The organism is Rhizobium yanglingense, from assembly GCF_977109285.1.
The window spans coordinates 619,885-850,570 of sequence record NZ_CDSAWY010000004.1 but is presented as its reverse complement, the minus strand read 5'-3'; the positions used below and the strand labels follow the sequence as shown (position 1 = coordinate 850,570).

General features: G+C 60.8%; 163 protein-coding genes, 1 tRNA gene, 2 other RNA genes and 67 pseudogenes (2 of these 233 running past the window's edge). 138 read left to right on the top strand and 95 right to left on the bottom strand.

The window, feature by feature from the left end; translation table 11 throughout:
- Positions 1–40: the 3' portion of a tRNA-binding protein gene (locus ACW4PC_RS09230; RefSeq protein WP_455873558.1), read on the top strand. It extends 302 nt beyond the left edge of the window; the window shows 40 of its 342 coding nt (coding positions 303–342); its start codon lies beyond the left edge, outside the window; its stop codon occupies positions 38–40.
- Between the two features lie 379 nt (positions 41–419).
- On the opposite strand, the gene ACW4PC_RS09225 is transcribed toward ACW4PC_RS09230, so the two are convergent.
- From ACW4PC_RS09225 to ACW4PC_RS09210, 4 genes and pseudogenes are all read right to left on the bottom strand, one after another.
- The gene (locus tag ACW4PC_RS09225; protein WP_455873557.1) at positions 420–1,001 is read right to left on the bottom strand and encodes a DUF1349 domain-containing protein; all 582 of its coding nucleotides are present in this window, start codon (positions 999–1,001) and stop codon (positions 420–422) included.
- A 7-nt stretch (positions 1,002–1,008) separates the two neighbouring features.
- Positions 1,009–2,385: an ATP-binding protein gene (locus ACW4PC_RS09220; RefSeq protein ID WP_455873653.1), complete on the bottom strand. Its 1,377-nt coding sequence runs from the start codon at positions 2,383–2,385 to the stop codon at positions 1,009–1,011.
- Positions 2,386–2,413: 28 nt separating this feature from the next.
- Positions 2,414–3,112, bottom strand: a complete 699-nt coding sequence (locus ACW4PC_RS09215; protein WP_455873556.1) for a response regulator — start codon at positions 3,110–3,112, stop codon at positions 2,414–2,416.
- A pseudogene (locus ACW4PC_RS09210) lies at positions 3,113–3,557 on the bottom strand (MarR family winged helix-turn-helix transcriptional regulator).
- 296 nt (positions 3,558–3,853) lie between these two features.
- On the opposite strand from ACW4PC_RS09210, the gene ACW4PC_RS09205 reads away from it, so the two are divergent.
- A complete protein-coding gene (locus ACW4PC_RS09205; RefSeq protein WP_455873555.1) occupies positions 3,854–4,747 on the top strand; it encodes a branched-chain amino acid aminotransferase in 894 nt (297 codons plus the stop codon).
- Positions 4,748–4,902: 155 nt separating this feature from the next.
- Here the strand turns inward: ACW4PC_RS09205 and ACW4PC_RS09200 are convergent, their stop codons facing one another.
- Entirely contained in the window at positions 4,903–5,520 is a 618-nt protein-coding gene (locus ACW4PC_RS09200) for a DUF1236 domain-containing protein (protein ID WP_455873554.1), read from the bottom strand.
- 276 nt (positions 5,521–5,796) lie between these two features.
- Between ACW4PC_RS09200 and ACW4PC_RS09195 the strand changes: the two genes are divergently transcribed.
- Complete coding sequence (locus ACW4PC_RS09195; protein WP_455873553.1) at positions 5,797–6,441, top strand: MBL fold metallo-hydrolase; 645 nt, start codon at positions 5,797–5,799, stop codon at positions 6,439–6,441.
- A 69-nt stretch (positions 6,442–6,510) separates the two neighbouring features.
- Here ACW4PC_RS09195 and ACW4PC_RS09190 read toward each other — a convergent pair whose 3' ends face one another.
- From ACW4PC_RS09190 to ACW4PC_RS09180, 3 genes are all read right to left on the bottom strand, one after another.
- Positions 6,511–6,924, bottom strand: a complete 414-nt coding sequence (locus ACW4PC_RS09190) for a BA14K family protein (RefSeq protein ID WP_455873552.1) — start codon at positions 6,922–6,924, stop codon at positions 6,511–6,513.
- A 146-nt stretch (positions 6,925–7,070) separates the two neighbouring features.
- Complete coding sequence (locus ACW4PC_RS09185; RefSeq protein ID WP_007534130.1) at positions 7,071–7,286, bottom strand: cold-shock protein; 216 nt, start codon at positions 7,284–7,286, stop codon at positions 7,071–7,073.
- A gap of 481 nt (positions 7,287–7,767) precedes the next feature.
- Positions 7,768–8,658, bottom strand: a complete 891-nt coding sequence (locus ACW4PC_RS09180) for a DMT family transporter (RefSeq protein ID WP_455873551.1) — start codon at positions 8,656–8,658, stop codon at positions 7,768–7,770.
- A gap of 104 nt (positions 8,659–8,762) precedes the next feature.
- Between ACW4PC_RS09180 and ACW4PC_RS09175 the strand changes: the two are divergent.
- Positions 8,763–9,180: pseudogene (locus tag ACW4PC_RS09175) on the top strand (DUF3052 domain-containing protein).
- Here the strand turns inward: ACW4PC_RS09175 and ACW4PC_RS09170 are convergent.
- The 3 genes from ACW4PC_RS09170 to ACW4PC_RS09160 all read right to left on the bottom strand — a co-directional run bounded on the left by ACW4PC_RS09170 (position 9,177) and on the right by ACW4PC_RS09160 (position 11,125).
- Complete coding sequence (locus ACW4PC_RS09170) at positions 9,177–10,325, bottom strand: PQQ-dependent sugar dehydrogenase (protein ID WP_455873550.1); 1,149 nt, start codon at positions 10,323–10,325, stop codon at positions 9,177–9,179. The pseudogene ACW4PC_RS09175 and the gene ACW4PC_RS09170 overlap by 4 nt on opposite strands.
- 62 nt (positions 10,326–10,387) lie before the next feature.
- Entirely contained in the window at positions 10,388–10,747 is a 360-nt protein-coding gene (locus ACW4PC_RS09165) for a hypothetical protein (RefSeq protein WP_455873549.1), read from the bottom strand.
- Positions 10,748–10,750: 3 nt separating this feature from the next.
- The gene (locus ACW4PC_RS09160; protein ID WP_455873548.1) at positions 10,751–11,125 is read right to left on the bottom strand and encodes a hypothetical protein; all 375 of its coding nucleotides are present in this window, start codon (positions 11,123–11,125) and stop codon (positions 10,751–10,753) included.
- A 353-nt stretch (positions 11,126–11,478) separates the two neighbouring features.
- On the opposite strand from ACW4PC_RS09160, the gene ACW4PC_RS09155 reads away from it, so the two are divergent.
- The 3 genes and pseudogenes from ACW4PC_RS09155 to ACW4PC_RS09145 all read left to right on the top strand — a co-directional run bounded on the left by ACW4PC_RS09155 (position 11,479) and on the right by ACW4PC_RS09145 (position 13,560).
- Positions 11,479–12,681, top strand: a complete 1,203-nt coding sequence (locus ACW4PC_RS09155) for a pyridoxal phosphate-dependent aminotransferase (protein ID WP_455873547.1) — start codon at positions 11,479–11,481, stop codon at positions 12,679–12,681.
- Positions 12,682–12,934: 253 nt separating this feature from the next.
- Positions 12,935–13,051 (top strand): annotated as a pseudogene (locus ACW4PC_RS09150) (PIN domain nuclease); the annotation flags it as partial.
- A 224-nt stretch (positions 13,052–13,275) separates the two neighbouring features.
- The gene (locus ACW4PC_RS09145; protein WP_022714246.1) at positions 13,276–13,560 is read left to right on the top strand and encodes a DUF2188 domain-containing protein; all 285 of its coding nucleotides are present in this window, start codon (positions 13,276–13,278) and stop codon (positions 13,558–13,560) included.
- A 127-nt stretch (positions 13,561–13,687) separates the two neighbouring features.
- Here ACW4PC_RS09145 and ACW4PC_RS09140 read toward each other — a convergent pair whose 3' ends face one another.
- The 5 genes from ACW4PC_RS09140 to trxB form a co-directional block, all read right to left on the bottom strand.
- Positions 13,688–14,491 (bottom strand): aminoglycoside phosphotransferase family protein, encoded by an 804-nt coding sequence (locus ACW4PC_RS09140; RefSeq protein WP_455873546.1) that lies wholly within the window; start codon positions 14,489–14,491, stop codon positions 13,688–13,690.
- A gap of 73 nt (positions 14,492–14,564) precedes the next feature.
- The gene (locus tag ACW4PC_RS09135) at positions 14,565–15,689 is read right to left on the bottom strand and encodes an alkene reductase (protein WP_455873545.1); all 1,125 of its coding nucleotides are present in this window, start codon (positions 15,687–15,689) and stop codon (positions 14,565–14,567) included.
- A gap of 105 nt (positions 15,690–15,794) precedes the next feature.
- Positions 15,795–16,088 (bottom strand): ArsR/SmtB family transcription factor, encoded by a 294-nt coding sequence (locus ACW4PC_RS09130; protein ID WP_074069015.1) that lies wholly within the window; start codon positions 16,086–16,088, stop codon positions 15,795–15,797.
- Positions 16,089–16,633: 545 nt separating this feature from the next.
- The gene (locus ACW4PC_RS09125) at positions 16,634–17,530 is read right to left on the bottom strand and encodes a LysR family transcriptional regulator VtlR (protein WP_455873544.1); all 897 of its coding nucleotides are present in this window, start codon (positions 17,528–17,530) and stop codon (positions 16,634–16,636) included.
- A gap of 23 nt (positions 17,531–17,553) precedes the next feature.
- The gene (gene trxB / locus ACW4PC_RS09120; protein WP_455873543.1) at positions 17,554–18,528 is read right to left on the bottom strand and encodes a thioredoxin-disulfide reductase; all 975 of its coding nucleotides are present in this window, start codon (positions 18,526–18,528) and stop codon (positions 17,554–17,556) included.
- Between the two features lie 770 nt (positions 18,529–19,298).
- On the opposite strand from trxB, the gene ACW4PC_RS09115 reads away from it, so the two are divergent.
- Together ACW4PC_RS09115 and ACW4PC_RS09110 are read left to right on the top strand one after the other, a co-directional pair.
- Positions 19,299–19,769, top strand: a complete 471-nt coding sequence (locus tag ACW4PC_RS09115; RefSeq protein ID WP_022714252.1) for an Lrp/AsnC family transcriptional regulator — start codon at positions 19,299–19,301, stop codon at positions 19,767–19,769.
- The gene (locus tag ACW4PC_RS09110; RefSeq protein ID WP_455873652.1) at positions 19,762–20,025 is read left to right on the top strand and encodes a glycosyltransferase; all 264 of its coding nucleotides are present in this window, start codon (positions 19,762–19,764) and stop codon (positions 20,023–20,025) included. Before ACW4PC_RS09115 ends, ACW4PC_RS09110 begins: the two co-directional genes overlap by 8 nt.
- A gap of 81 nt (positions 20,026–20,106) precedes the next feature.
- Here ACW4PC_RS09110 and ACW4PC_RS09105 read toward each other — a convergent pair.
- The 6 genes and pseudogenes from ACW4PC_RS09105 to ACW4PC_RS09080 form a co-directional block, all read right to left on the bottom strand.
- A pseudogene (locus ACW4PC_RS09105) lies at positions 20,107–21,148 on the bottom strand (glycosyltransferase family 4 protein).
- Between the two features lie 39 nt (positions 21,149–21,187).
- The gene (greA, locus tag ACW4PC_RS09100) at positions 21,188–21,664 is read right to left on the bottom strand and encodes a transcription elongation factor GreA (protein WP_455873542.1); all 477 of its coding nucleotides are present in this window, start codon (positions 21,662–21,664) and stop codon (positions 21,188–21,190) included.
- A 252-nt stretch (positions 21,665–21,916) separates the two neighbouring features.
- A complete protein-coding gene (locus ACW4PC_RS09095; RefSeq protein ID WP_455873541.1) occupies positions 21,917–23,134 on the bottom strand; it encodes a T6SS phospholipase effector Tle1-like catalytic domain-containing protein in 1,218 nt (405 codons plus the stop codon).
- A gap of 72 nt (positions 23,135–23,206) precedes the next feature.
- Positions 23,207–26,693: pseudogene (carB, locus tag ACW4PC_RS09090) on the bottom strand (carbamoyl-phosphate synthase large subunit).
- Positions 26,694–26,865: 172 nt separating this feature from the next.
- Positions 26,866–27,891, bottom strand: coding sequence for a zinc-dependent alcohol dehydrogenase family protein (locus ACW4PC_RS09085; RefSeq protein ID WP_455873651.1), 1,026 nt, complete (start codon positions 27,889–27,891; stop codon positions 26,866–26,868).
- 72 nt (positions 27,892–27,963) lie between these two features.
- Positions 27,964–28,202, bottom strand: a pseudogene (locus ACW4PC_RS09080) (LytTR family DNA-binding domain-containing protein); the annotation flags it as partial.
- 233 nt (positions 28,203–28,435) lie between these two features.
- Between ACW4PC_RS09080 and ypfJ the strand changes: the two are divergent.
- A complete protein-coding gene (gene ypfJ / locus ACW4PC_RS09075) occupies positions 28,436–29,368 on the top strand; it encodes a KPN_02809 family neutral zinc metallopeptidase (RefSeq protein WP_455873540.1) in 933 nt (310 codons plus the stop codon).
- Positions 29,369–29,447: 79 nt separating this feature from the next.
- Here the strand turns inward: ypfJ and ACW4PC_RS09070 are convergent, their stop codons facing one another.
- Positions 29,448–30,443 (bottom strand): aldo/keto reductase, encoded by a 996-nt coding sequence (locus ACW4PC_RS09070; protein WP_455873539.1) that lies wholly within the window; start codon positions 30,441–30,443, stop codon positions 29,448–29,450.
- Positions 30,444–30,559: 116 nt separating this feature from the next.
- On the opposite strand from ACW4PC_RS09070, the gene ACW4PC_RS09065 reads away from it, so the two are divergent.
- The 3 genes and pseudogenes from ACW4PC_RS09065 (at position 30,560) to ACW4PC_RS09055 (ending at position 34,064) form a co-directional block, all read left to right on the top strand.
- Entirely contained in the window at positions 30,560–31,099 is a 540-nt protein-coding gene (locus ACW4PC_RS09065) for a helix-turn-helix domain-containing protein (protein WP_455873538.1), read from the top strand.
- Positions 31,100–31,272: 173 nt separating this feature from the next.
- Positions 31,273–32,515 (top strand): annotated as a pseudogene (locus ACW4PC_RS09060) (TCR/Tet family MFS transporter).
- A gap of 145 nt (positions 32,516–32,660) precedes the next feature.
- A complete protein-coding gene (locus tag ACW4PC_RS09055; RefSeq protein WP_455873537.1) occupies positions 32,661–34,064 on the top strand; it encodes an MATE family efflux transporter in 1,404 nt (467 codons plus the stop codon).
- A gap of 16 nt (positions 34,065–34,080) precedes the next feature.
- On the opposite strand, the gene ACW4PC_RS09050 is transcribed toward ACW4PC_RS09055, so the two are convergent.
- Both ACW4PC_RS09050 and carA read right to left on the bottom strand, forming a co-directional pair.
- The gene (locus ACW4PC_RS09050; RefSeq protein ID WP_455873536.1) at positions 34,081–34,401 is read right to left on the bottom strand and encodes an antibiotic biosynthesis monooxygenase family protein; all 321 of its coding nucleotides are present in this window, start codon (positions 34,399–34,401) and stop codon (positions 34,081–34,083) included.
- 125 nt (positions 34,402–34,526) lie between these two features.
- Entirely contained in the window at positions 34,527–35,732 is a 1,206-nt protein-coding gene (carA, locus tag ACW4PC_RS09045) for a glutamine-hydrolyzing carbamoyl-phosphate synthase small subunit (protein WP_455873535.1), read from the bottom strand.
- Between the two features lie 274 nt (positions 35,733–36,006).
- On the opposite strand from carA, the gene ACW4PC_RS09040 reads away from it, so the two are divergent.
- Positions 36,007–36,459, top strand: a complete 453-nt coding sequence (locus tag ACW4PC_RS09040; RefSeq protein WP_039845442.1) for a GatB/YqeY domain-containing protein — start codon at positions 36,007–36,009, stop codon at positions 36,457–36,459.
- Positions 36,460–36,461: 2 nt separating this feature from the next.
- On the opposite strand, the gene ACW4PC_RS09035 is transcribed toward ACW4PC_RS09040, so the two are convergent.
- Both ACW4PC_RS09035 and ACW4PC_RS09030 read right to left on the bottom strand, forming a co-directional pair.
- Positions 36,462–37,319, bottom strand: coding sequence for a hypothetical protein (locus tag ACW4PC_RS09035; protein ID WP_455873534.1), 858 nt, complete (start codon positions 37,317–37,319; stop codon positions 36,462–36,464).
- Between the two features lie 571 nt (positions 37,320–37,890).
- Complete coding sequence (locus ACW4PC_RS09030) at positions 37,891–38,064, bottom strand: BrnA antitoxin family protein (RefSeq protein ID WP_455873650.1); 174 nt, start codon at positions 38,062–38,064, stop codon at positions 37,891–37,893.
- A gap of 562 nt (positions 38,065–38,626) precedes the next feature.
- Here ACW4PC_RS09030 and dnaG point away from each other — a divergent pair.
- From dnaG to ACW4PC_RS08960, 14 genes and pseudogenes are all read left to right on the top strand, one after another.
- A pseudogene (gene dnaG / locus ACW4PC_RS09025) lies at positions 38,627–40,605 on the top strand (DNA primase).
- A 14-nt stretch (positions 40,606–40,619) separates the two neighbouring features.
- On the top strand, positions 40,620–42,461 hold the full coding sequence (gene recQ, locus ACW4PC_RS09020) for a DNA helicase RecQ (RefSeq protein WP_455873533.1): 1,842 nt from the start codon (positions 40,620–40,622) through the stop codon (positions 42,459–42,461).
- Positions 42,462–42,562: 101 nt separating this feature from the next.
- Complete coding sequence (locus ACW4PC_RS09015; protein WP_455873649.1) at positions 42,563–43,024, top strand: cupin domain-containing protein; 462 nt, start codon at positions 42,563–42,565, stop codon at positions 43,022–43,024.
- Between the two features lie 287 nt (positions 43,025–43,311).
- A complete protein-coding gene (locus ACW4PC_RS09010; RefSeq protein WP_455873532.1) occupies positions 43,312–44,499 on the top strand; it encodes a glycine C-acetyltransferase in 1,188 nt (395 codons plus the stop codon).
- A 173-nt stretch (positions 44,500–44,672) separates the two neighbouring features.
- A pseudogene (tdh, locus tag ACW4PC_RS09005) lies at positions 44,673–45,711 on the top strand (L-threonine 3-dehydrogenase).
- 42 nt (positions 45,712–45,753) lie between these two features.
- Positions 45,754–46,064, top strand: a pseudogene (locus tag ACW4PC_RS09000) (GFA family protein).
- A gap of 449 nt (positions 46,065–46,513) precedes the next feature.
- Positions 46,514–48,570 (top strand): annotated as a pseudogene (rpoD, locus tag ACW4PC_RS08995) (RNA polymerase sigma factor RpoD).
- A 222-nt stretch (positions 48,571–48,792) separates the two neighbouring features.
- Positions 48,793–49,086 (top strand): GYD domain-containing protein, encoded by a 294-nt coding sequence (locus tag ACW4PC_RS08990; RefSeq protein ID WP_022714277.1) that lies wholly within the window; start codon positions 48,793–48,795, stop codon positions 49,084–49,086.
- A 167-nt stretch (positions 49,087–49,253) separates the two neighbouring features.
- Positions 49,254–49,487, top strand: coding sequence for a hypothetical protein (locus tag ACW4PC_RS08985; RefSeq protein WP_455873531.1), 234 nt, complete (start codon positions 49,254–49,256; stop codon positions 49,485–49,487).
- A 277-nt stretch (positions 49,488–49,764) separates the two neighbouring features.
- Positions 49,765–50,391 (top strand): DUF930 domain-containing protein, encoded by a 627-nt coding sequence (locus ACW4PC_RS08980; RefSeq protein ID WP_455873530.1) that lies wholly within the window; start codon positions 49,765–49,767, stop codon positions 50,389–50,391.
- Positions 50,392–50,458: 67 nt separating this feature from the next.
- Positions 50,459–50,638: a hypothetical protein gene (locus ACW4PC_RS08975; protein WP_455873664.1), complete on the top strand. Its 180-nt coding sequence runs from the start codon at positions 50,459–50,461 to the stop codon at positions 50,636–50,638.
- Between the two features lie 64 nt (positions 50,639–50,702).
- Positions 50,703–51,509 carry an AraC family transcriptional regulator gene (locus ACW4PC_RS08970; RefSeq protein WP_455873529.1) on the top strand — a complete coding sequence of 269 codons (807 nt, stop codon included), beginning with the start codon at positions 50,703–50,705 and terminating at the stop codon, positions 51,507–51,509.
- A 71-nt stretch (positions 51,510–51,580) separates the two neighbouring features.
- Positions 51,581–52,472 (top strand): annotated as a pseudogene (locus ACW4PC_RS08965) (DMT family transporter).
- 69 nt (positions 52,473–52,541) lie between these two features.
- Positions 52,542–52,940, top strand: coding sequence for a DUF427 domain-containing protein (locus ACW4PC_RS08960; RefSeq protein ID WP_455873528.1), 399 nt, complete (start codon positions 52,542–52,544; stop codon positions 52,938–52,940).
- Here ACW4PC_RS08960 and ACW4PC_RS08955 read toward each other — a convergent pair.
- The 3 genes and pseudogenes from ACW4PC_RS08955 to ACW4PC_RS08945 all read right to left on the bottom strand — a co-directional run bounded on the left by ACW4PC_RS08955 (position 52,937) and on the right by ACW4PC_RS08945 (position 55,975).
- Positions 52,937–53,974 (bottom strand): annotated as a pseudogene (locus ACW4PC_RS08955) (quaternary amine ABC transporter ATP-binding protein). The gene ACW4PC_RS08960 and the pseudogene ACW4PC_RS08955 overlap by 4 nt on opposite strands.
- Positions 53,967–54,856, bottom strand: a pseudogene (locus ACW4PC_RS08950) (ABC transporter permease). The pseudogenes ACW4PC_RS08955 and ACW4PC_RS08950 overlap by 8 nt, the downstream one beginning before the upstream one ends.
- Before the next feature lie 117 nt (positions 54,857–54,973).
- Entirely contained in the window at positions 54,974–55,975 is a 1,002-nt protein-coding gene (locus tag ACW4PC_RS08945; RefSeq protein WP_455873527.1) for an ABC transporter substrate-binding protein, read from the bottom strand.
- A 367-nt stretch (positions 55,976–56,342) separates the two neighbouring features.
- Between ACW4PC_RS08945 and ACW4PC_RS08940 the strand changes: the two genes are divergently transcribed.
- The 11 genes and pseudogenes from ACW4PC_RS08940 (at position 56,343) to ACW4PC_RS08890 (ending at position 67,878) form a co-directional block, all read left to right on the top strand.
- The gene (locus ACW4PC_RS08940; protein ID WP_455873526.1) at positions 56,343–56,696 is read left to right on the top strand and encodes a DUF1428 domain-containing protein; all 354 of its coding nucleotides are present in this window, start codon (positions 56,343–56,345) and stop codon (positions 56,694–56,696) included.
- A 13-nt stretch (positions 56,697–56,709) separates the two neighbouring features.
- Positions 56,710–57,132, top strand: coding sequence for a secondary thiamine-phosphate synthase enzyme YjbQ (locus ACW4PC_RS08935; RefSeq protein ID WP_455873525.1), 423 nt, complete (start codon positions 56,710–56,712; stop codon positions 57,130–57,132).
- Positions 57,133–57,235: 103 nt separating this feature from the next.
- The gene (locus tag ACW4PC_RS08930) at positions 57,236–57,550 is read left to right on the top strand and encodes a hypothetical protein (protein ID WP_455873524.1); all 315 of its coding nucleotides are present in this window, start codon (positions 57,236–57,238) and stop codon (positions 57,548–57,550) included.
- Between the two features lie 390 nt (positions 57,551–57,940).
- Positions 57,941–58,979 (top strand): annotated as a pseudogene (locus ACW4PC_RS08925) (LacI family DNA-binding transcriptional regulator).
- On the top strand, positions 58,976–59,977 hold the full coding sequence (locus ACW4PC_RS08920) for a Gfo/Idh/MocA family protein (protein WP_455873523.1): 1,002 nt from the start codon (positions 58,976–58,978) through the stop codon (positions 59,975–59,977). Before ACW4PC_RS08925 ends, ACW4PC_RS08920 begins: the two are co-directional and overlap by 4 nt.
- A 1-nt stretch (position 59,978) precedes the next feature.
- Entirely contained in the window at positions 59,979–61,592 is a 1,614-nt protein-coding gene (locus tag ACW4PC_RS08915) for an acyl CoA:acetate/3-ketoacid CoA transferase (RefSeq protein WP_455873522.1), read from the top strand.
- Positions 61,585–62,359, top strand: a pseudogene (locus ACW4PC_RS08910) (enoyl-CoA hydratase/isomerase family protein). The gene ACW4PC_RS08915 and the pseudogene ACW4PC_RS08910 overlap by 8 nt, the downstream one beginning before the upstream one ends.
- The gene (locus ACW4PC_RS08905) at positions 62,359–63,867 is read left to right on the top strand and encodes an aldehyde dehydrogenase family protein (protein WP_455873521.1); all 1,509 of its coding nucleotides are present in this window, start codon (positions 62,359–62,361) and stop codon (positions 63,865–63,867) included. Before ACW4PC_RS08910 ends, ACW4PC_RS08905 begins: the two are co-directional and overlap by 1 nt.
- A 29-nt stretch (positions 63,868–63,896) precedes the next feature.
- Positions 63,897–65,400, top strand: a pseudogene (locus ACW4PC_RS08900) (FAD-dependent oxidoreductase).
- Positions 65,400–66,188 (top strand): annotated as a pseudogene (locus tag ACW4PC_RS08895) (3-ketoacyl-ACP reductase); the annotation flags it as partial. The pseudogenes ACW4PC_RS08900 and ACW4PC_RS08895, both read left to right, overlap by 1 nt.
- Positions 66,189–66,205: 17 nt before the next feature.
- Positions 66,206–67,878: pseudogene (locus ACW4PC_RS08890) on the top strand (GMC family oxidoreductase).
- Positions 67,879–68,419: 541 nt separating this feature from the next.
- On the opposite strand, the gene ACW4PC_RS08885 reads toward ACW4PC_RS08890, so the two are convergent.
- Positions 68,420–68,659: a hypothetical protein gene (locus ACW4PC_RS08885; RefSeq protein WP_455873520.1), complete on the bottom strand. Its 240-nt coding sequence runs from the start codon at positions 68,657–68,659 to the stop codon at positions 68,420–68,422.
- A gap of 252 nt (positions 68,660–68,911) precedes the next feature.
- Between ACW4PC_RS08885 and ACW4PC_RS08880 the strand changes: the two genes are divergently transcribed.
- The 7 genes from ACW4PC_RS08880 to ACW4PC_RS08850 all read left to right on the top strand — a co-directional run bounded on the left by ACW4PC_RS08880 (position 68,912) and on the right by ACW4PC_RS08850 (position 77,555).
- Positions 68,912–69,052 carry a hypothetical protein gene (locus ACW4PC_RS08880; RefSeq protein ID WP_455873519.1) on the top strand — a complete coding sequence of 47 codons (141 nt, stop codon included), beginning with the start codon at positions 68,912–68,914 and terminating at the stop codon, positions 69,050–69,052.
- Between the two features lie 311 nt (positions 69,053–69,363).
- The gene (locus tag ACW4PC_RS08875; RefSeq protein ID WP_455873518.1) at positions 69,364–69,729 is read left to right on the top strand and encodes a hypothetical protein; all 366 of its coding nucleotides are present in this window, start codon (positions 69,364–69,366) and stop codon (positions 69,727–69,729) included.
- Positions 69,730–70,035: 306 nt separating this feature from the next.
- Positions 70,036–70,374 (top strand): ABC transporter substrate binding protein, encoded by a 339-nt coding sequence (locus tag ACW4PC_RS08870; protein ID WP_455873517.1) that lies wholly within the window; start codon positions 70,036–70,038, stop codon positions 70,372–70,374.
- Positions 70,375–70,381: 7 nt separating this feature from the next.
- Positions 70,382–72,151, top strand: coding sequence for an adenylate/guanylate cyclase domain-containing protein (locus tag ACW4PC_RS08865; protein ID WP_455873516.1), 1,770 nt, complete (start codon positions 70,382–70,384; stop codon positions 72,149–72,151).
- A gap of 524 nt (positions 72,152–72,675) precedes the next feature.
- A complete protein-coding gene (locus ACW4PC_RS08860; protein ID WP_455873515.1) occupies positions 72,676–74,061 on the top strand; it encodes an HlyD family secretion protein in 1,386 nt (461 codons plus the stop codon).
- A gap of 36 nt (positions 74,062–74,097) precedes the next feature.
- Positions 74,098–75,402: a hypothetical protein gene (locus ACW4PC_RS08855; protein WP_455873514.1), complete on the top strand. Its 1,305-nt coding sequence runs from the start codon at positions 74,098–74,100 to the stop codon at positions 75,400–75,402.
- The gene (locus tag ACW4PC_RS08850; RefSeq protein ID WP_455873513.1) at positions 75,387–77,555 is read left to right on the top strand and encodes a glycosyltransferase family 2 protein; all 2,169 of its coding nucleotides are present in this window, start codon (positions 75,387–75,389) and stop codon (positions 77,553–77,555) included. The genes ACW4PC_RS08855 and ACW4PC_RS08850 overlap by 16 nt, the downstream gene beginning before the upstream one ends.
- A 320-nt stretch (positions 77,556–77,875) precedes the next feature.
- Here the strand turns inward: ACW4PC_RS08850 and ACW4PC_RS08845 are convergent, their stop codons facing one another.
- From ACW4PC_RS08845 to ACW4PC_RS08830, 4 genes and pseudogenes are all read right to left on the bottom strand, one after another.
- Positions 77,876–78,160 carry a hypothetical protein gene (locus ACW4PC_RS08845; RefSeq protein ID WP_455873512.1) on the bottom strand — a complete coding sequence of 95 codons (285 nt, stop codon included), beginning with the start codon at positions 78,158–78,160 and terminating at the stop codon, positions 77,876–77,878.
- Positions 78,161–78,880: 720 nt separating this feature from the next.
- Positions 78,881–79,120 (bottom strand): hypothetical protein, encoded by a 240-nt coding sequence (locus ACW4PC_RS08840; RefSeq protein ID WP_455873511.1) that lies wholly within the window; start codon positions 79,118–79,120, stop codon positions 78,881–78,883.
- Positions 79,121–79,128: 8 nt separating this feature from the next.
- Positions 79,129–79,308: pseudogene (locus ACW4PC_RS08835) on the bottom strand (PepSY domain-containing protein); the annotation flags it as partial.
- A gap of 65 nt (positions 79,309–79,373) precedes the next feature.
- Complete coding sequence (locus tag ACW4PC_RS08830; RefSeq protein ID WP_455873510.1) at positions 79,374–79,520, bottom strand: hypothetical protein; 147 nt, start codon at positions 79,518–79,520, stop codon at positions 79,374–79,376.
- 365 nt (positions 79,521–79,885) lie between these two features.
- Here ACW4PC_RS08830 and ACW4PC_RS08825 point away from each other — a divergent pair, with 365 nt between their 5' ends.
- Positions 79,886–80,497 (top strand): hypothetical protein, encoded by a 612-nt coding sequence (locus tag ACW4PC_RS08825; protein WP_086994860.1) that lies wholly within the window; start codon positions 79,886–79,888, stop codon positions 80,495–80,497.
- Between the two features lie 54 nt (positions 80,498–80,551).
- Here ACW4PC_RS08825 and ACW4PC_RS08820 read toward each other — a convergent pair.
- Positions 80,552–80,764: pseudogene (locus ACW4PC_RS08820) on the bottom strand (IS5/IS1182 family transposase); the annotation flags it as partial.
- Between the two features lie 478 nt (positions 80,765–81,242).
- Here ACW4PC_RS08820 and ACW4PC_RS08815 point away from each other — a divergent pair.
- Positions 81,243–81,599 (top strand): hypothetical protein, encoded by a 357-nt coding sequence (locus tag ACW4PC_RS08815; protein ID WP_455873648.1) that lies wholly within the window; start codon positions 81,243–81,245, stop codon positions 81,597–81,599.
- On the opposite strand, the gene ACW4PC_RS08810 is transcribed toward ACW4PC_RS08815, so the two are convergent.
- Positions 81,556–81,631, bottom strand: a tRNA-Ile gene (locus tag ACW4PC_RS08810). The genes ACW4PC_RS08815 and ACW4PC_RS08810 overlap by 44 nt on opposite strands.
- Positions 81,632–81,786: 155 nt before the next feature.
- On the opposite strand from ACW4PC_RS08810, the gene ACW4PC_RS08805 reads away from it, so the two are divergent.
- From ACW4PC_RS08805 to ACW4PC_RS08790, 4 genes are all read left to right on the top strand, one after another.
- The gene (locus ACW4PC_RS08805) at positions 81,787–82,533 is read left to right on the top strand and encodes an SIMPL domain-containing protein (RefSeq protein ID WP_455873509.1); all 747 of its coding nucleotides are present in this window, start codon (positions 81,787–81,789) and stop codon (positions 82,531–82,533) included.
- Between the two features lie 240 nt (positions 82,534–82,773).
- Positions 82,774–83,157: a BRA0787 family protein gene (locus ACW4PC_RS08800; protein WP_455873508.1), complete on the top strand. Its 384-nt coding sequence runs from the start codon at positions 82,774–82,776 to the stop codon at positions 83,155–83,157.
- Between the two features lie 98 nt (positions 83,158–83,255).
- Positions 83,256–83,657 carry a DUF4174 domain-containing protein gene (locus ACW4PC_RS08795; RefSeq protein ID WP_455873507.1) on the top strand — a complete coding sequence of 134 codons (402 nt, stop codon included), beginning with the start codon at positions 83,256–83,258 and terminating at the stop codon, positions 83,655–83,657.
- Between the two features lie 88 nt (positions 83,658–83,745).
- On the top strand, positions 83,746–84,234 hold the full coding sequence (locus ACW4PC_RS08790; protein ID WP_455873506.1) for a heme-degrading domain-containing protein: 489 nt from the start codon (positions 83,746–83,748) through the stop codon (positions 84,232–84,234).
- A gap of 191 nt (positions 84,235–84,425) precedes the next feature.
- Here the strand turns inward: ACW4PC_RS08790 and ACW4PC_RS08785 are convergent, their stop codons facing one another.
- Positions 84,426–85,685, bottom strand: coding sequence for an AGE family epimerase/isomerase (locus ACW4PC_RS08785; protein ID WP_455873505.1), 1,260 nt, complete (start codon positions 85,683–85,685; stop codon positions 84,426–84,428).
- A 173-nt stretch (positions 85,686–85,858) separates the two neighbouring features.
- Between ACW4PC_RS08785 and metH the strand changes: the two genes are divergently transcribed.
- Together metH and ACW4PC_RS08775 are read left to right on the top strand one after the other, a co-directional pair.
- Complete coding sequence (gene metH / locus ACW4PC_RS08780) at positions 85,859–89,632, top strand: methionine synthase (RefSeq protein WP_455873504.1); 3,774 nt, start codon at positions 85,859–85,861, stop codon at positions 89,630–89,632.
- A gap of 110 nt (positions 89,633–89,742) precedes the next feature.
- The gene (locus ACW4PC_RS08775) at positions 89,743–89,970 is read left to right on the top strand and encodes a type II toxin-antitoxin system Phd/YefM family antitoxin (protein ID WP_455873503.1); all 228 of its coding nucleotides are present in this window, start codon (positions 89,743–89,745) and stop codon (positions 89,968–89,970) included.
- 40 nt (positions 89,971–90,010) lie between these two features.
- Here ACW4PC_RS08775 and ACW4PC_RS08770 read toward each other — a convergent pair whose 3' ends face one another.
- Entirely contained in the window at positions 90,011–90,772 is a 762-nt protein-coding gene (locus tag ACW4PC_RS08770) for a GntR family transcriptional regulator (protein WP_455873502.1), read from the bottom strand.
- A pseudogene (locus ACW4PC_RS08765) lies at positions 90,769–91,654 on the bottom strand (BadF/BadG/BcrA/BcrD ATPase family protein). The gene ACW4PC_RS08770 and the pseudogene ACW4PC_RS08765 overlap by 4 nt, the downstream one beginning before the upstream one ends.
- A gap of 534 nt (positions 91,655–92,188) precedes the next feature.
- Here ACW4PC_RS08765 and ACW4PC_RS08760 point away from each other — a divergent pair.
- The 5 genes and pseudogenes from ACW4PC_RS08760 to ACW4PC_RS08740 all read left to right on the top strand — a co-directional run bounded on the left by ACW4PC_RS08760 (position 92,189) and on the right by ACW4PC_RS08740 (position 97,587).
- Positions 92,189–93,471, top strand: a pseudogene (locus ACW4PC_RS08760) (ABC transporter substrate-binding protein).
- Positions 93,472–93,757: 286 nt separating this feature from the next.
- Positions 93,758–94,657 carry a carbohydrate ABC transporter permease gene (locus ACW4PC_RS08755; protein WP_455873501.1) on the top strand — a complete coding sequence of 300 codons (900 nt, stop codon included), beginning with the start codon at positions 93,758–93,760 and terminating at the stop codon, positions 94,655–94,657.
- A gap of 12 nt (positions 94,658–94,669) precedes the next feature.
- Positions 94,670–95,513 (top strand): annotated as a pseudogene (locus ACW4PC_RS08750) (carbohydrate ABC transporter permease).
- The gene (locus tag ACW4PC_RS08745; RefSeq protein WP_455873500.1) at positions 95,510–96,574 is read left to right on the top strand and encodes a Gfo/Idh/MocA family protein; all 1,065 of its coding nucleotides are present in this window, start codon (positions 95,510–95,512) and stop codon (positions 96,572–96,574) included. Before ACW4PC_RS08750 ends, ACW4PC_RS08745 begins: the two are co-directional and overlap by 4 nt.
- Positions 96,575–96,585: 11 nt before the next feature.
- On the top strand, positions 96,586–97,587 hold the full coding sequence (locus ACW4PC_RS08740; RefSeq protein WP_455873499.1) for an ABC transporter ATP-binding protein: 1,002 nt from the start codon (positions 96,586–96,588) through the stop codon (positions 97,585–97,587).
- Positions 97,588–97,641: 54 nt separating this feature from the next.
- Here the strand turns inward: ACW4PC_RS08740 and ACW4PC_RS08735 are convergent.
- From ACW4PC_RS08735 to ACW4PC_RS08705, 7 genes and pseudogenes are all read right to left on the bottom strand, one after another.
- Positions 97,642–97,948, bottom strand: a pseudogene (locus ACW4PC_RS08735) (NIPSNAP family protein).
- A gap of 60 nt (positions 97,949–98,008) precedes the next feature.
- Complete coding sequence (locus tag ACW4PC_RS08730; RefSeq protein WP_455873498.1) at positions 98,009–98,170, bottom strand: hypothetical protein; 162 nt, start codon at positions 98,168–98,170, stop codon at positions 98,009–98,011.
- 112 nt (positions 98,171–98,282) lie between these two features.
- Entirely contained in the window at positions 98,283–99,344 is a 1,062-nt protein-coding gene (locus ACW4PC_RS08725; RefSeq protein ID WP_455873497.1) for an ABC transporter ATP-binding protein, read from the bottom strand.
- Between the two features lie 6 nt (positions 99,345–99,350).
- Positions 99,351–100,137, bottom strand: a pseudogene (locus ACW4PC_RS08720) (ABC transporter permease).
- Positions 100,134–101,028: pseudogene (locus ACW4PC_RS08715) on the bottom strand (ABC transporter permease). Before ACW4PC_RS08715 ends, ACW4PC_RS08720 begins: the two co-directional pseudogenes overlap by 4 nt.
- Positions 101,029–101,106: 78 nt before the next feature.
- Positions 101,107–102,217 (bottom strand): annotated as a pseudogene (locus tag ACW4PC_RS08710) (ABC transporter substrate-binding protein).
- A gap of 194 nt (positions 102,218–102,411) precedes the next feature.
- A pseudogene (locus ACW4PC_RS08705) lies at positions 102,412–103,285 on the bottom strand (MurR/RpiR family transcriptional regulator).
- Between the two features lie 189 nt (positions 103,286–103,474).
- Here ACW4PC_RS08705 and ACW4PC_RS08700 point away from each other — a divergent pair.
- The 6 genes and pseudogenes from ACW4PC_RS08700 (at position 103,475) to ACW4PC_RS08675 (ending at position 111,113) form a co-directional block, all read left to right on the top strand.
- A pseudogene (locus tag ACW4PC_RS08700) lies at positions 103,475–104,239 on the top strand (N-formylglutamate amidohydrolase).
- Between the two features lie 123 nt (positions 104,240–104,362).
- Entirely contained in the window at positions 104,363–105,910 is a 1,548-nt protein-coding gene (locus tag ACW4PC_RS08695; RefSeq protein ID WP_455873496.1) for an amino acid permease, read from the top strand.
- Between the two features lie 150 nt (positions 105,911–106,060).
- Positions 106,061–107,431, top strand: a complete 1,371-nt coding sequence (locus tag ACW4PC_RS08690) for a glutamine synthetase family protein (RefSeq protein ID WP_455873647.1) — start codon at positions 106,061–106,063, stop codon at positions 107,429–107,431.
- A 198-nt stretch (positions 107,432–107,629) separates the two neighbouring features.
- Positions 107,630–109,016, top strand: a pseudogene (locus ACW4PC_RS08685) (aldehyde dehydrogenase family protein).
- Positions 109,013–110,168: pseudogene (locus ACW4PC_RS08680) on the top strand (iron-containing alcohol dehydrogenase). The pseudogenes ACW4PC_RS08685 and ACW4PC_RS08680 overlap by 4 nt, the downstream one beginning before the upstream one ends.
- Positions 110,169–110,399: 231 nt before the next feature.
- Entirely contained in the window at positions 110,400–111,113 is a 714-nt protein-coding gene (locus ACW4PC_RS08675) for an AAA family ATPase (protein ID WP_455873495.1), read from the top strand.
- A 220-nt stretch (positions 111,114–111,333) separates the two neighbouring features.
- On the opposite strand, the gene ACW4PC_RS08670 is transcribed toward ACW4PC_RS08675, so the two are convergent.
- Entirely contained in the window at positions 111,334–112,713 is a 1,380-nt protein-coding gene (locus ACW4PC_RS08670; RefSeq protein ID WP_455873494.1) for a L,D-transpeptidase, read from the bottom strand.
- Between the two features lie 245 nt (positions 112,714–112,958).
- On the opposite strand from ACW4PC_RS08670, the gene ACW4PC_RS08665 reads away from it, so the two are divergent.
- The 3 genes and pseudogenes from ACW4PC_RS08665 (at position 112,959) to ACW4PC_RS08655 (ending at position 114,610) form a co-directional block, all read left to right on the top strand.
- Positions 112,959–113,798 carry a DUF4432 family protein gene (locus ACW4PC_RS08665; protein WP_455873493.1) on the top strand — a complete coding sequence of 280 codons (840 nt, stop codon included), beginning with the start codon at positions 112,959–112,961 and terminating at the stop codon, positions 113,796–113,798.
- 71 nt (positions 113,799–113,869) lie between these two features.
- A complete protein-coding gene (locus ACW4PC_RS08660) occupies positions 113,870–114,208 on the top strand; it encodes a TIGR01244 family sulfur transferase (RefSeq protein WP_455873492.1) in 339 nt (112 codons plus the stop codon).
- A gap of 56 nt (positions 114,209–114,264) precedes the next feature.
- Positions 114,265–114,610 (top strand): annotated as a pseudogene (locus ACW4PC_RS08655) (RidA family protein).
- Between the two features lie 40 nt (positions 114,611–114,650).
- On the opposite strand, the gene ACW4PC_RS08650 reads toward ACW4PC_RS08655, so the two are convergent.
- The 6 genes and pseudogenes from ACW4PC_RS08650 to ACW4PC_RS08625 all read right to left on the bottom strand — a co-directional run.
- Positions 114,651–115,931 (bottom strand): thiamine pyrophosphate-dependent enzyme, encoded by a 1,281-nt coding sequence (locus tag ACW4PC_RS08650; protein WP_455873491.1) that lies wholly within the window; start codon positions 115,929–115,931, stop codon positions 114,651–114,653.
- 33 nt (positions 115,932–115,964) lie between these two features.
- Positions 115,965–116,330 carry a thiamine pyrophosphate-binding protein gene (locus ACW4PC_RS08645; protein ID WP_455873490.1) on the bottom strand — a complete coding sequence of 122 codons (366 nt, stop codon included), beginning with the start codon at positions 116,328–116,330 and terminating at the stop codon, positions 115,965–115,967.
- Positions 116,327–117,542 (bottom strand): annotated as a pseudogene (locus ACW4PC_RS08640) (CaiB/BaiF CoA transferase family protein). Before ACW4PC_RS08640 ends, ACW4PC_RS08645 begins: the two are co-directional and overlap by 4 nt.
- A gap of 18 nt (positions 117,543–117,560) precedes the next feature.
- Positions 117,561–118,516, bottom strand: a pseudogene (locus ACW4PC_RS08635) (DMT family transporter).
- Positions 118,517–118,687: 171 nt separating this feature from the next.
- Positions 118,688–119,056 (bottom strand): serine aminopeptidase domain-containing protein, encoded by a 369-nt coding sequence (locus ACW4PC_RS08630; protein WP_455873489.1) that lies wholly within the window; start codon positions 119,054–119,056, stop codon positions 118,688–118,690.
- A 47-nt stretch (positions 119,057–119,103) separates the two neighbouring features.
- Positions 119,104–119,372: pseudogene (locus ACW4PC_RS08625) on the bottom strand (alpha/beta fold hydrolase); the annotation flags it as partial.
- Positions 119,373–119,609: 237 nt separating this feature from the next.
- Between ACW4PC_RS08625 and ACW4PC_RS08620 the strand changes: the two are divergent.
- The 4 genes and pseudogenes from ACW4PC_RS08620 (at position 119,610) to ACW4PC_RS08605 (ending at position 122,397) form a co-directional block, all read left to right on the top strand.
- Positions 119,610–120,357, top strand: a pseudogene (locus ACW4PC_RS08620) (ribonuclease T2 family protein).
- 199 nt (positions 120,358–120,556) lie between these two features.
- Positions 120,557–120,937, top strand: a complete 381-nt coding sequence (locus ACW4PC_RS08615; RefSeq protein ID WP_455873488.1) for a class I SAM-dependent methyltransferase — start codon at positions 120,557–120,559, stop codon at positions 120,935–120,937.
- A gap of 414 nt (positions 120,938–121,351) precedes the next feature.
- Complete coding sequence (locus ACW4PC_RS08610; protein WP_455873487.1) at positions 121,352–121,921, top strand: ATP-binding cassette domain-containing protein; 570 nt, start codon at positions 121,352–121,354, stop codon at positions 121,919–121,921.
- The gene (locus tag ACW4PC_RS08605; protein ID WP_455873486.1) at positions 121,921–122,397 is read left to right on the top strand and encodes an ATP-binding cassette domain-containing protein; all 477 of its coding nucleotides are present in this window, start codon (positions 121,921–121,923) and stop codon (positions 122,395–122,397) included. The genes ACW4PC_RS08610 and ACW4PC_RS08605 overlap by 1 nt, the downstream gene beginning before the upstream one ends.
- On the opposite strand, the gene ACW4PC_RS08600 is transcribed toward ACW4PC_RS08605, so the two are convergent.
- Positions 122,388–122,651 carry a hypothetical protein gene (locus ACW4PC_RS08600; RefSeq protein ID WP_455873485.1) on the bottom strand — a complete coding sequence of 88 codons (264 nt, stop codon included), beginning with the start codon at positions 122,649–122,651 and terminating at the stop codon, positions 122,388–122,390. The two genes, ACW4PC_RS08605 and ACW4PC_RS08600, sit on opposite strands and share 10 nt — an antisense overlap.
- 4 nt (positions 122,652–122,655) lie before the next feature.
- Between ACW4PC_RS08600 and ACW4PC_RS08595 the strand changes: the two genes are divergently transcribed.
- The 3 genes and pseudogenes from ACW4PC_RS08595 (at position 122,656) to metF (ending at position 125,120) form a co-directional block, all read left to right on the top strand.
- A complete protein-coding gene (locus ACW4PC_RS08595) occupies positions 122,656–122,973 on the top strand; it encodes a hypothetical protein (protein WP_455873484.1) in 318 nt (105 codons plus the stop codon).
- A gap of 187 nt (positions 122,974–123,160) precedes the next feature.
- Positions 123,161–124,139: pseudogene (locus tag ACW4PC_RS08590) on the top strand (ArsR/SmtB family transcription factor); the annotation flags it as partial.
- 113 nt (positions 124,140–124,252) lie between these two features.
- Positions 124,253–125,120, top strand: a pseudogene (gene metF, locus ACW4PC_RS08585) (methylenetetrahydrofolate reductase [NAD(P)H]).
- A 520-nt stretch (positions 125,121–125,640) separates the two neighbouring features.
- Here the strand turns inward: metF and ACW4PC_RS08580 are convergent.
- From ACW4PC_RS08580 to ACW4PC_RS08565, 4 pseudogenes are all read right to left on the bottom strand, one after another.
- Positions 125,641–126,903, bottom strand: a pseudogene (locus ACW4PC_RS08580) (lytic murein transglycosylase).
- An 80-nt stretch (positions 126,904–126,983) separates the two neighbouring features.
- Positions 126,984–127,796, bottom strand: a pseudogene (locus ACW4PC_RS08575) (glycoside hydrolase family 25 protein).
- Positions 127,797–127,912: 116 nt separating this feature from the next.
- Positions 127,913–128,544 (bottom strand): annotated as a pseudogene (locus ACW4PC_RS08570) (class I SAM-dependent methyltransferase).
- Between the two features lie 57 nt (positions 128,545–128,601).
- Positions 128,602–129,857: pseudogene (locus ACW4PC_RS08565) on the bottom strand (DUF3419 family protein); the annotation flags it as partial.
- A gap of 179 nt (positions 129,858–130,036) precedes the next feature.
- On the opposite strand from ACW4PC_RS08565, the pseudogene ACW4PC_RS08560 reads away from it, so the two are divergent.
- Positions 130,037–131,420, top strand: a pseudogene (locus tag ACW4PC_RS08560) (serine hydrolase domain-containing protein).
- A gap of 20 nt (positions 131,421–131,440) precedes the next feature.
- Here ACW4PC_RS08560 and ACW4PC_RS08555 read toward each other — a convergent pair.
- The 3 genes and pseudogenes from ACW4PC_RS08555 to ACW4PC_RS08545 all read right to left on the bottom strand — a co-directional run bounded on the left by ACW4PC_RS08555 (position 131,441) and on the right by ACW4PC_RS08545 (position 134,412).
- A complete protein-coding gene (locus tag ACW4PC_RS08555; protein ID WP_455873646.1) occupies positions 131,441–132,334 on the bottom strand; it encodes a transglycosylase SLT domain-containing protein in 894 nt (297 codons plus the stop codon).
- 170 nt (positions 132,335–132,504) lie between these two features.
- On the bottom strand, positions 132,505–133,140 hold the full coding sequence (locus ACW4PC_RS08550) for a LysE family translocator (RefSeq protein WP_039845362.1): 636 nt from the start codon (positions 133,138–133,140) through the stop codon (positions 132,505–132,507).
- 58 nt (positions 133,141–133,198) lie between these two features.
- A pseudogene (locus tag ACW4PC_RS08545) lies at positions 133,199–134,412 on the bottom strand (pyrophosphate--fructose-6-phosphate 1-phosphotransferase).
- Positions 134,413–134,800: 388 nt separating this feature from the next.
- On the opposite strand from ACW4PC_RS08545, the gene ACW4PC_RS08540 reads away from it, so the two are divergent.
- The 17 genes and pseudogenes from ACW4PC_RS08540 to murB all read left to right on the top strand — a co-directional run bounded on the left by ACW4PC_RS08540 (position 134,801) and on the right by murB (position 153,223).
- Entirely contained in the window at positions 134,801–135,508 is a 708-nt protein-coding gene (locus ACW4PC_RS08540; RefSeq protein ID WP_039845360.1) for a J domain-containing protein, read from the top strand.
- Complete coding sequence (locus ACW4PC_RS08535; RefSeq protein ID WP_455873483.1) at positions 135,505–136,266, top strand: N-acetylmuramoyl-L-alanine amidase; 762 nt, start codon at positions 135,505–135,507, stop codon at positions 136,264–136,266. The genes ACW4PC_RS08540 and ACW4PC_RS08535 overlap by 4 nt, the downstream gene beginning before the upstream one ends.
- A gap of 262 nt (positions 136,267–136,528) precedes the next feature.
- The gene (locus tag ACW4PC_RS08530) at positions 136,529–137,092 is read left to right on the top strand and encodes a lytic transglycosylase domain-containing protein (RefSeq protein WP_455873482.1); all 564 of its coding nucleotides are present in this window, start codon (positions 136,529–136,531) and stop codon (positions 137,090–137,092) included.
- Between the two features lie 53 nt (positions 137,093–137,145).
- Entirely contained in the window at positions 137,146–138,321 is a 1,176-nt protein-coding gene (locus ACW4PC_RS08525) for an NAD(P)/FAD-dependent oxidoreductase (protein WP_455873481.1), read from the top strand.
- Between the two features lie 56 nt (positions 138,322–138,377).
- Positions 138,378–138,775: RNase P RNA component class A (gene rnpB / locus ACW4PC_RS08520), an RNA gene on the top strand.
- A 419-nt stretch (positions 138,776–139,194) separates the two neighbouring features.
- Entirely contained in the window at positions 139,195–139,635 is a 441-nt protein-coding gene (mraZ, locus tag ACW4PC_RS08515) for a division/cell wall cluster transcriptional repressor MraZ (protein ID WP_455873480.1), read from the top strand.
- Positions 139,636–139,649: 14 nt separating this feature from the next.
- Positions 139,650–140,675, top strand: coding sequence for a 16S rRNA (cytosine(1402)-N(4))-methyltransferase RsmH (rsmH, locus tag ACW4PC_RS08510; RefSeq protein ID WP_455873479.1), 1,026 nt, complete (start codon positions 139,650–139,652; stop codon positions 140,673–140,675).
- A gap of 1 nt (position 140,676) precedes the next feature.
- Positions 140,677–141,117, top strand: coding sequence for a cell division protein FtsL (gene ftsL, locus ACW4PC_RS08505; RefSeq protein ID WP_455873478.1), 441 nt, complete (start codon positions 140,677–140,679; stop codon positions 141,115–141,117).
- Between the two features lie 2 nt (positions 141,118–141,119).
- The gene (locus tag ACW4PC_RS08500) at positions 141,120–142,871 is read left to right on the top strand and encodes a peptidoglycan D,D-transpeptidase FtsI family protein (protein WP_455873477.1); all 1,752 of its coding nucleotides are present in this window, start codon (positions 141,120–141,122) and stop codon (positions 142,869–142,871) included.
- Positions 142,872–142,877: 6 nt separating this feature from the next.
- Positions 142,878–144,395 carry a UDP-N-acetylmuramoyl-L-alanyl-D-glutamate--2,6-diaminopimelate ligase gene (locus ACW4PC_RS08495; RefSeq protein ID WP_455873476.1) on the top strand — a complete coding sequence of 506 codons (1,518 nt, stop codon included), beginning with the start codon at positions 142,878–142,880 and terminating at the stop codon, positions 144,393–144,395.
- Positions 144,392–145,825 carry a UDP-N-acetylmuramoylalanyl-D-glutamyl-2,6-diaminopimelate--D-alanyl-D-alanine ligase gene (locus ACW4PC_RS08490; RefSeq protein ID WP_455873475.1) on the top strand — a complete coding sequence of 478 codons (1,434 nt, stop codon included), beginning with the start codon at positions 144,392–144,394 and terminating at the stop codon, positions 145,823–145,825. The genes ACW4PC_RS08495 and ACW4PC_RS08490 overlap by 4 nt, the downstream gene beginning before the upstream one ends.
- Positions 145,826–145,847: 22 nt before the next feature.
- Positions 145,848–146,947 (top strand): annotated as a pseudogene (mraY, locus tag ACW4PC_RS08485) (phospho-N-acetylmuramoyl-pentapeptide-transferase).
- 7 nt (positions 146,948–146,954) lie between these two features.
- Positions 146,955–148,367 (top strand): UDP-N-acetylmuramoyl-L-alanine--D-glutamate ligase, encoded by a 1,413-nt coding sequence (gene murD, locus ACW4PC_RS08480; protein WP_455873474.1) that lies wholly within the window; start codon positions 146,955–146,957, stop codon positions 148,365–148,367.
- Between the two features lies 1 nt (position 148,368).
- Positions 148,369–149,523, top strand: coding sequence for a putative lipid II flippase FtsW (ftsW, locus tag ACW4PC_RS08475; RefSeq protein ID WP_039845350.1), 1,155 nt, complete (start codon positions 148,369–148,371; stop codon positions 149,521–149,523).
- Between the two features lie 191 nt (positions 149,524–149,714).
- Positions 149,715–150,839 (top strand): undecaprenyldiphospho-muramoylpentapeptide beta-N-acetylglucosaminyltransferase, encoded by a 1,125-nt coding sequence (murG, locus tag ACW4PC_RS08470; protein ID WP_455873473.1) that lies wholly within the window; start codon positions 149,715–149,717, stop codon positions 150,837–150,839.
- A pseudogene (gene murC, locus ACW4PC_RS08465) lies at positions 150,836–152,252 on the top strand (UDP-N-acetylmuramate--L-alanine ligase). The gene murG and the pseudogene murC overlap by 4 nt, the downstream one beginning before the upstream one ends.
- Complete coding sequence (gene murB / locus ACW4PC_RS08460; RefSeq protein WP_455873472.1) at positions 152,249–153,223, top strand: UDP-N-acetylmuramate dehydrogenase; 975 nt, start codon at positions 152,249–152,251, stop codon at positions 153,221–153,223. The pseudogene murC and the gene murB overlap by 4 nt, the downstream one beginning before the upstream one ends.
- Before the next feature lie 100 nt (positions 153,224–153,323).
- Here murB and ACW4PC_RS08455 read toward each other — a convergent pair whose 3' ends face one another.
- Positions 153,324–154,628, bottom strand: a complete 1,305-nt coding sequence (locus ACW4PC_RS08455) for an MFS transporter (protein ID WP_455873471.1) — start codon at positions 154,626–154,628, stop codon at positions 153,324–153,326.
- 295 nt (positions 154,629–154,923) lie between these two features.
- Here ACW4PC_RS08455 and aqpZ point away from each other — a divergent pair.
- The 10 genes and pseudogenes from aqpZ (at position 154,924) to ACW4PC_RS08405 (ending at position 167,487) form a co-directional block, all read left to right on the top strand.
- Positions 154,924–155,524, top strand: a pseudogene (gene aqpZ / locus ACW4PC_RS08450) (aquaporin Z).
- Between the two features lie 300 nt (positions 155,525–155,824).
- Positions 155,825–156,751, top strand: coding sequence for a D-alanine--D-alanine ligase (locus ACW4PC_RS08445; RefSeq protein ID WP_455873645.1), 927 nt, complete (start codon positions 155,825–155,827; stop codon positions 156,749–156,751).
- Positions 156,739–157,671 carry a cell division protein FtsQ/DivIB gene (locus ACW4PC_RS08440; RefSeq protein WP_455873470.1) on the top strand — a complete coding sequence of 311 codons (933 nt, stop codon included), beginning with the start codon at positions 156,739–156,741 and terminating at the stop codon, positions 157,669–157,671. The genes ACW4PC_RS08445 and ACW4PC_RS08440 overlap by 13 nt, the downstream gene beginning before the upstream one ends.
- On the top strand, positions 157,668–158,999 hold the full coding sequence (gene ftsA, locus ACW4PC_RS08435; protein WP_022714376.1) for a cell division protein FtsA: 1,332 nt from the start codon (positions 157,668–157,670) through the stop codon (positions 158,997–158,999). Before ACW4PC_RS08440 ends, ftsA begins: the two co-directional genes overlap by 4 nt.
- Positions 159,000–159,055: 56 nt before the next feature.
- Positions 159,056–160,762: a cell division protein FtsZ gene (ftsZ, locus tag ACW4PC_RS08430; RefSeq protein WP_455873469.1), complete on the top strand. Its 1,707-nt coding sequence runs from the start codon at positions 159,056–159,058 to the stop codon at positions 160,760–160,762.
- Positions 160,763–161,050: 288 nt separating this feature from the next.
- Entirely contained in the window at positions 161,051–162,007 is a 957-nt protein-coding gene (gene lpxC / locus ACW4PC_RS08425; RefSeq protein ID WP_455873468.1) for a UDP-3-O-acyl-N-acetylglucosamine deacetylase, read from the top strand.
- Positions 162,008–162,271: 264 nt separating this feature from the next.
- Complete coding sequence (locus ACW4PC_RS08420) at positions 162,272–163,141, top strand: outer membrane protein assembly factor BamD (protein WP_455873467.1); 870 nt, start codon at positions 162,272–162,274, stop codon at positions 163,139–163,141.
- A 13-nt stretch (positions 163,142–163,154) separates the two neighbouring features.
- Positions 163,155–164,828, top strand: a complete 1,674-nt coding sequence (gene recN, locus ACW4PC_RS08415) for a DNA repair protein RecN (protein ID WP_455873466.1) — start codon at positions 163,155–163,157, stop codon at positions 164,826–164,828.
- A 235-nt stretch (positions 164,829–165,063) separates the two neighbouring features.
- Positions 165,064–167,220, top strand: a complete 2,157-nt coding sequence (ligA, locus tag ACW4PC_RS08410) for an NAD-dependent DNA ligase LigA (protein WP_455873465.1) — start codon at positions 165,064–165,066, stop codon at positions 167,218–167,220.
- Positions 167,217–167,487, top strand: a pseudogene (locus ACW4PC_RS08405) (type II toxin-antitoxin system HigB family toxin). The gene ligA and the pseudogene ACW4PC_RS08405 overlap by 4 nt, the downstream one beginning before the upstream one ends.
- A 352-nt stretch (positions 167,488–167,839) precedes the next feature.
- Here the strand turns inward: ACW4PC_RS08405 and ACW4PC_RS08400 are convergent.
- Complete coding sequence (locus ACW4PC_RS08400) at positions 167,840–168,403, bottom strand: GNAT family N-acetyltransferase (protein ID WP_455873644.1); 564 nt, start codon at positions 168,401–168,403, stop codon at positions 167,840–167,842.
- Positions 168,404–168,668: 265 nt separating this feature from the next.
- Between ACW4PC_RS08400 and ACW4PC_RS08395 the strand changes: the two genes are divergently transcribed.
- Both ACW4PC_RS08395 and ACW4PC_RS08390 read left to right on the top strand, forming a co-directional pair.
- Positions 168,669–169,259 (top strand): 3'-5' exonuclease, encoded by a 591-nt coding sequence (locus ACW4PC_RS08395; RefSeq protein WP_455873464.1) that lies wholly within the window; start codon positions 168,669–168,671, stop codon positions 169,257–169,259.
- A 64-nt stretch (positions 169,260–169,323) separates the two neighbouring features.
- Complete coding sequence (locus ACW4PC_RS08390) at positions 169,324–169,818, top strand: CreA family protein (protein WP_455873463.1); 495 nt, start codon at positions 169,324–169,326, stop codon at positions 169,816–169,818.
- A 48-nt stretch (positions 169,819–169,866) separates the two neighbouring features.
- Here the strand turns inward: ACW4PC_RS08390 and ACW4PC_RS08385 are convergent, their stop codons facing one another.
- Positions 169,867–170,334: a chemotaxis protein CheW gene (locus tag ACW4PC_RS08385; RefSeq protein WP_455873462.1), complete on the bottom strand. Its 468-nt coding sequence runs from the start codon at positions 170,332–170,334 to the stop codon at positions 169,867–169,869.
- A gap of 2 nt (positions 170,335–170,336) precedes the next feature.
- Positions 170,337–170,641 (bottom strand): annotated as a pseudogene (locus tag ACW4PC_RS08380) (methyl-accepting chemotaxis protein); the annotation flags it as partial.
- 132 nt (positions 170,642–170,773) lie between these two features.
- On the opposite strand from ACW4PC_RS08380, the gene ACW4PC_RS08375 reads away from it, so the two are divergent.
- The 3 genes from ACW4PC_RS08375 to ACW4PC_RS08365 are packed head-to-tail and all read left to right on the top strand — an operon-like array spanning position 170,774 to position 173,407.
- Positions 170,774–171,379: an SCO family protein gene (locus ACW4PC_RS08375; protein WP_455873461.1), complete on the top strand. Its 606-nt coding sequence runs from the start codon at positions 170,774–170,776 to the stop codon at positions 171,377–171,379.
- 4 nt (positions 171,380–171,383) lie between these two features.
- Positions 171,384–172,511, top strand: coding sequence for an FAD-dependent oxidoreductase (locus ACW4PC_RS08370; RefSeq protein WP_455873460.1), 1,128 nt, complete (start codon positions 171,384–171,386; stop codon positions 172,509–172,511).
- A gap of 17 nt (positions 172,512–172,528) precedes the next feature.
- Entirely contained in the window at positions 172,529–173,407 is an 879-nt protein-coding gene (locus ACW4PC_RS08365; protein WP_455873459.1) for a 50S ribosomal protein L11 methyltransferase, read from the top strand.
- Between the two features lie 155 nt (positions 173,408–173,562).
- Here the strand turns inward: ACW4PC_RS08365 and ACW4PC_RS08360 are convergent, their stop codons facing one another.
- Entirely contained in the window at positions 173,563–173,745 is a 183-nt protein-coding gene (locus tag ACW4PC_RS08360) for a hypothetical protein (protein ID WP_455873643.1), read from the bottom strand.
- 270 nt (positions 173,746–174,015) lie between these two features.
- On the opposite strand from ACW4PC_RS08360, the pseudogene ACW4PC_RS08355 reads away from it, so the two are divergent.
- A pseudogene (locus ACW4PC_RS08355) lies at positions 174,016–175,853 on the top strand (aminopeptidase P family protein).
- Between the two features lie 21 nt (positions 175,854–175,874).
- On the opposite strand, the pseudogene ACW4PC_RS08350 reads toward ACW4PC_RS08355, so the two are convergent.
- Positions 175,875–176,184: pseudogene (locus ACW4PC_RS08350) on the bottom strand (AzlD family protein).
- Between the two features lies 1 nt (position 176,185).
- Positions 176,186–176,903, bottom strand: a pseudogene (locus ACW4PC_RS08345) (AzlC family ABC transporter permease).
- 131 nt (positions 176,904–177,034) lie between these two features.
- Here ACW4PC_RS08345 and ACW4PC_RS08340 point away from each other — a divergent pair.
- The gene (locus ACW4PC_RS08340) at positions 177,035–177,298 is read left to right on the top strand and encodes a DUF2164 domain-containing protein (protein WP_455873458.1); all 264 of its coding nucleotides are present in this window, start codon (positions 177,035–177,037) and stop codon (positions 177,296–177,298) included.
- Here the strand turns inward: ACW4PC_RS08340 and pncA are convergent.
- Positions 177,288–177,920: a bifunctional nicotinamidase/pyrazinamidase gene (pncA, locus tag ACW4PC_RS08335; protein WP_455873457.1), complete on the bottom strand. Its 633-nt coding sequence runs from the start codon at positions 177,918–177,920 to the stop codon at positions 177,288–177,290. The two genes, ACW4PC_RS08340 and pncA, sit on opposite strands and share 11 nt — an antisense overlap.
- 202 nt (positions 177,921–178,122) lie before the next feature.
- Positions 178,123–178,359, bottom strand: a complete 237-nt coding sequence (locus ACW4PC_RS08330; RefSeq protein WP_455873456.1) for an SIP domain-containing protein — start codon at positions 178,357–178,359, stop codon at positions 178,123–178,125.
- Between the two features lie 173 nt (positions 178,360–178,532).
- Between ACW4PC_RS08330 and ACW4PC_RS08325 the strand changes: the two genes are divergently transcribed.
- Positions 178,533–178,928: a DUF488 domain-containing protein gene (locus tag ACW4PC_RS08325; protein WP_455873455.1), complete on the top strand. Its 396-nt coding sequence runs from the start codon at positions 178,533–178,535 to the stop codon at positions 178,926–178,928.
- A complete protein-coding gene (locus tag ACW4PC_RS08320) occupies positions 178,925–179,272 on the top strand; it encodes a hypothetical protein (RefSeq protein ID WP_455873454.1) in 348 nt (115 codons plus the stop codon). The genes ACW4PC_RS08325 and ACW4PC_RS08320 overlap by 4 nt, the downstream gene beginning before the upstream one ends.
- Positions 179,273–179,919: 647 nt before the next feature.
- Here the strand turns inward: ACW4PC_RS08320 and ACW4PC_RS08315 are convergent.
- Positions 179,920–182,512, bottom strand: a pseudogene (locus ACW4PC_RS08315) (ATP-dependent helicase).
- A gap of 341 nt (positions 182,513–182,853) precedes the next feature.
- On the opposite strand from ACW4PC_RS08315, the pseudogene ACW4PC_RS08310 reads away from it, so the two are divergent.
- From ACW4PC_RS08310 to ACW4PC_RS08295, 4 genes and pseudogenes are all read left to right on the top strand, one after another.
- Positions 182,854–184,035 (top strand): annotated as a pseudogene (locus ACW4PC_RS08310) (efflux RND transporter periplasmic adaptor subunit).
- 2 nt (positions 184,036–184,037) lie between these two features.
- A pseudogene (locus ACW4PC_RS08305) lies at positions 184,038–187,192 on the top strand (efflux RND transporter permease subunit).
- 268 nt (positions 187,193–187,460) lie between these two features.
- Positions 187,461–188,459: a flagellin N-terminal helical domain-containing protein gene (locus tag ACW4PC_RS08300; protein ID WP_455873453.1), complete on the top strand. Its 999-nt coding sequence runs from the start codon at positions 187,461–187,463 to the stop codon at positions 188,457–188,459.
- A gap of 197 nt (positions 188,460–188,656) precedes the next feature.
- Positions 188,657–189,322, top strand: a complete 666-nt coding sequence (locus ACW4PC_RS08295; RefSeq protein WP_455873452.1) for an OmpA family protein — start codon at positions 188,657–188,659, stop codon at positions 189,320–189,322.
- A 52-nt stretch (positions 189,323–189,374) separates the two neighbouring features.
- Here ACW4PC_RS08295 and ACW4PC_RS08290 read toward each other — a convergent pair whose 3' ends face one another.
- Complete coding sequence (locus tag ACW4PC_RS08290; protein ID WP_455873451.1) at positions 189,375–189,782, bottom strand: DUF2000 family protein; 408 nt, start codon at positions 189,780–189,782, stop codon at positions 189,375–189,377.
- Between the two features lie 32 nt (positions 189,783–189,814).
- On the opposite strand from ACW4PC_RS08290, the gene ACW4PC_RS08285 reads away from it, so the two are divergent.
- Entirely contained in the window at positions 189,815–190,702 is an 888-nt protein-coding gene (locus tag ACW4PC_RS08285; RefSeq protein WP_455873450.1) for an AraC family transcriptional regulator, read from the top strand.
- On the opposite strand, the gene ACW4PC_RS08280 is transcribed toward ACW4PC_RS08285, so the two are convergent.
- Together ACW4PC_RS08280 and ACW4PC_RS08275 are read right to left on the bottom strand one after the other, a co-directional pair.
- Positions 190,662–191,753: an AbrB family transcriptional regulator gene (locus tag ACW4PC_RS08280; RefSeq protein WP_455873449.1), complete on the bottom strand. Its 1,092-nt coding sequence runs from the start codon at positions 191,751–191,753 to the stop codon at positions 190,662–190,664. The genes ACW4PC_RS08285 and ACW4PC_RS08280 overlap by 41 nt on opposite strands.
- A gap of 213 nt (positions 191,754–191,966) precedes the next feature.
- Positions 191,967–192,869, bottom strand: a complete 903-nt coding sequence (locus ACW4PC_RS08275) for a LysR family transcriptional regulator (protein WP_455873448.1) — start codon at positions 192,867–192,869, stop codon at positions 191,967–191,969.
- Between the two features lie 93 nt (positions 192,870–192,962).
- Here ACW4PC_RS08275 and ACW4PC_RS08270 point away from each other — a divergent pair.
- The 3 genes and pseudogenes from ACW4PC_RS08270 to ACW4PC_RS08260 all read left to right on the top strand — a co-directional run bounded on the left by ACW4PC_RS08270 (position 192,963) and on the right by ACW4PC_RS08260 (position 199,315).
- Positions 192,963–193,996: pseudogene (locus tag ACW4PC_RS08270) on the top strand (aldo/keto reductase).
- Between the two features lie 91 nt (positions 193,997–194,087).
- Positions 194,088–195,500 (top strand): FAD-binding oxidoreductase, encoded by a 1,413-nt coding sequence (locus tag ACW4PC_RS08265; RefSeq protein WP_455873447.1) that lies wholly within the window; start codon positions 194,088–194,090, stop codon positions 195,498–195,500.
- 89 nt (positions 195,501–195,589) lie between these two features.
- Positions 195,590–199,315: an AsmA family protein gene (locus tag ACW4PC_RS08260; RefSeq protein WP_455873642.1), complete on the top strand. Its 3,726-nt coding sequence runs from the start codon at positions 195,590–195,592 to the stop codon at positions 199,313–199,315.
- Between the two features lie 9 nt (positions 199,316–199,324).
- Here ACW4PC_RS08260 and ACW4PC_RS08255 read toward each other — a convergent pair whose 3' ends face one another.
- The 4 genes from ACW4PC_RS08255 to ssrA all read right to left on the bottom strand — a co-directional run bounded on the left by ACW4PC_RS08255 (position 199,325) and on the right by ssrA (position 200,908).
- A complete protein-coding gene (locus ACW4PC_RS08255) occupies positions 199,325–199,537 on the bottom strand; it encodes a ribbon-helix-helix domain-containing protein (RefSeq protein WP_455873446.1) in 213 nt (70 codons plus the stop codon).
- A 97-nt stretch (positions 199,538–199,634) separates the two neighbouring features.
- Positions 199,635–199,829 (bottom strand): DUF4169 family protein, encoded by a 195-nt coding sequence (locus tag ACW4PC_RS08250; RefSeq protein WP_455873445.1) that lies wholly within the window; start codon positions 199,827–199,829, stop codon positions 199,635–199,637.
- 64 nt (positions 199,830–199,893) lie between these two features.
- Positions 199,894–200,406 carry an SspB family protein gene (locus tag ACW4PC_RS08245; RefSeq protein ID WP_455873444.1) on the bottom strand — a complete coding sequence of 171 codons (513 nt, stop codon included), beginning with the start codon at positions 200,404–200,406 and terminating at the stop codon, positions 199,894–199,896.
- Between the two features lie 131 nt (positions 200,407–200,537).
- Positions 200,538–200,908, bottom strand: a transfer-messenger RNA (tmRNA) gene (ssrA, locus tag ACW4PC_RS08240).
- Positions 200,909–201,045: 137 nt separating this feature from the next.
- On the opposite strand from ssrA, the pseudogene thyA reads away from it, so the two are divergent.
- A pseudogene (gene thyA, locus ACW4PC_RS08235) lies at positions 201,046–201,957 on the top strand (thymidylate synthase).
- A gap of 12 nt (positions 201,958–201,969) precedes the next feature.
- Here the strand turns inward: thyA and ACW4PC_RS08230 are convergent.
- On the bottom strand, positions 201,970–202,143 hold the full coding sequence (locus tag ACW4PC_RS08230; protein ID WP_455873443.1) for a hypothetical protein: 174 nt from the start codon (positions 202,141–202,143) through the stop codon (positions 201,970–201,972).
- A 511-nt stretch (positions 202,144–202,654) separates the two neighbouring features.
- Between ACW4PC_RS08230 and ACW4PC_RS08225 the strand changes: the two are divergent.
- From ACW4PC_RS08225 to ACW4PC_RS08205, 5 genes and pseudogenes are all read left to right on the top strand, one after another.
- Positions 202,655–203,175, top strand: a pseudogene (locus tag ACW4PC_RS08225) (dihydrofolate reductase).
- Positions 203,176–203,324: 149 nt separating this feature from the next.
- A pseudogene (gene hflK / locus ACW4PC_RS08220) lies at positions 203,325–204,404 on the top strand (FtsH protease activity modulator HflK).
- Between the two features lie 3 nt (positions 204,405–204,407).
- A pseudogene (gene hflC / locus ACW4PC_RS08215) lies at positions 204,408–205,343 on the top strand (protease modulator HflC).
- 9 nt (positions 205,344–205,352) lie between these two features.
- Positions 205,353–205,538 carry a DUF2065 domain-containing protein gene (locus tag ACW4PC_RS08210; protein ID WP_022714421.1) on the top strand — a complete coding sequence of 62 codons (186 nt, stop codon included), beginning with the start codon at positions 205,353–205,355 and terminating at the stop codon, positions 205,536–205,538.
- Between the two features lie 102 nt (positions 205,539–205,640).
- Positions 205,641–207,252: pseudogene (locus tag ACW4PC_RS08205) on the top strand (DegQ family serine endoprotease).
- 126 nt (positions 207,253–207,378) lie between these two features.
- On the opposite strand, the pseudogene ACW4PC_RS08200 reads toward ACW4PC_RS08205, so the two are convergent.
- Positions 207,379–207,946 (bottom strand): annotated as a pseudogene (locus ACW4PC_RS08200) (GNAT family N-acetyltransferase).
- Between the two features lie 6 nt (positions 207,947–207,952).
- A pseudogene (serB, locus tag ACW4PC_RS08195) lies at positions 207,953–208,834 on the bottom strand (phosphoserine phosphatase SerB); the annotation flags it as partial.
- Between serB and miaA the strand changes: the two are divergent.
- Both miaA and ACW4PC_RS08185 read left to right on the top strand, forming a co-directional pair.
- A pseudogene (gene miaA, locus ACW4PC_RS08190) lies at positions 208,835–209,738 on the top strand (tRNA (adenosine(37)-N6)-dimethylallyltransferase MiaA).
- 62 nt (positions 209,739–209,800) lie between these two features.
- Entirely contained in the window at positions 209,801–210,061 is a 261-nt protein-coding gene (locus tag ACW4PC_RS08185) for a hypothetical protein (protein WP_455873442.1), read from the top strand.
- Positions 210,062–210,065: 4 nt separating this feature from the next.
- Here the strand turns inward: ACW4PC_RS08185 and ACW4PC_RS08180 are convergent.
- Positions 210,066–212,103, bottom strand: a pseudogene (locus ACW4PC_RS08180) (ATP-binding protein).
- A 349-nt stretch (positions 212,104–212,452) separates the two neighbouring features.
- Here ACW4PC_RS08180 and ACW4PC_RS08175 point away from each other — a divergent pair.
- Positions 212,453–214,246, top strand: coding sequence for an acetolactate synthase 3 large subunit (locus tag ACW4PC_RS08175; protein WP_455873441.1), 1,794 nt, complete (start codon positions 212,453–212,455; stop codon positions 214,244–214,246).
- Positions 214,247–214,271: 25 nt separating this feature from the next.
- Positions 214,272–214,844, top strand: a complete 573-nt coding sequence (gene ilvN / locus ACW4PC_RS08170) for an acetolactate synthase small subunit (RefSeq protein WP_039846827.1) — start codon at positions 214,272–214,274, stop codon at positions 214,842–214,844.
- A 37-nt stretch (positions 214,845–214,881) separates the two neighbouring features.
- Here ilvN and ACW4PC_RS08165 read toward each other — a convergent pair whose 3' ends face one another.
- Positions 214,882–215,730, bottom strand: coding sequence for an aldo/keto reductase (locus ACW4PC_RS08165; RefSeq protein ID WP_074070314.1), 849 nt, complete (start codon positions 215,728–215,730; stop codon positions 214,882–214,884).
- 160 nt (positions 215,731–215,890) lie between these two features.
- Between ACW4PC_RS08165 and ACW4PC_RS08160 the strand changes: the two genes are divergently transcribed.
- Positions 215,891–216,484 (top strand): LysE family translocator, encoded by a 594-nt coding sequence (locus tag ACW4PC_RS08160; RefSeq protein ID WP_455873440.1) that lies wholly within the window; start codon positions 215,891–215,893, stop codon positions 216,482–216,484.
- A gap of 39 nt (positions 216,485–216,523) precedes the next feature.
- On the opposite strand, the gene ACW4PC_RS08155 is transcribed toward ACW4PC_RS08160, so the two are convergent.
- The gene (locus ACW4PC_RS08155) at positions 216,524–216,781 is read right to left on the bottom strand and encodes a hypothetical protein (RefSeq protein WP_455873439.1); all 258 of its coding nucleotides are present in this window, start codon (positions 216,779–216,781) and stop codon (positions 216,524–216,526) included.
- 324 nt (positions 216,782–217,105) lie between these two features.
- On the opposite strand from ACW4PC_RS08155, the gene nthA reads away from it, so the two are divergent.
- From nthA to ACW4PC_RS08140, 3 genes are read left to right on the top strand one after another with little or no spacing between them, the layout of a single operon-like run.
- Positions 217,106–217,681: a nitrile hydratase subunit alpha gene (gene nthA, locus ACW4PC_RS08150; protein ID WP_455873641.1), complete on the top strand. Its 576-nt coding sequence runs from the start codon at positions 217,106–217,108 to the stop codon at positions 217,679–217,681.
- Complete coding sequence (nthB, locus tag ACW4PC_RS08145; protein WP_455873438.1) at positions 217,678–218,337, top strand: nitrile hydratase subunit beta; 660 nt, start codon at positions 217,678–217,680, stop codon at positions 218,335–218,337. Before nthA ends, nthB begins: the two co-directional genes overlap by 4 nt.
- Complete coding sequence (locus tag ACW4PC_RS08140; RefSeq protein ID WP_455873437.1) at positions 218,324–218,695, top strand: nitrile hydratase accessory protein; 372 nt, start codon at positions 218,324–218,326, stop codon at positions 218,693–218,695. The genes nthB and ACW4PC_RS08140 overlap by 14 nt, the downstream gene beginning before the upstream one ends.
- 3 nt (positions 218,696–218,698) lie before the next feature.
- Here the strand turns inward: ACW4PC_RS08140 and ACW4PC_RS08135 are convergent, their stop codons facing one another.
- Genes ACW4PC_RS08135 through ACW4PC_RS08125 form a run of 3 tightly spaced genes read right to left on the bottom strand, consistent with a single transcriptional unit; the run spans position 218,699 to position 220,384 of the window.
- Positions 218,699–219,481, bottom strand: a complete 783-nt coding sequence (locus ACW4PC_RS08135) for an anti-sigma factor family protein (RefSeq protein ID WP_455873436.1) — start codon at positions 219,479–219,481, stop codon at positions 218,699–218,701.
- Positions 219,478–219,993, bottom strand: coding sequence for an RNA polymerase sigma factor (locus ACW4PC_RS08130; RefSeq protein ID WP_283068396.1), 516 nt, complete (start codon positions 219,991–219,993; stop codon positions 219,478–219,480). The genes ACW4PC_RS08135 and ACW4PC_RS08130 overlap by 4 nt, the downstream gene beginning before the upstream one ends.
- A 10-nt stretch (positions 219,994–220,003) precedes the next feature.
- On the bottom strand, positions 220,004–220,384 hold the full coding sequence (locus ACW4PC_RS08125) for a COG4315 family predicted lipoprotein (protein WP_455873435.1): 381 nt from the start codon (positions 220,382–220,384) through the stop codon (positions 220,004–220,006).
- 254 nt (positions 220,385–220,638) lie between these two features.
- Between ACW4PC_RS08125 and ACW4PC_RS08120 the strand changes: the two genes are divergently transcribed.
- Positions 220,639–222,237 carry an ABC-F family ATP-binding cassette domain-containing protein gene (locus ACW4PC_RS08120; protein WP_455873640.1) on the top strand — a complete coding sequence of 533 codons (1,599 nt, stop codon included), beginning with the start codon at positions 220,639–220,641 and terminating at the stop codon, positions 222,235–222,237.
- Here ACW4PC_RS08120 and ACW4PC_RS08115 read toward each other — a convergent pair.
- Positions 222,215–222,787 carry a DUF922 domain-containing Zn-dependent protease gene (locus ACW4PC_RS08115; protein ID WP_455873639.1) on the bottom strand — a complete coding sequence of 191 codons (573 nt, stop codon included), beginning with the start codon at positions 222,785–222,787 and terminating at the stop codon, positions 222,215–222,217. The genes ACW4PC_RS08120 and ACW4PC_RS08115 overlap by 23 nt on opposite strands.
- A 167-nt stretch (positions 222,788–222,954) precedes the next feature.
- Between ACW4PC_RS08115 and ACW4PC_RS08110 the strand changes: the two genes are divergently transcribed.
- Positions 222,955–224,082: an ATP-dependent DNA helicase gene (locus tag ACW4PC_RS08110; RefSeq protein ID WP_455873434.1), complete on the top strand. Its 1,128-nt coding sequence runs from the start codon at positions 222,955–222,957 to the stop codon at positions 224,080–224,082.
- A gap of 34 nt (positions 224,083–224,116) precedes the next feature.
- Here the strand turns inward: ACW4PC_RS08110 and ACW4PC_RS08105 are convergent, their stop codons facing one another.
- Complete coding sequence (locus ACW4PC_RS08105) at positions 224,117–224,803, bottom strand: MerR family transcriptional regulator (RefSeq protein WP_455873433.1); 687 nt, start codon at positions 224,801–224,803, stop codon at positions 224,117–224,119.
- A 428-nt stretch (positions 224,804–225,231) separates the two neighbouring features.
- Between ACW4PC_RS08105 and ACW4PC_RS08100 the strand changes: the two genes are divergently transcribed.
- Positions 225,232–225,984 (top strand): pyridoxine 5'-phosphate synthase, encoded by a 753-nt coding sequence (locus tag ACW4PC_RS08100; RefSeq protein ID WP_455873432.1) that lies wholly within the window; start codon positions 225,232–225,234, stop codon positions 225,982–225,984.
- A 286-nt stretch (positions 225,985–226,270) separates the two neighbouring features.
- Here ACW4PC_RS08100 and ACW4PC_RS08095 read toward each other — a convergent pair whose 3' ends face one another.
- Positions 226,271–227,158: an SDR family oxidoreductase gene (locus ACW4PC_RS08095; RefSeq protein ID WP_455873431.1), complete on the bottom strand. Its 888-nt coding sequence runs from the start codon at positions 227,156–227,158 to the stop codon at positions 226,271–226,273.
- Between the two features lie 158 nt (positions 227,159–227,316).
- Here ACW4PC_RS08095 and ACW4PC_RS08090 point away from each other — a divergent pair, with 158 nt between their 5' ends.
- Positions 227,317–227,691: a winged helix-turn-helix transcriptional regulator gene (locus tag ACW4PC_RS08090; RefSeq protein ID WP_455873638.1), complete on the top strand. Its 375-nt coding sequence runs from the start codon at positions 227,317–227,319 to the stop codon at positions 227,689–227,691.
- Here the strand turns inward: ACW4PC_RS08090 and ACW4PC_RS08085 are convergent.
- The 4 genes and pseudogenes from ACW4PC_RS08085 to ACW4PC_RS08070 all read right to left on the bottom strand — a co-directional run.
- Positions 227,683–228,909 (bottom strand): annotated as a pseudogene (locus ACW4PC_RS08085) (MFS transporter); the annotation flags it as partial. The gene ACW4PC_RS08090 and the pseudogene ACW4PC_RS08085 overlap by 9 nt on opposite strands.
- Before the next feature lie 83 nt (positions 228,910–228,992).
- Entirely contained in the window at positions 228,993–229,610 is a 618-nt protein-coding gene (locus ACW4PC_RS08080; protein WP_455873430.1) for a TetR/AcrR family transcriptional regulator, read from the bottom strand.
- Positions 229,611–229,672: 62 nt separating this feature from the next.
- Positions 229,673–230,590 (bottom strand): bifunctional helix-turn-helix transcriptional regulator/GNAT family N-acetyltransferase, encoded by a 918-nt coding sequence (locus ACW4PC_RS08075; RefSeq protein WP_455873429.1) that lies wholly within the window; start codon positions 230,588–230,590, stop codon positions 229,673–229,675.
- 65 nt (positions 230,591–230,655) lie between these two features.
- Positions 230,656–230,686 carry the 3' portion of an aspartate/glutamate racemase family protein gene (locus ACW4PC_RS08070; RefSeq protein WP_455873428.1) on the bottom strand. Its footprint extends 689 nt past the window's final position, so the window shows 31 of its 720 coding nt (coding positions 690–720); the start codon falls outside the window, past its right edge; it ends in the stop codon at positions 230,656–230,658.

Genomic DNA, 230,686 nt, shown 5'->3' with positions numbered 1-230,686 from the left:
AACCGACAAGCCGGTGTTGAACGGCAGGAAGCTGATGTAATCCGAGCTTCGGTTCATTTGGCATGCCAGATGTTATCTATACAATACGGGCATGACCAAAGCGACTTGGAGCGTTGAGAAAAAACAATCAGCTGAAGGCTCGCCCGGTCGCCGAACATGCTTTGAACAGTCGTTGCAGCGATCGAAAACGGCGGGCTTTTGGATGGCGTCGGTCATCCCAAAGGTCGTCTGCCTCTCCTGCGGACAGGCAGACCATGCCGAGGTTAACGCGGCGGTCAACATCCTTGCGGCCGGAACACGGCCATCGAAGGCGGTTAAACCCGTCTCCCGAGAACGCGAAAGGGCGACCTGAGCCGCCCCTGAAAATCCTCGTCCTTTCGGGTGGGGAAGATGTTAAAAAACGTATCGTGCTGATGTGATCAGTGAATGTCGCGCGAGACCGGATCAGTCAGCGTGAAATCATGAAAGATGGCTTCGAAGCCAGAGCGCTGCGGCGAGCAGAATGCCGGGCCAACCATAACCTCCTCAATCGACGGATCGAACCAGGCGAGGCGCGCCATGCGCCATTCGCTGATCCGGTCGGTCCGGTACTGAATGAAAATTGCGTCCTTGTTGCGGGTCACGCGCAGGAAGAGCAGCTCGAATTCGTGCTCGATGCGAAAGGCTGACCAATCGGAATTGCTATTGGTCACGACGGTGCTGAAGTGCTTTGCCCCGTCGGTATATTCGATTCCGCATTTCATCCAGTGCGCTGAACCTGCTCGGACCATCAGGCCGGCCTGGTCGTACAGCTCTTGATAGCGTCCGGAAAATGTCACTTCCGCCGTGAAATCGCCCTTGCGCCGGCGATAGAGAAAATGGCCGTCGTCACGGTGGAACCCGTAATAGGTACCTTGCCAGAAGTCCGTCTTGTCGCCCGATCGGACATGCAATGCACCCTCGTGAAGCTCCGCCAAGGGCGGAGGATTGAGCCAGGTCATTTCTTTCCCGTCGATTGCCATCTGGAATTCACGCGGGGATGCGGATGGTGGCGCGGAGACCGCCGAGCGGGCTGTCGCCGAGCGTGACATTGCCGCCATGGCTGCGGGCGATATCGCGCGCGATCGCAAGGCCGAGCCCGGTGCCGGAATCGTCCAGATTGCGTGCTTCATCCAGACGGAAGAAGGGCTTGAAGACATCCTCGCGGTTCTTTTCGGGAATGCCGGGGCCATCGTCGTCGAAATTCAGCGTCAGCCATTTTGCGCCGTGCTTCGCTTCGATGTTCAGCGTATTCGCATAGCGGCGGGCGTTGGATGCGAGGTTGGTCACCAGGCGCGTAAATGCGTTCGGCCGGACCGAAATCTTGACTTCGCCTTCGATCGAATAGGTGAAGTGCTTTTCGTGCAGAGCAAAGTCCGTTGCGATCTTTCCGAGCAGTTCGGTAAGCTTCAGTTCTCCGACATCCTCCTCGATCTCGCTGCGCGCAAAGGCCATGTAGGCTTCGAGCATCGACTGCATGTCGTTGACGTCCTCATTCAGTCCTTGCAGTTCCGGGCTATTGCCGGCAAGGGCAAGCTGCAGCTTGAAGCGCGTGAGCACCGTGCGTAGGTCGTGACTGACGCCGGTCAGCATTGCTGTTCGCTGTTCGATCTGCCGTTCGATGCGTTCGCGCATCAGGATGAAGGCAAGACCCGCGCGCCTGACCTCGTCGGCGCCGCGCGGATAGAAGTCATCGTGTTTGTGTCCCTTGCCGAAGCTTTCGGCGGCTTGCGCGAGCGTCAGGATCGGCCGAATCTGACCGCGCAGAAAGAGGATCGACACGCCGATGAGCACGAGAGAAGCGCCGACCATCCAGACGATGAAAATGTGCGTGTTCGACGCATAGGTCTGGTTGCGCTTGGTCAAAACGCGCAGAATCTTGTCGTCGAGCTTTATACGGATTTCGACGAGGCTCGAATCTCCCACCGTGTCGATCCAGAAGGGTCGTTTGATCTGGTCGCTGATCTCATCGCTCAGGATGCCGTCGAGGATGGAGAAGAACGGCTTTTCGCGCGGCGGCGGCAGATCTCCGTCAGGCTCGATCGAAATCTGCAGGTTCAACTGCTCGCGGGCGATGCGCGTTGCCTCGCTATAGTCCGTATCCTGCGGATAGGTTTCGATGATCTGGATGATCGCCGCAATATCGCGGGTGACGGCCATCGACAAGCGTTGCGTCACCATCTGCCAGTGACGCTCCATGAAGACCGCGGCGACGACGGACTGCAGCAGCACCATGGGAATGATAATGATCAGCAGCGAACGGACGTAGAGACCGGTCGGCAGGTGGCGGCGCAGCCAGCGGCCGACCCCTTTCCATCCGGAGGCTGGCGATCGTTCTTCGCGGCGCAGGGAGTCGAAAGTTACCATCACGGTCGCGATCCTGACGTTGAGGCCATCAATCGATGCTCAGCCTGTATCCTATACCACGAACCGTCTGGAGCCAGACAGGATTTGCAGGGTCGTCCTCGATCTTGCGGCGGAGGCGATTGATCTGCACGTCGATCGTGCGCTCGCCGACGTCGACGTCGTTGCCGATGAGCTCGTGCCGCGGAATGGTGTCGCCAGCGCGCTTGGCAAAAAGCAGCATGATTTCCTGCTCGCGGTCGGTGAGGCGGATCACTTCCGTCGCCTTCTTCAATTCCTTTCGGGTGAGCGAGAAAGTGTATGGGCCGAACATGATCTGCTCGATCTTCGGCGCGTCCGAGGTGTTGCGGCGCAGGATATTATTGACGCGCAGCACCAGTTCGCGCGGATCGAAAGGCTTCGAGAGATAATCGTCGGCGCCGGCTTCAAGGCCCGCAATGCGATTGTCGGATTCCGCAAGCGCTGTGAGCATGATGATCGGCACGTTCTTAATGGCGCGCAGGCCGCGCGTCACGTCGATGCCGGATTCGCCCGGCATCATCACATCCATGATGATGAGATCGAAGTCGAGCCCGGCGAGCTTGCGTTGCGCCTCGGCACCATCGGCAGCCACGGTCACCCGGAAGCCGTTCTCCGTCAGGTAACGGTTCAAAAGAGCGCGGATTCGGGTGTCGTCATCGACCACCAGTAGATGCGCCGCGTCATCAGAAATGATTGTCTTCCCCGCCATTCAATCCGCTTTCGTTGTTTGCCTGTCCCTCATACCCCTCAGAAATGCCTTTACGCTTTCGCGCACGTCCCGGAGCGGCACCGTCGAATGCTCTCTCAATGCGGCGCGATTGCGGCTCCGCCAGAGCGAGCGCGAGTTCGCGCCCGGTCTTGGTCGGATAAAGCTTACGCTGGCGCCGGTCTTCAGGCCCCGCAACCTGACGAATATACCCCGAATCGATCAGTTGTTTGAGCACTCGAGCGAGGCTCTGTTTGGTAATTTTCAATGTATCCAAAAGATCGGCAACGGTCATGCCCGGTTCACGGTTAACGAAATGCACTACCCGATGATGAGCCCGGCCGAACCCGCTCTTTTCGAGGATCGCATCAGGATCAGAGACGAAATCGCGATAGGCGAAAAAGAAGAGCTCGATGATCTCGAAATCGATGATGCCGGTGTCTTCCATCGGTGCGGCCAATGGTTCGGCTTTGGTTACTTTCGAGCTGGTCTGTCGTGCCGCCACGTCATTTCCTTTCTCGTTCTGCGGGCCCCGGGAAACTTTAGCAAAGATATGTCAGCTTTGTTGACACAATTTTACGCCGCTGTTAGCTTCCCCGGACTTTGCGGAGGCGGGACGTTCATTCGAAACCGGCCCGTCTTTCCTCCCCATACAACGCATATTTTTCCCCACTGCGTAGTGGATAAAACGTAATATGGGCAACAATCAACAGGCATGGCGTGCGGGCGCCGGAGGATAAGAGAATGGCTTCAGTTCCCTTCGACCAGCTGGATGGCGAAATCTGGTTCAACGGCGAATTCGTGCCGTGGAAGGACGCGAAGGTTCACGTGCTGACGCATGGTCTGCATTATGCCAGCGCGGTCTTCGAGGGCGAGCGCGCCTATGGCGGCCGCGTTTTCAAGCTGACGGAGCATAATCAGCGTCTTCACAACTCAGCTGAAATCCTTGGATTCAAGGTGCCTTACTCGGTCGAGGAACTCGATGCGGCAACTATCGAACTGCTGAAGCGCCAAGGTTTTTCCGAGGCCTATGTGCGCCCGATCGCCTGGCGCGGTAGCGAAATGATGGGGATTTCGGCGCAGTCGAACCGCATCAATGTCGCGATCGCCATCTGGCAGTGGGGCAGCTACTTCAATCCCGCCGAAAAGCTTAAGGGTATCCGCCTCGATATCGCCGAATATCGCCGCCCCGACCCGAAGACGGCGCCGTCTTCGTCGAAGGCCGCCGGCCTCTACATGATCTGCACCATCTCCAAGCATGCCGCGGAGGCCAAGGGCTATGCGGATGCGATGATGCTCGATTACCGCGGCCAGGTCGCCGAAGCGACGGGCGCCAACATCTTCTTCGTCAAGGACGGCGTCATCCATACGCCGCTTCCCGACTGCTTCCTTAACGGCATTACGCGCCAGACGGTGATCGAACTCGCCAAGCGCCGCGGCTATCCGGTCGTCGAGCGGGCAATCCAGCCGGAAGAGCTTTCGGGCTTCAGCGAATGCTTCTTGACGGGCTCCGCTGCGGAAGTGACGCCGGTCTCCGAGATCGGACCTTATAAGTTCACGCCGGCGACGATCTCCGAGACGCTGATGAACGACTACATGAAGGAGGTTTATCCGGGGGCGTCTATCGCGGCCGAGTAACCGCCCCGCGCCGCTCCTGCGACCGATTGCGATTGTATCATGTCGAGGAGGGAAGGGGCGCCAAAAGCAACCCATGTGCGAGGTTCGGTACGGAAGAAAGCTGCGGGCAACTCTAACGGAATGAGGCGATCCAACGACCGCCTCACACTGCACGCTTATTGATAGACATAGACGATGCGGCGGGTGCCGGGATCGACGAGCACAGGCCGGTCATTGATGCGCACATAGCGGTATTCGTAGTCGGGAATCTCCTGGAAGGTCACGGTATCCGGAACCTCGGCACCCACGACGACATCGCCGCCCAACTGAACCGTCTGCGTCGGCGTGGTTTCGATATAGGTGCGGACCGTCTCCGGTGGCGTTATCGCTTCCACGGAGCCGACAGGGCCAAGCAGTTCATCGCCGGGCGCGGGCTGCGGATCGGCGGGCACGACGGTTGCGGTCAACTCATAAGTCACAGACGGGACGCCAAGAACGGCCTCGTTCTCTTCGACGATCATCGCGTTGCCTTGGTGCTCGACCTGCAGGTATTCAGCATAGACCCAGCCGCGCATGCCGTTAACATCGACGCGGCACCAGCGGCTGCCCTGGATGCAGCCATCCAAGATGGCCGCAGAGCCGCGCGTTGCGACGCCGACGGAGGGATATTGCGGGCCAGGCCCGGAACGCACGTTGAGGTCGTTGATGGCCGTCGCGCTCATTTCCGCATGGGCAAGGCCAGCGCTCGCGGCGAGCACGGCACCTGCCAGGAAAAGATTTCTCGTGAAGGTCATTCTGTTTCTCCTTGCTTTAGCTGGAATGAAACGCTTCGTTCACCATCTAGTTCCGCCGCTTGACCGCGCGGGCTGAAATCTGGATTCATCTTAGAATCGCAACGTATTGAAATTTAATGATAAAGATCGATAGCGCCCGAACATTTCAGAAGCGATGAACTGTTGTTACGATGCGTCTTGAAGGCGTGAGGCAAGGGCAATGCCCACCAAAAAGCGGCTGGCTTTGATGACCTTTCCGGCTATATCGGAAGCAGGCAGAGACAAGCGAGGCATATCATGGGCATGCTCCAGGCCGGCATCATTCCGGTGACACCCTTCCAGCAGAACTGCACGGTTCTCTTCGATCCGGACACGAAGGAGGGCGTAGTCGTCGATCCGGGCGGCGATGTGCCGGTCATTCTCAAAGCGCTTAGGGAGAACAGCCTGACCATCAAAGAGATCTGGCTGACGCACGGGCATCTCGACCACGCGGGTGGCGCGAAAGAACTGAAGGAAGCGCTCGGCGTGGAAATCATCGGTCCGCACGAGGACGATCGGCCATTGCTGGACCGGATCGAGATGCAGGCGCGGCAATACGGCATCACCGGTCTTCACAACGTCGTGCCGGACCGCTGGCTGAAGGATGGCGACAGGATTTCCTTCGGTAGCCACGAGTTTGAAGTCTATCACACACCCGGCCACGCGCCCGGCCACGTCATCTATTTCAATCGCGCTCAGAACTTCGCCCATCTCGGCGACGTACTCTTCAACGGCTCGATCGGCCGAACCGATTTGCCGGGTGGCAATCACCAGCAGCTGCTGGGTTCGATTCGCGACAAGGTACTGCCCCTCGGAGATGATGTCGGCTTCATCTGCGGGCATGGCCCTGGCAGCCGCATCGGCGACGAGCGACGCGGTAACCCGTTCCTCAGGGGTATCTGATCTCGACAGACGACCAAAACAAAAGCGCCGCCCGATAAGCGGCGCTTTGCGTTTGAAATGGTCCGCGGATCAGCCTGCGGTGCAGAAGTGCTCGCGGCCGTCGTTGCCGACGAAGGTGCCGCTTCTCGGATCGAAGCTTCGGTAGCGGTAAGAGCAGTAGCGCTCCCACTGCGGCGTCCAGGGCTCGATATCAGCGCGGACAGGGGCGTAGTAACGCGGCGGTGCGCGGTAAACCGGCACGGCTTCATATTCCGGCTCATAGGGCGGATCGATATAGCGCGGCTCTTCATAATAGCGCGGCTGATTGGCGATGGCCGAGCCGACGATCAGGCCGGTTGCGAGACCGACGGCGCCGCCGACAACCGCTGCGTCGCCATTGTGATGGCTATGCCAGCGGTCACGGGCGGATGCTTCGCCAATTACAGAAAGGGTGAGGGCTGCGGCAGTAGCGGTTAGAAGAAATGTCTTGGCGAGCCTGTTCATGATCATATCCTGTTCTTGGAACCCCGTGAGCGGTTCCTGCACCGTGATGATGACAACATAGTGGCGGCTATCTGAACGGACGCTGAATGACAAAACCCGGCATAGCTGCCGGGCCTCAACTCGAATTCGACGGCCTTGTGGAGGCCTCAGCCCGCAATCTGCAGATTGACGGCCTTGGGGCCCTTGCCGCGACGATCCGGCTCCGTGTCGAAGCTGACCTTCTGATTTTCCGTCAGGCCGGCAAGGCCGGACGCCTGAACGGCGGAAATGTGAACAAAGATGTCGGCGCCACCCTTGTCCGGCTTGATGAATCCGAAGCCTTTGTCGGTATTGAAGAATTTTACAGTGCCAGTCTCGGCCATGCGTCAGGTCCTTTTCTCTCTGCCCGCCATCCACACGGGCAGCATCAACTATGTCCCTTGCGGGGCGTTGGCAGGCAATTCTTGAAATTCGAGAAAAAGGTCCCCTCTACCTCGGCCTGTCTCATGACGGGATTATTCCCCATCTTGGCGAGACCGGCTGACCGGAATATTAGCGTTTCCGGCGCGCACATACTTAAGGACTTCCCATGCTCGCAAAATGCCCGAACGCCGTGAGATTGCTGCGATTAAGGGGAATTGGCAAGCAAAAGTTTTTTAACGTGTTATCGAAAGCACATTCAAATCGGCTATCCTATTTGCGTCAAAACGCAAAATTTCGCTCGCAGTCCACGTATGATTAAGGTTTTGTATTGCTTGCAATATAAGTTGAGAGCAGTTTTTCCCAAAAATGCAATGATAGCGCGTCCTGGACGCGCGCTAAATTTTTTCCAGAATTGCCGTCCAACCGGGAAAAAACCATACCTCAAGCGGGCTGGCTGCGCCTTTTTCCGATTTCCGGTACCAATTCGACCACAAGCATAGCGATAAACATCAGCGCACAGCCTGCATAGCCGAGCGACGGCATCGTCTCTCCAAGCAGCAGGGCGCCGAGTGCCGAGCCGAAGAGCGCTTCGGAGGAGAGGAAGATGGCGGCTTGCGACGGCGTGGTGTAGCGCTGGCCGATCACCTGCAGCACGAAAGCGACGCCCGAAGAGAAGACGCCGACATAGAGGATCTCCGGTGCCGCGCCCAAGATCGCCTCCATGCTGATAGGCTCGACAATTGCGGCCACGAAGAGCGCGGCGACCGCCGTCACGGCGAATTGGGCTGCCGACAGCGTAAGCGGCCTTCCCGTCTCGCAGACCGTGGTGCCGGCGAGCGTGATCTGTATCGCCCAGAACGCGGCACAGACGACTGTCAGGCCGTCGCCCGTGGTCAACGCGGAAAGATGCCCGCCGGACAGCATGTAGATACCGGCGACGGCCATGATGGCAGCCGGCCAGATGATCCAGTGCGGCGGTCGGCGCAGGAAGGCGACTGCGATCAGCGGCACGAAGACAACATAGAGCCCGGTGATGAAGCTGGAGTTCGTCACGGTCGTCGTCTGAAGCCCGATCTGTTGCGTCGAAGCGCCGCCGAAAAGGGCAAGGCCGATCAAGATATAACGCCCCAGATGGCGGCGCGTCGTCTTGACACTGGTTTTGCGCACTTCAAGGAACAGGAAAGGCAGGACGGCGACGGTCGCGACTGCAAAACGCAATCCTATGAACCAGAACGGACCGATTGCCTTCATGGCCGTCGACTGCGCGACGAAGCCGCCGCCCCAGATGGCGGCAGCAAGCAATAGAAGGAGGTTCGCCTGGACGCGCGTCATATCAGTCCTCGATGTGGGGCAGGCTGTATCGCGGACGGTTACCAGTTGCATTTCGTTTGGGCAAGGGCGAAGAAGGGCTCGTTCCGAGTGCCGAGATTGCGTGCATGGCCGAAAGAATGACCGCTGGTTACTCCGGAACTCCGCTTGCCAAAAAGCTCGGCCTGACGGACGGGCAGGCGGCCTTGCTGATCGGCGTGCCCGACGCCATCGGCGAGATCGGCGGCTTTGCTGGCTTCTCGCGCGTTGATGATGCGCCCGAAGACGGCACATGTTTTGACTACAGACATGTCTTCGAAGCCAAGCGAGTTGCCCTGGAAGGCATGCCAGGTCACCTTTTGAGGGCCTTGAAGCCTGACGGCATGCTCTGGATATCCGGCCGAAGAAGGCAGTGCGCCTGCCGACGACGATAACTGAGGATGTGCTGCGGGAAATCCTGCTTCCGATCGGTCTCGTGGACGTTACGTCGATGCCGTCTGGTCCGGCCTGAACTTCGTGATCCGCAAGGAACTGCGCAGTGCCTAGCCGTTCTGGCGGTCGGAGCGCGAGACACGCAGCAGTGCGCCATCGGCCTCGTCCGTGACTATCAAGAGCGCACCGTCCGGAGCAACGACAACATCCCGCAGGCGGCCGTAGTCACCCTCGAAAATCTGCTCCCCTGCAACGAAGGTACCGTTTTTATCGCGTTGCATGCGGGAGAGCAGTTGAAATTTGAGTGCTGCGACAAGGAAGTCGCCGTCCCACTCCGGAAACATTTTGCCGCGATAGATGGCGAGCGCGCCTGGCGCGATCGACGGATCCCAATAATGCAGCGGCTGTTCCAGTCCTTTCTTGGCCCTGCCTTCGCCGATCTTTGAGCCGGAGTAATTGCGTCCATAGCTGATGATCGGCCAGCCGTAGTTCTTGCCGGGTTCAATGACATTGATTTCGTCGCCCCCGCGCGCGCCGTGCTCGACGGTGTAGAGTTTGCCGTCGGCAATGTCGAAGGTGATGCCCTGCGGGTTGCGATGGCCTTTCGACCAAATTTCCGGAAGCGCCTTTCCGCTGTCCTTGAACGGGTTATCCGCAGGGATGCTGCCATCGGCATTGATATGCACGATCGAGCCGGCATCATCCTTCCAGTCCTGCGAGCGGTTCCGGTTGCCGCGGTCGCCGATGCTGATAAAGAGACTACCATCGACCGCGATGGCGATGCGCGATCCGTATTGGATACTGCCGCCGCTGAACTGCTTCATCGTGAAGATCGTCTTCACGTTCTCGAGTTTGCTGCCGTCGGTGGCAAGCGTCGCGCTGAAGGCTTCGGTTCCCGAGCCTCTTCGATTGGCGGTCGATGCCGTGAAATAGATCGTGCGGCTCGTCGCAAAATCGGGCGCAAGTGCCACGTCCATCAAGCCGCCCTGGCCACGGGCGCGGACGTCCGGCACGCCTCCGATCGGATCTGAAAGCGTGCCGTCCCTGACGATCCGCATCCGCCCAGGCCGTTCGGTCACCAGATAGGCGCCGTCAGGCAGCACTTCCACAGCCCAGGGATGCTCCAGCCCTTCCGCCAAGGTTTCGACGCTGACTGCGACCTTTTCGGTCTCGACCCTGTCTGCCGCCGCGGCAAAGCCAGGTGCGAAGACCGGCGCGCCGAAAAGCAGCGAAGCGGCGAATGTTCTGGCGATAGTCATGTGGCGTTTCCCGTCGCTTTCATCCGCTTTCAACGTGGAGCGGAGGGCAGAGCGCTTCAACCTTAATGCGGCGCGGATAACGGCTTTGTGTTTTGAGATTGAATCGAGGCGGTCGGCGTCGTGTCCACCAGCTCGGGTCCCGCGAAGGCGCGCTGCAGCAGGACCTGCGCGACGGCAGCCTTTCCCTTGATGTAGAAGCCGTCGCTCATCAGCGCGATGCCATAAAGGGCAAGCCCGGCGATGCCGAGTGCAATCATTCGCTCGACCGTCGAAAAGCGCGAGAAAAAGAAGCCGTTCTCACGCTGCTTCGCCCCATCATGGGCTGTGGCCGCCGCGGTCGCCATGGCCAGTTCGAGGTAGGAGGGAAGCGGTTCGAACCCGTACGCATCCTGATGCCGGTTTCCGTTGCGGGGACTTGACATCGTTTACCGGGTCCTCGTGGTCATTAGGCGCTTGATACGCCGGCGCCATACTGCAAGTGCGCCCGCAGCGGTCAGGGCGAAAAGCAGCATGGTCAGCCCGCGCATGATCTGCCCGTCGGCGCGTGTCGTTATCCGCGGCGGCTTCGCCGAAGCCGCAGGCCGAGCGGTCGCTTCGGTTGCCGACGGCACCGGCGCGGCGACGGAGCCGGTTGTTTGCTCGGTCTTCTGCAGCTGCGGCATCCCGTCGGCGCGAGCTGTCGAAATGACCCCGAATGCCATCATCGTCGAAGCGGCGACAACGCCTGCTGCAATTAAAAAAGAAAGCGAAACCCGGCGGGCGCGAAGCCGCGCTGCGGCTCGCTCGTCCTCCAGAAACATTGGCATACCCTCAACAACCAATTGCGGAGCGCTAAAGATGAGGCTTAGATCCCGGCAGGCTCGCGACGGAATTGCGGCATGCCGTGTCATTTGTTGCGGCATAATCATGGCAAAGGCCGAATCCGGCGAAGTTTTTGATTCCAGGGATGAAATCCGCATCTCATTCAGACAATGATTCAAGTTCTTTGCAAAGTGATTCATACTTCGGCCGCCGCGCCCGGCAATTGATCAATAAGAATCATTGGCACCATTGCGCCTTTGCGCTTGAAATGCCGCCGCACATTGGACATAGAGCTAACCGCAGAACTCCGGTCCCGGCCTTCTGCCCGTTTCAACCGTATAGGACCGATATCATGGCCTTTCTTGCCGATGCTCTTTCCCGTGTGAAGCCTTCAGCCACCATCGCCGTCTCCCAGAAAGCGCGTGAGCTGAAAGCAAAGGGGCGCGATGTGATCGGCCTCGGCGCCGGCGAGCCGGACTTCGATACGCCGGACAATATCAAGAAGGCCGCCATCGACGCGATCAATCGCGGCGAGACGAAGTACACGCCGGTTTCCGGCATCCCGGAACTGCGCAAGGCGATCGCCGCGAAATTCAAGCGCGAGAACGGCCTGGAATATTCCTGGGAGCAGACGATCGTCGGCACCGGCGGCAAGCAGATCCTGTTCAACGCCTTCATGGCGACGCTGAATCCGGGCGATGAGGTCGTCATTCCGGCTCCCTACTGGGTGTCCTACCCGGAGATGGTGGCGCTTTGCGGCGGCACACCTGCAATCGTCTCGACCACGCAGGAAAACAACTTCAAGCTCCAGGCAGCGGATCTCGACAAGGCGATCACGCCGAAGACCAAGTGGTTCGTCTTCAACTCGCCGTCGAACCCGTCAGGTGCCGCCTATACGCAATCCGAACTCAAGGCTCTGACCGACGTGCTGCTCAAGCATCCGCATGTCTGGGTGCTGACCGACGACATGTACGAGCACCTGACCTATGGCGACTTCAAGTTCGTCACGCCGGTCGAAGTCGAGCCGAAGCTCTATGACCGCACGCTGACGATGAACGGGGTCTCCAAGGCCTATGCGATGACTGGCTGGCGCATTGGCTACGCGGCCGGCCCGCTTGAGCTCATCAAGGCGATGGACATGGTCCAGGGGCAGCAGACCTCGGGTGCGACGTCGATTGCCCAGTGGGCCGCCGTCGAGGCGCTGAACGGGACGCAGGATTTCATCCCGGCGAACAAGAAGATCTTCGAAGGCCGCCGCGATCTGGTGGTTTCTATGCTGAACCAGGCCAAAGGCATCACCTGCCCGTCGCCGGAGGGCGCCTTCTACGTCTACCCGTCCTGCGCCGGCCTGATCGGCAAAACCGCGCCTTCGGGCAAGGCCATCGAGACCGACGAAGATTTCGTTTCTGAGCTGCTCGAAAGTGAAGGCGTCGCCGTCGTGCACGGCTCGGCCTTCGGCCTCGGCCCGAACTTCCGCATTTCCTATGCGACCTCGGAAGCTCTGCTCGAGGAAGCCTGCAAGCGCATCCAGCGCTTCTGCGCCGCCTGCAAGTAAGGCAGTTGGCAGCATTGAAGAAAGGCCCGTCAGCGATGGCGGGCCTTTCCCTTTTCATTCGATCGTTGACGGTGTGGCTGCGCATGCATTTGATGTATGAATACCTCGATCCGAATCGCGAGAACGGCCAGACTGAGCTTGCCCCGTGAGGTCGAGGAAGGGAACGCGATTGTCGTAACGCGAAAGGCCGTCCGGTCTTCGATCTCGTCCCGCATAAGCCGCGCGGGGGCGAGCCTGACAACTTCGATGATCCCCTGCCAGAGGCGGTCCCTTCGACCGCCTTCTGCTCGCCCAATGCCAAGTCGAAGGACTGCAGCTTGTGACGATCGACCGGGCTCTGGCAGGTTATCCGCCGGCCCTGAAATTCTGATTCCGTTCTTCGACAGCCGATGATCTTCCCCATCAGGCAGCGCGACCGCGGGGCGAATTTGCAGTCTTGTGCATTTAATGGAATACTGCCGATATTGGTCAGCCGGAAGCAATCGCGGCGTGCCTCGTAATTCTCGCCTTGCCGCGCGCGATGGAACCGGATGCAGTCCGGCGACCTTCGGCTGATTGCCGACAGATCGGGTAACGAGAAAAGAGGAGAGGTGCATGATCAAGGTGGTTTACGAGGTCGTTCCCCATGACGGCGGCTGGGCCTACCGGCTGGGAGAAGTCTATTCCGAAGCATTCCCGTCGCATGCCGAAGCGCTGGAGGCAGCCCGCATCGTTGCGGCCGAACAGCAGGTCGGCGGCGATTCCGCCGAGATCAGCTGGCAGGACGAGAAAGGCAAATGGCATGAGGAATATGCCGAAGGCGGCGACCGGCCGGAGACGGAAGTCGTCGATACCAAATGGAAGGGTGGCGGTTCCGCCGATGTCTCTCCGCGTGCCTGAGCCGAGCGCTCGTTCGACGACAATGTTGATGAAGCCGCTTTTCCGCGGCGTTCAAGCGCAGGCTCTTGCGCGTGGCACGATCTGCCGCATGAAGAAAACATCCTCTGACCTTTATTGAAGGAAGCCGCTAGGCTTGCCGCAACTCCGCCAGAGCGTTGCGCGCGACGGCAAGCGGGCTCTCTGCCGACGTATTCATGTTGTCACCGAGGAACCAAGCCGCCGACAGGCCGGAATAGGCAGCAATCCATTGCAGCAGGCGTTTGGGCTCCATGCCGGTTTCGGCACAAACGATCCGGAGCTGGCGCTGGAGGCGCCCCGGCACGCTGATGGCCGGAAGGTCTTCATTGGCGAAAGTATTGGCATAGTCGAAGCCGCGTTCGCCGATCAGGCCTTTCGGGTCGATCGCAAGCCACCCATCTTCTTCGAAATCGAGAATGTTGCTGTGGTGAACGTCGCCGTGCAACACGACCGGATCGCGCGGATCGCAAAGCAGCGTCTCGGCGATAGCACTGCATTCGGGAAGGATGCCGCCATAAGCTCTCGCTGCAGGCGCCAGTTCCCGGAACCAGCGGCGCAGCGGAATGAGGCCGGGCAGGGGCTTTTGCCGCGGTGCGTGCAGTCTTTCGACGGTGCGGCAGATGATCCGGCTTGCCTCATCGTCTTCGCCATCCATCGCCATCTTCAGCAGCGAGCGACCGCCCGTCGCCCGTTCGAGCAGAACAGCTTCGTCATCATGAGCATAGACCTTGGCGGCACCGCCGCCGTCCCACCAGTGCATCAACGCACCGCCGGCCCTTTCGGCCTCGTCACGAGACTTCTTGAGCATTGCCGGTTTGCCGTTCCAACGGACGGGTAGGAGGTGACTGGAATGGGTGATGATCGGTTCACCGTCGGGCGCCAGCGACCAGCGGTCGAGATGGGATTCGAACATGGCCGCATTCTAACGGCAGGAGTTGAAAAAGAAATCCCGCGCAAGGCGGGATTTCGTCCGGTACGTCTGAAGGTCAGGCGACCTTTTCGAGCAGTGGATAGTCGATGTAACCCTTTGCCCCGCCGCCATAGAAGGTGGCTTGGTCCGGCGTGTTCAGCGGAAGGTTCTTCTGCATGCGTTCGACCAGATCCGGATTGGCGATGAATGGCTTGCCGAAGGCGACCAGGTCGGCGCGGCCGTTTTCGACGGCATCGATTGCCATCTGACGGTCGTAACCGTTGTTGACCATCCAGTTTGCATGGCCGCCCGCCTTTTCATAAGCCTGGCGCAGATTCTTGTAGTCGAAGGGCGGATTTGTCCCCTGCGTGTAGTCGCGCTCGCCGCCCGTCTGGCCCTCGATAACGTGGACATAGGCGAGGTCATATCTGGCGAGGCCTTCGACGAGGTAGGTGAAAAGCGCCTGCGGATCCGAATCATAGCTTTCGCCCGAGGGTGTGACCGGCGAAATACGGATCGCCGTGCGGCCGGCACCGATTTCCCGGGTTACGGCATCGACCACCTCGAAAGTGAAGCGAGCGCGGTGTTCGATCGGGCCGCCATACTGGTCGGTACGGTCGTTGATACCATCGCGCAGGAATTGGTCGAGCAGGTAGCCGTTTGCGCCGTGGATTTCGACGCCGTCGAAGCCTGCGTCGATCGCAGCGCGCGCCGCCTTGCGATAATCCTCGATGATACCGGGAATTTCAGATGTCTCGAGCGCACGCGGCTCGGAGGTCTCCGCAAAGCTGCCGGTACCATCGGCGTTGACCAGATAGGTCTTCGCCGTCGCGACTTTATTGGTTGAGGAGACAGGTTTGCCGCCGTTCGGCTGCAGCGTGGTGTGCGAGATGCGACCGACATGCCACATCTGCACGACGATTTTACCGCCGCCTGCATGCACGGCATCAGTCACGCGCTTCCAGCCATCGAGGGCTTCCTTCTTGTAGAGGCCGGGAACGTCGGCGTAACCTTGGCCCTGGTGTGTGATGGCCGTTGCCTCGGTGATGATGAGACCGGCTGTGGCGCGCTGGCGATAATATTCGACGTTCAGATCGTTCGGGATCGCGCCGGGCGAGCGGTTGCGGGTCAGCGGTGCCATAACGATGCGGTTCCTGACGGCAATGTCGCCAATCTGCGCGGGTTCGAGAAGCTTGTTCATGGAAGTCCTTTCCTGTTCTGGCGGGAGGATCACTCCGCTATGGTGGGGCAACTCGACCCGGCGGAGAGATGGGCAAGTGCGGTGGCGACGAGGCCGATCAGGCCGTCACAGATCCTGGCTTAGTTGCTTGAGGAAGGCAGCGATCGTTTCTTCGTTGCGCTTGTAGAAAACCCATTGGCCGACGCGCCTGGTCGTGACGAGGCCGGCGCGGCTCAATGTTGCGAGATGAGCGGATACGGTCGATTGCGAAAGGCCGCAGCGCTCGAACTGGCTGGCACAGACACCCATTTCCAAAGGGTGCTCCTGGGAGGAGAAGTGCTCCTTCGGATCTTTCAGCCAATTGAGGATTTCCACCCGCATCGGATGGGAAAGCGCTTTCAGGATTTCATCTCTATCCATTGTCTCGTGCCGAACTATAAATCGAATTCGTTCGATATATGGATCGTCATTTTTCGATATGCAAATCACGAGGACGTGAGCTGTTCGGCTTTGATGAGCGCCTAAATTTTAAGCAAAAAAAAGGGCCACCGAAAGCTCGGGGCCCTTAAGGTGTGAAGGTCAAAAAACCTCCAGAGGGGAACAGCTAATGCGGTGGCACTGGGAGAGAAGCCACCGAAGTGCATCAGCTACGTGCGATATGGTGCTTTCTTGGGCAGCTTTCAATGCATTATTATGCATGCCTGCCATGCGCTGCACAAATTATGTTGCGATGCAGCGATTCTGGGCAAAAAAAGAGGGCCGCCGAAAGTTCGGGGCCCTTTAAGGTGTGAAGGTCAAAAACCTCCAGAGGGGAACAGCTAATGCGGTGGAACTGGGAGGAAAAGCCACCGTGTGCATCAGCTGAGTGCGATATGGTGTTTAATTGAGCAAACGGCAACCCTCTTTTGTGCATGCCAGTCATGCGTTGGTTGCATGGTCTGCGTTTTAGTGAACAAAAACGGGAATCAGAAGTTCCAGTTTCTCGCCTTGCTGACGATAAAATCGCGGAATGCCTTCAGCTTTGCGGCATTCTTGATTTCGTCCGGATAGCAGAAATAGGTGTCGAACGACGGCACGTCGGCGTTGATCGCTAGCTGGATAAGGCCCGGATCGCGGCCGACGATGTAATCCGGCATGCAGGCGACGCCGATGCCAAGCAGGCAGGCGCGCTTGATCGAGGTCTGGCTGTTGATCTGCAGATGCGGGATCCGCTTGTTGTCCGAAGAGCGGCCGGCAATCTCCAGCCAGTTTACGTCCAGCAGATAGCTGGGGGCGGGCTCACCGAAGGTGATGATGCGGTGATCGTCCAGATCCTCGACCGACTGAGGCTCGCCGTAGCGGTTAATATAGGAGGGTGCGGCATAGACGTGCATATGCACGGTGAAGAGCTTGCGCTGAATGAGATCGGACTGCTGCGGTTGGCGCAGGCGGATGGCGCAATCTGCGTGACGCATGTTCACGTCCAGTTCCTCGTTGTCGAGAATGAGCTGGATCTGGACGTCCGGATAAAGCTGCATGAACTCCTGGATCTTGTCCGTCAGCCAGCCCTGGCCGAGGCCGACGGTGGTGGTCACCCGCAGCTTGCCGGTGGGCGTTTCCGTCGTTTCCGTGAGCTGCATCTTCACCGTTTCGAGCTTCAGCAGCACATCATGGGCGGTGCGATAGAGCAGTTCGCCCTGTTCCGTCAGGATCAGGCCGCGGGCATGGCGGTGGAAGAGTTTGGTGCCGACGTCCTGCTCCAGCGCACTCACCTGGCGGCTGATCGCGGATTGGGAGAGATGCAGCTTGTCGGCCGCATGCGTAAACGATCCGGCCTCGGCAGCCGCGTGAAAAATACGCAGCTTGTCCCAATCCAATGGCATCCCCCCACCCCTCATAGCCGATATTACTCCGCGGCCACGGCGACGGGCATGTGGCCCGTGAGATAACGCTCGGCTTCGAGGGCGGCCATGCATCCCATGCCGGCGGCGGTAACCGCCTGCCGGAAGGTATCGTCCGTCACGTCACCTGCAGCATAGATCCCCTCTATGCTGGTTGCGGTCGAATCCGGAGCGGTCCAGAGATAGCCGTTGTCCTTGAGCTTGAGCTTGCCCTTGAAAAGTTCGGTTGCCGGTGCATGGCCGATTGCCATGAAGACGCCATCGACCGAAACGTCGCTGATGGCGCCGGTGCGGGTATCGCGCAAGCGCGCGCCGGTAACGGAAGGCGGCATCGGCGGTTTCGCCGGCGTGCCGGTGATTTCGGCGACTTCGGTGTTCCAGAGAACCGTCACATTCTCCTTCGAGAAGAGGCGCTCCTGCAGGATCTTTTCGGCGCGGAACGCATCGCGGCGGTGCACCACCGTCACCGACTTCGCGATGTTGGAAAGATAAAGGGCTTCCTCGACGGCGCTGTTGCCGCCGCCAACGACGATGACGTCCTTGTTGCGATAGAAGAAGCCATCGCAGGTGGCGCAGGCTGAAACGCCAAAGCCCTGGAAATGCTGTTCGCTTTCGATGCCGAGCCATTTTGCCTTGGCGCCGGTCGCGATGATCAGTGTATCGGCGGTCCAGACCTGGCCGCTGTCGGTGCGCGCCACGAAGGGCCGCTGGTTCATCTCGACCTCGGTGACGATGTCGCTGACGATCTCTGCGCCGACATGCTTGGCCTGCTGCAGCATCTGATCCATCAGCCACGGGCCCTGGATCGGATCGGCAAAGCCCGGATAGTTCTCGACATCCGTCGTGATCATCAACTGCCCGCCTTGCTCCATCCCGGCGATCAGCACCGGCTTCAGCATTGCGCGTGCCGCATAGACTGCGGCCGTATAGCCCGCGGGACCGGAGCCGATGATGAGAACTTTAGTGTGTCGGGCAGTCATAGTCCGGATCCTTTGGTGGCAGGCATCCTGTCGAAGCCGTGCGAGATATCGTAATAAACGCTTTTGTATAGTCTAGGGATGAACCAAGCTACCTTTCAAGGGGACAGCATGGAATACGCACAAGTGCTTGCGCTATTATCATGGGCTATCCGCAGATGTTTTTGTTGGTACGACCCCGACGCCCTCGTTTTCGCTGGCTGATGCTGTTATCGACCATTTCATCCACACCGCTACAACAGAGAGCCAGCCATGGGCAAGCGCCGATCACCATTTCCGTTGAAGGATCCGCGAGCAAGTACCAAGAGATATTGAAAACAGTGCCTGACGAAAGGCGGTATCGATTTTGTCTATGATGGATCTGTAACCCATTCTTCTCCCGTCCAATCAGTCGAGCGCGGCTCAACATCCCGGATTTGGGCATCGGATCAGATGAAGAAGCCTTAAGGATCGAGGTGCATATAGGGCCGCTTTCGCGCTATTTCTACCTCGCTAGAGGCTTGGTGTTGCCGAGGTCACTGCATCTCGGCAGCAACACGATTATAAAGCAAGGCGGTTCGGTAGACGCTTAACGAGGACGATGTATGGATTGGCGCGGGTGCTAAATACTGTGTGGTTTGCACTCATCATAGGCGTGCATGCCCTCGTCAAGGGCAAGTTCGCACCTCAACTGAATATACTTTGGCAGCGAAGCGCGGCGTTTGAAGTTGTCGCGGGCAATAATAGGAAGCGGCCTGCAAAGGGCCGATCGAAAAGAAACAGGAAGCTCTACCATGGTGATGCGCGTCGAACTTGATGCAATAGATATGAAGATTCTGCGCGAGCTCCAGAATGATGGCCGGATGACGAATGTCGAACTTGCCGAGCGGGTCGGTATATCGGCGCCGCCGTGTCTCAGGCGGGTGCGTAAGCTGGAAGAATCCGGCTTCATCCGTGGCTATCGGGCGCTTTTGAATGCGCCGGCGCTCGGTTATGATCTGGTGGCCTTCTGTATGGTCGGTCTGAAACATCAGTCGGATGCCAATCTGAAGGCATTTGCGAAGCAGACAGCCAATTGGCCGCTCGTGCGAGAGGCCTGGATGGTGTCGGGCGAATCCGATTTTCTCTTGCAGTGCGTCGCTGAGAACCTTGCGGGCTTTCAGGATTTCGTGATCGAAGAGCTCACGGCCACAGAGAATGTGGATACCGTGCGGACGATGTTGACCATCCGACAGGTAAAGGATGTCTCTCTGGTAGATATTTAAACATACTGGCGCGCGGTATCTCTTAGGTCCATGGGCGCATTGTTCCGCGCTGCTGTCGAACCATGAGCTGCTCGGCAAGGCTATCCTCGAAGCCTGTGCGCCGCACAAGCCGGTAGTCTCGAGTCGGTCGGAGGGGCCGAGCTGCGCGAACGGTCTCTTTGCCGAAATCGGCGATGTCGATAGTTTCGCGAAGGCGATCGAGCGGCTGATCAATGATCCTGTCCTCGCCGCCAAGCTGGCGGCAACGCGACGCTGATAAGCCGGTTCTCGGAAGATGCGGTCGCTAGTACCTATCTCGAACGTTTCAAGCGCAAGCCGTAATCGATAGAATTGACCGCTACCGCCGTAGAAGATCCTCATAGACGGCCTTCAACGCCGTCGCTTCGCCTTCCAGCGCAAAATTCGCCCGCACATGCGTGAGCGCAATCTCGCCACTGGCGAGCGCCCTTTGTGGATCGGCGAGATAGGGGGCGATTGCCTTCGTGAGAGCTTCGCCATCGCCGGCCGGAACGACGCTTCCGTTCGTCCCATCCTCGATCATTTCGGCATAGGCTCCGGCGTCCGATGCCACAACCGCAGTCTTCGAGGCCATAGCTTCGAGAGGCGTCAGCCCGAAACCCTCATTTCGGGAAGGAGCAACATATAGGGTTAGGCGGCGATACCAGACCTTGATGTCTGGCACTTCGCCCAGAAAGACGATCCGATCGGCAAGGCCGGCGGCGGCGATATCGGCCTTCAGCTTGTCGGCGAAAGCTCTATGCTCTGCCGTTGCCCGGCCGGAGATCACCGCCGTCCAATCCGGATGTTGCGGCAGCAGATCGATCATCGACCGGACGAAAAGGTCGGTGCCTTTCTGATGCCGGAGGCGGCCGAAGCAGCCGACGAGATACCTGCCGGGCAGGCCGGTGGCCTCTATGGTGTCCTCGGCGGTCCGGGGTGGATGGAAAAGTTCCAGATCGACGCCGTGGCGGATCACAATATGCGGCACCTGGAGGAAAGAGCCGGACCGGGCATTGGTCGCGACGACCGCGTCCATCCGGCGGATAAGCCAGCGGGTGTAGGCGGTATGGCGGCGCTGGGCGGCCGACGTAAAAAGCAGCTTCAGCGGCATGCGCAACACGTGCCGCAGCACGATACCAGCGGCCATCTCGTTGTTGCGTCGTGCGTGCCATACGCGCTGCCGGCGTCCGGCTGACGGACGCCATGCGCCAAGAAGCTGTCTCCATGTCAGCTTCGGTAGGTCTTTCGGTAAGCCGGGGCCGAGCGCCGCAATCTTGATGCCGAGTCTGACCTGGAGGGGAATCAAGCTGAACGATCGTCGACGTGACGCCGGACAGGCGCTGCTTGAAGTTCGGTGCGATGATTTCGACGTCAGCAATATCGATTGCGGCCGGCTTGACCGTTTTCGCCACAGGCAATCAACCCCAGGAGATCGACAGGACTTCGTAGGCTTTCGAGCCGCCCGGTGCGATGACCTCGATGGAATTGCCGACTACCTTGCCGATCAGCGCGCGGGCGATCGGGGAGGAGATGGAAATGCGGCCGGCTTTTACGTCGGCTTCCTGATCGCCGACGATCTGGTAGGTCTTTTCTTCCTCGGTGTCCTCGTCGACGAGTTTGACCTTGGCGCCGAACTTGATCTTGTCGCCGGACATCTTCGCAAGGTCGATCACTTCGGCGCGCGCCGTCAGGTCTTCGAGCTCGCTGATGCGGCCCTCGTTGTGGCTCTGCGCTTCCTTGGCTGCGTGATATTCGGCGTTTTCGGAAAGATCGCCATGGGCACGGGCTTCGGCGATCGCTTCGATGATGCGCGGGCGCTCCTCCTGCTGACGCCAGCGCAGCTCTTCCTGCAGCTTGACGAAACCACCCTGTGTCATCGGAACCTTATCAACCATTTTCCTGTCCTTTGATCTTCGTGTCCTATAGTCAGGCAGCGACACAAAAGAAAACAGGTCCCGAAGGGGACTTCGGAACCGTGCAATAATCCTAATCGCCCGCTTATAGCAGATCGTTGCCGCCGATTTCCATAAAATTCGTAATGTGGCGCGGCCGGCTAACTGTCTCCCCGCAGCACGCCGATCGCGTTGGTGAAGATGTGAGTCGGATCAAGCGCTTGGACAAGTGATCGCAGAGAGTGATTCAAGCGGTTAAGAAACGAAGTCAGGATCTGCAGGCAGATTCGGCGGATTGTAGGGGCTGGCATTCATCCGTTCCTTGACCGAGATATGGATCAGCGCATCATCCCGAATGAAGCGTCGGTCGCTCAACGGGAAATAGATCGCATTGCGGTTGCCGTGCCTGCGCCAGGAATTTTCCGGCACGCGCCGCGGAATGTATTCGAGGATTTTCCATCCGGCGTTCATGGAATCATGGAAGGGAGCAGTGGCGTCCAGCGGCACATACTTCTTCCCGCCTTTTCCGAGCACGATGTCGTTGACGATGCGGGTGCGGTAGAGGAGCCCGGCCGGTTGCGTTTCCTGGATCATCCAGGCGAGGGGGATCTTGACTGCCCCGCTTTGCGCTTCCGGATAGCCGCCGCCGATATCGCCGTGGACGCCTGCGAACCATACTTCCCGGAAATTCTGCTTCGCCACCGGTGCCTTCGGCCGGAACGGGCGGCCCCAATATTCCTGGTCCCGCTCCCAGAGCTCTGGCTGGAACATGGTCCGCCGTTCATCTATGGCGACTGCGTGCCGCACCCATTCGACGCTCGGGTTCTTGCGGGTGAAAGGATGGGTCTTGAACTGCGGAAACCATTTCCCCGTTTCGATCACTGAGGTCACCGTATCGAAAAGACCAAGCAGCTTGATCGGCGGGCGGTCGTTTCTGAGCATACGTTCGTAGAGACGCATGGCGGTGAAAGCAGAGGACGGATCCTCGCCACCATTCTCTGCAGCGCCACCGGCTTTCTCTTCGTGCGCGGAAATTCCCTTGTAGGTCCTGTAGGCATAATCGAGCAGGTTGAGATGATGCCGGCTTGTAAGGCCGAAGGCATGGATGAAACCCGCTAGCACCCGCGCCGAATAGGCGCCACGGCTGAAGCCGAAGATGTAGATGCGGTCTCGGTCGGAATGCCGCCGAGCGGCGTCGGGAGGGCCGCGATCGTAGTTTTCAACCAGGAAGCGATAGGCTTCCTTGACGTTCTGGTCGAGGCCCCAGCCCGTCGCGAGCCCGAAAACCTCATAGGATTTGCGAAGCAGTCTCGACCAGGCATTGGCCGCGCCGAACGTACCGACGCCTGGATCGTAGTAGACGATCTGCTCATCCGAGCGTTTCAAGGTGCCGAACAGTCTGACAATATTGGTCCGGTCGGCCGAAATCTCGTTCGATGTGCCATCGAACAGAATGACGATGTTCTTTGCCATCAACCGCTCCGGATGTGCCGCCGCAACGGTAACATCCGGGAGGTTTTACGGCAACTTCCGGTCGTCAAATGCTCAGAAATAGCTCTGCAGCGGGCGAACCTCGAGGTTGCCGGCCTTCAGCGCCTTGATCGCCTGGGCGGCTGCTTCGGCACCGGCCATGGTCGTATAATACGGCACCTTCTGCATCAGTGTCGCGCGGCGGAGCGACTTCGAATCGGAGATCGCCTTGTTGCCGTCCGTCGTGTTGATGACTAGTTGGACCTGGCGGTTGCGGATCGCATCTTCGATGTGCGGACGGCCTTCGAGCACCTTGTTGATCTTCGTCGCTTCGATGCCATTTTCAGCCGAAGAAGCGTTGCGTGCCGCCGGTGGCGAGTACCTTGAAACCTTCGCCTACAAGAACACGGATCGCAGGCAGCACGCGCGGCTTGTCGTGGTCGCGAACGGAGACGAAGACCGTCCCGTCACGCGGCAGTTCAACGCCGGCACCGAGCTGCGACTTGGCGAAGGCAAGGGCGAAATCGGTGTCGAGGCCGATGACCTCCCCGGTCGAGCGCATTTCAGGCCCAAGCAGCGTATCGACGCCCGGGAAGCGGGCGAAGGGGAAGACCGCCTCCTTGACGGCGATGTGCTTCAGGGCGCGCGGATCGGGCTTTTGGCCGTAGGCGGCGAAGGCCGCATCCAGCTTTTCGCCGGCCATGACGCGGGCGGCGATCTTGGCAATCGGCGCGCCGATGGTCTTTGCCACGAATGGCACGGTGCGCGAGGCGCGCGGGTTGACTTCGAGGACGTAGACGGTGCTGTCCTTGATAGCGAACTGCACGTTCATCAGGCCGCCGACATTCAGAGCCTTGGCCATGGCCCTTGCCTGACGCTCGAGCTCGTCGAGCAAGTCCCCCGACAGCGAGCGCGGCGGCAGCGAGCAGGCCGAGTCGCCGGAATGGATGCCGGCTTCTTCGATGTGCTCCATGATGCCCGCGACGTAGACGTCATCGCCATCGGAGAGGCAGTCGACGTCGACCTCGATGGCGTTCGTCAGGTAGCTGTCGAAGAGCAGCGGGTTCTTGCCGAGCAGCGTGTTGATCTGGCCGGTCTTGTCGTTCGGATAGCGCTGCTTGATGTCTTCCGGAACCAGTTCCGGAACGGTGTCGAGCAGATAGGTCTGCAGCATCGATTCCGAGTGGATGATCTGCATGGCGCGGCCGCCGAGAACGTAGGAGGGGCGTACCACCAGCGGGAAGCCGATTTCGGCGGCGACGAGGCGGGCCTGCTCGACGGAATAGGCAATTCCGTTGTTCGGCTGGTTGAGGTCGAGCTTCATCAGGAGCTTCTGGAAGCGGTCGCGGTCTTCGGCAAGGTCGATCGCATCCGGCGCGGTGCCGAGGATCGGGATGCCGTTCTTTTCCAGCGCTTCGGCAAGCTTCAGCGGCGTCTGACCGCCGAACTGGACGATGACGCCGACGACCTCACCCTTTTCCTGCTCGGCGCGCAGGATCTCGATCACGTCTTCGGCCGTTAGCGGCTCGAAATAGAGGCGGTCGGAGGTGTCGTAGTCGGTCGAGACCGTTTCGGGGTTGCAGTTGATCATGATCGCTTCGTAGCCGGCATCCTTCAATGCGAAGGCGGCGTGGCAGCAACAGTAATCGAACTCGATACCCTGCCCGATACGGTTCGGACCGCCGCCGAGGATGACGACCTTCTTGCGGTCGGAGACCTGCGCCTCGGAGCGGGCGGCGCCGACGAAGGGCGTTTCGTAAGTCGAATACATATAGGCAGTCGGCGAGGCGAACTCGGCCGCGCAGGTGTCGATGCGCTTGAAAACCGGGCGGACATTCAGGCTGTTGCGAAGTTCCGCCACTTCTTTCGGACGCTTGTTCGTCAGCGTCGCGAGGCGCGCGTCCGAAAAGCCCATGGCCTTCAGCATGCGCAGGTTTACGGCGTCGTTCGGTAGGCCATGCTCGCGGATACGGGCCTCCATGTCGACGATCGCCTTGAACTGGGCGATGAACCACGGGTCGATCTTGGAGCCCTCGTGAACCTCGGCCTCGCTCATGCCCTGGCGCAGTGCCTGGGCAACCATACGCAGGCGATCGGGCGTCGGCGTGCCGATCGCGGCACGGATGGCGTTCTGGCTGGACTCGCCTTCCTCGACGTCTGGAATTTCGATTTCATCAAGGCCGGTCAAGCCCGTTTCGAGGCCGCGGAGCGCCTTCTGCAGTGATTCGGCGAAGGTGCGGCCGATCGCCATGACTTCGCCGACGGACTTCATCGCCGTCGTCAAGATCGGCGAGGCGCCCGGGAACTTTTCGAAGGCAAAGCGCGGGATCTTGGTGACGACATAGTCGATCGACGGTTCGAAGGAGGCGGGTGTGGCGCCACCGGTGATGTCGTTTTCCAGTTCGTCCAGCGTGTAGCCGATCGCGAGTTTCGCCGCGACCTTGGCGATCGGGAAACCGGTTGCCTTGGAGGCGAGGGCCGAAGAGCGCGAAACGCGCGGGTTCATCTCGATGACCACGAGGCGGCCGTCCTTCGGATTGACGGCGAACTGGACGTTTGAGCCGCCAGTCTCGACGCCGATCTCGCGCAGCACCGCAATCGAGGCGTTGCGCATGATCTGATATTCCTTGTCGGTCAGCGTCAGCGCCGGCGCGACGGTGATCGAGTCGCCGGTGTGGACGCCCATCGGATCAATGTTTTCGATCGAGCAGATGATGATGCAATTGTCCGCCTTGTCGCGGACGACTTCCATTTCATATTCCTTCCAGCCGAGGACCGACTCCTCGATCAGCACTTCGGTCGTGGGCGAAGCATCGAGGCCGCCGCCGACGATGTCGAAGAATTCCGAACGGTTGTAGGCAATGCCGCCGCCGGTGCCGCCGAGGGTGAAGGACGGGCGGATGATGGCCGGCAGGCCGACGTCATCGAGCGCCTGAGCGGCGATCGCCATTGCGTGGTTCAAATAGCGCTGCTTGCGGTCGCTCTCGCCCAGGTTCCACTGGTTTTCCAGATCGTCCAGCGCAGTGTCGAGCGCGGCGCCGGAGAGGCTTTCGCGCAGCTTTGTGCGCTCGGCCTCGTGCATCTTGCGGTCGGCGTCCTTGATGTCTGTGGCGTTCGCCAGCATCGAGCGCGGCGTTTCCAGCCCGATGCGGGCCATGGCTTCACGGAAGAGGGCGCGGTCTTCCGCCATGTCGATCGCCGCCGGCTTGGCGCCGATCATCTCGACATTGTATCGGTCGAGCACACCCATGCGCTTTAGCGAAAGAGCCGTGTTCAGCGCCGTCTGGCCGCCCATGGTCGGCAGCAGCGCATCCGGCCGCTCCTTGGCGATGATCTTGGCGACGACTTCCGGGGTGATCGGCTCGACATAGGTCGCGTCCGCAAGACCCGGGTCAGTCATGATTGTCGCCGGGTTGGAGTTGACAAGGATGACCCTGTAGCCTTCCTCCTTCAGCGCCTTGCAGGCCTGGGTGCCGGAATAGTCGAATTCGCAAGCCTGGCCAATGACGATCGGTCCCGCGCCGATGATGAGGATCGATTTGATGTCTTGGCGCTTCGGCATGGACGATATCCGTTTCTAGCTGCGCAAAAAGCCGGCCAGGGTGGGAGGCACCGGGTCGGTCGCGCACGAGGGGTCTTTTCAGGCTAGAAGCGGCTTATAGGCAAATGTATTTGCAAACGGAACCCCATAAATCGCGGAATCGACAGGAATCCGAAAACTCCTGAAATGCCGTTCACGGGCCGGGTACCACAATGACGCGTATCTCGCCGTTGCGTGCCGGATTGGCGATCGCTTCCGGCGCGTTATCAAGCCCGATCCGGCGGGAGATGAGAGGCTCGACCTTGATGACGCCCGAGGCGATCAGGTCCGCAGCGCGGCCGTGGGTGAAGGGGTTCAGAAACGAGTTCACCAGCTTGATCTCGCGAAACAGCAGATCGAAGGGCTGCATGGAAATCCTGGCGCCTTGCGGCATGACACCGAGGATCACGACGGTGCCGCCGCGGCGGGCGAGGAGAGGAGCCTGTTCCATGGTCTCCGCAACGCCGGCGCATTCGATCACCACATCGGCACCGCCCGGCAGAAGGCCGTGGTCCGCCGTCACCAGATCGGCGACGTCGCCTGCTGAGGGGTCGGCCGTTGCCGTGGCGCCAAGGTCTTCGGCAAGCCGCCGTTTATCGGCGTTTCGCGTCACCAGCACGACGCGTGTTGCCCCGGCGAGCCGCGCAAGCTGCACGACCAGCAGTCCGATCACGCCACCGCCGAGCACGGCCACGGATGCGCCGGCCCTGATCTTTGCCAGATCGACGCCGTGCAGACAGCAGGCGAGGGGTTCACAAAAGGCGCCATGCAGCGGTGCCAGCGACTGAGGCAGTTCGAACGCCTGCTGCTCCGGCATGCAGACATATTCGGCAAAACCGCCATCCCGATGAATGCCGATCGCCTGCAGGTTCCGGCAGAGATTGACACGTCCGCGCTGGCACTCCGGGCAGCGTCCGCAGGCGATGTTCGGGTCGCCGGTCACCCGCATGCCGGGGCGAAAGGCTGTCACGCCTTGCCCAACGGCTTCGATGATGCCGACGAATTCGTGCCCGAGTGTCACCGGCGTCTTCGACGGAAATTCACCCCGGAAGAGATGGCGGTCGGTGCCGCAGATGCCGCAGGCTTCGACCTTCACCAGCATTTCGCCATGGCCTGGCACCGGCTTTTCCATTCGGCTCACGGCAAGCCGTCCCGTCGCTTCCAGGCGTACAGCTTTCATCATGTCCTCCCGCATCCTCTCCTTCAGTGAGGGCGAAAGCGGGAGTCACGTCAAGCATTTGGTGCATTTTCTTCAACCGAAGCGACGGCGCACCTCAGCCGCATAGCCACGGCTGACCGGAATTTCGAAGGCCTCGCGCGTCAGGATAAGGAGCTTTTCGTTGTCCCGCTTCAAGCGCTCGACATGGGCATCGGCGGTCCCATGCGAGCGATGAACCTGCAGCCCGGCTGTGGCGCCCGTCTCCTTCAGCGCGTCGGTAAAGCGCAAAGAACACGAGTTCGCGGCCGAGGCGTCACGACTTCGGTGTAGTATCTTGCACCGGTCTGTTCACTCTGGTGCCGGGGCGGATCATGAATGAAGTGATCTTCAGCGGGAACGATACGGCTTCCGCGATGGCCGGCATTGTGCCCGCGACGATCGGTGCCATTCTTGCGCTTTGTCCGCGTCTAAAACCCTTTGCCTGAAACCTGCTGGCCTTCACGCCCTCGCCGGATATATAATTGCCTTAGAGCGCAGGCCTGCGCATCGCCAGGGGAGAGTTCAGATGGAATGGAAGGGGCGCCGCCAGTCGGACAATGTCGAGGATCGCCGCGGTGATGCGACAGGTGGCGGGTTCGGCCGTAATCCGTTCGGCCGCAACGGCGGCTTCAGCTTTCCAACCGGCGGCGGTATGGGACGCAGGGGCGGCGGGCTTTCGATCGGAACGATCATCTTCCTCGTTGTCATCTATCTGATCTTCAAGGCGATGGGCATCGACCTGATGCAGGTGTTGGATGGCGGCATGACGGGCGGCTCCGGCTACGAGCAGAGCCAATCGGAAGGCACTAGCACGCCCGCCGATGACGAGATGACCGCATTCATGCGTACCGTGCTGGCCGAGACCGAGGACACCTGGCAGGGCATCTTCCAGGCTCAGGGCAGGGATTATGAGGAGCCAACACTGGTGCTCTTTGCGGACGCTACGCGATCGGCCTGCGGTTTCGCATCCGCCGCCAGCGGACCGTTCTATTGCCCCGGCGATCACAAGGTCTATCTCGACACCGCGTTCTTCCAGGAGCTCGAGAGAAAATTTGGCGCCTCCGGCGACTTCGCCGAAGCTTACGTCGTCGCCCATGAAGTGGGCCACCACGTCCAGAACCTGCTCGGCATCCTGCCAAAGTTCAACGAGGCGCGCCAGCGCATGAGCGAAGCCGAGGCCAACAAGATGTCGGTGCGCGTCGAGCTGCAGGCCGATTGCTTTGCAGGCATCTGGGGGAAATATACCGAGCAGAAAGGCATGCTCGATGCCGGAGACCTTGAAGAGGCGCTGAACGCCGCTCAGCAGATCGGCGACGACACGCTGCAGAAGCGCAGCCAGGGCTATGTCGTGCCGGAAAGCTTCAATCACGGCACGTCGGACCAGCGCATGCGCTGGTTCAAGCGAGGCTTCGACAGCGGCCAGCTCGCCGCCTGCGATACGTTCTCCGGGCCGGTTTGAGCGAGCATCTTTTGCTCAACCCTCGCCTGATTTTGACAGGGAGGGGGCTGGGGAGGGCTGCCAGCAGGAGCTTATGGTCCTATTTTTCGCTGTCCATATGCTGCAATTGCGCATCCGGGTAGCGCGCACCTGCCGCCGCATCCTTCGGCACGGCGCGTTCGATGGTGCCCATATCATCTGCAGAAAGCTCGACGGCTCTTGAGCCGAGCGCTTCCGTCAGCCGGTCGCGGCGGCGGGCGCCGACGAGCGGGATAATGTCCTTGCCCTGTGCGGCAACCCAGGCGATTGCGATCTGGGCGACTGAAACCCGCTTTGCCTCGGCGATCTTGCGGAGTTCTTCGACGAGCGCCAGGTTCTGGTCGATATTACCTTCCTGGAAACGGGGGCTGTAGCCACGAAAATCGCCTTTGCCCGATTCCTGGCCCTTCTGCCAGTGGCCGCTGATCAAGCCGCGCGAGAGCACGCCGTAAGCGGTGATCGAGATGCCGAGTTCGCGGCAGGTGGGCAGAATTCCATCTTCGATGCCGCGGGAAATCAGTGAATATTCGATCTGAACATCGACGATCGGATGAACGGCCGCCGCCCTGCGGATCGTGTCGGCGCCGACTTCGGAAAGGCCGACATGCCGGACATAACCGGCCTTGATCATGTCGGCGATCGCGCCGACGGTCTCTTCGATCGGCACGTTCGGGTCGAGGCGGGCAGGGCGGTAGATGTCGATGTAATCGACACCGAGACGCTGCAGCGAGTAGGCGACGAAGTTCTTGAGCGCCGCCGGCCGGCAATCGTAGCCGAGCCACGTGCCCTGCGGATCGCGGAGCGCTCCTGTCTTGACGCTGATCACGACATTCTCGCGTTTGCGGCCCTTCAGCGCTTCGCCGATCAGCATCTCGTTATGGCCCATGCCGTAGAAATCTCCCGTATCCAGCAGGTTGACGCCGGCATCCAGAGCGGCATGGATGGTGGCGATGCCCTCTTCGCGATCCGAAGGGCCATACATGCCCGACATACCCATGCAACCGAGGCCGATGGCGGAAACTTCAGGCCCGGTCTTTGCCAAACGATAGGTGTGCATCTCTCTTTCCCTTTTTTTGATACCCTAGCGGCATCCTCAGACGTGTTTTACCCGGTCGGATTTTGTGCAATAACCCGTATAATATTGGACAACCTGTACGGAACTGCGCACAATGGATGACTTTGCCTCTCAGTGATCTGGCTGCCTTTGCCACCATTGCAAGGGAACGGAACCTTCGCACGGCAGCCCGCAAACATGGTGTGCCGCCATCTTCGCTTAGCGCATCTCTCCGTAGCCTCGAACAGCGGCTCGGCGTGCGTTTCCTCAACCGCCACGACCCGCAGCATGACGCCGACCCAACCAGGCGAAAGGCTGCTGGAGCGCCTCGTGCTCGGCGCTTGGCGATTGTTTCGGCACCCGGTCAAAGCGGCGCAGGTCTCGACTGGGAGGTCGAGAGCGACGGCGAAACGCTGGTGATCTCGCCGTCCGGGCCGCTGGTGGCCAACGTCATCGAGATGGAGGTGGTTCTGCGTTCGCCGGTCTCATCGGCTCCTTCGAGGAAGGGCTCGCTCCAACCATTGCACGTGGCGAACTCGCGCCGATCTGGCGATCCTTCAGGAATGCAGTCACCGAATTCTGCGGACCGTGCTCAATTATGCCAGCCACACGCACATGCCGCCTGCACTGCGCGCCTTGTCGATTTCTTGAAGGAATAGCGGCGGCCCGCTTAAAGTCCCCTGTTTGTTCCGCCCGCCGATCAATTTCACTGGCGGCTTGATCAAAAACTTTGAAATGTTCACGTATTGTTTCATTTTTCTCGTTGAGCTATTAACAACCCCGGCGACGAGATCGTCTTTCCAGAAAGCAATCCCCTGTTGAGAGATGTTCCATGCTTGATCCCAAATTCGTTCGCCGCGGCCTCTTCCTCGTTTTCCTGATCCTGTTTTTGGACGTGATCGGCATTGCGATCATCATGCCGGTGCTGCCCGCCTATCTTGAGGAACTTACCGGCGGAACCATTAGCGATGCCGCACTCGACGGCGGCTGGCTGCTGGTCGTCTACGCCGGCATGCTGTTTTTGTTCTCGCCGCTGCTTGGCAATCTCAGTGACCGTTTCGGCCGCCGTCCGATCTTGCTTCTCTCCGTGTTGACCTTCGCGATCGACAATCTGATCTGCGCGGCCGCTACAAGCTTCTGGATGCTTTTTATCGGCCGGGCGCTCGCAGGCTTCAGCGGCGGCAGCTATGCGACCTGTTCTGCCTATATCGCCGACATCAGCAATGACGGGAACCGCGCAAAGAATTTCGGCCTGATCGGCATCGCCTTCGGCGTCGGCTTCACCATTGGTCCGGTCATTGGCGGTTTACTCGGCGAATTCGGTCCGCGTGTTCCATTCTTCGGCGCAGCGGCGCTTTCCTTCCTCAATTTCGCTGCGGCCTATTTCCTGTTGCCGGAAACGCTGGACGCCAAGCATCGGCGCACTTTCGAATGGAAGCGAGCCAATCCGCTGGGCGCGTTGAAGCAGATGCGCAATTATCCCGGCATTGGCTGGGTCGGCGCCGTCATGTTCCTCTTCTGGCTGGCACACGCCGTTTATCCGTCCGTCTGGTCCTTCGTGTCGACCTATCGCTACGGCTGGAGCGAAGGCCAGATCGGCCTTTCGCTCGGCATCTACGGCATCGGCGCTGCGATCGTCATGGGGCTTGTGCTGCCAAAGATCGTGCCGGTGCTCGGTGAGTGGAAGACCGCCATCGTCGGCCTTTGTTTCTCTGCCGTCGGTCTGACGGGCTATGCTTTCGCTTGGGAGGGCTGGGTCGTCTACACGGTCATTATTCTGCACCGTGATGGAAAACGTCGCCGATCCGCCGCTTCGCAGCATCGCCGCCGGCAAGGTGCCGCCATCCGCGCAGGGCGAACTACAGGGAGCGCTGACCAGCCTCAGCAGCATTACGACGATCGCCGGCCCGCTGATCTTCACGCAGATGTTCGGCTATTTCACAGCGCCGGATGCTCCGGTGACCTTTGCCGGTGCTCCCTACCTGCTCGCTGCCTTCTTTATTCTGTCGGCGGCCCTGGTGTTCCTCGCGAAGGTCCGGACACCGAAACCAGCCTTGGAGGCGCCGGCGCAATGAGCTATCAGAATTCGTGATGATGTGATGAATTTTTCATCATCTGCCCCTTTTAGGGTGGCTCTTTGCGGGCCTTTGATCTAAGGCCCGGTATTACTTTGCCGCGAAATGCGGCCTGAAGTGATTCAACCATACAGGAATGGCTCTGATGGACGCGCCGATCGACGTGCACAGGCTTGCGCCGCAAACCGACAATCACTGGGGTGCGCATTTCCGCGCTACGCTAGCGCTCGGCATTCCGTTCATCGGCGCACAGCTTGCCCAGCTTGGCATCAACACGACGGACGTGATGATCGTCGGTCGCCTTGGCGCCGAGAACCTCGCTGCCATGGTGCTGTCGGCGCAGTTTCTGTTCACGATCCTGATTTTCGGTTCGGGCTTTGCCATCGCGGTTATCCCGATGGTCGCGCAGGCTTACGGCCGGGGCGATGTCGTCACCGTTCGTCGCTCGATGCGTATGGGCCTTTGGATGGTCACAGTCTATTGGCTCGTCATGCAGCCGGCCTTCTTCTATGCCGAGGAGATATTGCTCGCTGCTGGCCAGAAGCCGGAAGTGGCAAAGCTTGCGCATGGCTATATCCTGATCGGCCATTTCGGCGTGCTGCCGGGGCTGCTTTACAATGTTGTGCGCGCGCTCGTCAGCGCGATCGGCAAGGCTGCCGTCGTCCTCAATGTGACCATTGCCATGCTGGTGATGAACGCGATCTTCGCCTACGCCCTCGTCCTCGGTCATTTCGGCTTTCCGGCAATGGGCCTTCAGGGCGCTGCGATCGTCTCGGTCGCAGTGCAGACTGCGGGCTTTTTCTTCATCCTCGCCTATATGCAGATGAGGGAGGAGACGCGGCGTTACGAGATCCTGGTGCGGTTCTGGCGGCCGGATTGGCACGCGCTTTGGGACGTCGTTCGTCTCGGTCTGCCGATCAGCGTGACTATTCTTGCGGAAGTCAGCCTCTTTACAGTTGCCTCGCTTCTGATGGGTTACATCGGCACGATCGAGCTTGCGGCACATGGCATTGCGCTCCAATGGGCGTCGATTGCCTTCATGATCCCACTCGGCCTCTCGCAGGCCGCAACTGTCCGCGTCGGCATTGCGCACGGGCAGGGGGACCATTCCGCTCTGGTTCGCGCCTCGATCGCGGTACTGATCATCGCGGCGGCGATCTCCGGTATCGGTGGCGTGCTTTTCGCCGTCATGCCGGAATTCCTCGGCAGCTGGTTCCTGGACGTCAGTTCGCCGGAAGCGCCGCAGGTGCTGGCTTACGCCGGTCCGCTCATCGTCGTTGCCGGTCTCTTCCAGCTCGTCGACGGCATGCAGGCGGTTGCCAATGGTTTGCTGCGCGGCCTCAAGGATGCGCGTGTGCCGATGATCATGGCGCTGATTGCCTACTGGCCGATCGGATTCTTCCTTGCCTGGTTCTTCGCTTTCCCGATGGGCTTCGGCGGCGTCGGCATCTGGTTCGGTTTTCTCGTCGGCCTTGCGGCTGCCGCAGTCATGCTCTGCGCACGTTTCTACATTCTCGTGCGTCACGAGGGGAAAATGGCCGGCGCCTGAACCGGCCATTTAATCGTCAAGCTGCAACCGGCTTGTAATTGGCGATGTCGGCGCGGATGCCGAGCCGCGTGAAAAGCGCCTGCGGATCGAAGTTTCGCGCGCGGTGCGCCGCCTGGACGGCGGCCTTTACCCGTTCGATGGTCTCGGCGCTATCCCATTCGGCAATCGTCACGAAATTGAATTCGCCCGGCCCCGAAACCTGCTCCAATACCGTGTGCCGGATGAAGCCTTCCTGGGCCTGCAGCACCTCGTGCGTCTTCAACACATTGAGCAGAAACTCCGCGCGTGCCTCCTCCGGCACAGCAAACTTGTCCACGCGATAAAAAGCGCTGTTCATCACCATCTCCTTAGTTGTCGATGTCACGGCAACCGGTCTAGTTCCTCAAGTTAAGTTGAGGTCAAGCGCCAGGTAAAAGAAAAAGCCCGCGGCAGGCGGGCTTTCGTTCGGCTGGCCACTGCGTCTCAACGCTCGGCGAGCGCTGCTTCGCCCTTCTTCCCGCGCACCATGTTGATGAAGCGGCGGAAGAGGTAATGGCTGTCCTGCGGGCCGGGAGAGGCTTCCGGATGGTGCTGGACGGAGAAGATCTGCTTGCCGGCGACGCGCAGGCCGCAATTGGTGCCGTCGAAGAGGGAAACGTGAGTCTCCTCAACGCCTTCCGGTAGTGACTTCGTGTCGACCGCAAAGCCGTGGTTCATCGAGACGATCTCGACCTTGCCGGTCGTATGGTCTTTCACTGGATGGTTGGCGCCATGATGGCCCTGGTGCATCTTTTCGGTCTTTGCGCCGAGCGCGAGGCCTAGCATCTGGTGGCCGAGGCAGATGCCGAAGACCGGGATGTCCGTCTTGATCAGCTTCCGGATTACCGGCACGGCATATTCGCCGGTTGCCGCCGGATCGCCCGGGCCGTTCGACAGGAAGATGCCGTCCGGCTGGATGGCAAGCACGTCCTCGGCGCTGGTCGTTGCCGGAACGACCGTGACCTTGCAGTCCAGGCCTGCAAAGAGGCGCAGGATGTTGCGCTTCACGCCGTAATCGAGGCAGACGACATGGTATTTCGCCTTGTCGGCGCCGAGTTCTGCGTAGCCTTCGTTCCAGATCCAAGGCGTCTGCGCCCATTGCGACGACTGGCCGGAGGAGGCGATCTTGGCGAGATCGAGGCCCTCGAGGCCGCTCCAGGCCTTGGCTTCCGCCTTTAGGGTTTCAACGTCGAAGACGCCGTTCGGGTCATGAGCAATCACCGCATTCGGTGCGCCGTTCTCGCGGATCCAGGCGGTGAGCGCGCGGGTGTCGATGCCGCAGAGGCCGATGACGCCGCGGGACTTCAGCCAGGCATCGAGATGCTTTGCGGCTCGGTAGTTGGAGGGCTCGGTGATGTCAGCCTTGAAGATGACGCCGACCGCGCCGTGGCGCGCTGCCGGCGTCAGGTCTTCGATGTCTTCGTCATTTGTGCCGATATTGCCGATATGCGGGAAGGTGAAGGTGACGATCTGGCCGAGATAGGAGGGGTCGGTCAGGATTTCCTCGTAGCCGGTCAGCGCCGTGTTGAAGACCACTTCGGCCTGGACCTTGCCGGTGGCGCCGATCCCCTTGCCTTCGATCACGGTTCCATCTGCAAGAACGAGCAGGGCGGTCGGCTTTTCGGTTGTCCAGGGTGCTGTCGCGGTCATCTTCATCCCGTTTCCGGCAGGTCCTGACGTCTTGGGGCCGTCAGACTGCCATTTGTGTTCGCAAGGGTATGGGCGCAGCTTGTCGCAGCGCATCTCAGGCCTGATCACGAATTTTGGTGCAGGTGGCGGTAGATAGCCGCGCTGTGCTCCGGCGTCAATCTTTCTAGCGTGGATCGGCCGCCTTTTCCTTCGCTTTCTCGCGCAAATCTCGCAATTTATTTGATCCCTGCCATCGGGCTGGTTTATGAAGCGCCATTCAACAGGAGTGAAGATAATGCTGCGCGATCAGGTCGCCACCGCGCTCAAGGACGCGATGAAATCCAAGAATGCCGAACGGCTCTCGACCGTCCGCCTGATCCAGGCGGCGATCAAGGACCGCGATATCGCCAATCGCGGCACAGGCAAAGGCGAGGCTCCGGATGACGAGATTCTGCAAATCCTCGCCAAGATGGTGAAGCAACGCGACGAATCGGCGAAGATCTACGAAGAAAACGCCCGTCCGGAACTCGCTGCCAAAGAGCGTGCCGAGATCACTGTGATCCAGGACTTCCTGCCGAAGCAGCTTTCGGACTCCGAAGTGCGGGCGAATATCGCTGCCATCATCAAGGAGACCGGCGCCGAGGGGCCGAAGGACATGGGGAAGGTCATGGCGGCGCTCAAGGAACACTATGCCGGCCAAATGGACTTCGCCAAGGCGTCGGGCACGGTCAAGGAACTGCTGAAATAGGCCTATGCAGCCGGGCCGAGCACTGCCTCGGCGGCAGCATCGACGACCGCGAATTTCGCGGCCTGATAATTCCAGTATTCGAGAATGAAGCCGCGCGAGAGCCAGAGATCGCCCTTGCGCGGCGGTTCCTCCCAGCCGATGCTTCCCATTTCGGCGGCCTGTGAAAGCAGGCGCTTCAGGTGCGTATTCGAAATCATGAATTGCGCACGGATTTCGCCGAGTGATACCGGACCAAGAGCCATGCGCTCCTTCGACCGATCGAAGCCCGGCAGGCGCGACATCAGATAATCCATGACCAGCCCGCCCGAATTTGCCCAGTTGAAGAGATTGAAGGTCCTGCCGGGGTCGCGCACGGCATCGGTTTCGATGATTGCCTTGGCGATCAGCGGTTGAATTTTGCCGATGGTTGAAAGATCCGCGCTTGCCCGCTCGAAGCGTTTCCCGCCATCGAGTCCGTCGAGGATGAACAGATGGGCGAGCAGCCACTTCAGGAAATGCTGTTCGGCCGTTTCTGTCGGCTCAAGCAGCCGCGTGCGGCGATCGCTCTGGCCGCTCGCCGGTCGCAGGAAGCGATAGGCAAGCATTTCCTGCATGAAAGCGGCAGCGGTATTGCGGCTGGCGATCTTGTTGGCGACGACGAATTCGACAAAGCGGCCGGAGTAAAGCCCTTTCTTTATGCCGTCTGGATAGCCGTAGTGCAGCGCAAATCCGGCATGCGCCATCAGCCAGCGCTGCTGTGCGGCAAAGATCGAGGCAATGCGCGGACTTTCGCGATAGATCGCGAGCATCTCATTGGCGCAGAGTAATACCGCTTCAAAAAAACGATCATCGGCTGCAAGTTTTTCTGCGGTAATAGACATCGAACATTCCAGGCGGGCACACGTATTCCATCTGTTACGAAGGACGCGCCTGTCAATGTTACTTTGCACAAGGATGCTGCGAAATTCCGATGGTCAGTTAACCGACAAGGTTAAAGCGCAAAAGTAAAGAAGGCAGGAGCTGGGGGTGCTCCTGCCTTCTTGCTCTTTGCTTGTCGCTGGCGACGCAGGCCGAAACCCAACCAGCGGCGTATTTGCAAAGGCACCCTTGCGAGGCGGCGCCGGGGGTAGGGATGGAGCCTCGCTCGGGGATCGCTTTGTTGGGAAGGAGCGTATTGCGATGCAGCAGAGGATTCAAATTACAAAAATATAATAATTCGATCGTGAGCTTGTTACATGCGAACGAACGGTGCGCACGGAAAACGCCAAGCTTATCCCGCCATCTTCTTCCGCGCGCGCTAATCGATTGATAATCAATGATTTTCATTCGTCGGGAGGCGTGCCTTGCCGCGAGCCTGTTTGGTCTGTCCGGATTGCGGACGGGGCGGTCGGCGTGCGCAGTTGTCGCACCCCTCGGCTGCAAGCTGTCACGCTTTTTTGATTGTCTTTTTTATCATTTTCGGAGTCGATCTTTCAGGCTTGTGCTGCCGGACATAGGGGGCAGGACGGCGTTGATGCGAGTTTGATAGCCCTTGGCGCTTGCCTGGAAGGAATCGACTACCTCTTGGTCCAGCCGTATTGACAGGGGTTTCTTGGCGGTCGGGCGAACGGCTTCCGCCTTAACCAGTCAATGTCGACGAATCCACCCAGTCGAAATCGTCGCGATGGCGCGCTCGATGTCCTCGCCGGTCATGGCGTCGACGCGGGCGTGGTCGGTCTTTGCCGGGTGCAATCATTTTTTGATCTCTTCAGCCGAATATCTGACGATACGCTCTTTGCTCGTTCTTGCGTGCCGCACGAGATAGTCCGGCAGGATTCAGCGCGCAGCGTATGGACGATCGCGATTACCATGAGCGAATCCGGAGAGATTGCCCATGTGCGAACTCCTCCATGTCGATAGAAATTTCTTTCCAGATGCGGTTCGTTCTATGCGGCCGCTGCTTTTGGAAAGTCGATTCCAGGTTTCATGGATATCTGCTTGCTGCTTGTTTTCGTCCCATTCGAAGGACGAGAACTGCTTGTGAACAGGCTCCATGTTGCAGCTAAAAGTTCAATTGCTTCTAGGCACGCATGCGTCGTCGTCTATACAAACTCGAGGGCGTCAAGCCTGTGAATAGCGCGTCTTTCCGCCGAAGTTCATGGCAGGTTCCGCCAAACCTGCGTATATGATGGTTCGCCAAGAGGTTCATATGCGCTTTTCCAATTCCTTTCTCGATGAGATACGCGACCGCGTCCAGATTTCGGATGTGATCGGCCGTCGCGTGAGCTGGGACAAGCGCAAGACCAATGTTTCGCGCGGCGACTACTGGGCCTGCTGCCCGTTCCACGGCGAGAAGTCGCCGAGCTTTCACTGCGAGGACCGAAAGGGCCGCTATCACTGCTTCGGCTGCGGCGTCACTGGCGACCATTTTCGCTTCTTGACTGAGCTTGAGGGCCTGAGTTTCCCCGAAGCCGTTCAGCAGATCGCCGATATGGCGGGTGTCGCCATGCCGATCGCCGATCCTGTCATGGAAAAGCGCGAGAAGGAGCGCGGCTCGCTTCAGGACGTCATGGAACTGGCGACGCAGTTCTTCCAGGACCAATTGCAGACGGCGAACGGCGCGCGGGGGCGGGCATACCTGCGCGACCGCGGACTGACGGGCCGGACAATCGACACCTTCCGCCTCGGCTTTGCGCCGGACAGCCGCAATGCGCTCAAGGAGTTTCTGGCGGGCAAGGGCGTTGCCAAGGAGCAGATCGAAGCCTGCGGCCTTGTGGTCCATGGTGCCGACGTGCCGGTCAGCTACGATCGCTTCCGCGATCGCATCATGTTTCCCATCCTCTCGTCGCGGGAGAAGGTGATCGCTTTCGGCGGCCGCGCCATGTCGCCGGATGCGCCAGCGAAATATCTCAATTCCAACGAGACTGAGCTCTTCCACAAAGGCAATGTGCTCTACAATTTCGCACGCGCCCGGCGAGCGATCCAAGGCGCAGACGGCGCCGGCACCATCATCGCCGTCGAAGGTTATATGGACGTCATCGCGTTGCATCAGGCCGGCGTCGAGAATGCCGTTGCGCCGCTCGGTACGGCTCTTACGGAGAACCAGCTCGAACTGCTTTGGAAAATGACACCGCAGCCGGTGCTCTGCTTCGATGGCGATGGCGCCGGCATCCGCGCCGCAAACCGCGCCGCAGATTTGGCACTGCCGCATCTGAAGCCCGGCCGAACTGTGCGTTTTGCGTTGCTGCCAGATGGCAAGGACCCGGACGACCTCGTGCGCCATGATGGCCGTGCGCCTTTCGACAAGGTGATGAGCCAGGCAAAGCCGCTCGCCGAGATGCTCTGGAGCCGGGAGATCAACGCGGGCAAATTCGATACGCCGGAGGCGCGCGCCGAACTCGAAGCCCGACTGAAGCAGATGGTCGCCGTCATCGTCGACGAAAATGTCCGCCGCCACTATCAGCAGGACATTAGGGACCGGCTCAACGCATTCTTTCAGCCGCAATTCCAAAACCGTGGCGAGCGCCGAAGCTTCGATCGCGGCGGCCGGCCCGGCGGACGCGGCGGGCAGGAGCGCGCGGAGCGCGCATCTCCGGCGGCGGCGTTTCCGAGCGCCTTGCGCGTTCGGGTCTCGTGCGCGGGCATCAGGAAATTCCGGCGTTGCGCGAAAGCGTGCTGGCGCTCACCATCGTCAATCATCCCGCCCTGATGCAGGACGAGTATGACGAAATCGCCTCGATCGATTACGACAACCGCGAGCTTCAGCGACTATGGTCAGGTGTGCTCGGTGCTGCGGCGGCCGCCGCCGGGCCGCATCTGACGCGCGAATACCTGATCGAGCGGCTGGAGGAGCAGGGTTTCGGCGCGCTCCTTAAGAGCCTGGAGCAGCAGATCCGCAACGCGCGCCTCTGGATCGCTACGGAGGAGGCGGCCATGGAGGATGCCCGCGAGGGCTACCGCCAGGCGCTTGCCTTCCACAAGCGCGCCAAGGCGCTGCGCTGGCAGAAGATCGAGCTCGAACGCGAGATCGCAGAGGCAACAGAGGCCGGAGACGGCGATGTCATCGACCAGTTGATGCGCGCCCTGCAGGAAGTTCATTTCGAAGGCCTCCGGCTGGAGAACCAGGAAGCCATCATCGATGGTTTCGGCGTGCTTTCCGGCCGCGTGAAGGGCGCGGCTAGCCATTGATGGACGGCGGCGACATGGCATTTTCGGCCGCAGGTGCGCTCTTCGGCAACGGCCGGGACCCGCTCGTTATCCTGAAGCGCGTCTACGGCTATCCCGCGTTTCGCGGCAAGCAACAGCAAGTGATCGATCAGCTCGTGGCGGGCGGCGATGCAGTGGTGCTCTTTCCGACGGGCGCCGGCAAATCGCTCTGCTTCCAGATCCCGGCGCTCTGCCGCGACGGTGTCGGCATCGTCGTTTCGCCGCTGATTGCCCTGATGCGCGATCAGGTGGAGGCGATGAAGCAGCTCGGCATCCGCGCTGCAGCGATCAACTCGTCGCTCACCCGCGAGGAATTCGTCGATGTCCGCCGGGCACTCTCGGCGGGTCAGCTCGATCTTCTTTATGTCACGCCGGAGCGGATCCTCATGGACAGCTTCAGAGAGACCATCGGCAGTGCGAAGATCGCCCTCTTTGCGATCGACGAAGCGCACTGCGTCTCGCAATGGGGGCATGACTTCCGCCCGGAATATCGCGAACTCGGCAGGCTTGCGGAACACTATCCGGGCGTGCCGCGCATTGCATTGACGGCGACTGCCGATCCGCACACCCGCGACGACATCATCGAACGGCTGGCGCTGAACAACGCCAAGGTTTTCACCACCAGCTTCGACCGGCCGAACATTTCCTACGAAATCGTCGAGCGCGATCAGCCGCGCCAGCAGCTCCTGCGGTTCCTCTCGAGGCACAAGGGCAATAGCGGCATCATCTACTGCCTGTCGCGCGCCAAGGTCGAAGACACAGCGGATTGGCTGAACACGCAGGGCGTGCGCGCGCTACCCTATCATGCCGGCATGGACCGGTCGCTGCGCGATGCCAATCAGGATGCGTTCCTCAAAGAGGAGGAGCTTTGCCTCGTCGCCACAGTCGCCTTCGGCATGGGCATCGACAAGCCGAATGTGCGTTATGTCGCCCATCTCGACCTGCCGGGCTCCATCGAGGCCTATTACCAGGAAACCGGCCGTGCTGGGCGCGACGGCCTGCCGTCGGAGGTCTGGATGGCCTATGGCATGTCCGACGCCATCCAGCGACGCCGCATGATCGACGAGGGCAATGCGGCCGATGAGATCAAACGCATCGAACGCGGCAAGCTCAACGCGCTGCTCGCCATCTGCGAAACGGCTTCCTGTCGCCGCCAGGCGATCCTTGGGCATTTCGGCGAGGCGCATGCCGGCAAGTGCGGCAATTGCGATACCTGCCTGAAGCCTGTCGAAACCTGGGATGGGACGGAAGCGGCGATCAAGGCGCTTGCCGCCGTCTATCGCACCGGCGAGCGTTTTGGCACCGGCCATGTGATCGATGTGCTTCTCGGCAATAGCAATGAAAAGACCGAGCGCTTCGGCCATGTCGACATGCCGGTCTTCGGTGCCGGCAAGGATATCCCGGCCCGCATCTGGCAATCCGTCTTCCGCCAGCTTCTTGCCATGGGTCTGATCCGCATCGATCATGAGGCCTATGGCGCGATGAAGCTGGAGCCGGATGCCCGCGCCGTGTTCAAGCATGAACGCCAGGTCTTCTTCCGCAAGGATCGCCCGGCCTCGGAACGCCGCACCAAGAAAGCCGAACGTAGCGAGCGCCGCTCCGGCCTTTCCGGCGCTGACGGCCTTCTCTTCGAAGCGCTTCGGGCCGAACGTACCTCGATCGCCAAATCCCTCGGCGTTCCGCCCTATGTCGTCTTCCCCGACACGACGCTGATCGCCTTCGCCACCGAGCGGCCAAGGAGCCGGAAGGAGCTGCTGAACATCTCGGGCGTAGGGCAATCGAAGCTTGAGCGCTATGGCGATGCGTTTCTGGACGTCATTCTGGCAAACGACGACTAGACCGGAAAGGGGCGGTTGCAGAGGGCTGCCTAATGCAATCGGGTGATGTTCTGCGTAGCCGGACCCCTGATATGTTTCCCCTAAAGTCCGGGGGAGCTTCAATGACAATTTTCAACAGAGCGGTGGTTTCGTTGCCCGGGCGTGAGCGGATTGCTAGACATCTGCACGACGGGCAGGTCTTTATTAATGCGACGGCAGAAGAGACCGGTGGCGTGCTCGGCATGTGGGAGACATTTTCGGCGCCGGGAACAGGACCGGCGCCGCATATGCATACGCGGGAGACCGAGGTTTTCCGCGTGATTGCCGGAGCCTATCGTTTCTGGTGCGGCAACGAAGTGATCGATGCGCCTTTGGGCACCACTGTCGTTCTGCCGCCGAACGTGCCGCATGCGTGGAAAAACGTCAGCGATGCGACAGGGCGCATGATGGCCGTCGTAACGCCCGGTGGTTTCGAACAATTCTTCATGGAACTCGAACGCACAGACGCCAACACGCCGGAGGCCATCCTTCTCATTCAGAAGCGTTTCGGACTTGTTGACGTCGAAATGGAAGCTGCGCTCTAGGATCAAGATCGGCATCTTGCAGTCCATCCACCGGTGAAGCTAGCCGCAAGGGCAGTTTCCACATCCTGACGGTCATGCCGCAATCGACGGTCAGGACATGGCCTTTGACGAAGGTGGCAATTCCGAGCGAGGTCAATCGGCGAAATCAAGGACGGTGTTTTGCGTGCCAGCTCCATCTTGCTGCGGAAGGCTGCTTCCTGCTGGTTTCGGCTCAGCGCTGAACAAGACAAGCCGACGGCAATATGCTAACTCGGCGACAGTCGGAAGCATCGGAAGAAAGACCGTCAATGACCTCGCAATTCATCTCCCATCTGCGCGGCGAACTCTCCGCGCTCAAAGATGCCGGCCTTTACAAGTCCGAGCGCGTCATTACCTCGAAGCAAGCCGGCGAAATCGCCATCGCCTCCGGCGAGCGCGTGCTGAACTTCTGCGCCAACAACTATCTTGGCCTTGCGGATAACGACGAGCTGGCCGAGGCGGGCAAAAAGGCACTCGACCGTTATGGATACGGCATGGCCTCCGTCCGCTTCATCTGCGGCACGCAAGAGGAGCACAAGCAACTCGAATCCCGCATTTCGTCGTTCCTCGGCATGGAGGACACGCTCCTTTATTCCTCCTGTTTCGATGCCAATGGCGGTTTGTTCGAGACGCTGCTTGGCGAGGAGGATGCGATCATCTCCGATGCGCTGAACCATGCCTCGATCATCGACGGCGTGCGGCTCTCCAAAGCCAAGCGTTTCCGCTATGCCAACAACGACATGAAGGCGCTGGAAGAAGAGTTGAAGAAGGCCGAAGGCAGCCGCTTCAAGATGATCGCGACCGATGGTGTGTTCTCGATGGACGGCATCATCGCCAACCTGCAAGGTGTCTGCGATCTCGCGGAGAAATACGGCGCCATGGTCATGGTGGACGACAGCCATGCCGTCGGCTTCGTCGGCACGCATGGCCGTGGTTCGCCGGAACATTGCGGCGTCGAAGGCCGTGTCGATGTCATCACCGGCACGCTCGGAAAGGCACTCGGCGGTGCTTCGGGAGGTTATACTTCGGCGAAGGCCGAGATCGTCGACTGGCTGCGGCAGCGCTCGCGGCCCTATCTCTTTTCCAATACGCTTGCACCGGTCATTGCCGCCGCCTCGCTCAAGGTCTTTGATCTGATCGAGAACGGCAACGCATTGCGCGAAAAACTTTCAGCGAATGCTGCGCTCTTCCGCGCGGAGATGACCAAGCTCGGTTTCACGCTGGCAGGCGAGGGGCATCCGATCATTCCCGTGATGCTCGGCGATGCCAAGCTCGCACAGGACATGGCGGCGCTGATGCTGAAGAAAGGCGTCTACGTGATCGGCTTTTCGTTCCCGGTCGTGCCCAAGGGCCAGGCGCGCATCCGCACGCAGATGTCGGCGGCGCATTCCAGGGCGGATGTCGAGCGCGTGGTTGCGGCTTTCGCGGAAGCGGGCAGGGAACTGGGCGTCATTTGACGCCACTTGCTCCATCTTCTCCCCGCCGGGGAGAAGATGCAAAAGGACAGATGAGGGGCCGAAGCGTCAGCGACGCTCTGAATGGAATGAAGCGCAAATAACGGTGTGCCGTGCTCCCCGAGGGGAGAAGGGAAACAGCGAAGCTGGGCACTATACAACACGGGAATCCTCGAATGTCGAATATGATGAAGGCGCTGGTCAAGTCGAAACCGGAAGTCGGGCTCTGGATGGAAAACGTCCCGGTTCCTGAGGTCGGGCCGAACGACGTTCTGATCCGCGTCAAGAAGTCGGCGATCTGCGGTACGGATGTCCATATCTGGAATTGGGACCAGTGGGCGCAGAAGACCATTCCGGTGCCGATGGTCGTCGGTCATGAGTTCTGCGGCGAGATTGCCGAGATCGGCTCCGCCGTCACCAGATACCATGTCGGCGAGCGGGTCTCCGGCGAGGGCCATATCGTCTGCGGCAAGTGCCGCAACTGCCGCGCCGGCAGGGGGCACCTGTGCCGCAACACGCTTGGCGTCGGCGTCAACCGTCCCGGCTCCTTCGGCGAGTTCGTCTGCATTCCGGAAGCCAATGTTGTGCCGATCCCGGACGACATCCCGGACGAGATCGCCGCGATCTTCGATCCCTTCGGCAATGCGGTTCATACTGCACTTTCTTTCGATCTCGTCGGCGAGGACGTGCTCGTCACCGGTGCAGGCCCGATCGGCATCATGGGCGCGATGGTCGCCAAACGTTCCGGCGCCCGCAAAGTCGTCATCACCGACATCAACCCGCACCGGCTGGATTTGGCGCGCAGACTTCGGCATCGACTACGTCGTCGATGCGTCGAAGGAGAACCTTGCCGATGTCATGAAGGCGATCGGCATGACGGAGGGTTTTGACGTCGGCCTGGAAATGTCGGGTGCAGCACCCGCCTTCCGCGACATGATCGACAAGATGAACAATGGCGGCAAGATCGCAATCCTCGGCATCGCGCCGGCTGGTTTCGAGATCGACTGGAACAAGGTCATCTTCAAGATGCTGAACCTCAAGGGCATCTACGGTCGCGAGATGTTCGAGACCTGGTACAAGATGATCGCCTTCGTGCAAGGCGGGCTCGATCTGTCGCCGGTCATCACGCACCGTATCAAGATCGACGAATTCCGGGACGGCTTCGAGGCGATGCGCTCAGGCAATTCCGGCAAGGTCGTGATGGATTGGAACTAAGGGGAAAACAATGATCTACCAAGGAGCTGCCACTGCGGCAAGATCGCATTCGAGGTGGACGGAGACTTCAAGACAGCGATCGACTGCAATTGCTCGCTCTGCCGCCGGCGGGGCGGCCTGCTTGCTTTCGTATCGCGCGACAAGCTAAAGCTGCAGACGCCGGAAGAAAACAAGTCGACCTATACTTTCAACAACCATGTCATCAAACATCACTTCTGCAGCAACTGCGGTATTGCACCGGCGAAGGCGTTCTTCCGAACGGCGATCCCATGGCATCGGTCAACCTGCGCTGTATTCCCGTGATCGATCTCGGTTCTCTGGAAATCATGCCTTACGATGGTGCGTCCCGATAGCGATGGGCGGCGGATATCCTGCAACGGCAGCTAAAAACCAGGAAGATCTCTCGTTGCCGTGGCAAGAATTCTTGCTCCCCTTGTCTTCTTGCGGTGACATCCTATCTAAGCGAAGCAATCGCTTGAGCGGTTCCCAGCCTGTGGATAAGGCTTTTTCCGTGTTTTCGACGGCTTTTTTAGTGGAAAAGCTTGACGCGAACAAAAATTGTGGGAATCACCGTTCGACTGGAAAGCGGTGAACTGGGTCGAGGCGGATCGCACATAACCATGGCCGGAAATTTCGAAGCACTAAAGCTCTGTCGTCCGGCATCAGCGATCGTGGTTAATTGGGCTTTAAAGGTCATCCCGTTAGGTGGGTAAGGTGATTCGAGGCTTGGGTTTGCGCACTCAGGCTTCGAGGGCCGTTCACCGCAGCGAGTTTGAATAGCGTCAGGAAGGCGACGATATAAATGGTAACCAAGGTCAAAGAGAACGAAGAAGCGGAAGTCGAACGCGACGGCGCATCCGACGGCCCGCTTCTCGATCTTTCCGATGACGCGGTCAAGAAAATGATCAAGGCCGCGAAGAAGCGCGGCTACGTGACGATGGACGAGCTGAATGCCGTTCTTCCGTCCGAGGAAGTGACGTCCGAGCAGATCGAAGACACGATGGCGATGTTGTCCGATATGGGCATCAATGTCATCGAAGACGAAGAAGCCGAAGAGGCAGGCCAAAGCGGCGGTGACGACGACGACGCGGGCGGCGATGACGAGAGCGAAGGCGGCGAACTCGCGCCTTCCGGCGGCACCGCGCTTGCAACGGCAAAGAAGAAGGAGCCGACCGATCGTACCGACGATCCGGTGCGCATGTATCTGCGCGAGATGGGTTCCGTCGAGCTCCTGTCGCGCGAAGGCGAAATTGCCATCGCGAAGCGCATCGAGGCCGGCCGCGAAACCATGATCGCCGGGCTCTGTGAAAGCCCGCTCACCTTCCAGGCGCTCATCATCTGGCGCGACGAACTGAACGAGGGCACGACCCTGCTTCGCGAGATCATCGATCTCGAAACGACCTATTCCGGTCCGGAAGCCAAGGCCGCCCCGCAGTTCCAGAGCCCTGAAAAGATCGAGGCTGACCGCAAGGCCGCCGAAGAGAAGGAAAGGACCCGCCGCATGCGTTCCGGCGACGACGACATCACCGATGTCGGCGGCGAAGGCATGCCCGTGGAGGAAGAGGAAGAGGACGAAGACGAATCCAATCTCTCGCTCGCAGCCATGGAAGCGGAGCTGCGGCCGCAGGTCATGGAGACGCTCGACCTCATCGCCGAGACCTACAAGAAGCTGCGCAAGCTGCAGGACCAGCAGGTCGAGCAGCGCCTTGCCGGCGACCGGCACGCTGTCTTCCGCCCAAGAGCGCCGCTACAAGGAACTCAAGGACGAGCTGATCAAGGCCGTCAAGTCGCTGTCGCTCAACCAGAACCGCATCGAGGCTCTCGTCGAGCAGCTTTACGACATCAACAAGCGCCTCGTTCAAAACGAAGGCCGCCTGCTGCGTCTGGCTGAAATCCTATGGCGTCAAGCGCGACTCGTTCCTGGAGCAGTATCAGGGTGCCGAGCTCGATCCGAACTGGATGAAGTCGATCGGCAATCTGGCTGCGCGCGGCTGGAAGGAATTCGCCAAGGGCGAGAACACGACGATCCGTGACATCCGCCAGGAGATCCAGAACCTCGCCACGGAAACCGGCATCTCGATTTCGGAATTCCGCCGCATCGTGCACATGGTGCAGAAGGGCGAGCGCGAAGCGCGCATCGCCAAGAAGGAAATGGTCGAAGCGAATCTTCGCCTCGTCATCTCCATCGCCAAGAAGTACACCAACCGCGGCCTGCAGTTCCTCGACCTCATTCAGGAAGGCAATATCGGCCTGATGAAGGCGGTCGACAAGTTCGAATACCGCCGCGGCTATAAGTTCTCCACCTATGCGACATGGTGGATCCGCCAGGCGATCACCCGCTCGATCGCCGACCAGGCGCGCACGATCCGCATTCCGGTGCACATGATCGAGACGATCAACAAGATCGTCCGCACGTCCCGCCAGATGCTGCACGAAATCGGCCGCGAGCCGACGCCCGAGGAACTGGCCGAAAAGCTCGCCATGCCACTCGAAAAGGTCCGCAAGGTCCTGAAGATCGCCAAGGAGCCGATCTCGCTCGAAACCCCTGTGGGCGACGAGGAAGATTCGCACCTCGGCGATTTCATCGAAGACAAGAACGCGCTGCTGCCGATCGACGCCGCCATCCAGGCGAATCTGCGCGAGACGACGACGCGTGTTCTCGCCTCGCTCACGCCGCGCGAGGAACGCGTGCTGCGCATGCGCTTCGGCATTGGCATGAACACGGACCATACGCTCGAGGAAGTCGGCCAGCAGTTCTCGGTTACCCGCGAACGCATCCGCCAGATCGAGGCGAAGGCGCTGCGCAAGCTCAAGCATCCGAGCCGCTCCAGAAAGCTCCGCAGCTTCCTGGACAGCTAAAAGCCGTACCGGCTGCGATGACAGCCTTGCGGTTGACTGATTGATGATCGAAGAGCCGGGTCCGTCCCGGCTCTTTCTTTTTGGGTTCCCAGACATTCCGTCGCTTTCCGCGCGGCTCAATGGTATAGTCTGGATGATACGGGGGACGGGACCGGCCGCAGCGCGTGAGCGAAGGTCGCCACATACCTGCGTGGACCAAAACCCTCCGTAGGGAGGTGTGCAATGACCACTTACGTCATGCTTATCAACTGGACGGATCAAGGCGTTCGCAGTGCACGCGACTCGGCAAAAAGGCTGGACGCGGCAAAGAAGGCGCTCGGCGAGATGGGCGGCTCCTTCAAGGATTTCTTTCTGACGATGGGTGAATACGACATGGTCTCGATATGCGAGGCGCCGGACGACGCGGTGATGGCGCGGTTCACGCTGCAGCTTGCGACGGCCGGCAACGTTCGCACGAAAACGCTAAAGGCGTTTCCGGAGGCTGCCTATCGCGAAATCATAGGTTCGCTCGGCTAGCGGCGATCGGCCTGCGGATCGCAGCTTCGTGAAGGTGAGAAGATGTGAACGATCCGCCGCGCGGCCTTAGCTCGGTCGCGCGGCAAAGCACTTTTTTGTTTTGCGGCTTGATGCTGCCTTCTTAAAAGGCCACATCCGTACCTTGTCGGAGAGCATAAGTCGCGGGCATGCAGAAGATCGTCGCAAAGCGCTGGGGAGAGATCAGTTGGGGTGTCACAGCCTCGATCGCGCTGCATATTGCAGTCGTTGCGTTTTTCCTTGTGAAGCTGCCTGAAAAGACGCCGCAGCCGCCGGAAGAAGAGACGGTGAACGTCGATCTCGTGCCTCCCGCCGGAAGAAGACAAGAAGCCGGAGGAGAAGAAGGCCGAGGAAAAGAAGGCGGAAGAGCAAAAGCCGCCTGAGAAACCTCCCGAACTGCCGAAGATCGAGGAGAAGGCTGAGCAGAAACCGCCAGCGCCCCCACCACCACCACCACCACCTCCTCCTCCGCCGGAAGCCAAGCCGGAAGAGAAGCCGTCCGAACCGCCGAAATCCGAAGCCAGGAACGATCCCTCCGACAAGGAGGGGAAGGGACAGAGAATTCCCGTCCTGAGGCGCGTCTTCGAATTTGGCGACAAGGATAGTGGCCCGCGCAAATCCGAAACGGGCAATGCTTCGGCGGAGGCTGGCAAGCCACCGGTGACGCCGCCCGACGAGCCGAAACCGGATGAGCCCAAGCCTGCCGAAACGGTCGCCGCAAAGCCTCCCGCCACGGACCAGCCACCGGCAAACCCGGCGCCGGACGATGTCAGTCTGCCTCAGGTTGATGTGGCCAATATCGACCCCCAGAAGAACGGACCTGCAGCTGGCGCAGGACACCAGGCGAAAACCGGCTTCGAACAGGCAAAGCCTGCGGACCAGCCCAAGATCGACCAGACGGAAACGACGAAGGCCGAAAAGCCAACCGAACTGAAGGAAGCAAAGACGCTGTTCTCGCAGAACGAAACGGATGATCCGATCGCCCGGACCGCCATGGGCAACATGTCGCGCGGAAGGCGGGCCGCGCAGCTTTGCAGCACCGAGCTTCGCGAGCAACTGGTTCACGGATCGCCCGCTTACAATCCGGTGTTACTCCCCCTTTACACGCTGCCGCGCGGTACCTTGCTCGATGTCCGGCGCGGTGCCTTCCGCACGCGCGAGGGCTGGTACGACGTTCAATTCCGCTGCGAGGTGGACGAGGGCGTAACCAGGGTCGTCTCGTTTGCCGTCGATGTCGGGGATCCGATCCCGCCCAGCCTGTGGCGGAGCCGCAATCTTTCTGAGTAATGACCGGGCTCGCACCAGCCCTGCGCAAGTGAGCTCTTTTAGTCTGCTTTCATCGCTGAATGTACCGGTGAATGAAAGGACGATGATGTCGAACGAGATCGAACACTTCTTTGAAATGCAGGACGAGGCCGCGAGCCTGGCGTTCCTCGAAAACAAGGGTGATGAGCTGACCGATATTCTGGTCGCAGCGCTCGAAGACGCCCTGAAAATTCTCTCCGACGAAATCCGGCCTGAAACACTTCACTAATCTCGGCAAAGACGTTGCGTGCTTCGCCTGCCGCTGGCAGAGTCCGGCCGGAAGGAGACGCTGCGTGGCCAAAAGTCAGTTCACGATGCACCGTTCGGCGATGGCCGGGGTGGAGGCCGTGGAAGCGGAAACCCGCCACAGTTTCGCACGGCATACGCATGAACAATTCGGCATCGGCCTGATTGTCTCCGGTGCGCAGAAGTCGCTGAGCGGGCGCGGCATGGTCGAGGCGGAAGCCGGCGATCTCATCACCGTCAATCCGAACGAGGTCCATGACGGCGCACCGATCGGCGAGGGGCGGTCGTGGCGCATCCTCTATTTCGATCCGGCGATCATCGGCGATCTCGCGCAGGATGCCGGCGAAAGCAGGATGGTGCGCTCGGAAATTCCGCGCCCCGTTATTCAAAACAGCGTCCTTGCAGCACGCTTCGCGAGCCTCTTTGCCGCAATCACCGGCGGTTCCACGCAGGATGACCTTGCACGCGAAGAACTGCTCCTCGGCGTTGTTGCAGATGTGATGCGCGAACAGCCGATGCCGGACGTGGCGCGTATGGCGCCGGGCACGATCCGCAAGGCGCAGAGCCTGATCGACAGCGATCCCCTCGCCAATGTCTCACTTGCCGATCTTGCGCGGGAAAGCGGCCTTAGCCGGTTTCAGGTGCTGCGCGGTTTTGCGAAAGCAACCGGCATGACGCCGCATGCCTATCTCGTCCAGGCGCGCATCCACATGGCCCGCCGCCTGATCGCTTCCGGCACGCCGCTTGCCCAAGCTGCCTTGGCCAGCGGCTTTGCCGATCAGAGCCACATGACACGCGTCTTCACTGCCAAATATGGCCTCACGCCGCGTGTCTACGCCACGGCACTTGCCTGACGGCCTGCAATTTCGTTCAAGAAGCTACTTCGCCTTTGCGGTTTTCTTCGTCCATCGAAACGGAGAATCCCATGACAAAAGCATTTCAGGGCTACATCTATCTGACGCTGGCGATGATCACGGTCGGCAGCACGGTGATCGCCAGCAAGGTCATCGCATCAGGCCTTCCGCCGTTTACGGCAACGGCACTGCGTTTCGCTGCGGCATTCCCCTTCTTCCTGCTTCTGATGCAACTCACCCGATCGCGGCTGCCGAAACTGTCGCGCCACGATTGGCTCATCCTCGTGACGCAGGCAGGGGCGGGCAGCGTCGGCTATACGACGTTGTTGATCTCCGGCCTGCAGCTGACGTCGGCGACGAATGCCGGCGTCATCATCGGCACGCTGCCGGTCGTCTCGGCGGTGATCTCGATCCTCATTCTCGGCGAAAGGCCGCACCGCTTCCTGCTGGTTGCCATCGCGCTTGCTGCTTTCGGCGTCTTCTGGGTCGCGGTGACACCGGGCGCATCCGCAGAGGGCTCCCTGGCCGGCAATGCGCTGATCCTCGGCGCCGTCATCTGCGAGGGGCTGTTCATTCTTCTCAACAAGCGCATGCAGAGCGGAGATCCTGCCGCTCACGCAGTCGGCGCTGATGACCGGCATCGGTTTCCTCGTTGCCGGCATTCCGGCTCTCTTCGAAAGCCATGCCGCAAGCGGTTTTTCCGCAGCGGCGCTTGCGGCCGTCGTCTATTATGCGCTGGTGCCTACCGTCGGCGGCTTCATCTTGTGGTACGCGGGCTTAGAGCGCGTCAGCGGCAGCGAGGCTTCGCTGTTTACGGCAATCGCTCCGGTCTCCGCGGTCATTTTTGCCTTCGTGCTGCTCGGCGAGCCGGTCGGCCTCCATCAGATTTTCGGCGTCGCCTGTGTGCTCGCCGCCGTTCTGGGGCTCGGCTTGTCTGCATTTGCCCGGGTGCGGCGCGCGTGACAGACCCCTTGGGAAGCGCCGCGTATGACCCTATGTAGGAACGGTGTAATCTTTCGAAGGCGAACGCTCATGTCAGACAAGCCGATCAAGATTCCCGGGCCTGATCATCCGATCACCGTAGACCACAATCCAGCGCGCGTCGTCGTCAAGCTCGACGGCAAGGTCGTCGCTGATACGCGCGATGCGCTGACATTGCGCGAGGCTTCCTATCCGCCGGTGCAGTATATTCCGCGCAAGGATGTCGACATGTCGCTGCTTCAACGCACCGACCACTCTACTTATTGCCCCTACAAGGGCGAGGCCTCCTATTACAGCATCACGCCCGGCGGCGAGCGCGCGAAGAACGCCATCTGGACCTATGAAAACCCGCATGCGGCGATGCGCGAAATCAAGGACCGTATGGCGTTCTATCCGGATCGCGTCAATTCGATCGAAGAACTGCAGGCGCCTGAGGCCGGCGAGTTTTAGTGTCCCGTCCCGACAAGACAGCGCACGAGACCTTCCAGCGACACGCGGCCTGCGGGCAGGCCATCGGCGCCGGTGACGGTCGCGTGCGTGACGTTGCTTTCGGTCATCATCCGCATTCCTTCCTCCACGGTCGCTTTGCCGGGGATGCGGATCACGGTGTCGATTGCGGGATTGCTGAGCGGCTCCATCAGCGCTTCGATCGGGATGACGCGGCTGCGGTTTACTTCCTTGACGAAGGCCTCGATGTAGTCGTTTGCGGGATTGAGCACGATATCGGCGGCCGAGCCCTGCTGGATGAGCTCGCCATCGCGCAGAATGGCGACCTTGTCGCCGAGCCGCAACGCCTCGTCGAGATCGTGGGTGATGAAGACGACGGTCTTCTTCAGTTCCTTCTGCAGGTCGAGCAGCACGCTCTGCATGTCGACGCGGATCAGGGGGTCGAGGGCGGAATAGGCCTCGTCCATCAAGAGTATCTCGGCATCGTTGGTGAGTGCGCGGGCAAGGCCGACACGCTGCTGCATGCCACCCGAAAGCTGGTTCGGATAATGTCCGGCAAAGCCGTCGAGCCCGACGCGCTTGATCCAGATATTCGCACGCTCTTCGCGCTCGCCCTTGGGTACGCCCCTGTATTTCCAGTCCGTAGACGGTGTTCTGCAGCACGTTGCGATGCGGCAGCAGGCCGAACTTCTGGAACACCATCGCCGTCCTGCGGCGGCGGAACTCGCGGAGTTCCTCTTCGCTGCATCTTGCAGATGTCGGTATTGCCATAGAGCACTTCGCCCGCTGTCGGGTCGATCAGACGGTTGATGTGGCGGATCAGCGTCGACTTGCCGGACCCGGAAAGCCCCATAATGACGGTGATGCTGCCCGCCGGGAATCGAGATGTTGATATCCTTCAGTCCAAGGACATGCCCGTGCTCGCTTGTTGAGCTCGGTTTTCGACATGCCGCTTTCTGACGGCTTCGATGATAATCGCCGCCACGCGGACCGAAAATCTTGTAGAGATTGCGTATTTCAATCGACTGACTAGCCATGCACGATTTCCCGGTGCTTCTGCAGCCTGAGACCATAGGCCTGGCTGATGCGGTCAAAGATGATGGCGATGCCGACGATGGCGAGACCGTTGAAGACGCCGAGGGTGAAGTACTGGTTGGCGATGGCCTTGAGGACCGGCTGGCCGAGGCCCTGGACGCCGATCATCGAAGCAATGACGACCATGGCAAGTGCCATCATGATCGTCTGGTTGATGCCGGCCATGATGGTCGGCAACGCCAAGGGAAGCTGGACGTTGCGCAGCTTCTGCCAGCTCGATGAACCGAAGGCGTCGGCCGCTTCGAGCACGTCCTTGTCGACCATGCGGATGCCGAGATTGGTGAGGCGTATCATCGGCGGCAAGGCATAGATGACGACGGCGATGACGCCGGGCACGCGGCCGATGCCGAGCAGCATGACGACCGGGATCAGATAGACGAAGCTCGGCATGGTCTGCATGACGTCGAGCACCGGATTGATGGCATTCTGGAGCCGGTTGGAACGCGACATGCCGATGCCGATCGGCAATGCCGATCGCGATCGAAAGCACCGTGCAGACGAAGATCATCGAAACGGTCTTCATCGTGTCTTCCCACATGTCGAACCAGCCGATCAGCAGAAGCGTCGCGGCGCAGCCGATGACAATCTTCCAATTGCGGCTTCCAAGCCAGGCAATGCCGGCAACGACCAGGATCACCAGCGGCCAGGGCGTGCCGGTGAGCAGCCTTTCAGCCCCAGATCAGAAAGCTTTGCAGCGGGCTGAAGAGCCCTTCGATGCCGTCGCCGTAAGCGCGGGTAAAAGCGCGAAAGCCTTCGTCCACGTTCTTCTTCAGAACGCGCAGCGTGTCGGCATCCATTGTCGGAAATTTCCAGAGCCAGTCCATATTAGTTCCCCATGGCTAAAGCGGCGGCGGCCCTGTTCTTCTTATGGCCGTCGCGCAAAAGGATCGGGCTGGCGGTGCCTGGATGTCAAGCACCGCCTGCTTGCGGATCATGAGGGATCAGAGGGAAGCCTTGATCTTCTCGGCGACTTCCGGAGAGACCCATTCCTTCCACAGGGCTTCGTTTTCCTTGAGGAAGTGCTTGGCGCCGTCTTCGCCGGTAGCTTCCTGGTTGTCGGTCATCCAGGCAATCAGCTTGTTAACGGTGTCGTTCGTCCAGGCACGCTTGTTGAGATAGTCCATGGCCGGGCCGGCGCGATCGGCAAAGGTTTTGCTCACCAGTGTCTGAACGTCGTCGGCCGGCCAGGCGTTCGGCTTGGGATCGGGGCAATCGGCAACCGAGGTACAGCGCTTCCATTCCGCCGCATCGTATTCGGAGCCGTAGCCGAGTTTCACCATCTCATATTTACCGAGGAGCGAGGTCGGGGCCCAGTAATAGCCGACCCAGGGCTGTTTGCCTTCGTAGGCCTTGGCGATCGAACCGTCGAGGCCGGCTGCCGAGCCGGTATCAACCAGCGTGAAACCGGCCTTGTCGCCGCCATAGGCCTTGAAGAGCTGCGAGGTCACGACCGTTCCGCCCCAGCCTTGAGGGCCATTGAAGACGGCGCCCTTGCTCTTGTCTTCGGGAGCAGGGAAGAGTTCGGGATGCTTGAAGAGATCAGGAATCGTCTTGATGTCTGGATGGGCTTCGGCGATGTATTTGGGGATCCACCAGCCCTGGATCGCGCCGTCCGAAAGGATTTTCGAGGCAGCGACTACCTTGCCGCCTTCCAGGCCGCGCTTCACGATTTCCGGCTGGAGGCTTACCCAGGCTTCCGGTGCGACATCCGGCTCACCCTTTTCAGCCATTGATGTGAGCGTCGGAACCGTATCGCCGCTGACGATCTCGGCGGTGCATCCGTAGCCTTCCTCGAGGATGATCTTGTCGAGGTTTGCGGCAACTTCGGCCGATTGCCAGTTCATGCTGGCAATGGTGACGTTGCCACACTCCGCGGCCGACGCCGCGCTCGAAAGGCCGATCAGGCCGGCTGCAAGGACGGTTGAAGCCAAAAGTGCTTTCATTTTCTTGTTCCCTCTGGTCGCGGTGTGACGTGAACCCAGGCGCCTGCGGCACCGCGTCCGCCAGCAAGCCTATTGAGCATGCTTTCATGCGCCATGCGCCATTCCGTTTGCGTCAAAAAATGGCGCATTGACGCTTTCTTTCAATGGCTGATCAGGTGCTTTGTCGCGATCGGAACAATCGTTCCCTGGGCGCAAATTGTGCCAAGCGGATCATTCAGAAAGAAACGCGTCTTTTGCCTGATCTTGCCAAGACCGGGATGCCGCGGGGCTGGAAATCGGCGGATCAGGCATATTTTCTTACCTATATTGTCGGGCCTTGCGCTCGCCATCCGTCCTATGATCGTCAACAGAAGATAGGAGAACGACAATGCCTTACATCGACGGATTCGTCGTGGCTGTTCCGAAAGCCAATATCGAGGCTTACAAGAAGCTGGCGAATTTCGCCGGCTCGATCTGGAAGGAGCATGGTGCGCTCAAATATGTCGAGTGCCTTGCCGACGATGTGCCCTATGGCGAACTCACCTCGTTTCCGCGTGCGGTGATGGCGAAGGAAGACGAAGTGGTAGGGTTTTCCTGGATCGTCTATGGATCGAGGAAGGAGCGCGACGATATTGTGGCCAAGGTCATGTCCGATCCACGCCTGCAGGGCGATGAATGGAAAACGGTTTTTGATGGCAAGCGACTGATCTACGGCGGCTTCGAAACTGTCGTCGAACTTTGAAAAAGGGAGTTCCATGCCCCAGGCGATCATCTCCGTTTCAACCCGGGGGCAGGGCCTCTATGAATTCACCGACCAGGCGGCTGGCTTCGTGCGCGCAACCGGCGTGGACGAAGGTTTGCTCACCGTCTTCGTGCGCCACACCTCCTGTTCGCTCTTGATCCAGGAAAATGCCGACCCGGATGTGCAGACGGACCTCAGTGCCTTCTTCCGCCGGCTCGTGCCGCCGTCATCGGACCCATCGATGCGCTGGATTGTCCACACAACCGAAGGTCCGGATGACATGCCTGCCCATATCAAGGCGGCGCTGACACAGGTTTCGTTCGGTATTCCTGTTACGAGCGGCAAGATGGTGCTCGGCACCTGGCAGGGACTCTATCTCTTCGAGCATCGCGACCGTCCTCATCGTCGCGAAATCGTGCTGCATGTCAGCGCCTGAACCGAACCTGAATACGCAATTCGAACCCCATTCAGTTTGAGCCCTCTATTGTCAAATCATCCCCGGAAAGGGGTCGATCGTTCTTTGAAACTAGGAAAACCCGATGACCAATTTCATTGCCAAGGCATCGTTTGCCGCATTGCTTGCCATCGCTTCGATCCCCGCCAGCGTCTCGACTGCTGCCGCAGCGGGCCCGGAGCGCGGTGGTGTCATCGACGTCCAGTATCATCGTCCGCCACCGGTCTACCGCGGTTGCTCGCCAGTCATGGCTGTCCGCGCGGCTCGCTGGTCCGGCCTGCGCGACGTGCGCGTCGTCAATGTCACACCGCGCCGCGTCGTCGTTGCCGGCCGTGACCGCCGTGGCTGGGACCGCATGACCTTCGCGAATGTCCGTGGCTGCCCGCTGATCCGCCGTTAAAAAGTAGCAGCCGCCGGTCTTTCAGACGCGGCGGCACAAGAACCGCCTTTGCCAATTCTTCTCGGATCACGGCAAGGGCGGTTTTTTATTGCCGGGATTACGGTCGCAAAATGAAAAAAGCCTCGCGACGGGCGAGGCTGAGTTCTAGGCCGCTTCGGGGAAAAGAAGAAGCGACGCTCATTTCATTAGTACCGTCGAGTACGGCTGCAAAGTGCACTTTTGTCAATTCCGGTACGCTTTTGTGTTCGGGGATGCATTTTTTTCAGGGCTTTATCGCCTTGATTTAGAACGTTCCAAACCGATCCGCAAACGGTGTGACTGCGCTGCAATTCATTTCTTGACAAATTTGGATCGTTCCAATTAACTCCGAATGGTCTTGGAGGAGCAATCATGAGCAGGGAGCGGGTGACCGTTATCGACATTGCGAACGCCGCCGGCGTTTCAAAGTCGACCGTGTCGCTCGTGCTGCAGGGAAGCTCGCTCGTTAACGAAACGACGCGCGCCAAGGTGAATGCCGCAATCCGCGAGCTTGGTTATGTCTATAATCGGGGCGCTGCCAATCTGAGGCAGGCGAACGCCAAGTCAAAAATCGTCGGCATGGTCGTCAACGACCTGACGAACAGCTTCTTCGCCGAGCTCGCCGTCGGCATCGACAGCGTCATGCAGTCGGCGGGTTATGTGCAGTTTCTGGCCAATACCGGCGAGAATATCGACCGGCAGCGCGAAGTCATTGCATCGATGCGCGAGCACGGGATTTCCGGGCTCATCATCTCGCCGGCCCGCGGCACGGAGGCTGCAGGATTTCGGGGCGCTCGCCAACGCCGGAATCCCTGTCGTCATGGCCGTCCGCAATGTGCCAGGTGCGCGGGTGTCATCGCTGACGTCGGACAATCACGCGGGAGCGGCCGCCTCCGTCGCGCATCTTGCAAAGCTCGGCCATCGCCGCATCGCCTTTCTCGGCGGCTTTCCGGATACCGCCGTCTTTACCGAGCGCTTTATGGGATATCGCGATGCGCTGATCGACGCGGGGCTGGATTTCGACGCGGATCTGGCGATCGGAGCGGCACCCTCGCGAGCGGGCGGCGTCGAGGCGATCGAGCGGGCGATGCGGCTAGCTGCCCCTCCGACGGCTGCGGTCTGCTTCAACGACGCGGTTGCCTTCGGCGTCTGTGACGGGCTTCGAAGCCGCAAAATAGAGCCTGGCGCCGAGTTCGCGGTGGTCGGTTTCGACGATGTGATCGAGGCAAAGACGGCGGTGCCGGCGCTGACGACTGTTTCCGTCGATCCGCAAGGCATGGGGCGCCGGGCAGCGCAGCTGCTTTTGAAGCAGATCAATTCGGGGACGGCTGAGCCCGAAGCGCTGGTCAAAAGCGTGCGCCTCGTCGTCCGTCAAAGCTGCGGCACAGGCATTCAAGGAGGCGTGCGATGACGAATTGGGGTTTGATCGGTGCCAGCACGATCGCCAGGGAATGGGTGATCGGTGCGATCCGCGCAGCGGGCGGCGAGGCCGTCTCGGTGATGAGCACGGACGCGGCGCGCGGCAAGATTTACGCGGCCGAGAACGGCATTGCGAAATCGGTGACCAGCGTTGCCGACCTCGTCAATGATCCGGATGTCGAGGCTGTCTACATCTCGACCACCAACGAACTTCACCGCGACCAGGCGCTGGCGGCGATCCAGGCGGGCAAGCATGTGCTGTGCGAGAAGCCGCTGGCAATGAGCCAGGCCGATGCGAATGCGATGGTAAAGGCTGCCAGGCAGGTGGGTGTTGTGATGGCGACGAACCACCACCTGCGCAATGCCGCCACCCACCGCGCCATGCGCGATGCGATTGCAGCGGGCAAGATCGGCAAGCCGCTCGCTGCCCGTGTCTTTCACGCCGTCTATCTGCCGCCGCACCTGCAGGGCTGGCGGCTCGACCGGCCAGAGGCGGGCGGCGGCGTCATCCTTGATATCACGGTGCACGATGCCGATACCCTGCGCTTCGTGCTCGGCGACGATCCGGTCGAGGCGATCGCCTTCGGCCAGAGCGGCGGCATGGGCAAGTCCGGGCTGGAGGATGCCGTCATGGGCGTACTGCGCTTCAAGTCCGGCGTCATCGCGCAGTTCCATGACGGTTTCACCACGAAATATGCAGAGACCGGCTTCGAGGTGCATGGCAGCGACGGATCGCTCGTTGCCAATAACGTCATAACTCAGCGTCCAGTCGGCCGCGTGACCCTACGGAATGCAGAAGGCGAGACCGAACTCGAATGCAAAAACACCAATCTCTACGAGGTTGCGCTCAGGGCCTTCCACGATGCGGTTGCTGGGAAGGGCAGGCCGTCGGCGACGGGTGAAGACGGCGTCTGGTCGCTTGCGACCGGCCTTGCCGTCGTCGAATCCGCAAGGACCGGCAAGCTGGTCAAGATCGAGCCGGGGCTCTGACATGGACAAGCACGTCACACCCGCCGACGCTGCAGCCCTGATCCCCGACGGAGCGATCGTCTCGGTCTCGTCGTCCAGCGGCCTCGGCTGCCCCGATCTGATGCTGAAGGCGATCGGCGAGCGTTTCGAAGCGACCGGCCATCCACGCGATCTGACGACGCTGCACCCGATTGCGGCGGGCGACATGAGCGGTATCAAAGGCGTGGACTACATCGCCAGGAAAGGCCTGCTGAAGAAGATCATCGGCGGCTCCTATCCCTCCGGCCCGTCAGGCGCCGAGCCGCCATTGATCTGGCAGATGATCGGCAACGACGAGATCGCCGCCTATAACGTACCGTCGGGCATCCTCTTCGACATGCACCGTGAGGCGGCCGCCAAACGGCCGGGGGTGGTGACCAAGGTGGGGCTCGAAACCTTCGTCGATCCGGCGCGCGAAGGCTGCGCCATGAATGCCAAGGCCGCTGCCGAACCGCTCGTCAAGAAAATCAGCTTCGAAGGCGAGGACTGGCTGTTCTTCAAGGCAATCGCACCGCAGGTGGCGATCATCCGGGCGACGACGGCGGACGAGCGCGGCAACCTGACATACGAACATGAAGGCGCCTATCTCGGCGGCCTCGACCAGGCGCTCGCCGCCCGCAACAATGGCGGCATCGTCATCGCGCAGGTGAAGCGCATCACCAAGGAAGGCTCGTTGAAGCCCCACGATGTCCGCGTTCCGGGCGTGCTCGTCGACTATGTCGTGGTCGATCCCGACCAGAAGCAGACGACGCAAACGCTCTACGATCCGGCAATCTCCGGCGAAATCTTCCGGCCGCTCGACACATTCCGCCTGTCGGAATTCAATATCCAGAAGGCGATTGCGCGCCGGGTGGCGCAGGAACTGCAGGGTGGGAGCGCCGTCAATCTCGGTTTCGGGATTTCGGCCAACGTGCCGCGCATCCTGCTGGAAGAGGGACTTCACGGGGCGGTGACATGGGTGATCGAGCAGGGTGCCGTCGGCGGCGTTCCGCTTCTCGACTTCGCTTTCGGCTGTGCCGCGAATGCCGATGCCTTCATGCCGTCGCCCTATCAATTCACCTATTTCCAGGGTGCGGGCTTCGATGCCTCGCTGCTGTCGTTCCTGGAGATCGGCCGCGACGGCTCGGTCAACGTCTCGAAGCTCTCCTTCCGGCCACACGTAACGGCAGGCGCCGGCGGCTTCGTCGATATCACGGCGCGGGCGAAGAAGATCGTCTTCTCCGGCATGTTCAATGCCGGCGCAAAACTCGGCGTCGAGCACGGCAGGCTGATGATCGAGAAGGAAGGCAAACTCAAGAAGCTGGTCAACGCCGTCGAGCACGTGACCTTCTCGGGTCCGCGCGGCGTGGTCCAGGGGCAGGACGTCACCTATGTCACCGAGCGGTGCGTAATGAAACTGACGCCGGATGGCATCGTGCTGACCGAGATCGCACCCGGCGCCGATCTGCAGGCACATATTCTCGACCAATCGGAATTTCCATTGATCGTTTCGGACAAATTGAAGGTCATGGACGACGCTCTCTTCGGTGAAGCGCCGATCGGCCTCAAGCTGCCAGAAATGCCAAGGCGGGTTCTGGAAGGAGCATCCCATGGGTGAGGTGAAGGTCTTAATCGAAGGTCACATCGCGGTCATGACCATCTCGCGGCCGGAAAAGCTCAATGCCTTCGATATCGACATGCTGAAGGCGCTGGCCGCGGCCTGCGACGCGGTGGAGGCGAACGCCACGGTCCGCGTCGCCATTCTGACAGGCGAGGGAAAGGCCTTTTCTGCGGGCGGTGACATCAAGGCCTGGGGCGGCATGCAGGCCAATGAGTTCGGCCATACCTGGGTGCGCTTCGGCCACCGCATTTTCGAGCGACTCGCGACGCTGCGCATGCCGCTGATCGCAGCGCTGAACGGCCATGCGCTCGGCGGCGGTCTGGAACTGGCGGGGGCTGCCGATATCCGCATTGCCGAGAACCAGATCAAGATTGGCCTACCTGAGACAGGCCTCGGTATGATCCCGGGCTGGTCGGGCACGCAGCGGCTGGTCAAGCGCTTCGGCGCGCAGATCGTCCGGCGGATGGTGCTCGGCGGCGAGATGTTTTCGGCCGACGAGGCAAAGGCGAACGGTATCGTCGACGCCGTTGTCGATACCGGCACATCGCTTGCCGCGGCCAGGGACTATGCCGCGCGCATTGCACTTCGCGGCCCGGCGGCGCTGGAGATTTCGAAGCTTCTGATCGCATCGGCCAATGGCGAGGACAATGGTGCGGCGGTCGAGGCGCTGGGATCGATCCTGGCTGCCAAGACCGGCGATCTCAAAAGAGGGCGTTTCGGCATTTGCCGAAAAGCGTCCGGCTCAATTCAAGGGAGAATGGTGATGACGGTGCTGCTGAAGCCGCAGAAGCTCGTCGATGCGAAGGTGCGCGAGTTCAGCATGCTAATCGACGGCAAATGGGTGGAGGGCATCGAGGCAGGCACGATTGAGCGCGTGGCCCCGAGTCATGGCGTTGCCGTCAGCCGCTACAAGGCAGCGACCAAGGATGATGCGGTCAAGGCGATTGCTGCGGCCCGCAAGGCATTCGACCATGGTCTGTGGCCGCGCATGACAGCCTCCGAGCGCTCCAACATTCTGCTTAAGGCCGCGGACATGATCGCCGCGCGTACCGATGAACTTGCCTATCTCGACGCGATCGAGGCCGGCAAGCCGATCACGCAGGTCAAGGGCGAGATCGCCGGTGCTGCCGACATCTGGCGTTATGCGGCAGCACTTGCCCGCGATCTGCATGGCGAAAGCTACAATACGCTGAGCGAAGGAACGCTCGGCGTCGTGCTGCGGGAGGCCGTCGGCGTCGTCTCGATCATCACGCCTTGGAATTTCCCGTTCCTGATCGTCAGCCAGAAGCTGCCTTTCGCGCTTGCAGCGGGCTGCACGGCGGTCGTCAAGCCATCTGAACTCACCTCCGGCTCGACCCTCGTGCTCGGCGAAATCCTGATGGAGGCGGGCGTTCCGGCGGGCGTCGTCAACATCATCGTCGGCACGGGTGCAGCCGTCGGCGCGACGATGACCGGGCATCCCGATGTCGACATGGTCTCCTTCACCGGCTCGACCGGCATCGGCCGGCTGACGATGGAAAACGCCTCGAAGACGCTCAAAAAGGTGTCGCTGGAGCTTGGCGGCAAGAATCCACAGATCGTGTTTCCGGATGCCGATCTCGATGCCTTCGTCGATGCCGCTGTCTTCGGCGCTTATTTCAACGCAGGCGAGTGCTGCAATGCCGGATCGCGACTGATCCTGCATCGCGACATCGCCGACGACGTGACGTCGCGGGTGGCGGCGCTGTCGCAAAAGGTGAAGGTCGGCGATCCACTGGATCCATCGACGCAGGTGGGTGCGATCATCACGCCGCAGCATCTGGAGAAGGTTCAGGGCTATGTTTCCGCCGCCGCGGGCAGTGGTGCGAATGTCGCGCTTGGCGGCAGCCATATCGACTTCGGTTTTGGCCAGTATATGGCACCGACGATCCTTTCCGGCGTCAAGCCGGAGATGGCGGTGGCGCGCGAGGAGGTGTTCGGACCGGTGCTTTCGGTGCTGACCTTCGAGACTGCGGAGGATGCCGTCCGCATCGCGAACTCCGTCGATTACGGCCTTTCGGCCAGCGTCTGGAGCTGCGACTTCGACACCTGCCTGACGATCGGACGAAAGGTAAGGGCCGGCACGATCTGGATGAACACCTTTATGGATGGTGCGGCGGAACTGCCCTTCGGCGGCTATCGCCAATCGGGCCTCGGTCGCGAGCTCGGGCGGCATGCGGTGGAGGACTATACGGAGACCAAGACGCTCAACATGCATATCGGCGCCCGGACGGGCTGGTGGATGCCGCGCTGAGCCAAGGGCTTGCGTTCTGGGAGGACCGCTTGGTGAAGCAGCAGGACATCGTCATCATCGGCTCGGGGATCGGCGGGGCGACCATTGCTGCCGCGCTTGCTCCTTCTGGCGCCGATATCCTCGTCCTTGAGGCGGGCGAGCATATCGAGGACCGGCCGGAGAACCGCGACCAGCGCGCGATCTTCCAGCGCGGCCACTTCCGGCCAAAGGAATTCTGGTACGAGAGGGACGGCAAGCCGTTCAATCCCGGCAATTACTACAATGTCGGCGGCAATTCGAAGTTCTTCGGAGCGGTCATGGTGCGCTACCGGCGCGAGGATTTTTATGAGATGCAGCATCTGGAAGGCATCTCGCCCGCATGGCCGTTTGCCTACGAAGAACTGGAGCCATGGTATAGCCGGGCGGAGCAGCTTTATCAGGTGCGCGGGCAGATCGGCGAAGACCCTACCGAGCCTGCGCATTCGCAGAACTACGCCTTTCCGCCCGTGCCCGACGAGCCGTCGATTGCGCTTGTGCGCGAGCGGATGAAGCGGAACGGCCTGCATCCGTATTCGCTGCCGCTCGGCATCGATATCGAGCGCTGGCTTGCCAAGGCGAAGACGCCCTGGGACGCGCATCCGAACAGTTTCGACGGCAAGATGGATGCCGAGACGATCGGCCTTGCCCTGGCGCTGCAGCATCCGAACGTCCGGCTGCAGACCGGATCGCGGGTGACACGGCTTCAAACGGCGGCTGACGGCAAGCGCATCGAGACGGTTCATTACCGGAAGGATGGAGCCGACGAGGCGGTCTCTGCGAAGCTCTTGATCCTTGCGGCAGGCGCGGTGCAGTCCGCCGTCTTGCTGCTGCGCTCGGCGGACGAGAAGAATCCAAAAGGGCTCGCCAACAGCTCGGACCAGGTCGGCCGCAATTTCATGAACCACAATTCGAGCGCCGTGATCGCGATCTCGCCGACCTATCGAAACGACGCGATCTATCAGAAGACCTTCGGCTTCAACGACTATTACCTCACGGACGACGCGAGGGCCGCCGCTCGGCAATGTCCAGCTGCTCGGCCGCGTTTCCGGCGCCATCCTCAAGGCCAATATGCCGTCGGTGCCGGAATGGATGCTGAACAAACTCTCGGCGCATGCGATCGATTTCTATGCGATGAGCGAGGACATTCCGCATCCCGAAAGCCGCATCATGGTCGATGGCGAGCGCATTCTGTTGCAGTGGGTGCGGACGAACTGGCCGGCGCATCTGATGCTGGTGAAGAAGCTGAAGCAGGCGCTGAGGGCGGCGGGCTTTCCTCTGGTGCTCTCGCGGCCATTCGACAAGCGCACGCCGTCGCATCAGTGCGGCACGGTCAAAATCGGCAACGATCCGGCGCAGGCGCCGCTCGACATCTGGTGCCGCGCCTACGACCATCCGAACCTCTTCGTCGTCGATGCGAGCTATCTGCCGACGTCCGCCGCGGTCAATCCGGCGCTGACGGTGGCAGCGCAGGCGCTGCGCGTCGGGGATCATATCCTGCAGAAGGAACTCGCGTGATGGCACAGGGAAGGCGGCCGGTCGCGCTTGTCGCCGGAGGAAGACAAGGTATCGGACTGGCTGTTGCCGAGGCGTTGGCGAAGGCGGGGCATGACGTCGCGATCACCGGAATAGAGGATGTCGGGCCGAACGATCCGGTGGTCGAGACGCTGCGTTCGCTCGGGGTGCGACGCCTCTTGCCTGGGAAGGCTGACACCGGCGAGATCAGTTGACGGGCATGCCGCGAGACCATCGAGCACGTCCTGCAGACATTCGAGGCAATCGACTGCCTGGTGAACAATGCCGGCATCGGTTCGATTGTCCGCGGCGACTTCATCGAGATGAAGCCGGAGAATTTCGACGCGGTGCTCGACACCAATCTCCGGGTGAACGGTGTTCTTCACGCAGGCGGTCGTCAAGGCGATGCTGGCAAGCGGCGCCGGGCAGGCAACTCGTTCGATCGTCAACATCGCCCTCCGTTTCCTCTGAGCTGACGTCGCCGGAGCGGCTCGACTACTGCATCAGCAAAGCCGGCCTTTCATCCTTCACCAAGGGATTGGCGGTGCGGCTTGCCGAGTCGGCGGCATTGGCGTCTTCGAAGTGCCGGCCAGGCATCATCCGCACGGCGATGACGGCGACGGTATCCGAAAAATATGAGGCGTTGATTGCAGACGGGCTCGTGCCCGATGAAACGCTGGGGGGAGGCTGAGGACATCGGCGCGATCGTCGCAGCCCTCGCGTCCGGAAGCTTCGGCTTTGCCACGGGCTCGGTGATCGATGCTGGTGGCGGGCTTTCGATCGGCCGCCTTGGAGCGGGGGATTTGGGATGGCATACGACTACATCATCACCGGTGGCGGCCCGGCGGGCTGCGTGCTCGCCAACCGGCTGAGCGAGGATCCAAATGTCAAAGTGCTGCTTTTGGAAGCAGGCGGCAGCGACTGGAACCCGCTGTTCCACATGCCGGCAGGCTTTGCTAAGATGACGAAGGGCGTCGCGAGCTGGGGCTGGGAGACGGTGCCTCAGAGGCACATGAAGGGCGGGGTTGCTTGCGCTATACGCAGGCCAAGGTCATCGGCGGCGGCTCGTCGATCAATGCGCAGCTCTATACGCGGGGCAATGCCGCCGACTACGATCTGTGGGCCAGCGAGGAGGGCTGCGATGGCTGGGACTATCGCTCCGTGCCGCCCTACTTCAAACGCGCCGAAGACAGACCAGCGCTTTGCCGACGACTACCATTCCTATAAGGCGGACCGCTGGGCGTTTCGATGCCGGTTCCCGCGCTGCCGATTTGCGACGCCTATATCCGGGCGGGGCGCAAGAGCTCGGCATTCCCTATAACCACGATTTCAACGAGCCGGCATCAGGCCGGTGTCGGCTTCTATCAGCTCACGCAGCGCAACCGCCGCCGCTCCTCGGCCTCGCTCGGCTATTTGTCACCGAATCGGAGACAGGGGCGACCTGACCATCCGGATGAATGCCCGCGTTGTGAGGATCGTTATTGAGGGTCGGAAAGCGATCGGCGTCGAGGTTGCCGGCCGCAACGGCGTCGAGCTCATCCGCGCCGAGCGGGAGGTCCTCGTTTCTTCTGGTGCTATCGGGTCGCCGGAGGAAACTGCTGCTGCAATCCGGAATCGGGCCTCGCGGACCATCTGAAAGCTGTTGGCGTGGATGTAGAAGCATGATCTGCCCGGCGTCGGCGACAATCTGCAGGATCATCTCGACCTCTTCGTCATTTCCGAATGCACCGGCGACCACACTTATGACGGCGTCGCCAAGCTGCACCGCACGCTTTTCGGGCGGGCTTGCAGTATGTGCTCTTCCGCTCAGGCCCCGTGGCCTCCTCGCTCTTCGAGACCGGCGGCTTTTGGTATGCGGATGCAAACGCGCGCTCCCCCGATATCCAGTTCCATCTCGGCCTCGGTTCCGGTATCGAGGCGGGCGTCGCCCGGCTGAAGAACGCCGGGGTGACGTTGAATTCCGCTTATCTGCATCCGCGCTCGCGCGGTACTGTGCGTCTCGCATCTGCCGATCCGGCGGATGCGCCGCTGATCGACCCGAATTACTGGAGCGATCCGCATGACCGGAAGATGTCGATCGAGGGCTTGAAGATCGCCCGCGAGATCATGCAGCAGGCGGCTTTGAAGCCTTATGTGCTGGAGGAAAAGCTGCCGGGAAGCGGCATCGTCACCGACGAGCAGCTTTTCGACTACGGCTGCGCCAACGCCAAGACGGATCACCATCCAGTCGGCACGTGCAAGATGGGCGCGGATGCCATGGCCGTCGTGGGTCTCGATCTGAAGGTGAGGGGGCTGGAGGGACTGCGCGTGTGCGACAGCTCCGTCATGCCGCGTGTTCCCTCGTGCAATACCAACGGTCCGACGATCATGGTCGGCGAGAAGGGAGCCGACATCATTCGCGGGCGCGAACCCTTGCCACGCGCCATCTTCTCCTGGGAACGCAACGACACGCGGCCGAGAGCAAGGTCAGACGTTCGCTAGACAGGTCAGGCGCGAATGAAGAGCGCGCCGACGAGGCCGAAGATAACGATCGATTGAAGGATGAACATCGGCAGTTGATCGGACATGTTTCCCTCCCATGGGCACGATTTTCATGCTTGTTCGGTGACAGTCATGCTGCCGGCCAAAGCCGGAATGCTGGAGGCGAATGCTGCCACGGCATCATGACGAGCGCAAATCACCTTTCCGAATATCGAATTCCTCTTTTTTGCGATCGGAAGAGCAAAAGATGGTATAATCGCTTTCGATGCGATGTGCGGCAGACACCGCTTTGCGAATGTCCGAAGAGGAATAGCATTCGAAACTTAGGCGGTTTTGCAATATTCGAGCGTCGCATCATAACACAGCATGGAACCTTTTATGCACTTAGTAGTTTTAGAGTGTACAGGAGGACTACTATGACCAATGATTTTAATAGACCTGGCCCGGATGTTCGTTCCACACCGGGCAGCGACCGCCGGTCACCATGGGCCATGTGGATCGGTATCGCGGCTGTTGTTGTAATCATAGCCCTTGCAGCGATTTACTGGCCGCGCACGAGTGCACCGCCAGCCACACCGCCCGCCGGCGAGACAACAACGACCCAGCCGCCAGCTACAACGCCACCGGCAACGTCGACCGCACCGGCAACGCCACCGGCAACCGAGCCGGCCCCGGCAACTCCGGCACCGGCAACGCCGCCGGCTACGGAACCGGCACCAGCGACACCGCCGGCAACGCCGCCGGCAACGCCTCCGGCGCAGCAGTAAGGTAAGCCCGCCAACCATGAACCGACCCCCGAAAGTTGGACATCAACCTTCGGGGGTTTTGCATGTCCAAATACCAGCCTGGCTTTTAGGCTTTCTGTTGTGGAGTTTTATGAGAAGGGCGAGCTCGGGAAGTCGGTGCGCATTTCGGATAGTCCCTGTGCATCGATGCCCACATCGACTGGGCGGCCGCAGTTCGTCGTACGAGCACACCCATACGGTCTGGTCGGATTACATCTTCCGGCAGTTGACAGGCGATAGCGGCGCGGGTGCGACGCTCGGGGAACTGCAAATCCCGCGTCTATGGCATCGGCCCGCAGATCGGTTACAAATTCGAAGCCAACGACACCACCGACGGGTATGTGAACCTGAAGGGCTACTGCGAGTTCGGAGCGGAGAACCGTGGCTGACGCTGACAGTCTCACCAGCGGAGAGGTTCGCAGAGTGTTGCAGCGATCAATTGAACCCACCGCCGATTGCGGGACGTTCGCCGCCATCTCAATCGCTATTCGCCGCCTAAGAGATTGGTTAGAACGCCTCCATGTCCCGTCTGCGCTACCAATCCGCGACAATATCGACTATACTTTCGTCCCCTGAATATCTTCGCTTGTTCGTCGGTCGCTCCTTCTCGAGAAGGGGCGCGTCGAAATGTCAGCTTGCAGCAATTAGCTTGATCTCACCATCCATCCGCCATGTGCCGTGGTCGGCGAGGGGTGCTCGGATGAAACCGAAACGACGACACTACTTTTGCCTGGCAGTTGCTCTTGCGATGAGCTTTCCTGCCATCGCCGGCGCGCAGCAGACGTCGGCCAAGACGCCACAAATCGGCCTTCTCGCATGGTGGCCCTGCGGTATGCCGTATGCGAGCGAAACCAGTGAGTTCGGAATGTTCATGCAAGGGCTTCACGACCTGGGTTACACGCTGAACGAACTCAGCTTCGAGTGCCGGAGCGCGAGTAAGCAAGACAGTCGCCTTGCGGCCGCGGCGAGGGAACTGGTGCAGCTCCCTGTGGACGTGATCGTGACATCGTCTCAGCCGGCGGCGACATGCTGCCCACAGGAGCGACCGATGCGATTCCGATCGTGACCGATCGTCAGCGGTGACCCGGTTGCGGTAGGCTTGGCGACGCAGCCTCGCAAAACCTGGGCGGCAATCTCACGGGCGTCAGCTTACTACGCCACCGAACTCAGCTGCCAAACGCCTGCAGCTTTTGATGGAGGCCATACCGGGGCTTGCCACTGTCGGCGTGCTGGCAAACCCGGTGGTGTCCTATCTCCCCTTCGAAGCGGACGCCAAGCAAGCGGCCCGCCACGCTCGGCAGTTGGCGATGAGGCTCCAGCACAGTCAGCGAGCCGGGCGAACTCGATGCTGCGTTCTCGCGCATGAAGGCCGATGGCGCTCAAGCTGCCTTCGTGCTTCCCGACCTCATGCTGGCCGACCAGTCGTCGCAAATCGCCGCCTTGGCGATCGAGCATCGCCTGCCCACCATGGCTTGGGGCTCGTGGTACGTCGCAGATCGGCTGTCTGATGGCCTATTCGGCTAACTATGGCGAAATGCAACATCGGCTCGCCTTTTATGTCGATCGCATTTTGAAAGGCACCAACCCAGGGGCGTTGCCGATCGAGCAGCCGACGAAGTTCGACTTGTCGGTCAATCTGAAAACAGCCAATGCCCTCGGGATCGAGCTGCCGCAGACCGTTTTGCTGATGGCTGATGAAGTCATCGAGTGAGGATGGTGTGTGGCGTTCGGTCCAGCTCCAAGCCGCCCCGATGCGCCGATCGCTGTTCCGGAAGTACTTCCTCGCCTTCTTCGCTGCGGTCATTGTCCCGCTGGCTGTTAGCGGCATCGGCGACGCCTGGTTCGGCTATCGCGACCAGCGTGCCATGCTCAGCGCTCTACTAAGGGTAGAGGCCACATCGGCGGCCGGCAAAATTCAGAGCTTTCTCGACGGCATCAAGGATCAACTGGGTTGGACGGTCCAGCAATCCTGGACCCAGGATGAGGGACAGCATCGGCTGGATGCATTACGAGTGATGCGACGAGTCCCGGCGATCGTCAGCATCACCCTTGTTGACGATGTCGGCGTCGAACGGCTGCATGTCTCCCGTACTGACTTGAACAGGATGGAAGGCGGATCGGATCGCTCTGGCGATCCTGCTGTCGTGGGAGTTCGTTCGAATGGCACATGGTATGGGCCAGTCACCTTCCGCCATGGCTCCGAACCGTTCATGACCATGGCCATGGCCGGAAACCGCAAGGCAGGTCGCATCGTCGTCGCGGAGATCAACCTGAAGCTTGTCTGGACAGTCGTTTCGGAAATTCGCGTCGGTAGTAGTGGCCGGGCGTTTGTTCTCGATCAGACCGGCCGGCTCATCGCCCACCCCGACATCAGCAAGGTGTTGCAGGGCACTGACGAGAAGACAGCGGCGGCCCTCATCAGATTGCGGGACGAAATTGCCGCCACAGGCGGACAGGCGACCACGGCCCCCAACGCCGAGAATGAACCGGTTGTGACCGCCATGGCGGCGATCCCCAATCTCGGTTGGACCGTGTTCGTGGAGCAGGCGCAGGCCGAGGCTTTCGCACCGCTGTATGCTTCATTGTGGCGGACGGGTGGCCTGCTGTTCGCCGCCGCCGTCTTCGCATCGGCGCTTGCCTACTGGCTTGCCAGCCGGATGACCGGACCAATCCGCCTGCTGGAGGAAGGCACCGAAAAAATCGGTGCTGGACAGTTCGAGCACCGGATCGACATCGCCACAGGAGACGAATTCGAACGGCTAGCGGACCGGTTCAATAAAATGGCGCAAGAACTCGCCGTATCGCGGGATCGTTCAGAGCGAATTGCACGGCTGAAGCGTTTTCTGGCGCCGCAGGTCGCGGAACTCGTCGAAAAGTCCGGCGACGAGAGCGTGCTCGCCGGACAGCGCGCAGAAGTCGTCGCTGTGTTCTGCGATTTACGTGGCTTCACCGCTTTTTCGGCGCACACCGAACCCGAGGAGATCATGCAGGTCTTGCGGGAGTACTATGAGGCACTCGGCGCGATCATTACACGCTACGAGGCCACGCTGACCAACTTCGCGGCAGACGGTTTGATGGTGCTCGTCAACGCCCCGGTGCCATGCTCAGACCCGGCGCTTCGTGCTGTTGAGATGGCGATCGACATGCAGGACGCCATCCAGCGCCTGATCGCCGAATGGCGTCTGCGCGGTCATGTGATTGGCTTCGGCATAGGACTGGCGATGGGATGGGCGACGGTCGGCCGAATTGGTTATGAAGCCCGTGTTGACTACACTGCGATCGGACATGTCGTGAACCTTGCGTCGCAACTCTGTTCGTCCGCCGATGATCAGCAAATCCTCGTCGATCACGCCGTGGCGCAATCCGTGCGTGGCAAAATTTCATTGGTCGCGCTCGGCCCGCGGCAGCTCAAAGGTTTCGATGAGCAAGTACCAGCGTATGAGCTCGGAACGGGAAGCGCCAGGTCGGATGCCATGCCATCCGGATGAGGGTCGAAAAGTTAGGTTTGGCCGTAAGCCTGCGGCAACTTTGCGCCATGATCTCGCGGCCAATTCTCTTGCTCTTTGACAGCGGCCATCGCGTTAGGTGCGGGCGATGGATTCGACTTCATGCGCGTCGACAAGCAGCAGCTTGGGAAAGCTCGATCTTTTATAATGATAACGAGCGATTAGTTTAAACTGTGCGTTTTAGCGATCTGACAACTTCTGGTCAGCATGCACGTCGCGGCCATCGCGCCGAAATTCCGCGGACTAGAAGAGGCGAGCTCGAGGATGGATGAAACGCGATTGCCTCCAGTTCTGCGCGTATTAATTGCATGAATTACTTAAACAAGATGGTTGATTGCATTATCGGTGATACTTCTCGTACCGATATTGAATCTAAACATCGAGACCATAGAAAAAATTTCATTTGCATACTCGAGTTTCATCGATATAAAATATAACTAATAAAAAATATACATGGAAACGCCCTTCTATTCGGCCTGTAGTGTAAAAAGTCAGGATTGGCGAAAATGAAGGACGAAAATCTATTACTTGATCCGCGTGATCATAAGATACTTTCAGTATCAAGGGCACTTGGTTATGTGTTCGCCTTTATGCTGATTTTCACGATCGCCATGGCGATGATCCCCAATCAGTTTTTCATTGTCTCCACGCGCGCAGTCATCAATGCGCCAGTGCAAATGATCGCCTCGCCGATTTACGGCAGGGTGGACAGGATTTCCCTGCAGGTCGGACAAGTCGTCAAGCTCGGCGATGTCATGGCGACGGTCTCCAATCCCAACCAGGACCAGACGTCGCTGACCGGCTTGCGGCTTGAGAAGCTCGATCTCACCGAAAAGCTGAACAATACGAGAAGCGTCGTTCAGGAACGCACCGACCAGCTCCAGAAGGTCAAGAGCCAGATCGCGGACGTCAAGGACGGCGTGATCAGCGAGCTTTCGGCGGTCATCGAGAATGCCCGTTACAACGTGCAGACCTACGAGGCGCGGCTCAATGAACAAAACGCCCTGCTGCAGAGGCAGCTGGTGCTTCTGAAGAAGAAGCTGATCTCCGAGGCCAGCATCGAACCGCAGCGCCAGAAGCGTAACGCCGCGCAGTACGAACTCGACTCCGCGCGCGGCGAACTGCGCCGCAACGAGATTGTCCTGTCGCTCGTCGAACGCGACATCTACACCGGCGGTACCGTCGCCGCCAATCTGCTGACGCTTGAAATGCAGCGCACCAAGCTTGCCGGCGAGATCGCCGAAGACAACATCGAGATCAACCAGATGACGGAGCGCAAGCAGCAGGTCGAAAACCTGATCGCACGGGAGGAGGGTCGGCTTGGCAAGGCCGGGGCCGCCGAGGTCGTCGCCGAGCGCCATGGCCAGATCGTCAGCGTCGACGCATCCTTCGGCGATTTCGTGATGCAGGGCCAGCCGGTGGCAAAATCGCTGGATTGCAACGAGGCCTTTGCTGCCGCCGTCTATCGCAGCCGCGATGTGACGTCGCTCGAGATCGGCATGCCGGCGATGGTCAATTTCCGCAGCCTCGGCGTCAAGCGCGACGCCCATATCTACAAGATCGTGCGCTACTTCAACTCAGGCCCGGAAAATCGCTATTACGCGAAGTTTCCGGAAGCCGAAGGCCACGAGGTCTATGTGCTCGTCAAGATCGACGAACCGGCCGGCGAGGGAGGCGGTCCGGCGCATCAGAACAACGACAAATTCTTTGGATGTCATGTTGGCGAGGATGTGATCGTCTCATTGGGCGAGACGATCGTCTCCCGGATCGCCCGCTATTCGAAGCTGGCGATGGACAGGCTGGCGTCGCCCGGGACGATGCTTTCGGCGTCCGCGCTTTTCGACAAGGCGACGGCGCCGCGCTCAGCCGCTGCCGAACCCGCCAATCCGTAACGCCCGTTTTCGCCGCTGCATTGATGAGGGTCAACAATGAAGCATCTGAGATCGACCATCAACAAGGGACGCTTGCTGCTGCTCGCCGCGGCAGTGATTGTCCTGCAGACATTCCCAGCGTTTGCCGATAGCGAACATCAGAAGCTTGCCTGCACGCTTTGCGACGGGCTGGCTGCCCAGATGGGCGGCGATCCGGCGCAGCCCTTTGTCCTGCGCAGTTTCGAACCGGCAAACGGCGGGTCGGCGCTCCATCCGGCTCTGGAAAACACCGGCTTTACCTATGACAACGCGCTTGCCCTAATGGCGTTTTACGGCTGCAAGCGAAAGGCCGAAGCGCGCCGGATCGCCGATGCTCTCGTGCTCGCCGTGGAGACGGACCGTCACTATCATGACGGACGGTTGAGGAATGCCTACCGGTCCGGTCCGGTCGCTCCGGGCAAGGAGGGAATGCTGCTGCCCGGTTACTGGAGTGCGGCCAGCAATTCCTGGATCGAGGACGGCTACCAAGTCGGCAGTGCGACGGGCAGCACCGCATGGGGCGCGCTGGCGTTGCTCATGGCCTACGAGGAGACGGAACAGCCGGCCTACCTCGACACCGCACGCAAGATCATGGACTGGATCCACCGCAGCACGGCAGATCCGCAAAGCCCGGGCTATTTCGGCGGCTTTTTCGGCCATGAGCCGGCGCCTGAGCGCATGACCTGGAAATCGACGGAACACAATCTGGATATCTACGCCGCGGATAGCTGGCTTGCGCGTCTGGACGCCGGCGGCGATTGGACCCACCGCGGCGACAGCGCTCTGAAGTTCCTTCGTGCCATGTGGGACGACGGCGAGGGGCGCTTCTATATCGGCAGCGCCCCCGACAGCAACGCTCCGAATATCACGATGTCGGGGCTCGACGCCGAATTGTGGCCGTTGATCGCCGTGCCGGACTTCAAGACCAAGGTCGAGAGGGTCATGGAATGGACCGAGCTTAACCATGGCGTCGATGGCGGCTTCGACTTCAACAGCGACCGGGACGGCATCTGGCTCGAGGGTACGGCGCAGGCAGCACTCGTTCTGCGGCTTGCCGGACAGTCCGAAAAGGCCGAACCCTTGTTCAAGACCATCGCTGCCCAGGTCACGCCCGGCGGGCTCATCTATGCGACGGTCAACGAGCAGCTTTCGACAGGCCTTCAGGTCGGTCCCAACTCCTCGCCCGGCGATTTCAAATATTACCGTCTTCCGCATATCGGGGCGACCGGCTGGGCCGTGCTTGCCGCGCTTGACCTCAACCCTTTCCTCGGCCGCGCGGGCCAGGCGCTGATCAGCAAGGATAGCCCATGTCCCCCGAAGTAGTCACTCTCTCGGACGCCATTCTCTTCTCGCTGCTGGCGCTTGCGCTCATCATGGGATGCGCCTGGCTGCTCGACAGCCGCCGGGGCAAGGATCGCGTCATCTTCGGCATGATCCTCATCGTCATGTTGTTGAATTATCTCTATTTCCGCATCACCAAGACGCTGCCGGACTTCGAATGGAGCGCCTATGCGCTGTGGCCGCGCGCCTATCTCTCTTTCGAAATCGTCGTCATCTTCTATACGGTGCTTTCGATCGTGTTTTTCTTCCGGCGGACGGACCACAGTGCGGCTGCGGACGCGAGCGAACTCACCATCGCCGGCGCCGCATCGCCGCCGGCCGTCGATGTCTTCATCTGCACCTATAATGAAGAGCTATCCATTCTGGAGCGCACGATCCTTGCCGCAAAGGCGATCGACTATCAGAATTTCACTGTCTGGGTGCTCGATGACGGACGCCGCGACTGGCTGGAGGATTATAGCACCGAGGTTGGCGTGCGATATCTGCGGCGCGGCGACAATGTGGGCGCCAAGGGCGGCAATCTCAACAATGCCATCCGGCAGTCGGCGAAGGAGACCAACGCGCCCTTCATCCTCATTCTCGACGCCGATTTTGCGCCGCAACGCGCCATCCTGAAGCGCACCGTCGGCCAGTTCGCCGATCCAGGGATCGGGCTCATCCAGACACCGCAGTTCTACTACAATGCCGACCCCGTCCAGCATAACCTCCTGGCATCGAAGGCATGGGTCGATGACCAGCGCATCTTCTTCGACGTCATGCAGCCGTCGAAGGACGGATGGGGGGCTGCCTTTTGCGTCGGCACGTCCTGCATCGTTCGGCGCGATGCGCTCGGCCTGATTGGCGGCATGCCGGAGGAAACGGTCACGGAGGATATCCACCTGACCTACCGGCTGCTGCAGAAGGGCTTGAAGACCCGCTGGCTGAACGAACGCCTGAGCGTCGGGCTCTCGGCCGAAAGCCTCTCAGGCTATATTACCCAGCGCTGCCGCTGGTGCCTCGGAACCATTCAGGTCGCGCTGCTCCGGGATGGCCCGTTCTTCGGCCGCGGATACACCTTCCTGCAACGGCTGCATTATTTCCACGGACTGCTCTTCTGGTTCTGCCGCCCGTTCATCCTGCTTTTGATGGCAGCGCCGATCCTCTACTACTTCCTCGGCCTGCCGGCGATCCAGATGGAACCGGAAGCCTTCTTCCTCTATGCGCTTCCGATGGTCGGCGGCATGTGGGTATTTCATGCCTGGGTTTCTGGCCGGCGCAGCATGCCGCTCTTTACGGAAGTGTCGCAAATGGTGTCGGCGATCCCTATCACGATCGCCCTGCTTCACGCCCTCATCCATCCATTCGGGCGGCCGTTCAAGGTCACGGCCAAGGGCGAGGACCGAGCGCGCGTCGATGTCCTTTACCCGATCGCCGGGACGTTCCTCCTGGTCATCATCCTGACGTTCATGGGTATGCTCAACGGTCCCCTGATGGGCACCTACAACGACCTCGACGGCTTCAGCGTCGCGTGGGGCATGGTCGTCATGGTCTATGCCTTCGTTTCCCTGCTCGTTTGCATAGAGCTTCCGCGAGAGCCGCTTGACAGCATCCGGTTTCCGCTCGCACGGCAGGCAAATCTTGCACGCGACGGCAATCGTATGCCCTGCACGGTCGACACCATTTCAATCAGCAAGGCCGAGATCACGCTGCATGACAATCGGACGGCCGGGCAGATTCGTGCAGGCGACATTGTAATCTTTTCGCCTTTTGCCGACTTCGACGTCGCGGGCAGGGTGAGCGGCGTGGATAGGTCGCGCCTCGGCCTATCCATGTCCATCGTCGCAGTCCGCGACCGCCGCTACGACTGGGAAATCCGGCAGAGCGCCGAGGATGTCCGCCGGAAGATGATCCAGCGCCTGTTCAGCGAGATGCCGCAGGCCATGCCCGCCCGCGCCTATCCACTTGCCGCCATCCGAGGCCTCTGGCGCCGCACGTTCGATCGCCCCTCGAAGCTTGCCGGTACCATCGAAAAGCACGCCGTCAGCGTCAGATCGCGGCAGGCTCTGCTACGCTGGCAGAGGCCGCGTGACCTTGCACCAAGGGTGCCGCTTTTGCAGATCGGAGCGGCGAGTGCTGCGCCGCCGCTGGCCGAGTGAGCGGAACGACTGCTAATAGAACGGAGTAGAGATCGACATTTTTCTGCAATTCACCAATGTTGCTTGACGTGTTACTCAAGTCATCCTTTGGAAACGTCTTCAACGATTAAACCCGTTATGTGCTTTAGAACAAATGGTGGGCCTGCAGGGAAGCCCTATTAATTTGTAAAAGGCGAACAAAAACAATCATTTTTCCTGTAGCAGTTGTGTAGCAGTCATGCGTAGAAATCAAGCACCGTTTAACGGTAGGATGCTATACTCATGATCGGTCTGCGAGAACAATTGCCAATCGCGCCCCACGCACATATTCGAAACGGGGTCTACTCATTTAAGCGAAGCTGCCGTCCCGATGTGGCCGCGTTGTCGAACCGAGCGAGCAGGTCCGCTGCCTCGACCAGGATGGGATCGGAGATGCACGGTCCCCCCGTGACAATCGCATCGCTCTCGCGGAGCAGCCGATCGGCCAGGTGCTCCAGCCTGTCCCAGAAATCGTCTCCGCGTTGCTTCGCCAGAATGGCGGAGAAGTGCAGCCTGCGGCTTAGGAGACGGATAACGCGGTACTTCTCGCCTGGCGTCATCCTGTCGAGGTTCGTGGTCGCATCCATGTTATCGCTCCGGTGTGAGGGAAGCAGGCGAACTCAGTTGCTTGCGACGTTGCTTTCGCTGGCACGTGCGTGGGGAAGGCGTGGAGTTTTTATGAACATCGCACGGTCGGTCCGACCTTCATACGGACAAACTCGCCGTTGACGGAGCAGGTCGCCCCCGGCGATGCCCCGCACTCGGGAATGGCGCATTCGGCAAGGATGGGGACGTAGACACGCGTCCCGGCGGGCGTTGTCGACATGAGGGCGAGGCCGACGGCATACGCGCCGATCAGTACTATTCCGGCAAACGCAACGGGTAGCGCGTGTCCGCGAGAGTTGTCGTGGGTGGGGACATGTCGCATTGCCGTGATGTCCGAGGTGGTTTCCGATCAGAAACTTTAGCAAAGCCACCCACGTCCTGAATATTAATCTTGGATATCGTGGGCCTATACCGACGGATAATGTCAAAGCGGCGATTTCGTTCAGGTTTTCCTTGAGCGCGGAATAGCCGGTTTCAGAGAAATGAAGCTTGGCGTCCGGCAGGTCGGCAAGGTTGGCCTCGCCCGGGTGCAGTGAAAAGCGGGTCGTTACGGCCCCACGTGATCAGAGCCAGGGGTTATTCGCCCTCATTCAGGCTTGCCAACAGGGTACTGCGGCGGATTGGTTCTGTAGTCGAGAAGGAGGGCTACCTGAGCCTCCTCTCTGCCTGGCAGATTGAGATAATACTGGTCCAGAACGTAGCTATCGGGGGCACACCAACTCCGGGCGCGAGACGTCGGTGAAATACTGGAATTTGATGCCGTCCAGGGTGAGCAGGCCTTCAAGCTCCTTAAGCTTGTCGTTGTCGCCCGGTTCGATTGCCATCATCGGGCGGGCGGTGAACGGTTCAATGCCGGCTTCGGGCTTCGAAAGGACAAGCGTCACCTCCTTGGCATCAGGCCACGGGAACTCGCCAATCAGGACGCTGATGGAGTCATTCACGTCACCGGCACAACCGCGTCGATCTCGTTATGAAAGAGATAAAGGCCTCCAGTGATCGCCAGAGTGATCATGAAAGGCAGGACCAGCAGGCCTGCATAGAAGTGCCAGCGCCACACGGCGCGATAGAGGTCGGACGCGGGTCGCATGGCAGCGCCGGTACTCTCGTGCCCGATGATCAGGTCCGTCATTGGTGACTCCAAAACATCAAAACTCGGCCAATCCGCGATGTGCGGTCGGCGACTGAACGGCGATATCAGGAGAAAAGCGGAGGGGCGCGAGGCTCGGCGATCAGACGACGGAGCGGCAGCGAGGCGACCTCTTCAAAGAGAATCGCCGCGCCGATCGCAACTTCAAGGGCGGCAAAAGCGACCGGGTCCTCTCCGCCGACGATTGCCGGCATGTCTGTTGAAGCCAGGCGGCAGACCGCACCGGCAGTCAATCGACTTCGTGGCCGGACTTTCGTCGTCCGTTGCCTTTGCCAACGGACCCAGATGAGAAGCAGTTCTGAAACGTCGTTCTTCCAGCCATTCAAACGGGATTTGCATCGCGTTGCAAAACGGAACATTTTCTAGATTGGGAATGGCAAAATGGCGTGAGCACGTCGATGGTAAAATTCCGCGATCCCCCCAAGGACCACGTTGACGATACTGGGGGGCCGCATGCAGGGGCTAGCGGAAGGTGTCTTCCGCCCAGTCAGGAGCCGTTCCAGAGCTCTCGGTGAATGCGCGCCCTAGAGAAAACATGAAGTCCAGGAATAGATCCGATATGAAGCCTTCAAACGCCATCCCGCTTGCTCTGCTGCTCGGCGCTGCCACTATGCCGTTCTTGGGAACAACCGACGCGCAGGCGCAGAACCGCGACGTCAATCAGTCGGTATTCGCCTTCGGCGGCACGATGGTCGACGCCGACATCCTCCAGGCATCCAATCCTTTCGGCGTCACATACGAAGACCTCCCGATCTTCGGCCTCGGCTACCAGTACTTCCCGGCTAGGATGGGCTCCTTCAGGTTCGGACTGGAAGCGGGGCTCGCCGGAAGATACGGCGGGCATCCGAATGCGGAATTCTGGGGCGGCGTCGTCGGTCGCTACGACGGTTTCGAGATTGGTGATACCGTCCGTATCTCACCAGCCTTTACGTTTGGCATCAGCCATGTCACGCATACCCAGGAGGGACGGGAGCGCAAGAACGAGCTGGAGGGTAACGGGGACGCCAGAACGCTGTTCTATCTCGGCCCCGAGTTGAACCTTTCCTTCAACGCCATGCCCGACGTCGATTTCTTCTGGCGGATACACCACCGGTCCGGAGCCTGGGGGACGCTCGGCGACATGCACGGCGGCTCCAGTGCAAATGTCGTCGGCGTGCGGTTCAATTTCTGAAGGACCTTCTTCATTTCCAATCCGACGACGTTCGCGGCGGTCCGTGTCCCACAGGCGGGGGGCCCTCGCCGGATGGGCAGCAGCGCTGTGGTTGATGACGGCATCGTAGGTTGGCTTTCCGCTATAGGCGTCGTCGGCAGTGAACTGTCCGCTCGGACCGCCGATCTGGCCGAGCAGTGGTCCACCTGAAAAGCATCGCCTGAGTCTTGGTCGGTCAGAGTATGGGCAATGATCTCGCCGCTATGCATCCAGTGCCAGATGCAATCTGCATCAAGCACGGCGACAAGCCCTTTGAGCATCTTGAGCGCAAGCATGTGGCTGCGATCCGCGACACCCGCATAGATGCTCCCGGCGCGGCCAACAAAATAGTGAAGGCAATCAGCGCTTTTTCGCTGGGGCAATTGAGGTTGGCGAGGCAAAGACGCATCCCTGTAACGGCATCGGCGACGGGTTTCACACATGGACGCTTGAGGAGATAGAGCAATACGAGGCTTGTCACCAGCCGGGGACTACTGCGCGCCCGGGGCGCTGGCAATTTTCATGTTTACCGGGCTGCGGCTTTCTGATGCTGCCATATTAGGGCGGCAACGCGTGGATTGGGATTCGGCCCGGCAAGCCGTCTGGATGTCAATATTCCGGTACTGCCTAATCTGTTGGGCGAACTCGCACATGTGCCGGCTGGTCGACTCACGTTCCTAGTCACTGAATACAGCAAGCCGTTCTCCGACAAGGATTGCGAAATAAGATGCGCCAATGGTGCGACGAGGCTGGCCTTTTCCATTGCTCGGCGCACGGCTTGCGCGAAGCGGGGGCTTCAATCGCCGCCGAAAACGGAGCGATCATCGACCAGCTCAAAGCGATCTTCGGTTGGACGACGAGTGAGCAGGCTGGCCTTTATACTCGTGCAGCTTGCCGCAAGAAGCTCTCAGGCTACGCCGAAAAGCTCTTGATGCCCGACCAAAACGAGAACAAAAATGTTCCACTTTCGGAGGTCAACTTTGAAAAGTGGGACAAAAACAAGGAAAATGAGGAGGAAAATCAACGGTTGTTGAAAATTATGGTGGGCCCGGAGGGACTCGAACCCCCAACCAAGCGGTTATGAGCCGCCGGCTCTAACCATTGAGCTACAGGCCCTCACGTGGCTTTGCCGCGCGGGCAGCGGGGCAATGGCTCCCCGGTGCGATTTCGCTCTAACGCAATTCGGATGCAGCGACAAGACGCTGCCGCAATAGCTTCACAATCAATCGTCAAAGAGTGAGGCGGGATGGCGACAACCAAGGAGTGAAAAAATGGCGCTACGGACTATCAGAAACGTGGCTTTCGGCATGCTGATCGGCATGCCTTCCGCGCTGGCGGGGGCTTCGGCTTCGGCTGCCGACGAAACGAAACCGCGCGAGGCGGTGATCATGGTCTCGGGCGAGGGGGAATCGGCGCTGGCGCCGGACATGGCGGTGCTCAACCTTGCCGTCGTCAAGCAGGCGAAGACGGCGCGCGAGGCGCTCGACGAGAACAACAAGGCGATGGCTGGGGTGCTGGCAGCGCTGAAGAAGGGCGGGATTGCCGACAAGGACCTGCAGACCTCGGGCTTTTCTGTGCAGCCGCAGTATAACTATCCGCAGAACAACGACGGCCAGCCGAAGCCGCCGGAACTGATCGGCTACCAGGTTTCCAACGGGCTGACGGTGCGCGTGCGCGATCTCGGCGAGCTGGGTGGCATCATCGACCAGGCCGTGACGCTTGGCGTCAACCAGGGCGGCGACATTCAGTTCACCAACGACAAGCCGGACGCGGCAATCGAGGCGGCCCGCAAGGATGCCGTCGCGGCAGCGATCAAGAAGGCAAAGACGCTGACGGAGGCTGCCGGCGTGAAGCTCGGCCGCGTCATCGAAATCAGCGAAAACAGCGTTCGGCCGCTGCCGCAGCCGGTCTATCGCGCGGCAATGATGAAGGAGGCAAGTGACGCTGCTGTGCCGGTTCAGGGCGGCGAAAACGCCTATAATGTTATCGTCAACGTCACCTTCGCACTCGAGCAGTAGCCTCAATTCTCCACTTCAAAGTGAAAAAAAGCCGTTGATGTTCCTGAGCGATATCAGCGGCTTATCCCTTTCCGAAGGCGTGTCGGCAGCCCGGTGGGCATAAATCGCTTTATCACGCGAGTGTTACACTATAAAATCGATCGTGTTATTCGGTCCGGAGGGAACCCTGGGGTTCTGTGTGTCCTGCTTCGATCCCGGCCGATGAGGAGGAACTGGCTTAATCCACAAGAGGAGACAGACATGACGAATGCCTTGCCGCCACTTCACAACGGACACGCCCCGATCACCCTTCAGGAATTGTTCCGCGAAGCGCTCTATGCTTTCGAGGAATGGGATACGGAACTTACCGAACCGATTGTCACGTTCGAAGGACGGGTCATCCCGATCAGCCTCGTCTTCGAAGCCATGCGCGAATGCGACGACATCGTGCCGATGAACATTGTCGGCGCCGTCACCGAAAGACTGACCAAACCCTGGGAAGGCGAAGGGCCGCTCGATCAGATGAGCTTCTCGACGGCCGCCCGCGTCATGCGCGTGCTGGTGCGTAAACGCCTTCTTGCCAACGGCGGCGCCGATATCATGGCCGTCTCCAGCCGCACTGCAGAGCGCAACCCGCCCGAATGAGCCTTTGAGGGATCGCGCCAAGCCGCGGTCCCGTCATGCTCGCAGGGAACCGGTCTCACTTCCAATCGTTGAAGACAGACACGAAGGATGTGAGCACCATGCTAAAATCAATCATACGCGAAATCATGGGTCCGGCGCCGCGTGCGCCCGTTTCGCCGGACTGTCTCAAACCATTCATTGGCTCAAAGCGCGTGCTCATCATATTTGCGGATGCGGATGATGATCGTGCGGCCGTTCAGGACGAGTTGCTGCGCAGCTCGCATCTGCGGTTCATCGAGGACGATATCGAGGTGTTCAGTATCGCCGGCGGCGGGGTGTTTCCGCTTTTCGAAGGCTCCTACGACCTCGACGCCGATGAAATCCGCGATGACCTCGAAGGACCACAGCCCGGTGAATTCGGCCTTGTCCTGCTCGACCGCGACGGCACGGTGAAGCTGCGCTCCAGCGAGCCCGTGCGGCCCGAGGAAATCATAGGCGCGCTGTTGTCGATGCCGCACTGACCTTCGATATCATCACGATTCTGCTTTACTTTTGCCGTCGGATGCGGATGTTTTGCGCCGGTTCGATGACGCAAGAGGAGCGAGATTTATGACCATCGAAGAGGATCTCGGCCGGATCGCTGAGCAGGAAAAAGTGCTGAGCTTCGACGCCTTCGATCTCACCACGGCCTGGCAACTCGGCAAGCTTTTGCACGAACTCGCGACCGAACGCGGCCTTGGCGTGGCAATCGACGTCACGCTGCATTCCATGCCGGTCTTTTACGCGGCGCTGGCGGGCGCAACTCCTGACAACGTCCAGTGGGTTCGCCGCAAGCGCAACATGGTGCTGCGCTATTGGAAGAGCAGCTATGCCTGTGGCCTGAAGCTGCAAAAGGACGGCAAGACGGTTGAAGACAACGGGCTTTCCGGCGCCGACTACGCGCCGCATGGCGGCAGTTTCCCGATCAACGTCAAGGGAACCGGCTGCATCGGCGCCGTCACGGTTTCGGGCCTGCCGCAGCGCGACGACCACAATCTCGTCGTGGAGGCACTGTCACTGATGCTGGCGAAGGATTTGGATACCTTGCGGCTGAGATGAGGAATTTAACCGCAAGCTCCACTTTACGCGACCTCATTCCTGTGCTGGCCACGGCGCGTCTGCACCGTGAACGACTCTCTTTCCAGCTAGCCTCGATGGGTCTCCCGCGCCATGGACATGGCGCTGCTGGATCTCTGTGACAAGCACAGGAATGTGGTCGTCTGAGGGTAGCGCCCACGCCGGCAATTGCCTCAAATTCTCCCGCCAGTCTCGATGATGCCCTTGGTCAGGCTGCCGGTCGCCGGGAAGAGCGGGATGAGGCAGGCCTGTAACGCGTGGTAGATATCGCCCTTGCCGGGGAAGAGGCTGTGGGACGGAACGAGGTCTTCCGTCAGTTCTTCGTGCCAGCCGCCGTTCTTATGGTCGATAAAGGCGCGTTCGATGACGTTCCAGATCTTGCGGTAGCTTTGCTCGTGGAAGTCGCTCGGCAGGTGCTCGTTGAGGAAGTGGGCGGCGCCGGCGCCCTCGCAGGCCGGCCACCAGAGCTTGTTGCGCTTGGCGGGCTTGTCGTCCCAATCGAGCGTGTAGAAGAAGCCGCCCTTGTCGTCGTCCCAGCCGAGCGCCATGGATTGGGAGAAGAGGGCCTTCGCCGCGTCCGGCATCCAGTCGTGGCGCTTGCCCCCCAGTGACCACAGCTGCAGGATGAGCCGGGCCCATTCCAGCCAGTGGCCGGGCGTGGTGCCTGCGGGACGAAACATTTCGTTCGCATGATAGTAGTTCTTGTCGAGAGCCCAATCGGCGCTGAAATGCTCGGCGACGCGCCAGCCGACGGAACCGGCCGCGTGGAGGATGACAAGATTAGCGATGCTTTCGGCCTTGGTGAGATACTCCTTGTCGCCGGTGGCCTCGAAGGCGGCCATCAGCGCTTCGGTCAGGTGCATGTTGGAATTCTGGCCGCGATAGGCGCCGCCGTCGAGCGGCTGCCAGTCGGCGGTGAACTCTTCGGCGATGGCGCCATGCTGCGGCTCCCAGAACTTCGTGTTCAGGATATCCGTGATGTCGGCCAACATTCCGTCGGCCAGCGGATGGCCGATGGTTTTCGCTGAGGACGCAGCCAGCAGCACGAAGGCGTGGCCGTAGCCCTGCTTGTTGGAATCAACGGGGCCATTGTTGTTCAGCGACCAGAAATAACCGCCATTCTTCTTGTCGCGATGGCGGTTCCAGAGGTAGTCCATGCCATGATCGACGACGCTGGCGGCACCCGGACGGCCGAGAAGGACGCCGATCGAGAAGCAGTGGACTGCGCGCGACGCAATATGAATGCTACGAACCTGTCCCTCGGCATCAAGGGGCTTGCCATGATCGTCAAGATCGTAAAAACCGCCCTTGGGATTGACAGAATTGTGCTGGAAGAAATCGAAAAGGCCGCTTGCCTGGGTGAGAAGCCAGTTGCGGTGATAGGCGCGGGCGCTCCAGTTTCCGAGCCCGGTGCCGCCGATTGCAGGTGCCATGTTACTCCTCCGATTTCATGCACAACGCCTTGCGAAAAGCCTATATAGAGCACGCTCTGGTCTGTCACTCGCCAAGCGTTGCAAAACCGGAAACGTCAGGCATATATTGACATAAAGATATCTTTATGTGATTTGGTCACTCTGGTCTTTAAACGACGTCAAGGAGTCCGCCCGTGTTCGACAATCTTTTCGGCCCCGAAGGAGCAAAACGCGACGGCAGCGAAGTCTTTGCAGCTTTGCGGAAAGCCGCGGGCGAGCGAATCCTCGTTCTTGACGGCGCCATGGGCACGCAGATCCAGGGGCTCGCCTACGATGAGGACCAGTTCCGGGGCGATCGCTTCATCGGTTGCGCCTGTCACCAGAAGGGCAATAACGATCTACTGATCTTGACGCAGCCAGATGCGATCGAGGAAATCCACTATAAATACGCCAAGGCTGGCGCGGATATTCTCGAAACCAATACCTTCTCCTCGACCCGCATCGCGCAGGCCGATTATCAGATGGAAGGCGAGGTCTACGCGCTGAATAAAGAGGGTGCCGAGATCGTGCGCCGCGCGGCGATCCGGGCCGAGCGCGAAGATGGCCGCCGCCGTTTCGTGGCGGGTGCCATCGGCCCGACAAACCGCACTGCCTCGATTTCGCCGGACGTGAACAATCCGGGTTTCCGTGCGATCAGCTTCGACGAGCTTCGCATTGCCTATGGCGAGCAGATCGATGGCCTCATCGACGGTGGCGCGGACATTATCCTCATCGAGACCATTTTTGATACGCTGAATGCCAAGGCTGCAATCTTTGCCTGTGAGGAGCGGTTCGAAGCGAAGGGTATCCGCCTGCCGGTGATGATCTCGGGCACGATTACCGATCTTTCCGGCCGCACGCTGTCCGGACAGACGCCTTCGGCCTTCTGGAACTCGGTGCGCCACGCCAAACCATTCACAATCGGCCTCAACTGCGCGCTCGGCGCCAATGCGATGCGTCCGCATCTGCAGGAGCTCGCGGGTGTTGCCGACACCTTCGTCTGCGCCTATCCGAATGCCGGGTTGCCGAACGAATTCGGCCAGTACGACGAGACGCCGGAGCTGATGGCGGCGCAGATCGACAGCTTCGCCCGCGAGGGCCTCGTCAATATCGTCGGCGGCTGCTGCGGCTCGACGCCGGAACATATCCGCGCGATTGCCGAGACGGTTGCCAAGTACAAGCCGCGGCCGATCCCGGAACACCGGCCTTTTATGTCTTTGTCGGGGCTCGAGCCTTTCGAACTGACCAAGGACATTCCTTTCGTCAACGTCGGCGAGCGCACCAACGTTACCGGCTCGGCCCGCTTCCGCAAGCTGATCACCAACGCCGACTACAATGCGGCCCTGGACGTCGCCCGCGATCAGGTGGAAAACGGCGCGCAGGTGATCGACGTCAACATGGACGAAGGCCTGATCAACTCCGAAAAGGCGATGGTCGAGTTCCTGCACCTGATCGCCGCCGAACCGGATATTGCCCGGGTGCCGGTGATGATCGACTCGTCGAAGTTTTCGATCATCGAGTCGGGCCTTAAGTGCGTTCAAGGCAAGGCGATCGTCAACTCGATCTCGTTGAAGGAAGGCGAGGAGAGTTTCCTCGCCCAGGCGAAGCTGCTGCACCGCTACGGTGCGGCCGTCGTCGTCATGGCTTTCGATGAGGTAGGACAGGCGGACTCTTACGAGCGCAAGGTGAATATCTGCACCCGCGCCTATGAGCTCCTGACCGAGAAGGCGGGCTTTCCGCCAGAGGACATCATCTTCGATCCGAACATCTTTGCCGTTGCCACCGGCATCGAGGAACACAACAATTACGGCGTCGATTTCATCGAGGCGACGCGCACGATCCGCCAGCGCATGCCGCTGGTGCATATTTCCGGCGGTGTTTCCAACCTGTCTTTCTCGTTCCGTGGCAACGAGCCGGTGCGCGAGGCAATGCATGCCGTGTTCCTCTACCACGCCATCCAGGCGGGTATGGACATGGGCATCGTCAATGCCGGCCAGCTTGCGCTCTACGACCAGATCGATCCGCAGCTGCGCGAAGCCTGCGAAGACGTCGTGCTTAACCGGCGCCCGGATGGTACCGAGCGCCTGCTCGAAGTCGCCGAGCGTTTCCGTGGCGCAGGGACGAAGGAAGCCAGAGTTCAGGATCTTTCCTGGCGCGAGTGGACGGTCGAGAAGCGCCTTGAACACGCTCTGGTCAACGGCATCACAGAATATATCGAGGCCGATACTGAAGAGGCCCGCCAGAAGGCGGCACGTCCGCTGCATGTCATCGAAGGTCCGCTGATGGCCGGCATGAACGTCGTCGGCGATCTGTTCGGTTCCGGCAAGATGTTCCTGCCGCAGGTCGTCAAGTCGGCGCGGGTGATGAAGCAGGCGGTCGCCGTGCTGCTGCCCTACATGGAAGAGGAAAAGCGCCTCAATGGCGGCGACGACAGGAAGACTGCCGGCAAGATCCTGATGGCGACGGTCAAGGGCGACGTGCACGATATCGGCAAGAACATCGTCGGCGTCGTGCTTGCCTGCAATAATTACGAGATCATCGACCTTGGCGTGATGGTGCCGGCGACAAAGATTCTGGAGACGGCGGTGGCCGAAAAAGTCGATGTCATCGGCCTTTCGGGCCTCATCACACCGTCGCTCGACGAGATGGTGCATGTGGCAGCCGAGATGGAGCGCGAGGGCTTCGATATCCCGCTCCTGATCGGCGGCGCGACAACGAGCCGCGTTCATACCGCAGTGAAGATCCATCCCGGCTATGCGAAGGGCCAGGCGGTCTATGTGACGGATGCAAGCCGCGCCGTCGGCGTCGTCTCGTCCTTGCTGTCTCCGGATACGCGCCAGGGCTATATCGACGATATCCGCGGCGAATATGCCAAGGTTGCCGCTGCGCATGCGCGCAGCGAGGCCGAGAAGGTTCGTCTGCCGCTTTCCCGCGCCCGCGAGAATGCGCAGCAGGTGGATTGGGCTGCCTACGAGCCGACAAGGCCGCAGTTCATCGGCACCAAGGTGTTCGAGGACTATGATCTGGCGGAGATCGCCAAGTATATCGACTGGACGCCGTTCTTCCAGACATGGGAACTGCGCGGGCGCTTCCCAGCAATCCTCGAAGATGAGAAGCAGGGCGAGGCGGCGCGTGCCCTCTGGGCCGATGCGCAGGCGATGCTAAAGAAGGTGATCGACGAGAAGTGGTTCCGGCCGCGCGCCGTCATCGGCTTCTGGCCGGCGAATAGTACCGGCGACGATATCCGTCTCTTCACCGATGAGGCGCGCGCCGGAGAGCTTGCGACCTTCTATACGCTCCGCCAGCAGCTTTCCAAGCGCGATGGCCGCCCGAACATCGCGCTGTCGGATTTCGTCGCGCCGGTTTCGAGCGGCGTCGGGGACTATGTCGGCGGCTTCGTGGTGACCGCGGGCATCGAGGAAATTGCGATCGCGGAGCGGTTCGAGCGTGCCAACGACGACTACTCCTCGATCCTCGTCAAGGCGATCGCCGACCGCTTCGCCGAGGCCTTCGCCGAGCGCATGCACGAACGGGTCCGGCGCGAATATTGGGGCTATGCCAAGGACGAGACGCTGACCAACGAGCAACTCATCACCGAGGAATATGCCGGCATCCGCCCCGCGCCGGGCTATCCGGCGCAGCCCGACCACACGGAAAAGGCGACGCTCTTCCGCCTGCTCGACGCCGAAAAGGCAGCCGGCGTGAAGCTGACGGAAAGCTACGCCATGTGGCCCGGTTCTTCGGTCTCCGGCCTTTATATCGGCCACCCCGACAGCTATTATTTCGGCGTCGCCAAGGTGGAGCGCGACCAGGTCGAGGACTATGCCGCGCGTAAGGCCATGGAGATTTCCGAAGTGGAACGCTGGCTGGGGCCGGTGCTCAACTACGTGCCGCGCAAGGCTGCCGAGGAGATCGACGACGCGGCGTGACGCGTGGCGTAGACGATGTCTTCAGGCATTGATTCAAGAAACCCGGAAAAGTGCTTCACTTTCCGGGTTTATTCTTGTGATATCTCTAAAGCCCGGAAAATCGGCAGTATATGGAGCAGATCGCTAAGTCGGCTCAGGGTGCGCTGATGACGGTGACTGTCTGCGCCGCCAAGATCAATGTGTTGAAGCTGATTGAGGCCGCACGCGCTGGCGAAGCAGTGGTTATTGTGAAGGGTACAGAAGCCGGTTGCGAAGCCGACGCCCCGCGCAGATCTCGTTTCGGATTGGTTTTCTCAAAGAAAAAGCTATCGGAACCGGTCCGAACTTTTTCGAATTGATGGACGAGGAGGACATCGCAGCTTGGGAAGGTCGTAGGTCTCAGGCCCCGATCGTCAGCTCCGCCACAAAATCATAAGCGTCTCCGCGATAGAGCGAGCGTGTGAATTCAACGGCACGCCCCGAGCCGAGGTAGGAGATACGCTCGATCGAAAGGCCGGCGGCGCCAACGGGGACGCCAAGCAGATGGGCGTCGGCCTCCTTCATATTGGTGGCCGAGATGCGCTGCACCGCGCGGACGGGACGAACCTGGCGCCTCTCGAGTTCGGCATAGAGCGATGTCGTCACCACGAAAGGGTCCGGCAGGAATTCGCCCGAGACACTGGCATTCTCGATCGCCAGAGGCTGGTCGTCGGCAATCCGCAGGCGGCTCAGCCGTGAGACCTTGATATCGGCGGCAAGGCCGAGGTTCATCATCTCGTCGGGCGAGGGCGTGTGGATGCCCTTATGCAGCCACTCGGAGCGCGAGGTCATGCCGCGGCGGGCCATATCCTCGGTGAAGGAGGTGAGCTGGGACAGCCGCTGTTCGACCTTCGAGACCGGCTTGGCAACGAAAGTGCCGGAGCCGTGGCGGCGCACAAGCAGACCGTCCGCGACGAGTTCGTCTATCGCCTTGCGGACCGTGACTCGGCTGACGGTCGCGAACTCCGCAATGTCGCGCTCCGGCGGCAAGGCATCGCCGTGGCCAAGCGTGCCGGCGCGAATGGCTTCTTCAAGGATGCGGCGCAGTTTCACATAGAGCGGGCCGCTGCCGCCGCCTTGAAGGCGCTCGGGCGAAAGGATGCTGGCGAAATCATCCGTCATGCCGCACCCTTCTGTCGCTCCTGAAGAAATTTTAATGCGAGATCGATCGCGCCCTGGAGGACGTCGCCTTTCGGCTCTCGGAGAAGGACTTTGTGCCGCTCGGCGAGCCAGGGTTCATAGGCCTTTGCGAGGCCGCCGAGCAGGCAGATGGCTGGGCATTCCGGCCAGAGGAGCGCGTCCAGGTTATCGCCGATCGTCGCAGCGGCGTCCTTGATGATGCCTGTTGCGATCTCGTCGCCCTGTGCGGCGTAATCGAAGACAAGCGGCGCGTATCGGGCAAACTCCTTGGGTTTCGAGGCGTGGGCGAATTCGACGACGCTGTTCGGGGTCGTCGCCATACTCGGTCATGAGCTTTACCGTCAGCGGCGAAGACGGGCGTACCTTGTCGTAGGCGAGCAGAGACTTTTCCAATAGGTCGCGGCCGAGGCGCGCGCCGCTTGCCTGATCACCGACGACGAAGCCCCAGCCGCCGATACCTCGCAATTTGCCGTCCCTGCGGGCATTGTAGACCGAGCCGGTGCCGAAGGCGCCGATGACGCCGTCCGAATCGCCGAGGGCGCCCTCAAGCGCGATCAGGGCATCAGTGACGACATGGCCATCTGCAAAGGGCAGGGCGTGCTCGATGCGGGCTGCGTAGTCGCCGACATTGGCGCCCGCGACGCCGACGACGGCGGAGACCTTGGAAACGGTTTCACCAGGCAGACCCGCATCCCGCAGAGCCTCGCGCGCTGACGAGATGATATTGAGGAGAGAGTTATCGAGATCGGACAGGATGTTGGCAGGCCCCGCCTTGCCGCGGCCCAGAACGTTGCCCTTGCTGTCCGCAACTGCAGCCCGGCAGCTCGATCCGCCCCCGTCTATGCCGATTGCCAATTCCGTCATCGAGCCTCCGAACGCTGCATCCTTTAGGTTTTTGCTACAATACCAAAAAAATACCATTTACCAAGCAGAATTGGTTCGAAAATTTTGCTCTTTTATATTATTGATTTTAAACGATAAAATTTTTAACCGAGATTTTTTTGGTGTCAAAAGTTAAAATCGACTGGACAATTGGTATTTTTTTGGCCTTAATTCCGGAAAAGGGAACAGCACGTAGAGGCAGAGAAAAACCGGCATCAGGACATTCGCCGGTTTCTTTGAGAGAAGGTCGCATCACGATTGCCGCTTCGGCGCAAACGTCATGGAGACCAAGCCGCCTGCAGCTTTTTCCTTAGGAGATTATCGCGCCCGGTTCAGCGTATCGGGAGGGCGCATACGGGCCGGCAGCGTCTTTGCTTTCCGTGTCCGTCGAGCTTTCGGGGGCCGGCAGTTGCTGGCGGCCCTTCCAAGGGGGCCTTGGGTGTAATCCTCAGGCACGCCAACTGCTTGTTTCAGAACCGAGATAGCGCCCTGCGGCGCTTAAAACAGGAGAGGGAAATGAAAAACACTGCTCTGAAAAGCCTGCTGCTTGCCTCCAGTCTGCTCACGTCTGCTGGCTTTGCCCATGCTGCGGACGTCACGCTGACGATCGAAAGCTGGCGCAACGACGACCTGCAGATCTGGCAGGAAAAGATCATCCCGGCCTTCGAAGCCAAGAACCCGGGCATCAAGCTCGTTTTCTCGCCGACGGCGCCGACGGAATACAACGCCGCGACTGAATGCCAAGCTTGACAGCTGGATCCGCTGGCGACATCATCACCTGCCGTGCCTTTCGACGCCTCGCTTGCGCTATTTAAGCAAGGGTGCATCTTGCATCCCTGAACGACCTACCCGGGCATGGAAAACTTCTCGGATGGTTGCGCAAGGCCGCCTGGACGACCGACGACGGCAAGACTACCTTCTGCGTGCCGATGGCCTCGGTGATTCACGGCTTCATCTACAACAAGGATGCCTTCGACAAGCTCGGCATCCAGATCCCGCACCAGACGGAGGCCGAGTTCTTCGCCGCTGCTCGACAAGATCAAGGCTGACGGCACCTACATCCCGCATGGCGATGGGCACCAAGGACCTGTGGGAAGCCGCAACCATGGGCTATCCAGAACATCGGGCCGAACCTATTGGAAGGGCGAAGAAGGCCGCACGGCTCTGATCGACGGCAAGCAGAAGCTGACGGATGCCCCGTGGGTCGAGCCTTACGCGCGAGCTCGCTAAGTGGAAGCCCTATCTCGGCGACGGCTTCGAAGCGCAGACCTATCCCGACAGCCAGAATCTGTTCACGCTCGGGCGCGCCGCGATCTATCCGGCTGGTTCGTGGGAAATTGGCGCTCTTCAATAGCTCAGGCCCAATTCAAGATGGGCGCATTTCCGCCCCCGGTTCAGAACGCCGGTGATGCCTGCTACATCTCTGACCATCAACGGATATTGGTATCGGTCTGAACGCCAAGGGCACCCATTCCGAGGAAGCCAAGAAGTTTCTGACCTGGGTTGCCTCACCTGAATTCGCGGAAATCTATGCTAACGCGCTACCGGGCTTCTTCAGCCTGAATTCCACGCCAGGTGAAAATGACTGATCCGCTTGCCCAGGAATTCGTTTCCTGGCGCGGCCCGTGCAAGCCGACCGATCCGCTCGACCTACCAGATCCTGTCAGCGCGGCACGCCGAACCTGGAAAACGAAACCTGGATTGAATCAGCCAACGTCATCAACGGCACCGATACGCCGGAAGTCGCTGCCGAAAAGCTCCAGAAGGGTCTCGACGGCTGGTACAAGCCGGCCAAGTAAGCCGCCAGCGAGGAGGTGTCGGCCCTCATCCGGCCTGCCGGCCACCTTCTCTGCTGCTGGCGGCGAGCAGGAGAATCGCGGCGACCTCTCGCGCCAGCGCAGTCTTTTGCGTGAGAAGCACGTTCTCCCGCGCCGCCGAGGCGGCGCAGACTGGGTCCCGGTGTGAGGGGCGGCCGATTTACACCCGAGGACAGCGCCGTCGGCGCGAGACCGATAGCAATAGCGAGCCAGCAACCATGAGCCGAGCTGACAACGGACATGCCGATGTGGTCCGCTCAAGCGCCCGGTGCGCTGGCATATCGGCGTCTTTCTCCTCCCGGCAGTCGTCGTCTACTCGGCGATCATGATCCTGCCGTTGATCGAAACGCTCAGGCTTTCGTTCTACAATGTGGTTGACGGCGTGCCCGCCTTCGTTGGCCTTGCGAACTACAAGGTGCTGTTCGGCGATCCACGCTGGGCGCATGATTTCTGGAATGCGCTCGTCAACAACCTAATCTTTTTCGCCATTCATATGTGCGTGCAGAATCCGATCGGCGTTGCGCTTGCAGCGCTCCTGTCCACGCCGCGGCTGCGTTTCGTCGCCTTCTACCGCACGGCGATGTTCCTGCCGACGCTGCTTTCCTTCGTGATCGTCGGCTTCATCTGGAAGCTGATCCTCTCGCCGATCTGGGGCGTTGCACCCTGGCTGATGAGCCTTGTTGGCATGAAATCCTTCTTCGCGCCCTGGCTCGGCCAGTCCGGCCCGGCGCTGGTCGCCGTCTCGCTTATTTCCAACTGGCAATATATCGGCATCCCGATGATGCTGATCTACGCGGCGCTGCTCAGCATTCCCGAAGAGGTGATCGAGGCGGCGGAATGCGACGGCATCACCGGCTGGGCACAGTTCTGGAAGATCAAGCTGCCGCTCATCCTGCCGGCGATCGGCATCATCTCGATCCTGACCTTCGTCGGCAATTTCAACGCATTCGACTTGATCTACACGGTGCAGGGCGCGCTTGCCGGCCCTAATATGTCGACCGACATTCTGGGAACGCTGCTTTACCGCACCTTCTTCGGCTTCCAGCTGCAGCTCGGCGACCGTTCCATGGGGGCGACGATCGCGACGACGATGTTCCTAATCATTCTCGCTGGCGTCTCTTTCTACCTTTTTGCCATCCAGCGGCGCATGCGCCGGTATCAGTTCTGAGGAGCGTGGTCCATGTCCAACAGAGCACGCACATCGCCGATCCGCACCGGGCTCGTTCACCTGGCTTTGATCGGTTACACGCTCGTCGCCGTCTTTCCGGTGTTTCTCACGATCATCAACTCGTTCAAGGACCGCAACGCGATCTTCCGTTCGCCGCTGCAGGTTCCGACGCCCTCGACCTTCAGCCTTGTCGGCTATCAGACGGTGCTGGGGCAGGGCGACTTCGCGACTTATTTCCAGAATAGCTTGATCGTGACGGTCGTCTCGATCTTCTTCGTGCTGCTGTTCGGCGCGATGGCGGCGTTCGCGCTTTCCGAATACCGTTTCCGCGGCAACACGCTGATGGGCCTCTACATGGCGATCGGCATCATGATCCCGATCCGTCTCGGCACGGTCGCGATCCTGCAGGGCATGGTGGCGGCGGGTCTCGTCAATACGTTGACAGCGCTGGTTCTCGTCTATACGGCGCAGGGCATTCCGCTGGCGATCTTCATCCTGTTCGGAATTCATGCGCACGGTCTCCGATGACCTGAAGAATGCCGGCCGCATTGACGGGCTTTCCGAATACGCAATCTTCTTCCGGCTGGTGCTGCCGCTTGTGCGCCCGGCGATGGCGACGGTTGCGGTCTTTACGATGATCCCGATCTGGAACGATCTCTGGTTCCCACTGATCCTGGCGCCGGCCGAATTGACAAAGACCGTCACGCTCGGCTCGCAAATATTCATCGGGCAATTCGTCACCAACTGGAACGCGGTTCTGGCTGCGCTGTCGCTGGCGATCCTGCCGATCCTCGTGCTCTACGTCATCTTCTCGCGGCAGCTGATCCGCGGCATCACCTCCGGAGCAGTGAAATGACCGTTTCGCAGAAGCCGGTCCGTGTTCTCGTCGCGGGGCTCGGCAATATGGGCCGCAGCCATGCGCTCGCCTATCACAACAACTCGGACTTCGAAATCGTCGGTCTCGTCAACCGCTCGAAGCCGGAGCTTGCGCCGGAGCTGCAGGGCTACGGAATCTATCCGGACTTCAAGACGGCGCTGGCCGAGCTGAAACCCGACCTCTGCTCCATCTGCACCTATTCCGACAGCCATGCCGACTATGCGGTCGCCGCATTTGAGGCCGGTTGCGATGTCTTCGTGGAGAAGCCGCTTGCAACGACCGTCGCCGACGCCGAGCGCGTCGTGGCGGCTGCGAAGACGGCCGGGCGGAAGCTGGTGATCGGCTACATCCTTCGCCATCATCCATCCTGGATGAAGCTGATCGAGGAAGCACGAAAACTTGGGCCGCCCTATGTGTTCCGCATGAACCTCAATCAGCAATCCAGCGGTCCGACCTGGGAGACGCACAAATCGCTGATGCAGACGACATCGCCGATCGTGGATTGCGGCGTGCATTATGTCGACGTCATGTGCCAGATCACCGATGCCAAGCCCGTCGAGGTGCGCGGCATGGGGCTGCGGCTTTCCGGCGAGGTCGCGCCGGACATGTACAATTATGGCCACCTGCAGGTGATCTTCGAGGATGGTTCCGTCGGCTGGTACGAGGCCGGCTGGGGGCCGATGATCTCGGAGACGGCCTTCTTCGTGAAAGATGTCATGTCGCCGAAGGGGGCGGTCTCGATCGTCATGGACCCGAAGGCGAAATCGGACGACATCGACACGCACACCAAGACCTCCGTCATCCGGCTGCACAATGCCGAGACCGGGCCGGACGGCAGGTTCATCAATCCGGATCAGGACATGACGATGGCGGGCGAACCCGGCCATCAGGAGCTCTGCGACCGCGAGCAGTCCTTCATGCTCAAGGCCATTCGCGAGGATCTCGACCTCAATCGCCACATGGCAGATGCCGTCGCATCGCTAAGAATCTGCCTCGCCGCCGATGAGAGCGTGCGCACCGGCAATCCGGTCAAACTGTAAGGGAACGACTAGTGGGATCGCTTCAACTCAAATCCATACGCAAGACCTATGGCACGCATGAGGTGCTGAAGGGCATCGACCTTGAGGTCAGGGACGGCGAATTCGTCATCTTCGTCGGACCGTCCGGCTGCGGAAAATCGACCCTGCTGCGCAGCATCGCCGGCCTCGAAGACGTGACGTCCGGCGCCGTCCTCATCAACGGCAAGGACGAGACACTGACGCCGCCCGCAAAGCGTGGTATCGCCATGGTCTTCCAATCCTACGCGCTCTATCCCCACCTGACCGTGAAGGACAACATGGGGCTTGGCCTGAAGCAGTCCGGAATGCCGAGGGACGAGATCGAGACGCGCGTTAGCAAGGCATCGTCGATGCTGTCGCTGGGGCCTTATCTCGCGCGCCGGCCGGCCGAGCTCTCCGGCGGCCAGCGCCAGCGCGTCGCGATCGGCCGCGCCATCGTGCGCGAACCGGAACTTTTCCTCTTCGACGAGCCGCTGTCCAATCTCGATGCAGCGCTGCGCGTCCAGACGCGCCTGGAGATCGCCCGCCTGCATCGCAGCCTGAAGGCCACGATGATCTACGTCACCCACGACCAGGTCGAGGCGATGACGCTGGCCGACAAGATCGTCGTGCTGAACGCCGGTGCGATCGAGCAAGTCGGTTCGCCGATGGAACTCTACAATCGTCCGGCCAACGTCTTCGTCGCTGGCTTCATCGGCTCACCGATGATGAACTTTATCCCGGCAGAAAACCTCAGCGACAAAGAGGCGAGGACGATCGGTGTTCGTCCCGAGCATCTGACGCTTTCACGCGAGCAGGGGACCTGGAAGGCGAAAATCGTGCATGTCGAGCATCTTGGCGCCGATACGATCGTCTATCTGGAGACCGACCAGTGCGGCCTGCTGACAGCGCGCCTCTTTGGCGAGCACAAGTACGAGCCGGACGAGATCGTCTATGCGACACCGGACAAGTCGCACATGCATCGCTTCGATGCCAAGGACCAAGCGATCCGTTAGGCCACAAAATAAAAGCCCGGTTTCGATCGGGCTTTTCATACCGTTATCTTCAGCTTATCCGAGGACGGGCCGCATGAAGCTTCGTTCGTAGCTGATGATGCTGCGGTTGCGGTGGTCGAGCTCGAAGGCTGCCTGGCATTCGGGGTCCGTCGCCATGCGCGTGCGATAATCCTCGTAGGCGGCAAGGCTAGGGAACGAAAAGAGGGCAACGGCAATGTTGTTGGCGCCTTCCGACGGCAGGAAGTAGCCGTGATGGGAGCCGCCCATCCGATTGACGATCGGAATCCGAGAGCCGAGCATATTCCTCGAACTCCGCGATCTTATAAGGGTCGAGGACGTAGCGCAAATGGCAGGTAATCATTGAAATACCTCGAATGTTGATTGCCGGGCAAAACTGCTGTCCGGCCGTTGGGGATGTGGCTTACGAGCTTGTCGCAGGCCGCTCGGTAAGTTCCTCGATGCCGACTTCGGCTTCGACGCTATCGCCCTTGCCATCCGGTAGAGCCCGCGAATGAAGGCGAGTGCGGCGATGAAAAGCAGGTAGCGCTGCTTTATGGACGGGGATATCCGGTGCATGCGCCATGCAGTCCGTCAGTTCAAGCGCTTTTTCCTGATGGCGGCATCACGGTAGTTAACCGTGCCCGGAAAAAAGGCGCCACGGAGAATGGCGCCCTTGTCCGATTATTCAAGCAAGATCAATCGCGCACGACGAGCAGGTCGGCGGCCATGAAGCGGAGGGTGACGGTTTCGCCTGCCTGCGGCGGGGTGACGCCCGGGCTGTTGAACATGTCGAAGGAAATGACGTTGCCGCCGACATTCATGCGGGTGCGGATGACGGAGCCGAGGAAGTGGGCGGAGATGACCTGACCGGTCAGCGCCGTATCGCTCTTGACGCTGTCGGAAAGCGAGCCCGCTTCCGGACGAAGCGCCAGCGAAACGGTCTCGCCCGCCTTGTAGGCTGCGAGCGACTGCTTGAGCGTCACGCCCTGGTCGCCGATCTGGATGCGGTTTGCCGCCGGATCGACGACCTTCGCCTCGATCATGTTCAGCGTGCCGACGAAAGAAGCGACGAAACGGGTTGCGGGTGTGTTGTAGACCTCGAAGGGTGTGCCGATCTGATCCGCCTTGCCGGCATTCATGACGACAATACGGTCGGAGATCGAGAGCGCCTCTTCCTGGTCGTGCGTCACGAAGATGGTGGTGATGCCGAGCTTCTGCTGGATGAGGCGGATCTCTTCGCGCAGCGACACGCGGATCTTCGCATCGAGCGCAGAGAGCGGTTCGTCGAGCAGCAGAACCTGCGGCTTGACGGCAAGCGCGCGGGCAAGCGCCACGCGCTGCTGCTGGCCGCCGGACATCTGGTAGGGGAAGCGATCAGCGAGATGGTCGAGGCGGATGAGCTCCAGCATTTCCTTCACGCGCGCATCGATGTCGGCCTTCGGCATGCCCGCAACCTTGAGACCGAAGGCGACGTTGTCGTGCACGTTCATGTTCGGGAACAGTGCGTAAGCCTGGAAGACCATGCCGATGTTGCGCTGGTTCGGCTTCAGCGGGCGCTGATCCTTGCCGTTGATGAAGAGGCTGCCGCCGCTCGGCGTTTCGAAGCCGGCGATCATGCGCAGCACCGTGGTCTTGCCGCAGCCCGACGGCCCGAGGAAGGAGACGAATTCCCCCTTCTCGATGCTCATGTTGAAATTATGGACGACCTGAACCTGGCCGAAGGACTTCTGAAGATTGGTCAGCGTGAGGAATGACATGGCCAGTTACCTTGCGGGGGCGGATTTTTGGAAGCGGGAGATGAGGTTGAGCAGACCCATGCAGAGCCATGTGATCGAGAAGGCAATGACGGCGAGCGCCGACGGCTCGTAAGCCTTGTTGGCGCCGACGAGCTGCAGATAAGGCCCGAAGGCCGGCCGGTTGAGGAGGGCAGCCATCGTGAATTCGCCCATGACGATCGCCAGCGTGATAAAGGCGCCGGACAGCACGCCGCTCATGACGTTCGGGAAGATGCAGCGGAACATGATGGTCGGCCAGCTGGCACCGAGGCTTTCGGCCGCCTCTGTCAGCGTGCGGACGTCGATGGCGCGCATGGCGGTATCGACCGCTCGATACATGTAGGGTAGCGACAGCGTGATGTAGGAGCAGACGAGCAGGATGTTCGTACCGGTCGTAGAACCCGTCAACGGCAGGACCGACGATGAATTGTACATGCGCAGATAGCCGAAGACGATGACGATCGCCGGGATGACCAGCGGCAGCAGCGTCACGAATTCCACGATCGGGCGCATCTGTGGCAGGCGCAGGCGAACCCAATAGGCCGTCGGCACGACGAGCAGCATGCCGAAGACGATTGTCAAAAGGGCCATCAGCATGGAATAGCCGAAGGTCTCGCGGAAACTGGATGTCCGAAAAGACCGACTGATAGGCATCGAAGCTGTATACGCCGCGGCGCATGCGCAGCGAAAACTCGATGGTGCCGATCAGCGGAATGACGAAATAGGACGCACCCAGAAAGATGGCGATCCAGGCGCCGAGACGTTGAGCTTTCATTTCTGCCACCGTTCGGCGCGCATGCGCAGCATCAGGTAAAGGACGTTGGAGACGCCGGTAATGACGATCATGCCGAGCGCGATCGCGTAGCCGAGGTTCGGGTTGTGAAGAACATCGCCGCGGATCTGCGCGTAAAGCAGGATCGGAACGATGTTCAGGGAGACTTCCAGTCAGCGCATAGGCTGTGGCGATGGCGCCGAAGGCGTTTGCAAACAGCAGCAGCGTCGTGCCGAGCAGGCTCGGCCAGAGGATCGGCAGGGCGACCATCATCCAGTACTGGCGGTTCGTGGCGCCGAGGATTTCAGCGGCCTCGCGCCATTCCTTCTTCATGCCGTCGAGCGCCGGCGTCAGGATCAGCACCATCAGAGGGATCTGGAAGTACATGTAGGTGATGGTGAGGCCGAAGAAGGATAAAAGGTTGAATCCGGTGCCGTAGAGATTGAAGCCGAACCAGTCGCGCAGGAAGATGGTGACGAGGCCGGTGCGGCCGAGCGTTGCCAGGAACGAGAAGGCAAGCGGCACGCCGGCGAAGTTCGATGCGACGCCCGAGAAGGTCAAAAGCGTCGAGCGGACAGAGGAGGGCAGGCCGCCGAGGACGACTGCCCAGGCGAGAAAGAAGCCGATCAGCGCACCGCCGAGAGCGGAAGCCACCGATACGCGGATGCTGATCCAATAGGCGCTCATGATCGACGGTGTGAAGAGATCGCCGATGTTCTTGAACGTGAATTCGCCTTCCGGCGTGAGGAAGGCGCCGACGACGAGATAAAGCGTGGGGATGATCAGAAACAGCAGAGCGAAGATGACGAAGGGCGCGATACCCAGCCAGTCGATCACGCGATCCTTATTGATCAGGGGGGCAGTGCTCGCCATAGGCGTTGAAACGGTGCTCATGCGAAGTTCATCCGGGGGCGTCGGAGTGAAAGAGAAATGCCTCCCCGCTATAAGGGCGGGGAGGCCGGATGTCATGCCTTACTGAACGTTGGCGCCGACGACGCTGTCCCACTCGGTGGTGATGGCGGTCTTGCCTGCGGCCTGCTCGTCGAGCGTCGGGAAGATAGCCTTGGCATAGCCTTCAGCCGGCGGCAGGCTTGTCGAGCAGTTCCTTTGGAATCAGGCCCTTCTGGGCAAGGTCGTTGAAGCGGATCGGGTGGCAGTAGCCCTTCAGCCAGCCGAGCTGACCTTCGTCGGAATAGAGGTATTCCATCCAGAGCTTGGCAGCATTCGGGTGCGGAGCAAAGGCGGAGATCGCCCTGAACGTAGACACCGGCAACGAACGCCCGATGCTCGGAACGACGACTTCAACCGGCGGGTTGCCGTTGAGCGTCTGTCGCGCCAGGAGAGGCCGTTATAGTCCCAGGCGACGACGATCGGGGTCGAACCCTGAGCGAGCGACGCGGACTTGCCGATGACCGGAACGAGGTTGCCGGCCTTGTTGAGCTCTGCGAAGTAAGCAAGACCTGCTTCGCCAGCCTTCGTGGCATCCTTTTCGCCCGCAGCAAGACCAGCGGCGTAGACGGCTTGAACAGCCTGGTTGGAAGCGCGCGGATCGCCAGCGAGCGAAACGGTGTTGGCATACTCGGACTTCTTCAGGTCGGCCCAATCCTTCGGGATGTTCTTCGACGATGTCGGTGTTCACGACGAACGAAAGAACGCCGTAGTAGTCGCCGTACCAGAAGCCGTCGGCGTCCTTGGCGAAGTCCGGAATGGAATCCCAGGTGGAGACCTTGTAGGGCTGGATGAGGCCTTCAGCCTTGGCCGACGGGCCGAAGGAGAGACCGACGTCGATGACGTCCGGAGCCTGCGGGCCGGTGTTGCCCTTGTTGGCCTTGATTGCTTCGATTTCGTCGCCCGAACCTGCGTCCGGGTTCAGTTCGTTGACTTCGATGCCATACTTGGCCTTGAAGCCGGCAATGACGTCGCCATATCCGCACCAGTTGTGCGGGAGAGCGATGGTCGTCAGCGTGCCTTCCTTCTTGGCGGCAGCGATGAGTTCGGCGCTCGGTTCTGCTGCGGCAATCGCAGTCGAAGCTACGACGATCGCAGTAGAAAGCGAGAGCAGTCGAGAAATGTTAGAGATCACTGTTGTTCTCCTTCGGTTTTCAGTGGTCTGGCGATGCTGTTACTGGCGTTGCATGAAGCTTGTATGACGGTCGCGTGACGTTCGTTTTTCTTATGATTTCCAGCATTTTTCGAACTCTGTTTCGTCTGCGACGGGCAGTTCTATTTCCTTCACGCAGCCTCAGTTGCTTGTTTCGTTCGTTCCTGCCTCTCCTCCTAGCCGGGTTTTCGGAAGAGCTTGGTCTGTTCGAACAGGCCCTCCAGCGTTTTCATGCGCTCCTTCGTCTCGTCCCAGGTGGTATTCTGGACCGCTTCGATGAGCGCTTCGACGATAAAGAGCGTGACCACCGAGGAATCCCAAGCCGACGGTGCCTCGATCTGGACGCGGAAGGCGTGTCTCGCAAGCTTTGCCGCCGGCGATCCCCATTGGTCCGTGAAGACGATGATTTCGGCGCCGCGCGTGCGGGCCGCCTGGGCAAGGCTCACCATCTCCTGCTCGTAGCGGCGGATGTCGAAGATGATCAGCAGATCGCCGGAATTCATGTTGAGAACATACTGCGGCCAGCTCGACGAGTTGGACGACAAGAGGGCGGTATTCGGCCGGATGACCTGCATGTGGGTGAAGAAGTATTCGGCAAGCGCGCCCGTGATGCGACCGCCGACGAAATAAAGGCCGGCGCTTGCGATCCGAAAGCAGGGCGGCGGCGCTATTGAAGGTCGCGGTGTCGAGATCGCTCAGCGTTTGGCGCAGATTGCCGATGATGGCGTCGGCAAAACGGTTGAGGATATGGGTGCCCGGCGCATTGGAAGCCCACCGGTCGTGCTTGGCGATCGGATTGGAGATCGTCGCTTCGAGCTCCTGATGCAGATGCGCCTGGAAATCCGGGTAACCCTTGAAGCCGAGCTTCTGGACCATGCGGACGACGGTGGGCGTCGAGACGCCGGCGTTTTCGGCAATCGTGGTGATGCTGCCCAGCCCTGAAACGGGATAGTTATCCAGCAGACTCTCGGCCAATTGCTTCTCGGCGCGCGTCAGCGCTTCGAAATGCGAATGGATGACGTCCGAAACCGTCTTCGACGCAGCGCTCACGCGATCTTGCTCCCCGGGATCGGTCTTGTGCCACTTTCCCACTCAAAGTTAACAACGCTGTCACAATCGCATGTCAACCACTGTCATGAAAAGAAATTTTCAGAGCGCGCTTGACACTGCCCGAAGACTGAAGAATTCTTTTCTTGTAAAGATTTTATTAAGGGAAGGGCAGGCGCGGGCAGGTGCTCACTGAGCTTCAAGATTCTAAGCGAAGCGGATGGGGACTGTGTCGGCATCGAGCGGCCGCACGGCAAGAGCCCGTTGCTGGTCATCTGCGAACACGCCTCGCGAGCGCTACCCGAGCAGTTCGGCAATCTCGGCCTTTCCGAGGAAGCGTTGAATAGCCACATCGCCTGGGATCCAGGCGCTTTGGCCGTTGCACGCGGCATCTCGAGCGACGCTTGACGCCAACGCTCGTCTTTCAGCGCTTCTCTCGCCTGATCTACGACTGCAACCGCCCGCCGGAATCGCCGGGCGCAATGCCCGAGAAGAGCGAAATCTATGCCATCCCCGGCAATCAGAGACTCAGCGCAAAGGAGCGGCAGGCCCGTACCGAAGCGCTGTATCTTCCTTTCCACGATGCAGTAAGCCGTCTCATCAAGGACCGTCAGGGGCAGGGGCAGGAGACGGTCATCGTCACTGTTCACAGTTTCACGCCGGTCTATAATGGCAAGGAGCGTGCCGTCGAGCTCGGCATCCTGCATGATGCTGACAGCCGCCTGGCAGACAAGATGTTGGCAGGGGCGGCTGACGCGCCGCTCTACAAAACCGAACGCAACGAGCCCTGATGGCCCTGAGGACGGCGTGACGCACACGCTGATCCTGCACGGGCTGTCGAACGGGTTCCGCAATGTAATGATCGAGATCCGCAACGACCTCATCAGCGACGATGCCGGCCAAGGGGTCATGGCCGACTATCTGACAGGGCTCCTCCAGCAAGGCCTGGAAGCCTGACCATAAAAGAAAAGACCCCAGGGAGCAGTCTAACTGCGATCTGTCCGTATGGCGAAAGCCGCGGGCAACTTTGGCACTCGATCTGCGGCAATTCCGCTGCCGATCGTCAAACAGGGGGAAGTCATGTCGGACTATACCGAACTTGATAAGAAGCAGGATATGAGCATCCTGCATTCGATGGGCTATGCCCAGGAACTGGAAAGGCGGATGAGCTCGTTCTCGAACTTTGCCGTCTCCTTTTCGATCATCTGCATCCTTTCCGGCGGCATCAATTCGCTGGCGCAGGCGACTGCCGGCGCGGGTGGTGCTGCGATCGGCATCGGCTGGCCACTCGGCTGCTTCATTTCGCTCGTCTTCGCCGTTGCGATGGCGCAGATCAGCTCCGCCTATCCGACCGCGGGCGGCCTCTACCACTGGGGGTCCATCCTCGGCAACCGCTTCACCGGCTGGCTGACCGCATGGTTCAACCTGCTCGGCCTCGTGACGGTGCTCGGGGCCATCAACGTCGGTACCTACTACTTCTTCATGGGCTCCTTTGGCACGAGCTATCTCGGGCTGACGGACACGACAGTCGTTCGCATCGTCTTCTTGATCATCATCACCGGTGCGCAGGCGCTCGTGAACCATATGGGCATCGGCCTGACCGCCAAGCTCACGGACTTCTCTGGCTACCTGATCTTCGCGACGGCGATCGCGCTTGCCGCGGTTTGCCTGATGGCTGCTCCGTCCTACGAGTTCGGCCGCCTCTTCACCTTCGCCAACTATTCGGGCGAAACTGGAGGCAATGTCTGGCCTGCCACGTCCGGTACCTGGGTGTTCCTGCTGGGCCTCCTGTTGCCGATCTACACGATCACCGGCTATGACGCGTCGGCGCATACGTCGGAAGAGACCGTAAACGCGGCTCGCTCCGTGCCGCGCGGCATGATTTCCTCCGTGCTTTGGTCGGCGCTCTTCGGCTACATCATGCTTTGCGCATTCGTGCTGATGCTGCCCAGCATGGACGAAGCTGCCAAGCAGGGCTGGAACGTGTTCTTCTGGGCGATGGACAGCCAGGTGAACCCGATCGTCAAGGGCATCCTGTATCTTGCCATTCTGGTCAGCCAATGGCTGTGCGGCCTCGCCACCGTCACCTCGGTTTCCCGCATGATCTTCGCCTTCTCGCGTGACGGCGGTCTGCCGGCATCCAAGGCACTGTCGAAGGTCAGCACGAAGCACCGCACGCCGGTTGCCGCGATCTGGACGGGTTCTATCCTCGCCGTCCTCTTCGTGTGGGGTTCGTCGCTCGTTTCGATCGGCGAAACGCCGGTCTATACCATCGTCGTTTCGTGCACCGTCATCTTCCTCTTCTTCTCCTTCGCGATCCCGATCACGCTCGGCCTCTTCGCCTGGGGTACGTCGAAGTGGGACAAGATGGGGCCGTGGAACCTCGGCGAGGGGATGTTCAAGCTCTTTGCCGTGCTCTCGATCATTGCAATGGTGCTTATTTTCGTTCTCGGCATCCAGCCGCCGAATGACTGGGCGCTCTACATCACCGTTGGCTTCCTTGTTGTGACTGGCGTCGTCTGGTACGGCTTCGAAAAGCGCCGCTTCAAGGGCCCGCCGATCGGCGAGGAAGTCGCCAAGCGCCAGGCTGAAATCGCGGCCGCCGAAAGGGCCGTTGGCGAAGCATAAGAAAACCGAGCTTCCCTCTCAAATGGCGGGGCCGCCGTTCGCGCGGCCCCATCCACCGGTTCAACGAAAAGGCATCTGGACGGTCATGGCGGCCGCTGCATGCCGTTTCATTGCCCCGAGTTTCCAATCCAGATTTCAGGCGGATAAATGATGAGCAACAGCTATACTTTCGATGATCTCAAGAAGGACGTGGCCGAAGGGCGCATCGATACCGTTGTCGCATGCCAGGTGGACATGCAGGGCCGCTTGATGGGCAAGCGCTTCCAGGCGGAATATTTCCTCGAAAGCGCCTGGAAGGAAACGCATAGCTGCAACTATCTGGTCGCGACCGACATGGAGATGGAAACCGTCTCCGGCTACAAGGCGACGAGCTGGGAGAAGGGTTACGGCGACTACACGATGAAACCGGACCTTTCGACGCTGCGCCGCATTCCCTGGCTCGAAGGAACGGCACTGGTCCTTTGCGATCTGCTTGACCATCACACGCACGAAGAGGTGCCGCATTCGCCGCGCGCCATCCTGAAGAGGCAGGTCAAGCGCCTCGAAGATATGGGCATGAAGGCCTTCATGGCATCCGAGCTCGAATTCTTCCTCTTCGACCAGACCTATGAGGCTGCGCATGCCGCCGGCTACCGCAATCTCAAGCTCGCCAGCGCCTACAACGAGGACTACCACATCTTCCAGACGACCAAGGAAGAAGATGTGATGCGGGCGATCCGTACCGGTTTGCAGGGTGCGGGCATTCCGGTCGAGAATTCCAAGGGTGAGGCTTCAGCGGGGCAGGAGGAAATCAATGTGCGCTACGCCGACGCGCTGACGATGGCTGACCGGCACGCCATCATCAAGAACGGCTGCAAGGAAATCGCCTGGTCGAAGGGCAAGGCGATCACCTTCCTCGCCAAATGGAGCTACACATCGGCCGGCAGCTCCTCTCATATCCATCAGTCGCTCTGGAGCGCCGACGGCAAGACGCCGCTGTTCTTCGATGAGAAGGGTACATACGGCATGTCGCCGTTGATGCGGAACTACGTGGCCGGCCTTCTCGCCCACGCGAGCGAGATCACCTATTTCCTGGCGCCCTATATCAATTCCTACAAGCGCTTCATGGCCGGCACCTTCGCGCCGACGAAGGCGATCTGGAGCAAGGACAACCGCACCGCCGGCTACCGCCTGTGCGGCGACGACACAAAGGCGATCCGGATCGAATGCCGCGTCGGCGGTTCGGACCTCAATCCGTATCTCGCCTTTGCAGCACTGCTGGCGGCTGGCATCGAGGGGATTGAGAACAGGCTCGAACTCGAATCGCCATTCGTCGGCGACGCCTACGGCGCGCGCGATATCCGCGAGATTCCACACACGCTACGCGCCGCGACGGTCGCCATGACGGAATCGAAAATGCTGCGGAAGGCTTTCGGCAACGACGTCATCGACCACTACACGCGCGCTGCCGAATGGGAGCAGGAGGAATACGACCGCCGCGTGACGGATTGGGAAGTGGCGAGAGGCTTTGAAAGGGCGTAAGGCATTTTGCGGTCTGTCGTTGCTCGCCCTCACCCTGACCCGCTTTGAGGGGCGTGGGGACTTGCCCTAAGGGGCGTTGCGATTGGCGAGACCGGTGCGGCATACTTCCTTCACCCGCTTGCGGGGAGAAGGTCTCGGCCGGCGGATGAGGGGCTGGTGCCCGAAGAGATTTGTAGGATACAAAGGCAGGATTCGATCATGACTATGATCCAATGCATTTCGCCGGTCGACGGATCGGTTTACGCAGAGCGCTCGGCGCTCTCGCTAGAGGCGGCTAAGGACGTTGTCGCCCGTGCCCGCAAGGCGCAGACGGCCTGGGCGAAGCGGCCGCTGGAGGATCGCGTGCAGCTTGTGCTCAAAGGCGTCGCGCGGCTCAACGAGATGTCCGATCTCGTCGTACCGGAGCTCGCCTGGCAGATGGGTCGGCCGGTCAAGTATGGTGGCGAATATCGGGGCTTCAACGAGCGCTCCAACTATGTCGCGTCGATCGCTGCCGACGCGCTGGCGCCGCTTGTTGTCGAAAGTAGCGACAAGTTCGAGCGCCGTATCGAGCGTGAAGCGCATGGCGTCGTGTTCGTGATCGCCCCGTGGAACTACCCTTATATGACGGCGATCAACACCATCGCTCCGGCGCTGATGGCAGGCAATACCGTTATCCTGAAACATGCGTCGCAGACGCTGCTGGTGGGCGAGCGGCTGGTTCAGGCTTTTGTCGAGGCAGGTGTTCCGGAGGATGTCTTCCAGAACGTGTTCCTCGATCACGAAACGACCTCGGCGCTGATTGCGGCAGGAAGCTTTCAATTTCATCAACTTCACGGGTTCGGTCGAAGGTGGGCGTTTTATGGAGCGGGCTGCAGCCGGCACCTTTACAGGCCTCGGCCTCGAGCTCGGCGGCAAGGATCCGGGCTACGTCATGGAAGACGCCGATCTCGATGCGGCCGTCGATACGTTAATGGATGGCGCGACCTACAATTCCGGCCAATGCTGCTGCGGCATCGAGCGTATCTATGTGCACGAGTCGCTCTATGACAGCTTCGTCGAGAAGTCGGTCGCCTGGGTTTCCAATTACAAACTCGGCAATCCGCTTGATCCGGAAACCTCGCTCGGTCCAATGGCCAACAAGCGTTTCGCCAAGGTCGTGCGCGAGCAGATCGCCGATGCCGTCTCGAAGGGTGCCAGGACGCTAATCGATCCGAAGCTCTTCCCGCAAGATGACGGCGCAGCCTATCTCGCGCCGCAGATTCTGGTCAATGTCGATCACTCGATGGCCTTCATGCGCGAAGAAACCTTCGGCCCGGCCGTCGGCATCATGAAGGTCAAGAACGATGCCGAAGCGATCGCGCTGATGAACGACAGCCAGTACGGGCTGACGGCTTCGCTCTGGACGAAGGACCCGGAGAGGGCAGGACGGCTCGGCCGCGAAATCGAAACCGGCACCGTCTTCATGAACCGTGCCGATTACCTCGATCCGGCGCTTTGCTGGACCGGCGTCAAGGAAACCGGCCGCGGCGGCTCGCTGTCGATCATCGGCTTCCACAATCTAACGCGCCCAAAATCTTATCACCTGAAGAAAGTCACAGCATGAGCAGCAGCAATATCACAGCCAACTGGAGCTATCCGACAGCCTTCAAGCTCGGCCGCGGCCGCATCAAGGAGCTGGCGGACGCCTGCAAGAGCCTTGGCATGAAGAAGCCGCTGCTGATTACCGATCGCGGCCTGGCCTCGATGGCGATTACCAAGAATGCGCTCGACATCCTGGAAGATGCAGGCCTCGGCCGCGCGATCTTCGCAGACGTCGATCCGAACCCGAACGAGAAGAACCTCGATGCCGGCGTGAAGGCTTTCAAGGACGGCGGCCATGACGGCGTCGTCGCCTTCGGTGGCGGTTCGGGCCTCGATCTCGGCAAGTGCGTCGCCTTCATGGCCGGCCAGACGCGTCCGGTCTGGGATTTCGAGGATATTGGGGATTGGTGGACGCGTGCGAGCGTCGAGGGTATTGCGCCGATCGTTGCGGTGCCGACGACGGCCGGCACTGGCTCGGAAGTCGGCCGCGCCAGCGTCATCACCAATTCCACAGACGCATGTGAAGAAGATCATCTTCCATCCAAAGTTCCTGCCGGGCGTCGTCATCGCCGATCCGGAGCTGACCGTCGGCATGCCGAAGATCATCACCGCCGGGACCGGCATGGATGCTTTTGCGCATTGCCTGGAAGCCTATTCCTCGCCCTTCTATCATCCGATGTCTGCCGGTATCGCGCTGGAAGGCATGCGCCTCGTCAAGGAATTCCTGCCGCGTGCCTATAAGGAAGGGACCGACCTCGAAGCCCGCGCCAACATGATGGCGGCTGCCGCCATGGGCGCTGTCGCCTTCCAGAAAGGCCTCGGCGCCATCCATGCGGTGTCGCATCCGATCGGCGCCGTCTACAACACGCATCACGGCATGACCAATGCCGTCGTGATGCCGGCGGTGCTGCGCTTCAACCGCGCAGCGATCGAAGAGAAGATCGCACGCGCTGCGGCCTATCTCGGCATCTCCGGCGGCTTCGACGGTTTCTATGATTACGTGCTAAAGCTTCGCTTTGAACTCGGGGTTCCGGAAAGCCTTTCGGCCATGGGAATCGCACCGGACCGGATCGACGCGCTCTCGGCGATGGCAATCGAAGACCCGAGCGCGGGCGGCAATCCCGTCCCGATGACGCTCGAAAATACCAAGACGCTTTTCAAAGACTGCTTCTGATCACATAAGGCGGACCGTCAAAACTTGCCCGGAAAGCCCAAGCTTTCCGGGCTTTCTTCGTTTTCCGGCATCCCAAGTTTTAGGGATGTGAAAAATGCGGGCTGCAATTTCGGCGCGTTTGTTTGGATTTTGTTAACCATCATCGGAAAGGATACGTTAACCGCACGATGAACCCGAAAGTGCGCAAGAGAGCGATATCCGGCTCGCGATATTTTCCTTCGAGGATCGACCATGCCAGTCATCACATTTGCAAACACCAAGGGCGGGGCAGGCAAGACCACAGCCGTCCTTCTGCTCGCGACGGAACTTGCCCGCAAAGGTTACCGCATCACCATTCTCGATGCCGATCCTCAGCACTGGATTTCCCGCTGGCACGAGAGTTCCGGCCATGTGGCGAATATTCAGGTCATCGACTTCGTGACGTCCGCCTCGCTTCCGCAGCACATCAGCGAGAACAAGCATTCCACGGACTACTTTATCGTCGACCTGCCGGGCGCCCGCAATCCGCTGCTGGCCACCGCGATCGGCCTCTCCGACCATGTGCTGATCCCGATCCAGGGCTGTGCCATGGATGCGCGCGGCGGGGCGCAGGTGCTGGAATTGCTGCAGTATCTGGATGAGAAGGCGGGCATCAAGATCGGCCATTCGGTGGTGCTTACCCGTGTCAATTCAATGGTGACTACCCGTGCACTGCAACTCGTCAAGGCGCTGCTCAACGAGCGGAACGTTCCGGTCCTCGATACGGCGATCATCGAGCGTGCGGCATTCCGCGACATCTTCGATTGTGGCGGCACGCTGCACGATATGGACCCGATGCGGGTTTCCAATCTGGAGAAGGCCTGCGAGAATGCCCTCTGTTTTGCCGAGGAAATCATTCGCAAGGTGCCGGTCAAGCTAGCCACTTCCGCCCGGACAACCGGACCGCTGATCCGTTCGGCGGCTTGAATTTTGGGATGATTTCAACCAACCGCCGGAGCGATCCGGCGGTCTTCTTGTTTGGGCTCGGCCCAAACTTGTGTCGTGGCGGACGCGCTCACCCGATTTCCCGGGTGAACGGGGCCATGGACTGCTTGCGAAATGGCCAAGAGAAACGCAATAGACGCGGCATATCTCCCTTCTCCCCGTCAGAGAAAAGGTGCCGGCAGGCGGATGAGCGGCAAAGGATTCAATCGACGAACTCGACCGTCACGCCGGGCTTCACCATCTTGGCGAGCTCCGTGGCATCCCAGTTCGTCAGACGGATGCAGCCGTGGCTCTGGGTGCGGCCGATCTTGGATGGTTCAGGCGTGCCGTGAATGCCGTAGGTCGGCCTCGAAAGGGCGATCCAGACCGTGCCGACGGGACCGTTCGGGCCGGGCGGGATATTCAGGATGCGGTCGTTTGCGCCCTGCTGGAAGTTGATCTTCGGGTTGTAGGTATAGCCGGGGTTCAGAGCGACGCGTTCCACGTTGACGAGGCCGGAGGGCGAAGGGGTATCGCTGGAGCCGATCGAGGCGGGATAGGCCGCGACGAGATTGCCAGCAGCGTCATAGGCGAAGACCTGCTTCTTGGCCTTGTCCGCGAGAATCTTCGCGACGGTGCCGGTCTTGGCTTGCCCGGCATTGACGACCTTGATGATCGTGCCGGGCACGGTGAAGTCCGCGCCCGGGTTCATTTCCCTGAGGAAGGCTTCGTCCATGTGGAAGCGCTCGGCAAGCATTTCGGTCGTCGAGGTGTAGGCCATCGAAGGCAGAAGCGCCTTTTGCGAATAGTCTTCCGGAATCGCGGCCACATAAGGCCCTGCGGCATCTGCCGGCGTGATCGTGTAGCTGGTGACGGGTAATCCGCCCGACAGGCGCAACTGCTCGAGGATCGCTTCGGTATTGTTGGGGTCGAGCTTTTCGCCGGTCATCTGCTCATAGGCATAGATCGCCTTGGTGACGTTGGACCCCATATGGCCATCGATGACACCCGGAGAAACGCCCGCGCGGTCGAGGAAGACCTGGATGGCGACGATCTCAGGCTTCGATTTTCCCTTAAGCGTGATGACCGGTTCTGAGGGCGGCTTCGGTTGCATGTCGCCCGGGAACGGCTGGTCCGGTTCGATCGACGCATAGTCCTCGTTCTGCGGGTAGCTTTCGCCGTTGGCATCCGGATAGGGCTGATCGTAAAGTGGATCGCGCTGGATTTGCGCATCGCGCGGGATCGAACCGGTCACGGCGCCGCGCTCCACGTAACGCGTGCTGTCGTAGCTGTTGTCCGGGTAGTGGGGGTCATTGTTATGGGCTTCGCGGGCAGGGGCTTGCGGATAATAGCCGCTGCCGCGCATTTCCGTCGCGACGACGTTGCCGTAACCATCGAGCAGGACGCGGTTGCCGTTGCGATCCCGCGAATAATAGACGTCGGCGCCCGGCGGAATGTAATCGATGATCGCACCGTCGGGGGTTACCATCACGACATCGCGCTGGCGGCGGCCGTACTGCTGCGCGTCGGCAACCGGTGCGGCAGCGGCAAGGGCCAGCACGACGGCGGCGAGGGACATCCCCGATTTCAAAAAGCGATTCACGTTTTACACCTCGAACAGTGATTTGGCCGACACACACCTGCGAATTTTGACGCTAGTGTGGAATTTATGAATTCGTACTAAACAAAAGATGAAAATCACCGTGCTTTCTGCCTGAGGCAAAACGTTTGGTTTGGCAAGCGGGTTCCATGGCGCATCGCCGGTTGTGCGCAACAGGTTTGCCGCGATTGACGAATGTGCGGACGGAACCTAACCCTACGGCAGCTTTAAGATCGGGAGGAGTTGCAATGATTGAATTTGCCGCCGCCAAGGGGCCGCGCCTGATGCTGGACGAAACATCGGTGATGGATATCGGCGGATGCATCGTCGACGGCGTCGATATCGCGCCGAAGCGCGCCATCCCTGACGACGGCGATCCGCGTGTCGACCACTCGCTCGAAGGCTTTCTCTTCACCTGCGGTCCGGATCACATCCGCCATCGCGAGCCGATCCCGGGGCGGGCGGATGGCAAGGTCTACCCGCTGCACGGTTCGGCCTCCGGTCATCCGGCCAAGGTTGTCTGGACCAAATTCGAAAACGGCAATGCCGAGTGCTGCGCCCACATCGATATCGTCACCGTCGAAGGATTGCCGCAGCGGATCGAACGGCTTTGGCGCATCGACGGCGCGACGGGGGAGGTCTCGCTGGACGACAGGGTCGTCAACACCAGCGATCAGGCGGTGCCGACCTTCCTGATGTACCACATGAATACCGGCGGCAAATGGCTCGATGCCGGTACGCGCCTGGAAGGAGCGATGCTCGATGGGGGTGGTTTTCCATGGACCTTCGGCGAAGAGCTTGGCGGCCTCTTTTGCGTCGGGGCCCCGGCCGTTACGGATGGCTTTGCCGAAGTCCGGCTCGGTCCGATGAAAGCCGCGGGCGGCAAGACGCTTTGCGTGCGTTTCCGCGCGGATACGCTGCCGCACCTGCAGGTCTGGCGGAACCAGAAGACGCCGGCGGACGTTTTTGGCATCGAACCGGTTTCGCATCGCTGGGTCTCGCGTCGCGAGCTTCAAGCAGGCGGCGAATTCAACATGCTGCAGCCGGGCGAGAGCCGCAGCTATGCGCTTCGCTTCGCCTTCCTCTGAGCGAACTGTTGTTGACGCTTCCGGTCCCGCATCGTAGAGCTTCTGCGATTGATTTTCAGGAGGAACGCGCGATGGACATCCGCCAGATCGACGACGAATATTCGGTATCCGGCCAGATCACGCTGGAAGATCTCGATCAGATCAAGGCGATGGGCTTCAAGTCGATCGTCTGCCATCGCCCGGACCAGGAAAGTCCGGACCAGACGCCGTTTTCGGTGATCAAAGCCCGCGCCAAGGAACTCGGCCTCGACATCGCGCATGTGCCCGTCGGCCCGATGGGCGTGACGGAAGAAGCCGTGCAAGGCATGGTCGACGCACTCGACGAATTTCCGCGCCCGATGCTCGGCTATTGCCGTTCCGGCGCACGCTCGACCGCGATCTATCAGAAGACCCATCACATTCGCGGCTGATCTTTTGGCGCGGCTTTCGGCCGTGCCCTTTATTTCATAAAACTCTGGAGAACATCATGAGCATCAAGCGTATCGACGTCGGCGCCCGCATGGAGCGGCGCGGTCATCCACGGCAACACCGTCTATCTCGCCGGCCAGGTCGGCGAAGGCGAGAGTGTGACCGATCAGTGCAAGTCGGCGCTTGCCGAAGTCGATCGTCTGCTTGCCGCTGCAGGTTCCAGCAAGTCGAAGATTCTGCAGACGCTGATCTATCTCTCCGACATTTCCTACTTTGCGGAAATGAATGCTGCCTGGGAAGCCTGGGTCGACCCGAAGAACACGCCGGCACGCGCCACCAGCGAGGCCAAGCTCGCCGCACCGAAGTACAAGGTCGAGTTCATCGTCATCGCCGCCATCGACTAAGATCGGCGCCATTTGCCAGTTTCAAAGCCGGTGGGTTCGCTCACCGGCTTTTTGTTTGCGCGATTTCGGTAAGCGTGCGTGTCGGCGTGATCGCCTCGGGATCGAGCTTCACCTCGATGATCGAAGGCTTGCCGCTGGCGCGGGCACGCTCAAAAGCAGGCGCGAAGTCCTCGGTTTTCTCCACCGTTTCACCATGGCCGCCATAGGCGCGGGCAAGGGCCGCAAAATCCGGATTGGTGAGATCCGTACCGCTGACACGGCCGGGATAGTCACGTTCCTGATGCATGCGGATCGTGCCGTAGATGCCGTTGTTGATGACGAGGGCGATGATTGAAAGGTCGTAGCGGACGGCGGTGGCGAATTCCTGCCCGTGCATCAGGAAGCAGCCGTCGCCGGCAAAGCAGATGACTTCGCGCTCCGGAAAAAGCCGCTTGGCAGCCACGGCAGCCGGCAGGCCGTAACCCATCGAGCCGGATGTGGGGGCCGCCTGCGTATTGAACTGCCGGAAGCGATGGAAGCGGTGCAGCCAGGTGGCATAGTTGCCGGCACCATTGGTGAAGATCGTGTCGGCCTTCGTGTTGCCCTCGATCCATTCCATGATCGGTCCCATGTGAACGGTGCCTGGGCCTGTTTGCGGCGGCTTCGACCAGGCAAGATAGGCTTGGTGCATATGCTGCGTCCGTTCCGCCCATCGCGGTTCGGCAGGCGCTTGGAGATCGGTAAGGGCGGCGACGAAGTCCTGCGGCGATGCGCAGATCGCAAGGTCCGGACGGTAGATGCGGCCAAGTTCGGACGGGTCGGGATAGATGTGGACGAGCGATTGCGCCGGGTAGGGGACGTCGACCAGCGTATAGCCTGACGACGGCATTTCCGACATCCGGGCGCCGAGCAGGATGAGCAAATCGCTCTCCTTGATCTCCTTGGCCAGCACCGGATTGATGCCGATGCCGACATCACCGGCATAGCCCGGGCTAAGGTGATCGAAGAGCATCTGGCGGCGGAAGGAACAGCCGACCGGCAGCCTGAAGCGCTCGGCAAAGACGCTGGAAATCGCGCAACCGCATCTGCTATCCCAGCGCGTGCCGCCGAGTATGACCATCGGCCGTCTCGGCCGTTGCCAGCAGCTCGCATCGTAGCAAATCGTCGACCTGGCGGTCGCGCCGGGATGAGCGGGAACGCGGGCATAAGGGCTTCGCGACGTGGCGCGTCCACTTCGTCGCGCAACATGTCCTCGGGCAGTGACAGCGACGACAGGCCCGGGCCGGCCGGAGGTCGCAATCGGCAAAGGCGCGGGTGACGAATTCGGGAATGCGCGCCGCATCGTCGATCTCGCCGACCCATTTGGCATATTCGGTCAGCGCGCGGCGAAACTCGACCTCCTGGAAGGCCTCGCGCTCGCGGGCATCGCGCTGCGACCTGGCCGATGAACAGGATCATCGGGATCGAATCCTGCCTGGCGATATGCAGGCCCGCCGATGGCGTTGGTGGCGCCGGGCCCGCGGGTGACCATACAGATGCCGGGTTCGCCGGTGAGCCGGCCCCAGCAATCGGCCATCATCGCGGCACCGCCTTCCTGGCGGCAGACGATCACTTCGATATCGGTGTCATAAAGCGCGTCCAGCACGGCGAGGATAGCTTTCGCCCGGGCACGCAGGAGATGTCGATTGACCCCGTTTGCCTTCAGCGCTTCGACAATCAGCTCGCCGCCGGTCTTCTTCATAGTTCGGATTTCCCCTCCCGTTCGGCGCGCTCCAATGCCTCGAGCTCAGCCAGGACCTCTTCCTGATGCTCGCCCAGCCGAGGGCCTGGCCTCTCGTAACGCAGGGGCGTTTCGGAGAGCATGACCGGCGTCCTCGCGCCGGGGATCACGTTGCCTGCCGCATCCGGCAGATCGATGCGCAGTCCGCGCGCCTTTACCTGCGGATCGGCGAACATCTCCTCGATCGTGTTGATCGCGCCGGCTGGCACGGCATTTTCTTCGCAGGCCTTCAGCAAGTCGGCTTTCTGCCATTTCAATGTTTCGGTCAAGATCAGGCGGCGCACCTCGTCGCGGTTGACGACGCGGGCCTTGTTGGTCGAAAAACGCTCGTCGCCGGCGATGCCATCGAGGCCGAGGATCGCGCAGAGACGCCGGAACTGGTTGTCATTGCCGACGGCAAGGATCAGGTAACCGTCCGCGCTCGGCACGACCTCATAAGGAGAGATATTCGGATGGGCATTTCCGAGCCGCGCCGGCGCGCGGCCGGAGACCAGGTAGTTCATGTTTTGATTGGCGAGCACGGCGGATTGCACGTCGAGCAGCGCCATATCGACAAGCTGGCCTTCACCGGTTTTCAGCGCATGGATGAGGGCTGCCTCGATCGCCGCCACTGCATAGATGCCTGTGAAGATATCGGCGATGGCGACACCTGCTTTCATCGGCTGGCGATCCGGCTCGCCGGTGATCGACATGAAGCCGGACATGCCCTGGACGATGTAATCATAGCCCGCGAGGCTGGCATAGGGGCCAGACTGGCCGAAGCCGGTGATGGAGCAGTAGACGAGCTTCCGATTGATCTTGCGCAGGCTCTCGTAGTCGAGCCCGTACTTGACGAGGCCGCCGAGCTTGAAATTCTCGATCAGGACATCGGCCGTTGCCGCGAGGCGTCGCACCAGCGACTGGCCTTCCTCGGTCTTCAAATCGGCCGTGACAGAGCGCTTGTTGCGATTGGCGGAGTGATAATAGGCAGCTGAAAGGTTTTCGCCGTCGCCGCCCTCGACGAAAGGAGGCCCCCACTTGCCGCGTATCGTCGCCGCCGTCCGGATTTTCGACCTTGATGACGTCTGCGCCGAGATCGGCCAACATCTGCCCGGCCCAGGGGCCTGCCAGGACGCGGGCGAGCTCGATCACCCTGATGCCGGCAAGCGGCGGTTTCTTACGACTGTCCGTCATGTTCCTCCCGAGAACGGATCATGGTGCCCGCGTTGCCTCAGATGTATCGGATACGGGTTTGGATGCAAAGCGGCGCTCGCGCCAGATGATGTAAAGTCCGGATGCGATGATGATGAGAATGCCCAGCCATTTGATGGCGTCGGGAAAATCGCCGAAAACCAGCCATGCAAAGATCGTGGCCGAGACGATCTCGAAATATTGCAGCGGCGCCAAAGTGGAGGCGGGTGCAGAGCGATAGGCATAGACGCCGAGGATGCTGGCGATCGCGGCCGTTACGCCGACGCCGAGGAGCCAGACGAGGCCTATCATGGTTGGCATTACCGGTTCGAACACATCCGAGCCGCTTCCACGGGCGAAGAAAAGAACAGCACACCGCAAAAGAGCAGGCCCCACAAGCCCATGTGAAACTGCATCACCCACGGGTCCTCGCGCTGCGCCAGGGCCCTGTTCATCATTGCGGAGATGGCGATGCAGACTGCGCTGACGACCGGCAACAGCGCCACGTAGCCGACTTCCTGGAAGCTCGGCTGAATCACCAGTATCGCGCCGAAGAAACCGACGCCGCATGCTGTGTAGCGCCGCCAGCCGATCGTCTCGCCGAGAAATAGGCTGCTCAGGATGGTGAGGATTATGGGTTCGACGAAGAAGGATGCGCGATCGCATCTGCAACCGCCATGGTATTCCAGCGTGGTGACGAACGAGATCATCGAAATGGTGATGATGGCACCGCGGATCGCGTGGAAGAGGCTTTGCCTCCATGACGAATCCGTCAGTTTTTTGCGCCAGATAACGATCGGAAGCATGCAGAGAGCCTGTATGGCAAAGCGTGCTGCGGTAATCTCTGCAGACGGAACCGTCGTGATGGCAAGCTTGGAGAAAATATCGATCAGAGGCGATACGAGCACCGAAATAAACATGAGCATCAGGCCCATGCTGACTTCGGAGGAGCTATTCTTCGTTATTGCGCTGTTCATTTCCGGTCCGCTGGTCAGGCTCTTGCGGTTGCTTCATCGCACCAATCGGCAAAGGCCGAAATCGCCGCTTCGGCGCCGATCTCGTTCACAGAGTTTCGTGCCGATTATCCTGATATATTTCGGCCGTGATACGGGAGAAACCATGCCGTTTCAAATGGTTTGACAGCCATATCACCGCCTTTCCGAAATCGGTCGCGGGATCTGTTCCGCCGCCATGAGGTGGATCGGCAGGTTCCTTTTCAGCCTGTCGAGATGCCGCTTCTGCGGCGCGCGAAAGGTGAGTTCGAATATATCGAGCCAGAGCGAAACGGACGCATCGAAGCCGCAGAGCGGATCGGCGATATATTTGTCGACTTCGGCCGGATCGCGGGAGAGCCAGTCAAATTCCGTCCGGTGGCCGGGGATCATTTGCCCCAGGTGTCGAAGGTGAGCTTCGGCAGCAGGCCGCTCGGAACGTCGGAACCTTTCAGGGCTTTCTCGGCAAGCAGGATGGCTTGCGCGGCCCGGCCTGTCATGCGATACCTGAAATTCGAATTCCACACGGCGACGGCATCGAATTTTTCCGGAAAGGTCACTGCAGCGTTGAGCGCGATCAGCCCGCCCATGGAGTGGCCGAAGAGATCACGGGAAGGTTTGGATGGAACCCTGCCGCATAGTCCCGCATGGCGACCATATCGGCAAGAACCTGCTGCACGCCGTTGCGCCGGGCGAACTGGCCGATCGGCGCGCCGTCAGCCACCGTCTCGCCGTGGCCCCGGTGGTCGTGCACATAGACATGATAGCCGCGCCCGGCCATCGCCTTGGCGAAGCGTGCGTAGCGCTTCGAATGTTCAGCAAGTCCGTGGGAGATCAGCACGATGCCGCGCGGGCCGCCGCTGGCTGCCTCATGATGAAGGTGAGCGTCGCCTCTGGCGTCTTAAGCCATTGTGTTTGCGAAAACATTTCCGACCTCCCGTCTGCAAAAGAGCAGATCGCGGGCCAAATGCAACATCCCGGTGCATGTTTGCAGTGGAATTTGCTGCGAGTGAGGGTTGCAGGGTTTTGGGCTTCGTGCTTACTTGTTCCTGAATTGTTCTGTCTGCGGGGATTAGCGATGAGCAGGGTGTTTCTGCGCTTGATGACGTTTGTTCTGTCAATGGTTTTGGCTGGCTTTGCGGTTGCCCAGGAAGGGGAAGGGGGAACGCGCTTCATCCTTGCTGCAAGTTGGCAGCCGGCATTCTGCCAGACAAACCAAAGGAAGCCGGAATGCAGCAGCCAGACGAAGGAGCGCTTCGACGCGACGAATTTCTCGCTGCACGGCCGCGGCCCCTGCGGCAGAACTATTGCGGTGTATCGAAGGACTTGCAGGCAGTCGACAAAGACGGCGATTGGCAAAAGCTGCCCAAGGTCAAGCTGACGGCTGAGAATGCGTCAGCCCTTGCAAAGGCCATGCCCGGAACGCAATCGGGCCTCGAACGTCATGAATGGACGAAGCACGGCACCTGCACCAAGATGAGCGCCGACGATTATTTCGGCGTGGCGATCCGCCTGATGGATGACCTCAACGGCTCGGCGGTGCGCGACCTCTTCGCCGCGCAATGTCGGCAAGACCGTCAAGGCGGATCAGGTCAAGACGGCTTTCGACAAGAGCTTCGGGGCGGGCGCTGGCGAGCGTGTGAAGATGCAAGCTGCCGGCGCCTGCCGGGCGGCGTCCGCGTGATCAGCGAGCTGACGATCGGGCTGTCGGAGGATGCGGGCTCGGCCGCCGGCGCCGGTGCAGGGGCTTCCGAAGACTCATGCAAGACGCCGGCCGCACCTCCTTCGGCTGCGACGAAGGTGTTGTCGACGCTGCGGGATGCTGAGAGTTTATCGCAAGGTTCGGGGAACCGGAGACTGGCTCGAAGCGGGGTGGGACGAACGATTGCGGCTAGGAATCACTTCGGACGCGGGTGCGGGGGACGCTTGCCGGGGATACTCGGATGGTATACGCGGCAAAATACGTCACGAGCTGATGTTCGAAGCGCGGCCGGCCTCACGTCTGCCCGGCGGAACGGTTCTGGGATGTGGGGTGCGGCGATGGCGGGAGTATCCGCGCGTCTATCCGAGGCCGGTTTTAGCGTTCTCGGCATTGACGCTTCGCCTGAAATGCTGCGCCGGGCAAATCTGCGTAAGGCAGAGCTGCCGGTGCAAGTGCGCAGCCGGCTTGAGTTTGCGCTGGGCGACATCACCGATTTCGCATCAGAACATCTCTTCGATGCAGTTTGCTGCCATGGCGTACTGATCTACTTGGACGACAGTGCCGCTGCCATCGGAAAATTGGCAAGCCATGTGAAACGCGGCGGGCTGCTTAGCATCCTGACGAAAAACGCACTCTCTGGCGGTTTCCGGCAAGCGCTGCGGGGCCAGCGCCTCGGGCAACCCTGGAATCAGAACGCGCGGTGACGATCCTTCGGCGGTTGTTCAGCAAATGGGGACCTGTGGCCTTGCCGACCAATGGCGAGGAGTCCCGCGTATTTTCCGATCGTCTTGGTGAGCAGAGCTTTGACGGCGCGCTCGCAGCCGAGCTCATCGCGCATGAGCGCGCTGCTTCGCTTCGTGACCCATGCCGTGCGATGGCCCGACGATTTCATGCAACTGGGCGGAAAGCCTGACTGAGGCAATCCCTCCGTTCCGTTGCTTTTCGAGGGGAACCAAATCGATTGCCGTAGAGAAAGCCGGTTTCGGCGTTGCCCGAAAGCCGGCTTTCGCCTACATAGCGGCCACGGTTTTCAAGTTTCCGCCCGGAGCAGCGTATAATGGCACGTCAGTTCATCTATCACATGGCCGGCCTCAACAAGGCCTATGGCAGCGAAGAAGGTGCTGGAGAACGTCCACCTCTCCTTCTACCCCGACGCCAAGATCGGTATCCTCGGCCCGAACGGCGCCGGTAAGTCCACCGTCCTGCAGCATCATGGCCGGCCTCGACAAGGAATATACCGGCGAGGCCTGGCTCGCCGAGGGCGCGACGCTCGGCTACCTCGGCGCAGGAGCCGCAGCTCGACGCGAACTAAGACCGTGCTCGAAAACGTCATGGAAGGCGTGGCCACCAAGACGGCGGTCCTCGACCGCTACAACGAACTGATGATGAACTACTCCGACGAGACGGCGGATGAGGGCGCGAAGCTCCAGGACATCATCGACAGCCAGAACCTCTGGGACCTCGAAAACCAGGTCGAGATGGCGATGGACGCCCTGCGCTGCCCGCCCGGCGATGCTTCGGCCGTAACAGGCCTTTCCGGCGGCGAAACGCCGCCGCGTGGCGCTCTGCCGCCTGCTGCTTGCCGCAGCCGGACCTGCTGCTCCTCGACGAACCGACCAACCACCTCGACGCCGAGACCATCGCCTGGCTCGAAAAGCACCTGCGCGACTATCCCGGCGCCGTGCTGATGATCACCCACGACCGCTACTTCCTCGACAACGTCACCGGCTGGATCCTCGAGCTCGACCGCGGCCGCGGCATTCCCTATGAGGGCAACTACTCCGGCTTACCTGCAGGCGAAAGCCAAGCGCATGCAGCAGGAGGCCCGCGAAGAAGCCTCCCGCCAGAAGGCCATCAGTCTCGCGAGCAGCGAGTGGATCGCCTCCAGCCCCAAGGCACGCCAGGCGAAAGTCCAAGGCCCGTATCCAGCGCCTATGACGAACTGGTGGCGGCAGCCGCCGACCGCCGTCCCGGCGACGCCGCAGATCGTCATCCCGGTCGCCGAGCGTCTCGGCCAGCGTCGTCATCGAGGCCGAGAACCTCACCAAGGCCTATGGCGACACGCGTCCTGATCGAGAACCTGACCTTCAAGCTGCCGCCCGGCGGCATCGTCGGCGTCATCGGCCCGAACGGTGCCGGCAAGACGACGCTCGTTCAAGCATGATCACCGGCCAGGAACAATCCCGACAGCGGTTCGGTAATCCGCATCGGCGAGACCGTTCGAGCTCGGCTATGTCGACCAGAGCCGCGATGCGCTCGGCGGGCGACAAGACCGTCTGGGAGGAGATCTCCGCCGGCAACGACATCATCAAGCTCGGCAAGCACGAAGTGAACTCGCGCGCCTATTGCGGCGCCTTCAACTTCAAGGGCGGCGACCAGCAGCAGAAGGTCGGCAACGCTCTCCGGCGGCCAGCGCAACCGCGTGCACCTCGCCAAGATGCTGAAGGCCGGCGGCAACGTGCATCCTCCTCGACGAACCGACCAACGACCTCGATACGGAAACGCTGGCCGCGCTCGAGGACGCGCTCGGAAGCCTTCGCCGGCTGCGCCGTTATCATCAGCCACGACCGCATGTTCCTCGACCGGCCTGGCCACCCACATCCTCGCCTTCGAGGGCGACAGCCATGTCGAATGGTTCGAAGGCAACTTCGAAGACTACGAGCAGGACAAGGTCCGCCGCCTCGGCCCGGATACGCGTCAAGCCCGAAGCCGCGTGACCTACAAGCGCCTGACGCGCTGATCCGTTCAGCGCCTACTCCAGGATCAGAGGCCCGCCGCAAGCGCCGGGGCCTTTGTATTCGTGCCGGTCAGCTTTCGGAGCAGTGAATCGTCGTCGCACAGACACATTACGCTTGCATCGAGCGCCTATCGATTCGACATAAAGATATCTTTATATCTTGATTGGGCTTGCGAGGCACGGCTGAGCAGTGACGTTCGGTCTGGACGCACTGGTGGATCGTGTTGAAGGCGGCGGGTGAGCACGACGCGCCTACGGCTTGCTCGCGCTTCTGGCCGCCGGCGATCTGACGGTGACCGATCTTACGCGAAATCCTCGGCCAGTCGCAGCCGCGCATCTCCCGGCACCTCAAGCTGCTGACGGAAGAGGCCGGCCTCATCGAGCGCTATCAGGAGGGCGCCTGGGCCTATTTCCGGCTGAGGCAGGACGGCAAGGCGGCGGCGCGTGGTGCGGCGTGCTGCTTAACACACGCGTCGCCAGAACGGACGCCGGTGATCCTGCGCGATGGCGAGCGGCTTGTTAGCCGTGAAGCGTCAGCGGGCAGAGCGCGCGCAGGCCTATTTCAGCCGCAACGCCGCCGAATGGGACGAGCTGCGGCGCCTCCATGCCAGCCGACGAAGAGGTGGATGCCGCGGTCATCAATCTACTCGGAAACCACGCCGGTCTATTCGCTGCTCGATCTCGGCACGGGGACCGGCCGCATGTTGGAGCTGCTTTCCGGGCATCTATCGCAGGGCGATCGGCGTCGATGCCAGCCGCGACATGCTGTAGCGTCGCCCGCGCCAATCTCGACAGGGCGGGCATCACCAAGGCTTCGGTGCGGCATGCCGACATCCTGAACCTGCCGTTCGAGGGACAGGATTTCGATCTCGATCACCATTCATCAGGTTTTGCACTTCTTCGATCAGCCGGAAATCGCGATCGCCGAGGCGGCGCGGATGCTGCGCACCCGGTGGGCGTCTCATGGTCATCGACCTTGCGCCGCACGGGCTTCGAATATCTTCGCGACGAGCACGCGCATGTCCGCCTTGGTTTCTCGCATCAGTCAATGGACCGACTGGCTGCGCAAGACGGGGCTCGATCCGGACCGCAGACCGTCGATCTTCATCCTGGGTCAGCCGGGCGAGACGGGGCTCTGGACGGTCACGATCTGGCTTGCGCGCGATCCAGAGGCTGCCTCATTGCATCCGATATGGCGCCAGAAACAGTTTTACTTGCTGCCGGGGAGGTATGATATGTTGCAGGTTGGAACACCGGACGACCGCGACGGCGATATCCGGCATTGTCCTTCGAATTTTTCCCGCCGAAGTCGGAGGAGATGGAAGGTCAGCTCTGGAAGACCGTGGCCGAGCTGAAGGACTGGGATCCGGATTTCGTCTCGGTGACGTATGGCGCTGGCGGTACCACGAAGGCACCGACGCTGACGGCCGTGACGCGGTTCACTCAACGAAACACCGCTTGCGACTGCGTCGCATCTCACCTGCGTGGGCGCCACGAAGGGAGAAACGCACCAGGTGATCGACCATTTCCGCAAGGCTGGCGTGAAGCACTTCGTGGCGTTGCGCGGCGATGCGCCGGGCGGGGCAGGGGTGCCTTACCAGCCTCATCCGGGCGGCTACGCCAATGCGGCCGAACTCGTGGCCGGCCTTCGCGAGATCGGCGATTTCGAGATTTCGGTGTCCGCCTATCCGGAGAAACATCCGGAGAGCCGGGACGTGGCGGCCGATATCGACATGTTGAAGCGCAAGGCCGACAACGGCGCGGACCGCGCGTTGACGCAATTCTTCTTCGACAACGACAATTTCGAGCGCTACCTGGAGAAGGTGCGGGCCGCAGGCGTCAAGATCCCGATCGTTCCCGGCATCATGCCGATCCAGAACCTGACGCAGCTGAAGCGATTTGCCAGCGCATGCGGCACGGTGATCCCGGCCTTTCTCGACGAGCGCTTTGCCGGTCTCGACGACAAGGTGGAGGAGCGGGCGAAGGTTGCCGTCGATGTCGCCGTCGAGCAGATCGAGGATCTCGTCCGCCGCGGGCTGGACGAGTTTCATCTCTATACGATGAACCGCTCGCCGTTGGTTTCAGCCGTGCTCACCAATCTTGGCCTCAGGCGCGAGGGCGCAAAGAGGGCAGCAGGCGCCGCTGCCTGAGAGCGGCGGCAAATCGGCACCGAATAAAAAAGCGCAAGTCTGGCGGTGACATGCGCTTTTTAATTGGCTGAACTGTTAGCTTGTCAGGAGCTAGGTATTCCAGTCATAGGGTTCGCCGACCGCTCAAATGAAGAGCATGGACAAGACGAACGCGAACGCTGCACTGACCAACAGGACATTCAAGGATCGTGTGATACCCATGTCTGCCTCCTCGCGTTAACCAGCATATAATATGTCTGAATTGTGTCGCGTGGAAAGCGGATTCTATGCTGCAGCGCAGCGGCGGACTGCGGATGAGCCACGTTCTGGTCGGCTAAGCAATTGGAATTAATTGCCAAATCACGATGGAATTTTATTCACACATTTTAACTGCGCGTTAAATTGGGCGATTGGCCCGTTAATGGCGATGGCTACATAAAGGCATGACCGGAAGCTGCTGATATGATGCGGGAAATCGAAATCGCGTCCCGGCATTTTCCGGGACGCGATCGAATGGGCGGCCTTCACGAAAATGGATTGATCAGAGCGCGCTCAGAAGGCCGGGTGTGGCCCAGCCATCGGCGGGCATTCCGAGACGCTGCTGCTCCTTCTGGATCGCGACGCGGGTCCCGGAACCAAGGATGCCGTCGACCTGACCGACATCGTGGCCCTTCGACTGCAGTTTGGTCTGCAACTGCTTCATCTGGTCATTCGCAAGACCCTGGTCCGGGCGTACCCTTAAGATAGGGCTGCGCACCGCCAAAGCGGGTGGCGAAATAGGCGGCCGAGGTCGTGTAGATGAACGACTTGTTCCACTCGAGATAGATCTTGAAGTTCGGGTAGGCGATGAAGGCCGGTCCGTGACGGCCCTGCGGGAGAACGAGGTCACCCTCCAGATTGCCGAAGCTGGTGTTGCCGTCACGCGGTTGGACGCCGAGTGCAAACCATTCGCCCGCCGTCATGGTGCCGCCGAGGCCCGATTTTTCCCAGGGAAGGTTGTCGGGCAGGGTGACTTCCTGCAGCCAGGGCTGGCCGCGTTTAAAGCCGAGATGCTGGATGAACTTCGCAGCCGTCAGGATGGCGTCCGGGCCGCTCTCCTTCAGCCGCACATGGCCATCGCCGTCCCCGTCCATGCCGTAGGCGACGATGTCGCGCGGAAGCATCTGCACCTGGCCGATTTCACCCGCCCATGCGCCGGTATTGGTCGTCGGGTCAAGGTCGCCGTGCTGAACCATTTCGATGAGCGCGATCAATTGCGGGCGGAAGAGTTCGGGATCCGGCGGCAGTCATGCGCCAGCGTGACGAGCGCGTTGCGCGTATTGAAATCGCCCTGAACCGCGCCGAAGTCCGTTTCCATCGCCCAGAAGGCGGTGATGACGCCGGGGGCGACGCCATAGTCCTGCTCGGCCCTGGCGAAGACGTCTGTCGAACTGTTTCAGCTTCTGGCGGCCAATATCGAGACGGGCCTGGCTGACGGTACGCTGCGAAAACTCAAGGAAACGCTGTTCCGCTCGAAGACGCCTTGCGCGCGGTCGCGGCTTAGAACCTTGGGATCGATCTGCGCGCCGGCGAGCGCCTTGTCGGCAGCTTCGGCGGAGGCGCCGGCGGCGATCGCATCGGCCTTCACGCCAGCCAGAAATTCGGCAAGATCGCCGGCGCAAGCCACGGGAGGAGCCTGAGGCGTTGCGGCCGGTGGAGGGGAGGCCGCCGGAGCCATTGCCTGCTGCTGAGCCAATGCCGTGGTTGCCGCGGCGATTGCAAACAAAAGAGCAAGTGCAGAGCGGCCTGCGAGCGAGCGGTGCATGAGATCGTCCTTATATCCGAAATATGTCCGTTGCTTTCACAGATGAATGTGACGGAAGCAAGAAAGATCGGCGGACGTTACTAAGAATTTCTGTCCTTAGAAACGGAAGCCACCCGATAGTTGGCCCAGTTCTTTTGAAGAGCCCGCAAACACATTGATGTCCGCGGGGCCTTTGATGCCGGGGATCACACCGGTCGACGTGTACTGCCAGAAGGCCCAGCGGCGGTCGGCATAGGTAACTTCCGGATGCGCGGCCACCGAGCGGACCCAGAAGTGATAGTCCTGGAAATAACCCTGCAGATTGTCGCGGTGGAAATCGACCGATGTATAGATGATCGGCCCGCTTGCCGTAATAGGCTTCGAGAAAAGGCGGTCCATGAAGCGCTGCATACTGAGCGCGGACGGTCGCCGGGTCCGGCCGGAAGCGGCAGGTCTTGGATATCGCCGTTCCATTCGACGTCCAGGACCGGGGGCAGGCGCGTCGAGTCCCGCGGAACGTTCTGGATGAACCAGTCGGCCTGCTCATCGGCCGACGAGCAGAAATAATAGAAATGATAGGGAGCGTGGGGAGATGCCCTGACGGCGCGGGCGCGCTGCCAGTATTCATTGAAGCGCGGGTCGAACCTATCCTTGCCCTCGGTCGCCTTGATGAAGGCAAAGGCGACGCCCGAAGTCTTCACCGACTGCCAATCGATATCGCCCTGCCACTTGGAGATATCGATGCCGTGAACCTCGTTCCGATGCGGATGCTTCGCCCCGAAATCCTGCGGGTCGGTATCCTTGAAGCGGGTCTTCGGCTTTATGGATGCGGTCTCAAGATAATCATATCCCGATGAAGTACACCCGGCCAACATGATAGCCAATGGCAATACACAAAACAAAATCCGGCGCATAAATGTCCCGTCGTGGACCGAATGATCGACTTGCCCCACAGCTTGACCTTCGAAAGACGAGTTTCAGTAGAGGAATCCCCCTCTTTCAACATATCAACGTAAAAAATCGGTTAGTTTCAAGTGAATTGTGAAGGCCGGGCGATGATTGCTGCCCGCCAGGCATAGCCGCCGCCGATCGTCTCGAACGACAATCTCGCGTTGTTATCACTGGGCTTGCGCTTCCAGCACCTCGCGCAGATCGGCGCGAGGCGTGACGTGAAATTTTGCAAGCCATGACTTCAGCACCGCCCTGAACCAGGCCGGCAGGCCCTCCTGCTGGCCGAAATCGACGATGTGCAGCTGCCCGCCGGGGTTCAATGCGGCGATTGCGGCATCGACGGCGCGTTCCCAATCGGGAATCATCGATAGCGCATAGGAAATGAGGATCCGGTCGAAGCCGCTGACACCGAAGTCCCGTGGCGTGAAGGCGGTCGCGTCGGCAACGCGAAAATCGGCAGCCGCGGCCTTCGTGGCGAAATGTTTTGCGCGCCGAAATCAGCATTTCCTGCGAAATGTCGAGGCCATAGAGCCTCGCGCCGGGAAACAGCCGGTGCGCGAGCACCAGGTTGCGGCCGGTGCCGCAGCCGACTTCGAGCAGCGTGCCGCCTTCCGGGACGTCCAGATTGCGGATCGTACGGTCGCGGCCGAGCAGGTAGTATTTGCGCGTCAGGTCATAGATATGGCGCTGGTAGCGATACATGCCGTCCATAAGATTGGCATGCGTTTCGGTTTTCTCGTCCACGTTGGTGCAAATTTCGGTCACGCCTTTTTTCCCGTAAATGTGAAAGCCGCCGTAGATGGCCGAACGGTCGAGTGTGGTCATATCTCGGGACTTCTCCTCGAAATACTCCCATTGATCGCGGATCGCCGGGGAAAGACGGCCCTCGATGACGCTCTTTTCGGCCGCCGTGCGGAAGATGACGCGGGCGCCGGGGCGGGCGGTGCGGGTGATCTCCAGCCCAGAGCTCGTTCAGCTGCTGGTCCGTCATCCAGTCCTGCGCGTCGAGCAGGATATAACGGTCGCGAGAGGCGGCAGGTTCCTTGGCGAGAAGCTCGGTGAAGCTTGCGTGATGGACGTTGACGCGATCGACATTGGCGCGGATCACCTCGTAGTGCTCCCGCTTCAGATAAGTCGGCAGCGGGCCTTCGTCATGCGCAGGCGTACCCGGCGAGCAAAAGCCTGCCAGGCGAAATAGTTTTCGCTCATCGGAAAATGGCAGGCGAGCTTTTCGAGGCGATGCTTCAGCACCGGTGCGATCGACTGATCGGCGGCGAGGCTGGCAAGCTCATCATATTGCTGCGGCGGAATGCCGAGACCGAAAAGCGAGCTCTTGCGCCCTGGAATCTGGTCCAGCGCACCACCGGCTTTTCGAAGAGGGGCGCAACCTGCTCGTCGAAGAACTGGCGCTGTTCGCGGATGGAGCGGGTCTTCGTCATCTCTTTGAGATCGACGCCGTGCAGGCGGGCGAGGATCAGACGGGCCGCGCCGATGAAGCGGCCGAGCAGGCCGGTCTCATAGAAATTGCGGTTGAAGACGGTGACGCGGCGGCGGCCGAACTTGCGGCCGTTCCAATAGGCGCGTGTCGTCTCATCAAGCCTGGACGACAGGAAGTGGTCGAAGGCCTGGCTGTTCGAGCGCTCGTTGGGCATGGCGAGGAAGCGCACGAGGTCGGTATGGCCGGGGAGATGCTTGAAGGCAGCAAGCTTCAGGCGGTTGAGCGCGATATGGTGCGGGTTGAGGTCGACTACATCGATGGAGGCCGGCGCCATGGAGAGATAGGCGAGCATGTTGCAGCCGCCCGAGCCGATCGTGACGATGCGGTGATGCGGCTGCAGTTCCATCGCCTGCATGTCGAGATCCGGATCCTCCCAGATCTGCGGATAGACGAGGCCGGAAAAGAGCAGGCCGAAGAGCCGTTCCGAAAAGCCTTCCTTGGAAAATGCCTTGTGGCGGAGAAGAGCGTCCTTAGGCTTTCCCTTCTGGTTCTTGCGGAAGCCGGTATCCGGTGCAAATTCCGTCATATGAGTCTGTTCACCCTTTTTGCGTTCAGGGCGTGTAGCGCGTCGCTGCTACAGTTTGATGACGCAGACTGTGGGTATCGCTTTCCACAGGAATTGCCTGGCAGGAAACGGCACTCGCGTTGTTGTGCTCTTTTTTGTGAAGAGATTTCCTGCTTCTCTCCGTTCGTGGAGGCAATGACATGCGATTTGTTCTGCGTATCGTGAAGGCACTCGCCGCTGCTTCCGTCGTCATCGTCATCGGAGGCGGGACCTGGCTTTGCGTCAATCCGCCGGAGCTGTTGCGCGTGGGTGACGGATATGCGGCGAAGATCGTCTGCTCGAATGTCTTTTTGGCAGGACGCGACCCGCAAGCGGTGCTCTACGGCGACGTACAGGCGCCGGGCAATCCCCTGCTGCGATTGGTGAGAGTTTCGGTCGATCGGGATCAGGGTCATGTGACGGCGCGCATCCTGGGGCTCTTCGCACCCGGATATGCGCTCTATCGGGGGGCGCTCGGCTGCACGAGCGTGCCTGACGGCAATTTCAAGGCTGCTGCCGAAGCTGTACCTTCGGATACGTCGCCGCAGATGGTTCCGGAGAACGCGGCACTTTGGCCGGAAGGCGAAAGCGTTGCTGAAGCTAACGACGGAGAGATTGCGTCGCTGCTGGCAAACGACGTGCTGGCCGGTCCCGCAAATGCGGGCGATGGTCGTCGTTCACAACGACCGGATCGTGGCGGAGCGCTACGGCGAAGGCTTCAATGCGCAAACGCCTCTGCTTGGCTGGTCGATGACCAAGACAGTCAATGCGGCGCTCGTCGGACGCGCCATGCTCGATGGAAAGTTGGATTTCAACGCGACCAACCTTTTGCCGCAGTGGAAGGATGACGAACGGTCGCAGATCAGGCTCCGGGATTTGCTGGGCATGGAAAGCGGCCTCGCTTTCAACGAGGAGTACGGCGATGTTACGGATGTGACGCGCATGCTCTATCTCGACCCCGATATGGTTTCGTTGCCCGCCAATGCGCCGTTCGAAGCAAAGCCCGGCGAACGCTTCCGTTATTCGAGCGGTACGGCGGTCCTGTTGTCGCGAATTTGGATGGATGGGGTAGGCGACCGGAAAGCGGCCTTCTCTTATCCGAGGCAGGCACTTTTCAAGCCGCTCGGCATGTCGAGCGCGGTGCTGGAGGTCGATGCCCGTGGCACCTTTGCAGGCAGTTCCTATCTCTACGCGACGGCACGCGATTGGGCGCGTTTCGGGCAATTCCTGCTTCAGGACGGCGTCTGGAACGGTCAGCGGCTGTTGCCGGAGGGGTTTGCCAGGGCGATGCGAACGCCGACGCAATCGTCGGGCGGCAAGTATACGCAAGGTCAGGCATGGCTCGCAGCACCCGGCGGAGATACGAGCGCCGAAGCGGGGCTGCCGGAAGATACCTTCTGGCTGGAAGGACATGACGGGCAAAGCATGGCGATCGTGCCGTCCGCCGATCTGGTCTTCGTCCGCATGGGTTTGACGCCGGGCCGCCTCGGCTACAAGCCGCAGCTCATGCTGAAAGAGCTGCTGGCCGCGCTGCCTGCCAGTTGAGCGTATGTGAAGGAGAAAGCTTAGTAGTTGCCCTGGGCAATATTCGTCAGGCCTTTGCGCTTGGCATCGTAATAATAGCCGCGCGCATAAAGCCTCACGGCATCTTCTTCCTTGTTGTCGGAAACGAGCCATGCGCCGCGCAGATATTTCGCGGCATATTTGATGTTGGTTTCGGCGTCGAGAAGGCCGGTGGGCGCGCCGTCATAGCCCATCGATTTGGCCGTATTGTATTTGATCTGCATCAAGCCGAAATAACCGCGCTTATTGTAAGCCTTTGGATTGTAACGGCTTTCGCGGTGCACGACGCGGTGGATCAATGTTTCGGGGACTTCGTAAAGTTTCGAATATTTGCTGATCAGCTTGCTGATAAAGCTCTTTTCCGCGGTCGGGGCCGTATCAATGTCGCTGTCGCTGAACATCGGCGGCGCAGCCGGCGGGTCCATCGGACCGGACTCGTCGAAGGTGAAATCCGACATCGAACGCCGCGTGGGGCCGACGGAGGCGATGGCAGCCAGGGCGCCGCTCTGCGGCGCTGTCGCTGCGAAGGCAAGCTGGTTCGATGGCGATGCCGGAGTGCCTGGACGCGGGGTCGGCACGACCGATTGGATCGCGGTCATTTCCGGCGTCAGCGGAATCTGTGTGCCACTCGCGGTCATCGCCTGCTGCATGGCAGGATCGGCGGACGTTGCCGTCGCCGGCATTGCCGTTGCGGCAGCGGTCAAAGCGGGTGTCGCCTGCGGATTGGACGCTGCGAATGCGGTTTCGGGATGGCTGGCGCCGTCGGTGGCCGGTACGGCGGCCATCATCATCGCATCTGCGCCAGGCTTCGGGGTTGGAACGACGCTTTGCACAGCGGTCAATTCCGCCTGGGACGTGTACTCGACCGTCGAGCATCCGGCTATACCGCAGAGCATTGTCGTCACGACAAGGCCGCGTTTCAGGCCGGAAAATCCGTCGCTACCATTCGGTTTTCTGTCACTTTCGTGAATCGCGCCGCCCTGGCAGCATTTTAAAGTTATCGAGACCCTGAACCCTGATTTGCCATTAACCTATTCGCTGTTGCGCCGCAACCCGGCGAAAATCGTCAGGCAGCGATACGGCGATAACCGGCCGTCACGGCGCCTGCAGCGATCAATAACGTCCCGCCGGTGCGATTGACGGCGCGCTGTACGCTGGCTTTGCGGATGAGGCCGCGTGCGGCATTCGCTAGAAGTGCGTAAGTCGAAGCATTGATCGCTGCGAGAACGAGGAAGGTCAGCTCCATGATGACCATCTGTTCGAAGAAGGGCTTTGCGGGGTTGAGGAATTGCGGAACGAAGGCGACGAAAAAGACGATGCTCTTCGGATTGAGCGCCGTCACGATATAGGCGTGCAGAAAGATCTTCAGCGACTTTTCTTCCGGCAGGTTGTCGTTGTCGGCGACCGGTTCGGTGATGAGCGGCGCGCGCCAAAGCTTAATGCCTAGCCAGATGAGGTAGGCGCCGCCGATCCACTTCAGCACCGTGAAGAGCATTGCCGATGCGGCCAGAACCGCACCGAGGCCGAAGAGGGAAGCCGTCATCGCCGTGAAATCGCCGAGCGCCACGCCGCTCACCGTCGCCAGCGCCGTCCTTCGTCCATGGCCAAGCGCATAGGACACGACGAGCAGGATGGTCGGCCCCGGAATGGCAAGCATGATGGCGGATGCGGCGGCGAAAGCGAGCCAGGCTTCGAGCGACATGGAATCTCCTCCTAATCCCTAGGAAACAAGCAAAGACACCATATTAGCCCTGCGTCAATCATGCTTCCTGGTATTTTTGTCCGATCGTATCCATCACTTCGGCGAACCATCTGGTCGAAAGATCGAAGGCCTTGCCGCCCTTGATGCGGGGGAACTCGATGGTGCGCAATTTGCCGTCCTGTCCTTCGTCATGGCCAGTGACGCCGGAGACCTTGTTAAGGGCGCTTTCCACAGCCAGGTCCACCATGCTGTGGATGAGACGGAGGTCGTCGGCATTGGCGGGCGCGGAGCGGGCGAAATAGCCGGATTTCTGAACCAGGGAACGCTCGGCATTGACGAGGTTGGCGAACTGCTTCTGGAACCAGCCGCCGACATTGATCGTATCGATCTTCACATGGCCGAAGGCATCGCGCTTGATGGTCCTCGCCGGCGGCTTCGCGCTCCGCGACGATGGCATCGAGGCAGGCGCCTTCAGAGACGAAGACGGTCGGCATGGCCGGTCTTGTCCATGATCTCCTTGAGGCGTTCGGCTTCGGCCTGCAGATCAAAAGCCATTTCCGGCAGATAGACGGCGTTGATGCTTTTCAGGCCCGCATTCATCATCATCCCGTCGACATATTCGTAGTTCTTCGTGCGGCTGAGATAGGCCCGGGCGGTCGCCGCCGTCAGCCAGCCGCAGTGGCGGCCCATGACCTCGTGGATGACGAGCGTGCGCGGCGCCGCACTCTGCTCGTTGCTCACATTGTCGAAGAAATGCGCACCGACTTCAGCCGCCGTCCAGGCGCCCAGAGACTGGCGGATCGGCACGACGTCGTTGTCGACCGTCTTCGGCAGGCCGACGACGGTAAGGTCGTAATCGTTGGCAGCGAGATAGGCTGCGAGATCGGCAGCAGTCGTGTTGGTATCGTCGCCGCCGATGGTGTGAAGGATGGTGACGCCGTCATAGGCAAGGCGTTCGGCGGCGACGCGAAGCGGGTTTTCGCCTTCCTTGACTAGGCCGCGCTTGACGCAATCGGCGGCATTGGTGAGCTTGACGCGGCTGTTGCCGATCGGCGAGCCGCCGAAGCGGTGGAGAAGCGGCGCCTTTTGGCGCATTTCCTTGCTGATCTGGATGCTGTCGCCAAGCAGCACGCCCTGATAGCCGGATTTATAGGCAATGAGCTCGGCATCCGGCGCGACGTCGCTGTAGCGCTCGATGAGGCCGCCGACGGCCGAGGAAAGACAGGGAGCCAGGCCTCCGGCGGTCAGCATTGCTACTTTCTGTTTGGCCATTTTCCCTCCTTGAGTGCTTCTTGCGGGTAGTCGCATGCAGCTTACCTAACGCATGGATGCGGCAGGGAAAGAGGGCTGTAAAGCGAAGAATTTACGAAAAATGCACGGTTTCGGCGGGCAAGGCAAGAAAGGTGGCAAGAAGGACGCATCTAATCGTTTCAAGCCCCGATTTGCTTTCTGAGACGCGCTGTGGAAAATCTCGAGCAGGTAACGAGCCTGTCCGAAAGGCGCATAATGGTGCGCATGCGAATGCTGTCTCTCGCCTGATCAGAGGCGCGACAATTACCGAATTGTGAAAAGTGTTTTCAATCCTACGACCAATCGCCGCCTTGCAATGGCTATGATTATTTGATCAAGGTATTTTCATATTGCGATGCGAGAAACTTCGATGTCCTTCTGGGAAAAACTGTTGAATGCTGTTGGCAACGCTGCGGGTAACCTGCTCTCGGCGATCGTCGAGGCGATCCGCACGGTTTTCGAGGGTGATCCCGAGACCCGTCGCAAGGTCGCGTTCTCCGTTGCCATCATCGCGCTTTCCGCCAAGATGGCGAAGGCCGACGGGATCGTCAGCGAGAAAGAAGTCCGGGCTTTTCGCGACATTTTCTTCTTTCCGCAGGACCAGGCGAAGAACGTTGCCCGCCTCTACAATCTCGCGCGACAGGATGTCGCGGGTTATGAGGCCTATGCTGCGAAGCTTTCTTCACTGTGCGTCAGCTGCGCCTCCAATTGCGCTGTTCTGGAAGACGTGCTCGACGGCCTCTTCCACATCGCCAAGGCGGACGGGGCGGTCCATGAGAAGGAGATGAATTTTCTCCGTCATATCGGTCAGATCTTCGAGATGAGCGAAGAACGTTTCGAGCAGATCGCGGCGCGCCATGTCTCGATCGGCCGGGACCCCTACAAGGTCCTCGGCGTTTCGCCTTCCGACGATTTCCCGACGATCCGCCGCCGCTATCACGGCCTTGTCAGCGAGAACCATCCCGATCGGCTGATTTCGCGCGGCGTGCCCAGAGAGTTCCACGCGATCGCCAACGAGCGCATGGCTGCCCTCAACGATGCCTATGCGACGATCGAGAAGGAACGCCGCGCCGCATGACCTCGTTCGAGGCCGACTATCGCAAGGCTTGCGTGCAGCCGTCGCCGAACCATGGCGAGCGTGCGGACGGGCGCAAACCGGATATGATCATCCTTCATTACACGGGCATGCCAACGCCGGGCTCGGCGCTCGATTGGCTCTGTCGCGAGGAGAGCCAGGTCTCCTGCCACTATTTCGTCCACGAGAACGGCGATGTCGTTCAGCTCGTTGCGGAGGCGCGTCGGGCGTGGCATGCCGGTAAGGGCAGCTGGCACGGCGAGGGGGATATCAATTCCCGATCCATTGGCATCGAAATCGCCAATGCCGGGCATCCGGGCGGCCTGCCGGACTTCCCTAAAAAGCAGATTGCGGCGGTGATCGAATTGTGTCGTGATTGCGGCAAACGTTGGTCGATCGCACCGGAAAGGGTGCTCGCGCACTCGGACGTTGCACCGATTCGCAAGGTCGATCCGGGCGAGAAATTTCCGTGGGCGGAACTGCATCACGCAGGGGTAGGACACTGGGTCGAACCGGCGCCGATCACCGGCGGGCGCTTCTTCCAGCGTGGTGACTGCGGCCAACCGGTGGAAGCCCTGCAGTCGATGCTCTCGCTTTACGGTTATGCCACGGAAATCACAGGTGAATTCTCCGAGAGGACGGCGGGCGACGTGGAGGCCTTCCAGCGTCACTTCCGCCAGGAGCGCGTCGACGGCATTGCCGACTTTTCGACGATCGACACGCTTCACCGGCTGCTCTCTGCGCTGCCGCGTTATTCATGACGTCTGTGTGACGCTCAAGCAACGTTTTTGCGCAAACGACCTTGAATGCTGCACTGCCACATCATTTCCCTATTATCTCCTCATTGCGATGGTCTAACCCCGGTCGCTGAACGGCGCTCGCGGCTGTTTTTGTGTGTAGCTGCGGGAGTCAAAATGAAACGATAAGAATTGCTGCGGAACGTTGCCAGTCCTTGGCACGTGGAACCGGAAGACGGCGAGGCGCGCAGTCTGGTAATTCTTTGGGTCGGAGTAACTAGACTACATGAGACATTTGATTATTGGTGCAGCGGCATGCGCAAGCTTGCTGCTGGCAGGGTACGGCTGCGCTTTTGCTGGCGATGCAGGTAATAAAAACAATGACGGCAACGAGAAAACCGAGACGGTCCTTTTCAAGACCGTCGACCGCCAAAGCGGTTATGCAATGCCGGATTTCACAGCCAATAAGTATTCCGTTCTGATTGCCAAATACGCCGAGCAATATGACGTGCCTGTCGAGCTTGCCCACGCCGTCGTCCGTGTCGAGAGCAATTTCAACCCAAAGGCACGCGGCAGCGCAGGCGAGATCGGCCTCATGCAGATCAAGCCGGCAACGGCGCGCATGATGGGTTATTCGGGAACGAAGAAGGGCCTCTTCGATCCGGAAACGAACATCAAGTATGGGATGAAATATCTGGCGGCTGCCCATGAACTCGGCGGCGGGCAGACCTGCAACACCATCCTCAAATACAATGCCGGCCACGGCGCACGGAAGATGAACCCGATCTCAAAGGCCTATTGCGGCAAAGTGCTGACTCTTATGTCAAGCGCGGCGCAAACCTCGATTTAAGAATATGAATCGCGTCGGCCGCCGTGCTATCTGACCTCGAAGCGAGGTGAGATATGGCGGCTGATTTCAAATATATCGTCGTCGGCCGTGGCATGATGGGCGCGGCGGCGGCGAAGCATCTGGCGAGACAGACGGACGGCGTTGCCGTGATCGGTCCAGACGAACCGGAAAATCGCAAGGCCCATCAGGGTGTTTTCGCCAGCCATTACGACGAGGGCCGCATCACCCGGACCGTCGATCCGGATCGCGACTGGGCGCTGCTCGCCAATCGTTCCATCGCCCGATATGCTGAGATCGAAGCAGAGAGCGGCATCACATTCTACACCGAAGCGGGTTGCGCCTTCGTGGCGCCGGCGCAGAGCGACTATATCGTCAACACGATCAAAGCCGCTGCATCGCTTGGTGTCGAAACGAAGCTGCTCGACGAGGCGAGCCTCAAAGCAGCGTTTCCTTTCTTTGCCCTGCCGGCCGGCTGCCAGAGCGTATTCCAGGTAAAGGGCGCCGGCCATATCAGTCCGCGCAAACTGGTGAAAGCGCAGTCGACCATTGCGGAAAAGGCGGGTGCAACAGTCGTCCGCGACTCTGTGACGGCGATCCGTAAGGCGGGCGGGGTTGCTGCTGTCGAGACCTCGCGCGGCAAGGTCTACTCGGCGGAAAAAGTGCTGCTTGCGGCAGGCGGTTTTTCCATTGGCGAGAATTTGTTGCCGCAATCGGTTGATATGTCGGTTTATGGGCGGACGGTCACGCTGTTCGAAGTGAGCGAGGCGCAGGCCGCAGAGTTTGCCGCCATGCCGTCCTTGATCGTCGAGGCGCCGGAGACCGACATCTATTTGCTGCCTCCGATCCGCTATCCTGACTTGAAATTCTATCTCAAGATCGGCGGCGATCCCGATGACTACCTACTTAAGACCGAGAAGGATTTGCGTGCCTGGTTCCGGACCGACGGCCGGCCGGCGGTGCGCGACCATCACATGGCGATTGTCCGCCGTCTTGTACCGGATCTGCGGCCGCTTTCCGTTTCGACGGCAGCCTGCGCCGTCTCGCATACGAAGAGCCGTTATCCGATGATCGGCTATACTTCGTCTCCACAGTTTGCGGTGCTGACCGGCTGCGCCGGCACTTCGGCGAAGAGTTCCGACGAGATCGGCCGTCTTGGGGCTGAGCTGTTGTTTAAGGGTGAAATCGGGGATCAGGGCTACGCTACGGATTTCAAACCTTCTTTCCGGTAATGTCATCCGTATATTTCCAGTGGCAATTGGCGGCACTCTCGGCTATTTGAGCCCTGCCAGTTGGCCGGGCAGCCGCGCTTTACCAATGTCGAAAGGCGGTAAGGTGAGGAAAGTCCGGGCTCCACGGAAATACGGTGCCGGATAACGTCCGGCGAGGGCGACCTCAGGGAAAGTGCCACAGAAAGCAAACCGCCTGCGCTTGCGCAGGTAAGGGTGAAAGGGTGGGGTAAGAGCCCACCGCGTCTCCGGCAACGGCGACGGCACGGTAAACCCCACCGGGAGCAAGACCGAATAGGGATGACGTGGCGGGCGAAAGCCCGCCGGCCGGTTTCCGGGTCAGTCATCCGGGTGGGTTGCGTGAGGCAGCGTGCGAACGCTGTCCCAGAGGAATGGCTGCCACGTTCCGGCTTCGGCCGGAGCCATACAGAACCCGGCTTACAGGCCAACTGGCGATTTAACTTCTGTGGCGTCGGATTTCGGGGCGCCGATCCGTAATCCTCTGATTGTTCGCGATTTTTGCGCATGATCGCGCATGTGCTGTCGTGCCGATTTCTTATTCTCATCGATGCTTTCTGGGACGAGCGGAAGTGTCGATCCTAACCCTTTGTTAAACTTAACAGCTTATAAATTTTCGATACTGCGCTCATCGCGAGACGGGCGTTTCCCATTGACGCCCATATGGTCCCATGGTATCCCATAAATGCACTGCACGAGGGCAATCAAACGCCCATCAATCGCAAAGCCAAGGCGTCTTCCTTTCCGGAGGCGCCGGATGGATTTTCGTTCATCCGGCTGGCGAAGCTGTGTCTGAATTTGAGGGTTCCGGGCATCTGTATTCTGCCCGGGCTCTTTCGGGAACGGATGTTTCGTGTCATGAGCCGCTTCCTTTCGAATGCGACCAACCGGATCGATTCCAAGGGCAGGGTTTCCGTGCCTGCGGCTTTTCGCTCCGTTCTGGCGCAGCGCAACGTCCAGGAGCTCTATTGCTTTCAGGACTTTGTGTTTCCGGCGATCAGCGTCGGCGGCCTGGATCTTCTCGAAAGGTTCGAGCGGCAGATCGCTGCGGAGGATCCGTTTTCGCCGGATGCGAACGAGATGTCGCTTCTTATCCATGGGGGCGGGGTCTTCATGAAGCTCGACGCCGAGGGGCGGCTGATGGTCACGGAGTTCATCCGCGACTTTACCGGCATCTCGGACGAGGTGGCCTTCGTCGGTCGGGCGGACCATTTTCAGCTGTGGCAGCCGCGGGCATTCCAGGCGGCCCAGATACAGGCACGAGGGGAGCGCAGGCTGGCGGGCAGGCACTCCGGATAGAACGAGGGTACGGAATGGCGGCGAATCCTGGCGGAGGTTCAACTGATGCCGGTGGCGGACCGGTTCGCCACATTCCGGTTCTTCTTGCTGAAGTGCTTTCAGCACTTCAGCCGGCTTCCGGCAAAATCATTCTCGATGGAACCTTTGGTGCCGGCGGCTACACATCGGCCATTCTCGATGCCGGCGCCGATGTGATCGCGCTGGATCGGGATCCGACGGCAATTGCGGCCGGCCAGGACATGGTTGCAGCCTATGGCGGCCGCCTGAAGCTCACGCATTCGCAGTTTTCCAGCCTGGCCGATCATGCGCCTGAGAGTGGACTCGACGGCGTCGTGCTCGACATTGGTGTTTCCTCGATGCAGATCGATGAGGCGGAGCGCGGTTTCTCCTTCCAGAAGAGCGGCCCGCTCGACATGCGCATGTCTGCTTCCGGCGTTTCTGCCGCCGACGTCGTCAATCGCGCAAAGGTCGCCGAACTCATCCGCATCTTCCATTTCCTCGGTGAAGAAGATCAGGCGCCGCGTATCGCGCATGCCATCGAGAAGCGCCGGGCCGAAAAGCCGTTCGAAACGACGCGCGATCTCGCCGGGCTCATCGAGGTGGTGACGCCGCGCAAGATGAAGGACAAGATTCATCCGGCGACCCGCGTTTTCCAGGCGCTTCGCATCTTCGTCAATGACGAGCTTGGCGAGCTCGGGCAGGCGCTCTTTGCCGCCGAGCGCGTCTTAAAGCCCGGCGGCCGTCTCGTGGTCGTCACCTTCCATTCGCTGGAGGACCGTATCGTCAAGAAATTCTTCTCCGACCGCGCGGGCAAAGCTTCAGGCTCGCGCCATCTGCCGATCGCCCATGAGCGCGCGGCGACCTTCGAACCAATCGGTAAATCCATGATTGCTGCAGGTAAGGCTGAAGCCGAGGCCAATCCGCGGGCGCGTTCGGCCAAGCTGCGGGCCGGCACGCGTACCAATGCGCCGGCCGAAGCTGGGGATATGTCGATCTTCGGATTGCCCAGTCTTGCCAACCTCGAAAAGCTTGGGGGTTGATATGCTGAGAACGTTCGACTTTGTGCTCATCGGCGTCATGACGGCAGCGGCCACCGTGACCTATACAATCAAGCACCGCGCAGAATTGAAGCTCGAAGAGGTTCATCGCCTCGAAGCCGAGATCAAGCTCGAAAAGGATACGATCGATCTGCTCAAGGCCGACTGGGCGCTGCAATCGCAGCCGAACCGCCTGGAGCGGCTGGTGAACACCTATAATGGCGAACTGAAGTTGCAGCCGACGGACTCCACCGCGCTCGTCCATATGCACGAATTGCCGATGTTGAAATCGCAGGTTCCGGTTCCGGAAATCACCGAGGCGAAGAACGGCCAGAAGCCTGGTGCAAGAGCAGGTACGGCCGTTGCTGCCAAGGCGCAGCCGGTTCCCACTCCGGCACCGCGGGCGGAAGAAGAGGATCTGATGTCAACGGGATCTGTGGAGTAGCCATGTCGTTTCTCTCTCGCATCATGGTCCTGAAAAGCCAGGCGCATTTCTCCTCCGGCGTCTATAACCGCTTCGGTGGCCCCTCGGGCAGCTTGCCGCTTGAAGGTTCGCGCAAGAAGAAGTCCGGTCAGGCCAAAAGCCGCGTCGGCCTGCTGATCCTCGGGTTCACCGCGCTTTACGGCGTCATCGGTGGCCGTCTGGTCGAATATGGGATGAAGGATCCGGAAGTCGTTTCCAGCATCCTGCCACCGGACCGCCTGATGGCGTCGCGGCCCGACATCCTCGATCGCAACGGCGAAGTGCTGGCGACCGACATCCGCACGGTTTCCCTTTTTGCTGAACCGAACAAGATCGTCGATGCCGATGAGGCAATCGAGAAGCTTGCGACTGTCCTGCCCGATCTCGACGTGAAGGGCACTTACAAGAAGCTCTCGGTGAAGAGTTCGCATTTCGCGTGGCTTCGCCGCCAGCTGACCCCGAAGCAGCAGAGCCAGATTCTGGCGCTCGGCATTCCTGGTATCGGTTTCCGTCCGGAAAAGCGTCGCTTCTACCCGGGTGGTCCGACGGCCTCGCATATTCTCGGTTACGTCAACATCGACAACCGCGGCGTCGCGGGCATGGAAAAATACATCGACGACCAGGGCCTTGCCGACCTGGCATCGGTGGGAATGACCAGCGATCAGCCGCTCGAGCCGGTCAAGCTCTCGATCGACCTGCGCGTCCAGAACATCGTGCGCGACGTCGTGATAAACGCGGTCACCAACTACGAAGCCAAGGGCGCGGGTGCGGTCGTCCTAAATATTCATACCGGCGAAGTGCTCGGCATGGCCTCAGCGCCGGACTTCGACCCGAACAATCCGGAAGAGGGCGCCAAGGAAGGCTGGCTGAACCGCATGTCGAACGGCACGTTCGAAATGGGCTCGACCTTCAAGACCTTCAGCACGGCCATGGCGCTCGACAGCGGCAAGGTCAGCATTAACGACAGCTTCGATGCGAGCCGCCCGATCCGCATCGGCGGCTTTACGATCAACGATTTCCACGGTCAGCGACGCTGGCTGACCGTGCCGGAAATCTTTGAATATTCGTCGAACATCGGCACGGCGAAGATGATCGATATCGTCGGCATGGAGCTGCAGAAGGACTATCTGACGCGCTTTGGGCTGCTGACGAAGATGCGGACGGAACTGCCGGAAGTGAAGATGCCGAGCCAGCCGAAGGTCTGGAAGAAGATTAACTCGATCACGATCTCTTTCGGCCATGGGGTCTCGACGACACCGCTGCAGACGGCGGTTGCCGGCGCAGCCCTCGTCAACGGCGGCAAGCTCATCGAGCCGACCTTCCTGCCGCGCACCCGTGACCAGGCAGACGAGACGGCCGAGGTCGTCGTCAAGAAGAGCACCAGCGACGAAATCCGCTACCTCTTCAAGCTGAACGGCCTCAAAGGTTCGGGACGCAACGCCGACGTGCCGGGCTTCAACGTTGGCGGCAAGACGGGCACGGCCGACAAGGTCGTCAACGGCCGCTACGCGAATGATTTGAATTTCAACGCTTTTATCGCGGCGTTCCCGATCGATAATCCACAATATGTCGTGCTGACCTTCTGCGACGAGCCACATAACGGCGAAAAGGGCCAGAACATCGCTGCCTACACGGCTGCGCCAATGGTCAAGAACATCATCCGGCGCGCCGCACCCATCCTCGGTATCGAACCGCAATTTGGCCAAGACGGATCGGCCTTGCTGGTGTCTTATTGAGTGTGAATGAATATCAGCGCCGATTCGCGTGGGGTGGGCGGCGTGAGAAAGAAAAGACATTCGATGAAACTGCGGGACATAGCCGGAAGCGCGTTTCCGGAAATCAAGGAGCAACTCGAAGGGCCGGTGGGCGGGCTGGAGATCTCCGGGCTTTCAGCCGATAGCCGCAAGATCGAAGCCGGAATGGCGTTCATTGCGGTGGCCGGCTCGAAGGCGGACGGCGCGGTCTATATCGCCGATGCCGCCAAACATGGCGCGACCCTTGCCGTGTCGGCTCAAGCCGTCGAGGCTCCCATTCCTGTCCTGGCGGTCAAGGAACCGCGCCGTTTTCTCTCCGTCGCCGCATCGCATTTCTATGGCAGGCAACCTCAGACGATGGTTGCCGTAACCGGCACGGCGGGCAAGACCTCCGTCGCTTCCTTCACGCGTCAGATCTGGGCCTATGCCGGACATCCGGCGGCCATGATCGGCACGACCGGCGTCGTTTCGCCGCTGCGCAACGAATACGGCTCGCTGACGACCCCCGATCCGGTTTCGCTGCACAAGCTGCTGGCCGATCTCGCTGACGAGGGCGTGACGCACGCTTCGATGGAGGCATCGAGCCACGGTCTCGACCAGTGCCGTCTGGATGGCGTGAAGCTTTCGGCTGCCGCCTTCACCAATCTCGGCCGCGATCACATGGATTATCATCCGACCGTCGAAAGCTACATGGCCGCCAAGATGCGGCTTTTCGATACGTTGCTGCCGAAGGGTTCGCCTGCCGTCATCTTCGCCGACGATGCCTGGTCCGAGCAGGCGATCAAGGCGGCGAAGGATGCGGGCCACGATGTCCGCACCGTCGGCCGCAAAGGGGACTACCTGGCGCTGAAGCGGGTCGAGCACTTCCGTCACAAGCAGATCGCCGAAGTTCATTGCGGTGACGAGATCTTCGAGGTCGATATTCCGCTCGCCGGCGACTTTCAGGTCGCCAATGGGCTGGTTGCCGCGGCGCTTGCCATGTCCACCGGCGTTCCAGCCAAGATCGCGATGGCCGCGCTTGAAAAGCTGCAGGGCGCCTCGGGGCGTCTCGAACTCGTCGGCCATACGAAGGATGGCGCGCTTGCTTATGTCGATTACGCCCACAAGCCGGATGCGCTGGAAAATGTACTGAATTCCGTGCGTCCCTTCACGACCGGGCGCGTGATCCTTGTCTTCGGCTGCGGCGGCGACCGCGATCGGGGCAAGCGTCCGATCATGGGCGAGATCGCCTGCCGCCTGGCCGATGTGGTGATCGTCACGGACGACAATCCGCGTTCCGAGGAGCCGGCCTCGATCCGATCCGAGATCATGGCTGCGGCGCCATGCGCCACCGAAATCGGCGACCGTTCGGAGGCGATCTACGAGGCCGTCGGCATGCTGAAATCCGGCGACACACTCATCGTTGCAGGCAAGGGGCATGAAGAAGGGCAGACCATTGGGAGTGTGACGCTGCCGTTCTCGGACCACGCCGAAGTGCGCGAAGCTTTGGAGGAGCTGAAATCGTGAACTGGCTTTGGACCACCGATGACATGATTGCCGCCATGGCAGGCCGCCCGTTCGGCACGCTTCCTGAAGGCATCACCGGCATTTCCATAGACAGCCGCTCGATCGGTACCGGCGAAGCCTTCTTCGCCATCAAGGGCGACCGGGTCGACGGCCATGACTTCGCCTCGATGGCGATGGCGAACGGTGCTGCACTTCTCGTCGTCAGCGAAGCCCGCCTTCCGGGGCTTGGCCGATTGACTGTTCCGATGATCGTCGTCGACGATGTGCTCGCAGCCCTTGGTCGGCTTGCCGTCGCGTCGCGTCAGCGCTCGCGGGCTCAGATCATTGCGGTGACGGGCTCTGTCGGTAAGACGACGACCAAGGAGATGCTTCGCCACGTGCTTTCGCCGTCCGGCAAGGTGCACGCCTCCGTCGCCTCCTTCAACAACCATTGGGGCGTGCCCTTGACACTGGCACGCATGCCGCTCGACACGCACTTCGGCGTCTTTGAAGTCGGCATGAACCACCCGGGCGAAATCCGGCCGCTGGTGAAGATGATCCGGCCGCATGTCGCCGTCGTCACGACGATTGCTCCCGCGCATCTCGGCAATTTCAAGAGTATCAAGGAAATCGCCGCGGCGAAGGCGGAGGTTTTCGAAGGCTTGGTGCATGGCGGGCATGTCGTGCTCAACCGCGACAGCGACCAATACAATTTCCTCGAACGGACGGCGCAGTCGCTCGGCATCGAGAATATCCATTCCTTCGGCCAGCACGCGAAGGCCGAGTTCCGCCTTGCGGAATTCAACGGTTCGGACGAAAGCTCGGCGCTGTGGCTGACGATCGACGGCGACACGTTCGAAGTGGCGATCGGCGCGCCCGGACGGCACATTGCGGAAAATGCGCTGGCCGCTCTCGGCATCGTCACGCTCGTCAACGCGGACCTCGACAAGGCGATCGCAGCGCTGGCCACCCTGCAGCCCGAAAAGGGCAGGGGCCGCCGCCACAAGTTGTCGCTCGGAAACGGTAGCTTCACGCTGATCGACGAAAGCTACAACGCCAACCCCGCCTCGATGCGCGCGGCCATCGCGCTGCTTGCGACAGCCGGTCCGGCAGGGCGCGGGCGCCGCATCGCCGTGCTCGGCGACATGCTGGAAATGGGCGAATACGCGCAAAAGGTTCATTCCGACCTTTCCGGGCCGCTGCTTGCGGCCGGCATCGAACATGTCTGGCTTGCCGGCAAGGACATGCTGGCGCTGAAGGAATCGCTTCCCGACAGCGTGCAGGTCGAATACCGCGAGAAGACGGAAGAACTCACGGAATATGTATTGAACTCGGTCGCGCCCGGCGACGTGTTGATGGTGAAATCGTCTTTGGGGATAGGCTTCGGCAAGATTGTCGCTGCGATCCTTGACAGGTTTGCGCCATTTGTAGACACGCAACGCCAACTTTGACCGGGTAAACAAGGGGCCTCGAATGCTGATTTGGCTAGTCGAACTGTCGGAACAACTCAAATTTCTGAACTTGTTCAGATACATTACCTTCCGTACAGGCGCCTCTCTCTTCACGTCCGCACTGATCGTCTTCCTCTTCGGGCCGATGATCATCAACTCGCTCCGAATCCGCAGGGAAAGGGCCAGCCGATCCGCGCCGACGGGCCGCAGACGCATTTCAAGAAGGCCGGCACGCCGACCATGGGCGGGCTGATGATCCTCGCAGGCATCGTCGGCGCCTCGCTTCTGTGGGCCGACCTTTCCAACGTCTATGTTGTCGCGACACTGCTCGTCACCCTCGGCTTCGGCGCGATCGGCTTTTACGACGACTATCTCAAGGTCACGAAGCAGAGCGATAAGGGGTTCTCGGGCAAGGCGCGTCTTGGCATAGAGTTCGTGATTGCCGGCATCGCCGTCTATTTCATGATGCGCACCGCGCTTGCCTCCGGTACCGCAGGCTCGACCTTCGGCTCCTCGGTCGCATTCCCGTTCTTCAAGGATTTCCTGATCAATCTCGGCATCGTGTTCGTGGCCTTCGGTGGCTTCGTCATCGTTTCGGCGGGCAATGCCGTCAACCTGACGGACGGTCTCGATGGTCTTGCGATCGTTCCGGTGATGATTGCCGCCGCCTCCTTCGGTATCATCGCCTATCTTGCCGGTAATGCGGTCTTTGCGAACTACCTGCAGATCAACTTCGTGCCCGGCACTGGCGAACTTGCCGTGGTTCTCGGCGCAGTCATCGGTGCAGGCCTCGGCTTCCTCTGGTTCAACGCGCCGCCCGCCGCAATCTTCATGGGCGATACGGGTTCGCTGGCGCTCGGCGGCACGATCGGCACCGTTGCGGTCGCGACCAAGCACGAGATCGTCATGGCAATCATCGGCGGTCTCTTCGTTGCAGAAACGCTCTCGGTCATCATCCAGGTCGGCTTCTTCAAGATGACCGGGCGCCGCGTCTTCTTGATGGCGCCGATCCATCACCATTTCGAGAAGAAGGGCTGGACGGAAAGCCAAGTGGTGATCCGCTTCTGGATCATCGCCGTCGGCCTTGCGATGCTCGGCCTTTCGACCCTCAAGCTGCGGTGAGGCGGACATGATTCCTGTCACGACGTTTGCAGGAAAGAAGGTCGCGCTATTCGGGCTTGGCGGGTCCGGATTTGCAACGGCCCGCGCGCTCATTTTGGGCGGCGCCCATGTCACGGCCTGGGACGACAATCCGGACAGTGTCACCAAGGCGGCCGCCGAGGAAATCCATACCGCGGACCTGCGAAGCATCGATTGGAGCGTTCAGTCGCTCCTCGTTCTGTCGCCGGGTGTGCCGCTCACGCATCCGAAACCGCATTGGACGGTCGATCTCGCCCGTGCCGCCGGTGTCGATATCGTTGGCGATGTCGAACTCTTCGTGCGCGAGCGCCGGGCACATGCGCCGGATTGCCCGTTCATCGCCATCACAGGCACGAACGGCAAGTCGACGACGACCGCGCTGATTGCCCATATCCTGAAATCCAGCGGCCGCGACACGCAGCTTGGCGGCAACATCGGAACGGCCGTGCTGACGCTCGATGCGCCGAAAGCCGGACGCTACTATGTCGTCGAGTGCTCCTCCTACCAGATTGATCTGGCGCCGACGCTGAATCCCTCTGCTGGCATCCTGCTCAACCTGACACCTGATCATCTCGATCGTCACGGCACGATACAGCACTATGCCAGCATCAAGGAGCGCCTGGTTGCCGGCAGCGGCACCGCTATCGTTGGCGTCGATGACAGTCATTGCGAAATGATCGCTGATCGCCTCGAGCGGGCAGGAACGAAGGTCGTCCGCATTTCGCGCCGACATCCGCTGGCCGATGGAATCTATGCCGAGGGTACGAAGCTCATACGGGCTTCTTCGGCTGCGGCTCTGCCGCTTGCCGATCTCGACGGCATCCAGACGCTACGCGGCGGCCACAATGCGCAGAATGCCGCTGCGGCGGTCGCCGCCTGCCTTGCCGTCGGCGTTTCGGCCGAAGAGATTCGCACCGGGCTTGCCTCCTTTCCCGGCCTCAAACATCGCATGCAGCCGGTCGGGACACGCGGCAACGTCGTCTTCGTCAACGATTCGAAGGCGACTAACGCAGACGCCGCAGCGCCCGCGCTTTCCAGCTACGATCGCATCTACTGGATCGCCGGTGGTCTGCCGAAGGCGGGAGGCATCATGACGCTTGCACCGTTCTTCCCGCGCATCGCCAAGGCTTATCTGATCGGCGAAGCGGCGGCGGAATTTGCCGCGACGCTCGGCGAGGCGGTGCCCTACGAGATTTCGGGGACGCTGGAACGCGCGGTTGCCCATGCCGCGGCCGATGCGGAAAAAGATGGCACTGGTCCATCCGCGGTGATGTTATCCCCGGCTTGCGCAAGCTTCGACCAGTACAAGAACTTCGAAGTCAGGGGCGATGCATTTGTCAGCCATGTGGCAGCGCTCGACGGAGTAACTATGCTGGTCGATTCGGCAACAGGAGATAAATGACATGGTGAGCCGTGCGGAACGTGGGCCTTTGGCCGATTGGTTTTGGACCATCGACCGCTTTTTTCTGGCGATGTTCATCTTCCTGATGGGCGTCGGCTTCATGCTCTCCTTTGCGGCCTCGCCCGCGGTTGCCGAGCGCATCGGGCTCGAGCCGTTCCATTTTGTGAAGCGCCACGCGGCTTTCATGATCCCCTCGATCGCCGTCATGATCGGGCTTTCCTTTCTGACGCCGCGGCAGGTGCGACGGACCGCCATCCTACTGCTTGTCATCTCACTCGCCATGATGGTCCTGGCACTTTTTTTCGGCATCGAGGTCAAAGGCTCCCGACGCTGGGTGACGCTTGCCGGCATCTCGGTCCAGCCGTCGGAATTCATGAAGCCCGCCTTCGTCGTCGTCTGTGCTTGGCTCTTTGCAGAGCATGCGCGTCAGCCGGAAATCCCGGGCAACCTCTTTGCGATCATCCTCTTCGGGATGGTCGCGGCTCTGCTGGTCGCCCAACCTGACCTTGGCCAGACGATCCTGACGACGGCCGTGTGGGGTGGCATGTTCTTCATGGCGGGCATGCCCTGGATATGGATCATCCTGCTCGGTGCCGGCGGTGCTGGCGGGCTGCTCAGCGCCTATTACGTCTTCCCGCACGTGGCGGGGCGAATAGACAAATTCATGACCGGCGAGGGCGACACGTTCCAGATCGACACTGCGCGCGAGGCCATCATCCGTGGCGACTGGTTTGGCAAAGGACCGGGCGAGGGCATCGTCAAGCGCATCATCCCGGACGCGCATACCGACTTCATCTTCTCGGTCGCCGCCGAGGAATTCGGCATCATCTTCTGCATCGCGCTCGTTCTGCTCTTCACAGTCCTTGTTTTGAGGGGGCTATCGCACGCATATAAGGAGAAGAACGACTTCAACCGGTTTGCCGTCGCGGGGCTCGTGCTCCAGATGGGCATCCAGTCGATCATCAATATCGGCGTCAATCTCGAGCTGCTTCCGGCAAAAGGCATGACGCTGCCGCTGATTTCCTACGGCGGTTCGTCCATGGTCGCGATCTGCGTGACCGCCGGTTTTATTCTCGCACTGACGCGCCATCGCCCGGAAAAACGTGCACAGGAGCGGAGTCTCTTCCGCGTGCCGCACGGAATGCCGGCGGAGTAAAGAATGCCCGTGCCGTCTAAATTGCCCCCCACCCTAGCCCACTGCCCGCTTGCCGGTAGAGGGGACGTGCCCCAAGCGACGGTGAGGGGTCTTAAGAAGTTGCGGCATGCGTTCTTCTCTCCGTCAAAACGGGGAGAAGGTGCCGCCAGGCGGATGAGGGGCGGCTCCCTGGTTGAAAGGCGAACCTACCGATGAGCAAAGGTATCATCCTGCTCGCCGCCGGGGGCACCGGCGGCCACCTGTTTCCAGCAGAGGCTTTGGCATATGAGCTGAAGGCGCGCGGTTATTCCGTGCATCTCGTGACGGACAGCCGTGCCGAGCGCTTTGCCGGCAAATTCCCCGCGGATGAAATCCACGTCGTGCCGTCGGCGACGATCGGCTCGAAGAACCCGGTCGCAGTCGCGCGTTCGCTGTGGACGCTGTGGACCGGAATGCGTGCCGCCAAGAAACTGATCCAGCGGCTGAAGCCTGCGGTCGTCGTTGGTTTCGGCGGCTATCCGACCGTGCCGCCGCTGCTTGCCGCCACGCGCCTCGGCGTGCCGTCGATGATCCACGAACAGAACGCCGTGATGGGCCGCGCCAACAAGGCGCTGGCGCAACGCGTGCAGGCGATCGCCGGCGGTTTCCTGCCGGAGAGTGGCGGCGCTTATTCCGACAAGACCGTGACGACCGGCAATCCGGTGCGTCCGGCGATCATCGAAGCGGCGAAGGTGCCATACAAGCCTTCCCATGCCGGAGAGCCCTTCAATCTCGTCGTCTTCGGCGGCAGCCAGGGGGCGCAATATTTCTCCAAGGCGATGCCGACGGCGATCAGCCTGCTTGACGACGAGTTGCGTGCGCGGTTGCGCATCACCCAGCAGGTGCGCCCCGAAGACATGGAAATGGTGAGCGGCTGTGTGGCCAGGCTTGAGATGGGGGCGGATATCGCGCCGTTCTTCACCGATATGGCGGAGCGCCTTGCAAATGCGCATCTGGTGATCTGCCGCTCGGGCGCCTCGACCGTTTCGGAAATTTCGGTCATTGGCCGTCCGGCCGTGCTTGTTCCTTATCCGCATGCACTTGATCACGATCAGGCGGCGAACGCCGCAGCCCTTGCCGCGACCGGTGGCGCGAAGGTCATCGCACAATCGGAGCTCTCGCCGGAGAAGATCGCTTCGATCCTGACTCATGTGATGAACGACCCGGAAAAGCTCGCCCGGATGGCGGCAGCCGCAAAGCAGGCCGGGAAACCGGACGCTGCGAACTTGCTTGCCGGCATGGTTGAGGCTATTGCCGCCGGACGTACAATTGCACAGTTCAAGGGGACACAGTCATGAAAATGCCGAAGGCGATCGGCCTCGTCCATTTCATCGGCATCGGCGGGATCGGCATGAGCGGTATCGCCGAGGTGCTGCATAATCTCGGCCACCGCGTGCGGGGATCGGACCAGGCCGACAGCGCCAACGTGCAACGCCTGCGTGACAAGGGCATCGAAGTCTTCGTCGGCCACAAGGCGGAAAACCTGGGTGATGCTGAAGTTGTGGTCGTCTCGACCGCCATCAAGAAGGACAATCCGGAGCTTGCCGCTGCGCGCGAGAAGCTGCTGCCGGTCGTGCGCCGCGCCGAAATGCTCGCCGAACTGATGCGCTTCCGCAATTCAATCGCCATCGGTGGCACGCATGGAAAAACGACGACGACATCGCTCGTCGCCACGCTGCTCGACGCAGGCGGGCTTGATCCGACCGTCATCAACGGCGGCATCATCAATGCCTACGGCACGAATGCACGCATGGGCGAGGGCGAGTGGATGGTTGTCGAGGCCGACGAGTCGGACGGCACATTTCTGAAGCTGCCCGCTGACGTCGCGGTGGTGACCAACATCGATCCGGAACATCTCGACCACTACGGCAATTTCGACGCCGTGCGCGCCGCCTTTCGGCAGTTCGTCGAGAACGTGCCCTTCTACGGCTTCGGCGTCATGTGCCTCGATCATCCGGAGGTCCAGGCTCTCGTCGGCCGCATCGAAGACCGTAAGGTCATTACCTATGGTGAAAATCCGCAGGCCGACGTGCGCTTCATGAATGTGCGCATCGACGGTGCACGGTCGATCTTCGACGTCGAAATCCGCCGCCGCCGCACGGGACAGGTCATCAGGCTCGACAATCTCGTGATGCCGATGCCCGGCCGACATAACATTTCGAATGCGACGGCAGCGATTGCGGTCGCCAACCGCCTCGGCATTTCGAGCGCCGACATCGCCAAGGGCCTCGCTTCCTTCGGCGGCGTCAAGCGCCGCTTTACGCTGACCGGCGAATGGAACGGCGTGCAGATCTTCTGATGACTACGGCCATCATCCGGTCGAGATCAAGGCCGTGCTGAAGGCCGCGCGCGAAGCCTGCAAGGGCCGCGTCATCACCGTTCATCAGCCGCATCGCTACACGCGCCTTTCCAGCCTGTTCGAAGAGTTTGCCGCCTGTTTCAACGATGCCGACAGCATTTTCCTTGCTCCGGTCTATGCCGCGGGCGAAGATCCGATCGAAGGCGTGGATTCCGAGGCACTCGTTTCCCGCATCAAAGCGGGTGGCCATCGCGACGCGCGCTTCCTCGCTCACCAGGAGCTTTTGCCTGAAATGGTCGCGGAGATTGCAAAGCCCGGCGATTTTGTGGTTCTCTTAGGGGCTGGGAATATAACTTACTGGGCAGTCGCGCTGCCCAAGCAACTGGAAGGTCTTTCGGGAAAGTCTGCATGAAACAGGTGAATGGGGAAAAGCTTCTCGAGTCTCTCGGAGAAGGTGTGAAGGATATCCGGGGCCGTATCACGCCGGATGCCCCCATGGACCGTGTTACCTGGTTCCATGCTGGCGGTCTTGCCGAGCTGATGTTCCAGCCGCACGACGAGGCAGACCTTATCGCATTCCTGAAAATCCTGCCGGAAGAGGTGCCGCTGACGGTCGTGGGCGTCGGTTCGAACATTCTCGTGCGCGATGGCGGCATTCCGGGCGTCGTCTTGCGGCTTTCTGCCAAGGGCTTCGGTTCGGTCGAGCTTGCGGGCGACAACCGCATTCTCGCCGGTGCAATCTGCCCGGACAAGCATGTGGCCGCGATGGCGATGGACAACGGCATCGGCGGCCTCCATTTCTTCTATGGCATTCCGGGCAGCATCGGCGGTGCGGCGCGCATGAACGCCGGCGCCAATGGCAGCGAGACCCGCGATCGCTTGATCGAGGTCAATGCCATCGACCGCAAGGGCAACAAGCTCGTGCTGTCGAATGCAGACATGGGATATTCCTACCGTCATTCCACGGCCTCATCTGATCTCATCTTCACCTCCGTGCTTTTCGAGGGCTATCCGGAGGACCGGGCGAAGATCCGCGCCGACATGGACGCGGTGCGCAATCACCGCGAGACCGTGCAGCCGATCCGTGAGAAGACCGGTGGTTCGACCTTCAAGAATCCCGAAGGTTATTCGGCCTGGACGCTGATCGACGAAGCGGGCTGCCGGGGTCTCGTCATCGGCGGCGCGCAGATGTCGTCGCTTCATTGCAATTTCATGATCAATATGGGGCAGGCGACGGGCTACGATCTCGAATATCTCGGCGAGCAGGTTCGCCGTGAAGTCTTCGAAAATTCCGGCGTCAAGCTCGAATGGGAAATCAAGCGCCTCGGCGTCTTCATGCCGGGCCGCGAGGTGCGCCCGTTCCAGGGTGTGACCAGCGAATAGGCGTTTTTTATCTATCCAGAACGGCCAGTTGATTGGCAGTAATGAAAAGGCCGCGACGGGAAACCGCCGCGGCCTTTGATTGATCTGGAGGCAGTCTCGATCAGACTTCGTCGCGGCCGGATGCCAGGATTGAAATCAGCGTGATCAAGGCAGCAAGGCCGAGATAGTAGCCGACATAAAGCATGCCGTAGTTCGTCTGCAGCCAGGTGGCGATATAGGGGGCCAGCGAGGCGCCGAAGATGCCGGCAAGATTGAAGGTGATCGACGAGCCGGTGTAGCGCACTGCGGTCGGGAAGGGGGCCGCCAGCGCCGTACCGATCAGGCCGTATGTCATGCCCATGAGTGCCATGGCGACAATCGCGAAGACGACGATGCTGCCTTCACCGCCGGTCATCAGGCCGGGCAGGAAGAACGAGAAGATACCGATCAGGATGGTAGTAAGGATCAGCACTTCGCGGCGTCCGAATCTTTCAGCGAGCCTGCCGGCGGCGGGGATGAAGATGCCGAAGGCGACCGAGCCGACAATCTGGATTTCCAGCGCGTCCAGGAAGGGAATTTTCAGAACCTTGACGTTGTAGGAGAGCAGATAGGCCGAGCCGATGTAGAAGAGCACGAAGGTCGCGAGCGCCACGAAGGTGCCGAGGAACAAGCTGCGTTTGTGCTTGCGGAACAGTTCCGCAACCGGCACGGCAACACGCTCATGCTTGTCGATTGCCTTCTGGAAGGCCGGTGTTTCAGTGATCGAAAGACGAACCCACAGGCCGATGACGATCAGGACGATCGAGGCGATGAATGGAACGCGCCAGCCCCAGCTCAAAAGCGCGTCCTGCGAGATGACCTGCAGCAGCAGCCAGAAGACGCCGGAGGAGAGGAAAAGGCCGACGGGTGCGCCGAGCTGCGGGAACATGCCGTACCAGCTCCGCTTGCCTTCCGGCGCATTCTCGGTTGCGAGGAGAACAGCGCCACCCCATTCGCCGCCGAGGCCGAAGCCCTGGCCGAACCGGCACAATGCGAGCAGCAGCGGCGCCACGATGCCGATCGATCCGTAGGAGGGCAGCAGGCCGATAACGACCGTAGAAATACCCATGGTCAGGAGGGCGGCGACCAGCGTCGTCTTGCGACCGATCTTGTCGCCGAAATGACCGAAGACAACGGCGCCGAGTGGACGGGCGAAGAAGGCGATCGAGAAGGTGGCAAAGGAAGCGAGAAGGGCGGTGGTCGGATCGTTGTTGGGGAAGAACAGCGTCGGGAAGACCAGGACGGCTGCCGTCGCATAGACATAAAAATCAAAGAATTCGATCGTGGTGCCGACAAGGCTCGCGATCAGAACGCGCGCCGGGGAATTGACTTGCGCACTGTTCGATGAAGCGGAGGTCGGCGATACGGGAGATATCGCGTCAGACATTTTTATTCCATTCGGGAGTTATAAAGAGCGCCCTTAGAAAGGGTCGAAGGGCTCTTAACGCAATTTTAATTCCGCGCAAACGCCGAATGGGCAAGAAAGTGATGAAATCCGATGCCGCCGCACCGCGATGATTTTCGTCTCGCGTATTGTGATCGACCGCGTGATAAACGCTACCTGAAATCGAGTGGATTGACGGGAATCAGTTTTAGGCGACTTCCTTGTTCGGTCTCTGATTGAGATTGAAGGAAGAAATATGCAGAAAAGCCCTATTGCAGAGTTTTTGGGGACGTTCTGACTGGTCTTTGGCGGATGCGGCAGTGCCGTTCTTGCTGCAGCCTTTCCGGACCGTGCTGACGATAGCTTACGCCGTGGGCGGCGTTTCGGGAGGCCATTTCAATCCGGCCGTTTCCGTCGGCCTTGCGGTCGCCGGCCGATTCCCGGCGGGACGCCTCGTTCCTTATGTCGTCGTGCAGGTGATCGGTGCCATTGCGGCCGCCGCTCTCCTCTATCTCGTTGCGAGCGGCAAGGCCGGCTTTGAATTGGGAGGCTTTGCCTCCAACGGCTATGGAGAGCATTCTCCCGGCGGCTATTCGCTGACTTCGGCATTGGTCATCGAAGTCGCTCTGATGCTTGTCTTCCTGATCGTCATTTTGGGCTCCACGCATGGCAGGGCGCCCGCTGGCTTTGCGCCACTGGCGATCGGCCTGGCGCTGACGCTGATCCACCTGATCTCGATCCCGGTGACGAACATATCCGTCAATTTCGCCCGCTCGACAGGCCAGGCTCTCTTTGTCGGCGGCTGGGCCCTGCAGCAGCTTTGGCTCTTCTGGCTGGCGCCGATCGCCGGCGGTGCGCTTGGCGGGCTTGTCTGGAAACTGCTCGACAAGGACGACTGAGGGCGGCCTTCGCTGCCTGTCCGGGCGAATCCGCAGTAGAATCATCTGTGCGGGTTTTTTCATGCTGTGAGCGAACTTCAGCATGTCGCCGCAACGCGCTGATTTCGAGTCGGAAACATGCAGGCCGAGTGGGGTTCGTGAGGGGTGGAAACCTCTCGGGAAGGCACCCGGTTAATAAAAGTAAACACTTCATTAACCATAATGTTGTCATATCGCTCCCATGTCTGAAGCGAAGCGGATTCGCGGGCAAGCTTGGTGCAAGCCTCGAAAATCAGGCTGAGGTTTATTTTGGGGGTACGTATGAGTCGCAAGCATGTCGCTGTCCTGATGGGCGGATTTTCCTCGGAGCGGCCGGTGAGCCTGTCTTCGGGAACGGCTTGCGCGGATGCTCTCGAGGGCGAGGGCTTCCAGGTTACGCGGATCGATGTCGATCGCGATATTTCCTCGAAGCTGGCGGCGCTTCGTCCCGATGTCGCCTTCAATGCGCTGCATGGCCCCTTCGGCGAGGATGGCACCATCCAGGGCATCCTCGAATATCTCGAAATTCCCTACACGCATTCCGGCGTTCTTGCCTCTGCGCTGGCGATGGACAAGGGCAAGGCCAAGGGGGTTGCAGCGGCGGCCGGCGTCCCTGTGGCGCAATCGGAAGTCATCAATCGCTTCGCCTTTCCGGCCGAACATCCAATGAAGCCGCCCTATGTCGTGAAACCTGTCCGGGAGGGCTCCAGCTTCGGTGTCGTGATCGTTCAGGAGGATCAGGCCCATCCGCCGCAGATCATCAGTTCGCCGGAGTGGCGCTATGGCGAAGAGGTCATCGTCGAGCGGTATGTCTATGGCCGCGAACTGACGTGCGGTGTCATGGGCGACAAGACTCTCGGTGTGACCGAAGTGGTGCCGCAGGGTCACAACTTCTATGACTATGATGCCAAGTATGCAGCGGGCGGCTCAAAACACGTCATCCCGGCGAAAATTTCACCGAATATTTACCAAAAAATACAAACATTGGCGTTAAGGGCGCATCAAGCAATTGGTTGTCGTGGGGTCAGTCGGTCCGACTTCCGTTACGACGACCGGTTCTCCGAAGATGGTGAAGTTATCTGGCTGGAAGTGAATACCCAGCCGGGCATGACGCCAACCTCCCTTGTGCCCGAAATGGCCGGTCATGCCGGTTATTCCTTTGGTGAATTCTTGCGTTGGATGGTGGAGGACGCCTCTTGTTCTCGTTGACGGTCAAAAGGATAGGGCGCCCAAGCCGCCAATCGAGCATCGCTCTTGCTGAGGGCGATGGGCGGATGGTTCTCCCGCGTCCGCTGCGCCGTGCGGTGCGCTTCCTCGTCAGTCTCGGAACTGGCCGTATCTACATTCCTGCGCATACCGGGACGATTTCTGCCCTTGCATTCTTCGCGGCGACCGGTCTCTACGGCATGTCGCTCGGCGGCCATACGGAAACAGTCGCGCAGGCGGCGACGACGGCTGCCGGTTTCGCCATCGAGGATGTGAAGGTTTCCGGCAATTCCGAAACCTCCGAAATCGAAATCTTTGAACTTCTTGGTCTCGACGGAACGACGTCGCTGGTGGCGCTCGATGTCGATGCTGCGCGCCGGAAGATCGTCAAGCTTCCGTGGGTCGAAAGCGTCGAGGTCAGGAAGATTTATCCGAAGACGATCGAGGTCAAGCTCAAGGAGCGCCAGGCCTATGCGATCTGGCAGCACGGGCAGGAGCTTTCGCTGATCGAAAGGAATGGCAGCGTCATTGCGCCGCTTCGCGACAACAAGTTTTCGACGTTGCCGCTCGTTGTCGGCCGAGATGCAGAAAGTGCTGCCGCTTCGCTCGAAGGCGAGTTTTCGAAGTGGCCGGACATCAAGTCGCGCGTGAAGGCTTACGTCTGGGTCTCCGGCCGCCGCTGGGACCTGCACATGGATAACGGCGTGGTGGTGAAGCTGCCGTCCGACGATGTCGATCAGGCGCTCGCCAGGCTGTCGAAATTCAACAAGGAACAGGATCTTCTGGCGCGCGACATCGCAGCGGTCGATCTCAGGCTGGTGGACAGGACCGCGATCCAACTGACCCCGGAGGCCATTGCGCGCCGGCAGGTCGTTCTCGATCAGCGGACCAAGGATTTGAAGAAGGCGGGGCAGAATATATGAGCTTGTTCGGTTCGTCCCATTTCGGATTGCCGCGCCTGAAGCCGCTGTCGTCGAAGCGGTCGCATATCGTTTCGGTCCTCGACATCGGATCGACCAAGGTCGTTTGCATGATCGGCCGCCTGACGCCCCGCGAAGAGAGCGAGATTCTTCCGGGCCGTACGCACGACATCGAAATCATCGGCATCGGCCACCAGCGCTCCCGCGGCATCAAGACCGGCGTCATCGCCGATCTCGATGCGCTCGAAGGCGTCATCCGACTTGCCGTCGATGCGGCCGAGCGTATGGCGGGCCTTACCGTCGAAAGCCTGATTGTCAATCTGACGGCCGGCCGTCTGGGCAGCGACATCTACACGGCGACGATTGATCTGGGCGGCCAGGAAGTCGAACTCAACGATCTCAAGAAGGTGCTTGCAGCCGCCTGCCAGCAGTCGCTGCGCCAGGATCGCGCCGTGCTGCACTCTCTCGCGACCGGCTTCTCGCTCGATGGCGAACGCGGTATCCGCGACCCGCTGGCGATGTATGGCGATGTGCTTGGCGTCGACATGCATGTCGTGACCGCCGAACGTGCCGCATTGAAGAACCTCGAGCTCAGCGTCAATCGCGCGCATCTCTCCGTCGAGGGCATCGTTGCGACACCTTACGCCTCCGGGCTGGCGGCTCTCGTCGACGACGAGGTCGAGCTCGGCTGCTGCGCGATCGATATGGGCGGCGGCGCGACGACGATCTCGGTCTTTGCCGAAGGCAAACTCGTCCATACGGATGCCGTCGGTCTTGGGGGCCTTCACGTCACGACCGATCTGGCGCGCGGCCTTTCGACCCGCATCGAAGACGCGGAGCGCCTGAAAGTGGTTCACGCTTCGGCATTCTCGAACTCCTCCGACGAGCGCGAGCTCATCTCGATCCCGCCGATCGGGGAAGACGAGCGCGATCAGCCGACGCAGGTGCCGCGCGCGCTCGTTTCGCGCATCGTCGGTGCACGCATCGAGGAAACGATGGAATTGATCCGCGACCGGATCCAGCGCTCGGGCTTCAGCCCGATCGTCGGAAAGCGCGTCGTGCTGACGGGCGGCGCAAGCCAGTTGACCGGTCTTGCGGAAGTGGCGCGGCGCATCCTGGCGCGCAACGTCCGCATCGGCCGTCCGATGGGCGTCTCGGGTCTGCCGACGGCAGCCAAGGGACCGGCGTTTTCGACGGCGGTCGGACTGATGATCTATCCGCAGGTCGCGGACATGGAAACACATGCGTCACAGAGCGGTCTGCTCATGTCGCTTGGGGGTAATAACAGCCGCATCGCCCGGATGGGCCAGTGGCTGAAAGAAAGCTTCTGAAATTGAGTGAATTGGCCGGCGTGGCGATGCGGCCATAAAGAGAAGGAACAGGTACCATGACTATCAAGCTGCAAAAGCCGGATATCACTGAGCTGAAGCCGCGTATCACCGTGTTCGGTGTCGGCGGCGGCGGCGGCAATGCTGTCAACAACATGATCTCCGCCGGTCTCCAGGGCGTCGACTTCGTCGTTGCCAATACGGATGCCCAGGCGCTGACCATGACGAAGGCCGAACGCATCATCCAGCTCGGCGCCAACGTCACCGAGGGTCTCGGTGCCGGATCGCAGCCGGAAGTCGGGCGCGCAGCCGCCGAAGAGTGCATCGATGAGATCATCGATCACCTCAACGGCACGCATATGTGCTTCGTCACCGCCGGCATGGGCGGCGGCACAGGCACGGGTGCCGCCCCGGTCGTCGCGCAGGCCGCCCGCAACAAGGGCATCCTGACCGTCGGCGTCGTCACCAAGCCGTTCCACTTCGAAGGCGGCCGCCGCATGCGTCTTGCCGAATCCGGCATCGAGGAACTGCAGAAGTCGGTCGATACGCTGATCGTCATTCCGAACCAGAACCTCTTCCGTATCGCAAACGACAAGACGACCTTCGCCGATGCTTTCGCCATGGCCGACCAGGTTCTCTATTCGGGCGTTGCCTGCATCACCGATCTGATGGTGAAGGAAGGTCTCATCAACCTCGATTTCGCCGACGTCCGCTCGGTCATGCGCGAAATGGGCCGCGCGATGATGGGCACCGGCGAAGCATCCGGCCAGGGCCGCGCGATGCAGGCTGCCGAAGCTGCAATCGCCAACCCGCTGCTCGATGAAACCTCGATGAAGGGTGCTCAGGGCCTCCTGATCTCCATCACCGGCGGCCGCGACCTGACGCTCTTCGAAGTCGACGAGGCTGCGACCCGCATTCGCGAAGAAGTCGATCCGGATGCCAACATCATCCTCGGCGCGACCTTCGACGAATTGCTCGAAGGCATCATCCGCGTTTCTGTCGTTGCGACCGGTATCGACCGTGCGATGAACGAAGCTGCTGCCAAGAACTTCCAGCCTGCCGCCAAGCCGACTATCCGTCCTTCCGCGGCCGTTGCTCCGGCACCGGCCGCAGTTCAGCCTGCGCCAGTCATGCAGGCACCGAAGCCGGCCGATCCGATCGCGCAGACCATCCGCATGGCGGAAGCCGAGATGGAACGCGAGCTCGAAATCCCGGCTCCGCGGCCTGCAGCTCCGGTTCAGCAGCCTGTTGCTCAGGACGCGTTCCGTCCGCAGAGCCGCATCTTCGCAGCCGCTCAAGAAGCTCCGGCCGCTCGTCCGGCTCCGGTGCAGCCCGCGCCGGCACCCGTTATGAGCCAGCCGGCGCCGCAGCCGGTCATGCAGCAGCAGCCGGTTCGCCAGGAACCTGCCATGCAGCAGCCGGTCCGCATGCCGAAGGTCGAGGACTTCCCGCCGGTCGTTCAGGCCGAGATCGATCACCGCGCCCAGCCAGCTGCCGCACAGGCGCATGAGGAGCGCGGCCCGATGGGCCTGCTGAAGCGAATCACCAATTCGCTCGGCCGCCGCGAAGAGGAAGTCGCTCCCGAGATGACGGCAGCGCCTGCCGCCGCTTCGCAGCAGCGCCGCCCGCTTTCGCCCGAGGCGAGCCTTTATGCGCCACGCCGCGGCAATCTCGACGACCAGGGCCGCAGTGTTCCGCAGGCCCGCATGATGCAGGAAGACGACCAGCTTGAGATTCCTGCCTTCTTGCGCCGCCAGTCGAACTGAGCGGCCACAGAATCGCCACGCATGCGCCCGGGATCACGGTTCCGGGCGCAGCTGTTTCAAGGCGTCATATAAGGTGATGATTCCTAAATCATTTCAAGCGGATGGTTTCGTAACAAAGCGAAACGAACAGTGATTTGGATTGGAGCCCGGCCGCACGTATGTATGACGTCATGGGACCGTGCCTTGCCGCCTTCATGGCGACAATTCGGCGGTGGGCAAATTAGGTTGGCGGTTGGTTTTCGGTGCTTTTGGCGCTACGGACCGTAAATGCAATAAAGGCAGAATTTTATGGTTATTGGCATGCTTGGCTTCCAGACGACGGTTTCGCGCCCGGTGACGCTTTCGGGCACCGGCGTCCATTCCGGCGCGGAAGTCACCATTACTTTCAATCCGGCTGAAGTCGATACTGGCGTCGTTTTCCATCGCATGCATGCCGACGGCAGCGTCACCGAGCTGCGTGCCGTCTCCGCTCAGGTCGGCAGCACCGATCTCTGCACCGTCCTTGGCTTTTCCCCGGCGCATTCGGTTGCGACGATCGAACATGTCATGGCAGCGCTCTACGCGCTCGGCCTCGATAACGTCGTGATCGAGGTTTATGGCGCCGAAATGCCGATCATGGACGGCAGTTCGGCACCCTTTATCGAGGCGATCGAGCAGATTGGCCTCGTTTCGCTCGGCGTGAAGCGCCGCTATATCCGCATCACCAAGCCGGTTCGCATCGAGCATGGCGGCTCCTGGAGCGAGTTCCGTCCGTATGACGGCACGCGCTTCGAAGTCGAGATCGATTTCGAATGCCCGCTGATCGGCCATCAGAAATGGGAAGGAAATCTGACGGCAGCGACCTTCAAGTCCGAACTGTCGCGGGCGCGCACCTTCGGCTTCATGCGTGACGTGGAGCGTCTCTGGGCCTCCGGCCATGCGCTCGGCTCGTCGCTTGAGAATTCAGTCGTCATCTCCGACGACAATACGGTCATCAACGTCGAGGGCCTGCGCTACGCAAAGGATGAGTTCGTGCGTCACAAGGCGCTCGATGCTGTCGGCGACCTGGCGCTTGCCGGCGCTCCCTTCATCGGCTGCTACCGCTCTTATCGCGGTGGTCACAAGATGAATGCCAATGCTTTGAAGGCGCTGCTCAGCGACACGACTGCCTATGAAGTTGTCGAGACTTCTGCTGCGCGCCCGCGCGTTACACCCCGCGATTTTGTCGCCGTTAACGCTCCCGGATTCGCCCCCTGGTCGGCATGACCTCCACACCAAATTTCAGGCCAGGGCCGCCTCCTTCGGGAGGCGGTTTTTTTATGTACTTCCGTAAGCCGATAACTGTTCTGCCGCATATGCTTAGGAGCAACAGGTCCGATTAAAGTCAAAAACAGGGATATTCTGACGCTTGCTGCCACAAAAATGCGTTAATGGCTCATCATTGCGTTGCTCTGGCCACCCATTTGTGGCTAGAAACGCCGGCGAGGTGTGGCTGCCGCAGGGTGGGGTAGCGGCAGTTGGGATTCTTCTATGGATTATGCAAGGTCTGAAGGTATGATGAAGACAGCGCGCGCTTTGCTCGCATCGCTCGTGATTTTGAGTGCAGGCGCCTTGATTTCCGGTTGCCAGTCGGACCCTGATATCGACATCACCAAGCTCGGCCTTAACAGCGATCCGCCGGACGTCCTCTACAATCAGGCGCTTGCCAACATGAAGGCCGGCAACATGGCCGAAGCCGCGCGCAAGTTCGACGTGATCGACCGCGAAAACCCGTTCTCCGAATGGGCGCGCAAGGCTCTCGTGATGAGCACCTTCGTGAAGTACCGCCAAGGCAAGATCGACGACGCCCTCGCATCGGGCAACCGCTATATGGCGCAATATCCGAAGTCTGAAGATGCGGCATATGTTCAGTATCTGATCGGCCTCAGCTATTCGAAGCAGATTTCCGACGTGACGCAGGATCAGCGGGCTTCCTCCAAGACCATCGAAGCCATGCAGGCCGTCATCGACAACTATCCGGACTCCGAATATGTCGACGATGCGCAGGCCAAGATCCGCTACGCCCGCGACCAGCTCGCCGGCAAGGAAATGCAGGTCGGCCGTTATTATCTCGAGCGCAAGGAATATCTTGCAGCCGTCTCCCGCTTCCGTATCGTGGTTGAGAAGTATCCGAACACGAATCAGATCGAGGAAGCGCTGGCGCGTCTCGTCGAGGCCTATTACGCGATGGGAATCGTCGAAGAAGCCCAGACGGCAGCTGCCGTTCTCGGTCACAACTATCCGGATAGCCAGTGGTATGCCGATTCCTTCAAGCTGCTGCAGTCGGGCGGTGCGGAGCCTCGGGAGAACAAGGGCTCCTGGATTTCCGCAGCCGGCAGGAAGCTGCTGCTCGGCTCGTGAGGCCTGACACGCAATGCTGATCCAGCTTTCGATCCGCGATATCGTTCTGATCGAGCGGCTGGATCTTGCCTTCGAAACCGGGCTCTCGGTTCTGACCGGCGAAACCGGTGCCGGCAAATCCATTCTCCTCGACAGTCTGTCCCTGGCGCTTGGCGGGCGCGGCGACGGCGACCTCGTGCGCCACGGCGAGGACAGAGGGCAGGTGACGGCCGTCTTCGACGTGCCGATGGATCACGGTGTCCGCCAGCTTCTGCGCGAGAACGGGATCGATGACGAGGGCGACCTCATCTTCCGGCGCCAGCAATCGGCCGACGGCCGCACCAAGGCCTATGTCAACGATCAGCCGGTCAGCGTGCAGTTGATGCGCCAGGCCGGGCAGATGCTCGTCGAAATCCACGGCCAGCACGATGACCGTGCGCTTATCGATACGCATGGCCACCGGCTTCTGCTCGATGCATTCGCCGGCATCAACGAGGATGCGGCGGCGGTCTCCGAGCTTTACCGCATCTGGCGCGACGCGGAGCGGACGCTGAAAAAGCATCGCGAGAAGGTGGAGAACGCGGCCCGCGAAGCCGACTATCTCCGGTCCTCCGTCGACGAGTTGGAAAAACTCACGCCGCAGGACGGCGAGGAGGAGGAGCTTGCCGACCGCCGCCAGAAGATGATGAAAGCGCAACGCATTGCAGGCGACATCGCCGAGGCCTCCGAGTTTTTGAACGGCAATGCCTCTCCGGTGCCGCATATCGCCTCGCTGGTGCGCCGCCTGGAGCGCAAGAGCCACGAGGCGCCTGGACTGCTGGAAGACACGGTGGCGCTGCTCGATGCGGCTCTGGACCAGCTTTCCAACGCGCAGATGGAAGTGGAGGCAGCACTCCGAAAGACGGAATACGATCCGAAGGAACTGGAGCGCGTCGAGGAGCGACTCTTTGCGCTCCGCGCCGCGTCCCGCAAATATTCCGTGCCTGTGACCGAGCTTCCGGCGCTTGCCGTGCGGATGATCGCCGACCTTGCCGATCTCGATGCCGGCGAGGAGAAGCTGGTGAAGCTCGAAGCCGAGGTGGGTATTGCCAAGGCGAATTACGATGCCGCGGCTCGATCGCTTTCGGACAAGCGTCACCACGCAGGCGAAGCGCTCGCCGCCGCCGTCATGGCGGAACTGCCGGCGCTCAAGCTGGAGCGTGCGCGCTTCATGGTCGAGATGACGACCGACGCGGCAGACGCAACGGCCGAAGGCATCGATGTCGTCGAGTTTCACGTTCAGACGAACCCAGGGACGCGTCCGGGCTCGATCATGAAGGTGGCATCGGGCGGCGAGCTTTCGCGCTTCCTGCTTGCTCTGAAAGTGGCGCTTGCCGATCGCGGTTCGGCGCCGACGCTCGTCTTTGACGAAATCGACACCGGTGTCGGTGGTGCCGTTGCCGATGCGATCGGCCAGCGACTGAAGCGGCTCTCCGACCGCGTGCAGGTTCTCTCGGTCACCCATGCCCCGCAGGTCGCCGCGCGTGCAGCAACGCACCTGCTTATCTCCAAGGGACCGGTTTCCGACGGCTCCGAAAAGATTGCCACGCGCGTCGCGACGATGGTGCACAAGGACCGCACGGAAGAAATCGCCCGCATGCTTGCTGGAGCCTCCGTGACCGAAGAGGCGAGGGCGGCTGCGGCTCGGCTGTTGGCGGGAAATGGTTAGGCATAAGGTCATGCCGTGGGATTGATCTTCACCCCAATCTCTCTCCGTTTTGACGGGAGAGGGGACGTGCTTCACTCAAGCGCACGTTCTGCTGAAACGGCGCGGGCATATACCTTCTCCCCGTCAGAACGGGGTGAAGGTGCCGGCAGGCGGAAGAAGGGCCGCCTCATCCACCTCTCTTTCAATCCATAGTTTTTGCTCTAAAACGATTCCAGATTCTCTGGAGTGATCCCGTATGCCGACCGAGTCCGTTGCAGTTGAAGACCTGACGATCGATGATGCCGCCACCGAGCTCGCGCGGCTGGCGAAAGAGGTTGCCCATCACGACGCGCTCTATCATGGCAAGGATCAGCCGGAGATTTCGGACGCCGATTACGATGCGCTGAAGCGGCGCAACGATGCGATCGAGGCGCGGTTTCCGGAGCTGATCCGCGAAGACAGCCCGTCGCGCCGCGTCGGCGCTGCACCTTCGGTGACCTTTGCGCCGGTCGTCCATGCGCGCCCGATGCTGTCGCTTGACAATACGTTCTCCCAGGAGGACGTGCAGGATTTTGTGGCCGGCGTCTATCGCTTCCTCGGGCGGCTGCCGAACCAGTCGATCGCCTTTACCGCCGAACCGAAGATCGATGGGCTCTCCATGTCGATCCGTTACGAGAACGGCAGGCTGGTGACGGCCGCAACGCGCGGCGACGGCACGACGGGCGAGAACGTCACGGCCAATATCCGCACCATCAAGGAGATTCCGAACGAACTGCCGAAGGGGGTGCCGGCCGTCGTGGAAGTGCGCGGTGAAGTCTACATGGCAAAGAGCGACTTTATGGCGCTCAACAAGCAGATGGAGGCCGAGGGAAAGCAGACCTACGTCAACCCGCGCAATACGGCAGCCGGATCGCTGCGCCAGCTCGACGCGAAGGTGACGGCAAGCCGCAAGCTGAAATTTTTTGCCTACGCCTGGGGCGAAATGTCCGACATGCCGGCCGACACGCAATTCGACATGGTACAGCTCTTCAGGGACTGGGGCTTTCCGGTCAATCCGCTGATGAAGCGGCTGAATTCTGTGGCCGATATCCTTGCCCATTACGACGAGATCGGCCTGAAGCGCCCCGACCTCGACTACGATATCGACGGCGTCGTCTATAAGGTCGACAGCCTTGAACTGCAGCAGCGCCTTGGCTTCCGCTCGCGCAGCCCGCGCTGGGCGACGGCGCATAAATTCCCGGCGGAACAGGCCTTCACCACCGTCGAGAAGATCGAGATTCAGGTGGGGCGTACCGGCGCATTGACGCCTGTTGCGCGGCTTACGCCCGTCACCGTCGGCGGTGTGGTAGTGACTAACGCGACGCTTCACAACGAGGATTACATCAAGGGTCTCGGAAATTCCGGTGAGCCCATTCGCGACGAGGAGCACGATATCCGGGTCGGTGATACCGTGATCGTGCAGCGGGCCGGCGACGTCATCCCGCAAGTGCTCGATGTCGTCATGGAAAAGCGGCCGGCGGACGCGGTGCCCTACGAGTTTCCGAAGCGCTGCCCGGTCTGCGGTTCGCATGCGGTGCGCGAAAGAAACGAGAAATCCGGAAAGCTCGATTCGGTCACGCGCTGCACCGGTGGCTTCGTGTGCCGGGCGCAGGCAACCGAGCATCTCAAGCATTTTGTCTCGCGCAATGCCTTCGATATCGAGGGCCTGGGATCGAAGCAGATCGACTTCTTCTTCGAGAGCGACGAGGAGGCACTGAGGATCCGCACGGCGCCGGATATCTTCACGCTGGAGCGGCGCCAGCAGAATTCGTTGACGAAGCTCGAAAATATCGAAGGCTTCGGCAAGGTCAGCGTCGGCAAGCTTTATGCGGCGATCAACGAACGGCGCAGCATCGCGCTTCACCGCTTCATCTACGCGTTGGGTATTCGCCATGTCGGCGAGACGACGGCGAAGCTGCTGGCGCGCTCCTACGGCAGCTACGAGGCTTTTGCCGCGGCGATGAAGGAGGCCGCGCCACTCACTGGCGATGCCTGGAACGACCTGAACGCCATCGAAGGCATCGGTGAGATAGTCGCCCGCGCGATCGTGGAGTTCTACAAGGAGCCGCGCAATGTCGAGGTAATCTCGGCACTGCTTTCGGAAGTGACGCCGCAGGAGGCGGAGCAGCCGGTCACCTCCGGCAGCCCGGTTTCCGGCAAGACGGTGGTCTTCACCGGCTCGCTCGAGAAGTTCACCCGCGACGAAGCCAAAGCCAAAGCCGAGAAGTCTGGCGCAAAGGTCGCCGGATCGGTCTCCAAGAAGACCGATATCGTCGTCGCCGGACCCGGTGCGGGCTCGAAGCTCGACAAGGCGCGCGAGCTGGGCGTCCAGACCATGGATGAGGACGAGTGGCTGGCGCTGATCCGTGGATAAGCTCACTTGAGGAGCGGCATCCTCAGGCGAAGGTGCCTTTAGGCGTTTGGTATTCAATCGTCAGCAAGGCGAACCGGACGGGACCGTCAGATATCAAGAGACATTCGGCATCACCGTCGATCTCGTTGGCTATCACAGGGTGATCTTCGACATCGGGCGGCAAAATACCGGTTGATCGTGCATGTCGCGCATAGTTATGGCCGTGGGCTGATCAAGTTTGTCGGGACGCATGCTGAATGTGACAGGATCGATCCGCAGATTGTGTAACGGCCATCGGGCCGATTGGAAATGATGCTGATCTCGCTTGGGCGATTGGCGAAATCACACCGTATTTCGGTGCGCCTCTTGCAACCGGCTGCGCGGAGGCGGAACGAGCCGATGTGCTTTCCGATCTGATCGAAGCCTGCGAACCGGCACTTTCCGGCGGCCGAAGTGGAGCCGGTCGACCTTCCTTATACCTTCATGGACATGCGGGCCGCACGCAGGCTGACCTCGGCGATGTTCTTGGATCCCGTTCCCGGGCCTTCGAGATTCTCCGCCGCAAGCGCGCGCTTACGGTGGAAATGATCGTTAAGCTCAACGAGGCATGGGCCATTCCGGCCGATTGCCTCGTAAAGCCTTACAAGCTGGCCGCGGCTTGGAGCGGCTTGAGGCGCACCCGCGCCATCGCATAAGCGTCGACATACTCCCCGGCACGGAAGGCAAAGGCCTTGAGCAGGCCTTCCTCTTCGAAGCCGAATCTTCTGTAGAGGGCGATCGCGGCCCCGTTGTCGGTGTACACCGATAGTTCCAGTCGTTTTATGTTCAGCCAGTTGTCGGCCATGTCGATGAGTTCGGCGAGCAATGCACTGCCGATGCCCTTGCCGGTGAAATCGTCGTGGACCCCCATGCCGATGCTGGCTGCATGGCTGCGCCGCCCCAGATAACGCATCATGCCTGCGTCACCGACGATCCGGTCGTTCAATTCCGCAACAAGGTTGACCTGGCCAGGGCCGGCGTTTTCGAAGCGTTTGCGGGTTTCGTCGACGGTTTGATAGGGCAGGCGCAGGGTGCCGAAGCGGAAGCCTGGCAGGTTGATGAGCGCCGTCACTGCCTCGATATCGGAGGCGCGCAACGCCCGAATGGTCAAGCCTGCCATCGTGGGCGGACGTTCGGATGGATTGTTTTCTAACGCTTCCAAAATGCTCTCCTTGAATTTGAAGGAGGAGAGCAGACTTCAAAAACCCTGCTCACCTCGGCAGGGCTTTCGGGACTGATCGGACGGCTAACGTGCCAATGCTGCCCCGCACCCTGCATGGGTCGTGGTCATATGGATGGCCGTGGGAATGATGTTCGATCTGATCATCAGCAAAAAGTCGTTGATCCCTTCGCTAAAGTCAACCTGCGGCATTTGCCTGGCTGAAGCCGCGCGATAAGCCTGTTGTTGACGGCAGAATCGCGGAGCAGCCTTGAAGACCATCGCCATCGATTTCGAAACGGCCAATGAGCAGCGCGGCAGCGCCTGTTCGGTCGGGCTTGCCTGGATCGATGAGGGCAGGGTCACTCGTGTCGAGGAACGGCTGATCCGGCCGAAGGATATGCGTTTTTCCGGGATGAATATCGCAATCCACGGCATCCGGCCCGAGCATGTGGAAGATGCGCCGGAATTTCCGGACGTCATGGAGGAGTTCCACGATGATTTCCGGGGCGCGACGATGATCGCGCACAATGCCGCCTTCGATTTCAGCGTCTGGCGCGCTTCGCTCGACCTTTATCGCCAGTCCTATCCGGAACTCAGTTATCTCTGCAGCCTCAAGATGGCGCAGCGCATCTGGCCGCAGTTCCTCTCGCACAGATTGAACGTGATCGCCGAGCATCTCGGCCTGCGCTTTTCCCACCACAATGCCGCGGAGGATGCTGCCGTCTGCGCCCATGCGGCGATCGAGATGGCAAGGGCCGTCAAGGCCGCTGCGGTGCATGCCATTCCCGCGGCAATCGGCATGACACCCGGCAGGCTCACCGCAAACGGCTACGAGCCCTGCACCTGCCGCAAGGCATAGCCAGCTTTCTTGTTTTGGCGGTGGCCGTACTTATCTAGTGAAGCGGATCATTCACGGAGCCGCCATGTCCACGTTGCGCAAGCTTGTTCTTTCTGCCGCTTTGGTTGCCACGCTTGGCGCAGGCGTTGCGTCTGCCGAGGTCGTCGGCAAGGTCGGCGTCGACTGGATCGGCAACGATATCATCGTCGATGCCATCGCCGATCCGGAGGTGAAGGGCGTGACCTGCCACGTCACTTATTTCGACCGCAGCGTGATCGACCGGGTGAAAAACGGCAACTGGTTCGAGGATCCCTCGAACAATTCGATCGCCTGCCGCCAGACGGGACCGATCGAAATCGGTGACATCAATCTCTCGAGAGATGGCGACGAGGTGTTCAAAGCGGGCATGTCGCTCATCTGGAAGAAGCTGGTCGTTAACCGCATCTACGACAAGACCAACGACACGCTGATCTATCTCGCACATTCGCGCGAGCTGACAGATGGCTCAGCGAAGATGTCGATCTCGACGATCCCGCTCTATGGCCAGAACGTCACCTGGAAGAACGGCAAGCCGCAATAACGAAAAGGCCCGGTTTTTGCCGGGCCCCTGATTTGAGCGGAAGGCTGTTTAAGCAGCCTGTGCCAGTTCGTCGGCGATGACAGTGTCGAGGTTCAGGAAGCAGACCATGGTCTTTTCCAGCGCCACGATGCCGCGGCAGAAGGCGCGCTGGGCTTCCGGGATGATTTCCGGCGGCGGCTGAAGGTCTTCGCTCTTGATGGTCATCATGTCGGAAACCTGCTCGACGAGGAGGCCGACGAGCTTGCCGGCGATGTCGGTGACGATGATGGCGGAGCGCTCCGACGGCTCCGTCATCTTCATGCCGAGACGGCAGGCCATGTCGATGACCGGGATCACTGCACCGCGAAGGTTGATGAGGCCGAGCACGTAGGGCGGCGTATGCGGCATTGGCGTCACCGGCGCCCATCCGCGGATTTCGCGGATCGCCATGATGTCGATGCAGAATTCCTGTTCGGCGAGATGAAAGGAAACGATTTCGAGATGGGAACCGGCCTGTGAAATGATGGCGCTTGTCATGATCAGAGTTCTTCCCAGTTGTCTCCGGCCGGAGCGGCCACGGCTTTGGCGGCGGCGCCGCCACTGAATGCGCCCGCGACTTTGCCAATCAGGCTCCGTGCGGGTGAAGGTTTCGGATGCGAGGCGGCGGTTGCTTCTCGCGGCGCGTGACGGGCGTTCATGCCCTCGCCGGTCTTGAACTGCTTACCCAGCGGATCGGATTTCGGCGTCCGTGGCTGATGGCAGTGTTGATGTCGGTCAGTCCAACGGATTTTTCGCTCGCAGAGGTTACGATTGATTTAACGTGCACCGCCGATGCGCAAACATCTGCCAAAGCGGAGGGTGAGGCAATTAATCACGGGCAGGAAAACGGGATGTTGAATTGCGTGCGTGGCGCCGAAGAGCTATCAGGCGGGCAGTCGCGGGCCGCGCCGTCCGCTTGCTTTCAGGGGTCGCAGACATGAAGAATTTCCGTGTTGCTGTTTGGGTGGCCGTCATCATCGTCGCGGCGGTGCTCGGATGGCTGACGCTGAACATCACGAAGACGAGGGATATGCCGCTCGCCGAGGGGCCGTTCGGCGTTCCGTTCACGCTCGTTTCCCAAAGCGGCGAGCCGATCACCGAGCAGGCGTTGCGCGGCAAGCCGACCGCGGTGTTCTTCGGCTTCACGCATTGCCCCGAGGTTTGCCCGACGACGCTCTTCGAGCTCAATGGCTGGATGGAGAAAGTCGATCCGGCGGGCGACAAGATACAGGCCTACTTCGTCACGGTCGATCCGGAGCGCGATACGCCGGAAATCATGAACCAGTATGTCTCGAACGTTTCGAAGCGCATCACCGGCATCTCCGGTTCGCCGGAGAAGGTTGCCGACGTCATCAAGGGCTTCCGCGTCTACGCCAAGAAGGTGCCCGTCGATGAGAAGGATCCGAATGGTGAATATACGATGGATCACACGGCATCCGTCTTCCTCCTTGATTCCGAGGGCCGTTTCGCCGGCACGATCGCCTATGGCGAAAACCCGGACACGGCGGTAAAGAAGCTGGAGAATTTGATCAGCAAGGGATGAAACCATGGGGGCCGGGCATCGCAACATCCTGATCGCCGGTGCCGGCACGACGGGTCTTGCGGCAGCAATCGAGCTCGCCCGGCGAGGCTTTCGCCCGCGCATCATCGACAGCGATGTAGGCCCGGTGCCGCTTTCGGAAAGCCGGGCGCTCGGCATCAATGCGCGCACGCTTACCTTGCTTTCGCCTTCCCGGGCCGCTGACGCAATCCAGCAGGAGGCCTATCGGATCGATCGCTTTCGGGTACGGTCGGGCAAGAAAGTGCTTTTCGAGATCGATCCTTCCAAAATCGACGGCCGCTTTCCGGCAATCCAGGTGCTTGCGCAGGGCCATACGGAACGGCTGATGCTCGGCAAGCTTTCCGACTATGAAGTCGAGCCTGAATGGCAGACGGTGCTTGAAAGCGTCACCGGCACGATGGACCGGCCGCATGTGACGCTGCGCCGCGCAGATGGCTGCCGGGAGGAAATCGACCTCGATATCCTGATCGGTGCCGATGGCGCACATTCCACCGTGCGCAAGGCTGCAGGCCTCGGCTTCCCGGGCGAGGCGATCGAAGAGGCCTTCTATCTTGCGGACTACCGCTATCCGCAGCCGATCGATCCGCGTTACGTCGAAATCAGCCTGTTCAATCCTGGCATCGTCGGCCGGATTCCCGTTTCCGGCGATTCGGTGCGTTACCTCTCGACGCTTCCGGATTTCGAGAGCCGCATCGCCCATCCGGTGCCTGGCGGCGAATTGGTGTGGGCCGCGAATTTCCGCATCCATTTCCGGCATGTCGAGCGCATGTCGAAGGGTAACGTCTTCCTCGCTGGTGATGCGGCTCATATCCATTCGCCGGCGGGCGCCCGTGGCATGAATCTCGGCATCGAGGATGCCTGCTGGCTCGCCTATCTGATATCGGAAGGCAGGGAACAGGACTATGCGGACCTTCGAATGCCGGCGGTCAAAACGGTCTTGAAGCAGACCTATGGGCTAACGAGGCTGGTGACCATGCATCATCCGGTTGCGACCGGCCTTCGCAATTTTTTCGCACCGCTGCTGATCCGCGTTCCGGGCTTTGCCAGGCGGTTTCTTCGCAGCGTTGCCGGTTATGACACGCCGCCGCCGGTCTGGATCGACGGCGCGCAATAGAAATAGGAAAAGTTCGAGTGAGTGAAATTCGCCTGTATGTGACGACGGCCGAAAAGAAGGCCGGGCAGGTTCTCGATCTTCTGACCGACGTTTTCGGTGAAGAGGACTTCGCGATTGCGACGACCGAGATCGATGAGAAGAAGGATATCTGGGAAGCCTCCGTCTATATGATGAGGGAGGACGAGGACGAGGTTCGCCTTCGCGTCGAGGAGGCGCTTAAGGCGCCGTTCCCCGACCTGAAGGTCGAGCGCGAAATCATTCCCGATATCGATTGGGTGGCGAAATCCCTTGAAGGCCTGAAGCCTGTCCGGGCAGGGCGCTTCCTCGTGCATGGCTCCCACGACCGCGGCAAGGTCCGCCCCGGCGATATCGGTATCGAGATCGATGCGGGGCAGGCTTTCGGCACCGGCCATCATGGCACGACGGCCGGCTGCCTGGAGGTGATCGACGGCGTGTTGCGTTCGCGGCCGGTCGGCAATGCGCTGGACCTCGGCACGGGCAGCGGCGTCCTGGCGATTGCGGTGCGCAAGCTCAAGAATATCCCGGTTCTGGCAACCGACATCGACCCGATCGCCACGCGTGTCGCGGCCGAAAACGTGCGGCGGAACGGCATTGCCTCGGGGATCGTTGCGAAGACTGCGTCAGGCTTTCATTCGACGGCCTTTACGGAACACGGGCCGTTCGACCTCATCATCGCCAATATTCTGGCGCGGCCGCTGATCAAGATGGCGCCGAAGCTGGCCGAGCACCTGGCGCCTTCCGGTTCGGTGATCCTGTCCGGCATCCTCGCAGAACAGCGCTGGAAGGTGCTTTCGGCCTATAATGGCGCGAAGCTCCGCCACGTCCGCACCATCTGGCGAAACGGCTGGGTGACGATCCATCTCGACCGTCCGTAAGCTACCGGCAAAAAAGAAGGCGGTGCCATTGGCACCGCCTTCGACCGTTAAACGGCCATGCCCGCGAGCTCGAAGGAGGAGGAGCGCTCGAGCGGGCTCTACAGTTCTGATTGCCGGTCCGTTGAGGGAGGAGGAGAAACGAAGCGGCAAATAGCTCAGAACGCGTAGCTGGGTACACCCTTGTGGTGCGTAACCTTGTGGCCCGTGCCGAGCATCTTGAGGCTATCCCCATTGAGCGGGCGGCGGGCACCGATGACGTGATGCACAGTCTGGCGTTCGCCAGCCTGCACCGGGCTGCTGTAAGCGAAGCGCGAGACAGAGAGGCAGTCATTTTCAATTCCTTTTCGTTGCGGGCTCGGTTTCCGAACCCGTCTGATGCGCCGTATATAGCTATTCCCAAATCCTTAGGCAGAGGGTTTCGTTCATGGGAGCCATGCGTTGAATGCATAAAGCGTGCCAGGTTCGGTTTTCTTGTCACATTTCTGCCAAAATATTGAGCGGCCTGACATGGGGGAAACTGGCTGCTTTTTCTCCCATTGCCCTGATTTTTCGATAACATGGGCCGCCCCGCTTTTTGGCGGATTCGGATATAGCTATTGGGTTTTCAGATGTTCCAGTCTTTTGAGGTCACCTCTACGCCACAATTCGGCCGCGATCGGGTCGGGCAACTGCGCGCGAGTTTCGAGGCGCTCGGCATCGACGCCTTTCTCGTGCCGCGTACCGATGAATACAACGGCGAATATGTGCCGGCGGGCGCGGAGCGCCTGGCGTGGCTGACCGGCTTCACCGGGTCCGCGGGCATTGCGCTCATCACCCATAGCCAGGCGATCATTTTCGTCGACGGCCGCTACGTCACGCAGCTTGCCGAGCAGGTTGATAGTTCCGTCTTTGCCGGCGGTGACCTCGTCAACGAGCCGCCGCATGTCTCGGATTCCCAAGAACGGCAAGCAGGGGATGCGTCTGGGGATCGATCCGTGGCTGCATTCCGGCGCCGACGTGCGGCGTCTTGAAAAGGCACTTGCCGAGATCGGCGGCACGCTGGTGATCCTGCCGCACAATCCGCTCGACAGGCTCTGGACGGATCGGCCGGCCGAACCGCTCGGGGCCGTCGTCATCCAGAATGTCGCCCAGGCCGGCACGCTGGCAAAGGACAAGATCGCGACGATTGCCGCCGATCTCGCCAAGAAGAATGCGGCAGCCGTGCTGATCGCCGATCCGTCTTCGATTGCATGGATCTTCAATATCCGCGGTGCCGACGTTCCGCATACGCCGCATCCACTTGCCCGTGCTATCATCCATGCAGGCGGCAAGGCCGAGCTGTTCCTTGATAAGCGCAAGACCAGCATCGAGCCGGAAGCCTATCTTGCGCAGATATGCGTGCAACTGCCGCCGTCTTCGCTCGACGAACGGCTTGCGGCCGTGTCGAAGGATGGCCGCCGGGTTATGATCGATCCGGACATCGCATCCTATGCGCTTGAAGACATCATCCGCAAGGCAGGCGGCGAAGTGGTGGAGGGTGCCGATCCTGCCAAGCTGCCGCGGGCGGTGAAGAATAGCGTCGAACTCAACGGCTCGGCGGCGGCCCACCTGCAGGACGGCGCGGCGATGGTCGAGTTCCTCTACTGGCTGTCGCAGGAAAAGCCGGGCACGGTGACGGAGATTGCCGCGGCCGAGAAGCTGGAGGCCGTGCGCGCCAGCGTCGGCCAGAACATGCAGAACCCGCTCAAGGATGTTTCCTTCGACACGATTTCCGGCGCCGGCGAGCATGCCGCGATCATGCACTACCGCGTGACGGTCGACACCGACCGGACGATCAATGCTGGCGAGCTTTTCCTGATCGATTCCGGCGCGCAATACATCAATGGCACTACGGACATCACCCGCACCGTCGGCATCGGCGCGGTTTCGGAAGAGCAGAAGCGCTTTTTCACACTGGTGCTGAAGGGCATGATCCAGATCAGCACGGCGCGCTTTCCGAAGGGCACGCGGGGCTGCGATCTCGACCCGCTGGCGCGCATCGCGCTCTGGCGGGCGGGCGTCGATTTCGGGCACGGAACTGGCCACGGCGTCGGCTCGTATCTTTCCGTGCACGAGGGGCCGCAGCGCATATCGAGGCTTTCGACGCAGGAACTGCTGCCCGGCATGATCCTTTCCAACGAGCCGGGTTATTACCGGCCGGGCAGCTTCGGCATCCGCATCGAAAACCTGATCTATGTGCGCGAGGCGGAGGACATCCATGGCGGCGACATGCCGATGCTGGGCTTCGAGACGTTGACCTTCTGCCCGATCGACCGCACGATCGTTATTCCCGAACTGCTGACGCATGACGAGCTGCACTGGTTCAACGATTATCACGCCCGCACCCGCGAAGCGCTGATGCCGCTGATCCACGACGAGGACGTCAAAGCCTGGCTGGAAAATGCCGACGCTGCCGCTGGAATATTGAGGTTTAAAGCGCCGCGCGGCCCTAGAATCCGATCGTGCGGCGCCAGGCCATGACAACAGAGCCAGGCCGCGACGAGCATCCAGGTGTGCGACACCCTGAGGCCGACGATCAGGGCGACGACAAGCGCCAGCTTGGAATCCCAACCGCCGTCGAAGAAGGCCGGTGCGACGATGGTCGTCAGCACGGCGGCAGGGACGGCGTTGAGGGCTGCCTCCATGCGTGGCGGGATGCGTTTCATCGTGGTGATGAGCACATAGCCGCCAATGCGCGTTGCATAGGTCGCAACAGCCAATGCGAGGATCACAAGGACCATCTGGAGATCGAATTCCATCTCAGACCTGGTGCGGTTCGTTTTCGGGTTCGGGCTTGAGCGCGCCAGGCAATGGCGGCGACAGACCGAGGGTGATGCCGGCCAGCAGCGCCGGCTGACATGCCAGGGTGAGCCGACATAATAGCGCGATCGCAGAGGCGACGGCGCTGACGAGGGCGACCAGGAAGGAGGAGTTTGTCGCGGTTGCGGAAGCCGAGCACGATAACCAAGGAAATCGGCGGGCAGCAGGATATCAAGGCCGAGCGCCTTCGGGTCGCCGATGAAGCTGCCGAGCAGCCCGCCGAGAAGGCTGACCAGCACCCAGGGCACGTAGATGATGATGCCGAAGCCGAGATACCAGATGAAGGTGACTGGCTTGCCCTCCTCGCCGCGCTTCACCATCTCGGCAAATTGCGGGTCGACCAGCAGGAAGGGGCTGAAGTTTCAGCGACGTGAAATGGCGGACGTAGCGCGCGATCGCCGCCGAGTAGAGAACATGGCGGAAATTGACGGCGAGAATGGAGGCGACGATCAGCCAGGCCTGGACGTTGTTTCCGAAAAGCTCGATGCCGACCATCTCGCTGGCACCCGCATAGACGGTGGCGCTCAGGTCGGCATGAGCTCGCTGAGCGACATGCCGTTATCAACGGCAAGCGCGCGCGATCGCGCTGCGAAAGGCGCGGACGCCACGGCGACCGTGGAAGGCACCGCAAACCCTCAACGAAATCCGCGCAACTCATCGGCAGCTGTCCTCCTTCAAAAACGAACCTGCTCTATGTGCCCAGCGCCTCCCGCCGCAATCGAATTTCCTTGATCGACCGATCGATTTCGCTGAACGGTGGAACGTCTGACAATGGCAGGAGACGAGACGATGAAGCCGATAGACTTTTCCAAGGACGATAAGGCCGCGCTGATTGCGCGGATCCAGCACTTCTTCGACAAGGAACTGGATCAGCCGGTAGGGCTCCTCAAGTCGGAACTGGTCCTCGACTTCTTCGCCAAGGAGATCGGCGCCGGTACACTACAAGCAGGGGCTGCAGGATGCACATGCGGCGTTTCTGAAGCGTGCCGACGACCTTGCAGACGATATCTACGGGCTGGAGCAGGCGGCGCGGGACTGAGCCTCAGCCGGTGAGAGCCTTTTGGCTGGTGATGATCTCGATGCCGCGTGCGTGCATCTCGTCAATTGCGGCAGCCACCCCTTCCGGCGTGATGCCGCGGCTTGCGTCTTCGATGAAGCGGACCTTGATCCCGGGCGTGAGTTCCAGCGCATCGAGCGCCGAGAATTTGACGCAATAGTCTGTCGCCAGGCCGCAGACGTCGAGCTCTGTCACGCCCTGGTCTTCGAGGAAATCGGAAAGCCCGGTCGAGGCATCCTGGTCGTTGTCGCGGAAGGCGGAATAGCTGTCCACCAGCAGGACTTCGCCCTTTTGCTCGATAAGGTCGATCTCTTCGGATTTCAGCGCCGGATGCAGTTCGGCGTCGAGGGTGTTCTTTACGCAGTGATCCGGCCGCGCGTACCGTCTGCCGGGCTTGCCGGAAAGCTCGCCCATTTCGAAAGGCTTCTTGCCCGGATGGGAGGAGGCAAAGCTTCCGTGGCCGGGTGGATGCCAGTCCTGCGAGGCGACGATCAGATCGTATTTGCCGCTGTCGATCAGCTTGTTTGCGACCGGCACCACCTGATCGCCGTCCGGCACCGGAAGATTGCCGCCCGGGCAAAAACCATTCTGAATATCGACCAGCAACAACGCTTTCAAAAGGCGACTCCATACGTTTGCGGTGCAGCATGCCAAGCGGATATGCCGCTATCAACTAGTGGATTTGCGGGTGGTCAAGCGCAAGCTTTTTTTGGAGGAAGCGCGCATGTGTCGCGAGTGAGATGGCGCGACGCGGCCTGCCGCGCGGCGCCTGAGTGGAGTAACGCCAGCCCAAGCCTATCCCAGCGGCACGGGCGGCAATTCAATCGCCATGCGTTTCGTGGAAGTCGGCCTGGCCGCGCTTCCAGTAGCCCGCTGCTTTGATCCAGGCTTTCGGATGCTGGCGCTCATCGACCATGATGGCGCGCAGGCGCTTGGCGACGAGTGTTTCGCAAGCGATCCAGACATAGCCGTCGCCGGCGGGAAGCGTGAGGCCAAAGCTTCGTAAATCCTTGTCTGTACGCCCGGCCCGCGAGCGGATTGGACGCAACCGGCTCATGCACCTACGGGGGTGTGTCTTGCTGCTGAGGAGAAAACACGGCCATCGCGCTAGATTTCTCGTCCGGCCAGGCGGGGACCCACAATGGCAATCAGCATCGTGCAACTGGGCTCGCCGCGGAGCAAGGACGAGGGATTGCGCATCGGCACCGTGCGCCCAGCCCGCCGCGGGGCGTGCCGAAGGAGGAGTTTGCGAGCCGCGACTATTACGACGTCTGGCTGCCGATGCTGTCGCCGAGCCAGGAGCTGGTGGCCGAGGCGAAGGCAGCGCAGACCGAAGCCGAGTGGAAGACCTTTTCCCGCGCCTATCTCAAGGAAATGGCCGCACCCGACACCAGTCGGGTCCTCGACACGCTGGCCGCACTCTCGCACACCGCCAACTTCGCCGTCGGCTGCTACTGCGAAAACGAAAGCCGCTGCCACCGCAGCCTGCTGCGCGGCTTCTTGCGGAGCGTGGCGCGCAGCTCAGGGCGAAGGCCAGCGCCTAGGCGGCAGATGCGCTCTCTTGCCGATCCTACCGGCTATTTCTGCCTTCCTTGGCCACGAAGAGCAGCCGGGAGCAAGCCATGACCGAGCCAGGGCCAGAAGAGAAGATCGACGCCACCTTCCGCAACGGCTCGCTGACGGCCGCGGGCATCATTCTCGGCTTTTCGCTGAGCTTCATCAGCCGCTGGGTCTCCAACCCGAACGACTGGAGCCGCATCGACATCCTGCCGATGCTGCTCCTGACCGTCGGCATCGGTCTGCAGGTGAAGGTCTTCGCCGACCTTTTGGCGCGGGATTCGCTGATTGCTGCCAAATACGACCGGTCGCGGCGGCTCTTCCTGATCGGATTGGGCATCGTCGCCATCGGCATCGCGATCGCGCTCGTCAACGATATTCTGGGGATGGGCAAGATGCCGACGTGGGGGTGAGCGGGCATTATTCATGCCCGCTCCACAAGACGTTCGGCACACGCTTCTACCCGGCCGTCAGGTTTTGCTTGGTCGCAACGCCGTCGCGTCGCCGTCCGCATGGATGGTTGAAGAGGTCAGGTCCCAATAAGCTTGTTGCAAGTTGCCAGTGCAATGCCCGGATTGCTGAGAACGGCAATCACCAGAGACAGACCAATCACCGATAGTGAATAGCGTTTCATCTCGATCCTCCTATACCAGCCCGAAGGGAGTATGGGGAAGGGAGGGTGGAGGGGGAAGTCACGAATGGGTGAGGTGCAGTTGACGGCCGATGTCGGAATGAGGCCCCAGCCCGCTCGAACAGCGTCTCGAGCTCTCGTCTGCAACGATTGCCAAATGCCGGATACATTCAATCTAAATTCAGGGTTTTATTGCAGTGCCTATACGACGATTAAGCTTGATCCGTATTTTACTGCGCAAATTTCTGTACGAAGGTGCCAAGGTGGCCGATGGATGTCGCAGGGATAGATTGAAATCAAGGTTGTGTGTGACGAAATCCGAGACGGCTTTTTCTTCAAGCAATGGGGCGGCATCAACGCGAAAAACGCCGGCCGTGAATGTCGGGGTCAGACTTTTGACGAGATGCCTCGTGCCGCGCAGCCGGCTCGTCAAACCCGCTCGACAAACCCATCCAACACCCTCTTCTGCCCCGCCCGATCAAAATCGATCGTCAGCTTGTTGCCCTCGATCCCGGTAATATTCCCATTGCCGAATTTCAGGTGGAAGACGCGGTCGCCCATCTGGAAGCGGGAGGGTTCGGTGGAAGGTGGATTTGGCGACGAGTTCGCCTTCGATGGTGCGGCCCTTGGGGCCGCTTTCGCCGTAGCCGATACGTTCGACCGCGTGGCCCGAGCGGGTGCCCCAATTGTCGCGGGTGGCGTCGGTCTTGTTGGCTTGGGCGCGTTTCCAGCCGGGGGTTGAATAGGAATTGGCGAAGGGGTCGGCCTTGTCGAAGCGCGACTGGCCGTAGCCGCCGCGGCCGTAACCGCCGTAGCTCTGCTCGACCTCGGCGACTTCGACATGGGTTTCCGGCAGTTCGTCGAGGAAGCGCGAGGGGATGGTCGATTGCCAGAGGCCGTGGATGCGGCGGTTGGAGACGAACCAGATGTGGCAGCGGCGCTTGGCGCGGGTGATGCCGACATAGGCGAGGCGGCGCTCCTCCTCAAGCCCGGCGCGGCCGCTTTCGTCGAGCGAGCGCTGATGCGGGAAGAGGCCTTCTTCCCAGCCTGGCAGGAAGACAGTGTCGAATTCCAACCCCTTGGCCGAATGCAGCGTCATGATCGAGACGGCGTCGAGGTCTTCGTTCTGCTCGGCATCCATGACCAGCGCGACGTGCTCCAGGAAGCCGCGCAACGACTCGAAGCTCTCCATCGAGCGGATGAGTTCCTTGAGGTTGTCTAGCCGGCCGGGCGCTTCCGCCGTCTTGTCGGCCTTCCACATGTCGGTGTAGCCGGACTCCTCGAGGATCTGCTCGGCAAGTTCGGTATGCGGCGTCGTTTCAAGCCTTTGCTGCCAGTTCCTGAAGCTATGCACCACGTCGAAGAGCGCCTTGCGCGCCTTCGGTTTCAGCTCGTCTGTTTCAATAATGTCGGCGGCTGCGGCGAGCATCGGGATGTCGCGGGCACGGGCGTAGTCGTGCAGCGCGCGCACGGTCGTGTCGCCGAGGCCGCGCTTCGGGGTGTTGATGATGCGCTCGAAGGCCAGGTCGTCGGCGGGCTGGGCGACGAGGCGGAAATAGGCCATGGCATCGCGGATTTCGAGGCGCTCGTAAAAGCGCGGGCCGCCGATGACGCGGTAGTTGAGGCCGAGCGTCACGAAGCGATCTTCGAATTCGCGCATCTGGAAGGAGGCGCGCACCAGGATCGCCATGTCGTTGAGGTTATGCTGCTTGCGCTGCAGGGCCTCAATCTCCTCGCCGATGGCGCGGGCTTCCTCTTCGCTGTCCCAGGAGGCATGCACCTGCACCTTGACGTCTTCCGGGTCGACGCGGTCGGTGAACAGCGTCTTGCCGAGCCGGCCTTCGTTGTGCGCGATTAGATGCGCGGCGGCGCCGAGGATGTGTTCGGTCGAGCGGTAGTTGCGCTCCAGCTTGATGACCTTGGCGCCCGGGAAATCTTTCTCGAAGCGCAGGATATTGTCCACTTCCGCGCCGCGCCAGCCATAGATCGACTGGTCGTCGTCGCCGACGCAGCAGATGTTGATGGTGGTGTCCCTGATCTCCCCCCTTGTGGGGAAGATGTCGGGGGAGCCGACAGAGGCGGGTGTACTCGCTCCGCTGTCCGAGGGGTTATCGCCCTCTGCCCTGCCGGGCATTTCTCCCACAAGGGGGGAGATGGACTTTCGGCTCGGCCGCTGCGCCAACAGCCGCAGCCACATGTACTGCGCAGTATTGGTATCCTGGTATTCGTCGACGAGGATATAGCGGAAGCGCTGGTTGTATTCCTTGAGCAGGTCCGGGTTCTTGCGGAAGATAGCGATGGGATGCATCAGCAGATCGCCAAAATCGCAGGCGTTCAAGGTCATCAATCGCGCCTGATAGGCGAAGTAGAGTTCCCGGCCCTTGCCGTTGGCAAAAGCGCGGGCGTCGCCTTCGGGAATGTCGGCGGGGCCGAGGCCCTTGTTTTTCCACGTATCGATCATGCCGGCGAATTGCTTGGCCGGCCAGCGCTTGTCGTCGAGGCCCTCGGCCTGGATCAGCTGCTTGACGAGGCGAACGACGTCGTCGGTATCGAGGATGGTGAAATCGGACCGCAGGTTAACGAGCTCGGCGTGGCGGCGAAGCAGCTTGACGCCGATCGAGTGGAAGGTGCCGAGCCAGGGCATGCCTTCGACGGCGCCGCCGACGAGTAGCGCGATGCGTTCCTTCATTTCGCGCGCCGCCTTGTTGGTGAAGGTGACGGCGAGGATCTGCGAGGGGAAGGCGCGCCCGGTGCTCAAGATATGCGCGATGCGGGTCGTCAGCACGCGGGTCTTGCCAGTGCCGGCGCCCGCCAGCACGAGCACCGGGCCTTCCAGCGTTTCGACCGCTTCGGTCTGTTCGGGGTTCAGGCCTGCAAGGTAGTCCGGCCGCTTGCCGCCGTCGCGGGCAGCCATGGCGCGGGCGGCGATCCCTCCGGCTGCAGGGGCGGGCGCCTGCGGCTTGCGCGGCGCTTCACCCGGTTCTTCGTCGAAGAAGGGGATATCGTCGAAACTATTGCTCATGGCGCGTAATGTAGTGATTCGGGATGGAAAGGCCAGAAAAGATGTTCTTGGTTCATTCCAGCGCCTCCAGGACGAAAGCTGACCGTTGCCGGCGCGGCGCATTTGGGGCGGCGGCAGATGCCCAAAGTAGCGATTGGCAATTCAGGCCGGAAATACGCTTCCGCTCAAGCAAAAGTGACCTGTTTTCGCGAGGATGGAGATTACAATTCTGTAATGACTAGCACGTGCGCTTGATGGCCGCTTGTAAAGGGGCGATATTGTCGCAGTCAGGTGGGGAAAATGTCTAAAGGCGCTCTTTTCGATCGTCCCAGGTCTGACCCCTTGGTCCTCCGGAGACGTGAATGGCTTTTTGGAAGCAGTTTGTTCTTTCTCTTATCGTTATTGCGGCCGGCTTTGCCGGATGGATTTTCTTGTGCCGGGTGCGGCTGATGTTTTGAGAAATGCCGGCGTCCCGGAAAACATTGTCGCCAAGGTGGCTCCTCCCGTGGAGTTCCGGCGGTGCGTCGGGGCAGGGCGAGGGCGCCCAGGGCGGCGCAGGACGCAATGGCAGCGGGCGCAACAGCGCCGTTCTCGTCGTGACACAGGCCGTCGTGCAGGGCGTGGTCAACGACCGGCTGAACGCGATCGGCACAGGCGACGCGATCCGCTCGGTGGTGGTGACGCCGCAGGCAATGGGCACGATCCGTGAAATCCTCATCAAGTCCGGGGACAAGGTCAAGCAGGGGCAGGTGCTTGCCAAGCTCGACAGCGAGGAGCAGGTGATCGCCAAGGGGCAGGCCGAAGTGGCGTTGAAGAGCGCGATCGAGAAATCCAATCTCTATCACAACATCAAATCCAGCGTTGCGCGCATGGACGTATTCGATGCCGAGATTGCCGAGCAGGGCGCGCGGCTGCAGCTGCAGGCCGCCGAGCTCAATCTCACCCGGCGCAACATCGTGGCGCCGATCGACGGCATCGTCGGCATCGTCCCAGTCAACATCGGCGACAACGTGACCACCAGCACGCCGATCGTGACACTCGACGACCGCTCGGAAATCCTGGTCGACTACTGGGTGCCGGAGCGCTTCGCCAATACGGTTTCGGTCGGCCAACCGGTTGAGGTAACGTCGGTCGCGCGGCCGGGGCAGGTGTTCACCGGAGTGGTCCAGGCAGTCGACAACCGCATCGACGCGGCCAGCCGGACGCTGCGCATCCGCGCCAAGATCGACAACCGCGCCGACGAGCTTCGCGCTGGCATGTCCTTCAATGTCAGCATGAAGTTCGCGGGCGAAAAATATCCTGCGGTCGATCCGGTTTCCGTTCAGTGGGATTCGCAGGGCTCTTTCGTCTGGCAGGTGGTCGACGGCAAGTCGCACAAGGTGCGCGTCAGCATCGTGCAACGCAATCCGGATTTCGTGCTCGTGAAAGCCGGCATCAAGGATGGGGACGCCATCGTGACGCAGGGTCTGCAGCGCGTCCGCGAGGGCGGGCCGGTGCGGACCGGCAATGAACTGGCCTCGAACAACGGGGTCGCGACACAATGAACGTGACCGTCACCGAACTTCCAGAGAGAGCCTCCGGCAAGCAGACCTTTACGGCACTCTTCGTGCGGCGCCCGATCCTGGCGCTGGTTTTCAATACGCTGATGGTGGTGGCGGGTCTTGCTGCCTATGCCGGGATCGAAGTGCGCGAACTGCCGGATGTCGACCGCCCGGTCGTGACCGTGCGCACCATGTTCGACGGCGCTGCACCGCAGACGATCGATCAAGAGCTGACGAAGGTCATCGAAGGCGCAGTTGCGCGCGTCAGCGGGCTGAAATCGATCTCCTCGCAATCGCAGTTCGGCCAAAGCCGCGTGACGCTGGAGTTCTCCGATACCGTCGATCTCGCCGTCGCCGCAAACGACGTGCGCGATGCGATCGGGCGCATCATGGAGCAGCTACCGGACGATGCCGACGCCCCGCAGATCGTCAAGGCGGATGCGGATTCACAGCCGATCATGCGTCTTGCGGTCACCTCGACCAAGCTCAACATGGATGACCTGACGCTCCTCGTCGAAAACGAGATCGTCGACCGGCTGGCCTCCGTCGATGGCGTTGCCGATGTCGAGCAATACGGCGACCAGGAAAAGATCTTCCGGGTCGATGTCGACCAGGGCGCTCTCGCAAGCCGCGGGCTGACGGTCGGCGATCTGACGGAGGCGCTCGACAACTCCGCCCTCGACGTTCCTGCCGGATCGCTGAAGAGCACGACACAGGACATCGTGGTGCGCGCCACGGCGAGCCTGCAAAAGCCGGAGGACTTCGCCAATGTCATCCTGCAGGACCGCGTGCGTCTCGGCGACGTCGCGACGGTGACGCTCGGGCCGCGTGACGGCGATACGGCGCTGCGCTCTAATGGCAAGCGCGGCATCGGCCTCGGCGTCATCCGCCAGGCGCAATCGAATACGCTCAATATTTCGAGCGGCATCAAGACGGTGGTCGAGCAGCTTTCGAAGACGCTGCCGGAAGGCACGAAGATCGCGATCACCAGCGACGACGCCGTGTTCATCCAGGGAGCGATCCACGAGGTCGTGCTGGCGCTGATCCTTGCCGGCGTCATCGTCACCGGCGTCATCTACCTCTTCCTGCGAGACTGGCGGGCAACCTTGATCCCCGCGGTCAGCATGCCGGTGGCTTTGATCGGCACGCTGACTGCGATCTATCTGGTGGGGTTCTCGATCAATATCCTGACGCTGCTCGCCATCGTCCTGGCGACAGGTCTCGTCGTCGATGATGCGATCGTGGTGCTCGAGAACATCGTGCGCCGGCGCGCCGAAGGCATGGGGCCGCGGGCGGCCGCCGTCCTCGGCACGCGCGAGGTCTTCTTCGCGGTCATCGCGACCACGGCAACGCTTGCCGCCGTCTTCATTCCGCTGTCATTCCTGCCGGGGCAGGTGGGCGGTCTCTTCCGGGAGTTCGGCTTCGTGCTGGCCTTCTCGGTCGGTCTCTCGTCGATCGTCGCGCTGACGCTTTGTCCGATGCTCGCCTCGCGCATGCTGACGAAGCCAATGCTGGAGGATCATGGCGCGCTCGGCCGCTTCGGCGGGGCGTTTGCGCGTGTCTATCAATGGAGCCTGCAGCGTTGCCTCAACGCGCCCTTGGTCGTCATTGTCGCGTCGGTTTTCTTTGCCGGGGCGGCGCTTGTCGCCTTCTCGACGGTCAAGAGCGAGCTTACGCCGAACGAGGACCGCGCCATGGTGATGATGCGGCTCACCGCGCCGCAGGGATCGAGCCTCGAATATACGCGCGACAAGCTGCAGCTCGTCGAAGAATACCTGCAGCCGCTGGTCGACAGCGGCGACATCAGGAACGTCTTTTCGATCTCCGGCCAGGGCGGCTCGGCCAATAGCGGCTTCATGGTGCTGACGCTGGCGCCCTGGGGCGAGCGCGACCGCACGCAGGCGCAGATCGTCCAGGACATCAACCGGGCGGCATCGCGCGTGCCCGCTCTTCGCGGCAATGCGATATCCTCGAACAGCCTGCGCATTCGCGGCGCCGGCAGCGGTATGCAGATGGCGCTCGTCGGCAATGACTACGACCGCCTGACGGCTGCCGCCGTCGAGCTGGTGCAGGCGCTGGATGCGACCGGGCAGTATGATACGCCGCGCCTGACCAACGAGCCGACGCAGGCGCAGGTCTCGGTGACGATCGACCGCGAGCGGGCTTCCGATCTCGGCATCGATATCACCGGGCTTTCGACGGCGATGCAGTCGCTGCTCGAGGGACGTTCCGTGGTCGACGTCTTCGTCAATGGCGATGCCTATCCGGTTCTGCTCACTTCGACCATGCGGCCGATCGATGATCCGACGGATCTCGAAAACGTCTTCCTGAAGACCGGCGAGGGCAAGATCGTACCGATGTCGGTCATCGCTTCGATGAAGGAAGGCGCGGTTGCGCCGCAGCTGAACCGTGAATTGCAGCTCGCTTCCGTCGCGATCACGGCGGGCCTCAAGGAGGGCATGTCGCTCGGCGATGCCGTCAAGCAGGTGACGGAGCTTGCCGAGCCGATCCTGCCGCCAGGGCGCGCGTCTTGTTCCACTTGCCGAAGCGGCGACCCTCGAAGAGAACTCCAGCGGCATGGCGCTCACCTTCGGCTTTGCGATCGTGATCATCTTCCTGGTGCTGGCGGCGCAGTTCGAAAGCGTGCTGTCCTCGCTGATCATCATGTCGACCGTGCCGCTTGGGCTTGCCTGCGCCGTCTTCGCGCTCATTATCACCGGATCGAGCCTCAACATCTACAGCCAGATCGGCCTCGTGCTGCTCGTCGGCGTCATGGCGAAGAACGGTATCCTGATCGTCGAGTTCGCCAACCAGCTCCGCGACCGCGGGGTAGAAGTGCGCGAGGCGATCGAACGCGCCTGCGCGCTGCGCCTGCGCCCTGTCATGATGACGATGATCGCCACCATCCTCGGCGGCGTTCCGCTGGTCTTTGCGCATGGCGCAGGCGCGGAAGCGCGTATCGCGCTCGGCTGGGTGATCGTCGGCGGACTGGGTTTCGCAACGCTGGTCACGCTCCTTATCACGCCGGTCGCCTATCTGCTGGTGGCGCGCTTTGCCAAGCCACATGCGCATGAGGAAGCCCGTCTGCACGAGGAGATGGCGATTGCGGCACGGCCGAAACCGGTGCCCGATCCCGAAGCATCTCCAGGCCGCGGAGTAGATTTGACGCCGTCTGCTTAAAACGTCGCCGCCTCCCATCGCGGCGGCGTGTTCGTGTGTCAATGAAGGTTGCAAAACAGAATAAATTTCTTCTGAACGTTAGATGTTTCTTAAGCGTAAAACGCAATGATCTACCCGTAACCGATCAGATGCCTCGGCGTTTCGGAGGCTTGCCCACCCGCTGATTTCAGCGCCCGAACATGACGTTTCGCGGACACGGTTCGCTGTTTGTTTAAGTAGCATGTAGTTGTGTTCGGAGTTTCGTTCCCGTGAGTATTTTTCAACGCACATCTGTCGATGCGGCGCTGCATACGCTTCGTGATATCAACCACAGCCTGACGCGGACGCAGAACCGCGTCTCGTCCGGCTTTCGCGTCGAACAGGCCCGCGACAACGCCGCCTACTGGTCGGTGGCGACGACGGCCCGCTCCGACAATAAGGCGCATGCTGCCATTCAGGATGCGCTCGGCATGGCGGCCGCCACAATGGGTACGGCCTATACGGGCGTTGCCCGCGCCGTTGACGTCGTTTCCGAAATCAAGGCGAAACTTGTCGCTGCGACCGAACAGGGCGTCGATAAGGAAAAGATCAATGAGGAGCTGACGCAGCTGAAGGCACAGTTGCGCTCCGTCGCCGAAGCGGCAGCCTTCAACAGCGACAACTGGGTCGTCCTGACGGATGAAGACAATCCCACCGAGCCGAAGCAGATTCCGGCGTCCTATATCCGCAATGCCGACGGCACGGTCACCGTCGGCACGCTGACCTATCATATCGACCTGCCGTCGACGGGCGTCACCACATCGAAGGATGCCCGCTACCTCGTCGACGACCGTTCCGGCGGGAGCGGCGAATACGGCGCTCTGACGTCATCCTATTTCGCGACGGAAATGGGCGCTTCGCAGAATTACGTCATGATTTTGAGCAAGGCGGGCAATACCGCCGGACAAGTGGAGATCGGGCTTTCATCCTCGACGACAAAAGATCAGGTCGATGAGATGATCAGCGTCGTGGACGGCATTCTCAGGCAGACGACCACCGTGGGCTCGGCTTTTGGTGCGCTGGAAAAACGCATCGAGCTCCAGAACGAGTTCGCCAAAACGCTTTTCGACGCGTACAGCTCAGGCATCGGGCGTCTGGTCGATGCCGATATGGAAGAGGAGTCGAGCAAGCTCACGGCGTTGCAGACGCAGCGGCAGCTTGGCCTGCAGGCGCTCTCGATCGCCAATGCCAGCTACGACACCGTAAGGCAACTCTTCCAGGCCTTCTAAGCGCATGCGGTCCCGCCTGACTCGATATTGTCGAGCCTGTCGAGACCGCTGTGGCAAATTGGCGATATCCTTGGGATTTGTGCAAGCGAGACGTGTCCATTCCACTGATTTTGTTTTATCGGAGGGGACGCGTTCATCTTGTTGCCGCATTCCATAATATTTGCTCGGGCCAGCTTCGAACGGAGAGCTTTCTGTCCATGATCAAGAAATTCGTACTTCTGGCGATGGCCGCCAGCTACCTGACCGCCTGCACCACGACCGACCCCTATACGGGCGAGCAGAAAATGTCGAACACCGCAGGCGGGGCAATGCTCGGAGCTGTCGGCGGAGCGCTTGCGGGTGCCGCCCTTGGCGGACGCGGGCACGGCCCGCGCAATGCGGCGCTGATCGGCGCGGGCCTCGGCGCGCTCGCAGGCGGCGCGATCGGCAACTACATGGACCAGCAGGAAGCGGAACTCCGCGCCCAGCTCCAAGGCACCGGCATTTCAGTGACGCGTAACGGCGACAACATCATCCTGAACATGCCGTCGAACATCACCTTCGACATCGACCAGGACGCCGTGAAGCCGGGCTTCTATCCGACGCTGAACTCGGTAGCGGTCGTGCTCAGGAAGTTCAACCGCACATTGATCGATGTCAACGGCCATACGGATTCCACCGGCAGCCTGCAGCATAACCAGGATCTGTCGCAGCGCCGCGCCCTTTCGGTTGCCGGTTATCTCGGCGGACAGGGTATCGACCAGCGTCGCGTCTCTGCCGTCGGCTTTGGCCCGTCGCAACCCGTCGCGTCAAACGCGTCGGAGGCTGGCCGCGCCCAGAACCGCCGCGTCGAGATTCAGATCGCGCCGATCACGCAGAGCTGAGCTGCGCCACATTTATCAAAAACGGCCGGGTCATCGCCGGCCGTCTTTCGTTTCAGGCATGCATCGTCGCGCCCTTAATGATCTTGTCGACGATCTTCTTGCCGGCGCGCAAAGCGACGCCCACGACCTTGGCGTCTTCCGGCGCGTATTCGGCAAATACGGCGCGATTGGCGGCGTCATGGCCGGTTGCAAACATCTCCTCGATGAACAGCGAGGATGGAATCTCGCGTTCCAGCACGCGGCGATGTATCGCTGAAATCGTCGCCTCATCGGCCGATAGCACGATGATCGGCTGGACTGACATGGCATTGTAGGTGTTGCCGGCGCGGTCCCTGTAGGCCTCGCCGATGATCGCGGGATTTTGCCCGGCGATGCCGCTCATCAAAAAGGCGGTTACATTGAGCTTCTGCCATGACGCAAGATTGTTTCGCAGAACGATCGCAATTTTGGTATCAAACATTCCAGTCTCTTTCATGCGGTTTCGAGGTCGCGTTGAGCCAGGATGTAACGCCGCAGGTTTTCGAAGGTCTTGAACGTTTGTGCGTGCCGCAGGGTGGCGACGGCATTGTGGCAGCGCCAGCCTTTCCCGGGATCGAGCGCATCGAGGCGAAATTCAGCGGAAATGCCTTCGAGCCGCACCGGCACGACACCTATGGGCTCGGTGTGACGCTGAAGGGTGTGCAGACCTTCTCGTATCGCGGCGAAAGGCGCTTCAGCATGCCCGGTCAGGTGATCGTGCTGCATCCAGACGAGGTGCATGACGGCGGGGCGGGCACCATCGACGGGCTGCAATACCGTATTGTCTACCTGGAACCCGCGCTGCTTGCCGAAAGCCTGGAAGTCGAGAAACTCGGGCTGCCTTTTGTCGACCAGCCTGTCGTCAGCGATGCGGTTCTTGCCGGCGTCCTGCTTGGCGCACTGACTGATCTCGATGGAGGGCTCGACGAGCTCTTCGTCGACGATTTCCTGATGCGCATAGCCGACGGGCTTGTAAGGCACGCGAAGGCATTGCGCAGGCTGCCCGCCACTATAGCGTGGAATCAGGCCCGTTGCGCCCGCGACTACCTTGAAGCACATGCGACGCGAACGGTGCGTTCCGACGAGCTTGAATCGGTAACAGGACTCGACCGCTTTGCATTGTCGCGGCATTTCCGGGCTGCATTCGCGACCAGTCCGCATCGCTACCTTCTGATGCGGCGGTTGCAGCAGGCGCGGGCGATGATCGGCGAGGGCAGCGAGCTGTCGGACGTCGCCTTTGCCACCGGCTTTGCGGATCAGAGCCACCTGAACCGGCATTTCAAGAAAGCCTACGGCATGACGCCCGGCCAATGGGCCGCGCTCAGGCGGGGTTCTCGGCCAGGCCGCTTTTCCGCGCGATGAAGCGCGCGAGCATCGGCCCGGTAAACAGGATCACCACAAACCGCCCCACCTGCATCGCCATGACGAAGGGCAAGTCGACATCGCTAGAGGCGGCGATGATGGCAACCGAATCCGCACCGCCAGGGCTGGTCGCGAGATAGGCTGTCAGCGGATCGATGCCCGCGAATTTGTGCAGGGCCACGGCCATCAGCCCGCAGATCGACATCAAAAGCAGGATGGAGGCGGAGACGCGTGGCAGAGCGCGGGCGGCATGCTTCAGGATCGAACGGGTGAAGCGCAGTCCGATGCTCCAGCCGATCAGGGCATAGCTGATCGCGAGCAGCCACATCGGCAGCTCGATCGTCAGGAGGTCGAAACCCTGCAACAGAGAGCCCGCGAGAAGCGGCAGGATGATGGTGCCGCCCTGGACGCGGAAACGGAAGGCGGCATAGACGCAACAGCAGGCAAGCAGCACAGTCGCGGCAAATGCCGGCCAGTCGATCGGCGGGAAGAGAATAAGCGGTGGCAGCCCGCCGTCGGCGGTGACCCAGAGGCGCGAGACGCCGGAAGCGGCTACGCAGACGAAGACGACGCGCAGATACTGCATGAAGGCGACAAGGCGGGCATCGGCGCCATAAGCCTCCGACATGATGACCATGGCCGAGGCGCCGCCGGGGGAGGAGCCCCAGACGGCGGTGGTGCCAGGCAGCACCTGCAGCCGGGTCAGGAGATAGCCGAGCACGCCTGCGATGGCAATTACCGAGACGATGACCAGCAAGAAGAGCGGCGCATCCTTGGCCATCGTTGCGAGAATGTCCGGCGTGATGGCGCGCGCCATCATCAGGCCGACCAGAGCCTGCCCGAATTGCAAGGGCCAGTAGGGTACGCGCATCTGGCCCTTGCCGATCACCAGGGCGAGAAAGATCGCCGCGATCATCGGCCCAACGAGCAGCGATGCCGGAAGGGCGAAAAGTTCAAGAACGACAACGAGAGAGGTGGAGAGGCTAAGCAGCAGAACCCATCTCGCAAGGCTGGCTTCTCGTATGGCTCGGCTTGCGGCTTTGAACGGCATCGAACGCCTGTCTTTTCCGACCGATGGGCCGCGGTGAACGGCATGGAAATTCATCGGTAGCAACATATGGACCGGCGGGACCAGCCGGAAATCTATCGCCGGTATATGGGCAGGTTAAGCTGGCCGCAATTGCGAAATATAGCCACCTTGGCGAAAATTCCGCCTGGCGCGCGCCAGTCGAATAGCAGCGTTGCGCCAGGCGCAAGGCCCGGGCTAGAGACGAACGTTGGCTGCGAGAAAATCGAGCAGTGCGCGGACGCGGGCGGGCAGCGGACCGCCTTGGCCGATATAGACGGCATAGAATTCCTCAAGGTCGCCGGGGTTCAGGTCTTCAAGGACAGATACCAGTCTTCCTGCGGCGATATCGGCGCCGACAGTGAAGACGGCAAGGCGCGCGAGGCCGGCGCCGGAAAGTGCCAGGTGGCGCATCCCTTCGCCGTCGCCGACCTGAATGCCCGGCGTCACCGGCACAAGCACCGTGTCGTCTTGATCAAGTAGCGGCCAGCCGCCGATGGCGCGGGAATAGGAAAAGCCGATGCGGCAGTGCTGTTGGAGATCGGCGATCGACTTTGGTTCGCCATGGCGGCGAAGGTAGTCCGGCGAGGCCACGATGAACTTGCGGGCTGCACCGAGCTTGCGGGCGATCAGGCTGGAATTCTTCAGCGGTCCGGCGCGGATTGCGACGTCGGCGCGCTCCTCCATGAGATCGACGACCTTGTCCGTGTAGGAAATGTCGAGCGTCACGGCGGGATGAAGCGCCATGAAGGATGATAGGAGGGGCGCGAGCACATGATTGCCGAAGGACGCGCTGGTATTGATACGGATCGGCCCGGCCGCCTGTTCGCCGGCTGAGGCATAGCGCTCGGCCTCGGCGATATCGGCAAGGATGGAGACGCTCCTTTCGTAGAATGCGCAACCCTCCGGCGTGAGTTGCAGGCGCCGCGTCGAGCGGTTGATGAGACGTGTGCCAAGCCGGGCTTCGAGGCGGGCGATGAGCTTGCTGACGGCCGACGGGGTCATCCGGCAGGCGGTTGCCGCAGCGGTAAAGCCGCCAAGCTCGACGGCGCGCACGAAGACGTCCATTTCGCCGGCGCGATTGATGTCCTGACGGCTCATGATGAATTCAAATCACAAATGACTTTCTCGCTGGCAATCTATATCGCGCCTTAGTGAGTGTCTATCTCTCCTCAAGACAACAGGAGACAGTCCATGGAATACAGAAATCTCGGTGCATCCGGCCTCAGGGTGCCGGTCTTGAGTTTCGGCGCGGGCACCTTCGGCGGCAGCGGCCCATTGTTCGGCGCATGGGGCAATACCGACGCGGCGCAGGCGCGGCGTCTGGTCGATATCTGCCTCGAGGCAGGCGTCAATCTCTTCGATACCGCCGATGTCTATTCGGCGGGCGCATCGGAGGAGGTTCTGGGGCAGGCGATCGGCGGCAAGCGCGACGCCGTGCTCATCTCCACGAAGATGGCCTTGCCGATGGGGACGGGCCGGCAGATTGGGGAGCTTCGCGCTTGCGGCTAATCAAATCCGTCGATGATGCGCTTCGCCGCCTCGGCACAGACTATATCGATTTGCTGCAACTGCATGCCTTTGATGCCTCGACGCCGGTCGAGGAGATGCTTTCGACGCTCGATCGACTCGTTGCTGCCGGCAAGCTGCGCTATATCGGCGCGTCGAATTTCGCCGGCTGGGAGCTGATGAAATCGCTCGCCGTCTCGCAGCGGCATGGCTACGCGCGGTACGTGGCCCATCAGGTCTATTATTCGCTGGCGGGCCGGGACTACGAATGGGAGCTGATGCCACTCGGTGCCGACCAAGGCGTGGGTGCGCTTGTCTGGAGCCCGCTTGCCTGGGGCAGGCTGACCGGCCGGATCCGCCGCGGCCAGCCGCTACCGGAAGGAAGCCGGCTGCACCAGACGGCGGAATACGGCCCGCCGGTCGATGACGAAATGCTCTTCAACATTGTCGACATTCTCGAGGAGATTGCCGCGGAGACGGGCAAGACGGTGCCGCAGATCGCCATCAACTGGCTGACCGCCCGGCCAACCGTGTCCAGTGTCATCATCGGGGCGCGCAACGAGGAGCAGCTGCGCCAGAACCTCGGTGCTGTCGGCTGGTCGCTGACGAAGGAGCAGGTCGAAAGGCTCGAAAAGGTCAGCGCGGTGTCGGCGCCTTATCCGTATTTCCCATACAGACGGCAGGAAGGCTTCGCGCGGCTCAATCCACCGCTCGTTTGAGCCATCTCACGAGACTCTTGACTGGACAGGCGCCATCCGTCGTCCCATACCAACCTTCCCGTGACGGCGGATAGTATGGGAGATCAACAGGATGGCGCTCAGCGATGCAAAGGCTGGAAAACGCAACGAGGAGGGCATTTTCGCGGTCGTCGGCATCTTGAAGCAGCGCTTCGGCGAGCGCTTCCAGACCGGCGAATCCTTCCGCGCCCAGCATGCACATACGACCACCTACATTCCGGCGCAGTTGCCCGACGGTGTGCTGTTTGCCGAGACGGCCGATGACGTGAAGGCCGCCGTCAAGGTCTGTGCCGAACACAAGGTGCCGGTGATCGGCTTTGGCACCGGTTCTTCGCTGGAGGGGCAGGTGAATGCCCCGAATGGCGGGGTTTCGATCGATTTCAGCCGGATGAACCGGGTTCTCGAAGTGAATGCCGAAGACCTCGATTGTACCGTCGAGCCAGGCATCACGCGCGAGGAACTTAACGTTTATCTCCGCGATACCGGCCTCTTTTTTCCCATCGACCCCGGCGCGAATGCCTCGATCGGCGGCATGGCTTCGACGCGGGCGTCCGGAACCAACGCCGTGCGCTATGGCACGATGAAGGACAATGTGCTCTCGGTTACGGCCGTGACGGCCAATGGCAAGGAAATCCGCACCGCGCGCCGGGCGCGCAAATCCTCGGCGGGTTACGACCTGACTCGCCTTTTCGTCGGCGCCGAAGGCACGCTCGGGATTTTGACCTCGGTGACGCTGCGGCTGCAGGGAATTCCCCAGAAGATCGCAGGCGGGGCTTGCTCCTTCCCGACAATCAAAGCCGCCTGCGACGCGGTCATCATGACAATCCAGATGGGCATTCCGGTCGCGCGCATCGAATTGCTCGACGACGTGCAGATGCGGGCGTGTAACGCCTATTCGCGTCTGACTTACGCCGAGAGCCCGACGCTCTTCCTAGAATTCCACGGAAGCGACGGGGCCGTCGAGCTTCAATCGGCGCAGTTTGCCGAGATCGCGGCCGAATGCGGTGGCGGCGAATTCCTTTGGACGGCAAACGCCGAGGAACGCAACAAGCTCTGGAAGGCACGGCACGATGCTTATTGGGCCTGCCGCGCGCTGGCGCCCGGGCTTGCCGCACTTTCGACCGATGTTTGTGTTCCGATATCACAGCTTGCCGATTGCGTTGCCGAGACGCAGGCCGACATCCAGGAACATGGTCTGCTGGCGCCGATTGTCGGCCATGCAGGAGATGGCAATTTTCACGTGCTCCTCCTGTTCGACGACAAGACGGCGGAAGGTGTCGCGGTTGCGGAGGATTTCGTGGTGCGGCTCAACCAGCGGGCTCTCGCGATGGATGGAACATGCACCGGAGAGCATGGGATAGGACAGGGGAAGATGGCGTTTCTCGAGCAGGAACTCGGCGGCGCCGTCGATCTTATGCGGCAGGTCAAGCAGGCGCTCGATCCTGACAACATCTTCAATCCGGGCAAGATTTTTCATCTTGTCTGAAAACGGAACAATCTCATGATCTTCGGCTTTGCTCCCGGCATGAATGACGGTAGTGTCGGCAACGGAATCCCGAATGGAGAATGCTTGATTTGATGGGCCGGTTCCTCGTCTTTTTGGGGGGAGTGATCGTCGTAGTGCTCTTCGTGGCACTGCTCGCGCCGCTTTTCATCGACTGGACTGACTTTCGCAGGAATTTCGAAGATCAGGCAAGCCGCATCATCGGCAAGAAGGTGACGGTGCATGGCACGGTCGATGCGCGCCTTTTGCCTTTTCCATCGGTAACACTGCATGACGTGCGTGTCGGGCAGGAATCCAGCGGCCAGCCGATCGTGCAGATCGAGCAATTCGCCATGGATGCCGAACTTGCGCCTTTCCTTTCCGGCGAGGCGCTGATTTTCGATATGCGCGTCGTCAATCCGAAGCTGCGTCTCCGCCTGTTGAAGGACGGCACGCTCGATTGGATGCGCGGCAGCCGGCCGGAGATTCCTGCAAAGACCGTCGTTTTGGAAAGTGTGCATGTCACCGGCGGCGACGTGCAGTTCATCGACGATCAGTCGGGCCGCGCCCGCACCATTACGGGGTTGAACGCGGAAATGTCCGCCCGGTCGCTGGCAGGCCCCTGGCGGATCGAAGGCGATGCGGCGCTCGACGGCGAGCATGGCAGCTTTTTGATTTCCAGCGGACAGCCCGACGAAACCGGCGCGCTGCAGGTCAGGACGCAGCTGATACCCGATCAGCATCCGGTCAAAATCGATCTCGATGGTCAGCTGAAGCTGGCCGACAGAAAGCCGAATTATCAGGGCCTCATGTCGGCTGCGGTCGAGAACCGCGGCGCGGCCAAATCCGACGACAAGAATGCACTGCCGCCGCGCCTCAAGGGCCGCTTCGAACTGACCAACGAGCGCATCCGGCTTTCCGAGTACCGGATGGAAATCGGCTCAGTGGACGATCCCTATGTGATCACCGGCGAGGCGACCCTCGATACCGGCAACGCGCCCGAGTTCCTGCTGATCGCCGACGGCCAGCAGATCGATGTGAACAGGATCGGCAATCAGGGCGCAGGCGGCAAGACCGCGCGCGATCCCGGCTTGTCCGCCCGGCAGCGGCTCAATTCACTGATCAGCATCATCGCCCAGATTCCCGTGCCGCAGGTGCAGGGCAAGGCGAGCGTCAAGCTGCCGGCGATCGTTGCCGGGGACACGACCATCCGCGACGTGCAGCTCGATCTGCAGCCGGCCGGCAACGGCTGGACGATCGACAATGCCGTGGGGACGCTGCCCGGGCGCACCCAGGTGGAGGGCCAGGGCCAGCTGACGCTAAGGGGCGACCCTTCCTTCAACGGGCAGATTACCGTTGCCTCCAATCAGCCCTCGGGGCTTGCCTCCTGGCTCGCGGGTTCGGTCGACCCCGCGATCCGTCAATTGAAGCAGGCGGGCTTTTCCGCCGATGTCAGCCTGACGCATCAGCAGCAGCGCTTCAACAATCTGGAGATTGCCATCGGCCCCGCTACGCTGAAGGGCAAGCTGGAACGGCAGGCGCTGGAGAACCAGCCGCCCCTGCTGAACGTCGACCTTGCCGGCGATGCGATCGACCTCGATGCGCTGAGGGCGCTGACGGGTCTGTTCACGGGGCAGGACGCAGGCGAAAATGTGCTCGACCACAAGATTACGGCACAGCTGAAGGCGGATAAGTTCAGCGCCTTCGGCGTCGAGGCAGAGAATGTCGAGACGAGCTTTACGATCGCTGAGGGGGCGCTTGCCGTCGACAAGCTGGTCGCCAAAAATCTGGCGGGCGCCGAAATCACCGCCACCGGCCGCGCCGAAGGCTCCTTGCTCGATTACAAGGGCTCGGGGGAGATCACCTTGAAGTCCGCCGATCCGGGACCTTTCTTCACGATGCTGAAGGAGCATCTGCCGCAGCATCCGGTGATGGACCGGCTGGTGCGCAATGCCGCCTGGTACACCAACACGGCGCTGCGCGGTGCGCTGACGCTTGGCGGCGACGAGGGCGACGGGCTTGCGCTGACGCTTGCCGGCGTTTCCAACGGAAGCCGCGTGAACCTCGACTACCGCATGTCGGATCTGTTGGCGCTGACGGGCAAGGGCACGACCAATCTGGAGGCGACGCTTGAAAACAGAACGACTTCGATCCTGTTCGGGCAGGCGGGCCTCGATCCGCTTCCGGTCGAAGCTGATGCCAACGGCCGGCTCGCCCTGAAAGTCCAGGCAAGCGGTACCGATCCGGCCGATGCATCGCTGACCTTTGCGACAGACCGGACGTCTTTTACTGCGAATGGCAAGGTCGATGTCCGTCCCGGGAATTTCATGAACGGCCAGATCGGCGTCTCGCTCGAGAGCGCCGATCTCGATCCGTATCTCGTGATGAACGGCATCGCGCTGCCGCAGTTGGGAACCGGGCTGCCTTTCGGGCTGCAAACAACGGCAACCATCGATGGCGACAAGGTCGTCTTCTCCGACCTCAAGGGTCACGCCGCGGAAAATCAGTTTTCGGGTGCGCTGACGGTCAATCGCAAGACAGACAGGACGACAGCGAGTGGCGAACTTGCGCTTGACCGCGCCGATGCGACCTGGCTGGGCGAGGCCGTCTATGGCCCGATGACAGATGCTGCGACGGGCAAGTTCTCGACCGCAGTACTTGGGCAGCCGGTGTTCAAGGATATGGATGTCAACCTGAAGTTTTCGGCCAAGGAGTTCTGGCCGGGATGGTCGGCAGCCGTAACCGGTTTCACCACCAACGCTGTCTACAAGGGCGACGAACTGCAGCTCAACGACATGAAGGGCGGCTGGGACGGCGGCAAGCTTTCCGGCAACCTGCTTTTCACCAATGCCGAGGGCACCGGCTTCTTCCAAACGAAGCTTTCGCTTTCCGATTCCGATCTCGCCGGCGTCGTCTGGCCGCGCGACGGCGCGCCGGTTGCGAACGGCAAGTTCGGGCTTTCTCTCGGTATGGAAGCTTCCGGTAAGACGATGACGGACCTAGTGAGCTCGCTCACGGGCTCCGGCGAGCTGCGGCTTGGCGAGACCACCGTGCGCGGGCTGAACCTTGCGATCCTGCCGCCGCTACTTTCTGCAACGGATCCGATGCAGGACCAGCTCAATGCCGGAAAGATACATCCGATCGTCGAAACGCTGCTCAACAATGGAGAGGCGAAACTTCCGCCGACGGGCATTCCGTTCAACATCACCGACGGCGTGCTCCGCGTGCAGAACGTCACCGTTGCCAACGAACTCGCCAAGGTCACCGGCAATGCGCAACTCAGCCTGCCGCAGGAGCGCATCAACGCATCGCTGAACATCACTCTCAATCCGGGCGAGGAAGCGCTTGCAGGCGCGGAGCCCGCGCTGCGGCTCAACTATTCCGGATTGCTCGCATCGCCCGGCCGGACGATGGACGTAACCGATCTTGCCGGATATCTGTCGCTTCGTGCATTCGAACGCGAACGCCGGCGTGTCGAGCGGCTACAGTCGAACGTCCTGGAAAAGCAGCGGCTGCGGCGCGAGGTGGCGCTTTACAAGTACAACGATGCGGAACGCGCAAGAGCCGCGGCGATCGAGGCGCAGCGCAGGGCCGAAGAGGAGCGCCTGCGCGCGCTTGCCGCGGAAGCTGCGCGGCAAAAGGCCGAGGCGGAGGCGAAGGCCAAAGCGGAGGCTGAAGCAAAGGCGAAGGCGGAGGCCGAGGCGAACGCCGCTGCTGAGGAGGCGGCGCGCCGCGCGCAGCAGCTCAACCAGCCGCCACCGATAACCGGCAACCGGCTGAATTTCGATGCCTTGCCGGGCGTGCCGTTGCCGCAGTAAAGGCTCTCTCTAGCTGCGGTTTTTCAACCAGCTCAAGACATGGATCCGCAGCGCGGAGGAGAGGTTGCTTTCCGGCTCTCTCCGGTCGTCGATTTCGGATATGAGGGCCGCAAGCGGAATGGTGCGGGCTGTGGCGATCGCTTTCAGCTCGGCCCAGAATTCGTCTTCCAGCGAGAAGCTGGTGCGGTGTCCATGCAGGCTGGCGGAATGCTTGCGGATCATCGTGCTTTCCGCAGGCCGTTTTCGCGGAGTTGACAGATTGAGGGAGGAAATACCGCCAAGCGATTGACTGCGAATTCTTTTCGGCCCGTCTGCGCCGTCATTCGCCGCCTTCGTCCTTTTCGATCCGGCCCTGTCGGTGTGCTTTTTCGGCCTTCTCGTTCAGCGCTTTGGTCAGCTGCTTCTCGGTCTTGGTGCGGCCGAAACGGATACGATTCTGCTCGGCCTGTTTGTCCTTTTCGGAACGGGCCTGCTTCTTCTTGAACTGGCGGAGATTAACGATTTCTGCGCTCATGGCTTGCCTCCGTCCGGCTGGAAAAGGGCACATGAAAAAGGGAAGCGTCTGCTTCCCTTGGTCTTTACTGCTTCTTGCGGAAGGCGTCGAGCGACACGACGGATCCCGGCTTCTTCTCGTCACCCTCTGCGGGTTTTGCCGCGGGGACTTCCTCGCCTTTTTCGGGTGCGACCGGATAGGCGGTGATTTCGGCCGCGGGAACTTCCTCGCCGTCTGCCAGCGGCACGTCGAATTCAAGTTCGAAATTGACCGAAGGGTCATAGAAGCCACGGATGGCATTGAAGGGGATGACCAGCTTTTCGGGCACGTCGGAGAAGGAAAGGCCGATCTCGAACAGCGATTCGGTGATCTTCAGATCCCAGAACTGGTGCTGGATCACGATGGTCATCTGCTCCGGATACTTGGATTTCAGATGCTGCGAGATGCGGACGCCGGGTGCACCGGTCAGAAACGTAATGAAGAAATGATGGTCGCCGGGCAAGCGGCCCGTCGTTGCGACTTCGGACAAGACCTTGCGGATCACGCCACGCAGCGCGTCCTGTGCCAGAATGTCGTAGCGGATGTGGTCCTGCCCCATACTTTTCCTGTCTTTCTTTGGTTCGGAAGTCTTTTCACAAGGGTATATGCCATGTCCGGCGCGCCTTGGGAAAGGCTAAGCGTCCGAGTCAGCTTCACAAACAGCATACATGATTTGGGCGGCAGGGAGAAGGTGAAGGCTTCTGTTGCCAGGTGCCTTCGGACCCCGCCTTAGAGGTGCTAACCAAAAGGGCTTAGAGCGGAATTCCCGCACCGCCGATTAGGCAGCGAGACGCATATTCCTTAGCGTTGTTGTCGTTTGCAACTACACTTGTGACCCGATAACGGCGGTATCAATGCCGAGCAAAAAGTCGATCTTTACACCCTTGTCGATCCTGTTTCGCCCCCATCAAAAGCCAGCCTCGTGAACCGGCTGTTTTTGGTGGAGGCGCCGGGTACCGCCCCCGGGTCCAATAGGTTTATTACACCGCTCATTTATCGCCATAGCCGGTCCGAAAACCGGCAAGGCTGATATAGTGTTTTCCGAAGCGCATGGAAAGGGGATACGTCACAAAACCGTTGCAGGCAGCATGAGAATTGCCGGGATAAGCCTCCGCACGGTTGGTTTCAGCGGCAGAAACGCCTAAATTGGGCGAACGGAATCGGCCGCGACCATGTGATCGCACACGGGGAGACACGGATGCTGCGTCATCCTGAACATCAATATCTAGACATCATGTCCCATCTGCTGGAGAAGGGCGATCGGCGGATGGATCGCACCGGCGAGGGCACGCTTTCGACGTTCGGCGCGATGATGCGCTTCGATCTTTCGGACGGCAGCTTCCCGGCGTTTACGACCAAGAAGGTCTTCTGGAAGACGGCGGTGAAGGAGATGCTCTGGTTTCTGACCGGGCAGACGAACATCCAGTCGCTGCTCAAGGAAAACGTCAAGATATGGACGGACTGGCCGCTTGCTGCGTACCGCAAGGCGACGGGCGAGGAGATATCCCAGCGTGCTCGAAAAGCGCGTTCTCGAAGACGACGCTTTCGCGGCGAAATGGGGCGATCTCGGACCGGTCTACGGCAAGCAGTGGAGGCGGTGGCTTGACCGGAACGGGGTGAGCCGATCAGATCAGGCATCATCCATAGCCTCAAGACCAATCCGACGAGCCGGCGCATGCTGTTCCACGCCTGGAATGTGGGCGAGATGGATCAGATGGCGCTTCCGCCGTGCCATATGACCTATCAGTTTCACGTTTCCGGACTGCAGCGCGGCAGCGGTCGGCCGCAGCTTTCCATGCTCGTCAACCAGCGCTCCTGCGAGATCTTCCTCGGCGCGCCGTTCAATATATGCCAGCAGGCAGCATTGCTTGCGATGGTCGCCCAGCAGGTGCAAATGGATCGGGGTGAACTCATCTGGGTCGGAGGCGATACGCATCTCTACCTGAACCACCTCGATCAGGCCGAAGAGCAGCTTGCGCGCAAGCCCATGCCCTTTCCCAAGCTGGTGCTGACGCGCGAGCCCGACGGGATCGACGGTTATCGGATCGACGATTTCGAGGTCGTAGGATATCAGTCGCACGATCGGATTGATGCCCCGGTCGCCGTCTGACGGACGATTGTCCTAGCGGACCGAGCGCTTGCCGTTGCGATCGGCAAGTGCTTGCTGACTTGCGTGAAGCTCGTTCATGACGTCCGCGAGCCGGCTTGCCTCCTGCTCGTCCAACCCGTCGAGGATCTGTCCGCCGAACGACGCAGGCGACTCCGCGACGTGGTCCCAAACGATCCATTGATTCATCGGGTCGCAGAATCACGTCAAATCGAGGCATCGCATTCATCATTCACATCAGCCTTCCGTCATCTTTCCGGATTAGGCCGACAGCCGTTTAACAGACGCTTTCCGAACCGACCGAGCGTGCGTTCCTTGCGTTTCACGGGGATGATCGGAAAGCCCATAAAATGCCAGGCGAATGCCGTGCCCAGGCCTGTCGTTACCGGAGAACCGGCCTTGCCGCCTGTGACAACCCACGCGAAAAGCCCCGCCGCCATGGCGACGATGACGAGGTCGATGCGGCTCGGCCGATTGTTCTGCGCGGATCTGTTTCCCATAAAACTCAACTTAACGTAGCATTTTCTGGAGTAAAATTGAAACGTGCGGCGTGGTTTACGAATTGCTTATGCTGCGTTGCGATATCTCGCATTCGGACATGCCCGCAGGCGTGGGGATTTTATCGAGCGTCACTTGCTTGTTGGCCCGCCCGACGGTAGATCCGGCGGGGCCAAGCCGTCACTTCAACCTCAGGAAGTTCATGTCCGACATCAGAAAGACCATCGTCGTTGCCGTGGCCGAGAATGGCGTCATTGGACGCGACGGCGATATGCCCTGGCGGCTTTCGACCGATCTCAAGCGCTTCAAGGCAATGACGCTCGGCAAGCCGCTACGTGGTCGGGCGCAAGACATATGAGAGTTTTGGCAAGCCGCTGCCCGGGCGCCCGCATGTCGGTGATTTCCCGGCACGCGACGATCGAGCAATCGGAAGTGACAATGGCGCGTTCTTTTCCCGAGGCGATCGGGATTGCCGAAAGGCTGGCGCGCGAGACTGACCAGACCGAGATCATCATCGCCGGCGGCGGAGAAATCTATGCGCAGGCAATGGCGCTTGCAGACCGGATGTGCGTCACGCATGTGCAAACCCATGTTGCGGGCGACACATCCTTCCCTTCGATCGACCCTGCCGCCTGGATGGTAATTGAAGAAATCGATGTGCCGGCAGGGGAAAAGGACAATTATCCGACGCGCTTCGTCGTCTATGAGCGCCGCAGCGCCTGAAAACGAAATATTTATCAATAAATATCACCAAGTTCTTCATGCCGCGTTGAAAGCAGCTGCGGCGATACCTATAACGGTCACAATCGCTTAAAGCCTGCCGCCCCCGCGGGCACGATGCGATTGGGAGTTTAACGAACAACGAGGTTTTGATGCCCTGGAGCAATCAGAATGGCGGCGGCGGCCCATGGGGCGGCGGCGGCGGTAATAATCAGGGACCATGGGGGCAGGGGCCGAACCGCCCGCGCGGCGGCCGGGGCGGGCCGCCCGATCTGGAAGATATCATCCGGCGCGGCCAGGATCAGCTCCGCAACATCGTACCCGGCGGTTTCAACGGCGGCGTGGCAGTGATTATTGCCGGCGGTTCTCGTCGTCTTCTGGCTTTTCCAATGCATCTACATCGTCCAGCCGGACGAGCGTGGTGTCGAGCTTCGCTTTGGCCAGCCGAAGGAAGAGATTTCGACGCCGGGGCTGCATTTCCACTTCTGGCCGATGGAAACCGTCGAGATCGTCAAGGTGACGGTGCAGCAGCAGAATATCGGCTCGACGTCGGCCTCGTCTTCGACAGGTCTCATGCTGTCGGGCGACCAGAACATCCTGAACGTCGAGTTCTCGGTCTTCTTCACCGTGATCGATCCCAAGGCCTATCTCTTCAACGTCGAAAACCCGGCCGAAACGCTGCAGCAGGTGGCTGAAAGCGCCATGCGCGAAATCATTGGCCGGCGCCCGGCGCAGGATGCCTTCCGCAACAACCGCCAGCCGATCGAAACGGAGGTTGCCGCCATCGTGCAGGGCACGATGGACCGTTCAATGCGGGCATGGCGGTAACCGCGGTCACCATTCAGGACGTGGCGCCGCCGCGCGATGTCGCCGATGCCTTCGAAGAGGTGCAGCGCGCCGAACAGGACAAGCAACGCCTCGTCGAAGAAGCGAACCAGTATGCCAACCAGAAGCTCGGCCAGGCACGAGGCGACGCGGCCCAGATTCGGCGAAGCAGCGGCTGCCTACAAGGACCGTGTCGTCAAGGAAGCGGACGGTGAAGGCGCAGCGATTCACTGCCATCAACGAAGAAGATCTCGAAGGCTCCCGAAGTGACCCGCAAGCGCCTGTTTCTCGAGACGATGGAACAGGTGCTGAAGAATTCCAAGAAGGTCGTGATCGATGAGAAGCAGGGGATCGTTCCCTATCTGCTGCTCAACGAGATCGGCAAACCGGCACAGCAGGGAGGTTGAGCCATGACATCGAACAGACTTCCCGTCATCATCATCCTGCTCGCCGTTGTGCTTGTCATCGCTTATTCCTCGGTCTTCGTGGTCAATGCGCGCGAGCAGGCAATCGTCGTGCGCTTCGGCCAGATCCAGTCGGTGAAGACGGAGCCGGGCATCTACTTCAAGCTGCCTCTCGCCTTCATGGATGCCGATCGCGTCCAGATCGTCGAGAAGCAGGCGCTGCGCTTCGACCTTGACAATATTCGCGTCCAGGTTCGCGGCGGTTCGACGTTCGACGTCGATGCTTTCGTGATCTACGACATCAAGGACGTGCGCAAGCTTCCGCGAGACGGTATCGGGCGACCGCGAGGCCGCCGAAGCGCGACTTCGCACACAGCTCGATTTGTCGCTCCGCCGTGTCTACGGTCTGCGCGACTTTGATGCCGCCCTTTCGGACGAGCGCGTGGCGATGATGCTCGAAGTGCGCGACGACTTGCATGGCGACGCCGAAAATCTCGGCATCAATATCCAGGACGTGCGTATCCGCCGGACCGACCTCTACTCAGCAGGTGGCGCCGCAGACTTATGGCCGCATGCGGGCCGAGCGTCTCGCCGAGGCCGAGCCGCCGCGCGCGCAAGGCACCGAAGAGGGCCAGCGGCGTCGGGCTATCGCCGATCGCCAGGTGGTCGAGATCACGGCGGAAGCCCAGCGCGATGCGGAAATCATCCGCGGTCAGGGCGATGCCGAGCGCAACCGCATCTTCGCCGACATCCTTCGGCAAGGATCCGTCGTTCTTCGAGTTCTACCGCTCGATGGCGGCCTATTCCTCCGCGCTGTCGTCCCAGGATACGACGCTGGTGCTGTCGCCGAATACGGAATTCTTCCGGTATTTCGACAATTCCAACGGGACGACGCCTCCGGCTCCACCTCAAGCCCCGGCACCTGCGGTCCCATCAAACTGACGCATCCGGATGCAGGATTTCCTGACAGGAATCGCATTCTTTCTCATCATCGAGGGGCTGGTCTACGCACTGGCCCCTCGTTTTCTTGTCGAGATGGCCCGGCTGCTTCCAACGGTTCCGGAGCGCCAGCTACGCATCTTCGGACTTGGCGCCGTCGTGCTTGGTGTCGTGCTTGTCTGGTTCGTCAGACGCTGACGCAGATTGCACGGGATTTCGCGAAAAGGTGATTTCACGCTCCATCATTCCGCCCTATGTTGATGGTCAGACTGCCGCTTTGACCCCATAAGAGGAAGCTTGATGGCCCCCACGACACGCCCGACCTTCAGACGATCGCTCGCTCTTCGTGGCCGGTGTTGCACTTCTGGCAAATATTGGTCTTACCGGCGCTGCTGAAGCGCAGAGCACGCCTCCGTTGAATGGTCCGGCCTCTGTCGCCGATCTTGCTGAAGGGCTTCTCGATGCGGTGGTGAACATCTCCACCTCGCAGAACATCAAGGGCGATGAAGGTGCCGGCCCGGCGCCGCGCGCACCGGACGGCTCGCCGTTCCAGGAATTCTTCAACGACTTCTTCAATAAGCAGCAGGGCGGCCAGGGCGGCAACCACAATGTCAGCTCGCTCGGCTCCGGCTTCGTCATCGATCCATCGGGTTATATCGTCACCAACAACCACGTGATCGAGGGCGCAGACGACATCGAGGTGAATTTCGCCAATGGCACCAAGCTGAAAGCCAAGCTCATCGGAACGGACACGAAGACTGATCTTTCGGTGCTGAAGGTCGAACCGAGGACGCCGCTGACGGCTGTGAAGTTTGGTGATTCCAGCGACATGCGCATCGGCGACTGGGTCATGGCGATCGGCAATCCGTTTGGTTTCGGCGGGTCGGTGACCGTCGGCATCATTTCCGGCCGCGGCCGCAATATCAACGCAGGCCCGTACGACAACTTCATCCAGACCGATGCGGCGATCAACAAGGGCAATTCCGGCGGTCCGCTCTTCAACATGAAGGGCGAGGTGATCGGTATCAACACGGCGATCATTTCGCCGAGCGGCGGTTCGATCGGTATCGGCTTTTCGGTGCCTTCGGAGCTTGCTGCGGGCGTGGTCAACCAGCTTCGCGAATTCGGAGAAACGCGCCGCGGCTGGCTCGGCGTGCGCATCCAGCCGGTCACCGACGACGTGGCCGACAGCCTGGGTCTCGATACCGCCAAGGGTGCGCTCGTCGCCGGTGTCATCAAGGGCGGGCCGGTCGACAACGGTTCGATCAAGGCGGGCGACGTCATCCTGAAATTCGACGGCAAGCCGGTCAATGAGATGCGCGACCTACCGCGTGTCGTAGCCGAAAGCCCAGTCGGCAAGGAAGTGGACGTCGTGGTGCTGCGTGACGGCAAGGAGCAGACTGTCAAGGTGACGCTCGGTCGTCTGGAGGATAGCGATCAGGCCGCTTCCAACGACGCTGATACCTCTCCGGATGGTGTGATCAATCCTGATCCGGAGGAGAACGACGACATGGACGAGCCGAATCCCGATCAGGATCAGGTCCAGCCGGCACCCGACGGCAAGGGCCAGACCGATCAGCAGGCGCCGGGTGACGCCCGATGCCAGGACGCCGAAGGATGTGCTCGGCCTCTCGCTGTCGCAGCTCAGCCCCGAAATCCGCAAGACCTTCGGCATTGCGGAAAGCGTGGACGGCGTCGTGGTGACGGAGGTGGCGCCCGGCTCGCGCGGCCGCCTGAAAAGGGCCTGAAGGCCGGCGACGTGATCGTCGAGGTCGCCCAGGAGTTCATGAAGTCGCCGGATGCCGTGGCTGCGAAAGTGCAGTCGTTGAAGCAGGAAGGCCGCCGCAACGCGCAGCTGATGATCGCCTCGGCAAACGGCGATCTGCGATTCATCGCAGTGCCAATGGAATAACAAAGTGCGGAATGGCTGATCCTTTCAGGAACTGCTGAACCGCTCCGCACCGGTGTCTGCGCCAGTGACGACGACACGACAACAGCACGACATTCTCCTGTCTCTGTCGTGCATGGGTAATCGGTGTCAGACGATCTTTCGTTCCCATTGCTGACGGCTGATCGCATAGAGCACGTGGCGTTTCAGATGCGGATGCGTGTCGGGAATGCGGGGATGATCGAAATCGCGGGCCGGATCGTGGTGCAGGCCAAGTCGGCGCATGACGGCGGTCGAACGATGATTGTCCGCTACCGCAAAAGAGACGATTTCGGAAGGATTGAACTGGGTGCAAACCATGGCGAAGTGATGCTTCTCCCGCTTCCGTCACATATCCGTTGCCCCAATGCCGTTTGGCAAGACGCCAGCCGATTTCGATGGTGCCTGCCGGGAGGAACGGTTCGAGTTCGGGCCTCCAGAGGCCGCAAAAGCCGATCGGCTCATCGGTTTCCTTCAGTGCCATGGCATAGAAACCAAGCCCGGCCGTGGCGATGGCATTGCGGATATTTTCCAGCATCGAATCTGCTTCGGCGCGGTCGCGGCGAAAGGCGAAGAATTCCATCACGTCAGGATCGGAATTGATCTCGTGGAAAAGCGGCCGGTCCGCATCTGTCCAATTGCGCAAAAGCAGGCGGTCCGTCGTCGCGATCACGGTCATGGCGTCAACAAAATCCGTCTTCCGGTAGCCCTGGATATAAAGCAGGGCGGTCAGATCGCCGTGGTTGATGCGCATTTTCGCTTCGGCGGCGACGGTGGGTTTGGCGTGCAGGGCGACGCCGGAGCCGGCGAGGTGGATCATGCCGAGATCGTTGGCGCCGTCGCCGACGGCGATTGCTTCTTCGGTGGAGATACCGAGCCTTGCGGAAATTTCGCTGAGTGCATCCACCTTCGCCTGCTTGCCGAGGATCGGCTCGGCCACGAAGCCGGAGAGCAAGGCTCCCTCTTCAAGAAGAATGTTGGCGCGGTTTTCGTGGAAGCCCAGAGTTGCGGCGATCCGGCTGGTGAAGACGGTGAAGCCGCCGGAGACTAGGGCGGTGTAATAGCCCTTCGATTTCATCGTGGCGATCAATTCCGGGCCGCCGGGCGTCAGCGTGATGCGCTTGGCGATAACCTCGTCGATAACTGAAACCGGCAGGCCTTTCAGGAGTGCAACGCGTTCGCGCAGTGCGGGTTCGAAAGCGATCTCGCCGTTCATGGCGCGGGCGGTAATCGCGGCGACCTTGTCCTTAAGGCCGACTTCGGCTGCGAGCTCGTCAATGCACTCCTGCCCGATCATCGTCGAATCCATGTCGGCGATCAGCAGTTTCTTGCGGCGCGTATCGGCCTCCTGGACGACCAGATCGATCGGTGCGCTGGCGATGGCCGCGAGGATAATCGCCTCCGCCGCTTGCGGATCGGTGCCGTCGCGAAGGGCGATATCGCAGGCGATGCCGTCTGCCAGCCAGTAGAGCCCGGATGCCGTCACGGTTTCGGCGGCCTGTTCGGCAAGCCTCGGCGTGAGAACGGGATTTGACGGATTGGCAACAAGCGTGGCAACGAGAGCCATATGGAAAACCTTCTGAGCGCAACAAGTGCGATCCTGATAACCGGGCCGACCGCCAGCGGCAAGTCCGCGCTTGCCGTGGAACTGGCGAAACGCTACGGCGGCGCTGTCATCAACGCCGACAGCATGCAGGTCTACGGCACGCTGCGCATCCTGACGGCGCGGCCGTCCGAGGCGGAGATGCAGGGCGTGCCACATCATCTGTACGGCCATGTGCCAGCAGGCGCTGCCTATTCGACGGGGACCTGGTTGCGGGATGTTACGGCATTGCTGCCCAGTCTGCGTGCCAAGGGACAGTTGCCGGTGTTCGTCGGCGGGACAGGGCTTTATTTCAAGGCGCTGACAGGCGGCCTGTCGGATATGCCGGCGATACCGGAAAACATCCGCAACCGGCTACGGGCGCGCCTGCTGAATGACGGCGCCGAAGCGCTGCATGCCGATCTCGCCAAGCTCGATCCGGCCGCTGCCGGCAGTCTCAGCATCCAGGACGGGCAACGCATCGTGCGTGCCTTGGAGGTGGTGGAGGCAACGGGGCAATCGATCCTGCGCTTCCAAGGGCAGGCGGGGCCGCTGATCGTCGATCCGGCGCGTGCGGAAAAGATCATCGTCCTGCCGGAACAGCGCCATGCTCCACCAGCGCATCAACGGGCGCTTCGAAAAGATGCTGGAGCAGGGTGCGGAAGATGAGGTCAAGTCGCTGCTGGCACTCGGCCTTTCATCGGAAATGCCGGCCATGAAGGCGATCGGCGTTTCGCAGATTGCAGCCATGCTGAAGGGCGAGATGACGCGCAGCGAAGTGATCGAGAAGGGTGCTGCCGCGACACGGCAATATGCCAAGCGGCAGATGACCTGGTTTCGCAATCAGATGGACGAGAGCTGGAAGCGCCTGACATCGCCGCAGCCGTGATCAGGGCGTAAGCTTCAAGTCGGTGAGCTGGTTATCATCATTACGAACGGCCAGGAGATGTCATGAACAATTTTCTCGCAAAGACGCTTGCTTCCATCAATGCCCTGATTGCAATCGTCATTTTGGCCTTCTTCACGCTGTCCGGCGCAACCGCCGCCTCGGCTCAAGTCGGGTCCGGAATGTTCGTGATCGGAGCGATTTTCGGCGCGATCGCCGGCATCGTGGTCGCCGCCCTGGTCTGCGGAACGATCGCCTTTCTGACGCTGATAGAGCGCCACCTGAGTGTCATTGCCGCTGCAGCCAGGCAATCTAAGGGGCAATGAGGCCTCAATCCTTGTTATGGAGGCTCCTGAGCGGCTTCTTGAGAATGCTCTCGCGGAGCGACATGCCGGGTTCGCGGTGCGGGCTGGCAGCCGGGTCTTGAGAGAACACCGGCCGCTGCGACGTCGTCTCCTCGCGGCGCATCTCTCGCCGGAGAGCTTCCAGGCGGCTATCCAAAGATGGCTGCGGCGGTGCGGTTTGCGGCCCGCGCGGCGCATGGCTGCGCGGCAGCATGTCCGGCCTGTAGGAATCGGTCGGCGCCAGCGGCGGCGCAGAGACGGATGCCGGATAGGGAGCATCCTCCGACGGCTCTTCGTCGTCGAAAAGCATGTCGCTCTGCGCGGCACTGTAGCTTTGCTGGAAAGACGAAATATCCGGCCCGCCGCTGACGGCGCGCATGCGCGTCACGATCTTGCGCAGATCGACCGTATCGGGATCCTCGTCGGAATGCTTGGCGGTCGCCCCGTTCGCCTTCGGAAGCAGATGCTGCTCGACGCGCGAAAAGCGCATGCGCATCGGCACGCTGATCGCCTCGCCGAAGGCGATCGCTTCGCCGTTGCCGATCGAGGAAATGAAGCTCGTCGTCGAGATCGACGAATTCGGGATTGCCGAGCGGATGATGTCCTGGTCGCGATCGTTGGCAAGGCGCATGGCAAACAGCGTTGAGCACTGTGAGAGGATCGTCTGGTCGAGTTCGCCGGGGCGTTGCGTGATGATGCCGAGCGAGACGCCGTACTTGCGGCCTTCCTTGGCGATGCGAGCGATGGCCTGGCGCGTCGGGATGAAGCCGAGGTTCGGATCGGCCGGAACATAGCGGTGCGCTTCTTCGCAGACGACGAGCATATGGACAGCGCCGTCGCTCCAGAGCCCGATTTCGAAGGCCATGCGGCACAGGACGGAGGCGACCGAGTTCACCACTTCCGACGGGATACCGGAAAGCTGGAACGTGCAGATCGGCCGGTCGTCGCCAGGAATGCGGAATATCTGCGCCACGGTGTCCATGATCGTGTCGCTGATCGTGTTGTTGGAGAACATGAAGTGGTAGCGCGGATCGTTGATCGCCGCGATGATGCGCATCTTCAACGAGCGCAGGAAGGGCTTCTCGGCGCGGCCTTCGAGACGGCCGATGCGCTCGTCGATAAGCGCCAGCAGGTCGGCCATACGGTAGGGGACCGGCGTGTCGGCGGTGATCGAGCTCTTCTCGGTGGTGCGGCGGACGAGAGAATTGTCGCTGCCGCGAAAGGCGCGCTTGGCGTCAGGCATGATGTCGCGAAGCATGTCGAGTTCCTCAGGCACTGGCGCGCGGCCGCGGAAGACGACTTCTGCGAATTCTTCAAGCCGCATCAGCCAGAAGGGCAGGTCGAGCGTGTCGGTATCGATGACGACCGAATGCTTCGGGAAAGCGGCGGCGAATTCGTTGTGCGGATCGAGGATCAGGACGCGCAACTTCGGATCGGCTTCGATCGCCTTGTGCAAAAGCAGCGAGACGGCCGTGGATTTGCCGACGCCCGTGGAGCCGACGATGGCGAAATGCTTGGAAAGCATCGAGGGGATGTGAATCGCCGCATCGATGCTTTCGTCCTGGGTGAGGTTGCCGATGACCGCCGTCGTCCCGGTGCCTGCGTCGTAGATGCGCATCAGATCGGCGGCGCGGATGCGGTGCGCAATGGCGCCGAGATGGGGATAGCGTGAGATGCCGGTCGAGAATTCCTCGCGGCCGTTTTCCTCGACGCGGACTTCGCCGAGCAGCTCGGTCTCGATCCTGAAATAGTTGTCCTCTCCCTCGCCCCAGCCATGCGTGCCAGTGTTCATGGCGTAAACGAGGGCGACGACGCGGTTTCGGCCCGACGCTGATCGAAATCAAACGGCCGACGGACCATAGTTCGGTGAGATCGGTGCCGCCGGCCTCTGCGACGGCGGCGATGGTCGCGCGTGAGCCGCTGCACGCGACGACGCGGCCGAGGAAGCGATTCCCGGGGGTTAGATTGTCGCGGCGATCCTGATCGCTGGCTTTGCCTGACGTTTGCAAGTCGTTGTTGAGCAACGGCCTACTCCCTGCGTTAGCAGGCGATCATATGATTTATCCTTTAACAAAACCCTTCGGGCCTCTTGTATTTTAACGGGATAACCGGCGCTACATCTTTTAGCGCGCACCGATTTTTTATTTCGGGAAGCGTTGACGCTGTGAAATTTTCTGTCTATCAATTGCGCCCATGAAAATCGCAGCAGTTCTTATTGTGGTGGGAAAGCGCATGGGCAGGATGGTGTAGCCATCCGGCGATAGCCACCCATGCGCTAGTTGACAGGCTCCCTCTGGGGCCTTTTTTTATGCCTGAAATCCAGGCCTCCGCACCGAAGACCTCAATTCCAGCAGTCAAAACGGAACAGAAAACATGACGGGCACGGACAACCAGACACCAGACAATCGGATGACAGGCGCGGAGATCGTTCTGCGGGCGCTGAAGGACAACGGCGTCGAACATCTCTTCGGCTATCCGGGCGGTGCGGTGCTGCCGATCTATGACGAGATATTCCAGCAGGAGGAGATCAAGCATATCCTCGTTCGCCACGAGCAGGGCGCCGGCCATGCGGCCGAAGGCTATGCCCGCTCGACCGGCAAGGTCGGCGTCATGCTGGTCACCTCCGGTCCGGGTGCAACCAATGCCGTCACGCCGCTGCAGGACGCGCTGATGGACTCCATTCCGCTGGTCTGCCTCACTGGCCAGGTACCGACCTCGCTCATCGGCTCCGATGCCTTCCAGGAATGCGATACCGTCGGCATCACGCGCCCCTGCACCAAGCACAACTGGCTGGTCAAGGACGTTAACGAGCTCGCTGCCATCATCCATGAAGCCTTCCGCATCGCGCAGTCCGGCCGTCCCGGCCCGGTCGTCGTCGATATTCCGAAGGACATCCAGTTCGCGACCGGCACCTATACGCCGCCGGGCGATCATGCGATCCAGAAGAGCTATCAGCCGAAACTCCAGGGCGATCTCAACCAGATTCATGCGGCAATCGAGCTGATGGCCAGTGCGCGTCGTCCGGTCATTTATTCCGGCGGCGGCGTCGTCAATTCCGGTCCCGAGGCCTGCAAGCTGCTGCGCGAGCTGGTCGAACTCACCGACTTCCCGATCACCTCGACGCTGATGGGGCTCGGCGCCTATCCGGCCTCAGGCAAGAACTGGCTGAAGATGCTCGGCATGCACGGTTCCTACGAGGCCAACATGGCGATGCACGATTGCGACGTCATGGTCTGCATTGGCGCCCGTTTCGACGACCGCATTACCGGCCGCATCAATGCCTTCTCACCGAATTCCAAGAAGATCCACATCGACATCGACCCGTCCTCGATCAACAAGAATGTTCGCGTCGACATCCCGATCCGTGGCGATGTCGCCCATGTTCTGGAAGACATGGTCCGCCTGTGGCGTGCTCTGCCGAAGAGGCCGGAGAAGGGCCAGCTTTCTGACTGGTGGACGAATATCGCCCGCTGGCGTGCGCGCAACTCCTTCGCCTACACGAAAAGCAACGACGTCATCATGCCGCAATATGCGCTTGAGCGGCTGTACGAATTGACGAAGGACCGCGATACCTACATCACGACCGAAGTCGGCCAGCATCAGATGTGGGCGGCGCAGTTCTTCGGTTTCGAACAGCCGAACCGCTGGATGACTTCGGGCGGTCTCGGCACGATGGGTTACGGCCTGCCGGCAGCGCTCGGCGTGCAGATCGCTCATCCTGATAGCCTCGTCATCGATATTGCCGGCGATGCTTCGATCCAGATGTGCATCCAGGAAATGTCGGCGGCGATCCAGCACAATGCGCCCATCAAGATCTTCATCATGAACAACCAGTACATGGGCATGGTCCGCCAGTGGCAGCAGCTGCTGCATGGCAATCGGCTATCCAATTCCTATACGGAGGCGATGCCGGATTTCGTGAAGCTGGCGGAAGCCTATGGCGCCGTTGGCCTGCGCTGCGAAAAGCCGGATGATCTCGACGGTACGATCCAGGAGATGATAGACGTGAAGAAGCCGGTCATCCTCGATTGCCGCGTTGCCAATCTCGCCAACTGCTTCCCGATGATCCCATCGGGCAAGGCGCATAACGAGATGCTGCTGCCGGACGAAGCCACGGACGAAGCGGTCGCCAATGCGATCGACGCCAAGGGCCGTCAGCTCGTTTGATATCGAAGGTGAGGAAGCCAAGACAATGAACGCACATTTACAGCCGACAGGCTCCGCCTACTTCATCTCGCCGGAAACCGCAGCCGCCGAGAACCATACGCTCTCGATCCTCGTCGACAACGAGCCGGGCGTCCTTGCCCGTGTCATCGGCCTGTTCTCCGGCCGAGGCTACAACATCGAAAGCCTCACGGTCTCCGAAACCGAGCATCAGGCGCATCTGTCGCGCATTACCATCGTGACACGAGGCACGCCGCATGTGCTGGAGCAGATCAAGGCCCAGCTCGAGCGCATCGTGCCGGTGCACCGCGTCGTGGACTTGACGGTGCGTGCTCGCGAACTCGGGCAGGAGCGTCCGATCGAACGGGAAGTGGCGCTCGTCAAGGTGATCGGGACCGGCGAAACACGGGCCGAGACGCTGCGTCTTGCCGATGCCTTCCATGCCAAGGTGGTCGACGCGACTGTCGAGCATTTCATTCTGGAGATCACCGGCAAGTCCTCGAAGATCGATCAGTTCGTGGCGATCATGAAGCCGCTCGGCTTGATCGAAGTCTGCCGCACCGGCATCGCCGCCATGAACCGCGGTCCGCAGGGGATGTGAACCGGCGTCTGGCCAGCGCACGCGGCAGCCTGAAGTCTCAGAGCATTTCGAGCGCCGATTTGCGGGTCGGCGGCGGGAAGGCGGCGTCGAGCGCCGCCCAGTCCTCGTCGCTAATATCGAGCGAGACGCAATCGCGGTTTTCAGCGGCGCGGTCGGCATTCGACGTCTTCGGAATGGCGATCACGCCGTCGCGTTCCAGAAGGAAGGCAAGGGCAATCTGAGCCGGGGTTGCCTGATTGGCCTTGGCGATGCGGATGAGCTCGGGATTGTGCAGGATGCGGCCCTGTTCGATCGGCGAATAGGCCATGACCGGGACACCATGCTCCTGGCACCAGGGCAGAAGATCATATTCGATGCCGCGGCGCGCGAGATTGTAGAGAACCTGGTTGGCAGCGACGTGCCGACCGCCCGGAACGGCAAGCAGTTCCTCGATGTCGCCGATATCGAAGTTCGAAACGCCCCAGGCGCCGATCTTTCCGGCGTCCTTCAGGTCCTCGAAGGCTTCGACGGTATCGGCCAGCGGATGCTCGCCCCGCCAATGCAGCAGGTAGAGGTCGATCTGGTCGATGCCGAGACGTGACAGGCTCCGCTCGCAGGCTTCGATCGTGCCCCTGCGGCTGGCATTCCACGGATAGACCTTGGTGACGATGAACAGGCCGTCGCGCCGGCCCTTTATGGCGCGGCCGACGATGCGCTCGGAATCGCCTTCGCCGTACATTTCGGCCGTATCGATCAGCGTCATGCCGAGCTCTATGCCGGCTTTGAGACTTGCGATTTCGCGCTCGGCTTCCGACGCCCGTTCTCCCATGTTCCAGGTGCCCTGGCCGAGAGCGGGGACTTCGATGCCGTTCGGGAAGGTGATCGCCGGGATAGGGTCGTCTTGCATGGCCGAATCTTTCATTTTTCCTTCAAAGATTGCGCAGACGCGTCATCTTTCAAGCAATCCTGTCACCATGACAATGATTATCTGGCTTAGGAAATGCAGGCGGGTTAGCGGATTTCAATCGACAGGGATCGTCATGGGTTGACGATCTACGGGAGGTTCCATGCCGCTGGATACGTTTCTGGCTCTCGTTCTCTTTGCCTTCACGACATCGATCACGCCGGGGCCGAACAATATGATGCTCTTTGCATCTGGGGTGAATTTCGGCTTTCGTCGGACGGTCCCGCATATGGTGGGCATCGGCGCCGGCTTTTTTTCGCTGCTTCTCGGCGTCGGACTTGGGCTCGACGCGTTGCTGCGAACGGTGCCTGCGCTTTACACGGCGCTGAAATTTGCGGGCGGCATTTATCTCGTCTGGATCGCGTGGAAGATCGCGACGTCGCGGGCGCTGAGCGGAGGCAAGGACAGCGTCAAGCCGATGTCATTCCTTGCTGCTGCCGCCTTCCAGTGGGTCAATCCCAAGGCTTGGGTCATGGCGGTAACGGCCATGGCGACCTACACCAATCGCGACCTCTATCTCGCCAGCGTGCTGATCGTCGGCCTTGCCTTTGCCGCGGTCAACATTCCAAGCGTTTCGACCTGGGCCGGCTTCGGTTCCGCATTGAGCGAATGGCTGTCCGACCCGGTGAGGCTCAAATGGTTCAACGTCACCATGGCGGTGCTCTTGGTGCTGAGCCTCTGGCCGATGTTGAAATAGAAAAAAGCGGACGGTCCAGGCAGCCGCCCGCAGAGGCGCTTAGATGCCGAACCCGCCGATGCCGCCAGACTGAACGATGATCGTCGGGTCGGTAAAGTTGCGGAAGCCCAGGAGCGGAATGTCGCAACGGCGGTCGAACTTGCCGACCGGAGCGGTGCGCTGGCAGTTCTCCGCGGATTTATAGGGATGCCCGGGGATCTGATACTCGCCCTTTTTCAGATCGTGATAGTCGTCCGCGCTTGCCCAGGAAGCGACTACGGCGCCGAGCGCTGCTGCGGGAAGAGTGATCCTGTTCATCGCAATGCCTTTCCCCTACTTGCGAGATTGCGGAGAATATCACGCAAACCGGATTTGACCTCGGGAGCAAAGGGATTAGCTATTTTGTTTCAGGTGCTTACGTCGTTGCGCTTGGTTGTCTTTGGCCCGGCATGACGTAAGGCGGTGCGTCTAACGTTACGGCAGGCTTGTGCCCACGGACGTTATCGAAAAACCGCAAGGCACATAGATTGGCTTGGCGAGGTGCATTCAAGCGCCTAAAGATAATATCCTGTGCGCGCGGAGGGCCTCGTCTTGCACGACCATCATGATCATGATCATCAACACGACAACCGCTATTCGGACATGCAGGCGCGGGTGAAGGCGCTGGAGACGGTGTTGACGGAGAAAGGGCTGATCGATCCGGCGGCGATCGATGCAATCGTCGAGACCTATGAGACGAAGATCGGCCCGCGCAACGGCGCCCATGTCGTGGCAAAGGCCTGGAGCGATCCGGCATTCGCTGAATGGCTGAAGAGCGATGCGACGGCGGCAATTGCGAGCCTCGGCTATACCGGGCGGCAGGGCGAGCACATGCGCGCCGTCTTCAATACGCCCAAGACCCATAACCTCGTCGTCTGCACGCTTTGCTCCTGCTATCCCTGGTCGGTGCTCGGCCTGCCGCCGGTCTGGTACAAGGCGCCGGCCTATCGCTCGCGGGCGGTGATCGATCCGCGCGGCGTGCTTGCCGAATTCGGCCTGACGCTGCCCGCGGAAAAGAAAATCCGGGTCTGGGATTCGACGGCCGAGCTGCGCTATCTCGTCATTCCCGAGCGCCCCGTGGGAACGGAAGGTCTGAGCGAGCAGCAACTTGCCGGTCTCGTCAGCCGCGATTCGATGATCGGGACGGCAATTGCGTCTGCTCCGGGAGCAGCCGCATGAACGGGCCGCACGATCTCGGTGGACAGATGGGGTTCGGGCCGGTCGCGCCTGAAAAGGACGAGCCGTATTTCCATGCTGAGTGGGAGAAGCGTGCGCTTGGACTGACGCTATCGTGCGGTGCCTTCGGTGCCTGGACGATCGACGAGAGCCGGCATGCGCGCGAGAATATTCCGCCAGCTGATTATCTCTCCGCAAGCTATTACGAAATATGGATGCGGGCGCTGGAAGTGCTGCTCGATCGGCACGGATTTGCAACGGCTGCGGAGATCGATGTCGGCCACAAGCAGACGGCCGGAGCGGTGCCGAAACGGGTTCTGAAGGCGGATATGGTTGCGAACGTTCTGGCGCGCGGCGGCGCTTGCGACCGTCCCGTGGAAAGCGCTGCGCGCTTTGCCGTCGGCGAGAAAGTCCGGACAAAGAATTTCAATCCGCAAACGCATACCCGGCTGCCGCGCTATGCGCGTGCCAAGAATGGCGTGGTCGAGGCGGTGCAGGGCTCCTTCGTGTTCCCGGACGACAATGCGCATGGCAGGGGCGAGAACCCACAATGGGTCTATACCGTCGTTTTCGATGGCAGGGAAATCTGGGGCGAGGGCGCCGATCCATCGCTGACGGTTTCGATCGATGCCTGGGAGAGCTACCTTGAGCCTTTGTGAAACGGCATCGCCGCTGACGCGATCGCCCCAACTGCCGAAATCCGCCGATGGCGAGCCGGTCTTTCCCGAGCCCTGGGCGGCTGCTGCTTTTGCAATGACAGTGCACCTTCACGAACGCGGTCTCTTCACATGGAGCGAGTGGGCGGAGACGCTTTCGGCCGAACTGCACAAGCCTGGCCGGGCGGTGGATGGCAGCGACTACTTCGACTGCTGGGTCGCGGCGCTATCCTCGCTCCTTGTCAGCAAAGGCATCGCCGACGCCGGCGCCATCCTTTCGCTGCAGGAGAGCTGGCAGCGTGCGGCGGAAGCCACGCCGCACGGAAAGCCGATCGAGCTTTCCAACGATCCGCTGCGCTGATCGTCACGACGGGAACTGCTTGTAGCACTCCTCGGCCACCTGCCGCAGCATATCGCGCGAAATCTCGCCGGTGACGGCATAGCCGAGCTCGCCGTCGATCCAGTAGAATGTCTCGACATCGCCGGCGGAGGCAAAACGGAAGCTCGTCGTCCGGTTCGCTTTGTTGCGGCCGACCAACGCGGTCAGGCGTTCGCCAGCCTGATTCTCATACATGAACATCGCGCCCGGCTTTCCATCCACCGGCAGCAGCCGTCCGCCGACGAGCCGGAAGCCGAGGGGCTGTAGATCCGGCACCTTCAGGTTCGGAATAGAAAGCCGCTTGCCGAGCCAGGTCGCCAGATGCGCTTCCTCATTGGCGAAGACTTCGACAGGATGGCGGACCTCGCCTGCATAGACCAGGAAGGCGTTCTGCGCCTCTGCCGGCAGTGTCTCGGAAGCGGCAAGCTGCAGTTCGGTTTGCTGGACGAGCCGAGGGCCGTAATGACCGGCAAGGACGCCAAGCGCGAAGAGAGCGACGGCGGCTGCAGCAATGGCCGAACGTCTCGGCCAAACGGAAGCGCCATTTTCCGGATCGACCAGCAGGATGTCGTTTTCCTTGGATTTTTCGTAAGGCGCGAACGTTGAACGGATCGCAGCATTCTGCGCCTGCCATGCCGTCACCTTGGCAGCGTCCTCGGGATTGTCCTGCAGCCAAGCCTCGACACGGGCGCGGGCGTTTTCGGGCAGTTGCCCGTCGGCATAGGCGTGGAGGTCCGCTTCGGGCGCGGTCGAGTTGGTCTCGTTCATTTCGGTCTCCGAAGCGTGATCACATTGTCGGCCTTCATTCGGTCTCCAAGCCGCTGACGCGCGCGCGACAGGCGCGACATGACGGTGCCGACCGGTATGTCGAGCGCGGCGGCCACTTCGCTGTAGGTATAGCCTTCGATGACAACCAGCATCAGCACGGCGCGGTTTTCCTCCGACAGGCTGTTCAGCGCGTCTTCCAGCCGCAAGCGCTCTAGCGGATCGGCGGTCGTCTCCGGTGAGGGCATGTCTTCGGCGCTGTCAAGCTCGACCATCATGCTGGGTGGGCTCTGGCGGCGGGTGTTGCGGTAGAGATTGGTCATGATAGTCAGCGCCCAGCCGCGCAGGTTCAAGCCACGCCACTGCGAACGGCGGGCGAGTACTTTCTCGACACAGTCCTGCAGCAGATCCTCGCCGTCGGCGTCGGAGCGGGTGAGGCTTCGCGAATAGCGCCGGAGCGAGGGAAGGAGGGCCAGGATCTGGCCCTCGAATGTTTCGGGTGCGGGTGTCTTCACGCCGGTCCACTCAGGGTTTGGCAAGATCCCAGTTGCCCCCCACGCCATCGCCGGTGATATCGCCCTTCTTAGTATCCTTCACCCAGAAATAGAGCGGCATGCCGTCCTTGGCCCATTGCTTTGTGCCGTCCTTGCGGTCGATGAGCGAATATGCACCATCGGCCTTCGCATCGCCAGCGGCCATCAGCGGCGGCCAGTTCTTGGCGCATTGGTCGTAGCAATTGGAAACGCCTTTCGTGTCCTTCTTGAAGGTATAGAGCGTCATTCCGTTTTCGCCGGCGAGCACCTTGCCCTTGGCGGATTCGACGGTCATGACCGGCGCTGCCGCGAATGCAGCCGTTGCCGCAGCAGATGCGACGGCGAAAGCGATCACGAATTTTACGGATTTCATGTGGGTCTCTCCTCACGTTCGGCAGCTTTTTTGCTTACCGGAGATGAGACACCGGGAGCAGTGATTTTATTCCATGCGGTGTGAGAGATTTTTTGAATCAATGGCGCGTTTGGTGCCGTGCCGACCCTGCTTGAACCAGAAACCCTCGTGACTTAAATTGCCGGTCATCGTTGATCTCAACAGGATGTGTGCAGCAATGGATTTCAACCCGATCGCAACGCCAATTCGCCTTGCCACTGGGGAATTTCATGTCCATGCCTGCATTCATCACACTCTCCAATCTGTCGTGGTCCACACCTGACGGCCAACCGCTTTTCTCAAGTCTCGATCTAAGCTTCAGCGCGGACCGAACGGGTCTTGTCGGCCGCAACGGCGTTGGCAAGACCACGCTTCTCAAGCTGATCTCAGGCGAACTCCAGCCTTTGTCCGGGACCATTGCGTTAGGCGGCCGCCTGGGCATGCTCCGCCAAAGGGTCCAGGAGGAAGCCGAAGAAACGGTTGGCGCTCTCTTCGGCGTGACCGAGGCGCTCGCCGTCCTTCGGCGTGCCGAGGCGGGCGAGGCGACCGCTGAAGAGGTTGCATCGGCCGACTGGATGCTGGAAGCCCGCATTGCTTCGGCCCTCGATCGCGCGGGAATTGACGCTGAGCCCGAAACGCGCCTTGTCGCACTGTCGGGTGGACAGCGCACGCGGGCAGGGCTTGCAGCGCTGATCTTCTCCGAGCCCGATTTTCTCATCCTGGACGAGCCGACCAACAATCTCGACCGCGATGGCCGCCAGGCCGTCATCGACCTCATTGCAAACTGGCGGGCGGGGGCCATCGTCGTCAGCCATGACCGGGAATTGCTCGAAACCATGGACGCCATCGTCGAACTGACTTCGCTTGAGGCCACGCGTTACGGCGGCAACTGGAGCCAGTATCAGGAGCGCAAGGCTTTAGAATTGGCTGCCGTGCAGCATGATCTCGCCGATGCCGAGAAGCGTGTGGCCGAGGTTGCCCGAAGCGCCCAAGCAACGGCCGAACGGCAAGCTCGCAGGGATCGTATCGGCCGGAAGAAGGCTGCCAGAGGCGACATGCCGCGTATCGTCGCCGGCGGCTTGAAGGAGCGCAGCGAAGCAACAGGCGGCGATAACGCCCGGCTTGCCGAACGCCGGCGTACCCAGGCGCTCGAAGATGCAGCAGCCGCGCGCGAGAAGATCGAAATCCTGCAGCCCTTTTCAGTGACGCTTCCGCCGGCCGGACTGCCTGCCAACAAGGTTGTCGTGAAGATGGATTCGGTGACGGCGGGCTATCGGCCTGCCGAGCCGGTTCTCAGCGATCTGTCCTTCGGCATCGTTGGACCGGAGCGCATCGCCGTCACCGGCCCGAACGGTTCGGGCAAGACGACATTGCTGGCGCTTGTCACCGCGGAGTTGAAGCCCTGGACCGGGACGGTCTCGGTCATGACCAAGTTCGCAATGCTCGATCAGCAGGTGAGCCTTCTCGATCCGTCGATTTCGATCCGCGACAACTTTCTGCGGATAAACCCGCGCGCGGTTGAAAATGCCTGTCGGGCGGCGCTCGCCCGGTTCATGTTCAGGGCCGATGCGGCGCTCCGGATCGTATCGACGCTCAGCGGCGGCCAGCTGTTGCGGGCCGGTCTGGCGTGCGTTCTGGGCGGACCGGAACCGCCTTCGCTCCTGATCCTGGACGAGCCGACCAATCATCTCGACCTCGATTCGATCGCTGCGGTCGAGAGCGGATTGCGTGCCTATGACGGCGCGCTGCTGGTCGTCAGTCACGACGAAGTCTTTCTGGAAGGCATTGGGATTACGCGCAGACTGGAGTTGCCTAAGGGCCGTTTACCAGCTTGAGGATCAGCTGCTGGATGTTGCCGCCTTGGCCCATTTCGACCTTGTCGAAGTCGCGGCCCTGCTGGCGCTGGTAGCCGGAGAGTTCGCCGAGGCGTTTTGTCAGCACGACGCGGATCTTGCTGCAGTCCGGATCGTCGGCGGCGGTGAGGCCGAGGCTGTAGGCTTCAATCGCCTTGACCATAAGCTTTATGGTTTCGCCGTGCCAGCGCTCGTGGGTCTCGACGCCAGTAATGAAGCTGTCCCAGCTTGCCTTGGTTGCAGGTGGCAGCTGTGTTGTCGGCTTAGGTAGAGTGTAAGTGATAATCAGTTTCGGCCGCGCCACAGTCAGTCTGCAGGACCTGTCCGCCTGCGGCTCGTATTTCCTGGTCCAGGTGAGCTTGAAGGTCGTGTGCGCGATGACGCGTCCGATGCCAGCTTTCGGGCCGTGTTCGCCGATCGATGCGTAGAGCTCGGCGCCGGATTTGCCAGTGATGGTATAGGGCTTGACCTGTTCGACGGCCTGCCATTCCGCGTGGGCGGCAGCAGGTATCGGCAGGGCCGCCATCATCATGCATAATTGAATGCTTCTTCTCACGTGAATCCCTCAAGCAACGGGACGACACTAAAGGGCGCAAAACCTGCGTTCAAGCGGCGGAAAGCAGGCAATCGCGCGGCAGCAATCTGCGGGCGCACTTTTCCACCTTGCTTCGCGGCTGCGAATCCTGCCAAGTCGCTCTCATGCAATTTGCTCCGCAACAGGACGAAGCCCTGAAGGCCGTTTCGAAATGGCTGAAGGAGGGCCGGTCGCCGCTCTTTCGTCTGTTCGGTTATGCCGGAACGGGCAAGACGACGCTCGCCAAGCATTTTGCGGAGAATGTCGATGGCGACGTGTTGTTTGCCGCCTTCACCGGCAAGGCGGCGCAGGTGTTGCGCTCGCGCGGTGCCAGCAATGCCAAGACCATCCATTCGCTGATCTATCGCCCGCGTGGGGAAGAGGCTGTCGAGGACGAGGAAACCGGCAAGACCTCGATGACGCCGATGTTCACCATCAACCGGCAGAGCCCGGTCGCCAAGGCGGCGCTTATCATCGTCGACGAATGCTCGATGGTCGACGAGGCGCTTGGAAAGGACCTGATGAGCTTCGGCACGCCGATCCTGGTGCTCGGCGATCCCGGCCAGCTGCCGCCGGTTTCGGGCGGCGGCTTCTTTACTAATCAGGAGCCGGATTACCTGCTGACGGACATTCACCGCCAGGCGCGCGACAATCCGATTATCAAGCTTGCGATGCAGGTGCGCGAAGGCAACGAGATCATATATGGCGACTACGGCACCGCCCAGGTGATCGCCAAGAACGAAGTCAACCAGGCCTTGGTGCTCGATGCAGATCAGGTGCTTGTCGGCACCAACCGCACGCGGCGGCGCTATAACCAGCGCCTGCGGGAGTTGAAGGGCTTCACGGCGGATTATCCGCAGACGGGCGACAAGCTCGTCTGCCTGCGCAACGACCCCGCCAAAGGGCTGCTCAACGGTTCGCTCTGGCAGGTAATGACGTCATCGAAGGAGACGACGAAGCCGGGCATCAACCTGCTCGTGCGGCCGGAAGACGACGACATGGATCGCGGCGCGGCCAAGATCAAGCTGCTGAAGCAGGTTTTCGAGGATGTCGAAGGCGAAATCCCGTGGAATACGCGCAAGCGCTACGACGAATTCGATTACGGCTATGCGCTCACCGTGCACAAGGCGCAGGGCTCGCAGTGGAACAATGTCGTGCTTTTCGATGAAAGCTGGGCCTTCCGCGATACGCGCGAACGCTGGCTTTACACGGCGATCACGCGCGCGGCGGAGACGCTGACGATCGTGCGGTGAAGCTGCGGAAACGGTGGCGGCCATTGCCGGAACGTTATACCTTGACGATGCCGAGAAGCACTGCCTTGGTGATCGCCTGAAAGCGGTTGTTTGCCCGGAACTTCAGGATGATGTCAGCTTCGAGCCCCTGTGCTTCGTCATGCTTCAGGTCAAGCGCGCGGGCGATACGCTGCGTCGAGAAGCCTTCGGCCATCAACGAGAGGCACCGCAGTTCCTCATCCGAAAGGGCGGATTGATCCTCGTTGTCGTTCAGCGGCGGTATCTCGCTGCTGGCATCGGGGTCGAGCAGATCGCTGACCTGTTGCAACTGACGGTGCAGCGTCGACATTTCCGCCGTCAGCTCGCGCTTGCGTACGGCGAGCGCCTCCTGGAAGATTGCCTCTGCTTCCTCCTGCGAGGAGGCACTGCGCAATTCGCCCATCAGCTCCTGAATGACCGCGATCGGCATCCCGGTCTCGCGGCAGACGTTGATGACGGCCATGCGCATCACGTCGTCCTCGCCGTAAACGCGCATCAGGCCGATACGGTTTGCCGACAGCAGTCCTTTCTCTTCGTAGAAATGCAGCGTCCTGTGCGTGACCCCGAATGCGTTCGCCATCTCGGCGATAGGCACCGGTTCCTCAGGCAAATCCGGCGGCAGTGCGGCAGATGGAAGGAACCGGTATCTCGACCGGCGCTCCGAAGACTTACCGGCGGCGGCACGTTTGGTACCGTCTGGCATGAACCCTCCTGGGGCAAAAGTTGCACCTCATGCGGTTTGGCCAGTTGCTTCGAAGGCGCTGCGGAGTGGTGTTTCCTCGAGGCGTTCTTGTCGTCGGGAAGAAGCAGTACGCGGCGTACTTACTCGATACTTATTCTCACGTTATGCGTGAACGGACATTTTTGTAAGTGCTAAAAATAATCGCTTTTAAATAGGATAGCAACGCAGCGCCCGAAAACTTATATCCAACGTAAGGTTGGCCGGACAGGGTGCCCGCGGCGGCTGAATTTCTTGCGGCGGAATGGGAAATACTCCTGCCGTGGTCCCTTTCCGACCATGCGAGCGTCCATCACAGATTTGCATGCAGTCATATGCGAATCTCGTTGGCCTCGCCCGCCCCATTGGCATAAAAAGCAGCTCACGCTTATCGCACTGAATGGATCATCGACATGCCGACGACGCTTTCCGTCAATCTCAACGCCATCGCCATGCTGCGCAACAGGCGCGATTTGCCCTGGCCGAGCGTCGAGGCGCTGGGGCGCATCGCCTTGCAGTCGGGGGCCAGCGGGCTGACCGTCCATCCGCGGCCGGACCAGCGGCACATCCGCTTCTCTGACCTGCCGGTGATCCGCAATCTGATCGACGATGAGTTTCCGGAGGCCGAGTTCAATATCGAGGGCTATCCGACGCAGGAATTCCTCGATCTCTGTAAAGGTGCCGCACCCGAGCAGGTGACCCTCGTGCCTGATGATCCATCGCAGGCGACCTCCGACCACGGCTGGGATTTCCGCAAGCACCAGGCTTTTCTCACGGATGTCGTCGCAAAACTGAAGAAGATGGGTACCCGGGTTTCGCTGTTTGCCGACGGCGACGGCGATGCCGAAGCGGTGAAGATCGCCAAGGCGACGGGAGCGGACCGGATCGAGCTTTATACCGGTCCTTATGGCGGCTGCTACGATGCGCCGGAGCGGGCAGGCCCCATTCTCGAAGCGCTTGGCAAGACGGCGGACGCAGCACTCGCAATCGACCTCGGCGTCAATGCCGGCCACGACCTGACCGTCGCCAACCTGCCGCCGCTTGTGAAGCGCATTCCGAGGCTTGCGGAAGTTTCGATCGGTCACGGCCTGACCGCGGATGCACTGGAATACGGTATGGCGCAAACCGTGCGGCGGTTCTGCCGTGCGTGCGGGCAGAAGATATGAGGGACAGTGCTTCTTCTTTCGAAGGACGAGGGGGGCGCGCAATGAGGGTGCAGAGGGTCTAGACGTCTCATCTCCCCCATCTCTGTCCTCGGGTTAAACCTCTCATTTACCTTGAAGGGAGTCTCCTGCGCCGCGCTGGATTCCTGTGAAAGGCACATGAACGAGAAAAGGGAGGGCAGGGCAAGACGGCGGCGCCCTGTTTGCCGCTCTTCGCTGCGATTGAAGTGCCAGGACATGCCCCGGCCTTGCCCTCCCCATCAACTCTTGATGTGGCAGAAAGCGACGCTTACGTCAGCAGAGCCGCCTTGTTTGCAACGAAGAAGTCCTCGAGCTTCTGCGTCTGCTTGCCGGTCAGCGCCCTGAAGTCGTCTGTGAGGAGGTCGAAGTTGCCGGCGCGGATGTTGGCGTCGGCTGAGACCAGCATGTCGGCGACAAAATCGGGAAGGCCTGCGCCGCGCATGCCCTGGCCGAGCTGCTCGTCGCTGACCTTGACGGCCTGCAAGGGCTTTCCGACAGCAGCGGCGATGCCGGCGGCGATCTCGTCGGCGGTCAGCGATTGGCTGCCCGTCAGCGTGTAGGTCGCGCTCTCGGCCGTTCCGGAGGCGAGGGCGGCGGCAATTGCCAATGCGCAGTCCTCGCGAGAGATATTGGAAACCTTGCCGTCGCCGCTTGCCGTGTACCAGCTGCCGGACTGCAGGTTATGGGGCATGCCGTGTAGATAGTTGTCGAAATACCAGGCGTTGCGGATGATCGTGTAGGGAATGCCGGCAGCCTTGATGGCGTTCTCGGTGCCGAGGTGATCCGGCGCGAAAGTGATGAGCGACTTATCCGGCGAGGGCATCGAGGTATAGGCGATGTGCTTCACGCCGACTTTTGCCGCAGCCTCCACGGCGGCCTTGTGCTGCGTCAGACGCTGGCCGGGGACGGCGAGCGCGTCGGTGCTGATGATCAGCAGGCGATCGACGCCCCTGAAAGCGGCTTCGAGGCTTGCCGCATCGTCGAAATCGGCCTTGCGGGTGGCCACGCCCTTGGCGGCGAGCGACGCGAGTTTCGCCGGGTCGCGGGTGGCGGCGATGATGCTTCCGGCCGGAACCTTGTAGGTTTCGAGCAGGTGATGAATGACGCGCCGGCCAAGCTGGCCGGCCGCGCCGGTGACGAGAATCGTTTCGCTCATAGGTCTTCCTCTATGGTGGTCTCAAAAAGAGAGCAGCTCTAGAATAGGAATTGACTTCGAGCTGTAAAGAAGGCAGTTTTTCCGCTCTACGTTACCAAAAGGGAACCATCTCATTATGAGCGCTGTCCTCAATCTGAAAGAGCAAGCCCGCCCCCGGCATCCGCCGGGAGATCGATCTGGGGAGTCTCGATTTCAGCAATTGTCCTGTCCGGGACATGATGCAGCAGATCGGCGGCAAGTGGTCGACGCTGCTTTTGGAAGCGCTTGCCGCGCGGCCATACCGCTTCGGCGAACTGCGGCGGAAGATACCGGATATCTCGCAGAGGATGCTGACGCAGACGCTGCGCGACCTGCAGCGCGAAGGCTATATCGAGCGGGAGGTGTTTCCAACGAAGCCGCCAAGCGTCGAATACCGGGTCACCGAACTCGGACGCTCGCTTTACGCCACGCTGGCGCTGCTTTTGAACTGGGCGGAAGCAAATCATGACGCCGTTCGCGACGCCCGCGCCCGCTTCGATACCGCTGAAGGTTGAGGCGCGGCTTACTTGCCGCGCCCCTCGGTGAAGGAAGAGCAGGAAGGCGAAAGCCGGAAAACAGAAGCCGATCCAGGCTGTCATCGTCCATCCACCTGCCGCATAGGCCCAGCCGCCGAGCGCGGAGCCGAGAGCGCCGCCGGCAAAGAAGGTCGCCATGTAGAGACCGTTCAGCCGGCTGCGGTGGTCGGCGCTGATCGCATAAATCGCGCGCTGGCCGCAGACCAGATTGGTCGTCACGCCGAAATCCAGAAGGATCGCTGCTGCCGTCAGAAGGATGAGCGCGGTCGGCGAGCCGTCGGCTGCGAAATGGCTGATGACGAAGGACACCATGCCGAGCAGCATGGCACAGGCAGAAGCGATCTGCGTCAGCCCACGATCGGCCAGGCGTCCGGCAATCGGCGAGGCGACGGCACCCGCAGCGCCGGCAAGCGCGAAGAGCGCGATACCGTTCTGGGTCAGGCCGAAAGCCGGGCTTGCAAGCAAAAGCGGCGTCGTCGTCCAGAACAGGCTGAAGGCACCGAACATTCCGGCCTGATAGAGCGCGCGGCGCTGCAGGATGCGGGAGGTCATCGCAAGGTGCAGCATCGAGGCAAGCAGTGCGCCGTAGCCGAGCTTCGTGTGCGGGATGCGAACCGGCAGATTTGCGCGCAGGATGAGGGCCAGCCCGACCATGACGACCGCGGTGATGTAGTAGACCATGTGCCACGACGAGGCTTCGGCGATGAAGCTCGCAAAGGGGCGTGCCAGCATGATGCCGCAGAGAAGGCCGCTCATGACGTTGCCGACGACACGGCCGCGCATCGCATCCGGCGCCATATGGGCGGCGAAAGGCACCAGAACCTGCACCGCGACCGAAGAGAGGCCGATACAGAGCGAGGCCAGCAGGAACAGGGCGGGCGTTGAGGAGAGTGCTGCGCCGACGAGCGCGACTGCCGATACTAGGATCAGCATCAGCACGAGGCGGCGGTTTTCGAGCAGGTCGCCGAGCGGCACGATGAGGAGCAGGCCGAGACCGTAGCCGATCTGCGTCAGCGTCACGATCAGGCCCGTGGCTGCCGGCGTGAAGCCGAGATCGGCACTGATCGGGCCGGCCAGTGGCTGGCCGTAATAGAGATTGGCGGCGACGAGGCCGCAGGCGGCCGCGAAAAGGAATGTCATCAAAGGCGAGATCGCCCGGGGTATAGCGGTCTCGTTCGTTGCAGTTGAAATGCTCATGAAAAACTCCGGTGTGCTGATCTGGGGGAGGATCGGTCTTGAAGTCGTTCTGCGCCACCCGTTTGTTTGCGGGCGAAGCGCTGTCAGTCGAGAAGTTTTATGGCGGCGTCCGCCACGGCGGTCATGTCATCCTCTCGGCGGCCCGTCTTGCCGGCGACGCGCATGCCCTTCGTCAGGCAGAGCAGGGCGCGGGCAGCCGTTACAGCGTCCAGCGTTTTTGGGATCGAGCCGTCGGACTGGCCGAGCCGGATGAGGTTCAGCAGCAAGTCCTCGTTGGCGGCAAAAGCAGCCGCGACGCGCTCCGCGGCCTCCTCGTCGAAGATCGCAAGCTCGTTGGCGCTACCGACGACAAGGCAGCCGCGACGGCCGATGTCGCCATGCGATGACGCAGCGTAAAAGCGCAGGATTTCACGGATTTTGTCGCGGCCGGTCTCGACCCTGCCCAGGCGCTCATCAAGCAGGCCGCGGCGCACGGCGCGGTACCGGTCAAAGGCGGCAAGAAAGATGCCGCGCTTGTCCTTGAAGGCCTTGTAGACGCTGCCGGAGGTAAGCTCCATCGCGTCCGTCAATTCGCTGATCGAGGCTGCGTGGTAGCCGCGCTCGGAAAAGACGCAGAGCGCCTTGTCGAGCGCTGCGTCCATGTCGAATTCGCGCGGCCTGCCGCGGGATCGGCTTTTGTCATCGAGAGTTGCCGTCGTCATGACTCACCTAATTAGGAAATGATCGTTTCCAAATCAAGCGAAACTTTTGCGACACGACAAAATCAGAGGTCGAGAACCCAGGTCTGGCCGTTTTCCTCTGGCCCGAACATGCGGTGTCTCTCTTCGGAGACAAGACGGAAACCGGCTTTGACATAGATGCTGCGTGCGGCGTGCAGAACGTCGTTGGTCCAGAGCGATATCTGGCGGTAACCTTTCGCTCGCGCGAAGCGAATGCACTCGTCGACCAGCGTCTTGCCGAGACCAAGCCCGCGCGCGGCCGCGTCGACATAGAGAAGGCGGAGCTTGGCAACGCCGTCGCCGCCGTTCGTTACAAGAATAGACCCGACGTTGATGCCATTGCGCTCGGCGATCCAGCAATGTTCATTCGCCGGATCGAAGGTCGCCAGGAACTTGCCGGCGACCTCGGCCACCAGGCCCTCGAAGCGCATGTCCCAGCCATATTCCTCGGCATAGGCTTTGCCCTGGCTCTGCACGATCCAGCCGATATCGCCGGGTCTATGTGCGCGGATGACCGCGGGGGACGGTTGGACGCCTGGGTCGAGCAGCGAGCGGATGGTCTGCATCGCGTTGACGACGCTTTGCGACTCGCCAAGGGCAAGCGCATCGAAACGTTCGGCGATCTGCACATTCGAGCGGCGGCCGAGTTCCTGCAATTGCTCGCCTCCCTTGCCGGTGACCGTGATGATCTGGCTGCGCAGGTCGGCGGGATCGGCCTTCGTCTCGATGAGACCGTCGCTGCGGAAGCGCTTCAGAATGCGGCTGAGATAGGCGGGATCGAGATGCAGGTCGCGGACGAGCGCGACGGCGCTGATTCCGTCGTGCGAGCCGATCTCAAACAGCACCCGTGCGTCCGTCAGGGTGAACGGCGAGTCGAGATAGGCCTTGTTCAGCACGCCGAGGAAGTTGGTGTAGAAACGATTGAAGTCGCGGGCGGCATCGATAAGGCAGGAATCGGGCATGGACAAAATCTCCTGATAGGAGACTTTGTCCTGCAATTGATTGACTCAGTCAAGTAAACTGCATGTTATGCAGCTTCTGTTTCATCGCTCCGCTCC

What these genes read in the sequence shown, in the direction of transcription:
- ACW4PC_RS08990 (WP_022714277.1), top strand. Translation starts at nt 48,793, where the DNA reads ATGACCACTTACGTCATGCTTATCAACTGGACGGATCAAGGCGTTCGC.
- ACW4PC_RS09015 (WP_455873649.1), top strand. Translation starts at nt 42,563, where the DNA reads ATGACAATTTTCAACAGAGCGGTGGTTTCGTTGCCCGGGCGTGAGCGG.
- nthB (WP_455873438.1), top strand. Translation starts at nt 217,678, where the DNA reads ATGAACGGGCCGCACGATCTCGGTGGACAGATGGGGTTCGGGCCGGTC.
- ACW4PC_RS08245 (WP_455873444.1), bottom strand. Translation starts at nt 200,406, where the DNA reads ATGGGGCAGGACCACATCCGCTACGACATTCTGGCACAGGACGCGCTG.
- ACW4PC_RS08105 (WP_455873433.1), bottom strand. Translation starts at nt 224,803, where the DNA reads ATGCCAGACGGTACCAAACGTGCCGCCGCCGGTAAGTCTTCGGAGCGC.
- ACW4PC_RS08210 (WP_022714421.1), top strand. Translation starts at nt 205,353, where the DNA reads ATGCAGGATTTCCTGACAGGAATCGCATTCTTTCTCATCATCGAGGGG.
- rsmH (WP_455873479.1), top strand. Translation starts at nt 139,650, where the DNA reads ATGGCGGCGAATCCTGGCGGAGGTTCAACTGATGCCGGTGGCGGACCG.
- ftsZ (WP_455873469.1), top strand. Translation starts at nt 159,056, where the DNA reads ATGACTATCAAGCTGCAAAAGCCGGATATCACTGAGCTGAAGCCGCGT.
- ACW4PC_RS08370 (WP_455873460.1), top strand. Translation starts at nt 171,384, where the DNA reads ATGGGGGCCGGGCATCGCAACATCCTGATCGCCGGTGCCGGCACGACG.
- ACW4PC_RS09180 (WP_455873551.1), bottom strand. Translation starts at nt 8,658, where the DNA reads ATGACGCGCGTCCAGGCGAACCTCCTTCTATTGCTTGCTGCCGCCATC.
- ftsL (WP_455873478.1), top strand. Translation starts at nt 140,677, where the DNA reads ATGCTGAGAACGTTCGACTTTGTGCTCATCGGCGTCATGACGGCAGCG.
- ACW4PC_RS09200 (WP_455873554.1), bottom strand. Translation starts at nt 5,520, where the DNA reads ATGACCTTCACGAGAAATCTTTTCCTGGCAGGTGCCGTGCTCGCCGCG.
- ACW4PC_RS08535 (WP_455873483.1), top strand. Translation starts at nt 135,505, where the DNA reads ATGACCTCGTTCGAGGCCGACTATCGCAAGGCTTGCGTGCAGCCGTCG.
- ACW4PC_RS08110 (WP_455873434.1), top strand. Translation starts at nt 222,955, where the DNA reads ATGCAATTTGCTCCGCAACAGGACGAAGCCCTGAAGGCCGTTTCGAAA.
- ACW4PC_RS08155 (WP_455873439.1), bottom strand. Translation starts at nt 216,781, where the DNA reads ATGAACAGGATCACTCTTCCCGCAGCAGCGCTCGGCGCCGTAGTCGCT.
- ACW4PC_RS09160 (WP_455873548.1), bottom strand. Translation starts at nt 11,125, where the DNA reads ATGTTTCTGGAGGACGAGCGAGCCGCAGCGCGGCTTCGCGCCCGCCGG.
- ACW4PC_RS08100 (WP_455873432.1), top strand. Translation starts at nt 225,232, where the DNA reads ATGCCGACGACGCTTTCCGTCAATCTCAACGCCATCGCCATGCTGCGC.
- ACW4PC_RS08905 (WP_455873521.1), top strand. Translation starts at nt 62,359, where the DNA reads ATGACGGTGCTGCTGAAGCCGCAGAAGCTCGTCGATGCGAAGGTGCGC.
- ACW4PC_RS08665 (WP_455873493.1), top strand. Translation starts at nt 112,959, where the DNA reads ATGATTGAATTTGCCGCCGCCAAGGGGCCGCGCCTGATGCTGGACGAA.
- greA (WP_455873542.1), bottom strand. Translation starts at nt 21,664, where the DNA reads ATGGTTGATAAGGTTCCGATGACACAGGGTGGTTTCGTCAAGCTGCAG.
- ACW4PC_RS08690 (WP_455873647.1), top strand. Translation starts at nt 106,061, where the DNA reads ATGAGCAACAGCTATACTTTCGATGATCTCAAGAAGGACGTGGCCGAA.
- ACW4PC_RS08255 (WP_455873446.1), bottom strand. Translation starts at nt 199,537, where the DNA reads ATGATCCGCAAGCATTCCGCCAGCCTGCATGGACACCGCACCAGCTTC.
- ilvN (WP_039846827.1), top strand. Translation starts at nt 214,272, where the DNA reads ATGAACGCACATTTACAGCCGACAGGCTCCGCCTACTTCATCTCGCCG.
- trxB (WP_455873543.1), bottom strand. Translation starts at nt 18,528, where the DNA reads ATGACTGCCCGACACACTAAAGTTCTCATCATCGGCTCCGGTCCCGCG.
- ACW4PC_RS09050 (WP_455873536.1), bottom strand. Translation starts at nt 34,401, where the DNA reads ATGAACAGCGCTTTTTATCGCGTGGACAAGTTTGCTGTGCCGGAGGAG.
- ACW4PC_RS08295 (WP_455873452.1), top strand. Translation starts at nt 188,657, where the DNA reads ATGATCAAGAAATTCGTACTTCTGGCGATGGCCGCCAGCTACCTGACC.
- ACW4PC_RS08945 (WP_455873527.1), bottom strand. Translation starts at nt 55,975, where the DNA reads ATGAAAGCACTTTTGGCTTCAACCGTCCTTGCAGCCGGCCTGATCGGC.
- ACW4PC_RS08985 (WP_455873531.1), top strand. Translation starts at nt 49,254, where the DNA reads ATGCAGAAGATCGTCGCAAAGCGCTGGGGAGAGATCAGTTGGGGTGTC.
- ACW4PC_RS08120 (WP_455873640.1), top strand. Translation starts at nt 220,639, where the DNA reads ATGCCTGCATTCATCACACTCTCCAATCTGTCGTGGTCCACACCTGAC.
- ACW4PC_RS08290 (WP_455873451.1), bottom strand. Translation starts at nt 189,782, where the DNA reads ATGTTTGATACCAAAATTGCGATCGTTCTGCGAAACAATCTTGCGTCA.
- ACW4PC_RS08165 (WP_074070314.1), bottom strand. Translation starts at nt 215,730, where the DNA reads ATGCAAGACGACCCTATCCCGGCGATCACCTTCCCGAACGGCATCGAA.
- ACW4PC_RS08125 (WP_455873435.1), bottom strand. Translation starts at nt 220,384, where the DNA reads ATGAAATCCGTAAAATTCGTGATCGCTTTCGCCGTCGCATCTGCTGCG.
- ACW4PC_RS08320 (WP_455873454.1), top strand. Translation starts at nt 178,925, where the DNA reads ATGACCGAGCCAGGGCCAGAAGAGAAGATCGACGCCACCTTCCGCAAC.
- ACW4PC_RS08800 (WP_455873508.1), top strand. Translation starts at nt 82,774, where the DNA reads ATGACGAATGCCTTGCCGCCACTTCACAACGGACACGCCCCGATCACC.
- ACW4PC_RS09220 (WP_455873653.1), bottom strand. Translation starts at nt 2,385, where the DNA reads ATGGTAACTTTCGACTCCCTGCGCCGCGAAGAACGATCGCCAGCCTCC.
- ACW4PC_RS08555 (WP_455873646.1), bottom strand. Translation starts at nt 132,334, where the DNA reads ATGCTCTGCGGTATAGCCGGATGCTCGACGGTCGAGTACACGTCCCAG.
- ACW4PC_RS09130 (WP_074069015.1), bottom strand. Translation starts at nt 16,088, where the DNA reads ATGGATAGAGATGAAATCCTGAAAGCGCTTTCCCATCCGATGCGGGTG.
- ACW4PC_RS08915 (WP_455873522.1), top strand. Translation starts at nt 59,979, where the DNA reads ATGGACAAGCACGTCACACCCGCCGACGCTGCAGCCCTGATCCCCGAC.
- ACW4PC_RS08770 (WP_455873502.1), bottom strand. Translation starts at nt 90,772, where the DNA reads ATGACGGATGATTTCGCCAGCATCCTTTCGCCCGAGCGCCTTCAAGGC.
- ACW4PC_RS08830 (WP_455873510.1), bottom strand. Translation starts at nt 79,520, where the DNA reads ATGCCGGCAATCGTCGGCGGAGAGGACCCGGTCGCTTTTGCCGCCCTT.
- ACW4PC_RS08920 (WP_455873523.1), top strand. Translation starts at nt 58,976, where the DNA reads ATGACGAATTGGGGTTTGATCGGTGCCAGCACGATCGCCAGGGAATGG.
- ACW4PC_RS09205 (WP_455873555.1), top strand. Translation starts at nt 3,854, where the DNA reads ATGGCTTCAGTTCCCTTCGACCAGCTGGATGGCGAAATCTGGTTCAAC.
- ACW4PC_RS09135 (WP_455873545.1), bottom strand. Translation starts at nt 15,689, where the DNA reads ATGAACAAGCTTCTCGAACCCGCGCAGATTGGCGACATTGCCGTCAGG.
- ACW4PC_RS08075 (WP_455873429.1), bottom strand. Translation starts at nt 230,590, where the DNA reads ATGCCCGATTCCTGCCTTATCGATGCCGCCCGCGACTTCAATCGTTTC.
- ACW4PC_RS08860 (WP_455873515.1), top strand. Translation starts at nt 72,676, where the DNA reads ATGAAGGACGAAAATCTATTACTTGATCCGCGTGATCATAAGATACTT.
- ACW4PC_RS08930 (WP_455873524.1), top strand. Translation starts at nt 57,236, where the DNA reads ATGACCAATTTCATTGCCAAGGCATCGTTTGCCGCATTGCTTGCCATC.
- murD (WP_455873474.1), top strand. Translation starts at nt 146,955, where the DNA reads ATGATTCCTGTCACGACGTTTGCAGGAAAGAAGGTCGCGCTATTCGGG.
- lpxC (WP_455873468.1), top strand. Translation starts at nt 161,051, where the DNA reads ATGGTTATTGGCATGCTTGGCTTCCAGACGACGGTTTCGCGCCCGGTG.
- ACW4PC_RS08540 (WP_039845360.1), top strand. Translation starts at nt 134,801, where the DNA reads ATGTCCTTCTGGGAAAAACTGTTGAATGCTGTTGGCAACGCTGCGGGT.
- ligA (WP_455873465.1), top strand. Translation starts at nt 165,064, where the DNA reads ATGCCGACCGAGTCCGTTGCAGTTGAAGACCTGACGATCGATGATGCC.
- murB (WP_455873472.1), top strand. Translation starts at nt 152,249, where the DNA reads ATGAAACAGGTGAATGGGGAAAAGCTTCTCGAGTCTCTCGGAGAAGGT.
- ACW4PC_RS08695 (WP_455873496.1), top strand. Translation starts at nt 104,363, where the DNA reads ATGTCGGACTATACCGAACTTGATAAGAAGCAGGATATGAGCATCCTG.
- recN (WP_455873466.1), top strand. Translation starts at nt 163,155, where the DNA reads ATGCTGATCCAGCTTTCGATCCGCGATATCGTTCTGATCGAGCGGCTG.
- ACW4PC_RS09145 (WP_022714246.1), top strand. Translation starts at nt 13,276, where the DNA reads ATGATCAAGGTGGTTTACGAGGTCGTTCCCCATGACGGCGGCTGGGCC.
- ACW4PC_RS09085 (WP_455873651.1), bottom strand. Translation starts at nt 27,891, where the DNA reads ATGAAAGCTGTACGCCTGGAAGCGACGGGACGGCTTGCCGTGAGCCGA.
- ACW4PC_RS08845 (WP_455873512.1), bottom strand. Translation starts at nt 78,160, where the DNA reads ATGGATGCGACCACGAACCTCGACAGGATGACGCCAGGCGAGAAGTAC.
- ACW4PC_RS08525 (WP_455873481.1), top strand. Translation starts at nt 137,146, where the DNA reads ATGGCGGCTGATTTCAAATATATCGTCGTCGGCCGTGGCATGATGGGC.
- ACW4PC_RS08615 (WP_455873488.1), top strand. Translation starts at nt 120,557, where the DNA reads ATGTGGGGTGCGGCGATGGCGGGAGTATCCGCGCGTCTATCCGAGGCC.
- ACW4PC_RS08500 (WP_455873477.1), top strand. Translation starts at nt 141,120, where the DNA reads ATGTCGTTTCTCTCTCGCATCATGGTCCTGAAAAGCCAGGCGCATTTC.
- ACW4PC_RS08660 (WP_455873492.1), top strand. Translation starts at nt 113,870, where the DNA reads ATGGACATCCGCCAGATCGACGACGAATATTCGGTATCCGGCCAGATC.
- nthA (WP_455873641.1), top strand. Translation starts at nt 217,106, where the DNA reads ATGCAGGCGCGGGTGAAGGCGCTGGAGACGGTGTTGACGGAGAAAGGG.
- ACW4PC_RS08855 (WP_455873514.1), top strand. Translation starts at nt 74,098, where the DNA reads ATGAAGCATCTGAGATCGACCATCAACAAGGGACGCTTGCTGCTGCTC.
- ACW4PC_RS09155 (WP_455873547.1), top strand. Translation starts at nt 11,479, where the DNA reads ATGGCCTTTCTTGCCGATGCTCTTTCCCGTGTGAAGCCTTCAGCCACC.
- ACW4PC_RS09225 (WP_455873557.1), bottom strand. Translation starts at nt 1,001, where the DNA reads ATGGCAATCGACGGGAAAGAAATGACCTGGCTCAATCCTCCGCCCTTG.
- ACW4PC_RS09185 (WP_007534130.1), bottom strand. Translation starts at nt 7,286, where the DNA reads ATGGCCGAGACTGGCACTGTAAAATTCTTCAATACCGACAAAGGCTTC.
- ACW4PC_RS08795 (WP_455873507.1), top strand. Translation starts at nt 83,256, where the DNA reads ATGCTAAAATCAATCATACGCGAAATCATGGGTCCGGCGCCGCGTGCG.
- ACW4PC_RS08850 (WP_455873513.1), top strand. Translation starts at nt 75,387, where the DNA reads ATGTCCCCCGAAGTAGTCACTCTCTCGGACGCCATTCTCTTCTCGCTG.
- ftsW (WP_039845350.1), top strand. Translation starts at nt 148,369, where the DNA reads ATGGTGAGCCGTGCGGAACGTGGGCCTTTGGCCGATTGGTTTTGGACC.
- ACW4PC_RS08650 (WP_455873491.1), bottom strand. Translation starts at nt 115,931, where the DNA reads ATGCGGCGCGCATTCCCGAATTCGTCACCCGCGCCTTTGCCGATTGCG.
- ACW4PC_RS08420 (WP_455873467.1), top strand. Translation starts at nt 162,272, where the DNA reads ATGGATTATGCAAGGTCTGAAGGTATGATGAAGACAGCGCGCGCTTTG.
- ACW4PC_RS08875 (WP_455873518.1), top strand. Translation starts at nt 69,364, where the DNA reads ATGAAACCGAAACGACGACACTACTTTTGCCTGGCAGTTGCTCTTGCG.
- ACW4PC_RS08935 (WP_455873525.1), top strand. Translation starts at nt 56,710, where the DNA reads ATGCCCCAGGCGATCATCTCCGTTTCAACCCGGGGGCAGGGCCTCTAT.
- ACW4PC_RS09115 (WP_022714252.1), top strand. Translation starts at nt 19,299, where the DNA reads ATGGTGATGCGCGTCGAACTTGATGCAATAGATATGAAGATTCTGCGC.
- ACW4PC_RS08250 (WP_455873445.1), bottom strand. Translation starts at nt 199,829, where the DNA reads ATGAGCGCAGAAATCGTTAATCTCCGCCAGTTCAAGAAGAAGCAGGCC.
- ACW4PC_RS09040 (WP_039845442.1), top strand. Translation starts at nt 36,007, where the DNA reads ATGCTGCGCGATCAGGTCGCCACCGCGCTCAAGGACGCGATGAAATCC.
- ACW4PC_RS08135 (WP_455873436.1), bottom strand. Translation starts at nt 219,481, where the DNA reads ATGAACGAGACCAACTCGACCGCGCCCGAAGCGGACCTCCACGCCTAT.
- carA (WP_455873535.1), bottom strand. Translation starts at nt 35,732, where the DNA reads ATGACCGCGACAGCACCCTGGACAACCGAAAAGCCGACCGCCCTGCTC.
- ACW4PC_RS09070 (WP_455873539.1), bottom strand. Translation starts at nt 30,443, where the DNA reads ATGCACACCTATCGTTTGGCAAAGACCGGGCCTGAAGTTTCCGCCATC.
- ACW4PC_RS08445 (WP_455873645.1), top strand. Translation starts at nt 155,825, where the DNA reads ATGAGTCGCAAGCATGTCGCTGTCCTGATGGGCGGATTTTCCTCGGAG.
- ACW4PC_RS08940 (WP_455873526.1), top strand. Translation starts at nt 56,343, where the DNA reads ATGCCTTACATCGACGGATTCGTCGTGGCTGTTCCGAAAGCCAATATC.
- ACW4PC_RS08230 (WP_455873443.1), bottom strand. Translation starts at nt 202,143, where the DNA reads ATGAATCAATGGATCGTTTGGGACCACGTCGCGGAGTCGCCTGCGTCG.
- ACW4PC_RS08185 (WP_455873442.1), top strand. Translation starts at nt 209,801, where the DNA reads ATGAACAATTTTCTCGCAAAGACGCTTGCTTCCATCAATGCCCTGATT.
- ACW4PC_RS09165 (WP_455873549.1), bottom strand. Translation starts at nt 10,747, where the DNA reads ATGTCAAGTCCCCGCAACGGAAACCGGCATCAGGATGCGTACGGGTTC.
- ACW4PC_RS08730 (WP_455873498.1), bottom strand. Translation starts at nt 98,170, where the DNA reads ATGGCGCATGCACCGGATATCCCCGTCCATAAAGCAGCGCTACCTGCT.
- ACW4PC_RS08175 (WP_455873441.1), top strand. Translation starts at nt 212,453, where the DNA reads ATGACGGGCACGGACAACCAGACACCAGACAATCGGATGACAGGCGCG.
- ACW4PC_RS09035 (WP_455873534.1), bottom strand. Translation starts at nt 37,319, where the DNA reads ATGTCTATTACCGCAGAAAAACTTGCAGCCGATGATCGTTTTTTTGAA.
- murG (WP_455873473.1), top strand. Translation starts at nt 149,715, where the DNA reads ATGAGCAAAGGTATCATCCTGCTCGCCGCCGGGGGCACCGGCGGCCAC.
- ACW4PC_RS08745 (WP_455873500.1), top strand. Translation starts at nt 95,510, where the DNA reads ATGACCGTTTCGCAGAAGCCGGTCCGTGTTCTCGTCGCGGGGCTCGGC.
- ACW4PC_RS08275 (WP_455873448.1), bottom strand. Translation starts at nt 192,869, where the DNA reads ATGAGCCGTCAGGACATCAATCGCGCCGGCGAAATGGACGTCTTCGTG.
- ACW4PC_RS08815 (WP_455873648.1), top strand. Translation starts at nt 81,243, where the DNA reads ATGCGCCAATGGTGCGACGAGGCTGGCCTTTTCCATTGCTCGGCGCAC.
- ACW4PC_RS09095 (WP_455873541.1), bottom strand. Translation starts at nt 23,134, where the DNA reads ATGGCAAAGAACATCGTCATTCTGTTCGATGGCACATCGAACGAGATT.
- recQ (WP_455873533.1), top strand. Translation starts at nt 40,620, where the DNA reads ATGGCATTTTCGGCCGCAGGTGCGCTCTTCGGCAACGGCCGGGACCCG.
- ACW4PC_RS08265 (WP_455873447.1), top strand. Translation starts at nt 194,088, where the DNA reads ATGGCGCTCAGCGATGCAAAGGCTGGAAAACGCAACGAGGAGGGCATT.
- ACW4PC_RS09140 (WP_455873546.1), bottom strand. Translation starts at nt 14,491, where the DNA reads ATGTTCGAATCCCATCTCGACCGCTGGTCGCTGGCGCCCGACGGTGAA.
- ACW4PC_RS08675 (WP_455873495.1), top strand. Translation starts at nt 110,400, where the DNA reads ATGCCAGTCATCACATTTGCAAACACCAAGGGCGGGGCAGGCAAGACC.
- ACW4PC_RS09170 (WP_455873550.1), bottom strand. Translation starts at nt 10,325, where the DNA reads ATGACTATCGCCAGAACATTCGCCGCTTCGCTGCTTTTCGGCGCGCCG.
- ACW4PC_RS08785 (WP_455873505.1), bottom strand. Translation starts at nt 85,685, where the DNA reads ATGGCACCTGCAATCGGCGGCACCGGGCTCGGAAACTGGAGCGCCCGC.
- ACW4PC_RS08495 (WP_455873476.1), top strand. Translation starts at nt 142,878, where the DNA reads ATGAATATCAGCGCCGATTCGCGTGGGGTGGGCGGCGTGAGAAAGAAA.
- ACW4PC_RS08080 (WP_455873430.1), bottom strand. Translation starts at nt 229,610, where the DNA reads ATGACGACGGCAACTCTCGATGACAAAAGCCGATCCCGCGGCAGGCCG.
- ACW4PC_RS08825 (WP_086994860.1), top strand. Translation starts at nt 79,886, where the DNA reads ATGAAGCCTTCAAACGCCATCCCGCTTGCTCTGCTGCTCGGCGCTGCC.
- ACW4PC_RS08805 (WP_455873509.1), top strand. Translation starts at nt 81,787, where the DNA reads ATGGCGCTACGGACTATCAGAAACGTGGCTTTCGGCATGCTGATCGGC.
- ACW4PC_RS08095 (WP_455873431.1), bottom strand. Translation starts at nt 227,158, where the DNA reads ATGAGCGAAACGATTCTCGTCACCGGCGCGGCCGGCCAGCTTGGCCGG.
- ACW4PC_RS08390 (WP_455873463.1), top strand. Translation starts at nt 169,324, where the DNA reads ATGTCCACGTTGCGCAAGCTTGTTCTTTCTGCCGCTTTGGTTGCCACG.
- ACW4PC_RS08790 (WP_455873506.1), top strand. Translation starts at nt 83,746, where the DNA reads ATGACCATCGAAGAGGATCTCGGCCGGATCGCTGAGCAGGAAAAAGTG.
- ACW4PC_RS08280 (WP_455873449.1), bottom strand. Translation starts at nt 191,753, where the DNA reads ATGCCGTTCAAAGCCGCAAGCCGAGCCATACGAGAAGCCAGCCTTGCG.
- ACW4PC_RS08160 (WP_455873440.1), top strand. Translation starts at nt 215,891, where the DNA reads ATGCCGCTGGATACGTTTCTGGCTCTCGTTCTCTTTGCCTTCACGACA.
- ACW4PC_RS09125 (WP_455873544.1), bottom strand. Translation starts at nt 17,530, where the DNA reads ATGCCATTGGATTGGGACAAGCTGCGTATTTTTCACGCGGCTGCCGAG.
- ACW4PC_RS08550 (WP_039845362.1), bottom strand. Translation starts at nt 133,140, where the DNA reads ATGTCGCTCGAAGCCTGGCTCGCTTTCGCCGCCGCATCCGCCATCATG.
- ACW4PC_RS08605 (WP_455873486.1), top strand. Translation starts at nt 121,921, where the DNA reads ATGATCACCCACGACCGCTACTTCCTCGACAACGTCACCGGCTGGATC.
- ACW4PC_RS09010 (WP_455873532.1), top strand. Translation starts at nt 43,312, where the DNA reads ATGACCTCGCAATTCATCTCCCATCTGCGCGGCGAACTCTCCGCGCTC.
- ACW4PC_RS09065 (WP_455873538.1), top strand. Translation starts at nt 30,560, where the DNA reads ATGACTTTGCCTCTCAGTGATCTGGCTGCCTTTGCCACCATTGCAAGG.
- ypfJ (WP_455873540.1), top strand. Translation starts at nt 28,436, where the DNA reads ATGGAATGGAAGGGGCGCCGCCAGTCGGACAATGTCGAGGATCGCCGC.
- ACW4PC_RS08530 (WP_455873482.1), top strand. Translation starts at nt 136,529, where the DNA reads ATGAGACATTTGATTATTGGTGCAGCGGCATGCGCAAGCTTGCTGCTG.
- ACW4PC_RS09215 (WP_455873556.1), bottom strand. Translation starts at nt 3,112, where the DNA reads ATGGCGGGGAAGACAATCATTTCTGATGACGCGGCGCATCTACTGGTG.
- ACW4PC_RS08340 (WP_455873458.1), top strand. Translation starts at nt 177,035, where the DNA reads ATGAAGCCGATAGACTTTTCCAAGGACGATAAGGCCGCGCTGATTGCG.
- ACW4PC_RS08330 (WP_455873456.1), bottom strand. Translation starts at nt 178,359, where the DNA reads ATGAGCCGGTTGCGTCCAATCCGCTCGCGGGCCGGGCGTACAGACAAG.
- ACW4PC_RS09195 (WP_455873553.1), top strand. Translation starts at nt 5,797, where the DNA reads ATGGGCATGCTCCAGGCCGGCATCATTCCGGTGACACCCTTCCAGCAG.
- ACW4PC_RS08775 (WP_455873503.1), top strand. Translation starts at nt 89,743, where the DNA reads ATGGAGCAGATCGCTAAGTCGGCTCAGGGTGCGCTGATGACGGTGACT.
- ACW4PC_RS08725 (WP_455873497.1), bottom strand. Translation starts at nt 99,344, where the DNA reads ATGTCATTCCTCACGCTGACCAATCTTCAGAAGTCCTTCGGCCAGGTT.
- ACW4PC_RS09190 (WP_455873552.1), bottom strand. Translation starts at nt 6,924, where the DNA reads ATGAACAGGCTCGCCAAGACATTTCTTCTAACCGCTACTGCCGCAGCC.
- ACW4PC_RS08455 (WP_455873471.1), bottom strand. Translation starts at nt 154,628, where the DNA reads ATGTCTGACGCGATATCTCCCGTATCGCCGACCTCCGCTTCATCGAAC.
- ACW4PC_RS08115 (WP_455873639.1), bottom strand. Translation starts at nt 222,787, where the DNA reads ATGATGATGGCGGCCCTGCCGATACCTGCTGCCGCCCACGCGGAATGG.
- ACW4PC_RS08870 (WP_455873517.1), top strand. Translation starts at nt 70,036, where the DNA reads ATGGCGCTCAAGCTGCCTTCGTGCTTCCCGACCTCATGCTGGCCGACC.
- ACW4PC_RS08385 (WP_455873462.1), bottom strand. Translation starts at nt 170,334, where the DNA reads ATGACAAGCGCCATCATTTCACAGGCCGGTTCCCATCTCGAAATCGTT.
- ACW4PC_RS09055 (WP_455873537.1), top strand. Translation starts at nt 32,661, where the DNA reads ATGGACGCGCCGATCGACGTGCACAGGCTTGCGCCGCAAACCGACAAT.
- ACW4PC_RS08960 (WP_455873528.1), top strand. Translation starts at nt 52,542, where the DNA reads ATGTCAGACAAGCCGATCAAGATTCCCGGGCCTGATCATCCGATCACC.
- mraZ (WP_455873480.1), top strand. Translation starts at nt 139,195, where the DNA reads ATGAGCCGCTTCCTTTCGAATGCGACCAACCGGATCGATTCCAAGGGC.
- ACW4PC_RS08645 (WP_455873490.1), bottom strand. Translation starts at nt 116,330, where the DNA reads ATGAAGAAGACCGGCGGCGAGCTGATTGTCGAAGCGCTGAAGGCAAAC.
- ACW4PC_RS08375 (WP_455873461.1), top strand. Translation starts at nt 170,774, where the DNA reads ATGAAGAATTTCCGTGTTGCTGTTTGGGTGGCCGTCATCATCGTCGCG.
- ftsA (WP_022714376.1), top strand. Translation starts at nt 157,668, where the DNA reads ATGAGCTTGTTCGGTTCGTCCCATTTCGGATTGCCGCGCCTGAAGCCG.